Source organism: Pontibacter litorisediminis (genome assembly GCF_029360645.1).
Classification (GTDB): Bacteria; Bacteroidota; Bacteroidia; order Cytophagales; family Hymenobacteraceae; genus Pontibacter; species Pontibacter litorisediminis.
Genome location: NZ_JARDUA010000001.1, coordinates 978,146 through 1,208,831, shown reverse-complemented (window position 1 = coordinate 1,208,831; position 230,686 = coordinate 978,146). Strand labels below are relative to the sequence as shown.

Sequence of the window (230,686 nt, the reverse complement as noted above, 5' to 3'; positions counted from 1 at the left end):
GCCCGTTGCAGGTTGTGCTCCGGGAAGTGGATCTTATAGTAGTGGTCGCCATCAATATAATCTGTGAGGAAGCGCACGCCCATAATGTAAGGGAGGAGCCTTGCCCCAGGCTCCAGAGAGTTTACTTCCTCCTCGGTAAGGAAAGCACTGGTTTCCTGCAGGAAGCCTTCGGTAAAGGCCCTGAACAGGTCCAGGTCAGCGTTGATCTTGCTAAGGTCCGGCTCATCCTCGGCGGCCTTGTTCACAGTGGTGCGGATGGCATCGCCAAAGTCGTAAGCCACGTAGCCCGGCATCACCGTGTCCAGATCAATCACACAGAGGGCCTTGTCATCCTTATCCAGCAGCACGTTGTTGAACTTGGTGTCGTTGTGGGTCGTGCGGAGTGGTAGCTTGCCCTTGCGGCCCAACTGGCAGATGGTGCTCATGTCCTGGGCCCGCTTGTGCACGAAATCCAACTCTTCTCGCACCTGTGCCACCCTATCCAAAGGGTTTCGGCTTACAGCCTCGGCCAGCAGTCGCAGGCGGTTTTCTATGTTATGGAAATCAGGGATAGACTCGTGCAGTTGGTTGGTGTCCAGGTCTGCCAGCAGGGACATAAACTTACCGAAGGCCTTGCCTCCCTCGAATGCCTGCTGCGGGGTCTCCACAATATCGTAGCTGCGGGTGCCGTCCAACAACAAGTATACCCGCCAGTAATTGCCATCCTGGTCCTGGTGATAGCTTTGCTTGCTTTGGGTGGGCACCAGGGTAAGCACTTCCTCGTCAGGTCGGGCACCGGGTATGTGCTGTAGCTTCTGGCGCAGGTGCTGCGTCACCAGGTCAATGTTCTCCATCAGCAGCGGCACGTTCTTAAAAACGTTGTGGTTAATGCGCTGCAGCAGGTAGTCGGGGCAGCTGTCATCCCCGTTCTTAACGGCGTAGGTGTCGTGTATGTGGCCGGAGCCATACGGCTGTACGCTGGCTATACTTCCCTTCAAGTCAAATTGCGCCAGTACCTCCCGCAGCCGGGCTTCTGCCTGAGCGTCTGTGTTATTGGGCGTTGAGCGGCCGAGCTCCTCCCACAGGCTGTTTGGGTATATGCCTGCCTCCAAGAGGGCGAGTAACTGCTGTGTGGTGCTGTGTTTGTCCTCAGGGTAGGTTACGCCAAACCATTTCTCTGGGGTAGCGATAACCTGCACCCGCGCGGCTCCGGTGGCCAGCATGGCGTTTACCACTGAGGGAAGGTAAAACTCTGCTTTCGGCTCATTTCCCTTTTCCTCGAGGAAAACTTTCAGGTACTTTTCAAAGTGGGGGAAGACAGAGGGCTTGAATGCCATCAGGTTCATCGAAACGATCTCGTCTCCCTTCAACTCGTTCTGCGCGGCGTCCTCGTCCTGCACCAGTATACGACCGTTGTCTGTGCGGATGATCTTGGTGAGCTCTGTAAGCGCGGATAAAGTATGATCCGGGCCAAAAGTGCAAACTCCCCGCGACACGCTGCCGTGGTCTGACAAAGTGTTGGCGAGCTTAAAGCCGATGAGGCCATACTCCATTTCATCTTTGCTGTTGTTCAGGAAGTCTGCCGCCAGTTTAAAAGATTCGTATCCGTAAAAGTCGTCAGCGTTTATAACCGCAAAGGGCTCCTGAAGCTTGGCTGATGCCACCCACACGGCATGCCCCGTTCCCCAGGGCTTGGTGCGGCCTGAAGGTACCTGGTAGCCCGTTGGCAGCATGTCTAGTTCCTGCGTCACGTATTCCGCTGTCACCTGTGCCGGCAGCCTGTGCTGCATCACAGCCTTGAACTCCTCTTCAATGGACTTTCGGAGAACGAATACAACTTTGCCGAATCCTGCTCTCACCGCATCGTGAATGGAGTAGTCGATGATGGTCTCGCCGTTAGGGCCGAAGGCATCTAACTGCTTCAGGCTGCCATACCGTGTTGCCATACCCGCTGCCAGAATGAGTAAAGTTGGGCTTTTATGCATGTGGTAAAGGTTAGGTCAATGTTAATCTATGGGGAGCTCCCGTAATGACATCAGTGAAGCAGCCTCGGGGCTGCTTGTAGTAATTGGTGCACCCTGATCTAAAGGCTGCAGGTAGCGCTCACCGGGTTTCTCCAGCAAGCCCGCTCCGGCGCTCTCCTTATATAGAAGTGTGGTGGCAGGCCTCACAACTGGCCAGAAGAGAGACGCAGCGTATAAATGTAAAGAGCCAACTCCTACAAAACAAGAAAAATGTGTATTATGTATACGAACACGCAGCGAGTATAGGCAGAATTGGGCTTTGGAAGGAGCGTGCTCAGGCCTCCTACAGTTTGTGGCTCTCTACGAGCTGAGACTCTACTGTTACTTTGTAAAACGCCTGTTGCCGGTGTTGCGGCTCTTCTTTAGAGCAGAGGAGGTCCAGCAGAATTTCAGTGGCTTTCTGGCCCTGCTGGTATGGGAACTGCTCTACAGAGGCAAGGGGGGCGTGGTTCATGTAGGCGATCATGGGGAGGTTGGCATAACTCACGAACTCCAGGTCTTCGTTTACCTGCAGGCCCAGTGTCCGGGCGTGTTTCTGCGCATGAAGCCACACGTAATCGTTAAAGGTAACCACCGCGGTTATCTTCCGCTTGTTGGCCAAAAGCTTCTCAAAGGCAGCTGTTGCTCCTTCCTCGGTTAGGTCGCAGCCCACAATCAGGGAGGGGTCGAACTTGAGCCGGTTCTTTTGCATGGCCTGAATGTAGCCTTCCCGCCTCTCAGTGCTGGCATAAAGGGTATCGGGCCCGTTGATCATGCCGATGGCGCGGTGCCCCTTCTTTAAGAGGTAGGTGACAGCCTCTACTGTTCCGGTGATCATGTTGCAGGCTACAGAGTGTATGCCATTTAAGGGCGGAATGCGATCGAAGAATACAACAGGAATGTTGTACTGGCTCAGGCTGCTGAAGTGCTCGAAGGAAGAGGTGGTTTTGGCAACCGAAACGAGCAAGCCGTCAACCCGATGGCTCTTCATCTTTTCTACCAACCGTTTCTCTTTCTCTGCGTCGTCATGCGACTGAGCGAGCAGCACAGTGTAATTACGCTTGTAGGCGGTATCCTCTATGGCGCTGATGGCAGAGGAGAAGAAGGCTTCTGATAACTCCGGCAGGATAACCCCAAGGGTGTAGGTTTTTCCTTGCTGGAAGTGCACGGCCGTCTGGTTACGTTCATAGTTAAGCTCTTTGGCCAACTGTTTTATCCTCAGGCTGGTGGCTGCCCCTATGCTGGGGTGGTCATGCAGGGCCCTGGACACAGTGGAGGTGGACACATGAAGTATCTTGGCGATTTCCTTGATCGTAACTGGTTTTCCGGACATGAGGCTAACGTATGGGTGGCACTAAAGGTAATACTGAAAAAAAGTTTGAAGCCAAAGGCAGGCTTCCACTAAGAATAAATATCGTTTAATATTTGTGTGTTCGTTAACATATTCTATCTTTGTATAGTAAAGAAGAGTAATTTATTGATAGGTTAATTAGGTGAATGAAGGCCCCTGCAACAGCAGGGGCCTTTTCGCTTACCTGTCCTGCACGCAACGGAACCCGACGTGCTCCATGCCGCTGTCCTCGGTGCTCTTCATGCGGGCCGCCACCCGAAAGCCGGAGCAATAGCTGTCGTTGCACAGAAATGACCCGCCCCTGATCACCCGTTTCTTGGCATAAGGCTCGTCCGGGTCATGGCTGTCTGCCGGGCCGGATGGGTTACGCACCCCTTCTGCCGTGTGCACAGTGCTGTAGTAGTTGCTGTGGTAATAATCTGCGCACCACTCCCACACGTTGCCCGCCATGCCGTACAGGCCGTAGCCATTTGGCGCAAAGGCTTTAACAGGGGCTGTGTGGTAATAGCCGTCCTGCCGCGTGTTATTTGTGGGGAAGCTGCCGTTCCAGGTATTGGCCTTTGGCTTGCCGGAGTTGATGGGCTCGTTGCCCCAGGGATAAATGTTCCCTTGCTTGCCTCCGCGCGCGGCCCATTCCCACTCAGCCTCCGTGGGGAGCCGTTTGCCCGCCCACTTGGCATAAGCCTGCGCATCATGCCACGATATATGCACGACGGGATGATCCACGCGCCCTTTTATACTACTGCCGGGGCCATGGGGCTGCCTCCAGTTGGCACCCTCTTTCCAGGTCCACCAGCTGGCGAAGTTGTTTAGGTCTACCTGCCCCTGGGGTGGCACAAACACCAGCGATGCCGGCACAAGCAGGCTTTCGTCTGGTTTGGGCGTGCCTGGCGGCAGCTGCTTTTTCAGCTCTTCCCAATCAGGTTTCCGCTCCGCAACGGTTACATAACCTGTGGCCTCCACAAAGCGGGCAAATGCCGCATTCGTTACTTCGGCGGCATCCATCCAAAAGCCATCCACGGAGACTTTGTGCTTGGGGTACTCATCCGGGCGGGCCTGGTCATTGTCAGCGCCCATTAGGAACGTGCCGCCCTCTACCCACACCATTCCCTCGTGCTGCCGCCCTTCTGCTGGTCGTGCTGCGGCCTCCGTTGTATCTGGGGCAGCAGCGAAGCGGGAGGGGACAGTAGCTACGCAGCAGGAGGGGATTGAATCCGTGGCGGCAGAGCTGGCCGCAGCTGTAGTCCGTGGCTCATCCGCTTGCTGTGTGCAAGAGGAGAGCAGGACGCCTGTGGCAAGCAGCCTAATGTAATGGGGGTATTTCATGTGAGTAAGGTACGAAAGCCTCATGGGCCAAGCAAGTATAAAGTAATCGAACACGCTTAGCGGAATAATAGAATTTGCCCCTTTAAAAGGTTCTGTGCTGTCTGTAGTTCAGATCAGCAGCCTATAGGCATAGCGCGGATTTCTCATCGCAACCGTTTGCCTGCGGCTCCTGCTAACCGGCTCCATCGAGGGTATAAAATAGAAGCCTTTGTGCTGCTAAAGGCTGGACTGCTGTATTGGGTGAAGCCAATTGGATGCAAATAGCCCTTGAAGCCGGGCGTAATTGGTCTTGTTGTCCAGATTCTCCTCTCATGCATAGGCTTTTCCGCCTTTTGCTCTTCCCAAGGGGCGCCTCCGGGCGGAGAAACCCCTGTCGAACCGTCCGCACTCCCAAGCCTGGGGCAACCAGTGTCTGCGATGTTCACACATTAAACTTACGGGAAGCTGAAATCAAGGGTAAGGCAAACGTTTGTGTTCTATTTTAGGGCATTTTCCTATGGCGGAATTTAGGATTTATCTTACCTTAATGAGTGAGTACTCGAGCACACCTTACACTTTGCCTAGACTTTTATTCTCAACTAAACGAAAATAAGTATGAAAAAAGATTACAGAACGGGAGGAGCTAACCCTGATGCTGTGCTCCTTCTACTGAAGAAGAAGCACACAAAGCCTATGCAGATGCTGCCTCTTTTTACAGGCATCCTGTATTTTCTTCTTGCTGTCAGTGTTGGCTATGGCCAAAGCCGCAGCGAAGTGCGCGGTAGGGTAGTGGATGAGAAGAGCCAGCCACTTATAGGAGTGACGGTGGTGGTGAAGAACAGCACCAGCGGTACCGCTACCGGTGCAGATGGCTCCTACACGATAGCTGCCGCCCCCACTGATGTGCTGGTGTTCTCCTACATTGGGTATGAGCCGCAAGAAATAAAGGTCGGTAGCCAGACTGCCATCAACCTGACCATGAAAACAGATGCCAAAAGCCTGGAAGAGGTAGTGGTGGTAGGGTACTCGAGCAAATCGCAGTCGGAGCTGGTGAGTTCTGTATCGGTGGTGAGCGGCAACGAGCTGCGCGACGTGACTACCAACAACACCGCCACGATGTTGCAGGGGAAAGCCTCTGGTGTAACCGTGTCCAGTGGCAGCGGACAACCGGGAGAGGCTCCCAGAGTCCGCATCCGGGGCACAGGCTCTATCTCGGCCAGCGCCGACCCCTTGTATGTAGTAGACGGGGTGATTGGCGGCACGGCTAACCCAACTGACATTGAAAGTATAACGGTGTTGAAAGACGCAGCTGCTACGGGCCTGTATGGCTCCCGGGCGGCTAACGGTGTGATTGTGATCACGACCAAGCGCGGCAAGGCAGGGAAGACCCGGGTATCCTACAACGGTACCACAGGGGTGAGCAGACGCACGACCGGTAATTTTGAGGTAATGAACGGTCAGCAGCTTTTCGACTATACGAGCAGAATGTACCAGAACGACTACACCGGCAAGCGCAACAGCCACATCGCCACTTTAAACCGAACAAACCCCAACCCATCTGAGGCAGAGATCAACGCGTACCTGGCCTCCAAGAACTTTCCGCTGACATACTCTGATTACGCAAGCGGTGTGCTGCCCGGCCAGCCAGGAAATACGGACTGGCTGGAGGAAGCCTTCCGTACAGGCATCACAAACAACCATCAGTTGTCTGTTTCCGGGGGATCTGAGAAAACAAGGTTCTATATCAGCGGCAACTACTTTCAGGAGGAGGGAACGGTGGTAAACACGAACTTTGAGCAGACCAACTTCAGAGCCAACATAGACCACGACATCAACGACAGGTTTACTATTACCGCGCGTGTAAACGCACAGTTCAACAACCGCGAAAACGATCCTTCGGGTGCCATTTACCAGTCCTTTATCAACATGCCCTGGGATAATCCCTATAACGAGGACGGAACGATCAGGTACGTGGATGCCAACACGGTAGGATGGTATGGCCGCGACAGGAGCAATTTCCTTTTTACCAGCCAATACAACTACAACCGGAGCAGAGGGCAAATGCTGGACGGCGACCTGAAACTTGAGTATAGAATGACTGACTGGCTCGCCTTCTCCACCACCAACCGCTACAGTACCAGCAACTCTCGCGCAGAATCCAATAACGACTCGCGCACCCCAGGCGGAAAGGCGTCGAACGGCTCCTTGAGTAACTCGTACGGCTATAGTAACAGTTTTCTGACATCCAACCTGCTCACGGCCAACCGGCAGTTCGGCTCCCATAACCTGCGCGGTATTTTAGGCGCTGAGTATCAACGAAACTTCAACGATGGCATGAGCGCCTCCGGGCAAGGCATCTTCCCGGGGCTGGAAGTACTCGATGCGATTGCCAAACCGGTGAACATTGGCGGGTATAAATCCGAAAGCAAGTTCATGTCAGGGTTCCTGAATGTGGACTACGACTTTGATAGCCGTTACTTTGCCACTGTTTCCTACCGGCGTGACGGCTCCTCGCGCTTTGGGCGTGACAAGCGCTTTGGTGATTTCTACTCTGTGGGTGCTGCCTGGGCCATTTCCGGCGAGGACTTTTTTCAGGGGCTGACGTCTACTGTAAACCTCCTGAAACTAAGGAGCAGCTACGGTACCACCGGTAACGCCAATATTGGTGATTTTGAGGCGCTGGACCTGTACCAGTTTAACGTGCAGTACGCCGATCAGCCGGGCGGATTCCCGCGCCGCCTCGTGAACCCGGACCTGACCTGGGAGAAAGCTCATACGTTTGATATTGGATTGGAGGTTGGCCTGTTTGACAGGGTAAACCTGGCGCTGGATTTCTATAACAGAACCAACAAAGGGATCCTGCAGCAGGTGCCGCTTTCCTCGGCCACCGGTTTTTACTGGCAAACCCAGAACATCGGCTCTGTCAGGAACCAAGGGCTTGATGTAGAGCTGAGCACCAAAAACCTCCAAGGGGCCCTGGTGTGGGAAACCGACTTTAACATCTCCTTTAACCGCAACGAGGTACTGGAGCTATATGACGGGCAGCCCATTGACCAGGGCAGCCAGCGCATTGAGGAGGGCAGGCCGATCGGCTCCTGGTTTATGCGGGAGTGGAAAGGTGTGGACCCGGCCACCGGTGATCCGCTCTGGCTCCGGAAGGAGTATGACGCCGACGGCAATTTTGTGCAGGATACGGTAACCAACTCTTACAACAGCGCCACCCGGGTATACACCGGCACCACCACGCCCAAGTTTGCGGGCGGCATGCGCAACACCTTTGGCTACAAAAACTTTACGCTATCCGCTTTTGTGAACTTTGTGTACGGCAACAAAGTGTACAATTACAACCGCGAGCTTTTTGATGCCGATGGGGCTTACCCCACCTATAACAGCATGGTGCTGCAGGACGGCTGGAGCCGATGGGAGAAGGAGGGCGATGTGGCGACTCACCCAAGGGCGGTGCTAAACGGTAACAGAGCTTCGAACAAAACCTCGTCACGCTACCTGGAAGACGGCAGCTACCTGCGCCTGCGCAACGTCACGCTGTCCTACAACCTGCCGGAAGCTGTAACCAGCCGGCTTAAGACGGAGAACATCCGCATCTTTGTAAGTGGCGACAACCTCTGGACCTGGACAGACTTCTCCGGCATGGACCCTGAAGTAGACCTGACCTCCGGTTACTCTACCACCCGCTACCCAGGCAGCAAGAAACTTATGTTCGGCGTTAACCTCGACTTTTAACCCAAAACCACTGAGCCATGAACTTTAGATTCAGAAAATACCTATACCCAGCCATACTTAGTGCTGCCGTACTAGCAGGTTGCTCCGACGACCTGGACGTTAAACCATATGATGGTCTCACCATTGATCAGACGACCAATACACCGGAGGGGCTGAAAGCCGCTACCATAGGGAACTATAATTACATCAAAGACTCCTACTATACCCGCAACTTCCATATGCTGGTGGAGTACCCCAGCGACAATGTGGCCTTGAGCGGCACCACTACCGACCCGCTGTTCTACGCCTATAATTACCAGCACCTCACCTCCATGAGCATCACGGACAACTTCTTCCGCAAAGCCTACCAGGCCATTTACGGGACCAACGTCGTGATCGAAAAGCTGCAGGAGGGGCAGTCGGAAGAGCTGGACCAGGTGCTGGGCGAAAACTACTTCTTGCGGGCCATGGTGCACTTCGATCTGGTGAACATCTTTGGCCGGCCCTACGCGCAGGATGGAGGAGCCTCGCCGGGGATAATGATCCGCAACAACACCGACATCAACGACCTGCCGCCGCGCAGCACCGTGAAGGAAGTGTACGAGTTCGTTGTGAAAGACCTGGAGAAGGCGGCCAGCCTGATGGGCAGCACCAAGAGCAGCAGCTTTGCCTCCAAAGAGGTAGCCCAGGCGCTTTTGTCCAGGGTATACTTGTACATGGAGAACAATGAGAAGGCCATAGAGTATGCTGATAAGGTAATCAACTCCGGCCGCTATACTTTGCTACCCACTGCTGATTTGCCGAACTACTTTACGTACGCCAACGAGACCAACAAGGAAACCATTTTTGCCATCAAGCACACGCTGCAGGACGACCGTACCTGGGGCTCGCTTGGCTCCATGTACCTGAACGATGGCATGGGCTATGGTGAGATGTATGCCTCCGAGAGCTACCGCAACCTGATTGATCAGTTTGAGGAGGACAAGCGGCGGGAGTTTATTGTGCCGGTGTATGAGAAGAATGCGGATGGCTCCGTTAAAATGGGGCCGGATGGCAAGCCAGTGCTGGCCACCCGGAACGGGTATCAGAAATACTACGTCACCAAGTATTCTTACCAGGAGGGGGTGGTGACGCTGAGCTCGCCGGTGTACCTGCGCCTGGCCGAGATGTACCTCAACCGGGCCGAGGCCAACGCCAAGCTGGGTAACGAGGAGGCGGCGCTGGAGGACGTGAACCTGATCCGCAGAAGGGCCGGCTTGTCGGGTGACGCGCTGTTCTCGGCTTCCAACATGATGGGCTATACCTCGGTGCTGGATGTGGTGCTGGATGAGCGCCGCCTGGAGCTGGCCTGGGAGGCGCAGCGCAAGTATGATGTGTTCCGCAACAAGCGCACCATGGTGCGTAACTACCCGGGCACCCACCTGCCTTCAGGTTCTAACACGCAGGAGATTCCTTACACGCACCCACGGGTGGTGTACTTCATTCCCGAGCAGGAAATCATCCTGAACCCGAAACTGGAGCAGAACCCGTAATTGACCCAAGTATAACGAACATGCTGCAGGTGGATGAGGTCCCAAAGTATAAGGGAGCTTGTCCACCTGTTTTATAAGAATCATTTTTAGCCAAAGTATAAGTATGCACCCCAATACAATGTACAAAATCAGCCTGGCCTGTATTAGCTTTCTGCTGCTGGCCTGCAAGGCAAATGACGCTCCTTTATCCAACCCATCCTCCCCAATGGATACGGCTGCCGCTTCAGCTAACGCGGTTGTCGTGCCGCTGGCTGGGAATACCTGGAAGTCTACCAAAGGAGAAGCAGGTGGAAGGGTAGGCGATGAGGGCATTGCCGATTGGTCTGATCCGCAGGTGTACTTTACCGCTTACGCCCGGATAGCAAAGCCAGGCTCCATAAAGGTATGGCTGAACCTGCGGGTGCCCGAAGGCAAAACCAAGCTACAGGTAGAGGCGCTGGGGAAGGCTAAAACCATCACTGTGCAGGGCAGAACGCTGCAGGACCATTACGTAGGGGAGTGGCAGGTAGCCGATACGGGCTACGTGGCCTTCAACATCAAAGGGATCTCCAAAAAGGGGAGCACCTTTGCCGACGTGACCACTTTAAAACTGGCCGGCGAGGCGATAGATGCGCAAACAGCCTATGTGAAAAACAACGATGGCAACTTCTTTTACTGGGGCCGCCGCGGACCGTCAGTGCACCTCAATTACCCGCTGCCGGAAAATACGGAGGTGGAGTTGTTTTACAACGAGGTAACGGTGCCGGAGGGCAACGACGTGATCGGCTCTTACTTTATGGCCAACGGCTTTGCGGAAGGCTACTTCGGCATGCAGGTGAACTCTGAAACAGAGCGGCGCATCCTGTTCTCCGTCTGGAGCCCTTTTCATACCGACGATCCAAGCAGCATACCAGATGACCAGAAGATACAACTCCTGAAAAAAGGAGATGGGGTATACACCGGCGAGTTTGGCAACGAAGGCTCAGGCGGGCAGAGCTACCTGAAGTATAACTGGAAAGCTGGCGCCACCTATAAATTCCTTTTGCAGGGCAAGCCGAGTGGAAACGACTATAGCACCTATACCGCCTATTTCTTTGCACCCGAAAAAAATGAGTGGCGATTGATTGCCAGTTTCCGGCGCCCCAAAACCAACACCTACCTCAAACGCACGCATTCTTTCCTGGAGAACTTTATCCCGGAGTACGGCGATGTGGAGCGGAAAGTGCTCTTCTCGAACCAGTGGGCGCGCGACGTGAACGGCAACTGGATCGAGCTCCGTAAGGCGCAGTTCACGGCGGACAATACCGCCCGCGTTGGGTACCGGATGGATTATGGTGGCGGGCAGTCGGGTAAGGATTTTTACCTGCGCAACTGCGGCTTCTTCAGCGACTACACGCCGATGCGCAGCTGGTACGAGCGACCTGCTACCGGTAAGGCACCGGAGATCAATCTGGAGAGTCTGTAGCCGGAAAGTAGTATAAACTAAGTTAAAACACAAAGGCCGAAGTAGAGCTCTACTTCGGCCTTTGTTATACTTGCCAGTTTGGGTTACCGGAGCGGCTTGATCCAATAGCTGTACTGGTGCTCCTGGTACGGAATGCGGTACTGCTCCAGCGGCTGGCTGCCCCAGCTGTCCATGCCTTGCATGCCGGTTTGCTGCAGGTCTACGTGCATATAGATGCGGTCGCGCTTCTCCAGTTCGCCGGAGTGGTACTGCTTCTTGTCCTGCTCCGGATCCAGGTCCTGCAGGGTGTAGGGCAAGGCGGCGAAGTTGAGCAGGCTGTCGGCAAACTCAAAGCGCAGGCCTTTGCCTTTCCTGGTGGTCAGGTTTACCCAGCGCACATCGCTCTTGTTGCCGCTCTCCTGCGGGCGGGCGTACGGGAAGTACTGCTCCTCCAGTTTCTGCTTGTAGAGTCCTACAAAGGAAGCGGTTTTACGGTCCCAGTAATTCTCCCACGGGCCGCGGCCGTAGTACTCAATGTGCTCCAGCTGCTTGTTGAGTTGCAGTTCGTTGCCTACGCGCAGCAGCACTTTGTGGTCGCCTTTCAGCGGCTTGATGCGGTTCTCCACTTTCACGGTGCCATCGTTGTAAACAGTGAAGACCTGTGAGGTCGTGGCGTCGCCGTTTACCAGCTCCTTCTCAAACATCACCTCATAGCCGTTGTCCGTCTGGTTATACTTGGCGTTAGTTAGTTTGCCGTTGTCGTAAGCTTCGCGCCACATGCGTTTCGATTTGTTGTAGCCGGCGCCGATGTCGTTGTCAGTAGGGGCACGGTAGAAGCTTGGCTTGGGACCTTGCTGGAGCAGCGTTTCGCCCTTCAACGTATAGCCGCTCATCGTGCCGCTCTTCTTGTCGAAGCTTATGGTAAAGTCCTTGCCCGTTAACACCAGCTTGTCATTATTCTCGCTTACTTTCAGTGATCCTTTGCCGCCTGTGGCCACGGTGATTGGCTGCAAGGCCGGGCTTAGGGCAAACTGCTCGTTGGCAATCTCATAGCCCTTTTCCAGGAACGGCTCCGCCTCCTTCAACGTATAGCGCACGTTCAGGAAGTACTCCCTGCCCGGTTTTTGCTGTTTCTTTAGCGGCAGGGCCACCGGTATACTTTGCTGTGGGGCTACATTCAGGTCTTTGATGCCTCCTTTCTCGATCACCTTGCCGTTTTCCAACACCTCCCAGCTGAGTTGGTAATTAGCCAGGTCGCGGAAGAAGTAGCCGTTTTTCACCTCCACGTTGTTGTTGCCGGTATACTTTGTTTTGATGTGCTGGTATACTTTCTTTACTTCAATGGCCATGGGGGTTAGGCCACGGTGCGCCGTCACCACACCTTTAATGCTGAAGTTGTTGTCGCTGATGTTGTGGTCCACCGGTCCCTCCAGCGGGAAGTCGCCGCCGTAGGCCATGATGCGCTTGCCGTTCTTCACCGTATCAATGGCTTGGTCTATCCACTCCCAGATAAAGCCGCCCTGCAGGTAAGGCTGCGTCTCGATCACGTCCCAGTACTCCTGGAAATTGCCAAGGCTGTTGCCCATGATATGGGCGTACTCGCTCATGATCAGCGGGCGGTCCGGATTGCCTTTGGCGTAACGGGCCAGCCAGTTCGGGCTCGGGTACTGCGGCACGATGATATCCGTGTTATAATCCCACTCGGCGCGCTCATACTGCACCGGGCGAAAGTCTTTCTGTTTCAGCCAGTCGTAGATCTCGTAGAAATTGGCGCCGTTGCCGGCCTCGTTGCCCATAGACCAGGTAACCACTGACGTATAATTCTTGCTGCGCTCGTACATGCGGGCCACACGCTCAAAATGGGCATTGCGCCAGGCCTTGTTGTTGCCCAGCGTATACTGCAGGTCGTAGCCAATGGCATGCGATTCGATGTTGGCTTCTTCTATCACGTACAGGCCATATTCGTCGCAGAGCTCCAGCCAATACGGGTCCGGCGGGTAATGGGAGTGGCGCACGGCGTTCACGTTGAGCTTCTTCATCATCTCCATATCCTTGCGCATGTCGGCTTTGCTCAAGGTATGGCCCTTGGTGGGGTTGTGCTCATGGCGGTTCACGCCTTTGAGGAACACGCGCTTGCCGTTCACCAAAAAGTTCTTGTCCTTTATCTCCACCGAGCGGAAGCCCAGGCGCTGCGGCACCACTTCCAGCACCTTGCCGTTTTTGTCTTTCAGGGTGATGTACAAGGTGTAGAGGTAAGGCGTTTCGGCCGACCAGGTTTTTACGTTCGGAACGGTCTTGCGGAACTTCACCTCCTTTTTGTAGTTGCCCAGCACGCGCTGCACGTCCTGTGCTTTGTCGGTGAAAACAGTTTTGCCGGCGGCATCCACCAACTCAATCTCAATGGCAAAAGTATCTGCCTTGCTGTGCAGGGTTTTCTGGTCAATTTTATAGTTGTTGATCTCGGCTGTCAGGTCGAACACGCCGTTGGTATAGCTTTCGTCCAGCGTGGCCATCACCTTAAAGTCGCGGATATCCAGTTTCGGCGTGGCGTACAGGTATACCTCGCGCTCAATGCCCGAAATGCGCCACATGTCCTGCGACTCCAGGTAGCTGGCGTCGCTCCAGCGGTATACCTGCAGGGCCACCAGGTTCTCGCCCTTCTTCACGTACGGGGTAATGTCGAACTCGGCAGCCAGCTTGCTGTCCTCGCTGTAACCTACTTTCTCGCCGTTCACCCAGATAAAGAAAGCAGACTTAACTGCTCCCAGGTGGATGAACACCTGGCGGCCGTCCCAGCTTTCGGGCAGGGTGAACTTCCGGCGGTAAGAACCCACCGGGTTGTTGTCCTCCGGGATGTCATGAGGCGGGGCAAGCTTGCCTCCGCGCTTGGCGTGGCCGGCAAACTCGGTTGGCTGGTTCACATAAATGGGCAGCCCGTACCCGTTCACTTCCCAGTTGGCAGGTACTTTAAAGTTATCCCAGCCCGCGTCGTTGAAGTCGGGCTTGTAAAAATCCGTAGGGCGCTTTCGGGGGTCTTTTACCCAGTTAAATTTCCAGGTGCCGTTCAGGGACAAAAAGTACTGCGACTTCTCTTTTTCCCGTTGCTCTGCCAGCTCCCGGCTCTCGTACGCAAAAGACACTGCCCGCATCGGCATGCGGTTCAGCTCCACCACCTGGGGCGTGAGCAGCTCCGGGGGCAGTTGTTGGGCAAAGGCCGGTGTGGCAAAGAGAAGGGCGATTAGGAACGCATAAAGTTTACGCATGATGTAAGGGTGTGAGAACTTATAAATGGTATGACGGATCAGGTACTTCCTTAAAACACAGCCAAGGTTGGTCAGGAGACCGGCGCACAGGCACTTGGCTTCTTGAAATTAAGAAAATCGAGGCAGAGCGGCTGCGACTAATGTTACGCAATCGTTTGTGTTGCTCCCTGGTTTTAATCTTTCTGTGGGATTGGCTACATTCAGGACTGAGCTACAGGACATAAGCCGCTAGTGGCTGTTCCTTGTTGCATGAGCCTTGATTATACTTTGTTTGAACCCTTACCTGATGAGATTTTCCGCCAGCAGCCTCTGCTTCCTTTTCGTGTTGTTCCTGTCCTCGTGCCGTACTGTTGTGCAGGAGGAGGTGAAAGAGCGCGCGACTTCCCAACCGAACATCGTGTTCATACTGGCCGATGACCTGGGTTACGGTGATATCGGCCCCTACGGGCAAACCAGCATACAGACCCCAAACCTGGACAAGATGGCAAAGGAAGGCCGGCGTTACACCCAGTTCTACGCTGGCTCCACGGTCTGTGCTCCCTCCAGGGCAGCGCTCATGACCGGGCAGCACACCGGCCACTCCTACATCCGGGGCAACGGGGAGGTGCCCCTGCGCGCCACTGATACCTCGCTCACGAAACTGCTGCAGGAAGCCGGCTATACGACCGGCATGGTAGGCAAATGGGGGCTGGGGCTGGAAGGCACCACCGGCGTTCCGGAAGCGCAGGGCTGGGACTTCTTTACCGGCCACCTGCACCACCTGGAGGGGCACAAGCAGCAGGCCGATTCGCTGTGGCGGCTGGCCAACGGCAAGAGCACCAAGGTGCCGGTGCCGGCAGGTAGCTTTGTAAATGATCTCTTCACCGGGGATGCGCTGGCCTTTATCGAGAACCAAAAGCAGAATCCGTTCTTTTTATACGTATCGTATACCTTGCCCCACGCCGAGCTGAAGGTGCAGGACAAGTACATGCAGCCTTACCTAACCGCGGATGGCGAGAGCGTTTTTGCCCCGGAGAAAGAGCATCCTACGGGTAACTGGTACGGGCCGCAGAAATACCCGAAAGCTGCCTATGCCGCTATGGTAACGGCCGTGGACAACTATGTGGGCCAGATCATGCAAAAGCTCAGGGAGCAGGGGATGGCGGACAACACCCTTGTCATCTTTGCCAGCGACAACGGCACGCACATAGAAGGCGGGCGTTCCCTGGCCGATGCCCTGGAAGTACATAAAAGCAGCGGTCCGCTGCGCGGCGTGAAGCGTGACCTCTACGAGGGGGGAATCCGGGTGCCGTTTATAGCTTATTGGGACGGAAAGATAGCGCCCAACACCACCAGCCACCACATCGGCGCCTTCTGGGACATCCTGCCCACTTTTGCGCAATTGGCCGGCTTCACCGCTCCTGCAAGTACAGACGGTATCTCTCTGGTGCCGGATCTTTTGGGGAAGGGCAGGCAGCCACAGCACCAGGCGCTGTACTGGGAGTTTGGCGAGGGCGGCTTTAAGCAAGCCGTGCGCCAAGGCGATTGGAAAGCCATACGCTTCTATAAAAAGGGGCAGCCGGAGCACATCGAGCTCTACAACCTGCGCAACGACGCTGGAGAAAAGAACAACCTGGCTGCCGTTAACCCGGAGAAGGCGAAGGAACTGGAGCAGCTCATGGAGCAAATGCGCACGCCGGCCCAAAACCCGCTGTTTCAGATCAAATAATCCTTTACTTGAAGTATAAAAAGAGCTACCACAGCTGACTGTCATTCGGGAAGAATCCCGGCAGAAGGGATGTTCAGCTCATGCGGCTTGCAGGGCTCTCTTTAAACAAGATACTTTTGGAATGACAGCTAGCTTACCCTTATCCAATAAACCCACAGTAACCACGCGCCTGTAGATGATACCTCCCATGACATCACTGAAAAGAACACTTCTATGCCTGCCATACTTTCTGTTGTTGCTCCTGCCGGCCCTGGCACAGGACAAAGCGCTGAAACTGTGGTATGATAAACCTGCCACCGATTGGATGCGGGAAGCCCTGCCGATCGGCAACGGCTATATGGGGGTGATGTTCTTTGGAGGCGTGGGGGAGGAGCAGCTGCAGTTCTCGGAAGGCTCCCTGTGGTCAGGCGGCCCGAACTCGAACCCGAAGTATAGCTACGGCAACAAACCGGAGGCCTGGCGGTACCTGCAGCAGGTGCGGCAGCTGATTGGCGAGGGCAAGCTGAGAGAGGCAGACCGGCTCGTGCAGCAGCACCTGACGGGAACCGCGCCGGCCAAACTGGAAGGCAGCACCGACTGGGGCGATTACGGGGCGCAGCAAACCATGGGCGACCTGTATGTGAAGCTTGGCCACGGGGAGGCAAGTCCGCAAAACTACCGCCGCGAACTGGACCTGAGCAACGCCACCGGCAGCGTGAGCTACCAAGTTGGTAAGACAAAGTATAAGCGTTTATACTTTGGCAACTATCCCAAGGGCGTGATGGTGTACCACTTCATCTCCAGCCGTCCCGAAAAGTACAGTATCTCCTATAAAACGCCGCACCCGAAAGATGAGGAGCGCTTCGAGAACGGCATTTATACTTTCAGAGGGCATGTGAGCGACAACGGGCAGGAGTTTGAAACGGCCTATCGGATCGTTACGGACGGTAAGATCAAGTATGAAAACGGCACTGTAGAAGTTAGTGAAGCCAGGTATATGCAGCTCATTCATACTGCCGCCACCGACTACCGCTTGCAGTACCCCACCTACAAAGGCACCGACTATAAAAGCATCGTGGCGAACCGGCTTGATGCTGTTGAGAAGCAGAGTGTGGATGCCCTGTTGAAAGTGCACACCCGGGATTATACTTCTCTTTTCAACCGCGTGACGCTCAACCTAGAGGGAAACAAGTATAACGGGGTCCCTACCGATGTTCGCCAAAAAAACTACTTCGAGGGGGCACAAGACCGCGGATTGGAAATGCTCTATTTCCAGTACGGCCGCTACCTGATGATCTCGGCTTCGCGACCCGGCACCCTGCCCATGCACCTGCAGGGCAAGTGGAACAACAGCACCAGCCCGCCCTGGGCAGCCGACTACCACACCAACATTAACCTGCAGATGCTGTACTGGCCGGCCGAGGTAACGAACCTGCCGGAGTGCCATGTGCCCTTGCTGGACTACACCGAAGCGCTGGTGGCGCCCGGCAGGCAGAGCGCCAAAGCCTTTTTCAACACGCGGGGCTGGATTGTGAACACCATGAACAACGCCTACGGCTATACTGCGCCGGGGTGGGAGGTGCCCTGGGGCTTTTTCCCGGGAGGGGCGGCCTGGCTGGCGCAGCACCTGTGGGAGCACTACGAGTATACCCAGGATGAGAAGTATCTGAAGCAGCAGGCCTACCCGGTGATGAAGGAGGCGGCGCTGTTCTGGGTAGATTACCTTACCCCTGACAGCAGCGGCTACCTGGTGTCCTCGCCTTCCTACTCGCCGGAGCATGGCGGCATTTCGGGCGGCGCCTCCATGGACCACCAGATCGCCTGGGATGTGCTCAATAACTGCATCCAGGCGGCAAATGCCTTAGGAACCGATCAGGAGTTCGCTCAGCAGGCCCAGCAGGTGCGGGATAAAATACTTCCGCCGCAGGTTGGGCGCTGGGGCCAGCTGCAGGAGTGGAAAGAAGACGTGGACGACCCGGGCAACAAGCACCGCCACGTTTCGCACCTATTCGCCCTGCACCCAGGCCGGCAGATCTCCCCGCTGGAGACACCGGAACTGGCCAAAGCGGCGCAGGTGAGCCTGGAGGCCAGGGGCGACGAGGGCACCGGCTGGTCGCTGGCCTGGAAGATCAACTTCTGGGCGCGTTTGCGTGACGGAGACCGGGCGCACGAGCTGTATAAATTGGTGATTAAACCGGCAGGCGGAAAATCAAACGCAGAGTCTTTTACCAGCGGATCGGGTTCCTACGCCAACCTTTTGGATGCCCACCCGCCCTTCCAACTCGACGGCAACATGGGCGCCACCGCCGGTGTCGCCGAAATGCTGCTGCAGTCGCACGCCAAGGCTATTGAGTTGCTGCCTGCACTGCCTGCCAACTGGCAAAGCGGGGAAGTAACAGGCCTGCGAGCCAGAGGGGGGTATACGGTTGACATCCAGTGGAAAGCCGGTAAGCTGGACAGGGTTCGTATCAGGGCTGATAAAGCAGGTGCCTGTACGGTTGGCTACGAGGGCAAACAGCTCTTGCTTACTTTTGCTAAAGGAGAAAAGCGGGAGCTAAGTATGAGCACCTTTAACAAAGCAGAGTAGTCCTAAAGCCGGTTTTGAGGGTAACTTTTTGCGAAGGCTGAACCCGTGAAACGAATAAAAGTCTCAGGTATTGGCGCCGTCACCATGATGAGGCGCAGCTAGGCCCTATACCTTGACAGCCACTCAAGGGCGCTTGGTTCGTCGGTAAACATACGCGTCGGATTCCGGGGCTTGTTTACCTTGATGTAGAAGTTCGCGGTCATTTTTAACATAGGGGAGCTGATCAGAATGGCACTGGCGGAAACCTGTTCGTTGCCCTCGTTTGCCATGAAATCCCGTGCCTCCTTGGTAGATTGCTTGATTCTGGTGATATCAAACAGGCTTGGGTATACTGTCCTGCCGATAAAGGCTAAGCGTTCCTGTACACAGGCTTTGGCAATCTCGAGGTCTACCAAGGCTACATCTTTATAGACGCAGTGTAAGATCCCTTCCTCCACAAATAAATACAGGTGCTCCGTCGATCTGATGTTAGGATCTTTTTCGAAATTTGCCATTCAGATTGAATTTTTAAACAGGTTGCTTGTGAAGTAACCCTCAACGTGCAATAATACTTAATTTACGTGGCAAAAATAAGGCACAACAACATTCTAGATACGGTAGACTCCGTACTCTCTGTTTCTAAAAAGAAAGGGATCATCCACCTGCACGCAGAAGACCAGGCGCTTACCGGACAGCACCTGACACTAAACAGCAAGAAGGTCCTGCATTTTGGCACCTGCGGCTACCTGGGGCTGGAGCACCACCCAGCAGTAAAGCGAGGCGCCATCGAGGCCATCGAGCGGTTTGGCACTCAATTCCCGATGTCCCGCACTTACGTCTCCAACCCGCTCTACCGTGAGCTGGAGGACCTGATACAGCAGATGTACCAGGTGCCGGCCGTTATCTCCAAAAACTGCACCCTCTCCCACCTGACCACCATTCCGAGCATCATCCGCCAGTCTGACCTGGTTATACTTGACCATCAGGTACACGCAAGCGTGCAGGAGGCGGTGAAAAAGCTGTTGAGCCAGGGCGTTACTGTGGAGATGATCCGGCACAACAACCTGGAGATGCTGGAGGATCGCATCCAGAAGCAAAGAGGCAAGTATGAGCGCATCTGGTATATGGCCGACAGCGTGTACTCCATGTACGGTGACTTTGCCCCTATCAAGGAGATGATCGCCCTGGCCGAGAAGTATGAGCAGCTGTACCTGTACGTGGACGATGCCCATGGCATGAGCTGGGCAGGGAAGAACGGCGCCGGTTATGCCATGAGCCAAATGCCGGAGGGGCTGTACCGCAAGATGATTCTGACGGCAAACCTGGGCAAAGCCTTTGGGGCCTGTGGCGGTTTGTCGCTGTTCCCCAACCAGGCATGGTATGACAAAGTGAACAACTTTGGCGGGCCGCTCACTTTCTCCGTGCAGATTGAGCCTGCCACGCTGGGAGCTGCCATTGCCTCTGCCAAAATACACCTCAGCGGCGAGATCTACGCATACCAGGAGGAGCTGCAGAAAAGAATCGCTTACTTCAACCAACTGCTCCGGCAAACCGACCTGCCGCTGGTGCACGAGTGCGAGAGCCCGATTTTCTTCATCGGAACGGGCACCATGGACATGGGCAACCACCTGGTGCAAGCGCTGCTCAACGATGGGATCTACGTAAACCTGGCCACCTTCCCCGCGGTACCGGCCAAGAACATCGGCGTCCGGATCACCATCTCTCTGAACAACACCTATGAGGACATAGAGGAGCTGGTGCACAAGTTAAAAATACACTTTGATGGGGCGCTGACCGCAACAAGCCAAACACAGCACAACATCCGGAAAGCGTTCAGAATACCGGCACTTTCCGTGTTGCCTGCAGCCCCAGTGCCTGTAGCAAACACGGCGTTGGCGGTAAGGCGCGCTGCCACCATCGAGGAGGTGGACGCAGCTGAGTGGAACAGGTGCCTCGGAAACAGAGGCATGTTCGACTGGAATGGGATGAGGTTTCTGGAAGAGTCCTTCAGGGGCAACGCTGAGCGGGAAAGCAACTGGGGCTTCAGGTACTATGCCGTGGAAGACCCGCAGGGCCAAACCGTGCTGATGACTTTTGCCATGAGCGGCTTGGTAAAGGAGGATATGTTTTCCCAGGCATCCATCTCCAGAGCTATAGAGAAGGAGCGGGAGGCAAACCCCTACTACCTTACCTCAACAGGGATCGTGTTAGGGAGCCTGTTCACAGAGGGAAACCATTTGTTCCTGGACAGGGAGAGCCCATACTGGAAACAGGCCCTGAAGGCCCTGTTGGCAGAGCTCGCCAAAGAGCAGGAGCAGGAGGGAGCAGGCAGCATCCTGCTGCGGGACCTGGACGCCCACGACCCGGAAATGGATGAGTTCATGGTGGAGCATGACTTCGTGAAACTGGACTTGCCGGAGTCTTGCGTAGTCGAAAACCTGGGATGGTCGACAGAGGAGGAGTTTCGCAGAACCCTCTCCAAGAAGGGACGCGAAAACTTTGTGCAGAAGATCAAAAGGTACGAGCGCTGCTTTAAGGTACAGGTGAAAAGTTGTTTGTCAGACGAGGAGCTGGAGCATGCCATGGCACTGTTCAGAAACGTGAAGAGCAACAATTATGCAATCAACAATTTCCTGTTCCCGGAGAAGCTCTTTCACCTTCTAAACAAAAACGAATCATGGGAGTTTGTACTGCTTTATATCGATGAGGCATACGCGCTCAACCCCAAGCCGGTCTCGGTTGCCTTTTGCCATAAGAATGCCGCTACCGTGTATAGCTTCATGCTGGTAGGCATGGATTACGATTACCTGCTGGAGTATAATGTATACAGGCAAACGCTCTACCAGGTGATCAAGAGAGCCAATGCGCTGGGCTGTAAAAAGGTGAACTTCGGGATATCGGCTACTATGGAGAAGAAAAAAGTAGGAGCGACACCCTATCCGAAGGTGGGGTATTACCAGGCAAAAGACAATTTTGCCATGGAGATGATTGGGGCTACCTTTGCCGTTGAAAAGGAGTAAGAAGCAGGGCGCGCTTCTGCCAACCCACACAGCTAAAAGAAGCCAGTGAAAGTTCTTAAGGAAAGAATAGAGGAAATAATGACCCTGATAGCCGAAGTTGCCAATGGTAACTTCGGCTATCAGCTTGATGTATCGGAAACGGGTGATGAACTGGACGCTGTCATATCCGGAATCAACATGCTCGGGCAGGAGCTTCAAAATTCCACAGTGTCCAGGGACTTTATGCAGAGTATTTACCAGGGCGTGGTCGACATGCTGCTGGTGCTTAATCGCGACTTCACCATCCGCAACGTAAACGAAGCCTTTGAGGAAATATCTGGCTTGCAGGAGGCAGACCTTATCGGCCAGCCTGTCTCTGTGCTCTTCGGGCAAAAAGATGCCCAAAGGCTAACGGAGGTGCTTGGCAAGCTGAAAGAGAGGGGCAAGTGCCTGAATGTAGAGCTGTGTTTTGGCGCAGCCGGAGGAGAGACTATTCCTGTTTCCTGTTCGTTCTCTTACCTGCAGAACAGCCGGAAAGAGCAGGACGGGGTCCTGATCGTTGCAAAGGATATCACCGAACTGAAGCAAAAGGAGCGTGAGCTGCAGGAAGCGAAGGAGAAAGCCGAAGCTGCCAACGAGGCAAAGAGCAATTTCCTCTCCAGCATGAGCCATGAAATACGTACGCCCCTGAACGGAATCATGGGGTTCACCAACCTGCTCATGGGTACTCCTCTGAGCGAAGCCCAGAAGCAGTACGTGCGTTTGATCAAAACTTCGGGAGGTAACCTTTCAAAACTTCTCAACGACATTCTGGACCTGCACCGGATCGAGCAAGATAAGATCTCCATCGAGGCTATCCCGTTTGATCTGCGGGAGACGGTTTCCTCGCACCTGGAGCCGTACAAGCACCTGGCAAAAAACAAGGGGCTGGCCTTTACCTATACCTTTGACCAGGCGCTTCCCCGCATGGTGGTAGGCGATCCCACGCGCACGACGCAAGTGTTGATCAACCTGGTCAGCAACGCCATCAAGTTCACGGAAGCAGGGAGTGTGGCCATGCATTGTACCCTGGACATGGTAGGTGAAGCGTCTGTGACAGCAAGGTTTACGGTGACAGATACAGGCATAGGCATCCCACCCGACAAGCAGGAGGTGATCTTCGAGTCTTTCACGCAATCCGACCAGTCCACATCGCGCAGGTATGGCGGTTTTGGCCTGGGCCTTGCCATCTGCAAAAAGCTGGTGAACCTGATGCAGGGTACTATGGGCATCGACTCCACTCCAACTGGGGCCGGGAGCGGGGCAGTCGTGTGGTTTACGCTTAAGCTGGGCTTGCCAAAAGATGAAGCCGCCTCGCCAGAAGAAGACGACGATGAGGCAACCTTTGCTTTCAGCCATGCCGCCCAGGTGCTGGTAGTGGATGACAACCCGATAAATGTGCTGCTGATGCAGGAAGTGTTGGAGAGTTACGGAGCACAGGTAACGACAGCCGAAAGTGGGGAAGAAGCGGTTAAGCTCGCGCTCGCGCACCCCTTTGACCTGATCTTCATGGACATCCAGATGCCGGAGATGGATGGGCTGGAGGCGGCTGGCAGGCTCAGGCAGGCCCAAATTACCAGCCCCATCATTGCCTTCTCAGCCAATGCTTACAAAGATGATATTGCCAAAAGTTTACAGGCCGGTATGGATGACCATTTGTGCAAACCCTTTACGAGCCGGGAACTGGTTGCCATACTGAAGAAATGGGCCTAGCAAGCAGGAGGGGTGCTGGCCGTTTTGCTGTGTATGGCTGCTGCAGGATAACTAGCCTTTACTAAGGGTTGGGAGACAGTCATGCGGTAGAGCAAAACCACTATTCTTAGGTGTTATCATTCCGTTAAATATGATTGTGGCCCCGGGGAATAAGCACAATATGCCTACATTTATTGCGTACCGCCTGCGTTTTTCATTCAAAACCACCTTCCTATGGAGATATTCAGGACAAGTTATTTCCGGCTAACCTACGATGCATCCTCGGATGTACTGTTTGTGCGATTGCCCGACATGCGTACCGCAGGGTTAAGTGAGGCTAAGTATTGCTTTGATATAATGGTGAACAGTGTGAAAAACTACCACATCCGCAATATCCTGCTCGATTCCAGCCAGGCTGTGGTAGAAGTAGAAAATGAACTGTACCATGAGCTGATTTACGAGGTATCCATGCAGTTGAAAGACACTTGCCTGCAACGGGTAGCGCGGGTTGTCAGTGACTCTTCGGCTCTGGAGGAGAGGGCTGTGATGGTGCAGGGCGAGGTTTTAGAAAGCGAGGCGCCGGTTTACCAGATCCAAAACTTCTCCAACAGCGAAAATGCATTCACATGGCTGTCTGGAAAGTCTGTTACCCCTACTCTGTAGCCTTAGTGCACAACAAATTGCCCCTGTACCGGGCCATTTCCGGAGCTTTCTCTGCAGTAGAACAGGCGTTTCTTCTGAATACATTTCCTTAGCGTTACCGCGTGCTGCTAAGCAAGCTATGTGGTGACAGATGCTGCAAAACCATTCCCCCCTATGCTCTTAGAGGAATACTTCTGCCATTTTCCTGCCTGTAATAAGTGTTGGCTCCGGGGCCACGGATTGGCCCCGCACAATTAAAAGTACAACTCTTTGCCATGTGATGCTGACAGTAGGAGAGCCTTCGGGCGACCTATAGTACATAGCGTCGGCTGCTGCGTATCTGCGCTGGTCAAGAGGCATTTCGGAAAAGTTAATTGCTGTTGAGTAACTACGGTAAAGGGCGGCCCGGTTAGCTAGGTTAACATGAGAGTTAGGTTATCAGCCATGCTGCCGCTTCAGTCTTATCAGAAAAGTTCTTTATCAGGAACGGGATAGACATGGTGGAGTTGATCACCCGGATAGTGTTCTGGGACCGCTCTTCCAGGACAGTGTTGGAGGTTTGCAGCCTTGCCAACTTTTGCAGGCGGGTAGTGGCAAGCCCTTTAGCTAGATAGATAGAGATTTCGCGGCTTTCCTCCTCGCTGACAGAGATGACGGTTTTAGTGGAGTCGAGGAAAAGGCGCTTGATATCATAGCTCCTGACAGTGTCCACGATAATATCAATGCTGTGCTTTACCTCAGAAAGCAGGTAACCATGCAGGTCAGGATAGCCAACATGCACGATGTCCGTGGCAGGGTCATAATCGAGGGTAATCAGGTTGTTGTTGTAAAGTATCATATAGTATGAAGAGAAGTATAAGGCACTGCAAATATACACAGGTTTGCCCATAGCTCCGAAACCGCCGGGTAGCACAGGCCTTGCAGGCTACAAACATTTGGCATCACAGATCCTAACGAAGTTTCCTTTAGGCGCTCATCCGGGTTTTAAGCCTGTTTAAGGTGTGATTAACTGGCGCTATGGCGGAGGAATAAATTTTAGTAATTGCTATTTTAGTTAGTCTTTGTCTAATTAATTTAGTATTTTGTAGTATGAAAACAGCATCGGACAAAGAGCGGTTTGAGCAGTTAGTGGCCAGTGCCAGAGAGAAAGCCGCCAAGCAGAAAGAGGCCGGAGGCAGTAAAATGGAGGAGGTGCCACTGCCCCCGAAGCCCCGGCACCCTAAGTCCCACACCACCGGAGATTGATATAAACAATAGATCTTTTGAGGCTACAGCCGCTCTACTTCAGGGCGGCTGTTTTGCTTCTAACAGGCACAAAGGCCCGCTGCCGCACCCAAAGTATGGCGCAGGGTACGGAGCCGCTGGGAAAGGACCTATATCTACTTCCTGATCAGGTGTTCGTAAAGGCTGTTGATAGTGGCTGCCAACGCCTTGTTATACTCATCAGCCTCCGGGGCGCTGCACCCGTTGGTGATCACCACAAAACCATACTTTTCCTTTGGATGGAAGAACATGGCGCTGTAAAGCCCATAAGCTACACCTGTGTGGCCTTTCAGCACCTCTCCGGGGATCAGATCGTCTGCCGTGGTAAGTGCCAGGCCATAACCATTCGCAGCGATCTCAGCCTGCATCTTTTTTGCGCTTTTTTTAGATATGATCCTGGTGCCTTTGTACTTGCCCTTGTTCATGTGCATGGTCATGTACTTGGCAAGGTCTGTAGCGGAGATCTTCATGCCGCCGGTGGGCGAGAAAATAGGGGTGCTGTACCCCATGCGGTAGTTCCTTATTTCCTCCCGACGTGGGGCATAGGCCGACGGCGATGGAGAGAAACTGCCGGAGTCCGGGTTATAGGCATACAACGTCACGAAACGGCTTGCGTCCAGCGAATCAACATTGTAGCCTCCGTACAGCCCCAGTGGGTCCAGAATGTGGTGTTTCACGTACTGATCGAAACGCTCTCCCGATAATTTCTCAAGGATGGTCCCCGCCATGTTGAAGCCCAGGTTGCAGTACTCATAGTCTGTGCCAGGCTCATAGCTGTTGTAGCACTGTGCCCAGTCCGGGTTCTTGGCAGGGTTAATGGCATCGAGGGTAAAGTAGCCCTGGCTGTCATTGATGCTGGAAGTATGGGACAACATCATTTTGAGTGTAATCACCTTTTCAGGATATCTGGGATTCCGCACTTTAAAACCTACCAGCTTGCTCACATCCTCCTCCAGCGATAACTTCCCCACTTCCACGAGTTGCAGCAGCGAGGTGGCCGTAAACGATTTGGAAATGGAAGCTATCCGGAAAATGTCGCTTTCCCTGAGAGGGGTATTCGTCGCTACATTTTTCAACCCGAAGGCCTTGGAGTACACGATCTCGTCATTCTTTACCACAGCCACCGAAAGTCCCACCACATCGTACCGACGCATAATGTCCTCTATCTCGGCTTCTGCCTTGCTAGCCTGGCCTTGGCTGCCCAGAGCTACAGTTATAACGGCAAAAACGGTGAGGAATAGCTTAAGCCAAAGTGTTCTCTTCATAGTATAGGGGTTTTGTAAGGCGTAAGTTAAGAATATTGCAGAGGAAATGGTTGTCTTGCGGGGCTTTTTGCCAGTACAATAGCCTTCCTCTTCAGATGCGCTGCCTGGCAGGCAGCCGATCATCCTGCCCATGTAAGCAAGGTTTGAGTGTGGCCCGGTAGGTTGAATTGACGCAAAGTTCTAATTCAGCACGGCTATTTATTCGGAATGTTGTATACTTGAAGTATTGAATAAACGCTTTAGCGAAGAAAGTATAAAATCTATCCCGATTCCTCCACATCATGAAAAGACTATTCCTGTTCTTCTTTACCCTTGCCTCGCTTACCGCCTCAGCCCAAATTGTGTTGGTTAATAAGGTAACCGATCCGGTAGAGTGGGTAAGCCCGCTGGTAGGCACCGACTCCAAGTATAGCCTCTCGAACGGCAATACCTACCCGGCCATAGCCCTGCCTTGGGGCATGAACTTCTGGATGCCGCAGACGGGCAAAATGGGCGACGGATGGGGCTATATGTACAGCGCCGACAAGATCCGCGGATTTAAGCAAACACACCAGCCATCTCCGTGGATGAACGACTATGGCCAGTTTGCCATCATGCCGGTAACGGGCAAGCGGCGCTTCGATCAGGACAGCCGCGCCAGCTGGTTTTCGCATAAGGCCGAGGTGGCAAAGCCCTACTACTACAGCGTTTACCTGGCCGACCACGACGTGACGACCGAGATCGCGCCTACGGAGCGGGCAGCGAGTTTCCGTTTCACCTTTCCCAAAACAGACAGTGCCTATGTGGTTGTCGACGCGTTTGACAAAGGGTCGTACATCAAGGTGATCCCGAATGAGAACAAGATCATCGGCTACACTACCAAGAACAGCGGCGGTGTGCCGGAGAACTTTAAGAATTATTTTGTGATCGTTTTCGATAAGCCCTTTGCCAACACCCACACCTGGAGCGACAGCCTGCTGAGTACCAAGCAGGAACTGCAGGCCAACCACGTGGGAGCGATTGTAGGCTTTAAAACCAAAAAAGGGGAGCATGTAAATGCCCGCGTGGCATCCTCCTTCATCAGCCCCGAACAGGCCGAGCTGAACCTGAAGGAGATTGGGAACGACGACTTCGAAATGGTGAAGGCAAAAGGCAAAGCCGCTTGGAACAAGCAGTTGAGCCGCGTGGCTGTGGAAGGGGGAACCCCGGAGCAGGTACGCACTTTTTACTCTAACCTGTACCGCACGCTGCTCTTCCCGCGCAAGTTTTACGAGATTGACGCCAAGGGGCAGGTGGTGCACTACAGCCCTTACAACGGCAAGGTGCTGCCGGGCTTCATGTATACCGACACGGGGTTCTGGGATACATTCCGAGCCCTGTTCCCGTTCCTGAACCTGATGTACCCATCCATAAACGCAGAGATTCAGGAGGGTTTGGCCAACACCTACAAAGAGGGTGGGTGGCTGCCGGAGTGGGCGAGCCCCGGCTACCGCAACGTAATGGTGGGTAACAACTCAGCCTCTGTGGTGGCAGATGCCTACCTGAAAGGCATCCGCGGACAAGACATGCAGGCCCTGTACGAGGGCTTGCTGAAAGGGGCCAACAACGAGGGGCCACTAACAGCTGTTGGACGTGCAGGAGCCTCCTACTATAACAAGCTGGGCTATGTGCCATACGATGTGAAGATCAACGAAAATGCTGCCCGCACCCTGGAGTACGCCTATGATGACTTCGCCATCTACCAACTGGCGAAGGCCCTGAAGCGGCCTAAGAAAGAGATTAACCTGTATGCGAAGCGCGCGCTGAACTACCGCAACCTCTACGACCCATCCACTGGGCTGATGCGCGGCAAGAACCAGGACGGCAAGTTTCAATCGCCTTTTAACCCGTTTAAGTGGGGCGACGCCTTCACCGAGGGCAACAGCTGGCACTACAGCTGGTCAGTGTTCCACGATGTGCAGGGGCTGATTGACCTGATGGGCGGCAAGACCAACTTCACGGCAAAGCTGGACTCTGTTTTCAGCCTGCCGCCAGTTTATGACGAGAGTTACTATGGTCAGGTAATCCACGAGATCCGGGAGATGCAGATCGCCAACATGGGCCAGTACGCGCATGGCAACCAGCCCATCCAGCACATGATCTACCTCTACAACTATGCCGGTGAGCCATGGAAAGCACAGTACTGGGTGCGCGAAACCATGAACCGCATGTATACTTCGGCGCCGGACGGCTACTGCGGCGACGAAGACAACGGCCAAACTTCGGCCTGGTACGTGTTCTCGGCTCTGGGCTTTTACCCGGTAACACCAGCCACGGATCAGTATGTGCTGGGTGCGCCGCTGTTCAGAAAGGCAACCCTGAAACTGGAGAATGGAAATGAGGTAGTCATCAACGCACCCCAAAACAGCGACGAGAACCGCTACATTCAGGGGATGCAGTTTGATGGCAAGTCCTATGACAAAAACTGGCTAAACCACTCTGAGCTGATGAAAGGCGCCACGATAGAGGTAGAGATGGCGGCTACCCCGAACAAGGAGCGCGGCACCAAAGAGGGTGCTTTCCCTTACTCCTTATCGCGAGAGAAAAAATAACCGGAGGAGGGGCCGTTTATACTTTCCCTCCTTACTAAACACAGTGCGCTAAAAGCCTTAAATGCTTGCGCTTGCTGCACCCATTGGTAGCCAAAAGAAAAAGGGCGCATACTAAATCAAGTATGCGCCCTTTTTCTTTTGGCTACTCTCTACGCAGTAACTTTCTCCTGTTCTGTGCTTTCTGCCGGTAGTTCAGGAAGGGTCGTTTCCACCAGGCCAACCTCCGGCTGCGGGTCGAACTCGCCTTCCCATCTGGCCACCACGGCAGTGGCGAGGCAGTTGCCGGTCACGTTTATGGAGGTGCGGGCCATGTCCATCAGTTCATCGATGCCAAGTATGGCAAATACCGGCCACACAGGCAGGTTGAACGAGGCGACGGTTCCCAGCAGTATCACCAGAGAGGCGCGTGGCACGCCGGCCACCCCTTTAGAAGTAAGCATCAGGGTAAACACCATCACCAACTGCTGCTCCCAAGTAAGGTCGATGCCTGCGGCCTGGGCCACGAACACAGAGGCCAGGGCCAGGTACAATGTCGTGCCGTCCAGATTAAAGCTATAACCGGTAGGCATCACGAAGGCGACGATGCGGCGCGGCACGCCTAGTTTCTCCATTTCTTCCATGGCACGCGGAAGAGCGGCCTCCGAACTGGTGGTGGCAAAAGCTATGGAAACAGGGCCGGAGATAGCCTGTAAGAAACGCCTGACCGGCACGCGGGCTATTAGGGCCACAGGCAGCAGCACGAGCAAGGCAAAAGCCAGCAGGGCCACATACAAGGTTACCAACAGCTGGAACAGGTTGAGCAGGATACCAAAGCCCATGTGGCCTACCGTATAGGCAATGGCTGCGCCCACACCCACCGGAGCAAAATACATGATGATGTTGGTGAACTTGAACATTGTCTCGGAGAGGCTCTCGCAGAAGTCCAGCATGGGTTTTCGCTTTTTCTCGCTCACCATGGCCAGGCCAATGGCAAACAGCACGCTAAACACCACAATCTGCAGCACCTGTCCCTCGGCTATGGACTTGGCGATATTTTCCGGGAAAACATGAAGTATGATCTCCGAAGTTGTCTGCGATGGCACGGCCTGAATCTCCTCGTGATTTTGCGCCAGGCTTGCGTCTATGCCTTCGCCGGCTTGGCTCAGGTTGATGGCAGCCAGGCCAATGAACAGGGCTAGGGTAGTTACAATCTCAAAGTAAACGATTGCTTTCCATCCCATGCTCCCTACCTGTTTCAGGTTGGCATGACCGGCAATGCCTACCACCAGGGTGGCAAAAATAAGGGGAGCGATAATTGTTTTGATCAGTTTCAGGAAAACCTTGCTGAGAACGTTAAGGTTAACGGCGAACTCCGGGAAGTCATAGCCGATCGTTGCCCCTACTACCATGCTGATCAGGATCCAGGTGGTGAGGGAGCGCTTGCGCAGGCCGTAAATCAGCAACACCCCGATAACGCCCCAACGGGCTGCGAGCATGGCCTCAGCAGGTATAGAAAGTATGCCGTACTGCTGCAGCACGGTAAGAATGGCCACTGCAGAGATACACACCAGCGTGGCTAAGGGTAAAAGAGAGATTTTCATGAACAGGAAATGAGGGTTGTGCACCAAGTACCGCAAATAGTGGTGGGCTTGCTGTTGCTTAGGCGCAACAGGTTAGCACCCACACGCCCCACTGGCACTTGAGGTTGACTGTGTATAAAACAATATTCTTGGGTAAGCAGAAGTGCCCGTGCACAGGGCACAGGGAAGTATACTTTAGGGGAAGCCTGAAAAGGAGTGGTTTGGCTAAGGGCCTTTGGTCAGGATCGTGTGCAGGCCACAATCGCCTTTAGAGGCCGGGAAGGAGTGAGGGGCCTGTGCCGTGTCCTGTGGCTGCGGGTACAATGTGTGCAGAAAAGCCTGTAGCAGCGGGGTTAGCGGTGCTCTATCTAGCTGCAGTACGCCTTCCACCTCACCGGAAACTACCGACCCTGCTATCAAAGTAAAGGCGGGCTGTTCCGCAGATTTAACTGTGCCGGACTGTGGGGCAGGCGCAACCTCCGCGCTAACAGGTGCCGCAACGGCAAACAGGCTGCAAAGCACGACTGCCAGCAGTAAACCCATTCTTTCCACAATCCACACACCTGTAGTTTTCATCACAGCAAAGGAATGAGGTTTCAGACGAGAACGCAATAGGAAGCGAAACTATTTTGTAACGGTGTTAAAACAGCCGGTCTCAGAAGCTTGGTATAGATCGCAAGCAGGTGCTAGGTCACCCCCACTTTAAAGATTATTGGTGTTTGCTCATGCTGCCACGCCACTTATACTTCGTTCGCTGGAAGAAAACGAAAGGAAAAGCAGGCGGTGATGTTTATGAGCTTAGTAGCATCTCTTTATTCCAGTTTGGTAAACTGTCTTGATAAATCTCGTTCTTTTAGGTTGATAGATAAGGTGATAGGTGGTGTCCAAGAACGCTGTCTTACTATAGCTGTGCTTGCATATATAAAAAACGATAAGTTTTATTTGATTTTTGTTTTCTTTCGTTTAAATTTATTCGAAAGTATAAGCAATAAATTATAATTACTACTTAAGTGTACAGAAACGAAAAGAAATATACTGAGCCTTCGTTCAGTCGCCCGGAGTTAGTGCGGACGCTAGAGCAGGAAGGATTGGTGTGGGATATTATCGTGATAGGAGGTGGCGCTACAGGCTTAGGAGTGGGAGTTGATGCAGCTTCAAGAGGATACCGGGTCTTGCTGCTGGAGCAGGCAGACTTTGCAAAGGGAACCTCTAGCAGAAGCACGAAGCTGGTGCACGGAGGGGTGCGCTACCTGGCGCAAGGCGATATCAATTTGGTGTACGAGGCGCTGTATGAGAGAGGGCTGTTAGTTAAAAACGCCTCACACCTGGTGCGCACGCAGTCCTTTATTATCCCGAGCTATAGTTTGTGGAACAAGATGTTCTACGGGCTCGGATTGAAAGTTTACGATTGGATGGCAGGCCGTCAACGTCTGCAGAAGACAACGCTGCTGGATAAGCAGACTGTAGCGCGCCTGCTTCCTAACGTGAGGAAGGAGGGCCTTGTAGGAGGGATCGAGTACTTTGACGGCCAGTTTGACGATGCGAGGCTGGCTGTGAACATGGCCCAGACCTGCGTGGAGCAGGGAGGTGTGGTGCTGAATTATATGAAGGTGGAGGGGTTGCTGAAAGGCAGTAACGGGAAAGTAGCGGGGGTAAAGGCGCATGACCTGGAGAGCGGCCGGAAGTATGAACTGCAGGCCAAGGTGGTTGTAAATGCCACGGGGGTGTTTGTGAACGATGTGCTGCAGATGGACACTCCCGAGCAGAAGCCGCTGGTGCGGCCAAGCCAAGGCGTTCATGTGGTGGTAGATCGCTCCTTCTTAAAAGGAGAGAATGCGCTGATGCTCCCAAAGACACCGGATGGGCGTGTTCTGTTTGCCGTGCCGTGGCATGACCATGTACTGCTGGGTACAACAGATACCCCGCTGGATAAACCCAGTCTGGAGCCAACGGCGCTGGACAAAGAGATAGACTTCATCCTGCAAACTGCCGGGCAGTACCTGGAAAAGAAACCCACCAGGAAAGACGTGCTGAGCGTGTTTGCCGGCTTGCGCCCCCTGGCGGCTCCGACCAAGAATGCCAGCAGCACAAAAGAGATCTCCCGAAGCCATAAGTTGATTGTAGCGGCATCCGGACTTATAACCATAACAGGCGGTAAATGGACCACTTATCGCAAGATGGCTGAAGACACGATAGACAAGGCGATTGTTGTGGCTGGCTTGCCCATGCACCCCTGCAACACAGCTGACTTAAGAATACATGGGGGGATAAATGAAAAAAGTAATATATTAGGATCTTTGAGTTTTTACGGATCCGATGCAGAGGGGGTAAGACGGCTTGTTTCGTTCAATTCCGCTTTAGGTGAAAAATTGCACCAAGGTTATCCCTATATACAAGCTGAGGTAATCTGGGCAGTGCGCCATGAAATGGCCAGAACTGTGGAGGACGTGTTGGCGAGAAGGCTGCGGGTGCTGTTTCTCAATGCAAAAGCCGCCATAGACATGGCGCCAAAGGTTGCGGAGCTAATGGCTGCTGAGTTGGGTGCTGATGAGGCATGGCAGCAGCGGCAGATCACAGAGTTCACTGAGCTTGCCAATCATTACCTCCTGGAGCCTTATCGAGCTGTGGCTGCAGCGGCAGTAAACCAGGTTTAACTATACACCAGCGTCTATGCAAAAGTATATACTTGCTTTCGATCAGGGCACTACCAGTTCCAGGGCCATCGTCTTTAACCACCAGGGGGCTTTGGTCTCGGTTGCCCAGAAGGAATTTACGCAGCACTACCCCCAGCCAGGCTGGGTGGAGCATGACCCAAACGAGATTTGGTCCACGCAGATAGGCGTAGCCGCGGAGGCTATCCTGAAGGCGGGGCTCCAGGCAAAGGACATACAGGCGATAGGGATCACGAACCAGCGGGAAACCACTTTGGTGTGGGACCGGCGAACGGGGCAGGTGGTCTATAACGCTATTGTGTGGCAGGACCGCCGTACCTCCCAACTCTGCGACAGCCTGAAGGAACAGGGGCTAGAGGGGGGCATCCGGGAGAAAACAGGCCTTGTGATAGACGCTTATTTCTCAGCTACCAAAATCAAGTGGATCCTGGAGAATGTGCCTGGGGCACGGGAAAAAGCGGAAGCAGGCCACTTGGTTTTCGGGACCATAGACACCTGGCTCATCTGGAAGATGACAGACGGCAAAGTGCACGCTACGGATGTAACCAACGCTTCCCGCACGCTGCTTTACAACATTCACACATTAGCCTGGGATGAAGAGCTTCTGAGCATCTTCAACATACCAGCCAGTATGTTGCCGGAGGTAAAAGCCTCCAGCGAAATCATAGCCCATACTTCTGGGGCCCTCTTTTCAACCCAAATTCCAATTGCAGGCATCGCCGGCGACCAGCAGGCAGCGCTCTTCGGGCAGATGTGCACCAAGCCGGGTATGGTGAAAAACACCTACGGCACGGGGTGCTTCATGCTCATGAACATCGGTCAGGCCCCAATCATCTCCAAGCATAAACTGGTAACCACCATTGCCTGGAAGGTGCAGGACCAGGTGCACTATGCCTTGGAAGGAAGCATTTTTATTGCAGGAGCCGTCGTGCAGTGGCTGCGCGATGGGCTGGGCATCATCTCGTCCTCTGCAGAGGTAGAGCAACTGGCCAGTAAAGTTGCCGGTAGCGACGGCGTGTACCTGGTGCCGGCCTTTGTAGGCATGGGAGCCCCGCATTGGGACCAGCACGCACGTGGCACCATGGTGGGGATGACCAGAGGGACGACTGCGGCGCACATTGCCAGGGCGGCGTTGGAGAGCATTGCCTACCAGACCTACGAGGTGCTGAAGGCGATGGAGGCTGATGCCGGAGTCACTATCAAAGAGCTACGGGCCGACGGCGGAGCGACGGCAAACGACCTGCTCATGCAGTTTCAGGCAGACATCCTGGGCGCCAGTGTGGTGAAACCTGAGGTTACGGAAGTGACTGCGCTTGGGGCTGCCTACCTTGCCGGCTTGGCAACGGGTTTCTGGGACAGCGTGGAGGAGATACAGCAGCAGTGGAGTGTTAGCAAAAGCTTTCAGCCAAACGACAGCCTGCCTGCAGGGGAGTTGCTCAGGGGATGGCACCAGGCGGTGAAAGCAGCGAAGGCCTGGGTGTAATTTAAGATCTAGCTAAAAAATATACTTATATGTCAGCGTTTACGGCCGAGTTTGTTGGAACCATGCTTTTGATCCTGCTGGGCAATGGTGTGGTGGCCAATGTAGTGCTTAAGGGCACCAAAGGGAGCAACAGTGGGTGGATCGTGATCACCACCGGTTGGGCCCTGTCCGTTTTCACGGGGGTAGTCATTGCGGGGCCTTACAGCGGGGCGCACCTAAACCCCGCGGTGACGCTGGCCTTAGCCCTGGCAGGGAAGTTTGCCTGGGGCGACGTGGGGCTTTACGTGCTGGCGCAGTTACTGGGCGCTATGCTGGGCGCCCTGCTGGTATGGCTGCTGTACAGGCCGCACTTCGATGCCACAGAGGACGCCATCTCAAAGCTTGCCGTCTTTTGCACAGGGCCCGCCATTCGGCATCGCTTCTCCAACATCTTCAGCGAAGCGCTGGGCACCTTCGTGCTGATCTTCGTGATCTTCTATTTTACAAACCCCGAGCTGGGCGATCAGAAGACTCCGATCGGCATGGGCTCCCTGGGGGCCATTCCGGTCGCTTTTCTGGTGTGGGCGATCGGGCTGTCGCTTGGCGGTACCACAGGGTATGCCATCAACCCGGCCCGCGATCTGGGGCCAAGGATCATTCACGCCCTGATGCCCATAAAGAATAAGTGCCACAGCGACTGGGGGTACGCCTGGGTGCCGGTGGTTGGGCCTGTAGCGGGTGCAACCGTTGCCTCGCTGCTGTACATGTTACTAAAAGGTTAAGCTTCATCTGCTATTAAATGGTTTCTATATAGTTTTTTAGTTTTGCGTCTGAGATCAGATTTAAAAGGGATTCGAAATGAGTTATAACAAATCGAAGTAGATTCGGCGGAAAAGTATAGAAAGCTCCGGCAGAGACCATTGTACCGGCAAAGAATTATAAAACAGGAAGGATTATCTGACTTACAATTACAATACCTCTTTATGAAACTTATCTCACCTGCACGACATGCAGACCGCTTACCCTTGGAGCGGGTCGACCCAGAGTACAAGCGCTTGCGACTACAAGTGTTTCTGGGGATTTTTATCGGGTATGCCGGCTATTATCTGGTACGCAAAAACTTTTCGCTCGTGATGCCAGACCTGATCGAGCAGGGCTACTCTAAGGCTGACTTAGGTATAGCGCTGTCAGGTGTATCGGTGGCCTATGGCCTGAGCAAGTTCCTGATGGGCAATGTCTCTGACAGAAGTAACGCCAGGGTGTTTCTGAGCTTAGGCCTGCTTTTATCGGCACTCACCATGATTTTTATGGGAACAGTGCCTCTGGCAACAAGCAGCATCACGATCATGTTCGTGCTGCTCTTCCTGAACGGCTGGTTCCAGGGCATGGGATGGCCGCCTTGCGGGCGGGTGATGGTGCACTGGTTCTCCACCAAGGAACGAGGTACTAAAATGTCTGTCTGGAACATAGCCCATAACGTAGGCGGCGGCCTGGTCGGTCCGTTGGCGATCGCTGCAGTGGCCCTTTTCGGTACCTGGGAGAGCAAGTTATACTTTCCGGGCATGATCGCCCTGCTTTCTGCCATGGTTACCTATATGCTGGTACGCGATACCCCTCAGTCCTGTGGCCTGCCAACAATAGAGGAGTACAAGAACGACTACCCGAGCAATTATACTTCTGATCACGAGAAGGAGCTATCTGCCAAGCAAATCCTATTCGACTATGTGCTCACCAGCCGTGTGCTTTGGTACATCGCCTTTGCCAACGCCTTTGTGTACCTGGTGCGTTACGGCATCCTGGACTGGGCGCCAACCTACCTGGAAGAGGCAAAGGGCTTCTCGGTGAAAGAGACTGGCTGGGCCTACTTTGCCTACGAGTATGCCGGTATCCCGGGCACGCTCCTGTGCGGTTGGATCAGTGACAAGGTTTTCCGCGGCCGCCGTGCGCCTGCCACTATAATTTACATGGTACTGGTGCTGGTTGCTGTGCTGGTTTACTGGAAAAATCCTGCCGGTAACATCTGGGTCGATAACGCCGCCCTGATTGCCATTGGCTTTCTGATCTATGGCCCTGTGATGCTGATTGGCGTGCAGGCGCTGGACCTGGTGCCGAAGAAGGCAGCCGGAACAGCTGCCGGTTTAACGGGCTTGTTCGGGTACATGGGCGGCGCCTTGTTTGCCAATATCGCGATGGGCTTTGTAGTGGATGCTTGGGGCTGGGATGGAGGTTTTTATGTGCTGATAGCAGCTTGCGTGCTCGCGATTTTCTTTACGGCACTTACCTGGAACAAAGAAACCAAACATTACAACCATAATAAAATCGCCTAATTAAAGCTCTTGTTACATGAGAAAACATTTACCACTATCCCAGAAGGGCCGGCATCAAGTTGGCAGGGCAGCGATGCTCTCCTTGTGCCTCTGCTTAGCAGGGCCCACGTTTACAACAGAGTTGGCTGCAGCCCCTTTGTCTGAAAGGCTCGCCCAGGGCGAGAGAATTGCGGTAAGCGGAACCGTTTTGGATGATACGGACGGTATCCCCCTGCCCGGTGTATCCATTGCTGCTAACGGCACCCCTGTCGGCGTAACAAACCAGGATGGCAAGTTTCAGCTAGATGTTGAAAAGGGGGCAGTGCTTTCTTTCTCTTACATCGGCTACAAGCCTGGAAGCGTAACGGTAAACCAGCCTAACGCTAACCTTAGCATTAGGCTGCAGACGGATAACCAGCAGCTTTCTGAGGTGGTGGTAACAGCGCTTGGCATTGAGCGTGAGAAAAAAGCACTGGGTTATGCTGTGACAGAGGTAAGCGGGGAGGAGATCAACGCGGCCCGCTCCAACAACTTTGCCAGCGCCCTATCGGGTAAGGTGGCCGGCCTTAGCCTGACGCCCACCGGTGGTGGCCCGCTGAACTCTTCTGTTATCAAGTTGCGTGGCGACAACTCGCTGGACCCAACTAAAAACAAGGCACTCATCATACTGGATGGCGTACCGATGAATAGCGGCATGGAAAGCTCTGGCGTGGGCAACGCCTACCAGGCCGGTTCGGGGAGCGACGTGCCGATAGACTTCGGTAACGGTATCGCCGACATCAACCCCGATGATATCGAGTCGATCACGGTGCTGAAAGGCGCTGCCGCTGCCGCGCTTTACGGATATCGTGCTGCCAACGGTGCTTTGATCATCACCACCAAATCCGGGCGCAAGCGCAAGGGGCTTGGCGTGACGGTAAACTCCAACATCAGCTTTAACGATATTTTGAAGTGGCCAGACATGCAGTATGAGTATGGCCAGGGCAACAACGACAGAAACAAGGACGGAGACCTGTATTACTCTTATGGCCTCTCAGAGGACGGTAAGAATACTGGTAGCACGAGTAGCGCCTTCGGTCCGAAGTTCGATGGGCAGTACTACTACCAGTATGACCCGACGCTGGAGGGGCAGTCGGCGGAGCGCCAGCTGTGGAGGCCCTATAAAGACAACGTGAAAGGCTTCTTTCGTACCGGCCATACCGTATCAAACAGCGTAGCCGTGGAAGGCGGCAGTGATAAGGGCTCTGCCCGTGCCTCCCTCACCCATACAAAGAACGAGTGGATTATGCCTAATACAGGGTTTGAGCGCCTGAACGCCGCCCTGAGCGTAAACCAGAAGTTGACAGACAAGCTAACCCTGAGCTCCAAGATCAACTTCTCGCACAAGCACAGCGACAACCTGCCGGCCACAGGCTATAACAACCAGTCTATTTCCTACTTCATGATCTTCCAGAATCCGAACGTGGACCTGGCCTGGTATGAGCCAAGATGGCAAAAGGGAAAGGAGCAGATTGAGCAGATTCATCCCTTCAGCTCTTATATAGATAACCCATACCTGATTGCCTACGAGATGCTGAATGGCGTGGATAGCTATAACACCACGGGAAATATCACTGCTTCCTATGAGCTATCTCCGAAGTTTGATTTTATGGTGCGTGCGGCGATTGACATGACGAACGAGGAGCGTACCACCCGCCGCCCCTGGGACACCAAGAACTTCAGCAAAGGCTACTATAAAGAGCAGAACATCAACGACAGAGAGACCAACACAGATTTCCTGGTAACTTTTAAGGACAAGCTCTCCAGCAGCCTGGACTTCAGGGCGTCGGTAGGTGGTAACATCATGAAGACCTACCTGAACAGGACAAATGCTTCCATAGAAGGCCTTAACGTTGCGGGAACCTACACGCTTGCCAATGGCATCAACCCGATCATGACGCGAAACTCCAAAGCAGCCAAAGAAGTGGAGAGTATCTATGGCTTGGCTTCCTTCTCATACCTGGATAAAATCTTTGTGGATTTGACGGCGCGAAATGACTGGAGCTCAACGCTGCCCGTACAGAACAACTCGTTCTTTTACCCTTCTATCAGCACCAGCTTTATCCTGACCGACATCTTTACGCTGCCTCGCCAGGTATCTTACGCCAAGGTAAGGCTGTCTGCCGCAGAGGTGGGCACTGACTCCGACCCCTACCTGACCCGCAGGTATTACGACTCAAGCTTCTTCCCTGGTTCAGCCAAGATACCTACCACGCGATTTAACCCTGACTTTAAGCCGGAGCAGACCCGCAGCTACGAGGCTGGTCTCGAGTACCAGCTCTTTAACGGCCGCCTGGGCATGGACTTCGCGATCTATAAGAACGTGACCGAGAACCAGATCCTGGCAATACAACTGGATCCAACCACGGGCTACAACGATGCCATCATCAACGCCGGTAAGGTGCAGAACACCGGCATGGAGCTATCCCTGACCGGGCGCCCGGTTGAAACAGATAACTTCAAGTGGAACACCACCATCACCTGGTCCAAGAACGACAACAAGATTTTGGAGCTGTCAGAAGGCTTTGAGGAAGACGAGGAGTACATCCTGGCTGAAGGCGGTAATGCCTACATCATCGCCAAGAAAGGTGGTTCCACGGGTGACATCTACGGCTATGGCTTTGTACGCAACGAGGAAGGGAAGATCATTTACAAGAACGGCCTTCCGATACGCCCAGACGAGATATCGTACCGTGGCAATGCCTACGCCGATTGGAGAGGCGGCTTTCTGAACGAAGTTAGCTACAAAAACTTCCGCTTCAGCGCTTTGGTGGACGGGCAGTACGGCGGCATCGTTTACTCGCAGACACACCACAAGATGAGTGAGCAGGGCAAGTTGGAGCATACGCTGCGTGGCCGCGAGCAAGGCTACATCATCGGCGACGGTGTGGTGGACAACGGGGACGGTACCTACTCGCCGAACGAGGAGAAAGAAGAGAACCTGGCCGCTTATTACAAAGAGTACTATCGCCGCGCCAACGTGGAGGCCAACTCGTTTGATGCCTCTTACCTGAAGCTGCGCGAGGTGCGCCTGGAGTACAACCTGCCGAAAGCCATTCTTAGCCGCGTTAACTTCCTGCAGGGAGCCAGCCTGGCGCTGTATGGCCGTGACCTGGCCATGATCACGGACTTCCCGATGTTTGACCCGGAAGCATCCGCGCTGAACGGAAACGTGCAGATGCCAGGGGTGGAAATGGGCCAGTTGCCAACGCCGAGAACCTTTGGTTTGAACGTGAAGCTGCAGTTCTAAAAACGGCATAATAGGAAAAGTATAAAGTATAGACGCTGCTGGTAAGTATAACCCATACTTCCGGCGGCCTTTACCAGAAGAAAGACATGACAAAATATAATCGAATACTGCTGTTGTTCCTGGGCCTGAGCTGTGCCGGTGTAGCCACCACTTCCTGCTCCGACCATCTGGAAGAGTTGAACATAGACCCAAACCGGGTAGATAAGATCAACCCTGGCACGCTGCTTAATCCCATTATTTACGAGATGAGCACCTTTGGCACTTCCCGCGCCAACGCATACACTTTCGAGATCATGCAGGTGCGTGTGCCCTTCCCGAGTGCCGCCGGTGGCGAACACCGCTACGTCATCACCCAGGGGGCTGGTAACTCCACCTGGAATACCTCTTACCGTTGGCTGCTGAACGTGAAGGAAATGGAGCAGGCGGCCATAGAGGCAGAAGCTCCGAATTATCAGGCAATCGCCCTGACGCTGAAGGCCTGGATCTACTCCAACCTGACTGACGCGTTCGGGGACATCCCGATGAAGGATGCGGTAAGCGCGGAGGAAGGCATCCTGAAAGCGACGTTTGACACGCAGGAAGAAGTATACAGAACCCTGCTGGCGGACCTGGAGAAAGCCAACAGCCTCTACGACGAGGCAAAGCCTATGGCTTATGGCGTGGACATTCTGTATGGCAACAACATCCAGAATTGGCAGCGCTTCACCAACTCGCTGCGCCTGCGCCTTTTGCTGCGTGTGTCGAAGCGGGAGGAGATGAACACGTATGAGCGTATGGCGGCCATCATCAACAACCCGGCGGAAAGCCCGGTGTTTACCTCTAACAGCCAGGCTGCCATACTTCAGATCACAGGCGTGGACCCTAATATGTCGCCTTGGGGCCGCGCGAGTGACTTTACCCTCAATACCGTTGGCTCAGAGTTCTTTATTGATAACCTGAACGCTATGAACGACCCACGGGTGGAGAAGTTCTATACACCCGCCAGGTCCAGCGACGGGGTAGCTATGGGTTTTAAAGGTGTTCCCAGCGGATACGACCCGGCGCAGCAGTTTGACTACGTGCCCTCTGGCATGAACACAGAGTTAGTGACAGCGCCTATGATCTCAGTGATCATGAGCTATGCCGAGGTGGAGTTCATTAAGGCGGAGCTGGCGCAGAAAGGCATCATCAGTTCTGACGCACAGGCGCACTATCAGGCCGGTGTAACCGCCGCCATCAGGCAATGGGGGGCTGAGGTGCCGGCAGATTACTTTGAGAACCCGGCTGCCGCTTACGATGGCACATTTGAGCGCATTATGCTGCAGAAGTACCTGGCCCTGGTCTTCAACGACTACCAGCAGTGGTTCGAGTACCGACGCACTGGTCTCCCCGTGCTTCCTAAAACGGAAGTCATGGAGAACGAAAAGCAGGTGCCTGTAAGGTTTGTTTATCCGGAGGAAGTGAAAATCTACAACCGTGACAACTACGAGGCAGCCGCGAACCGCATGGGCGGCGACAACATCAACATCAAAGGTTGGTGGGAAAAAGATTAACTAGATTACGTTTAAGGTGAATTTTGCAGGCGGGGCCGCCGCGCTCCGCCTGATGTTGAACAGGTAAGGCTGCCTTTTTGGGGCAGCCTTACACAAACTTTTCCTATGCAGTACCTACGTTTACTCTTTGTTTACATTTTCTTATTCCTGATTTCTGCCTGCAGCAGCTCTGACGATGAACCCGACACCCCACAGCCGGAGCTACCTGCGGCGGCAAAACCTGTAACGGCTTCTTTCCCGGAGGCCGTGTTTACCAGCCCGGATAAGCTGTCCCGTGGGACATCCTCCACCGAGATCCTGGATCGGCTGATTGCGCTTATCGACGCCACGCCGGAAGGGGCCGAGATACACATCAGCATTTACATGTTTGATTATGCGGAACTTGTGGATGCACTGGAGAGAGCAGACGCGCGCGGCGTAAAACTGCACCTGATGCTGGACCTTAGCCGGGAAGAAAGCCAGAAAATCAACCCCTACACCATCAAGCAACTGAAAGCAAAATTATCCGAAAACGCCGAGCTTGTGGTAGTTGACAGCGACGCCGGAAGCATTGCCATCAACCATAACAAGTTCGTGCTTTTTTCTAAGGTGCTCACCCAAGCCGGTGAAGCCACGGACCTGGTGCTGCAGACCTCCCATAACTTTATACTTTCCGGCACCCGAAAAGTGCAGGATGCCGTGTTCCTTACCCACAAAGGGTTGTATGGTGCTTACCTCGGATACTGGCAGGACATGAAGCAAAGGGCACAGCAAGGCATGACGGGCTACAACTATACCGAGTATCATGACCCTGCAGCGGGTATATCGGCATACTTCCTGCCAAAGCGCCGGGAAGGCGCTGCCTACGGAGAGGACTCCATCATCGAGTTGCTACAAAAGATCACAGAGCCATCCGGAGCCGTTATCCGCATCGGCATGTCTGACTGGACCAGCTCCCGCATGAACATCGTGGAGAAGCTGGCGGAACTGCTGGACCAGGGAGCGACAATAGAGCTGGTGGTAAAGAGTAGCATCAGCGAGGACATTCTGGCCGGCTTACGCGCCCTGGAAGAGAAAGGCGCATACCTCAAAGTTTACAACATGACTGAATCCAGTAAGCTCCAGGTGAACATCCATGCCAAGTTTCTGCTGATAGAGGGTGCCTGGGAGGGAGAGAACGCCAACATAGTGATCACGGGTTCTCATAACTTCACCCAGAATGCGCTCCGCAACAACAACGAAACCATGCTGCTGCTGAAAGACCACGCACTCTACGATACCTATACCGCCTACTTCGAAGAACTGAAAGCAATCCCTGGCTTATAAAACTTTACTTACTGCATCATGAAAAGAAGAGACTTCATCAATAACGTTCTACTACTGTCGGGCGGATTGGTACTTAGCGCAGAGGCCGCCTTTGGCCTCGATACAGGCGTTAAGGCAAAAGTTAAAGGCACTGTGAAAGCCCATGGCAAGGGCCTGGCGAATATTGCTGTTTCCGATGGCTACCATGTGGTGCAAACAAATGCCAGGGGTAAGTATAAACTGCCTGTCAACAGCAAGGCCGAGTTTGTGTTCCTCTCCATTCCAGCGGGATATGCGTTGCCAAACGAAAATGGAATTGCCAAACACTACCAGCGCCTATCAGAAGGCAGTGGCCGCTATGATTTTGAGCTGACAAAGCTGGAGCAGGACGACACAAACCATAGGTTTATAGTATGGGCAGACCCGCAGGTAAAGAACCAGGAGGACGTGCGACAGATGCTGACACAATCCATGCCCGACGTGCAGCAACTGGTGCAGTCGTTTGGGGCGGGCGCGCTGGTGCACGGCATAACAGTAGGCGACATAGTGTGGGATGAGCATGAGCTCTTCGAGAAGTATGACGAAGCAGTGGCAGGAACAGGCATACCGTTCTTCCAGGTGTTGGGCAACCATGATATGGACCTGAACCAGGGAGGGGATGACGTTTCCGACAAGACGTTCAAAAAGATGTACGGCCCCACTTACTACTCCTTTAACAGAGGCAAAGTGCATTATGTAGTGCTGGATGACGTGCGCTACCTGGGTGAGGGGAAAAAGTATGACGGCCACGTGTCGCAGCAGCAGCTGGATTGGCTGAAGAAAGACCTGGCCTTCGTGCCGAAGGATCACCTGGTAGTGCTATCGGCCCACATTCCCATACATCGTGGGGTAGAAAACAAGCAGGAACTGCTGGATATACTCAAGGGCTACCAGGTGCATATCATGAGTGGCCATACGCACTTTAACCAGAACATAGCAGGGGAGGGAGTATACGAGCACATACACGGCACCCTTTGCGGCGCCTGGTGGACGGGGCCTATCTGCAGCGACGGCGCCCCCAGGGGCTATGGCGTGTACGAGGTAAATGGCAACGAGCTCAGCTGGTACTACAAGTCTACAGGACAGGAAAAAGCCCACCAACTGGTTGTGCATGTGGAGGAGCAGGACGGCCAGAAGAACATGGTTGCCAACGTGTGGAACTGGGACCCGGAGTGGAAGGTAGAGTGGTGGGCTGACGGCGACTACATGGGCACGCTGCAAAACACGGAGGGCTTCGATCCCATGGCCTACAACCTATACTTCGGGAAGCAACTCCCAGAGAAGCGCGGTTTCGCTGAACCATACGAGACAGACCACCTCTTCAAAGCCTCGCTCACCCCGGACGTGAAAACAGTGAAAGTAGTGGCGACAGACCGCTTCGGGCACACGTATGAACAGGCCGCCGATGCTAGAATTTCCTAACACCCTTATAGCTTAACCAAGTACATGAAGAGATTTTTAAGTATAGCCCTGGCCACCCTTATACTTGCCAGTGGCTGCAAGAGTAGCGAAAACACCTCTCAGCAGAAGGTGCCCCTGCCTGCTTTTGATACGGAGGGGCACCGTGGCGCACGGGGGCTGATGCCAGAAAACACGATCCCGGCCATGATCAAAGCGATAGAGCTGGGGGTGACGACAATTGAAATGGACTGCCACGTTACCAAAGATGGCAAAGTCGTGGTCACACACGATCCGCATATCAATCATCTGTATGCGCTAAGGCCTGATGGCAGCGATTTCACAAAGGAGCAAAGCCAGGCATATACCGTGTATCAGATGGACTATGCGGAGGTGCGCCAGTTTGATACCGGCTCCAAACAGTATGAGCTGTATCCGAGGCAGCAAAAGATGGAGGCACATATTCCGCTGCTGTCCGAGTTGATTGACTCCGTGCAAACTTACCTGAAGGCTAACAACCTGCCACAGGTGTTCTACAACATCGAAGTCAAATCAAAAGAAGGGAAAGACAACGAGTACCATCCAGCCCCGGCTGAGTTTACCAAGCTGGTGGTGGAGGTTGTGGAGCAGAAGAACATCACTCCTTACGTGATTATACAGTCTTTTGACAAACGCGCGCTGCAGGCGCTGCACCGGCAGTACCCGCACATCAGGGCCTCCCTGCTGGTGAGCAACCAGGATAGCTTTGAGGAGAACCTGGAGCAGCTGGGTTTCACGCCGGATGTGTACAGCCCCAACTATAAGCTCGTAACCGAGGACCTGGTAAGGAAGTGCCACGAACGCGACATTAAGCTTGTGCCCTGGACGGTGAACACAGCGGAAGAGATAGCCCGGCTAAAGGCGATGGGAGTAGACGGTATCATCTCAGACTACCCAGACCTGTTTGTGGAGCAGGGGCTGTAGTTGCTCTCTCACTCATAAGATTAAGACAATCCGAAAACACAAAGCAATTCAACGTATGAGCCTACTAACTAAGTTTGTGTGGGGCGGCTTTCTGGCAGTTACGGCAGTTGTGCTGCCGGGCAAAGGCATGGCGCAGGAAGTAGCCGCCTGGGACAGTACCTACCGCCCCGCCACGTACCAGGTGCAGGTAGATCAGTTCCGTGCTTACCCCAACTCCCGAAAGGATATTATTTTTTTAGGCAACAGCCTGACCGCTCACCCTGACTGGAGTGAGCTGCTAGAACTGAAGCACGCAAAGAATAGAGGTATATCCGGTGATATCACGTACGGTGTGCTGGAGCGCTTAGACGAGGTGACGGAAGGTAAGCCAGCCAAAATATTCCTGCTGATCGGGATCAACGACATTTCCCGAAACATCCCTGACAGTTTGATCCTGAATAACTATAAAAAGATCATCCGTAGGATCAAGGCGGAGAGCCCGTCCACGAAGCTGTACGTCCAGACGTTGCTGCCTACCAACAACAGCTTTACCAAGTTTAAGCGGCACTACAACCGTGAGGAGAATGTGTCGTGGCTCAATAGCGAGCTGAAAAAGCTGGCTGCCGCTGAAAACATCACGCTCATAGACCTGCATCCGGAATTTGCCGACAGCGAGGGCCGCCTGGTAGAGGCTTATACTCATGATGGGCTGCACCTGACCCATGAAGGTTATCAAAAGTGGGCAGAGGTCCTTAAAAAAGGGAAGTACCTGAAGTAGCGTATGCCCATTAGCACCCTAACAGAAAAGCCTGCTCATGTAGCAGGCTTTTCTGTTAGGGTAGGGAGCATTAAACAATCGTTACTTTAATGCCCATGCCCTCTAAGGTTCTTACCACATAATCCGAGACACCCTTATCTGTGATAATTTGGTCCACATCCTCGAACCCGCATATTTTGCCAAAGCCTCTCTTGCCAAACTTGGTGGAGTCAGCCAACACAATGGTTTTCTGGGCCGCTTTGATCATCTGCCGGTTCAGGTGCGCCTCCATCACATTGGTGGTGGTCAACCCAAACTCCAGGTCAACCCCATCCACTCCTAAGAACAGCTTGCTGAAAGAAAAATCATTCAGGATGCTTTCGGCATAAGGACCGGTAACAGAAGAAGAGCTTTTCCTCACCAGGCCACCCAGCTGAATCACCTCAATCTCCGGGTGCCGGATCAGCTCCAGGGCCACGTTCAACGCAGAGGTGATGACGGAGAGGCTTCCTTTGGGCTGGATATTCTTTGCGAGCGCCAGCACTGTGGTGCCTGAGGCGATCAACACAGAGTCGTTGGGTTGCAGCAACTTGGCAGCGGCAGTCCCAATCTGCATCTTCTCCGTAGACTGGATCTTTTCCTTTTCGTTTACGGAGCGATCAGTGGTGTAAGGGTTGTTCAGCGTGGCGCCACCGTGGGTTCTAAACAACAGCCCTTTGTCCTCCAGTAGCTTCAGGTCTTTTCGGATCGTAACAGAGGATACGTCCATGTCTGTGCATAGATCTGCCACATTTACCTTGCCTTCCTGCTGCAGTTTAGAGATAATCTTTTGGTGTCTTTCAGCTATGTTGATCATGAGTTTTGAAGAAGCTCTTTGGAATATCTGGCTACAACAAGCCCGATGGGGAGATGTTTTTGTACCACTGGAGCACTATACTTAACCCTTAAGCGAATATACTAAAATTACTGTATTTATTTAACAGGAACAGGGCTAACGCTCCAAAGATATTGTTGCTGCAGTGCAAATAAGATGCACCGCGGTGCTGTAAGAGGGAATGTTGCCCACAGGCTACCGGCTACAAATACATTGCGGTGCATCGCTGCAGCCCAGCAGCTACCCGTCAAGCTTCGCAACTTTACGAATTGTCTAAGGCGCTGGCGTGGCTGATATGCGAATGGCTACAAGTATAAAATGCTGTCGGCAAGGTGGAGGGTAAAGTAAGCCTGTCGAAGTATCCCTTGAAAAGGCGGGGGTATTGGAGTACAAAATGGTAGGACCTAGAAGGCCAGGGGAGCCTACCAGGTCCTGTTACGCAACCTTTCGGGATGCGCGGTAAGCTGTGGCGAGGCTGTTTGGAGGAAGCGGAACAGTTTGCCACAACCAAAAGTATAGCCATGGCTTACTGTTGAGGTGGGCAAGCCTCCAGCAGCTTCTCTACCTCAGGCATGGTGTAGCGCTGGTTGTTGTTGCCGAAGTTCGTCTGGATGTAGTTGAGCAGGTTCGTGATGTGGTCAGCCCGCAGGCTCTCCACACCAGGCATCTCTTTGTTATACTCCACCCCGTTCACCACAATAGAGCCAGCCATGCCGTGGCGGATAATGCAGGGAAGGGCATCACGGTGCTCCTGCAGGTAATCGGCCTGAGCCAGCGGCGGGATAAGGCCCTTAAGGCCGCTGCCGTCCTCCATGTGGCAGCTCTGGCAGTGGGTTTCGTAGAGGCGCTTGCCCTCGTCTTTTTTCTTTGTAAAGCACTGGGTAAGGGTGGTGAGGGCAAATGCCCCCATAGCCACCATTACAAGCCTATTTTTTCTCATCTTTCTTCTCGTTCAGCAGCAGCGGAATGTCCTGTATCAGCTTGTCTACCGACTCCTCTTTGGTGCCGTCGTAGATGCCGCGGACGTGGCGCTGGCCGTCTACCAGAATAAAGTGGCCACCATGGGTAAAGCCGCCCTCAGCCCCCTCGTCCTCCTGGGCCGGCACCAGGTACTGCATGGCAATGTCGTAGATGCTGTCTTTGTCGCCCGTAAGCAGGTGCCATTTCTCTGACTCAATCCCCAGCCTGTCGGCATAATCCTTCAAGACTGCCACGGTATCGTGCGCCGGGTCTATGGAGTGGGAGAGGAGTACGATGTTCGGGTTCTCCTTGTAAGCCTCGTACACGCGCAGCATCTGCGTCTTCATTTTAGGGCAAATGGTAGGGCAGCTGGTGAAGAAGAAGTCCGTTACGTAGATCTTACCGGCTACCGTTTCCTGGGTCACGCGCTGGCTGTCCTGATCCACAAATGTGAAGTCCGGTATCTGGTGGTAGATGGTGTCCACCACGGTCTCGCCATTTACAGTGCGCTCCACAGGCTCGCGTTCGCCGTAGATAGGCAGTGCGTTTTCTTTGGTGCTGCTGTCGCAGCCGTAGAAGGCAGTGGAGGCCAGGGTGAGGGCCGCTACCGCCAGTCCGCTTTTCAGGCTCAGCTTATTTTTCTTGCTCATATTTCTTTACGGTTGTCTGGGCAGCCTCAATGGTGCTGTCCATGATGGTTTGTACGCGTTCTACTTTTACTAACTCCTGCTGCAGGTAGTCCATGGCCTGCTCGTGCTGCAGCGTGTCGGGGGCACTGTACTGGCGCATCCACTGCATCATGGCCTCATCGGCTTTGTTTAGCCCGCTAATTTCCTGCTCCAGGGCAAGTACGGTGGTGCTGTCAGTTTGCTGCTGCGCCTCCAGTGTGTCGCGCATGCTGCGCAGGGTGCGGCGTAGCTTATAGATGTCTCCCATGCGGGCCATGGCCTCGTCGTGGATAGCCATAACTTTTGTCTCCAGCTCCGTTTTCTCCTCCTCTCCGGATGCTCCGCTCTGGCAGGCGCCCAGTATGGCAAGTGGCAGGGCCAAAAGTAAGATATGTCTTTTCATTATGGTCTTGTGAAGTATAGGGGCAGTACCAGTTGCGCTGGCTTGCCCTTTGTTTTAAAATGATTCTACTGGCAAAAAGGTTTATACTTTGGCAAAGCCGTAGGGGCGGTTAAGTGCCGCAAGTTGTGCTTTATGCCTGCCGGGGCGGATGGAAAGGAGAAGGGAGTACGGCCGTAGGGATGCCGGGTACAGGCATGGCAGGGGGCGCAGAGGCTGCCGTGGCAAAAAATGCTGGGAACAGCACAAGCGCATGCGGCACGTCCTCCACAGGCTGATAGGCAGCTATAAGGTGTTGCATCGCTTCTTTCTGCTGCGCTGGCTGGCCCAGCCGTGCCATGTTTTTGCGCAGCTGGCATTTGCCGTGGCACTCCAGTTCGGGCTTATCGCGGTTAAGGCAGAGCACCTCCGAGATATAGGCATAGTCCAGTTGGTACTGCACCACCGGCGCCAGGTAGCGGAAAGTTGCCAGGAGATAGACAACCAGAAAGCCAAGGCCGATCACATAGCTTCGCCACATGCCGCAAAGGTATGGCGGCGGGCCGGCAACTGCAAGTATAAAAAAGGCCCGGCTATAGGCCGGGCCTCTGTTGGCTGATGGGGCAAAATGCCTTACGCAGGCACCGTGATTTCGGAGTGCAGCGCCTGTGCCACCTGCTTGTACTGCCCCTCGGATATGTGGTCGCGCAGGAAGCTCATCACATCCTGGTAGGCATAGTAGGCGTGGTCCAGGGTAGGGAAATCGGCCTGGTCTGCGCCCGAGTCCTTGCTGCGGATATACTCCAGCCACTCGTCCTCGTGGCGGATGCGCACCGGGTCGTGCAGCGAGAAGCCGTCGAAGTAAATGCCTTTCCAGATTAGGGGGAGCTGCGCACCCAGGTGAACTGCCTCTCCCGGCTGGATGCGATCGCGGATAGCGTGCAGCACTGCCCTGAAAATGCGGGCCGCCTTCTGCTCATCATCTATGCCCAGGTAAGTGCACAGCCTGTTCAGCCACGTCTTTCCGTCTTTCACGTAAGTTTCAAAATTCATTGCCATAGTTTGTTTTCATTTTAGATGGAACATACATTCTTAAAAAACGAAGCCCCGGCGTCAGGGTTATGCTGCGCGGTAATCGGCTAAAGGTCAGCTTTTGCCATTTGGAGAAGGCAAGGAAAGCAGCGGCAGGAGAAGTAGCACTTATCGGACAGCCTGAACTAATTCCCCTCCCCAGGCAGGTACAGCACCAACAAGATGTGCAGCAACAGTCTATCCCAGGCCTTGGTGCTAACGCAAGCCTGTGGTTTTGATAGAGGGTATAACGCGTAGAAATTTTGGCTGTAACAATGGCTGCAGGTGAAGTGCGGCATGTTTTTCGTTAACGAAACGATAGATAACAACTACCTATAACTATGAGAAGAATGAACGTATGGGTATGCTCGGCCTTGCTTGGCTTAGGTGCCCTCAGCAGCTGTGAGACCCGATCTGCCGCAGAGGAAGAGAACTACCTGCAGGTAATAGGCGAGTATGAGCAGCAGATGCCGGAGGCCGGATACCGCCTGAACCTGTCTTATAACGGGCCTATGCACATGCGCCCTGCCTTTACCCGTTGGGCCGACTCGCTACAGCAGGTGGTGCCGAGTATGGTGCTGATGAATGACAATACCTACCTCAACTACATGCCCGAACAAATGGGGCAGGAAAAGATCAGGCCAGGCATGTTCCAGACCAGTGTGACGTATAACCTGGTGGTGCCCGACAGCGCCACCTACGGCCGCATCATCCAGAGCGCTCTGGACCACAATTTCCCCTTCAACATGAACGTGACGGGCACCTTTGTAGAGCCTGAGCGCAAACAGGAGCTGCAACAGGAGCTGATGCAGAAAGCTTTGGAGAACGCAAAGGCCAAGCTGAACTTCCTGAGCGGAGAAAAGAAGTATGAGGTTGTGGGCGTGGAGGAGCTGGATAACATGCAGCCCTATGGCCCGGAATACTATGAGTTTAACCGCAAAATGTTGGCCCGGGTAAAGGTAAAGGCCAGGCTCTCAGACGGTGCGGATTAACTGTGCTCAAACTAGCTTTAACTCATTTTTTAGGGGGTAGAGCGCAATATATTTTACCAGCAAAGGCAGCGCGCAAAGCATCCCGAAGATGAAGCTTTGCGCGCTGCCGTGTTTTTTGTGTTTTAGGGGAAGATAATGCTTTTAGAGGCACTATTTAGGTGTGTAAATTGTTAAAAATTAGTAATTTATGCTTCGGTAGGTAGCCTGCTGAAAGTAGTGCCGGAGGCAAGCCAAGGGTGCTGCTTTCAAAAGTATAGTTTAAACGAAATAAAAGTGGTAATTTTACCTATTAAATCTACCCTGATACACAAATGAGTGAAGTAGAAGAAAAATCATTAGCAAACGATTATTCAGCAAATAGTATCCAGGTACTGGAGGGGCTCGAAGCAGTTCGGAAGCGTCCTGCCATGTATATCGGAGACATCGGCATCAAAGGCCTGCACCACCTGGTGTGGGAGGTAGTGGATAACTCTATCGACGAGGCTCTGGCAGGCCACTGCGACGAGATCAACGTAACCATCAACCCGGATAATTCCATCACGGTGTCCGACAACGGGCGTGGTATTCCGACAGATTTTCACCAAAAGGAGGGCCGTTCTGCCCTGGAGGTGGTGATGACGGTGCTGCATGCCGGTGGTAAGTTCGACAAGGACACTTACAAGGTTTCTGGTGGTCTGCACGGTGTGGGTGTTTCCTGCGTAAACGCGCTTTCCACTGACCTGCACGTAACGGTGCACCGCAAAGGCAAAATATACGAACAGCATTATAACATTGGCGTGCCGGCCTACCCGGTGCGTGAAATTGGCGAGACCGACAAGACCGGTACTATCGTCACGTTTCAGCCGGATGCCTCGATCTTCACGAGCACGGAGTACAAGTATGACACCATTGCCAGCCGCCTGCGCGAACTGGCCTTCCTGAACAAAGGCATCCGCATTAACCTGAAGGACCTGCGCGAGGTGAACGAGCAGGGCGAGCCGCTGAACGATACTTTCTTCTCGGAAGGCGGCCTGAAGGAGTTTGTGACGTACCTGGACGAGACACGCGAGAACCTGATTCCGGAGCCGATCCACGTGGAAAGCGAGAAGAACGGAGTGCCGGTGGAGATCGCTCTGCAGTATAACACATCTTATGCTGAGAACATCTTCTCCTATGTGAACAACATCAACACCATTGAAGGGGGTACGCACGTGGCAGGCTTCCGCCGCGCCCTGACCCGTACCTTGAAGACCTATGCCGAGAAATCAGGTATGTTGGATAAGGTGAAGGTGGATATCAACGGCGACGACTTCCGCGAAGGCTTAACGGCAGTTATCTCCGTGAAGGTGGCTGAGCCGCAGTTCGAGGGGCAGACCAAGACCAAGCTGGGTAACTCTGAGGTGTCCGGTGCCGTGGATACGGCCGTGGGCGAGATGCTGAACCAGTACCTGGAGGAGAACCCGAAAGAGGCCCGCACGATTGTAAACAAGGTGATTCTTGCCGCCCAGGCCCGCCACGCTGCCCGCAAGGCTCGCGAAATGGTACAACGCAAGAGCGTACTATCCTCCACCAGCTTACCCGGTAAACTGGCTGACTGCTCGGACAATAACCCCGAAAACTGTGAGATTTACCTGGTGGAAGGGGACTCTGCGGGTGGTTCCGCCAAGCAGGGCCGTAACCGCCGCTTCCAGGCTATTCTGCCGTTACGCGGTAAAATCCTGAACGTGGAGAAAGCCCAGGAGCACCGCATCTACGAAAACGAGGAGATCAAGAACATGATCACCGCCTTTGGTGTGAGCTTCGGTACCGCTGACGATGACAAGGCGCTGAACCTGGAGAAGCTGCGTTACCACAAGATCATCATCATGACGGACGCCGACGTGGACGGGTCACACATCCGGACCCTTATCCTGACGTTCTTCTTCCGTTACATGAAAGAGTTGATCGAGAAAGGGTACATATATATTGCCCTGCCTCCGCTATACCTGGTGAAGAAAGGCAAGGAAGAGCGTTATTGCTGGAGCGAGCAGGACCGCCTTGAGGCGATTCAGGAGCTGGGCAAAGGCCGTGAGGAGAGCGTGAACGTACAGCGCTACAAAGGTCTGGGTGAGATGAACCCGGAGCAGCTGTGGGTTACAACCATGAACCCGGACGGCAGAAGCCTGAAGCAGGTGACGATAGAGTCAGCCGCTGAAGCCGACCACCTGTTCTCGATGCTGATGGGCGACGAGGTAGGTCCTCGCCGTGACTTTATCGAGCGAAACTCTAAATACGCCCGCGTAGACGTGTAAAAGTTTCGGCTTTTGAAATAACTAAGAGCGGCGGCCATACTTTAAAGTATGGCCGCCGCTTTTTTTGTTGAAGCCGCAAATTGAGTGAAGATCTGTAGTGGGAGTAGGTACTCCTGCTTTTTTTAGTTGGCTTTAGTATCTAATCAATAGATGAAGGAAGTATAAGTGATTTAAATTTAGGCATTGAAGAAGCCCGGCAAGCCATACTGGAGTACCTGAGCGCAACGGCTCAACACGGAAAAGAAGTTGATAGTAACTTCAGAATCGCCACCTGAAGACATACTATCAAAAGTATAAACAGCATGGTTAGCATAACTTACAAGTCATATCCAGCTACACCCCGCTCGCTGCTTGCCCTAATCTGTTGCCACCCCAATTAAACCTTCCCTCAGAATCCCGCTCTAACACACCGGAAGCAGCCAGAGCACATACTTCAAGGCCTTGCTTTTATATTGCTATACTTATAAGAATGAATTTTATAGGAGCTAAGCTTGTTGAAAAAGCACAAAAGCTGTTAAAACACTAAAATGTATATATAGTTAGTGTTTTAAGTCTTAATTTTAGAATCTGAGGAGACTGTAAAGGTCGCTCCGGTCATTAACCTAAACTTTACAACCTAAAACAACCTTCGATGAAAAACATGTCGAACTGGAAAAATCACCTGAGACTACTACTTTTCGGGGCTGCTGTGCTGTATGGCGCAGAGGCTACTGCGCAGCAAGGCGCTGCAACTAAATCGCCTTTTATCGATAAGACCAACATGGACCTATCGGTGAAGCCAGGCGACGATTTTTATTCCTATGCCAGCGGTGCCTGGCTCCGTAGCAACCCTGTGCCGGCCAAGGAAACACGTTGGGGCAGCTTTAACCTGCTGCGCGAGTTTAACATCCAGGCCGTGAAAGACATTCTGAATGAGGCTGCGGCCGACAAAAACGCCCCGGCTGGCTCCGTTAACAAGCGTGTAGGCGACTTCTACGCCTCTGCCATGGACAGCGCCGCTATCGATAAGCTGGGCTACAAGCCAATCAAGAAAGACCTGAAGAGAGCCGGCAAGGTGAAAAACGTTCAGGGTGTGCTAAATGAGGTGGCTTACCAGCGTACTTCTGGCGTGGGCTCTCCGATGTTCGGCTTCTACGTAGGTCAGGACCGCAAGGATCCGAACACTATGATCCCGCAGTTAAGCCAGGGCGGCACTACCTTACCAGACCGCGACTACTACTTGAAGGATGACGCGCGTACACAGAAGATCCAGGAGGCTTACAAAACCTACATCACCAAGCTGTTCACGCTAACCGGTACCTCTGAGGCCAAGGCGAAACAGCACGCGGAGACTATCTTTAACCTGGAGAAAAAGCTAGCCACGGCGCAAATGGCCCGCGTAGAGATGCGCGACCCGTACAAAACTTACAACAAGTTTGCCGTTGCCGACTTCAGCAAGACCACGTCTAACATAAACTGGCAGCCGCTGATGGCCAAAATGAAGGTGACGGGCGAGGACACCATTCTGGTGAACAACCCGAAGTTCTTTACCGACCTGAACGACCTGCTTGCGGCTACGCCAATTGCTGACTGGCAGACGTACCTGCAGTGGAACGTGCTGAAATCAGCGGCTCCTTACCTAAGCACTCCGTTTGCAGATGCCAACTTTGCCTATTCGCAGGCGTTGAGCGGCCAGAAAGTGCAGACCCCACGCTGGCAGCGCATGTCGCAGCTGACTGACAACACCATTGGCGAGTTGCTGGGCCAGCTGTATGTGCAAAAGCACTTTAAGCCAGAGGCAAAGGCCAGAATGAACGAGATGATCGCCAACCTGATCAAGGCGTACGAGATCCGCATCAACAAACTGGACTGGATGAGCGCTGCCACGAAAGAGAAAGCGCTGGCTAAACTGCATGCCTTCCGTCCGAAAGTAGGCTATCCGGATAAGTGGGAAACCTATGATGGTTTGGAGATCAAGCGTGATGCTTTCTTTGAAAACGTGCGTAACTCCGGCGAGTGGGGCTATAATAAGATGGTGAGCCAGTTGGGCAAGCCGGTAGACCGTGAGCGCTGGGGCATGACGCCACCGACTGTGAACGCATACTATAGCCCGGTGATGAACGAGATCGTGTTCCCGGCGGGTATCCTGCAGTTCCCGTTCTTCGACCCGAACGCGGATGACGCGGTGAATTACGGTGGTATCGGTGCTGTGATCGGCCATGAGATCTCCCACGGCTTCGACGATTCTGGTAGCCAGTATGATAAAGACGGCACGCTGCGCAACTGGTGGCAGGAAGAAGACCTGGCTAAGTTCAAGGCAAAGGCTAAGTTGCTGAAAGAGCAGTACGATGGCTACACCGTGCTGGACTCTATCAACGTGAATGGCCAGCTGACACTGGGTGAAAACATCGGTGACTTAGGTGGCCTGGCGGGCGCTTACGAGGCTTTCAAAATGACAAAGCAGGGACAGTCTGATGAGAAGATCGACGGCTTTACGCCGGATCAGCGCTTCTTCCTGTCTTGGGCACAGGTATGGAGAGGCAATATCCTGCCAGAGGCCGCTGCCCAGCAGATCGTAACCGACCCACACTCACCGGGCCAATACAGAACGGTTGGTCCGCTGGTGAACATGGATGCCTGGTACGAGGCCTTTAACGTGCAGCCTGGTGACAAGCTCTACAAAGCTCCGGAAGAGAGAATCAGAATCTGGTAATCCGGATCTGACACAAGTATAACCAATGAGAAGCCGCTCTGGAAGTATAACCGGAGCGGCTTCTCTGTTTTATTGCCCCTTATAAGTATAGCGAACGCCTAGCTTGTAGCCGGGCTATGCTTATTATGAATCTGCCATTTGGTTTCTGCGGACAAGGGAAGTATAAGTTAGCAGGTGCTTCGCTCCTGAAAGGAGCAGGGATAATTCATTCTGATAAATTCGTTTGTTTGCTATGGCGGGAGCGTCCACGCTCCGGACTGTCTACAGTTGGGCCTCTGGCCCAGTCGGGTGGCAAATCCGACATGATAATAAGGCACGGGTTATAAACCCGCGCCAGCAAATAGGTTTATACTTTGTAAGGACAGATCGCGAACTGTCCGCTCAGAGGCAGGAGCTGTGAAACTTTTTCTTCAGCGAGAGTCATGAGAGGCTTTCACCTGGGGGCGGGGTGGATTATCCGCACCTTAGGGTTATAATGTATAGCCTCAGCCATGCCTGATCCACCAAATCACCCGCTGCATTGGCACTAAAGTACGAAAAGCCGTATTTTTACAAAAAATCTGAAGATATGAGCAAAGCAAACTGGGTAACAGTAAAAGAATACGAAGATATCACCTATAAGAAATCGGGAGGGGTGGCCCGTATCGCCTTTAACAGGCCAAACGTACGCAATGCCTTCCGTCCTAAAACGGTGGCGGAGCTTTTTGAGGCTTTCCTGGATGCCCGCGAGGACACGTCTATTGGCGTGGTGCTGCTTTCTGCCGAAGGACCCTCGACTAAAGACGGCGTTTACTCTTTCTGCAGCGGCGGCGACCAAAACGCGCGTGGTTTTCAGGGTTATGTAGATGAGGCCGGCATGCCGCGCCTGAACATCCTGGAGGTGCAGCGCCTGATTCGCTTTATGCCGAAAGTGGTGATCGCCGTTGTGCCGGGTTGGGCAGTAGGTGGTGGCCATAGCTTGCACGTGGTTTGCGACCTGACGCTGGCCAGCAAGGAGCACGCGATCTTTAAGCAGACGGATGCCGATGTAACGAGCTTCGACGGGGGCTACGGCTCGGCTTACCTGGCCAAAATGGTGGGGCAGAAGCGCGCCCGCGAGATCTTCTTCCTGGGCCGTAACTACTCCGCGCAGGATGCTTACGACATGGGCATGGTGAACGCCGTGATTCCGCACGACGAGCTGGAGGATACTGCCTACCAGTGGGCACAGGAGATTCTGGCAAAGTCGCCTACCTCCATCAAGATGCTGAAGTTTGCCTTTAACCTGACGGACGACGGCATGGTAGGGCAGCAGGTATTTGCCGGAGAGGCCACCCGACTGGCTTATATGACAGAGGAGGCCAAAGAAGGCCGCAATGCGTTCCTGGAAAAGCGCAAGCCGGATTTCTCGGACATCAAGTGGATTCCGTAGCAGGAAAAACAAGTATAAAAAAGAACAGGCAAGCCGAAAAGCTTGCCTGTTCTTTTTTATACTTGTTTACCAGTTAAATAGGGCATTGTTTCACTTTGAAAGGATCTTGTGGGCGAGCATGACAGACGAAGATCATGCGCCACTACTCCTTGCAACCAGGTTCCTTCCGGAACCAAGAAGTATAAACTTGCCTTTTGGCTTACGTTTGCCTGCTTAAAATCCCGCCAGGTCAATCTCGTCTGTTGGCGACAGGGGAACGCGCTTGCCCATCTTTTTCTGAATCACCTTAAAGTGATGCTCCTCCTCCGGCGAGATTAGCGAAATAGCTTCTCCGGAGGCTTCTGCACGTCCAGTGCGGCCAATACGATGCACATAGTCCTTGGGTGAGCGCGGCAGTTCGTAATTGATGACGTGTGGTAGGAATTTTATGTCGATGCCGCGGGAGGCCAAGTCGGTGGCCACCAATACGCGCAGCTTACCGGCCTTGAACTGGCGCAGCGCCTCCGTTCTGGCTCCCTGGCTTTTGTCGCCGTGGAAAGCGGCTGCCTCAATGCCATTCTTCACCAGCTTTGCCGCCACGTTGTTGGCCGTCCGGATAGAGGAGGCAAACACCAGTACTTGCTGCATATCCCCCTGCTTGATGAGGTAGCGCAGCAGCGGTCCTTTACGCTCTGCGGCTACCTGGTAAGCTGTTTGGTTGATCAGCTCCGGCACCACGGCCTCTTCCTCAATCTTGATTTTTATAGGGTTGTGCAGCATGTCGGCCACTATAAATGCGACCTCCTCGTGCAGCGTGGCTGAGAAAAGGACATTTTGGCGTTTGGCTGGCAACAGCGAGAAGATCTTCTCTACTTCCTCCTTAAAACCCAGGTTCAGCATTTTATCGGCCTCATCCAACACCAGCAGCTTTACTTCTGATAGCTGTACCGCCTTGTGCTCCACCAGGTCGAGCAGCCGGCCCGGCGTGGCGATGAGCACATCTGTACCATGTAGCTTCATCATCTGCGGGTTAATGGAAACACCGCCAAACACGGCCATCGACTTTACCTGACGTGGTAACTCCTTGGCAAAGGAGCGCAGCACCTCATCTACCTGTATGGCCAACTCCCGCGTGGGCACCAGCACCAGCACGGGTACCGCTCTGTTCTGGCTCGGTGAGGCACGCTGCAGCTTCTCCAGGATTGGCAGCACATAACTGGCCGTTTTACCGGAACCGGTTTGCGCCAGCCCAAGGATGTCGCGGCCCTGCAGCATGGCCGGAATGGCTTCCTGCTGGATAGGGTAAGGACTAGTGTACTGCTGGGCTTCTGTGGCTTTGATTAGCGGAGCTGATAAGCCAAGGGATGAAAAAGACATTTGTTGCTTTGTAAGAAGGTGATATCCTTAGTGCAAAGGTACTGTTTAAACTTTAGAAACTACCGGACCTGCGTCTCTAGTGTGGCCAATAGGTTTTCTTTTAGTTAATCCTTCCAGCTATACCTTATGGCCTGCCCTAAAAAGTATAAGTAAAGCCTAGGTTATAGGAAGGCCAGGAGCTTGGCCTCTGGTTGGTGAGGAGCAGGCAGCAGCCAAATAAAACTAAAGCAACTTAGCCTGACTTGTACGATTGTCTCTTAGCCCTACCTGTTGCTACCAAAAGGGATGCTTTCATCCCTGCACTCAGGAAAAGCAGCTTCAGGAGGAGGATGCGGGCTATACTTTTATACTTGTAGCAAAGCGTTATAACTTGCTCAGTGGCTTTACCTCCAGCTCGTGTATAGGCCACTTTGCCAGCTTTGCCCCCGCCTGATACACGCTTTCCAAAAAGTTGAGCAGGGCCTGGCGTGGGTTGTCTAGCAGGCGCAACTCCTCATAGTTCAGCACCGCCATGGGGCTCCCGTTGGAGTCTACCCAGCTGGCCTGCTCCGGTTGCAGTGGCTCCTTGTCCAGGCCATCAGGCGAAGGGTACGCATAGGCGTAAAAGGCTGGAAACCGCACCTGGTCATCACCTGGCCAGAATCCGAAGCTGATCACCTCATGCGAGTAGGCGTCTTTCTCTACCACACTGGCTTCCGGCTTTACCGGCACCTGTTTGCCCGAGAACCGGGTAACAGTCAGGTCGAGGTGGTGCCAGTACAGGTGTACAGGACAGGTCTTGCCATAAAAGCGGCCGCTGAACTCCTTCAGCACCTGGTCTACAGTTACCAGCACCCGCCAATACCGGTGCACCTGCTCCGGGTTGTAGGTGGCATGGGAATGGTCTTGTGCAAACGGTACGGTGCTCTTGTTGTCGTAGGGTTTTGCCAGCAACTCCACCTGCACACCTAACACCTCCAGCGCCTTCATTACCTGCGTATAAAATACAGCCACGCTCAGGCCATCCTGCAGCGCAATGCTTTCGGTGGCGCCGGTACTGGTGCGCAGGTGCAACTGGTGGTCTATAAAGTCGAACGCACACTCCATCGTGAAGAACCTGTAGGGCATAGGGCCTGTGGTCAAGCCACGGCTGTTCACGTACAGTGTCACGTTCCACCAGTGGTTGCGGCGGGGCATCAGCTTTAACCTGATTTTACCGACAACCTGCAGGTACAGGTGCAGCGTATCCTTGGTGCTTTCCCAGTCTTCCAGCGGCAGCGGCGGAAACTCGTCCAAAACAGGAGGGGTGGCAGAGGTTGTGATCATGGCGTTTATAGTTGTTTGCCTTCCTTGTACGTGGGCCTTTGGTGTAGGGTACGACCGGAAACCGGCCGCCAAACAAAAAACAGGAGCAATATGAAGGATAACCTATACTTTATCCTTATATTTTGGAGTTATGAGTACAATAGGCTCCTGCCGCTGCAGGAAGCCGGAAAAAGAAAGGAAACATGCTTATCAGTAAGGTCTCTGACCAGATAAAGAAAAGTAAATACATTAGCCGCGACCTGAGTTGGTTGCGCTTTAACTACCGTGTGCTGGACCAGGCCCGCGATGCCAACAAGAGCGTCTTCGACAGGCTCAAGTTCATGGCCATTACCTCGTCTAACCTGGATGAGTTCTTTATGATCCGGGTAGGCAGCTTGTATAACTACATCGACTACGGCAAGGAGCGTCTGGACTATTCCGGACTGCGCGAACTCCCGTTCCGCAAGAAGCTGCTCGACTATGCCCATCGTTTTGTAAACGACCAGTACCTGACGTTCAATAACGAGCTCAAACCGCTGTTTAGCAAAAGCGGCTTCGATATTCTGAAGGTGAGCGAGCTGACGGAGATAGAGCAGAAGAAAGCGGATTCATACTTTAAAAACACCATCTACCCGTTGCTTACGCCCATGGTGTTCGATAATTACCACGGCTTCCCGCTGCTGATGAACCAGTTGCTGACTTTTGGCGTGGTAACCCGCACCACCGACGAGGGCAAGCCGCAGGACCGTGTAACGTTTGTGCAGATTCCGCAGAACCTGGCCCGCTTTTATGAGATCAACCGCAAAGACAAAATCATCTTTGTGCCGATTGAGGATATCGTGCGCTGGAAGATAAAGAAGCTGTTCCGCAACGTGGAGATCGTTTCCGTGAACCTGTTCCGCATTACGCGTAACGGCGACTTTACCCTAGAGGAATCGGATGACCTGGAGGCGGACTTTGTGCAGGAGATAAAGACGAAGCTGAAGACGCGCAAGAAGGGCCGTGTGGTGCGCCTGGAGGTGGAGCGAAACCCGTCGCAGTTCATGATGAAGATCCTGAAGGAGCGCTGGACGATCGACAACGCCAATGTGTTTACAATCAACAGCCTGATAGACCTGCGCGGCCTGTGGCAGATCATTAACCACCGCCAGTTTAAGGACAAGGGCTTTAGGCAGCCTGCCCCGATAACGCCCCTCAGCCTGCCAGGCGAGGGAGTGGACATGTTCGAGTACCTGAAGGAGCACGATGTGCTGCTGCACCACCCTTACAATAACATGGAGCCGGTGGTGAACCTGCTGGAGCGCGCCGCCGAGGATCCTTCGGTGCTGGGTATCAAGCAAACCATTTACCGCCTCGCCGACCAAAGCCGCATCACTGCGGCCCTGCTGAAGGCTGCCGAGAACGGCAAGCACGTGTCGGTGCTGTTTGAGGTGAAGGCTCGCTTTGACGAGGAGCGAAACCTGCGCGAGGGGGAGCGCCTGGAGAAAGCTGGCTGCTTCGTGATTTACGGCATCAGCAAGTATAAAACGCACACCAAGATGATGATGATCATCCGGAAGGAAGGGGAGAAGGTGACGCGCTATGTACATATCGGCAGTGGCAACTATAACGAGCAGACGGCCAGGCTCTACTCCGATATCAGCCTGCTGACCACAAACGAGATCTATGCCCACGACGTGTCAGAGTTCTTCAATGTAATTACAGGCCACTCGCGCCCGAACGAGTACAAATACCTGATGACATCTCCAAAAGGCATGCGCAACCAACTGATGGAGCTGATCCGGCACGAGGCGCGCAACGCAAAAAAAGGCCTGAAGAGCGGCATTGTGGTGAAGATAAACTCGCTGGAGGACAGGGAGATCATTGATGAACTGTACAAGGCATCGAAGGCTGGCGTGCCTATAAAGCTGATTGTGCGTGGTATCTGCTGCCTGCGCCCAGGCCGGGAGGACCTGAGCGAGAACATCACCGTGAAAAGTATCGTGGGCGAGTACCTGGAGCACTCCAGGCTCTACTACTTCCACAACAACGGCGACCCGAAAGTATACAGCGGCAGCGCCGACATGATGGTGCGCAGCTTCGACCGTCGTATCGAGGCGCTCTTCCTGATCACCAATGCAGAGCTGAAGCGGGAGGCGATCAACATTCTGTACTTTAACCTGCTGGATAACTATAACTCCTACATCATGCGCGAAGACGGCACGTACGTAAAGCGCCGCCCTGGTGCCAGCGAGGAGGTAATAGACATACATAAACTGTTCTACAACAAAGCCTGCGCTGCCGAACAGGTGGAGCTGGTTTGATTTGGTTAGCAGCGATCGGTTAACCTTTACCAGTAAGAGTTATACTCTAATAAAAACGTAAAACCGGCTGCAGTATACTTCATCAGAAGTGGCTGCAGCCGGTTTTTGTATTGATAACTGATAAATGACTAGCTGATGCTGGTGATGACGAAGCGTTCCGGGTGGTAACGCTCGTAGAGGGCGTGCAGCATACCGTCTTTCAGGCCGACGGCGGGCACAATCATACTTTCCAGCTTGGCCCACTTCATGGCCGAGAGGTATATTTCGGAGGCAGGCACAATCACGTCGGCACGGTCGGGGTTCAGGAGCAGGTCCGTAATGCGCTGCTCCATGCTGAGACTGGCAATGTAAGTGGCCACTTCCTCGATCTGCTTACGGTAAATAGGCTTGCCTGGTGTTTTACCGGCTATCTCAAAAATCTTGTTGATGTTGCCACCCGTACCTATGGCCCGCGAGAGGCTGTACTTTTTAGCGTTTGCCTCTATCCAAAGGCGCATCTGGTTCCAGAGTTCCTCAGAGTCGCGGCCGTGCATGTGCCGTATAGAGCCCTGCTCGAACGACTGCGAAGCTACCTTCTCCCGGTTCACGTAAATATTAAACTCGGTGCTGCCCCCGCCCACATCTATATGCAGGTAGTTGCGCTGCTCATCCAGGAAATTGTAGATTACCTTGTTGATAAGCTCTGCCTCCGACTCACCGTCTATCACCTGTATATCCATGTCTAACTCCTGCTTTACACGCTCAACAATTTCGGGAGCGTTGTAGGCATTGCGCATAGCGGAGGTGGCGCAGATCATGTAATGGTCTACGTCATGCACGTCGATCAGCAGTTGGAAAGCCTGGAGCAGCTTTACGAATTTCCCAATCTTCGGATCGCTGATGTAGCCGGTGTTGAACACATCTTCGCCAAAGCGTATGGCATAGCGTACGTACTCCACTTTCTTAAAGAACACTCTCCCGCTCTGGTTCAGCACGCTGGAGATCTGGCATCTCACCGCGTTCGATCCGATGTCAATGGCAGCTAACTTCAAAGGCAATAGGGGTTTAGTTTACGTCTGTAGTGTAAATATAGGAATTATCAGGCACTGTGTGGGTATGGATGGGAAGAAAGTGATGGGTTATGTTTTTCTGAGGAATAGCTCTGGTTGTGCCTCTTCCGCGCTGGCGCGGGTTTGCAACCCGTGCCGTGTTATACTCTCGGATCTGTAATTCGAGTGGCTTAAAAAATCATACTTGCTTTGGTTATAATTTATACTTCTGCTGACTTTCTCTGGCGCAAGCGTCCGCTTGTGCCGTTATACTTTGGTCGCTGTCTTTTCCCCCTGCTGGTGCGGGTTTGCAACCCGTGCCTTTCTACAACCTCGGATTTGAAATCCGAGTGGCTTGAAAAGCCATACTTTATACTTTGGCTATAATTCCCTATTGCAACTGCTTCCTGCAATCCGAACCAAGCTGTCCTTACTAGCTGCTGTTCATCCCTGGCTTTACAACCTGCTCGTCTCACCTCTGGCTTTGGCTCTCTCCAGGCCGGGAGGCCTCGTCCTCGGGCATCGCGCTGTGTTCCCTCCTGCGCCAGGGCGCTGCCGCTCACGCGGCACCGGATCTCACAAGGCGCTCAACCCAAGGACTGGGAACAGTTCGATAGCCTCGGCATTCTGTATTGTTCCCTTTGGAAGGTAGCAGGAGGATGATAATCGTTCACTGATTCCCCTCCTCTGGACTAGCCAAAACGCGAGTTTTGAGCTAACGAGCGTAGCTCTGAGGGGTGGTTTATGCTTTTGTTGACGCTACTCTAGCAGCTATGAAATTCATGCTTTAGCAGCAGCAATGACAGGCTCCCCTTCTTAGTCAAGGAGGGGTAGGGGTGGTTGGACCCGGTACTGCTGATTTTCCCTACTTAACCGTGCTTATCCCTCCAAACCTGCTTTTAGTGCGGAACTGTTCCGACCCAAGAGGTTCTAAACAACAGGAACTGCAAAAGAAGAGAAAGCGCACCAGCAGCGCCTACTTCGCACTCACTGTCAGCTGCGCATTGATCCAGCCTAACTCCCCGGCTCCATTCTGTACCAGGACAAACCCCTGATAGCTGCCAAGTACAGCAATACTGGTACCGGCAGGCAAGCTGGCTTTAGCTGCGGCCAGAGGGTGTGCCTGGTCCAGCAGGTTCGTATCAGAGGCTAGCTTTTCATACTTTACCGGTTTGGTGGTGGGCTCCACTACACTGCTGGCAATGTAAGCCTCATTGCCATTGGGCAAGGCTACGCGATACCAACTGGAGGCGCCGCCGGTCACCTGTAGGGGCGTGTGCTGTGGCAATGAGCGGTAAATACCTGACTTAGTGTTTGGCTGCAGCCGCACGTTAGCGTTCCGGCTGCTTACCCGCACCCAATGGCCCACCAATTCACCGTTTATCTTTACAGCAGGCACCGAAGCAGCAGATTGGTGCACGTAAGGGTACGGGTTTGTAGCGCCCTGGCCGTAGCGGTAAATGCCAAAATGCAGGTGCGGGGCGGTGGTGCGGGCATTGCCGGTGTTGCCGATCAACCCCAATGTGTCGCCTGCTTTTACGCGCTGTCCCTCCAGCACCAGCTGGCTGTCTAGGTGGGCATAGTATAAACTTTGCCTGCGGTTAAGGTCGGTGAGCCAGACAACCTTACCCCCACGGGGTGTGGAGGTAACCTGGCGCACAACCCCGTCGGTAGCGGCAACGGCAGGTGTGCCACGTTTGGCAAACACATCAATGCCCTCGTGGCTGCGCGCACCGGCATCGCGCGGATCGCCCCAGATGCTGGCAATGTTCCGGCTGCTTTTGCCCGTCACCGGAAAAGCAAGTGTAGGCTCTGCTTGTATCGTAATAGTGTACTGCCCGCTGCGCAACAGTTCCGGCTGCACCCGTAGTAGGTATGGCTGGTCCTCTTTCACCTCGTAGGCAAAGGCAGTGGCACTGGTATCAGCGGCGGCAACATGACTGGGCTTACCATCTTCAGTTTCAAACAAATCCATAAACACCTGCAGCTGCTCCCGTGCCTGCACCTCCAGGTTCACGACCAGGCGCTGGCCACGCTGGGCGGGTATGCGGTAGCCTAAGGCACGCGGTTTGTCGGCTGCAAAGTAACCCGTTTCCTTAAAAGGCAGGGTAACGGTGATCGAGTCCTGCAGGGCCTGTTCGCTAGCCTGCAGCCACTGCTGGCCCAGGGCAGTCTCGTGCAGGTTAGCATCTTTCAGTTTTGCGGCATATTGCTCGTGGGGTGTCTGGCTCTTAAACACGCCGCGCAAAGTTTGCTGTTGGCTACAGCTGGCCAGCAGCAGAAGTATAAAAACGAATAAAAGTAAGCTGGTACAGCGGTTCTGTTTTATTGGCATAAATGATGTGTTTCTCAGGACTCTTTTAACACCAAACAAGGCAAAAATGGTGCCTCTATACTGTAAAAGCATTGAGTTTTGGGAAGATGATGCTCTTGTTTTACAGTAGTTTATGCTTTGTAGCAAGCCCTTTGTCCTAAACCGTGTCAGCTCCTGCCCGTAAAATCAGAAAGTATAAAATTATGGAGAGATGAGAAAGCCGAGATGGAGATACATGCGCCGTAAACTGAGCCGCAAGCTTTTGCCGCTCTTTGCGCCGCTCATACTAACGCCTCTGGCCACCCCGGTAAACCAGGGTGCTGCCACGCCAAACATCAATGCTGCCACCCTAAAGCGTAAGATGACAAACATCAAGCTGATGCGCTTTAACCAGGTGGCCTTTAACCTCTACAGTAACATGGGGTTGCAGGAGACGGGGCTACGGTTCGAGGTCTTTAACAAGGCCCTTACCGGCTACTTTAACATGCGCCACAACAATGAGGTGTCGGGTAAGCCCTACATCACCATCATAGATTTTACGAAGTCATCGAACGAGAAGCGACTATGGGTGGTGGATGTGGAGAAAAAGGAGCTGGTGTATAACACTTATGTGTCGCATGGCCGCAACTCAGGAAACGAGTTCGCCACGGAGTTCTCTAACGACAACAAGTCGTTTATGAGCAGTATTGGGTTTTACGTGACGGAGAGCACCTACCATGGCAAACACGGCCTGTCGCTAAAACTGAACGGGCTCGATGACGGCTTTAATACCAACGCGAAGGAGCGCTATATTGTGATGCACGGGGCTGAGTACGCTTCCGAGGCCTTTATCAAACAGGCAGGCAGACTGGGCCGCAGCCTTGGTTGCCCTGCCATCCCCATGGAAGACCACGAAGAGATTATAGGTACGGTGAAGGGTGGTACTGCCATGTACATTCACGCAGCCGACGATGCCTACACCTCGCATTACCTGGACCATGTGACAGCGATGACCGAGCTAGTGAACGAGAAGAAGCTGGAGGTGCCGCCTACGCAGGGCTAAGCGTTCGCCACTTTATGCCGCACCCTATACCGGGCTGCTGCTGCTCGGAAACCGGTTGCCCGGTGAGCAGAGCGTCCAGTGCCTGGCTCAGGTCGCTGCCTGTAACGGGAACGCCGCTTTTCGGCCGCGAGCCGTCAAACTGCCCGTGGTAGGCCAGGTGCATGCTGCCATCGTAAACATAGAACTCGGGGGTGCACTCGGCGTGGTAGGTGCGGGCTACCTGCTGGGTCTGGTCGTAGAGGTAGGGGAAGGGAAACTGCATGTCTTTGGCTAGCTCCTTCATCTGCTGCGGGCCGTCCTGCGGCGATAGGGTGGCATCGTTGGCATTGATAGCGACAAAGCTCACGCCTTGATTTTTGTAGGCATCCGCTAGCTGCACCAGCTCAGGCAAAATGTGCCTCACGTAAGGGCAATGGTTGCAGATAAACATTACCACAGTGGCCTTGGTAGAGACCACATCCTGCAGCGTCACGATCTGATCAGAAACCGTATCTAAAAGGGCGAAGTTATAGGCCCGGGAGCCAAGGGCGATCTGGGTGCTTTGCTGTGCCATAGTTTTGGGTTTTAAAGGTGGATCTGCGGCGCCTTCTGCTACCGTGCTATGGTACTAATATAAGCTTTTGCCAAGAGATAACAAACAGGAGGAAAGCAGATTAGGGTGGCCGTAAAGTATAGCCGGGCCTTGCTTTATAAGCTGAATGCAAAACGCCCCGGCTGGTATTGTCTTATGTATACCAGCCGGGGCGTTTCTTTTGGGTAAAGTATAAAGTCTGCTGCAACAGCAGGTTACTGTAGTTTCTCCTTAAAGAAATCAACAGTGCGGCTCCAGGCCAATGCTGCTGCCTCCTCGTCGTAGCGCGGGGTGGTATCGTTATGGAAGCCGTGGTTGGTGTTAGGGTATAGATAGGCTGTATATTCCTTTCCATGCTCCTTCAGTGCTTTTTCATATTCTGGCCAGCCAGCATTTACGCGCTCATCGTGCTCGGCATAGTGCAGCAGCAGCGGAGCCTGTATTTTCGGAACATCCTCGGTAGGTGCCTGGCCTCCGTAAAACGGAACGGCAGCCGCCAGGCCGGGAATACGCACGGCCATCATGTTGGAGATCCACCCGCCGAAGCAGAAACCCACCACGCCTACCTTTCCGTTGCAGTTTTTGGAATCTCTCAGGTAATCGTAAGCGGCTATGAAATCTTCCAGCATCTCATTTCTGTCGCGCTTGCTCTGCAGCTCGCGGCCAGCATCGTCGTTGCCGGGGTAGCCGCCCAGCGGTGTGAGGGCATCCGGAGCAATGGAGATAAAGCCAGCCAGGGCGGCTCTCCGGGCCACATCCTCGATGTGCGGGTTAAGCCCCCGGTTTTCATGCACCACCACAATGCCGCCCAATTTCTTCTTACCGCTTGCAGGCATCGACAGCAGCGCCTTTATCTTACCGCCACCTTTCGGCGACTGGTAATAGATGTACTCTGACTTGATGCGGGGATTACCTGCCTCCACCTGAATAGCACCCTGGTAATCAGGCATCAGGAAACTCATCAGGGCGCTCACGGTAAGGCCACCTACGGCATAAACGGAGAGCTTCTGCACAAAATCGCGCCTGTTGATGCGGCTGTGCGCGTAGTCATCGTACAGGGCAAATACTTCCTGCTTGATGTCTGATTTTTTGATTTTGTCCATGGAGATTTAGTTTGGAGGGGATTGCTGAAACATTTACTGGTTTGATGCTCAGGTAAGTTACGAAGATAAAAGCAGCTAAGAGCATAAACTGTTTTACTTTTTGCTCTTAGCTGCATTCCTAGTTCCTGTTCTTTTACAGGGTGATATGGGATATTGCTAAAGGCCCGCTATAACCCTATCAATCCTCTGTTGCCTCAATACCCTGTTCTTTGAGTTTTGCCAACCCGGCTTTCATCGCCTCTACCTGCTCTGCTGCGTGGCCTTGCCAGTTGGTTACCTCGCCAACAACCCTGCATGGGCTCTTGGAGCGGAAAGACATGGTAGGATTACCTGGGAACTTTTTATTTGTAAGATTGGGATCATCCTCGATGGGGCCGGTTGGCTCTACCAGATAAATTCTCTCTCGTCCTTCGCCTAAGGCAAGTTCGGCACCCCAGATGGCAGCATCCAGGGTGGCTGTCAGATAAAGGTATTTCGCGCTACGGTTTTTCCCATAGTTTGAGCTGCGCCCTGCTTCTACAAAGTCGCCGATCCTGAGGTCGGCTTTTGTCCCATGAAAGAATGTCTGTGCGAAGGGGCTTGGTCTGCCTACACTCAAACTGCTCTCGCTTCTGTTCGTTTCTGATGCCATTTTATAGAATTTAGGGTAAAGCTTTAGGTGTGAAATTCAATTCAATGGCCGGTGACCGGGCTGGGGCTAGCTTGGTGGTGCTACTACAGGACTACCTTTTCAGCAAAGAATCTAAGTATAGCTCTGTAAGTTTATTCATTCGAAGTACTTTACCCGCCGTTATACCAAGCGCTGTTTGGCGCAACGTGTAGTACTGTAGTTGCTTGCTAGTTAATCTTTTATCTGAAGATGTTCCATACTCTTCCCCATCAAAACCTTCTTTCCGGCAGGTTTGAATCCCATTTTTAAGTATAGCTTTTTTGCAGAAGGATTTTCTTCATCTACGAGTAAGCCTAACGTCAGTTGATGGTGAACTACATACTTATTTATCAAAAACTGTAGCACCTTAGAGCCGACACCTTTCCCCTGTTGATGCGGGGCTACTCCTAAGGCATCAATGTAAAATTCTCCTGGTTGCGTTTCATCTTCGGGGTTAAAATCCCTGCCAAGTTTAGATCTTAAATAGTGTATTACAGGCTCCCGCAACTCCTTCAATTTTGCACCGTCGTAAAGATTAACAGCGGCAATAAGCTCATTCTCATCCTCAGCAACCAAACAATTTTGATAGGAGTATTGGTTATTCTCTTTTTCTATGAAATAGCATAAAAAGTCCTTTGCTTTTGAGTAATCCTGAACACCAATAAATTTATAAACAATATCCTCCATTGCTAGCAACAAATAGGTAGCAATAAATGGTGAGTCTTCTAAGGTTGCTTTTCTAAGCAGCATGGATCAAAGCTTGGTTGTTGATGATATACTTAACTACTAGCAACGGCTTGTATAAAAGGCGAACGAGGCGTAGCCGAAGTATGGCTTTTATACCTTGTTGGCGGTGGGTTTTTATTTTATAGGCTTATACTACACTTTAATGTTTCGATGGGAAAAGAGCTATTCCTGTAATCGGTAGTCCAATCACATTAATCAGGTAACCACCGAACAAAAATACACCAGCTCCTATCACACATTTGGGGTCATCGGGTCCGAAGTTATACATGAGTCCTTTTGCTGAAAGGTAAGTCGCAAGTATAGGAACAACAAAACCTAACAAGGAGCAGCCTAAAATAGCCAAGCCAAACTTTACTCGCCCTATTTTATTCTTTTTCCTGCCGATTGCTATCAAGATAATGACAGGAAGCATGATTAAGAGAAACGGCAATATTATTCCGAGTAAAAGCCCCATTATCTCTATTTTATTTTCTTTTCAATCTTTTGCGCATTCTATAGTTTAAATGTACGCCAACGGATTGTGTAGAAGGCGGATGAGGCGTAGCCGAAGTATGGCTTATACGCCGGGTTAGCAACCGTTCTTTTACTCAATTTCAAGATAGTATTGAGGAGGTACAGGAGGCGCCCATTGTTCTATTTTAGCCTTTATCTTATTAGATTCAATTTCGTCCTTTACTAAACCACCGACGTTCAACTGCTTTGGGTCTATTAAGCTTCTTCCAACGAATACTCTGTTCCACCCTTCGCTCTCTAGTTTATTTCTAACTCCATGCACCCAGTCCTCCAGTTTTAGAATAAATCTTCCGTCCTCAGACTTTAACCACTTCAAATCATCCTTTACTTCCCTTAGCTCCTCAATGCAACTTTCAAAGAGTCCACTATCCCGTTGTTTTATTTCCCTGTTTATAAACTCCTTTAGTTGATTGAATGCTTGATTAGTATTAAGTTCAGTCCTTAGAATCGGATTGTTTTCATACTCCTTGTCCATCTCAATTATTTCATCCACTAGCCAGTCCGAAAGAGACTTCTTGACTAATTCGACCGTGAACAAAATCGTATTTGATCTTATTGACTCTAATCTGTGATGCATGTGATTGGAATTGTTGCTAACTAGTAGATAAACGTGAACATACGCTTATCTGCACTATATCTGGAGTTAAATTACCATAATTTCCTTACTAAACATAGTACTTAAGCAAAGTACAACACCAGAGAAATCAATACAAAAATCTCTTTCTTTAGGGGCTTTCCTTTGGTTAGTAATATAGCCAGTATGCTAGAAGTATAGCAACTGCATTCCAGAGGCTATGTGCTACCATAGAGGCTGTCAGACGGCCTGTATACAGGAACAGCAGGGTATATGCTACGGTAGGAAGCAGGATATCTAGCCAGCCTATCCAGTCGGAGGGGAGGTGGCCAAGGGAGAAAACAAGTACAGACAGCAGGGCGGCTATGGCGGTGCCTGCTGCCTTGTTGCGAAAAGTTTCGCGGAGGGTGTTGATAAAGAAGCCCCGGTTAAAGATCTCTTCCGTGATTCCGCCGCCAACCACACCTAAAATGATGAATGACGCCATGCCTGCAAAGCTTCCGTCCATCATATCCAGCATCATCTTTACGTCAGCACGTGCAGCACCGCCAGTATTCGGGATCAGGAGCGTGAACTGCACAAGCGCCCACAGGAGGGCTACGGCTACCCCCAACATAGCATCTTTTACCCAATTTCGGCTGGTTAGGCCGATAAACCACATGCCAACGCCCAAGTACCTCAAGGCAAGGTATACCAAACCCGTAACTGTTACGAGTTGGAAGAGCGCCATGAACAGCAGGTTTATACCTTGCAGCCCCCCGTTTATCCCTGTTATCCCGAAAAAGAGGTTCGGAAGTATAAACAAGATGTAGCCCAGCAGCAGTACTGCGATAAACGTCCAGAGAATTTTTGCCCTACTTGCAGTTAAAGTGTGGGTAGCTTGCTGTGTTGTTGGCATAATGCTGGCTGGTTTGGTCAGGTGGTTATCACAGTACGAGAGGAGCAGCTTTAGCCATACTTACTGCTTACTCTTATCCTTTGTTTCGGGCTCCTGCCACCGGCCGTAGCGGGTGGCCATGTCTCTTAACTCCTGAATATGGGCCTCGGTGAACTGCCGGGGCTGCAGGCGCCACTCCCAGTTGCCGTTGCCGGTGGATGGCCTGTTCATGATATGCTCGTGGCCCAAACCCAGCACGTCCTGCATAGGCAGCACGGCCAGTTGTGAGACGGAGCTGTAGGCCAGCCAGTTTAGGATGCTATGGACATTGCCTTGGTTTACGCGGTGGGTGCTGTAGGCGCGCAGGCGGCTCTTGTCGGCCCGGGAGGCATCTTTGTCGTACCAGCCGCGCACGGTGTTGTTATCGTGTGTGCCAGTGTACACGATGCTATTCTGGGTATGGTTGTGCGGCGCATACAGGCTTTGCGGCAAATCCTCCCCGAAGGCAAACAAGAGCACGCGCATGCCCGGCAGCTTGAACTTCTCCATCAGGTCGCGCACCGGCTGGTCTATCTCGCCCAAATCCTCGGCCACGATCGGCAACTCCTTAAACTGTTGCTGCACCAGCTTAAGGAGCGGTGCGCCGGGCGTTTTCACCCACTTGCCATTAATGGCAGTATCCTCGCCGGCAGGTACCTCCCAGTAGGCCGAGAAGGCCCTGAAATGGTCGAGGCGGAGCAGACCGAACAGCTGCAGGTTGTGCTCAATGCGGTGCAGCCACCACTCAAAGTCCTGTTCTTTCAGCGCTTGCCAGTCAAAAACTGGCGTGCCCCAGAGTTGGCCGGTTTCACTGAAATAATCCGGCGGCACGCCTGATACGGCTGTCGGTTTGCCGTCTTTGTCCAGCTTAAAAATGTCGGGGTTGCTCCAAACGTCGGCGCTGTCGTGGCTCACGTAAAAAGGCATGTCCCCGAAAAAGAGGATGCCCTTGCTTTGGCAGTAGTCTTTCAGCCGCTGCCACTGGCGGTAAAACAGGAACTGAAGGAACATCTCATACTCAACCTGCTCGCTCAGTTCTTTGGCCAGTTGCTCTACGGCCTGCTTGTCGCGTCGCTTTATCTCCTCTGGCCACTCCGTCCAGTTCTTGTTTTTAAAGTGCTGCTTAAAAGCCACAAACTGTGCGTAATCCTGCAGCCATAACCTGTGCTCTTTCTGAAACCTGGTAAACTCCTTCCACAGCACATCGGGCAGTTCCTCGCTAAAGTTCTGGTAGGCTTTGCGCAGCAGCTTCCGTTTATACTTGGTTACCTTCTCAAACTCCACGCGGGCATCATTAAACTTTTCGTTGTGCTGCAGGTCCTTGCTGCGGAGCAGGCCATCGTGCACCAACTCCTCAGGGCTGATGAGCAGCGGGTTCCCGGCAAAGGCCGAGTGGCTGCTGTAGGGCGAGTTGCCATAGCTGACCTCGGTAGGGTTTAGGGGCAAAATTTGCCAGTAGCGTTGCCCCGCCTGCTGTAGTTGATCTGCAAAAGTATAAGCCTCCGGCCCCAGGTCGCCGATACCGAAGCGGGAGGGGAGGGAGGTGATGTGAAGCAGGATGCCTGCGCTGCGTTTTGGTACGATCATACTTGAGTTAGAGAGTTTGGGCGTTTAGGAGTTAGACGGTTAGGAGGTTAGAAAGCTGAGAAACAAATATCTAATAACGATCAACGAGCAACTACGAGCCGGCGGTTAAGAGTGCAACCGGGAACGTTTTAAGTACTTCTGCTACGGGCAGGGTCTTGGCTGCGTTCACGGTGCCTCCGCCCAGCGCATGCTGCCATGCCTGCGGCGCATTGCCGGGCAAGATGATGCTTGTATCCTGCCATACTTCCTGGCCTAGCGGCTGGCCGTGGCTATCCACCAGGCTTGCCAACAGCAGCGGCACGACCACCAGTGCCCACTGCCCCTGGTGGTGGCGGGCAAAAGACAGCACATGCGCCTGCCTCGGTCCCTGCACCTGCAGCGGCACATACTCCCCCTTATCGAACAGCGTTTGCAGCTCGCGGCGGGTGGTGAGGGCCTTGTGCAGCACGTATAATTTTACTTTACCGTCTTCAGGGTGATGCAACAGCTCCTCATGCAGCTTCGCTTCACTGTGCTCCCCGGCCTGCTGCAGCTCCTGCAGATAGCGGCGGCGCAGGTCGTAATCCACCGGGCGGCGGTTATCGGGGTCTACCAGGCTCAGGTCCCACAACTCGGAGCCTTGGTACACATCCGGCACACCGGGGCAGGTAATTTTGAGCAGCGTCTGGCCAAGCGAGTATAGCCAGCCGTAATGGGCTACTTTCAGGAAAAATGGTTGGAAGGAATGCATGAAATCGTCGTCCTGTCCCAGCAGCTGCTGCACCAGCTCTTTCATGGCTTGCTCGTACTGCTCGTTCGGCGCCGACCAGTCTGTTTTGTTCTTGGCCTCGCGCAGAGCCTTCTCCAGGTAATCCTGCACCCGCTTCACCAGCGTCTCGTCTACCTCCCCGTTTAGCGGCATCACACCCAGCAGCGTCTGCAGCAGGAAGTATAAGTCGTTCTCCACGGGTTCGGAAGTATACGTTCTCGTGATCTCCATCCATTGCCGTGCCTTTTGCTCCCATTCGTCGGCCAGCTCAGTGAGCACGTTCAGGCGCAGGCGGGCGTCCTCACCGCGCTTGGTGTCGTGGGTGGCGGTGGCGTTCAGGGAGTGCGGATAGGTGCGCTGGCGGTATTGCATGCGTGCGTGGAAGTCCTGCGGCTCCAGGTGGAAAATGTCCGGACTGTTGCCCACCTCGTTGAGCGAGATGAGGCGGTTATAGTTGTAGAAGGTGGTGTCCTCCACGCCTTTTGCCGCCAACGGGCCCGTGAATTGCTGGCTGCGCATCACAAAATATAGCTTGTGGTGCTTTCGCTGTTCAGTATCCTCCGGCTCAAGTATAAAAAGCATTTGCAGTTGCTGCAGCTGTTCCTTCAGATCCGGGGCCTGTTTGTGTGCCTCCTCAAAGGCCTTGTCCACCACTTTCATCTCTTCTTTGGATATGGGCAGGTCGTTGCTGTAGATGCAGTACACCGGCCAAGCGGCTAGCAGCACCGCCAGCGCCTGTCGCCATTGCTCCTCCGGCTCCAGTGGTACGAGCTGCCGCTCCTGCAGCAGGCGCAGCAGGTTCTCCAGCTCGCCCTGCATATAGTTGGTCAGGATGAACATTTTCTTATCGAACACCAGCTGCTCGTAGTCTGTGGCGGCGTCAGCAACCAGGCGGCTGTAGACTTGCGTTATTTGCGCACGCGCCTTGCCGGAAGTATAGAGGTTGCTCACCCAGGCCAGGAAATCGTAGCCGCTGTTGCCCTGAATGGGCCAGTTCTCGGGCAGGTGCTCTTCGCCTTCCAGAATCTTCTCCACCACCAGGTACTGCTCCGGCCCCGCCAGCTGGCGCAGGCGCTTCAGGTAAGTGGCGGGGTCGAAGAGACCGTCCACATGGTCTACGCGCAGGCCCTGCACCAGCTCCTGGTCACACAGCATTTTGATGAACTGGTGGTACTGCTCAAACACCTCGGGGTGCTCCATGCGCAGGCAGATCAGGTCGTTCACGGTGAAGAAGCGGCGGTAGTTGATCTGCTTCTCTGTTTCCTGCCAATGGCAAAGTATAAAATGCTGTTTCTGCAGCAGCTTCCGCAGCTTCTTTTCTTTGCCGTTTATACTTTGCAGCACCTGCTCCAGCGCCTGCCGCAGCGTTTCTGATCGATAAATCTTCTTCTTAAAATTGCCCCAGGCCGCCGGGTTTATACTTTCCTCACGCTCGTGCAGCATAAGCTCTTTAAGGCATTGCTCCGCCAGCGGCGTTACCTCCGGGTTGCCCGATACCTGCAGCGCCTCCTCCAGCAAGGTGCGGTAGCTTGAAACACTGATTGGATACACATTATCGTAATAATTCAGCGTAATGCCTTTCTCGCTCAGCTTCAGCTCCAACTGGTTCTGTACCAGCACTTTCTCCAGCGGATCCCCCAGAAACGGCACCATCACCTGCCCGCTAAAATCGGAATGATGAAAATCGATATCGAAGAACGTATAGAAGTGCGACTGCGGCCCTTTCTCCAGCACATCCATCAGCCACACGTTGTCGGGGTGGAAGGCCATGTGGTTAGGCACAATGTCCTGCAGCCATCCCATGTTCCGGCGCTTCAGCTCCAGCGCTATCTCCTGCAGCTCCTTCTGCGTGCCCACCTCTGGGTTGATGTCGTAGGGGGCGGTTACGTCGTAGCCGTGCTCACTGCCGGGGCGGGCGCAGAAAAAAGGGGCAGAGTAAACCGTGCTGACGCCCAGGTCGTGCAGGTAAGGGATTAGCTGTTTGATGTCGCTGAGCCGGAACTTTGGCGAAGTCTGCACACGGTAAGTGGCGGATGGTATATAGGTCATGGTTACACGTTCAAGTTGAGGTTCTCGTAAAGTTTTTCAAACTTCTGCGCCCAGGTGGCTGCCTCCTGGTCGCCCTGCTCGCCACGCTGCTTCAGGTCCAGGTACCCATCCTGCTGCATCCGAAAGGCGATGTTCTGGGCCTGCCAATAGTCGCTCTCCAGCTTAGAGCCGTTTACCACCTCCAGCAGCTCTATCAGCAAGTCCATGGTGGCGGCGTCGCGCGGGTTCTCCTGTACCTTTTTCATGAGCAGGTCCACGCGCTGGGTCAGGGCAAACTCCAGGTCCTCGTAGTTCAGGGTCACGTTCATACGGCGCACCTCCTCCAGCAGGCGTTTTATCTCCTGCGGGCTGGGGGCCTCCGACTCAAACTCGTGCAACAGGCGCGTGTTCACGATGTAATCCACGGTGGTTTGCAGTGGGCGCGGCATCTGCATGCCTATGGTCTGGATGGCGGAGATCAGGGAGTAGTTGTTGTCGTAGAGCTGCTGGAAATCGTTCTCCAGGTTCTCCATGGTCTGGGCCAGCACCTGGTCCAGTATCTTTTTCTGATCATCCTTGAACAGGTGCCAGAACGAGTAGTTGTGTGACTCGAAGTGCTTGTCGAGCAGCATGATCACCTCGCTAACGTACCCCCGGTCAAAGGCGCTCCTGAGCTCCTGCAGCAGCCGCTCATACTCTTTCTGGCTCATGAACTCGCGCACGCCGCCAAAAAGCTGGTGGTCGCCCAGGTGCAGCACGCTGTAGGTAACGGTAATCTCCTCCCACGTCACCCGGCTCTTGATCTTGGCCCTGCCCACGGCCAGCTTCTGGCGGCCTGCCTGGATGTACTCATAGGCTTCGGAGGAGGCGGTATAGCTGTAGAGCTCCAGCACCTCGGTAAAATTTTGGAACAGCGACGCCACTGCGTAGTGTGCCCCTACGCGCAGCAGGTCTATCATAGTGGGCTTCACCGTGCGCAGGTACGCCTCCGCCGCATCGCCCCGCTCCCTGTAGTTGCTCTTCGCCTCTTTCAGGAACTTAAGAAACTCCGGCTCCAGATCGCGGCTGAAAAGATCCTGGGCCAGCTGCAAGGCACGCGCGGCGTACAAAATGTCCTGCACCGTTTCAATGCCGGTTACCTCATCAAAAAACCACCCGCAGCTGGTGTAAATAAGCAGGGCGTGGTACTGCATCTCCATCAGCTTCAGAAAGCGCACCTGCTCCTCAGGCGTCAGCTCTCTGTTTGTGTGGCTTTTGATGAACTGGCGCACATTCTCCTCTGAGCGGTCCATGATCACCTGGATGTAATCGTTGCGGGTAGCCCATGGGTCAGCGCCGAATTTCTGCAGCTCCTGCTCGTAGAGCGGCGACAGCTGGTCGCGCAGCCAGTCGAAGGCCTCCCGTACAGGCTTGCGCCACTCCTGGTTCCAGGTGGGGTGCCCCCCGGTGTTGCAGCCGCAGTTGCTGCGCCAGCGTTCCACGCCGTGGGCGCAGCTCCACGAGCTGGGCTCAATAATTTGGGCCTCATACTTGGGAGGGTGCTTTTCCAGGTACTCCCCATACACGGTTATCTGGGCCAGGTTCTCTTCCTGAATGTGATCCAGCGCGTAAGAAAGCGCCATTTCCCCGAACCGGTGGTGATGGCCATAGGTTTCACCGTCGGTGGCGATGTGCATGAGCTGGGGCTCTTTGCTGTTATCATCGAACGTACTGCTCAGGCGGTGGGCAAAGTCTTCGCCCCGCTCCAGCAGGCCCTCAAAAGCGATTCCCTGTGACACTGGGCCATCGTAGAAAAACAACGCAATGCTTTTGCCCGAAGGAAGCTTGCAGAGGTAGGGGCGGCGCGGGTTAACCTTGGCTCCCTCGGCACTTGTCCACTCCTTATCGCCGATCTTGCGGAACGCCTTGGCCTGGTAGGGCGAGAGAATGGTGAATTTGATGCCGTGCTCCGCCAGCACCTCCAGCGTGGGCACATCGGCGGCGGTTTCGGCCAGCCACATGCCTTCGGGGTCGCGGCCAAAGCGCTTCTTAAAATCATAGATGCCCCAGATCACCTGCGTGTGCTTGTCGCGCTCGTTGGCCAGCGGCATGATGATGTGGTTATACACCTGCGCCAACGCCGAACCATGCCCGGAGAAGCGCCTCATGCTTTGCTTATCGGCATCCAGTATGGCCTGGTACGTTTCCGGGTCCTTCTTCTCCATCCACTCCAGCAGCGTGGGGCCAAAGTTAAAGCTGATGTAGCTATAGTTGTTGATAATGTCAATGATGCTGCCACTGCCATTGAGGATGCGCGAGGCAGAGTTACGGGCGTAGCACTCGTCGGAGATGCGTTCGTTCCAGTCGTGGTAAGGGGCCGCCGACTCCTGCAGCTCCACCTCGTTGAGCCAAGGGTTCTCGCGGGGGGGCTGGTAAAAGTGGCCGTGTATGCAGATATACTTATTCATTGCGCTACTGCTGTTGTTGAAGTATAAGAACCGATTTTGCGGGCAGGCTTACCTCCGCCTTCTGCTCTAACTGCTCTGGCAGCGCTGCTCCGGCACCGCCCCACTCTTCGGAGGCGGAGTGAAGTATGGCTTTCCAATTGCCGGAAGTCTCCAGCGCAGGGGACAGCTTTATGTTTTGCTCCGAGTCGCTCAGGTTAAAGAGGCAGTACAGGTTTGGTTCTTTTGTCTGGTGCATCAAGTGCAGCACCATGTCCTGCGTATCCATTCGGGCCGATATTTTATCCTTGTCCGGCCTGGAGAGGGCAGGGGAGCTTTTGCGCAGTTGTATCAGGCGCCTGTAGAACTCGCGCAGCTGGTTCTGCTGTGTGTCGGAAGTATAGCTTCGGCTTAGTTTAGAGCGGTTGAAGGTGTCCTCGCTCTGCGGGTCGGGCGCCTCGCCCTGCCAGGCAAAGGCCTTGAACTCTTCGCGGCGGCCCTTGCGCACCGCCTCTATCAGGTCTTTATCGCCGTGGCTCACAAAGTACAGGAATGGGTTCTTCTCGCCATACTCCTCGCCCATAAACAGCATGGGCAGGTAGGGCGAAAGTATCACCAACCCGGCCGCCACCTTCAGCGTCTCAAAATCCACCAGGTCCGACAGGCGCTCGCCCAGCATCCGGTTGCCCACCTGGTCATGGTTCTGGGAGCAGACTATAAACTGCTCAGCGCGGTTGTGCTCGGTGCTGCTGCCGAAGGTGCGGTGGCGGTGCTCCGAGTACAGCCCGTCGTAGACAAAAGCGCGCTCCATTACCTTGGCCAGCTGCTCGGGCTTACCGAAGCCGATGTAGTAGCCTTCCTGCTCCCCGGTCACCATAGCGTGGATCACGTGGTGGAAATCGTCGCTCCACTGGGCTTCCAGGCCATAGCCGCCGCGCTCCATCGGGTTTATCAGGCGCACGTCGTTCAGGTCGCTCTCAGCGATAAGTATAAAGTCGCGGCCTACCTGTTCCTCCAGCTCCTGTACATGCTCCTGTAGCTCCTGCAGGAAGTGCTTTGCGCCCATATCGTAAATGACGTGCACCGCATCCAGGCGCAAGGCATCAATGTGGTAGTCGCGCAGCCACATGAGGGCGTTTTGGACAAAGTAGTTACGCACCGCGTCGGAGTGGTTGTCGTCGAAGTTGAGGGCCGAGCCCCAGGGCGTTTTATACTTGTCGGTAAAGTAGGGGCCGAAGTCGTTGAGGTAGTTTCCCTCGGGGCCCATGTGGTTGTACACCACGTCCAGCACCACAGCCAGCTCCTGCTCATGGCAGGCGTTCACCAGCTTCTTCAGCCCCTCGGGGCCGCCGTAGGAGTTCTGCACGGCAAAGGGCAGCACGCCGTCGTAGCCCCAGTTGCGGCTGCCGGGGAACTGCGCCACCGGCATCAGTTCAATGGCCGTGATCCCCAATTCCTTTAGCTCCGGCAAACGGTCGATGATCGCCTCGAAAGTGCCTTCCGGGGTAAAGGTGCCCACATGCAGCTCGTAGATGATGTATTGGTGCTGTGGAAGGTTCTTCCAATTCTTATCAGTCCAGGAAAAGGAGTGATGGTCTACCACCGCCGAGGCCTCATGCACGCCATCGGGCTGGAAATGTGAGGCCGGATCGGGACGCTCCGTCTCCCCGTTCAGTGAAATAGTATAGCGGGTGCCGGGGGTGGCAAACTCGCTCAGGGCGGTCCAATATCCCATGGCTTCTCTCTGCAGTGTTACTTTTATGGGTTCGGGCTTGTGCAGCAGAATGTCCACCTGTTCAGCCTTGGGTGCCCATACGGTAAAAACGGTTCCTTCCTTATCAGGAGAATAATGTGCTCCTATCTCTCTCAGTATTGCCATAAAAAACGGGAATTTTCTCAGCACGTATTAACTGACTTTGCAGGGATTAGGTTGTGCGTTTTGAAGACGCTTGAGTATATCCTAACGGTTTTTTAGTGTCTTGGCGGCACTGCCAGGGCTGCTGACGAGCGTTAGGGCATCGTCTGTAATATTCAACGAAACATATTTACCTCAGATAAGTACGTACAACGGTTAAAGTATAAACAAAGCTTAATGGAACAGCTCGAAGGAACTAAACGTGTCGTTATAGAGAATGTAAAGCCCGAAATTAGCTGTGGCAGGTTCCCGGCCAAGCGCGTGGTGGGGGAGGAGATTGTGGTAACCGCCGATGTGTTTGCCGATGGCCACGACGAGGTGAAGGCCCGGTTGATTTACCGCCACTCCCGCCGAAGAAAGTGGGAGTCCGTGCCCATGGAGTTTTTAGGCAATGACCGCTGGCAGGCCTCCTTCACACCCGACTCCATGGGGCGGTATGAGTATACTATCGAAGGTTGGGTGGACCACTTTTATAGCTGGCAGAAGGGGTTGAAGAAGAAGTTTGAGGCCAACCAGGATGTGACGGTAGAGCTGCAGATCGGGGCCCAGCTGATGGAGGCCGCCGCCGAGGCAGCTAAGCCTGGCCAGCAGAAACGCCTGCGCAAGTGGGCGGAGCAGCTGCGAAACAGCCACTCCCATGCCGAAGACGTGGCCTTTGCCACCGGCCATGACGCCAGTGAGCTGATGAACGCCTGCTGCGAAAAGGAGAACGTGACCACCTACGATAAAGTATTGCAACTGGACGTAGAGCGGCAAAAGGCGCTGTTCAGTGCCTGGTACGAGTTCTTCCCAAGGTCTGCCGCGCAAGAGGCCGGCCGCCATGGCACCTTCCAGGATTGTATCCGCCTGCTGCCGCGCATCGCAGAGATGGGCTTCGACACGATTTACCTGCCGCCGATCCACCCGATCGGCCGCGCTTTCCGCAAGGGCAAGAATAACTCCGTGACCTCTGAGCCGGGCGAGCCGGGCTCTCCGTGGGCCATCGGCGCAGCCGAGGGCGGGCACGACGCCATCCTTCCGGAGCTAGGCACGCTCGATGACTTCCGCACGTTTGTGCACCAGGCGCGGGAGCATGGCATTGAGGTGGCCCTGGATTTTGCCATCCAGTGCTCCCCGGACCATCCGTATGTAAAGGAGCACCCATCTTGGTTTAAATGGCGCCCCGACGGCACCGTGCAGTATGCCGAGAACCCCCCGAAAAAGTACCAGGACGTGTTGCCGGTAAACTTTGAGACGGAGGACTGGCCGAACCTGTGGCGGGAGCTGCGCCGCGTGCTGCTGCACTGGATAGAGCAGGGCGTGTTTGTGTTCCGGGTGGACAATCCGCACACCAAGGCCTTTGCCTTCTGGGAATGGGTGATCGCCGACATTCACAAGCAGTACCCGCAGGTGATCTTCCTGAGTGAGGCCTTTACCCGCCCACGCGTTATGGAGCGCCTGGCCAAGATAGGTTTCACGCAGTCTTATACCTACTACACCTGGCGCAACACAGCCGAAGAGATACGTGAGTACATGACCCAGCTGACGCAAAGCGAGCTGCGCGAATACTTCCGACCGAACTTCTGGCCGAACACCCCGGATATCCTGCCTTTTGCGCTGCAGGATGGGGGTGAGCCGGCCCACATCACGCGGGTGGTCATGGCCGCCACCTTGTCCTCGAACTATGGGCTGTACGGGCCGGTATATGAGTTCGGTATCAACCAGCCGGTGCCGGGCAAGGAGGAGTACTACGACTCCGAGAAGTATGAGGTAAAGCACTGGGACTGGGGCAAACTGACCAAGATTCGGGAGGTGATCACGCTCATCAACAAGATCAGGAAGGTGAACCCGGCCCTGCAAACCACCTGGAATATAGAGTTTGGTGACTGTGACAACCAAGCCATCCTAAGCTACGCCAAGTGGAGCAGCGACTTTAAGAATAAGATCTTCGTAGTAGTAAACCTGGACCCGCACCACACCCAAAGCGGTTGGGTGAAAGTGCCGCTCTGGAGATTAAAAATGCCAGCCGACAAGCAGTACCTGGTGCACGACCTGCTCACGGAGCGCAAGTACACCTGGACCGGCGAATTCAACTATGTGGAGCTGCGACCGCACGAGATGCCGGTGCATGTGTTCCGCATAGAGGAGGCCAGCCCGGGCATGGGGCATGATCACCTGGACGATAACTGGCTTCCATCCGAACACCGCACCAACGAATAAAAAGAACCCTTAGACCACAACCATGGCAGACGAAAAATTCGAGCTTGACGACAACATCCACTGGTACAAAGACGCCATCATATATGAGCTGCACATAAAGGCTTTTAAAGACGGCAACGGCGATGGCATCGGCGACTTTAAAGGGCTGATGCAGAAACTGGACTACCTCGAAGACTTAGGTGTAACCGCCATTTGGCTGCTGCCCTTTTACCCATCGCCCCTCCGCGACGACGGTTACGACATTGCCGATTACCTGAGCATTAACCCCAACTACGGTAACATGCAGGATTTCAAGGCGTTTGTGCGGGAGGCACACAAACGCGGCCTGAAGGTGATCACGGAGCTGGTTATCAACCACACCTCCGACCAGCATCCCTGGTTCCAGCGCGCGCGCCGCGCCAAGAAGGGTTCTAAGTACCGGGACTGGTATGTATGGAGTGACGACCCGAACAAGTACAAGGATGTACGCATCATCTTTACCGACTATGAGCCAAGCAACTGGAGCTGGGACCCGGTGGCTGGGCAGTACTACTGGCACCGCTTCTTCTCGCACCAGCCCGACCTGAACTATGACAACCCGGCCGTGCAGAAGGAAGTGTTCAAGGTGCTCGACTACTGGTTCGACCTGGGGGTGGACGGGTTCCGCCTGGATGCTGTGCCGTACCTGTTTGAGCGGGAGGGCACCAACGGCGAGAACCTGCCCGAAACGCACGATTTCCTGAAGAAGCTGCGCGCGCACGTGGATGAGAAGTATACCGGAAAGCTGCTGCTGGCTGAGGCGAACATGTGGCCGGAAGACTCTGCCTCCTATTTTGGCAACGGCGACGAGTGCCACATGAACTACCATTTCCCAATCATGCCGCGCCTGTTCATGTCGCTGAAGATGGAGGACCGTTACCCGATCATCGATATCTTTAACCAGACGCCCGCCATACCCGAGAGCTGCCAATGGGCCATGTTCCTCAGAAACCACGACGAGCTGACGCTGGAGATGGTGACCGACGAGGAGCGCGACTACATGTACAAAGTATACACCAAGGACCCGCAGGCGCGCATTAACCTGGGCATACGCCACCGCCTGGCCCCGCTGCTGGGCAACGACCGCGCCAAGATAGAGCTGATGAACGTGCTGCTCTTCTCGATGCGCGGCACACCGGTGGTATACTATGGCGACGAGATCGGCATGGGTGACAACTACTACCTGGGCGACCGCGATGGCGTGCGCACCCCTATGCAGTGGAACGATAACCGCAACGCCGGTTTCTCCGATGCCAACCCGCAAAAGTTATACTTGCCTGTCATCATCGACCCGGAGTACAAGTATGAGTCGGTGAACGTGGACACGCAGAACCACAATGCCAACTCGTTGCTGTGGTGGATGCGCCGCACCATCAACATGCGCAAGCGCTACAAGGCCTTTGGCCGCGGAAGTATAAAATTCCTGAACCCGAGCAACTCCAAGGTGCTGGCCTTTGTGCGCCAGTACGAGGATGAAACCATACTTGTGATCGCTAACCTGTCGCGCTTCCCGGAGGCTGTGGAACTGGACCTGCAAGAGTTCAGAGGCCATGTGCCGGTGGAGGTTTTCAGCAAGAATAAGTTTCCGGGCATCAAGGATGAGCCGTACCTGTTCACAATTGGCGGGCACGGCTACTACTGGATGGAGCTGCGCCCGCAGGAGGTTAGCCGGGAGTCGGAGCAGGACCAGGCGCGGCCGGCCATGCAGATGGGAAGCCTAAAGCAGCCGCTTGACGCCCGCACCCTGCGCCAGTTGGAGAGCCGCGTGCTGCCGAACTACATCTGGCAGCGCCGATGGTTCGGGGGCAAGGCCCGCACCATGCAGCGCATGCAGGTGGTCCAAAGCATTCCTATGCCGTTGAGCCGGGGCGGGGCGGCCATGTTGTTTGTGGAAGTAAGCTATAACGAGGGGCTTCCGGAGCTTTACCAATTGCCCATCGCCTTTGCCACAGGCGAGCAGGAGGAGGAGCTGCGAAACAGTAGCCCGAACGCTGTTATTGCCCGCGTGAGCATAGACAGCAAAGAAGGTATTCTTTATGACGCCCTCTACAGTGATGACTTCCGCCAGATGCTGCTGCAACTGATGGCAAAACGCAAACGGGTGCGCCACGACGGGGCGGAGCTGGTGGGTTTCAGTGAGCGGGGTGTGAATGCCGAGCTGCGCAGTTCCGAGGGGCCCGTTACCTCCAAAATCCTGTCGGCAGAGCAAAGTAATACCTCCATCATTTACAACAACACCCTCTTTATGAAGGTGTACCGTAAGCTGGACCGTACCATGAACCCTGATGTGGAGGTGGTGCAGATGCTGACCGAGCAGGTTGGCTTTGAGCATGTGCCGCGCTTTTTAGGGGCCCTGGAGCAACACGAGGGCAACAAGCCGCCGATGGTGCTGATGATGCTGCAGGAGCTGGTGCCCAACCAAGGCGATGCCTGGAACTATTTCGGCGATTCGCTGAAGCGCCTGTACGAGCGCCTGCAAACTCAGACCGAGCGGATGAAGCTGGGCCCGGTAACGGGTTCGCTGTCTCGCCCGCTGCCTTTCTCAGACATTCCGGAGGAGGTACAGCTGCAGATAGGCGGTGCCCACGTGGAGCGCGTGGAGCTGCTGGGCCAGCGCACGGCGGAGATGCACCTGGCGCTGGGCTCTATCAATAGTAACAAGGACTTTACCCCGGAGAACTTCTCGCTACACTACCAGCGTTCGCTGTACTCTTCGCTTACCTCACTGGTGCGCAGCAACTTCGACAGCCTGCAGAAGCACCTGCCGAACCTGCCGGAGCACGTGCGCGGGGAGGCCGAGGAAGTGCTGCAGATGCGCGGCGAAATACTGGAGCGCCTGAAAATGATCTTTGCCCATAAGATCGACACCGAGAAGATCCGCACCCACGGCGACTACCACCTGGGGCAGGTGCTGTTCACGGGCAAGGATTTTTACATCATCGACTTTGAGGGTGAACCGGCGCGTTCCTTTAGCGAACGCCGCCTCAAGCGCTCCGCCCTGCGCGATGTGGCCGGCATGATCCGCTCGTTCCACTACGCCGCCTACAATGCGCTGTTCCAGGAGGAAGGCCTGCGTAAGGAGGATGTGGACTACCTGGAGGCCTGGGCCGAACAGTGGTACCACTACGCCAGCGGCTTTTACATGCACGCTTACCTGGGCAAAACCATGGGAACAGGCATTGTGCCGGCAAAAGAAGAGGACTTTGAAACACTCATCCACACCTTCCTGCTGGAGAAGGCGATCTATGAGTTGGGCTATGAACTGAATAACCGTCCGGATTGGGTGCTCATCCCTATCAGAGGCATCAAGTACATCATGAAAAAGTATAAGAATGGCTAAGAGAAAAGAAAGCACGAACCCCGAGACCAACGATAAAGACAAGGTAACTCCCGCTAAAACCACGAAGCCGACCGCTTCGCGCCGGAAGAGGCAGGAACCTATGGCGGCTGAGGAAGCGAAGGCAGAGGCTGTCGAGAAGCCGGCCGCTAAGCGTGGCCGCAAAAAGGCTTCCGATAAGCCCTTGGCAGAATCGGGCGCGCCTGCGGCCGCTACTGCTGCGGAAACCGGGAAGGCTAAGCCGGCGCGAAAGGGCGGCAGGCGCAAAAAGTCCGACGCCGAGGAGGAGGTACCGGTAGAGGTGGCTGCCAAGGATGGCGTTGTGGAAGTGGTAAAGGCAAAGATACAGGGCCATGGTGCAGCGGCCCACGCCACGGATGTACGGGAGAGAGGTGGTGTCATCGTTCCCGATGAGCAGCCGGATCAGCCTGTGTGGTATGCCAGCCTGTTCACTGACTTTGATGTTTACCTCTTTAAGGCCGGGCGGCACTACAACCTCTACCTCAAGCTGGGTTCACACCCCCTGGAGGTGCAGGGACGCCAGGGTACTTATTTTGCCGTGTGGGCCCCCAATGCCGACCAGGTGTCGGTTATGGGGGAATTTAACGGCTGGAGCCGCGAGAGCCACCAACTGCATGTGCGCCACGATGGCTCTGGTATCTGGGAAGGCTTTATCCCGGACGTGCAGGCGGGTGTGATGTATAAGTACCACATCAAATCGAAGTATCACCTGTACCATGTGGAGAAGAGCGACCCGTTTGCCTTCTGCCGTGAGGTGCCGCCGCAAACAGCCTCTATTGTGAGCGACCTGAAGTATGAGTGGCAGGACCAGGCCTGGATTGACGAGCGAAAGAACAAAGCCGGGCAACCGCAGCCCTACAGTGTGTACGAGGTGCACCTGGGTTCGTGGCGCCGCAAGCCGGAGGATAACAACCGCCCGCTCACTTACCGCGAGCTGGCCGAGGAGCTGCCAAGGTATGTGAAGGAGCTGGGTTTTACCCACGTGGAACTCATGCCTGTGATGCACCATCCGTTCAGCGGATCCTGGGGCTACCAGATCACGGGGTACTTTGCTGCCCACAGCCTGCTGGGTTCTCCGCAGGACCTTATGTTCCTGATCGATTCGTTGCACCAGCAGGGCATCGGGGTGATCATGGACTGGGTGCCATCGCACTTCCCGTCAGACGAGCACGGTCTGGCTTATTTCGACGGTACGCACCTGTTCGAGCACGCCGACCCGCGCAAAGGCTTCCACCCCGACTGGAACAGCTATATCTTCAACTACGGGCGCAACGAGATACGCTCCTTTTTGATCAGCAATGCATTGTTCTGGCTGGATAAATACCACGTAGACGGCCTGCGGGTAGATGCCGTGGCCTCGATGCTGTACCTGGATTATAGCCGCAAAGAGGGCGAATGGATACCAAACGAACATGGAGGACGCGAGAACCTGGAGGCAATCTCTTTCCTGAAGGAGTTTAACCACGCCGTGCACGACAACTTCCCGGAAGTGCTGACCATTGCCGAGGAGTCGACGGCTTGGCCGCAGGTAACGGGGCCAGTGGAGGACGGAGGCCTGGGCTTTAACATGAAGTGGATGATGGGGTGGATGCACGATACCCTGGACTACTTCTCCAAAGACCCGATCTACCGCCGCTACCACCAGGGCGAAATCACTTTTAGTTTGGTGTATGCCTTCTCCGAGCGGTTTATGCTGCCCCTCTCGCACGATGAGGTGGTGCATGGCAAGGGCTCTTTGCTGGGCAAGATGCCGGGCGACGATTGGCAGCGCTTTGCCAACCTGCGCGCGCTTTACGCCTACATGTATGCCCACCCGGGTGCAAAGCTACTGTTTATGGGCGCCGACGTTGCCCAGGGCACCGAGTGGAACCACGACAGCAGCCTGGATTGGCACTTGCTGCAGTATCATCCGCACCAGGGCATACAAGAGCTGCTGCGCGAGCTGAACACCGTTTACAGGGCAGAGCCAGCCATGTATCAACACAGCTTTGACCCGGCAGGCTTTCAATGGCTGGATTACAACGACGCGCACAACTCTGTGATAAGCTTTCTGCGCAAGAGCGACAACCCGCAGGAGGAGATACTGGTGGTTTGCAACTTTACCCCGGCGCTGCACGAGCACTACCGGTTAGGCGCTCCACGCGCGGGAAAATGGGAGCAGATCTTCAACTCCGACGACAACCGCTTCGGTGGCAGCAACGTGCATAACCAAGAGCCGGTACAGACGGCGCCGGAGCCGTTCCATGGGCAGGAGCACTCTATTACCGTTAAGTTGCCACCTATGGCTGTTGTTTACTTCAAGCAGGTTTTAGAGCGGTAGTCCGCAAGGCTAATCAGAGAGCGGGTAACGCGAAACGAAGAGCATCTAAAACTTTTTTAATACAAGCAGAGCCGCCGCTAAAGTATAGAACTTTATACTTTAGCGGCGGCTCTGCTTGTACCTACAACCATATCTACGGCATGGCCATGGCCAGCTAAGGCTGCACCGTAGGCATTCTATTTCCCTTTCCGGAGAGGAAAGAACCTACGCATGTTTACCTCGCGCTCTTTCTCGGCCTGCGGCATTCCGATATCTGCCACCGAACGCACATCCTCCACCGAGTAGAAGGCCTGCGGGTTATAGTCGCGGATGATGTCCAGCACGTGTTGCAGTTTTTTCCGCTTCACGATCAGGAACAGCAGGTTTACCTTGCCGCGCGTGCCGCGGGCATCAATGCAGGTCAGGCGGTAACCGTGCTCGGTCAGGATCCTGATCAGCTTGTCGGCGGGCTCTACCGTAATGACGCGGACCACCATCTGCCCTAGTGCCAGCTTCTGCTCCACGCGCAGCCCCAGGAAGTTGCCCATGGCAAAGCCTCCGGCCCAGACCAGGTAAGAGGCGACGTTGTTCAGGTTTTCCATCACCTGCGTGATGGCAATCAGCCAGATCAGAACTTCTAAAAAGCCAAGTATGGGCGCTACCAGCTTGTTTCCCTTAGATACGAACACGATGCGTAGGGTGCCAAGGGTAACGTCGCAGATGCGGGCAAAGAAGATAAGGGCAGGAATAATCACCCAGTCCACGATTACTGGGTCTATGCCTTCTAAGAAATTCATATAATATTTATTTAATGCGGTAAGCCCTAAGTTACGAAAGCTCAGCGAATGGGGGTAACTTATGGCCAACAAACTCGCTGCGGGTTTTGGGCAGCGCCTCCGGATAGTTGCGCTGGATGAAGTCGATGAGCTTCTCGCGCACCAGGCAGCGCAGGTCCCAGGCGATGCCGGAGTTCTGGGCGCTCATGAGTGCCCGCAGCTCTAAAGTGCGTTCCTTTGAGTCCGTTACCTGCAGCACCGACACCTGCTTGTTCCAAAGCTCAGTGGAGGCAAGGATGCGGTCAAACTCTTTCCGCAGCGGTTCGATGGGCAAAGTATAATCGGTGTAGAGGTACACGGTGGCTAGTATATCGGAGCCGGTGCGGGTCCAGTTCTGAAACGGCTTCTGGATGAAGTAGTTTAGCGGCAGGATGAGGCGGCGGTTATCCCAGACCCGCAGCACCACATACGTGAGGGTGATCTCCTCCACGCGCCCAAACTCTCCCTCCACCACCAGCACATCGTCTAAGCGGATAGGCTGCGTGAAAGCTATCTGCATGCCTGCCAGCAGGTTGGCAATGGAGGTCTGTGCAGCAAAACCAATCACCACACCGGCCACTCCAGCAGAGGTAAGCAGGCCGGTTCCCAGTTTCCGAACCGGCTCAAAACTGAGGAGTATGAGCGCCGTGGCCAGAAAAATGATGGTTACCACCGTTACCTTGCGCAGGAACTGCAGCTGCGTGATGAGGCGGCGCTCGCGCATGTTGTCCGGTTTTTCCTCAATGTTGTACCGGTGCCGCACCATGTCGCGCGCCACGTTGGTGAGGGCCACCAGTATCCAGGCAAAGGCAATAATGTTGAGGATCTCCACCAGCCGGCGCAGGTTCTCTACTAGCTCAGGGCGGTAGGGTAGTACGGGCAGCGCAATGGCCACAAACAGAAGCGGTACAAAGAAGCCCAGCGGCCTGCTCAAGTGCCTTGTGAGCGAGCTGACGAAGGATGGGTTCTCGCGCTGGCTGTAAACCTCCAGCAGCCTGAACAGGATGAGTTTGGCGATAATACCTGTTACAATGGCCACGATAAGTATGGCTAATCCGCTAAAAAGGTATTCAAAACGGTCGTATAAGTTATTGAGGTAATCCATAGGTCGGAAAAGCGGTAAACTGATCTGATACTGCATTCTAGCTACAAGGGTTATCCGTGGCGGCCCCGGTGCGGCAAGCCCGAAGGTTTATTTATTAATATATATTTACCTATATTAGAAAACGTGGCGCATAGATTATACGTATGTGAGGTAGGTTGATGCGTGTCAACCGCTGGAGATAAAACTAGGTCCGGCATCAGTTGCAGTACAATTATGCGCCAGAACCACTCGCTGCACTGCTTGCCGGAAAAAATACCACAAAGCATGGCAAAACTGATTATCGTTTCTAACAGGTTACCTGTTAAGCTGCAAGAGAAAGACGGAGAACTAAGTTACAAAACGAGCGAGGGGGGCTTGGCAACAGGCCTGGGGTCTATCTATAAGAAGGGAGATAACCTCTGGATCGGATGGCCTGGGCTAGTGGTAGCAGAGCCAGAAAAGCAGGAGCAGATTGCCAGCGACCTGAAAGGGGAGAACATGAGCCCCGTTTTCCTCACAGAAACCGAGATCAAGGAGTTTTACGAGGGCTTCAGCAACGAAACCTTGTGGCCGACCTTCCACTACTTTAGCCAATACGCCATTTACGACCAGCAGGTGTGGGAAACGTATGTGGAGGTGAACCAGAAGTACTGCGATGCGGTGGTGGCCCAGGCCGGCCCGGAGGATACCATCTGGGTACACGATTACCAGCTGCTGCTGCTGCCAAGCATGCTGCGCGAGAAACTTCCTGACAGTACCATTGGCTTTTTCCAGCACATTCCGTTCCCAAGCTACGAGGTGTTCCGCCTGCTGCCCTGGCGCAAGGAATTGCTGGAAGGGATGCTGGGGGCAGACCTCATCGGCTTCCACACCTACGATGACATGCGCCACTTCCTGAGTTCGGTGAACCGCATCGTGGGCTATGGAAGCATGCATGGTTGGATCAACACTCCGAACAGGTCGCTGCTGGTGGATTCGTTCCCAATGGGCATAGACTATGAGAAATATGCCGGCACCGCCGCTCAGGAGGAGGTAAAAAAGCGGGAGCGCATTTACCGTGGCAACCTCAATGCCGAGAGAATCATTCTTTCCATCGACCGCCTCGATTACTCTAAAGGAATACCGCAGCGCCTGCGGGCCTTTGAGCTGTTTCTGGAGAAATACCCTGAGTTTCATGATAAGGTAACCCTGTTGATGCTGGTGGTGCCAAGCCGTGATGCTGTGGAGAAGTATAAGGAGCTGAAAGAGGAGGTGGATGAGCTGGTTGGCCGCATCAACGGTAAGTATAGCCACATCAGTTGGAACCCAATTCAGTACTTCTACCGCTCGTATCCGCTGGAAACACTCTCAGCTTTCTACCGCATGGCTGATGTGGCGCTCGTGACCCCGATGCGCGACGGCATGAACCTGGTTTGTAAAGAGTACGTGGCCAGTAAGCTGGACCAGAGAGGGGTGCTTATACTTAGCGAGATGGCTGGCGCCTCCAAGGAGCTGTCTGATGCCATCCTGATCAACCCGAACGACATCAACCAAATGGTGGAGTCCATTTACCAGGCGCTTTCCATGCCGGAGGAGGAGCAGAAAATGCTCATGGCCAACATGCAGGAGTCGCTGCAGCGCTACAACATCCACCACTGGGTAAGCATGTTCATGGACCGGCTCTCCTATGTGAAGATCAAGCAGCTGTCGCTGGCAACTACTTACCTCGACGAGGCTACTTTCCTGGAGATGAGCAATGCCTACGACTCAGCCAGTTCACGCCTGTTCTTCCTGGAGTATGACGGGGCCTTGGTAGACTACCGCCACCGTCCGTTAATGGCACGGCCGGATGATGAATTAATGGGGCTGCTGGAGCGCCTGAGCAATGATCCGAAGAATAGGGTGGTGGTAATGAGCAGCCGCGAGAAAGCTACCATGCAGGATTGGCTGGGGCACCTCAACATCGACATCATTGCCGAGCACGGCGTCTGGATAAAGCAGCGCGGTACAGGCTGGCAAACCATGCTGAGCCTGATGGACGACTGGAAAAAAGACATTCGCCTGATCCTGGACCTGTACGTAGACCGCACCCCCGGCTCCTTCATAGAGGAGAAAGAGTACTCGTTGGTGTGGCACTACCGCCGTGTGGAAACCGGGTTAGGCGAACTGCGTGCCCGTGAGCTGGTGAGTCACCTCAACTTCCTGGCCTCTAACAGTAACCTGCAAGTGCTGGACGGACAGATGGCTGTGGAGGTGAAAGCACAGGAGATAAACAAAGGCAAAGCCTCTAGTTACTGGCTGAGCAAGTTCCCCCACAAGTTCGTGATGGCTGTGGGCGACGACTGGGGCGACGAGGACATCTTTAAGGCGATGCCGCGCAATTCCTACACCATCAAAGTTGGGAACGCCTCCTCAGTGGCCAAGTACCATGTGGATACTTGCCAGGAAGCCCGCGAGATGCTGGACCGCCTGCTGCAGAACAGTACGCAAGAGCACGCATCAGGGGCTCTCATGACAGGTTGATAAAATATAAAGCAAACAACAAGCCCCACCGGCATGTTTTACGGCCGGTGGGGCTTGTTGTTTGCTTTACGCAAGTGTTAGCGTAAAGTAGCTGTGTGTAGCCAGGCTTAGTATTTTATACTGATTTTTTCGGATGTTTTTGATTATTTTTAGTGAAAAAGTAACAAAAGGGGGAAATAGTGATTGAAGCCTTTTGTGAAATCACATACATATAGTAATATGTCGATGTAAATGCACGGGCAATCAAACAACCAACAATAAAATGAATAAAATACTATGTCCCACGGATTTTTCCGGCACCTCGGAAAAAGCTGTGGAGTATGCTGTGCACATAGCGCAGTATGCCGGGGCGCACCTCACGCTGTTGCATGTGGTGCACCTGCCAATCGTGGACACATCGGAAACGGCATTGGTGGCAAACGAACTGCTGGGGGAGCAGATGCGTCATGCCACGGAGAAGCTGAAAGCGACGGTGCACCACCTGGAGGAAACATATGGCGCCAATCGGGACGGGGGCTTCACCTGCGATTACCTGCTGAAGGAGGCTTTACTGACAGACGTGGCTGAGCACCTAAGCAAGCAGGAGGGGTATGACCTGATTGTGATGGGTACCACCGGTTGCGATAGCACCATGGAGGAACTGCTGATCGGCAGCAGTACCGAGGCCGTAATTGAGGAAGTGAAGTGCCCGGTGCTCTCGGTGCCTAGAGATGCGCCAACACCTAAGATCGAACATATTGTTTATGCTTCAGACTATAGCGAGGAAGATGTAGCCGCCATGAAAGAGGTGGTGCAGCTAGGGAGCTGCTTTGGGGCCAAAATAGACGTGGTGCATATCGTGAAGAACCGCGAAGAGCAGAACGGCGAAGAGGCCGCTGCCTTTAGGGCAGAGCTCCAGGGGCTTTTCCCGGATGTGCCGCTATCCTTTCAGGAGCAAACAAGCAAGCACCGTGATGAAGGGCTGTTGGAGTACTATAGCCAGATAGGCGGCGATGTGATGGCGATGGTCAGAAGAGAAAAGGGTTTCTTGCAGAGCCTGTTTACCCAAAGCCTTGCCGAGCGAATGACGTATCAGGCAAAAGTGCCACTGCTGGTGCTTCATGGCAAGAAATAATTTGGGCAGGCTTATGAAGTATAACTACACAATATAAAAAAGGCCCCGCCATGGCGGGGCCTTTTCTTTAGCTGCCCATTTCCCGGACAGCGTCTTTATCAAAGATAAAATCAAGCTCTTTGCTGCACTCCTGGCAATTGTAGCGGCCATAGTCCTCAATGGCCCGGGGCAGCACCAGGTTTCGGAAGGTACCCTTGCCCTTGCACTGTATCAAGACTGGGCAGTCGTGCTTTACATGGAAAACATCAGAAACACCGTCTTCACAGATCCACACCCGTGTTCTCAGCATTTCCTCCGGTATCACAAAAAACTCTGGCGCTGGCCTCCTGGCAGTGGTATCGGCCACTACGGATGCCGCGGCTGACACACTTTCCACCTCTTCCTGCTGTGCGGTCTCGGTGGGCTGGCAAGCAGCCAGGGCACAAACCACCAGCATGGCGGCAACGTCCTGAATTCGTCTTGATACGGATGCGGTAAGGCTAAATTTCATAGGTTAGTGCTTGCTAAAGCCCAAAGGTATAAAATTTAGCGTAAAGCCTGAGGCCTGGCCGGGTGCTACTGCTTCACAAAGCGTTTCATGTAGCGTTTGCCCTTTTCATCGAGCAGTACCAGCACATAGGTTCCTTTTTCCAGGTGCCCCACCTGGATCTGATGCTGCGAAGCAAGCGGCTCCAGTTGTTGCGCCAGCAGTTTCCGGCCCTTCGTGTCAGACACGATTGCCTGCCACATTCTTACGTCAGACTTTACCTGCAGCTGCTGTGTGGCGATGGTGGGGAAAACGTGTAGTTCCTGCGTCAGCTTTCTGCTCACCGCAACAACCTTGGAGTATGTGTAGCTTTCGTCCTCATCTACCTGTTTTAACCTGTAGTAGGAGGTGCCCGGCAGTGGTTGATGGTCCTGGTAGCTATAGGTGGTGGTTTGGGCGGTCGTGCCTTTGCCAGCCACAGTGCCTACCATTTCAAAGGACTTGCCATCCTGGCTGCGTTCCAGATCAAAGTGGCTGTTCCGGTCTTCGCTGGCAGTTTGCCACTGCAGCTCTACCTGGCTATCCTTTACGCTTGCCCTGAAATAGGTCAGCTCCACCGGCAGTGGTGCGGGTACCTCTGCCGCCTGAGTGTGCCAGGTAACCGTTACATCGTCTATGGCCAATCCATGGTCTGACTCGATTTCGTCTGCATCTTTCCATCGCAGCAACAGGTAGTGGCCTGCCGGCACCTCTATCTGAAGCGTATGGCGCAGGTGAGCTCGGTTATCGGGGGCATTGCCGTTCAGTGGGCCACCTGATAAGTAAAACTTTGGGCCGTAAAACGTTAGCTCCCGTACCTCTGTCCAACCTTTGTTATTAGTAGGAGTGGTGTTGATACTCTTGGGGTCCGTAGTGATGGCGTACCAGAAGGACAGTTCGTGTTGTGGGGCGGTTTTGTTTGAGATTCGCCACTGCTCCCCGGTATAGTTCACCTCCAACGATTGTATGGTGCTTCCGGTGTTGTTCTGCAGCGAAAGGTTGTACGTAAACTGGCCCTGCTTGGCAGAGGCTAAGGATCCTAAGGCCCTATCAGTGGAGTTAGTGGCTCCATAGCTGTAGAGACCTCCTGTATTAGCCTGCCCGTTGTTAGCGGTAAGAGCAGTTGAGTCTGCCTGGGTCCGGTAAACTATCCACCCCTGCAGGTACTCCTGCCCGCTCTTCCACTGGTCTGTGCCAGCTGCAGGCAAGCCATCAAAGTTTTGGGTATAACTATTTAGGCGTGGGCCCATAGCAATTTGGGCAGGTGCAGTAGCGGGAAAAAGAGAAATGGCGCAGTAAAGGGTAAGGCTGCGCCATAGCAGCGTAAATGTTGTTTTCATTGGCTTGGAAAGGTTAACAGCTTAACTACAAGGACTTAGTATTTTGTAATAATTAATGCCCCAACTCTGTTCCTCCCTTTATAGTTCAATATTTATGTTAGAAAAATTATGATTGTGGAGTAGGATAATTTTGAGGGCCTTTGCGCTTAAAGACCAAAGCCGGTGGCTGACGCACTAGAGAATAGTATAACAGGGCCCGGAACTATAAGTGTGGGAGAATTGTACTGAAATACGTACATGAACATATCTTCATGTATAAGTCCGGTTTAATATTTCCTTTACATGAATATCTTAAAAGTGCGGGTGGACCAGAAGAAACTGGAGCGGGCAGCGTATGTGCTGAAGTGCGTGGCGCATCCAGTTCGTATCAGCATCATCGACCTGCTGGAGCAGCGCGAGCGCCTTACCGTCAGCCAGCTGCAGGAAGTGCTGCAGGTAGAGCAGTCGCTTTTGTCGCATCACCTAACCAACATGCGTGACAAAGGCGTGGTAGAGACCAGGCGCGAAGGCAAAAACGTCTTTTACTCCCTCACCGACACCACCATAACCAACATTATCAGTTGTATACACGGCTGCAGAACCTTTTAGCACCATTTAAGGGTAAAGCAAACGATAATGCTTAGCTTTACAGAGGCGATAGAAGTATAAACAAAGTATAATGCGATGAAAGTAGTAGCAATTAGCTTATTGGCAGCGCTGATGTTTAGCTGCGCCGGCACGCCGCAACAGGGGCCTGCACAGGTGCAGAACATGACGCCGACAGAGTTTAAGCGGCAGAACCTGAACAGCAAAACGGTGCTGGTAGATGTGCGTACGCCCGAAGAGTATGCCAGCGGCCATTTGGATGGCGCTATGTTGTCTGATTTCCGTGGCGGCGACTTTGCCGAGGATATCAGGAACTGGGACAAAGACAAGGTGTACTACCTGTACTGCGCCTCCGGCAACCGTAGTGGGCAGGCGGCAGAGCTCATGAAACAGGCAGGTTTCAAGCACATCTATAACCTAGGAGGATACCAGGACCTGAAAGTGGCAGGCTTGCCTACCGAGGCGGGCGCTGCAGAACCGAGATAAAACAGAACGCCTTTACAGAGGGGCAGGAGTGGCAATAGCGCTGTTTCTGCCTTTTTCTTTGCCGGAAAGGATAACGCTCCCACCGCGGTTTCTTCTCAATTTTATACTTCAGGGCGATAACCAACAGAAAATACTTGCTATATTCCTATATTCTGATGTATTTTGAGTCGGAATTGGAGAAGAAGAGCTATGCGCGTACTACACACCTCAGACTGGCACCTGGGCCAGCGCCTCGTTAACCTTGAACGTACCGAAGAACACCAGCATTTTCTGAACTGGCTGCTGCAGACCATAGCGCAGGAGCAGGTGGAGGTGCTGCTGATGTCCGGCGACGTATTCGACAACGGCGCTCCTTCCAATACTGCGCTTAAGTTATACTATGATTTCCTGCGCAAAGTATGCGCCACCTGCTGCCGTCACATCATTATCACGGGCGGTAACCACGACTCGGTCTCTACCCTGAATGCCCCCAAAGAGCTGCTCGAGTGCTTTAACATCCATGTGGTGGGCGGCGCTTCCCCCGACCCGCTGGACGAACTAATCGAGCTGCGTAACGAGCAGGGCGAGCTGGAATTGGTCGTGTGTGCCGTACCTTTCCTGCGCGACCGCGACGTGCGCCTGTCGGTGCCCGGAGAGAGCTTTGAGGAGCGGGAGCAGCGCATCAAACAGGGCATTGCCGCGCATTATGGGGCATTTGTGCCGCACATCCAAAAGTATAAACAGCAAATTATACCCGTGGTGGCCATGGGCCATTTGTTTGCCGCCGGCGGCTCCGCCTCCGAAAGCGAGAAAGAGATTCACGTAGGCAACTTAGGGCAGATCGGGGCCGATCAATTTCCGCAGGAATTCGATTATGTAGCTTTAGGCCACCTGCACCGCCCGCAGCAAGTGAATAACCGCCACCACATCCGCTACTCGGGCTCGCCCATTCCACTTAGCTTTAGCGAGGTAACCGATAAAAAGGTAGTTTTTATACTTGATTTTGAGGCCGGCAAGCTGGCTGCTCTACGCGAAGTGACGATACCTGTTTGCCGGAAGCTGGTACGCTTTAAAGGGCCGCTGGAAAAAGTAAAGCAGCAACTGGCAACGTACCACAACAGCAGCCATACTTTAACCGCCTGGGCCGAGATACAACTGGAGCTGGAATCATACCTGCCGGACCTGAACCAGCAACTGGAGGAGGTGCTGAGCCTGAAAAAAGACGAGCTGCAGCTGCTCATTCACCGGCCGCCCATTATCCAGAAAGCCGCCCAGACCCTGGAGCAGCAGGTACAGCAGGAGGCCGACCTGCACACACTACGCGAGCAAGACGTGTTCCTCAAGCGCTGCCAAAGCGCCTTCCCGGATGCTGACCATTCCGAACTAGTAGCTACTTTCTCGGAGCTGCTGGAGCTGATGGGGCAGGGGGAAGAGAGTTAGAAAGTTGTAGAGACGCAATACCTTGCGTCTTTTTTCTACAAGCGACCTCGCGGCGCCCGAAGGTCCCGCTAGTGTCAGAATAACTGCCAATGAGCAAAGAATCATCCTTTACCACCCACTAAGAAGCAAGTATGAAAGCAGCCGGTACCTTCGAAACCCGCTTTCCAGTCGACAGCTACAGCATCATTCCAAAAACGTTGGTTGTGGCTGCACTTATCTTTGCTTTCTCAGAAAGTTGGTGGCTAACGATAGCAGGTGGGGTTCCGGCAGGTTTGCTGCTGCACTTCATTCCAAACGGATATGATTGTAAAGTGCTATTGAACGGCTCTATGCTCAGCTTTTACTTCTTTCGGCCTTGGTTTAGGAAAGAAGCATTTGATTTAACCAAAATAGATAAGGCTGTTGTTGAACCTGAAAATGCAGCGCAGACTTTAAAAGATATCTGGTGGCGGTCTGATATGCTTTGGCCTGTAGGAAACAGCAAACTAAAGCTGTTCAGGAATGGCCACCTTGTTCATACCGTAGATTTTAGAACAAACCCGGAAGATACCCGAAAGCTGGCCGAATTGATCAGCCTTCAGTTTCCTTCTGAATTACAAACAGTGCACCCATGAAAATCCTCTCCGTACGCTTCCAGAACCTGAACTCGCTGAAAGGTGAGCATGAGATCCGTTTCGACCAGAGCCCGCTGGCGGAGGCGGGGCTGTTTGCCATTACGGGCCCCACGGGTGCCGGCAAAACCACCATACTGGATGCCATTACAGTGGGCCTCTACGGACTGGTGCACCGCCACAGCAACGACAAGCCGCTGGAGCTGATGACGCGCCATACGGCCGAGTGTTTTTCGGAGGTGGAGTTTGAGGCCAATGGCAGGCGCTACCGCTCCAAGTGGCACCTGCGCCGCAGCCGGGGCAAGGTGGACGGCAACATACAGCCGGTGCACATGGAGCTCTATACTTTTGAGGAGGATGAACTCTTCGACCTGAAACCCAGTGAGGTGCCGGGCAAGGTGGCCGAGTTGTGCGGCCTGGACTACAACCAGTTTCTGCGCTCGGTGATGCTCTCGCAGGGCGACTTTGCCCGTTTCCTGAAGGCCAGCCCCAACGAGCGCAGCAGTTTGCTGGAGAAGATCACCGACACGGGCATCTACTCTGAAATCTCCAAATCTGCTTACGAGAAAGCCAAACAGGAGCGGCAAAAGTATGAGGGGCTGGAGCAGTTGCTGCAAAACACCCAACTGCTGCCAGAGGAACAGCGTGCGGCCTACGAGCAAAGTATAAAAGAGCTGGCCGAACAGGAAGCCATACATCAACAGGAGATCATTACGCTGCAGGAGAAGGTGCAGTGGCTGCAGCAGGTGGCGCAGCTACAGGCCCGGCAAGAGCAGCACCACCAGGCCCTGCAGGTGCAGGAACAAAAATTGGCGCAGCTGGAGCCGGAGTTCGTTAGGCTGCAAAAGCATGAGCAGGCGCACCAATTTGTAGGCGAACTGGCCGAGATCCGGAGTGCCAGCAGCAGAGTAACCGAGGTGCAGGAGCAACTGCACACACTGCAGAAGCGTGTGCCGGTGCTGGAAACAGAACTGGAAGCCGCCGGGAAAATTGCCGCCGAGGCCACCAAGGCACACCAGCACCAGGAGGAGGCAGTGCAACAGCTGGAGCCGCTGCTGGCACAGGTTTCGAAACTCGACCACCAACTCCATACTTTGCGCGAGTCTTACAGCAAGAACAAGAATGCCTATGTAGGTTTTGAGGAACAGCTGCAGCAGGAGCAGGCCCAGCTTCAGGCCAAGCAGCAGGAACTGGAAAAGCTGAGGCAGGAGGTGACCAATATAAAAGCATGGCTGGAACAGCACTCCCAACTGCAGGATCTGAAAGAGCACCTGCCCGAGTTTAAAGCCACCCTCCGCGACCTGCAGGAGGTGGAGCAACGCATCAAACGTTATCAGCAGGAGCAGCAGGAGCTGAACCTGCAGCGCCAGCGGGAGGGAAAGCAGCTAACAGCGCTGCAGGCGCAACAGGCGCAACAGCAGGAGCAGCAGCAACAGCTGCATCAACAGAAAGAGGAAAAGCTTTCCGCCCTGCAAGGTATACTTTCTGATAAAAGTATGGAGGAGCTGGAGCAGGCGGCGCAGACGCAGCCTGCCCTAGTAACCCGATATGAGCGCCTGCAGGAACTGGCGCAGCAGCATGCCGGGCAGCAGCAGAAACTGCAAAGTATAACGGGGCACCAGACGCAACTAAGGCAGCAGCAGGAAGAAACGAGTATCAAGCTGCGGGAGGATCAAGCAACGTATAAACAGGCCGAAGAGCACCTGCAGGCGCTGCAGAAACTGGTGCAACTGCAGCAGCAAATTCTGCAGTACGAGGAGGCACGCCATACGTTAACCGAGAACGATCCCTGCCCGCTGTGCGGTTCTACCCACCATCCTTTCGCCGAGAATGGCTACACGTTTGACCTGCCGGAAGAGGTACAGAAGCGCGATAAGCAACAGGAAGTGGTAAAAGAGCTGGAGCAACGTATAAACCAGCTACAACTGCAGCTGGGCGCGCTGGAGCAGAAACTGCAACTCGGCCTTACCGCCAAATCAGAAACAGAAGGTGAGCTGAAGCGCCTCCAACATACTTTTGAGCAACTATCCGAGGGGTTGCCACAAAGTATAAATATAGGCGACGTAGAGATACTGGAGCAGTTAAAGCAGGCGCAGCAGCAGTCGGCCACTGTTTTGCAGCAGCAGCTGGCGCAGGCACGCCACCTGAGCCGCGAACTGGAAAGTATAAGCCAGCAAAGCCAGAAGGTACGGGAGGCGCAGGTACAGGCACAGGCTGCTTCGAACCAGCTGCAAGCATCAGACAAACACCTGCAAACGCAGCTGCAGAAGCTTCAGATTATACTTGCCGATGAGCAGGAGCAACAGCAGGTGCACACCCAAACGGCCGAATCCTTCGCCGCTACCTTTGGCTTAAAGTATATACCGGAAGAGCGCCATACACTACTGCAATCGCTGGAGCAGCAATCAGCTGCCTTTGCCCAGAAGCAGCAGAACCTGGATAGTATGCGCGAGAAGTATGTGGAGCTGAACGCGGAGGTGAAGAACCTGAAGGCGAATGAAGCGCAGAAGCTAAAGGAACAGGAGGAACGCAAGAAGGACCTGAAAGCCGAGCATGAGCAGCTGTCGCGACTTAAAACGGAGCGCTATACTTTGTTTGGGGAGAAAGACCCGGAGCAGGAGCGAAAACAAGCCCAGCAGGAGGTAAAGGCCCGTGCCGCACAGGCCGAGGAAGCCCGCCGTACCCAGTTGCAGAAGCAGCAGGAGTTGCAGGAGGCCCGAGCCCGGCAGACGGATTGTTTGCAAAAGCATCAGCAAAACAAATCCATTCTGGACGAGCTGCGCCAGGGGCTGCTGCACGTGCTGCAGCAGAAGGGCATCGAAACGATAGAAGCCCTGAGCCAGATGCTGCTCCACCGCGACGAGGCCGACCGCCTTGCCAACCTGAAGGCACAAACCGAAAAGCACCTGACGGAGCTGCGTAAATCCCTCAGTGATGTGCGGCAGGAGTTAACGCAGGTGCAGGTAAAGCAGCTGACCGAGGAAAGTATGGAAACCCTGCAGGTACAGCACCGGCAGAAAGCAGAGCAGCAGCGGGAACTGATCTCGCAACGCGCCCGCCAGCAGGAGCGCCTGGATCAGGATGCGCAGCAGCGGGAAAAGAACAGGGAGCTCGCCGAACAACTGAAGACGCAGCAGCAGGTGTGCCACCGCTGGTCGCAGCTGGCCGACCTGATTGGCTCAGCCGACGGAAACAAGTTCAGCCGCTTTGCGCAGGGGCTCACGCTGGCTAGGCTGGTGGAGCTGGCCAACCGCCACCTGCAAAAGCTCAACGACCGTTACCGCATCCTCAAGTCCGCTGCCGAAGACCTGGAGCTGCTGATCGTGGATATGTACCAAGCCGAAGCCGTTCGGCCGATGAATACGCTGTCCGGAGGCGAGAGCTTTCTGGTGAGCTTGTCGCTGGCGCTTGGCCTTTCTGATTTGGCGGGCCGCCGTACCCAGATTAACTCGCTCTTCATCGATGAGGGCTTTGGCACGCTGGATGCCGAAACGTTAGATTCCGCTATCTCAACGTTAGAGAACCTGCAGGCAAGCGGCAAGATGATCGGTATCATTTCCCACGTGGAAGCCCTGAAAGAGCGCATCAGCACCCAGGTAAAAATACAACGGCAGCCCGGTGGGGTGAGCAAGGTAGAGGTGGTGGGACTCTGAGCACACCTGTGTTCCACTCCCGCCTGAGCCGATTCTTACCGAATGTGAGCATTAATTTATTTTTCTTTACAATAATACATTAATTATATATTATTGTATATTTGGTAAGGACAAAGCCGTTTCAAATGAAGCAACTCGTTTTTCTAAGCCTACTACTGTTCCTTTTCTCGGCACAAGCCCAAACCGATAAAATAGCGAACCTAAAGGCAGAATTAGAGGCAACAACAGACGCAAACGAGCAGGTTTTTTTGCTTTGTGACCTTAGCAAGCAGTATTGGAACTCCTCTTTTAGCACGTCGCTCAAGTACGGCAACCAGGCTGTGGCGCTAGCTCAGGAACTTGGCAATAAAAAGGCGTTGGCCCTCGCTTTTAATAATATCGGCGTAGCCTACGATATCTACGGCAACTACAGTGAGGCAAGCAGGTACTACTATAAGTCTCTTCGGATAAGAGAGGCGATCGGTGATTCTGCAGGGCTGAGTGCGAGTTACAATAACATCGCCACGGCGTATGCCACCCAGGGCGACCTTGAAAAATCGAGCGAGCTTTATGCAAAGTCATTGGAGATCTCAACGGCCATGAACGATACCAAAGGGGTGGCGCTTGCACTGGGGAACCTGGGTAGTATCTATCAGCAGCAGAAAGACCTTGATAAAGCCCTGGAATACATACAGCGCGGGCTGAACCTGCTGGATCCTGATGACCCCTACTCCCTTATCAACCTGAACAACATAGGCTTCATCTATTCTGAGAAAGGCGATTGGGGAAGGGCCCTGTCGTACCACCACAAGGCGCTGAACACGGCGCGCAAAGTTGGAAGCAAGATGGATGAGGCCTATTCCTTAAGTGGTTTGGCCGAGGCCTACATGGCCGCTGACCAGCCCGAAATGGCCTTGCCCTACGCGCTGCAGAACGTTGAGCTGCTGATAAAGCTAAATTCTAAAGATGAGGTAAAGTTAGCCGCTGAAACGCTGAACAAGCTGTATGTCAGGCTCGGGGATTTTAAGAACGCCCATAAATACCTGACGCTGCAAAACCAGTATGCCGACAGTGTGCAACAGGCGTCCGTAAAAACCCAGCTAGCGGAACTGGAGTTCAAGTATGAGAACGAGAAAGCTGTGCAGGAGAACCTGCTGCTGAAAGCACAGACCAGCCTGCAGCAGCAGATGATCGAGCGCCGCAACACAGCACAACTGTTTACCGGAGCCCTTTTGCTGCTGGTGTGTGTGCTGGCAGTGGTTTTCTTCCTGGGCCGCCGCCGGATGCATCGGCTCAACGACCTGTTGGTGCAAAAGAACAAGGATGTGCTGGAGCACAGTACCGCCCTTACCTTGCAAAAAGAACAGTTAGCGGAGCAGGCTGACTTGCTGCGGGAGCAAAAGGAGGAGCTGGAAAAGCTGAACTCTGTGAAAGACAAACTCTTCTCCGTTATCGCGCATGACCTCAAAAGCCCCCTCACCTCACTGCAGGGGCTACTGCAGCTAATCGCCAAAGGGGCTGTGCCGCAGGATAAGCTAAAGCCATTCATGGCTTCGCTGGAGGCAAGCCAGCAGAACTCCCTCTGGCTGCTGGACAACCTGCTGCTGTGGTCGCGGATGCAGATGCGTGGCCTGACCGTGAAGCCTGAGAAAACGGAGCTGGCGGTGCTGGTGCAGCAGAACATCCGGTTGCTGGAGCCGCAGGCGAAGTTCAAGGAACTAGAGTTCCGTTACGATATCGCGGCATCGCACCAGCTCTATGCAGATAAAGAAATGGTGAATCTTGTGCTGCGCAACCTGATCGGCAACGCCATTAAGTTTAGCAAAAAGGGCGGAGGTATCTGTATCTCATCAGAGCTGCGGGATGAGTGGGTAACCATTTCGGTGCAGGACACGGGAATCGGAATGACGCCAGAGAAGCTCGCCTCACTCTTTGATGGCCACAGCATCAGCAGCAGCAAAGGCACAGCTGACGAGCGGGGCAGCGGTTTAGGCCTGCAGCTTTGCCAGTACTTTATTGAGCGCAACAGTGGCAGCGTGTGGGCTGAGAGTGAGGCTGGGGTAGGCAGCACGTTCCTCTTCAGGCTACCGGCAGCCGTCACCAATGAGCCGGCTGAGGCGAGGGGCGAAGACGCGCCACTTGTTGAGCTGGTATAAGCGCGCCTGTTGGCATACGGCAATCAATTTTATACTTTTGCGCCTGGCACACCGTTGTTGCCGTACAAAGTATAACTCCAGCACATAGCATGAAACGACTCCTATACCTGCCCTTGGCCCTGCTTGCGCTGCTCTCCTGCCAAAGCGACCGTACTGATGCGCAAGAGCAGTTCAGGGAGCGGCAACAGGCTATCTTAGAACGTAATGGGCAGCAGCAAAATGATGCTGTAACAGCAGATACAGATACTGTAGTTGTGGCAGAGGGTGCAGACAAGCCCGCCGATTCCGCGCCTCAGCAACCAAGTACCGCCCCCGGCGACAAAGTAGTGGGAGTGAAAGATGGGGACACCATCGTGCTGCTGCGTAACGGGGAGGAGGTAACGGTGCGCCTCTACGGTGTGGACACCCCAGAAAAGAACCAGGCCTACGGGCAGCGGGCCAAACAGTATACCTCGGATTTGGTATACGGCAAGACCGTACGCCTCATCATCAACAATAAAGACCGCTATGGCCGTACCGTAGGCACGATTATACTTCCGGACGGCCGCAGTCTGAATGAGGAGCTGGTCCGAAACGGCTTTGCCTGGCACTACAAGGAATACTCCAAGGATCAGAACCTGGCAAACGCCGAGGTGGATGCCCGCCGCTTTAAAAGAGGCCTGTGGCAGGACCCGAATCCGGTTGCCCCGTGGGACTTCCGTAAAAGCCAGCGGAGCGGCAACTCAGAGCCTAGCACAGCCAATGCGCCCATTCCTGCTGGGGCCACGAAACGCACGGTATACATCTGCAACAGCCAAAGTTCGGCTGTGTACCATTACGACAGCGCTTGCCATGTGCTGAAGCGTTGTAAGGACGAGGTGGTTAAAACGACAGAGGCCGCTGCGATTCGGGAGTATGGCCGCCGGGCCGACAAGAACTGTAGCTAGCACAGTGGCTATACAAAAAAAGCTCTGCCGCACTGGCAGAGCTTTTTTTGTATACTTATCTCGAGTTGGGGGTTATACGGAGAAACTGTCGCCGCAGCCGCAAGTACGGGTAGCGTTCGGGTTGTTAAAGAAAAAGCCTTTGCCGTTCAGGCCGTCCGAGAAATCGAGCTCTGTGCCAGCCAGGTACAAGAAACTCTTCATGTCCACGACAACCTTTACGCCTTTGTCTTCGAACTCCTGGTCCATTGGCTTCACCTCATCATCAAAGTCGAGGTTATAAGACAGGCCAGAGCAACCACCACCCGCAACAGAAGCACGCAAGCGGAACGAATCGTCCAGCTGGGCCTCCTGCTTCAGCTTTATTACCTTCTCTTTTGCTTTATCTGATACTGTGATCATAATCTTAAAATTTTAGGAGACCGGGTTTAACACTACACTAAACACCGTAATGGTATTCATGTCCCGGCCAAAGTATAACTTATCCAGCGCCTCATATATGTTACGTGCCCGGAAGTAGGAGGTGTTCAGCTCCTTGTCGTCCCGGGCCATCCACTGTATCGTGAAGGAGCTTTCCTGGTCGCGGTAGTTCTGCACATAAGCCAGCATTTTACGCAGCACATCCAACCGGTCGTAGCCCACTTCGGTGTGAAAGAGGAACGACTGCTGGTGACGCGGGTTCACCGTAATCAGGTCGAGGCGCGTTTTGTTGTCGAGCTGTCTGAATTCAAAAAGCAGACTGCTACCGCTCATGCCTAAGTGGTGCTCAATCTGCTTTTGAATACGGGCACTCGTTACGTGCACATCCGTAGTTGACTCCATTACTGAGTCCTTGCTTCTTAGTGGTGAGACTTAGGCATCTCCAATTCCGGGAGGCCGTTCTTAACTCTGTAGTCGTTGATGGCTGTTTTGATAGCATCTTCGGCAAGTACAGAGCAGTGGATCTTAACCGGAGGCAGCGCTAGCTCCTCCACGATCGCCATGTTGTCGATGGCCAATGCCTCGTCAACAGTTTTGCCTTTCAGCCACTCTGTTGCCAGAGAGGAAGAGGCGATTGCTGAACCGCAACCGAATGTCTTAAACTTGGCGTCGGTGATCACCTGGTTTTCGTCCACCTCAATCTGCAGGCGCATTACGTCGCCGCACTCAGGGGCGCCAACCAAGCCGGTACCTACGTTATTTTTTGATTTATCTAGCGTACCAACGTTGCGTGGGTTGGTATAATGGTCGATTACTTTATCTGAATAAGCCATAGCTTTAGTTTAATTAGAAATTAAAAATTATGAATTAGAAACTATACTTTAGAAATTAAGAATTAGACAGGTTTTAAGGTTACCATTTCTAATTCCTAATTTCCAATTTTTAATTCAATCTTAGTGTTCTGCCCACTCAATCGTGCTCAGGTCGATACCTTCTTTGAACATTTCCCACAGCGGGGAGAGTTCACGGAGTTTCGCCACCGCCTCTTTTACGTGATCGATGGCATAGTCAATCTCCTCGTCCGTTGTGAAGCGGCTAAGGCCGAAGCGCAGGGAAGAGTGTGCCAGGTCATCGCTCAGGCCAAGGGCCTTCAGTACATAAGATGGCTCCAAAGAAGCCGAGGTACAGGCTGATCCGGACGAAACGGCCAGGTCCTTCACGCCCATCATCAGGCCTTCGCCCTCTACATACTTAAACGAAATGTTCGATACGTGGGGCAGGCGGTGCTCTGTAGAGCCGTTCACGTAAGACTCCTCAATGGTTGTCAGCTCACGCTCCAGCCTGTCGCGCATGGCGGCGATACGCTTAGAGTCGGATTCCATGTCCTGCCGGGCAATTTCAGCGGCCTTACCAAGGCCTACGATTCCTGGCACGTTCAGAGTACCGGAGCGCATGCCGCGCTCGTGGCCACCACCGTCCATTTGGGCCGTAACCTTAACACGTGGGTTCTTGCGGCGCACGTACAGGGCACCTACTCCCTTAGGTCCATACATTTTGTGGCCGGAGAATGCCATCAGGTCGATCCCGTCGGCTTCCACGTCTACCGGAATCTTGCCTACCGCCTGCGTGGCATCGGTAAAGAACAGGATGCCGCGCTTTTTTGCAATGGCTGAGATCTCACGGATAGGCTGGATAACACCAATCTCGTTGTTGGCATACATCACAGAGATCAGGATAGTCTTATCGGTGATCGCCTCTTCCAGTTCTTTCAGGTCAATCAGGCCTTTCTCGTTTACCTTCAGGTACGTAACCTTGCCGCCGATTTTCTCGATGTGCTTGCAAGTGTCCAGTACCGCCTTATGCTCGGTGGTAACGGTGATGATGTGGTTCCCTTTAGATGCGTACATTTCAAACACGCCTTTGATGGCAAGGTTGTCTGACTCCGTAGCGCCGGAGGTAAAGATGATTTCCTTTGGAGAACAGTTGATCAACGAGGCGATTTGCTCACGGGCATAATCAACGGCCTCTTCGGCCTGCCAACCAAAGGCGTGGTTGCGGGATGCCGCGTTACCGAACATATTTGTCATGTAAGGCATCATCGCCTCCAACACGCGCGGGTCAAGCGGCGTAGTGGCATTGTTATCCAGGTATATCGGAAGTGTTAGCATAGTAACTTTTCGGTTTCTTGTTATGTCCTTTTGTCCTGTTAGCTAAACAGTTTAAAGAAATTATTAGTTTTGAATCCAGTGCAAAAATAGCAAAAATTCTTTACTTAGACTAATTACAAACTCGAAATGAAAAACGTAGAACATATAGGAATAGCTGTCAGGGACTTCAGCCAGGCCAACGCATTATACTTCAAACTGCTGGGGGTGGAGCCCTATAAAACTGAGTATGTGGAGTCGGAGGGAGTGAACACCTCTTTCTTTAAGGTAGGCGACACCAAGATTGAGCTGCTGGAAGGCACGACTCCGGAGAGCGCCATCAGTAAGTTTGTCGAGAAGCGTGGCGAGGGCATCCACCACATCGCTTTTGAAGTAGAGGACATCTTTGCCGAGATGGAGCGGCTGAAAAGCGAGGGGTTTATACTCCTGAACGAGCAGCCCAAGAAAGGTGCGGATAACAAGCTGGTGTGCTTTGTGCACCCGAAATCTGCCAATGGTGTGCTGGTAGAGCTGACGCAGGAAATACGATAAGCTGTTTTCTGGTGTTAGTTGTTCGTTTTTCGAGTACAAGTTAAACTTCTGGACTTACTGACAACAAGAACCCTACAACCAGTAACTAATTAAAACTATGAGCCAGTTAGTAAAAGAAATACAGGCCGCCGAGGAGGAGATCCTGCTGGGTAACGTGATTCTGTACCCTACCGATACGGTGTGGGGAATAGGCTGCGATGCCGAGAATGCGGAGGCGGTGCGCAAAATATTCAAGATAAAGGAAAGGGAAGAATCCAAGGCGATGATCCTGCTCGTGGCAGACCTGGAGATGCTGCAGCACTACATTAAGCCATTGCCAGACAGGTTTGAGGAGCTGGTAGAGCAGCAGGAGCGGCCTACCACCTATGTGTTCTCAGACCCGCAGAATTTGCCCCAGGAAGTAATAGCCGGGGATGGCACTGTGGCCATACGCATTGTAATGAACGACGAGTTCTGCCATCGCCTTATCCGGCAGGTGGCAAGGCCCATTGTATCGACCTCGGCCAACATCAGCGGTGAGCCTGCCCCAAAGACCTTTGCCGACATAAGCGATGAAATAAGAAAGCGCGTGGATTTTGTGGTGAACTGGCGACAGGATGATGACATGGCCTCACGCCCATCCCGCATCGTGAAAATAGAGCCCGATGGCAGGCAAAGTATCATACGGGAGTAGGGGCAAGGCTGAGGTTTACAGGCCTTTCCGTTGCCCAGGAAAGTATAACCGGTTGTTTGCCAGTCTATAACCTGCTTAACGTGTAACCGTTTTCATAATTGAGCCGGTTATATGTATTTTTGTGCCTCAGGCCGCGCCGCCGTAGCCTGGGGTTTTTATTTTACAGATGATGGAGAAAGTACAGTTGCCAGAACACCCCATATTTAATGTAGTAGCCGAAGCCGCCGGCGAACTAGGCATGGATGCCTACGTGATCGGTGGGTTTGTGAGGGACCTGGTGCTGAAAAGGCCATCAAAGGACATCGACGTGGTGTGCGTGGGCGATGGCATTGCCTTGGCGGCCATGGTGGCCCAGAAGCTGCCGCATAGGCCGAAGGTTAACGTATTCAAGAACTTCGGTACCGCCATGCTGCGCGCCGGGGAGTGGGAGGTGGAGTTTGTAGGGGCCCGTAAGGAATCTTACCGCGAGCACTCGCGCAAGCCGGAGGTGGAGCAGGGCACGCTGGATGACGACCTGAAACGCCGTGATTTTACCATCAACGCCCTTGGCATCAGCCTGAATAAGCAGAACTATGGCGAGCTGATTGATGAATTCAACGGTGCCAAAGACATGCGCCGCAAGATCATCCGCACACCCCTGGAGCCGGGAATCACATTTTCCGACGACCCGCTGCGCATGATGCGGGCCATCCGCTTTGCCACGCAGCTGGGCTTCGACATCGACCCGGACACGTTTGATGCCATTGCCGACAATAAGGGGCGGATCAAAATCGTGTCGCAGGAGCGGATCACGGATGAGCTGAACAAGATCATCCTATCGCCGGTGCCGAGCTATGGCTTTAAGCTGCTTTTCACATCGGGGCTGCTGCACCTTATCTTCCCGAAAATGGTGGAGCTGCACGGGGTGGAGACAATTAACGGCAACTCGCACAAAGACAACTTTTACCATACGCTGCAGGTGCTCGATAATGTGGCACAGGTGTCAGATGACCTGTGGCTGCGCTGGTCGGCCATCATGCACGACATCGCCAAGCCTGATACTAAACGCTTCCACCCCAAGGCCGGTTGGACCTTCCACGGACACGAGGACCGTGGCGCCCGCATGGTACCCCGCCTGTTCCGCGACCTGAAACTGCCCCTGAACGAGCACATGAAGTTTGTGCAGAAACTGGTGCGCCTCCACCTGCGCCCGATAGCCCTGGTGAAGGAGACTGTAACAGACTCTGCCATACGAAGGTTGTTATTTGAGGCAGGGGATGACATTGACGCGCTGATGAAGCTCTGCCGTGCCGACATCACCTCCAAGAATGACACTAAGGTAAAGCGTTACCTGCAGAACTTCGACAAGGTGGAGAAGCGCCTGGTGGAGGTGGAGGAAAGCGACAAACTGCGCAACTTCCAGCCGGTCATCACCGGTGAGATCATCATGGAAACCTTTGGACTGAAGCCATCTAAAACAGTAGGTGAGATCAAAGAGGCGCTGACGGAGGCGATATTGGAAGGCAAAGTAAAAAACGAGTTTGAGGACGCCTACGCCCTGATGTTGCACCTGGGCGAGCAGAAAGGGCTGGAGGTTGCTAGCAACAAAGCGACGCCCGGTAAAGGGGAATGAGTTAGGCGAGGCCCCTACCTTCCATGTGTCAGCATAGGAAGGAGAGGCCTCGCCTGGGATACTCATAAACACAAACAACTAAACAAACACTACTTTCTGTATAACCCGGGCAACTGTGCAAATATTGTGCTCGGGCTTGCTAAACTTCGGAACCGCTCAGGTAGTGGTTCACGCTTCTTATTTCATAGTTTGGGTTATTCTCTATAATATCCTGCAGCACGCCAACATGCGTTTGGCCCATTATCAGCAAAATTCGCTTGCCTTTGTACTTCAATTGCGCATTGAGGATGTTGGAGTAGATCTTAAGGTTCCGCTCGTAGAATAAGGAGATAAGTTCAGCGCCAATCTGGGTGGTGTCAACCTCGCTTCTGTTCAGCCCCTGGTAGCTTCGGAACGAGCCGTTTTGCACATAGGCGGGCAAATTGTATAGCTGGCGATGGGACAAAGCGATCGTCTCCGGCTCGTTCAGGGTAACCAGGAACTCCCGGAACGTCATATCGCCCTTCTTAAAATCAGCGGTGATGCCTCTTGCCGTCAGCTGAAACTGCTTCAGGCCCTTCTCAAAAATCTCGATGTTATCGCCAGTGCTTAGCAAGCTCTGCGAGGTGCTCTCAAAGTGATCGATGCAGTATACCTTGTCATGACCTGCCGCCTTAGCCAGTTTAAAGGCAAACTGGTACACTTCGCCTGCGCCACCCTCAAGCCTTTCCAGGTGGATCCGCCCGTTTTTAAACTGGCTGAGTAAAGAGTCATACTTTGCCTGCTCCAGCGGTTCGCGCTCTATCATGATCATGTCAGGCGCATAGGCCAGCAACAGCTTGTTTACCTCTGCAATCTCGTCCTGCCTTTGTGGGCTCAGGAAGTTGCTGGTCCTGCTTTCCTCCTCCTGTAGCTGACTAAAATGCGGCACCCCTAGCATCATTATTTGCACTTTAGAGGAGCTGTCGGAAGACACGGGGGCGCTTTGGGTGACAGGCTCCGGGCTTTTGCACGAAGCAAGCCAAAGTAGTGGCAGAAGCAGCAGAACAGTGTTTCTCATAGTATAGCGTGGAAAAGGTGGCAGGGCAGGTAGTTTTATTTTGTACTAAGTGGCGGTATTTGTAGAAGCTGGCTGAGCAAGAATACTCAGCCAGCCTGTATACTGGATAAGGCTTTAGCGGCGCTTCACGCTGCTGGGGCCAGAGCTGTCGATGATGGTATCTTTGGGGTTGCCACGGTACACGATGCGGCTCGTGCCAGAGGCATCGGCGCGCAGCGTGTTGGTGGCATAGACCTCGGCCACACCGGCACCGGTTACGTCCACATCCACGTAGCGGGCCTCAAGGTTGTCGGCATCAATGCCGCAGGCGCCGGTGGCATCCAGCTCGAAACGCTCGGCCTTGCCTGTAAACTTGCTCACCGTAGCACCTGCTGCATCCACCCGCAGGTTGCGCACTTGCACGTTAGCCATTGTCTGTACGGCTCCGGAGAAGTGCAGACGCAGGTTCTCCGCTTTTATACTTCCAATATCCGCTTTTATAGCCCCGTTCAGCTCGATGGTGTTGAGGTTTGGGGCGGTGATTTGGATGAGCACCGGTTCACGGTCGTTGAACAGGCTAAAGTTTTTCCGCTTTGTACTGATCTCCAGCCCGTCACCGCTCTGGTCCAGTTCCATGCGCTCCAACTCATCGTTCTCGGCACGAACGACTACGCTGTAGCTGTTGCCCTGGCGCAGTTGCACATGGTAAGGCCCGCTGATGGTGATGCTCCTGAAATCCCGGAAGTTAAAGTTGCGGGAGTTGCTGCTGTACTCATTCTCATTCAACAGCACACTGCCGCGCATCTCTACCGAGCCTCCGTCTTCATCCATGTCAATGTCCATGTTGAACTCACCATTTTCGCCGTTGCCCCCGTTACTTTCCGTGTCGAGGGTATCGGCGGCGCAGGTCAGGCACACCAAGCGGTCGCCGCTCACCTGCCAGGTGTTGCGCAAAATCTTATCGGTGCTGTAGTCTCCCTCCAATGCAGCGCTTGGCAGCATATAGGTAAAGTTGCGGGTAAGGCGCAGCGGTTTGTCCTTTGGCAGCCTCAGCACCAGGTTCAGCTCCTGGTCACGGAAGACAGCGCCTTCTTTAAACTCGTAACTGTTGTCAAAGCGTAGGGTTGAGTCATTCAGCACAGCGCGGTAGGTGATCATGCGGGCGTTCTGCTTGGCCTCCTCCTCGGTTTTACCCTTGGCCTCCACCCGCTGAATAATTTCCACGTCCGGTCCGGCGTTTTCCTGCACCTCTACATACACGTTGTCGAAGCTCAGGCCGGTGTCATAGGTATCCAGGGTAAGGGTGCGGATGCCTTCCACAGGTATGGTTTTGCTGGTGGTTACCTCGCCGCTGCGGCGGAAGTTGCCGCTGAACATGGCAATGGTAGCGATCATGGTGAACAGTGCCACCAGCCACACCCCAAACAGTGACCAGCCCACGATTGGCTTCATGAAGGTGCGCTTTATAAGCAAGCTTACCCCCAGCACCATGAGCAGTAGGAGCGGGATCAGCCCTACAAAGAAGCCTGCCACCAATCCGAGCCTGGGAAAGCCCCCGAGAAGCACGGAGGCCGGAAAATCACCAATGGTTACGTACTGTGTCTCATCAATAATGCCAAGTGAGAAAAAAAGCGTGGAGAAGAGGGCAATCGTCAGGCCGATGGATATGACCAGGAGGATAACGCCGGCGGCCACACGGATCAGGGTGATGAGGAAGGCCAGCACCGGACCCAGCGCGCGCCCGATCCAGTTAAAAACCTGGGCTATGAGGCGTATTGGCAGCAAGATGATTTTTGCCAGCGCGCTTTCCTCACCGTTGCTGTCGCGCATGTTCAGGTTGTCCTTCAGGGTGCGCTCAATGCCGGCCAGCGTTACCGGGTCGCCCTGCATTTGCATGCGCTCGGTCAGAGTAACAGCCTCAGGCATGGCAACCCAGAGCACGATATAAGCCAGTATACCGAAGCCCCCCAGGAAGATCGAGATCAGGAAAAGTACCCGTAGAACAGCCACATCCACGCCAAAGTACTTCGCAATGCCGCTGCAGACACCAGCCAGCTTTTTGTCGTCCGGGTCACGGAACAGCTTACGCACCTTTGTCTCGGGCAGCAGGTTGCTCTCCGGCATGGCAATCCAAAGTATAACGTAGATGATAATGCCTGTTGCCGCCGATACGCCTGCCGAAACGACGCCCAGCAGCACCAGCATCACGAAAAACAGCCTGAGCCAGAGCGGGTCCACTTTCAGGTAATTGGCAATTCCGGATGATACACCCGCGATTACCTTGTTGTTCATGTCGCGGTACAGCTTTTTAGGGCCTGCGGCGTAGGCTGCACCTGCGCCAGCCTCGGCTCCGGCTTCGGTGCCTGCAGCTCCTCCGGCAGAGGCATAGGCCTCCTCCTCCAGTGGCTCCTCTACCTCAAAGTCGGTTACGTTACCCATCCGGGTGATCAGGTATTGCACGTCCTCCTGCGTAATCACTTGTTTTACCGGCGACACGCGGGCGGAGAAAATCTCGGCAATACGGGCCTCAATGTCGGCTACAATTTCCTCATGGCCCTCATAGTTAGAAAAGTACGTTCTGATAGAGGCCAGGTAGCGGCTAAGCTGCTCATACCCATCCTCCTCAATCTGGAAGATGATGCCTTGCAAGTTTATACTTATGTTCTTTTTCATGATTACTGGGCTTTCTTGTTTCGGATAATGAATTCTGTGGAGTCAACTAGCTCGGACCAGGTTTGCCGGAGCTGCTCCAGAAACTCTTTGCCGGTGTCGGTGAGGCGGTAATACTTTCGCGGCGGGCCTGAGGTGGACTCTACCCAGTTGTATTCCAGAAGCTGCGCGTTCTTGAGGCGGGTGAGCAGGGGGTAGAGCGTACCCTCCACAACGATCATTTTGGCCGCTGTGAGCTCCTCTAGCATATCGGACGCATAAACTTCACCACGAGAGATAATCTCCAGTATGCAGAATTCCAGAATTCCCTTCCGCATCTGCACTTGTGTGTTTTCTACTTTCATGATGATTCCGTTATAATGTTGAGGCAAATATATGATAAGGTACTATGTAAAGCAAGGTACTGTCTAAAATTCTTTACGCCCTTTTTTTATATTGGTTGTAAGGCTGGGAAATTGTTATTATAAATGATTAATTTTGGATAAAAATAAATTGTGGCCGGAGTCAACTAAAAAGGCCCGCAGTATGTTAGGAGGGCACAAAAGGAGGGGAAGGAGCCGCAGGGCTGTACTTTGGTAAATGCAATAAAATTTTTAGCGATTGATATAACCTATACGATAGAGGATGAACAACTTTATGCTCCGCTGCCTGCTGGCGGTGATGCTGCTGCTAACGTGGAGAGCGGCCGAGGCGCAGGTTTCCACGCCGAAGTATAGCAATGAGTTCCTGAACCTGGGAGTGGGTGCCCGTGCGCTGGGTATGGGCAATGTTCAGTCGGCCCTGGCTGAGGATGCCACCGCCGGCTACTGGAACCCCGCTGGACTGCTGCGCCTGCCGCACAAGTACAACGTGAGCCTGATGCACTCAGAGCTCTTTGCCGGCATTGCCAAGAATGACTTTGCCAGCTTTGCCATGCCGCTGGACTCGAGCAGTGCCCTGGCGGTTTCGCTTATCAGGGTAGGTGTGGATGACATTGCCGATACCCGTCGCCTGCAGAATGAGTACGGCTACATCCAGTACGATAGCATCCGCTTCTTCTCCGTGGCTGATTACGCCATGCTGCTTTCCTACGCCCGCAAAAGCAACCTGATCGAAGGCCTGCAGCTGGGGGCCAGCGCCAAAATCATTTACCGCAACGTAGGCGACTTTGCCGATGCCTATGGTTTTGGCATTGATGCCGGGGCACAGCTGCAGCGCGGTACCTGGCAGTTCGGAGTCATGGCCAAAGACATCACCACCACCTTCACCGCCTGGACCCACAACGTGGAGGAACTGGAGGAGGCGTACCTGCAAACCGGTAACGACTTGCCGGAGAACACAGCAGAACTTACCCTGCCGCGGGTTGTACTTGGCGTAGGCAAAACCTTCCGCTTTACCGACAGCTTCACAGGTGCCCTGGCCACAGACATAGACTTTACCTTTGATGGAAAGCGCAACGTGCTTTACGGGTCTGATGTCGTGTCAGTAGACCCGCACGTGGGGTTGGAGTTGGCTTACGCGAGCTCCGTTTTTGTACGCGCTGGCTTCAATAACTACCAGGAAACACAGAACTTCGACGGCGGCACTACCAAACGCATACAACCTAACTTTGGGGTAGGCATCAAAACCGGTGGCCTGAACCTTGACCTGGCCCTTTCCCGCATCAACAACAGCGAGAGCAATTCTGTCGGTAGCCGCAGCACTTCTTCCGTTATCGTTTCATTAGGATACGCATTCGACTAAAGTATAAAGTTTTAGCAATCACCCTATGTATAAGACTTTTAATATAAAGTGCTTTTTAGTACCAGTTATCCTCCTGGTGGCGAGCTTTACAGCAGGCAAAACCCAGGCGCAGGAGGTCTACGGCAACGAGTGGATCGACTACTCCAAAACATACCACAAGCTGCAGGTGGTGGAAACCGGCCTCTACAAACTGGATTACGCCTATCTGCAGCAGCTAGGGTTAGGGAGCGTGAACCCGCAGCATCTGCAGCTTTTCCGCCGTGGCAAGGAGGTGGCCATTTATGTGGCCGGGGAAGCCGACGGACGCCTGGACCCACAGGATTTCATGGAGTTCTACGGCGAGCGCAACGACGGGGCTATGGACGCAGAGCTGTACAAGAACCCCGCCCACCAGGTACACCAGCTCTCCAGCATGTACACCGACACAGCTGCCTACTTCCTCACCGTAAACCCGGCTGGTAACAACAAGCGCATGCGTGAAACAAACCTTTCTCCAAGTGGGCTGACGCCGGAGCCGTTTCATTGGCAGAAGGCGATGTTGTTGCAGACTTCGTCATATAGTGCTGGGAGGTACTATGGAAAACAGGGTGGTAACATTATGCCTTGGATGGATGAAGGGGAGGGGTGGTTCTCCGGTACGAGTGCTGACGCTAAGAAACTGAGCTTTGAGGTTACTGGTATAACGAATGTGGTTACTTCAGGGGGGAAACCAAGGCTTAATTTGGTGACAGTTGGTCCTAATGAAGGCACACATCGGTTTGACATTAATACTTTAGTGGCAAGTACCCGAACCATTTCTACAATAGAGTACGGAAATTTTGGCTCTTCTAAGACCTCACATCCTTTAGAGTTGTCAGATCTGAATATCACTAATGGGAAGTTCTCTTTCCAGTTGGTGCCGCAAACCGTGAATGGGAATAAACCAACGGTTGGTTTAGCTTTTGCACAAGTCATATACCCTCAGAGGAGTGTATTCTCTGGCAACAAAGTACATTTTTATACTGACTCGCTACGTTCTGGGTCTTTATATTATGAGTTTTTGCAGGCACCAGCTACTGCTGTAGCCTATGATGTTACTTCAACGGGTGATATTGTTCGTATACCTGGGTATGTAGCGGGCGGGAGCAAAGGGTTTGTTATCAATAGTGAGCGCAGCAGCCGAAAAGTTCTTCTGGCAGATACCAACACACCTCTTTTGCCCGTCTCCTCAAAAAGCGTCAGGTTCAGAAGTATAAACCCTGATCAACACAACTACATCATTATTTCCAACAAAGTGTTGATGAAGACTGCTAACGGCAGCGCTCTTCCGGCTCCAAAAGAGTATGCGGCCTACCGAAGCTCTGCTGCAGGCGGTGGTTACGATACGCTGTTGGTCTTTACCGATGACCTGGTGAACCAATTCCATTACGGAGAATTTTCGCCTGTTAGCATTAAGCGGTTTTGCTCTTTCCTGAATACTTCTACCCGCGAAAAGCACCTTCTCCTGCTAGGTAAAGGGTTAGAGCCTAGCCATACAAAGTATAAGCAGCTTGATTTTAGGGCAGCGGACTTAGTGCCGACGTTTGGATACCCGGCTTCCGACCATATGTTCTCGATTGACTTCAGGAACAATAACTTTGTGCCAACTATGCCAACGGGGAGAGTTTTTGCTAGAACGCCTGCCGATGTTATCAACTACCTGAACAAGGTAAAAATGTATGATGCCACACCTGAAGGGTTAGAGTGGAGGAAAAACGTATTGCACTTAGGGGGAGGAAGACTACCACTGGAACTCACTAAGTATGGAGGCTACATCGCCACGTATACCGAAATAGCAAAAGGACCTCTGTTGGGCGCACGTGTGATTGAGAAAACCAGGAAGAACCTGAGTGATGTAACAGAAAATGTTGATATCTCTAAAGAGGTAAATGAAGGAGTATCCTTGATTACATTCTTCGGGCACAGCGGGGCAGGGGTAACTGACCTGAACATGGGATACCCGTCCCTTCCGACAAGCAATTACAAAAACGCCGGCAAATACCCGATTATTCTGGTAAATGGCTGTGGCGTCGGAAATTCCTATGTGATCGACGACCCATACGTGAGCAATTTCACACCGATAGGCGAAGATTGGCTGAATGTTCCAAATAAAGGTTCTGTCGCTTTTATTGCCCATACAGCCACAGGCTTTGACGCATATCTGCACGATTTTACTTTAGCCATGTATAGGGTAGGGCTTACAGAGGAAGAGTATCAAAACAAAACCTTAGGACAGGTGCAACAGGAGGCTATCCGGAGCGTAATCGACAAGTATTCAGGTATTAGTCCAAGCATTCATTTTGCGACATCTTTAGTGCTGGAAATGGCCTTACAGGGTGATCCGGCAATTCATCTGTACACTCCTAGCAAGCCAGACTACACGTTCAGGAGCAATAGCTTTGAGCTTAAGGATGAAAAGGGTAGCCTTGCGACGGCTTTATCAGATACAGTGGTGCTACATTTCGATGTTAAAAACCTAGGTAAAGCAATAACAGACTCCATTTATGTTTCCGTGAAACGTACCTACCCTGATAATTCCATCAAAGTCTATGACTCTTTAAAGATACCTCCGGTTTACTATCAAAATGCAGTGGCATTGAAACTGGCTAATGCAGGCACCCCATCCACTGGTATCAATGTGTTTGAGGTAAAATTAGATAGCCCTGAAGTAATTGAGGAATTAAAGGAAGATAATAACACAGCGTCTTTCCAAAAATTTATCTCTGCCAGTGGCTTAACGACTGTTTATCCCATGAAGTACAGCATCGTTGGGAACACGAATGTATCTTTAGCCGTGCAGGCCAATGTGATGCAAGAGGGTAGAGGCGTCTATTTTGAGCTTGACACAACGGCCAATTTCTCCAGCCCGTGGCTCCAGTCCACCACTGTCAGTAAAACAGCTTTTGCCACTTGGGATGTAAACCTGATTAGTGGGAGTAACGATAGCATAGTTTATTTCTGGCGCGCGCGTTTTAACTCCTACAGTCCAAAAGAAGATACAATCTGGGTTGAAAATTCATTCAGACATATTCCGGGTGTAAATTCAGGCTGGTCCCAGAGTCACAAAGGCCAATTTACAGAAGCGAAGGCGGAAGCCTTTAAGCCGCTAGACCAAAAAACCGGAAAGTGGGAGTTCAATACAGTAAGGAGGTTCTTGAGCCTGAGGACAGCAGGTGGAAGCGAAAGATTCGCACATCCTCCGCAAGGCTTTTATATTGATGGCGATCAAGTGCTAAGCTGGCAGTGCGGCAATCCTAACGCCAGCGCTAACCCGCGTTTGTTTTTTGTAGTCTACAATGATGTAACGCTAGAGCCGCTAACTAATCTAGGGGGAACTGTTACCTGCCCCGCCACTCCGTTTATTTTCGATACAAATAACTTATCAACTGTAGCCAATAGGGCAAAAATCAAAAGATTTATTGATGCCGTTCCGGAAGGTTATTACGTAGCGGTCATGTCTGTTAATAATGTGCCGTTCAGTGTATTTCCTGAGGAGGCAAAAGCAGCGTTCAGGAGCATTGGCTCTTCTCTGATCGAAAAGCTGAAAACTGGTGACCCTTTCGTCATCATTGGCCGGAAAGGTGCTGCGCCAGGCACGGCACAGGAGAAGACTTTCTCTTCGGAAGAGGCTGAGAAGGAGGGCGGCACTCCGCGAACTGCTCAAAGCATCGTGCTGGATGTTACCCTGGAATCTAATCGCCAGTCTGGCACTATAACTTCTACGACAGTTGGGCCTGCTCTGCGTTGGGGTTCGCTGCACCACACCATAAAGGCTTATGCCGGTGGCGATGACAAGTATAAGCTGAGCCTGATTGGTATTGACGCTGCAGGGCAGGAGATTGTACTTGAAGATAGAATCAGCTCCAGAAGACTTGATATTTCTCATATTGATGCCAGCCAATACCCTAGCCTGAAGCTTACTGCTTTCTTATCAGACTCTGTGGCCCGGACGGCGCCGCAGCTAAAGGAGTGGTTTGTGCTGTACGATCCTGTGCCGGAGGGTGTCATACGCCCTGACCTGGTGAAGGCGAGCAGCGAGGAGCTAACACAACTGGCGGGAAGAGGAAGTTTGACTGTGCCGATGGCTTTCCAGAACGTTACCTCTACGGCGTTTACCGACTCACTGACAGTGGAGGTAGTCTTTACCGGGAGCGGGGTCTCCTCCACCACATCACGCTTTAAGATAAAGCCAGTAGGGCCAAATGAGACAGTATACTTTAACCACACTGTTTCCACTGCTGAGCTGGACGGGGACTACAGGATAAGCATCTATGTGAACCCGCGCCTGGTTCCCGAGCAGGAGTATGGCAACAACATATATGAGGTCAATTTCGGGGTGAAGTCCAAACTGCACCCGATCATGGATGTGGCCTTTGATGGTATCCATATTTTGGATGGGGATATCGTATCGCCGAGCCCGCTGATAAGCGTGACGGTGAAAGATGAGAACAGGCACGTCTTCCTGCAGGATCCTTCTAAAATGTCTATGGTATTGATTTCTCCGAAGGAGGGACAGAAAGAAGTTGAGCTGATGAATAACCAGGAGGTGGTTTACACACCTGCCACAGAAGCAAACGACTTTAAGCTGGAGTTCAAGCCGACAGCGCTGGCAGACGGCGACTACACCTTGGAGGTAAGAGCCAAAGATGCTGTCGGGAAGGAGTCGGGGGTGTCGCCGTACAGGATTGGCTTTAAGGTAGTGAGCGAGTCGAGCATTTCAAATTTCTATCCGTTCCCGAACCCGTTCTCTACCAAGACCAATTTTATCTTCACGATCACGGGCAGCACGATCCCGGACCACATGAAGATACAGATCCTGACGATTACCGGTAAAGTGGTGAAGGAAATCATGAAAGAGGAGCTCGGGCCATTGCGCATCGGCAACAACAAAACAGAGTATGCCTGGGACGGCACCGACATGTATGGCGATAAGCTAGCCAACGGGGTATACCTGTACCGCGTGATCATGAGCAAAGGTGAAGAAGAGATGAAGCACCGCAACACCTTCGGCGACGGTACCTTTAAGAACGGCTACGGCAAGCTGTACATCCTGCGCTAAACCAAAGCACCAAGTATAAACGAAGAGGGGACGCTGATTTCAGCGTCCCCTCTTCGTTTATACTTGCTCCCTTTTCTACTTCCGCTCCAGCGTCAGGAAAGTGTAGCTGTACTTGTTCTTCTCATCTGGCTCGTGGTGCTCCTGCTCTACCACCTGCCACTCTTTTTCCGGAAGTTCTGGAAAATACACATCCCCCTCAAAACTATGATGCACGCGTGTCAGGTATACTTTGTCGGTGAGCGGGAGCGCCTGCTGGTACACGTTGGCCCCGCCAATAATGCTTACCTGCTCCGGATCCAGTTCGCTGCCTTTGGCAATGGCTTCCTCCAGCGAGTGTACCACCACGCATCCTTCTGCCTTATAATCTCTTTGGGAGGTGATGATGATAGACGTGCGGCCCGGCAGAGGCTTCCCGATTGCCTCAAACGTCTTGCGGCCCATGATCATCGGGTGGCTCATGGTAAGGCGCTTGAAGTGCTTCAGGTCGGCAGGCAGGTACCAGATCAGGTCGTTGTCTTTCCCGATCACGTTGTTCTCAGCGGCGGCTACTACAATGGCTATCATACTGTTTATACTTCGAAGTTATACCCGCGCAGCAGGTCTTGTACCGGCATGCGTTTTTTCCCTTCCATCTGCAGGTCAAGTATGGATACGGCTCCGGTCGCGGTTTGTACGTGCAGGAAGTTCTTGTTATCGGTGTGGATGGTGCCGGATGCCGAAGTATAAGCGGCATTCTCCAGTACCTCCACCCTGTAAACCTTAAAATTCTTGCCGTTCAGTTTTGTCCAGGCGGCAGGGTAGGGGCTGAGGCCACGCACAAAGTTGCGTACCTGTTGCGCCGGCTGCTCCCAGTTAATCTGGCAGGTATCCTTAAATATCTTGGGGGCGTGCTTCGTTTCTGCAGAAGTTACCTGTGGCTGCGACTGCACATGGCTACGCTCGATAGCCTGCACGGTTCGCAGCGCCAGCTCGGCACCTTTGTACTTTAGTTTCTCGTACAGCGTTCCGAAATCATCCTCCTCCAGTATCGGCACACGCTCCTGGAAAATCAAATCACCGGTGTCGATCTCGTGCTTCAGGAAAAAGGAGGTTACGCCTGTTTCTTTTTCGCCGTTAATGATGGCCCAGTTGATGGGGGCGGCCCCACGGTACTGCGGCAACAGCGAGGCGTGGATGTTGAAAGAACCCAGCTCCGGCATTGCCCATACTACCTCCGGCAGCATCCGGAACGCCACGATGATCTGCAGGTTCGCCTTGTAACTGCGCAACTCCTCCAAAAACGCCTCCGACTTCAGGTTTGTAGGCTGCAGCACCGGAATCCCCTGCGCCACGGCATACTCCTTCACCGGCGACTGGTTCAGCTTCTGCCCGCGCCCGGCTGGTTTATCCGGAGCGGTGATCACCGCCACCACGTTATACTTATGTTCCACGAGTGTCTGCAGGGTAGGCACGGCAAAGTCCGGCGTACCCATGAACACGATGCGCAAATCTCTCATGCTTAGTTAAAGTCTGGGTAAAGCAGGTACTGCTTACGCTTGGTTTTATAGTTGGATAAAGCCGGTTCCCAGCTGGCCCTGATCTCAGCCTCTGTCTTACCGGCAATTACCTGCTGGCGCAGTTTGGTGGTACCGGCCAGCTTCTCAAAGAAGTTGTTGAAGAACTTGTCCTTGTTGCTGGAGTTCTGGTACATGTCCAGCAGGTAAGCCAGGTCTACCTTGTCAGCAACCTCCACACTTGTTAAATCTTTGCCGTAGCAAACAACGTCCTTGTGCGGCGGGTTGGTAGCGCCTGGGGTGCTTACCGGGGTAAAGCTGAAATCCTTCTTCTGGTAGTATGGGCTGCCGATCACCTGGAAAGGTGTAGGCGTGCCGCGCCCCACGCTCACGTCTGTTCCCTCAAAGAAACAGATAGACGGGTAAAGGGCGATGGCCTGCGCGTTTGGCAGGTTCGGCGAAGGCTTCACCGGCAGCTCGTACGGCATGTCGTGGTCATAATTTTCCATCGGGATTACCGTTAGCTTGGCTTGGAGGCCACCTTTCAACCACTTCTCGCCGTTGATCATCTTTGCCAGCTCGCCTACCGTGAGGCCGTGCACGATCGGAATCGGGTGCATGCCCACGAACGACTGCTGGTCCATCTCCAGTACCGGACCGTCCACGTAATGCCCGTTCGGGTTGGGGCGGTCCAGCACCATCACCTCTTTACCGTTTTCGGCGGCGGCCTCCATGGCGTAATGCATCGTGCTGATATACGTATAGAAGCGCGTACCCACGTCCTGGATATCAAACAGCAGCACGTCCAGGTCCTTTATCTGCTCGGGCAGCGGCTTTTTGTTGCTGCCGTAGAGCGAGATGATCGGCAGGCCTGTTTTGGGGTCGGTACCGTCTTTGATATGAGCCCCAGCGTCGGCCTCGCCACGGAAGCCGTGTTCCGGTGCAAAGATCGTCTTTATCTCCACACCGCGGCTGATGAGCGTATCCACCAGGTGCGTATTGCCGAGCATGGAAGTCTGGTTCACGATCACGCCCACGCGTTTGCCTGCCAGCTGTGGCAAGTATACATCCAACTTGGCGGCGCCCATTCGCAGGGCCTGCGTCTCTGGAGTTGGGGCTGCGGCGGTGGCGGGTGTTTGCTCAGGGGCCGTGCTAGGAACTTGTTTCGAGTTGCAGCCGCCCAACGTGAGGAGCAGCGATGCAGAGAGGTATAGGAAAGGGTGTGTCATCGTTTTTGTAAGGTAGAAGTCAAAATTCATACCTATCTTTAAGGCTGTTAATATGATCTAAGGCGAGTGAACATCTCCAAATACATATCCGATAAAATATCAGAAGTGCAGACCGGCTCGTTTACGCAGTCGGTTACAAAAATAGCAATTATAAGCATAGCTGCAGGCATTGCGATCATGATTGTGTCTTTTGCGATATTGGAGGGCTTCCGTAACGAGATCCGCGACAAGATTTTCAGCTTTGGGGCGCACCTGCAAATCAGCAAGTATGATACCAACAACTCGTATGAGGGAGCACCTATAAGCTATAACATCGGCGTAACGGAGGAAATACCCGGCATCAAGAAAGTGCAGGCTTTTGCGCGTAAAACAGCCATTATCAAGACAGAGGATGAGGTGCTGGGTGTGGTGTTGAAAGGCGTGGGGAAGAACTACGACCTGAGCGCCATGCAGAAGAACCTGGAGGCAGGGCAGCTGATGGCATTCAGCGATACGGCCTCGTCCAAAGATGTGTTGCTGAGCCACAGGATAGCCAACAAGCTGCGCCTGAAGGTGGGCGATGAGGCCATTTTCTACTTCATCCAAAACCCTCCCCGTGCACGAAAGCTACGGGTGAGCGGCATTTACAATACCGGGCTGGAGGAGTTCGACGAAGTGTTTGTGATAGGCGACATTAAGCTGGTACGGGAGTTGAACAACTGGCCGGATACACTTGTTGGTGGCGTGGAGGTGGTGCTGAAAGATTTTGAGCAGATAGACCAGGCCGCCGAACGGGTGTTTGAAAGTATGAACTACGACCTGCAGCTGGAGAAAATCACTGACCGCCATGCGCAGCTGTTCGATTGGCTGAAGCTGCTGCAGAAAAACGTGGTCATCTTCCTGGTGCTGATCATTTTTGTGGCCACGTTCAACATGGTGTCCACGGTATTTATCATGATCATAGAGCGGATAAACATGATCGGCGTGCTGAAGGCTCTGGGGGCCACCGATGCGCAGATACGGCAGGTCTTCTATTTCCGTGGCCTGAAACTGACGCTGAAGGGGCTGCTGTGGGGCAATGTGGTGGGCATCGGTTTTTGCCTGGTGCAGTATTATTTCGAACTCATCCCCCTTGACCCTGAAAACTACTACATGGACCGGGTGCCCATCAGCTGGAACATTGGCGCCATCCTGATCCTGAATGCGCTGACGGTGGTGCTTACCATGCTGGCCATACTTGTACCGGCTGCCATGATCGCCCGCATAAAACCCGTAAAGGCGATAAAGTTTGACTAACGCATTGTGGCAAGCGTACTAAAAACAGCAGGGGTTGTGCCGACGAAGCACAACCCCTGCTGTTTTTAGCGACAGTATCAACTAAGCCTTTATAGCAGGCTGTCCGCTGGCCATACCGCCCACCATCTCGCGGCGCGGCACCGGCAGGGCGATTCCGTTATTTTCGAAGGCAGCCTTGGCACGCTCGTTCATGTCCCAAAACAGGCCCCAGTAATCTTCGCGCTTGCACCAGATGCGGGTGCTGATCGTGATGGCGTGCTCTGCGAAGTTAGTGACCACAATGGCCGGGGCCGGATCTTTCAGGATGCGTTCGTCCTGGTCTATCAACTCCTGGATCAACTCCCGCACTTTACCGATGTCGTTGTTTACCGACACCGTAAAAAGCAGCTCTACACGGCGTGTGGCCTCTACCGAGTAATTGACCACGACCGCAGAGGCCAGCGGCCCGTTCGGGATGTAAATCGTCTTGTTATCTGCCGTTTTTAGTACCGTGTTAAAGATGTTGATGAGCTGCACCGTGCCGCTCTGGCCCTGCGCCTCAATAAAGTCGCCCACCCTAAAGGGCTTGATGGTAAGTATAAGCACTCCGCCGGCAAAATTAGCCAGGCTGCCCTGCAAGGCCAGACCAATGGCCAGACCTGCGGAACCCAGCACCGCTATAAAGGAGGTCATCTCTACGCCTAGCTGCGCCACAACCAGCACAAGCAGCAGCACCCACAGACCTATGCTAAGTATATTCAGCAGAAACGGGCGCAGCGACTCGTCCACACTCTTGCGCAGCATCAGGTTGTTAATCAAAGTCTTCATCCGCCTGATGACCCATGCGCCAATCACCAGAATAAAGACGGCGACGATGAGTTTCAGGCCGTAGAGTACGGCAAAGTTTACAATCATCTCCCGGATAGAATCGAAATCCAGTACCATAAGCAGAAAAGAATTATTATTAAAAGTTAGTAAAGAATCGTTTTACAGCAGGTGGCGGCACTGCAGGATCAGGTTGGGGTTGGGGCACAGTTGCTCATACTTGTGGCGCTCGGCGGTGGTGGTAACCCCAGGGAAATCGCCATGCCTACCGCCCATGTCGGCGATGATCTGGAAGTGCAGGTGCGGCGGCCAGTGCCCGTTCTCCGGGTAGGGACCCACCTCGGCAATCTTCTCGCCTTTGGCAAAGCGCTGCCCCTGTTGCAGGCCCTGCAGGGAGGAGCGGCTCAGGTGTCCGTACAAGGTATAAAAGGTTACCCCCTCCAGCTCGTGCTGCAGGATAATGGTGGGGCCATAGTCGCCGAAATTATCGTTGTCCCGGAAGCTGTGGACAGTGGCGTCCAAGGGAGTGAACACGGCAGTGCCAGCTTTTAGCCAGACATCCACACCCAGGTGCAGGTTGCGGCTCTGCGCCTCCACATCGAAGTGGCGGCTGCGGCGGTAAATGAAGCGGTCCTCCAGGTAACCTCCCACGCCAGCGGTCGCCTGCCGTTCTAGCAGCATCTGCTCCACGGCCATGTTGAAGGCGTCCGTGTCTAACAGGTTGGTTTTCTGCAGCAGCTGGTTCTTTTCAGAAAAGTCCAGTGTGCACACGCAGTCGGCGTTCAGGTCGGCGTCCAGAACTGGGGCGAAGGCATGGCGGTGCCTGCTAAGCAGGTCGCTAAGGTTTGTGGTGTTTTCCATAAGCTTGCACAAATGGGCAGGGTATGGCTAGCCCATTTGTGCAAGTTAAGCAGAAATTAGTTTAAAGGGGCAGTCTCCTCTTCTTCGAATACCTTGGAGAAGGTTTTAAGGCTTTTGGTCTTCCCGAAAAGCTCCTCGGATTTTTTGCTGTAGGCCAAGGCAGCCTCCTGCAGCGTTTCGAAGGTGCCCAGGTTGATGCGCTGCTTGTTATGGTGGATGATGGCGCGGTACTTTTGAGCCTCTTTGTGTACCCCTCGCACGCCAAGCTTGTTCTCCGTTTTGGTGGTGTTGCGGACGATCTTGCAGAGCGGCGCCCACTCCAGGTTCTCGCGGCGGCAGTCGAGCTTGTTGCCGTTCTTAAAGTGCACGTACAGCTTCAGGTCGCTTTCCGGCTTCTCCAGTAGCTGCTCCCCAATCATCTTGTGCAGGTAAATGGTCTCGTTGCGGTACTTGCCGTTCTTAAGCGGCCAGTTTTTCTGGAAGAAAGCGTAACCGTTAGAGTGGATGCGCAGGTGCTTCAGGAACTCAATTTGCTGCAGATATGCGTTGTTTTGAATGTAATCGTACGTAGTGTCGTCTACCACTACCGTTTTTTCACAGTTTTTAAGTGTTAGTTTGTACAGCATGTTGTTTTCACGTTAATGAGATAGCGTTCAATATAGAAGCATGGGTGCAGGTAGGAACCATAGCCATAGCAGCGTTCTGTAAAGTTCAGCTTTTTTTTAATATATTTTACAACTAATATTCAAAATTTTTATTGTGCGCCGGGGGCTGGCATCCTAAATTTTATACGATACTTTCTTAGAACAGGAGGGATTGTCGTAACTTTCAGCCACGAACACAGTTTTAGACCAAGACGAATCAGAGCAAAAGTATATAGAACATGAGTAGCCCTTACCTTAACCTAAAGGTTGTAGACATTACCCACGAAACGGCAGACGCCGCTACCATACATTTTGAACATCCTGAGAAACAAAAGATAGAGTACAAGCCGGGGCAGTTTCTGACGCTGATCCTGACGATTGATGGCAAGGAAATCCGCCGTTCTTACTCCCTTTGCAGCACTCCGCACGAGGCGCCGCGCCTGTCGGTGACGGTAAAGCGCGTGGAAGGCGGCCTGATGTCGAACTACCTGCTGGATAACCTGCAGGTGGGGCAAGAGGTGAAGGTGATGGAGCCGATCGGCAACTTCTGCCTTACCTGTGCCCCCGCCAACCAGCGGCAGGTGCTGCTCTTCGGCGCGGGCAGCGGCATCACCCCGCTTATGTCCATCCTGAAGGCAGTGCTGCACGAGGAGCCAAACAGCAAGGTAACGCTGCTTTACGGCAACCGCGACGAAGACTCTGTGATCTTTATGGAGCAGCTGCAGCAACTGGAGGCAGCGAACCCGGAGCGCCTGCACGTGGAGTACATTTACAGCCAGCCGCGCCAAGCCTGCGACCATCGGGGCCGCATGAACCAGAGCATGATCATCAAGATACTGGAGCGCCTGCAACTGGCCAAGATCAACGACGGCGTTTACTTTATGTGCGGCCCGGAGGGGATGATGGAGGAGGTGCGCCATGCGCTGGACGTGCTGCACGTGCCGGCGGATCGCATTTTCCGGGAGAGCTTTGTAAGCAATAAACTGCTGGATAAGCAGCAGCAGGAGGCGCAGCACGGGGCCGTGCTGTCGTCAGAAGACGATGGTGAAATCACGACCCAGACCGTGACGGTGATCTATGAGGGATCGGAGTACAGCTTTGTAGTGGAGCCGGACCAAACGATACTGGAGGCGGCACTGGAGCAGGATATTGACCTGCCTTACTCCTGCCAGGCTGGCCTATGCACCGCCTGCCGCGGCAAGTGCCTGAGCGGAAAGGTGCACCTGGATGAGCGCGAGGGTCTGTCTGATGCCGAAATGGAGGAGGGCTATACCCTGAATTGTGTAGGGCACCCGCTCACGCCAAACGTGGTCATCGAGATCGGATAAGCCGCAAAAAACGTATACAAGAGCAGTGCCGCAAGAAAACTCTTGCGGCACTGCTCTTTTTTTTGTACTTTCATAAGAAACACCTATATTGTACTTCTGAAATATACATTGCTATAATGACAATACAACAAACAACTAACCTGACGATTCCGGAACGGATGCCCCGCGCTTACCTGTCGGAGGACTTTAAGGTGGAGAACTGGGAAACCATAAAGCCATACTTTGAAGAGCTTAAAACCCGCCAGATCAACAGTGTGGAGGAGCTGGAGAAGTGGATGCGAGACCGCAGTGAGCTGGAGAGCGTGCTTTCTGAAGACCTTGGCTGGCGCTACATCCGCATGACCTGCGACACCCAAAACGAGGAAACCACGCAGGCATTCCAGTACTTCATCTCCGAGATAGAGCCCAACATCGCGCCGCTGGATCACGAGCTGAACCTGAAGCTGATGCACTCGCCCTACGTGAATGGGCTGGACAAGGAAAAGTATAAAATTTACCTGCGTGGCGTGGAGCGTGCGTTGGAAATTTTCCGGGAAGAGAACATTCCCCTGCAGACGGAGATCAGCACCAAGCAGCAACAGTACGCCGCCACGACCGGTGCCATGACCGTAACGCTGGATGGGGAGGAGATGACGCTGCAGCGTGCCGCTGACCGCCTGAAACGTACGGATAGAACCGTTCGGGAGGAGGCCTGGAGAGCCGTGCAGGAGCGCCGTTACCAGGATCGCGAGAAGTTAGATAACCTATTCGATGATTTGCTGAAGCTACGCCACCAGGTTGCCGTTAATGCCGATTTCGAAAACTTCCGCGACTACATGTTCGCCGCCATGGGCCGTTTTGACTATACGCCGCAGGACTGTTTCGACTTCCATACTTCCATCGAAGAGACCATTGTGCCGCTGCTCACCAAGATAGATGAGGAGCGCAAGCAGCAACTGGGACTGGAAGAACTACGCCCTTGGGACCTGGACGTGGACCCAACCGGCAGAAAGCCGCTGGAGCCCTTCAAGTCCGGCGATGAGCTGCTGGAGAAGACGGTGCAGGTGTTTTACAAGCTGGACACCTACCTGGGCGATTGCCTGGCCACCATGCGGGAGATGGGGCACCTGGACCTGGAGTCCAGAAAAGGAAAGGCGCCGGGCGGGTACAACTACCCGCTGGATGAGATCGGGGTGCCGTTTATCTTCATGAACGCCACTTCCAGCCTGCGCGATGTGATCACGATGCTGCACGAGGGGGGCCACGCCGTGCATTCCTTCCTGACCCGAGACCTATGGCTTAACTCCTTCAAGCACCCGCCGTCAGAGGTGGCAGAGCTGGCTTCTATGTCGATGGAACTGATCTCGATGGACTACTGGGACACCTTCTTTGAAGACGAGGACGAGCTGCGCCGTGCCAAGAAGACGCACCTGGAGAGCGTGCTCGAAACATTCCCGTGGGTAGCCACCGTGGATAAATTCCAGCATTGGATCTATGAGCACCCGGAGCAGACACAGGAGCAGCGCCACCAGGAATGGCTGCGCATTTTCGAGACCTTCAACCATAAATTGGTGAGCTGGCAAGGACTGGAGAATTATAAGCCGTTTATGTGGCAGAAGCAGCTGCACATATACGAAGTGCCATTCTACTACATTGAGTATGCCATGGCGCAACTTGGAGCTGTTGCCGTTTGGAAGAATTACAAGGAGAACCCTGCCGAAGGCCTGGCTGCCTACAAGCGCGCCCTAAGCTTGGGCTATACGGTTTCTATCGGCGAGGTGTACGAGGCGGCTGGCATCAAATTCGATTTCAGCACCGACTATATCAAGAGCCTGGTAGACTTTGTGCGGGCGGAGATGGCGCAGCTATAGTTTCGAGAGTATACCTGATTTAGAAAGAGCCTTGTTTGACAACAAGGCTCTTTTTGTTGGGATCCGGCTTCTGAGCAACTGCCTGTGCTGAGGAGCGTAATGTTTAGCATGATCAAAAGAAGTTGCTTTCTGTTTGCCGGGGCGTTGGTCCTCTGGCTGAGCGGTTGTACGACAGCCCCTGTTTCTGATGTGCCCACTGAGCCTGTGGATGTGGGTGTCCCCAAAATGCTACCGCCTGCCGCTGTTGTCGGGACCTGGCGCGGAGTGATACCCTGTGCGGATTGCCCGGGCATAAACTACAACCTAAGCCTTGGTGCAGACAACCGGTTTGAGGAAACACTGATTTACCAGGACCGCGACGTGCAGCCCTTTACCCGCACCGGCACATGGGGCGTGAAAGAGGGCCGGGTGGAGCTGCAGGCTGCTGAAAACGGGGCTACGCCGACGCTTTTTGAGCTGACCCAGGCGGGGGAACTGAACATGCTGGACCAGGACGGTAAGCCAATCACCACAGCGTTAGCGCCCATGTATCTTTTAAGAAGGGATACCGCGCTGATAGAAGACAACCCCTCGCTTTGGAATGAAAAGCGCAGGAGAGGGATTGACTTTGTAGCCACAGGCAACGAGCCTGGCTGGTCGCTGGAGATTGACCTGGAGCAAAGCATGACGTTTAGAACGTTGCCTTCTGAAAGTATAAGTATAGAGACCCCGGTGCCGGACCCTCTTCAGAGCGGGAACAAGACCGTGTACCGCGCCACAACCGAGGAGGGGGAGCTGCAGGTAGAGATTATGGAGCAACCATGCGAGGACACTATGTCCGGAAAGGTTTCCCCGTATTTGGTGCGGGTAAATGCAAAGGGAATCAGCTTTAAAGGCTGCGGAATGTACCTGCAGTAGAAGTGGGCTAGCTGTAAAGTATAAACCGGAAGCGCCAGCTATACTTAGCTGGCGCTTCCGGTTTATACTTTACAGTGGCTTGAACTGCTCAAACATCTGGCGGCAATCGTTGCAGTAGTGCATGGAGCGGCAGAGGGTTGGGCCAAACGGTGTTCTGAGCGTGGTGTTCTCACTGTCGCAGTAAGGACACTTTACGTGCTCTAGTATATCGAGGTCCAGGATGACATCATACTTGGGAGGCGGTGCCAGGCCAAACTCCTTTAGGTGTTGGCGGCCTTTCTCGCTGAGCTTGTTGCTGTCCCAGGGCTTGTCAAAGGTCATATTCACCGTGTGCTTGCTGATGCCGTGTTTGTCCAGCGTGCGCTCCACATCTTTTTTCATGTAGTCCATGGCAGGGCAACCGGCGAAGGTAGGCGTCATGTTCACGGTAACGTGCCCATCTTCAGCTACCTCCACACCCGTAATCACCCCAAGGTCCACCAGCGAGAGCACCGGTATCTCAGGGTCTTTCACCTCCTCTAGCAGGGTCAGTATGTGTTCTTTGGATAAGCTCATCTTGTCGTATCAAGTATCACGTAGCATGTAACAAGATTTTCTTTTATCACCGTAGACTCTATCGCAAGCATAAAGATCGTGCTACGTGATACGTGTGTCGTGCTACGTTAAAACTACCACTCAGCCGTCGGGTCAATCTTAAACACCTCGGCCATCTCATCCAGCAGCGGCTGCAGGTGCTCGGTATGTGTGCCGTAGCGGCCACCAAGTTTTGGATCTATACTTTCTAAATCGGGCAGCTTTAGGTCTGTTTTCTCCAGCACTGCCTGAATGCGCTTCAGCCACTCGGCTTTCACGGCCTCCTCGCCACCGTATACACCGGCACCAATCAGCTCCTGCTCATACTTCGACTGCTCAAACATGCCTAAGGCATAAGGCAGCGCCTCGTTCAGGGAAGCCTGCAGGCGTAGGATGGCTTCCTCGGTAGAGGTGCCCAGGTTCTTGATCCAGGTATTGGCATGCAGCACGTGGTATTTCACTTCGCCTTTCAGCTTCGTGGCCACTTTGGCTATTGGCTCGTAACTCGACTGTGCCAGCATCTCAAAGCGGATGATCTCGGCGTTGTCGTACAGGAAGTGACGGATCAAGCTGAAGTCGTATTCTCCGTTAGGCAACTCTACCAATTGGCTGTTGTGGAACTGATTGGCGTTGCGGGTAAAGGCCACGGTGTCTGGATCTGCCTCGCCCAGCTCCTGCAGCAACGTATAAAAGGCCAGGCTATGGCCAATCTTGTCCTGTGCCATAGACGAGAAAGCAATATCCTCTTCCAGTATCGGTCCGAAGCCCGTCCACTCAGAGTTGCGGTGGCCAAGTATAAGCTGGTCGTCAGCCAGTTTGTATAACAGGTCTTTAATCGCTAGCTCGTTCATTATGGGGCAGTTGTTGGTTTATTCTCTTCTTTATACTTCGTGATCTTGTCCATTACCTTGTAGGCAATAGCTTCGCGGTATTTTTTCTCAGGTATGGTGTTCCACATGTCCTTGTCTTCCTCCGCAGACTGCAGCACATCCTTCGATTTTACCACCCACACGTTCACGATAGGGCCTTTCTCACCGAATTGCTGCTTCGCTTCCTGCAGGGCTTCCAGGTATGACGTGGCCATCACCCGGCCCGCATGCGTGTGCGCTTTTCCGCGCTTCTTCAGGTGGAAGATCTCATAAGGCTCCGGTTGCTCGCTCCGTTCAGCTGGCTCTTCTACACGCAGCATGTCGTATACGTTCTCACTGTCGTTGCCATACGGCGTTACCTGGATGTTTTCGGTACGCACGATCCAGAGGCCAACACAAGGGAAGCGGCGGCTATACTGCTCTTTAGCAAACAAGAAAGCTACATCCTCGTTAGGGGCGTGCACCGGCCCTACGTACGTATGGGCCGCGCCTTCCTTCTTCTGGTGGAAGGCTTCATATGTTTCAAACTGATCCAGCTCCGGCTTCGGCTCCATGGCAGGAACCTCGCCTTCCGGTAAGTTCAGTCGGGTTACTCTCGGGTCAAGGGATTTCAGGCTCATAGTTTCTTAATTATGAATTAAAGATTAGAAATTAGAAATGGGTGTAAGAATCAAACTTTAACCCAAATCAATTTCTAATTCATAATTTCTAATTTTTAATTTGCCGTTAAGCAAGCGGCTTCACGTACTTTGCTTTCGGGTTGAGCAGGGCTCTGCGCACCCAGGCACCGCGCTCTTCGGCGGTGCGGCGCACGGCCAGACGCTCGGCGTTGCAAGGGCCGTCGCCGTTGATTACGCGCTTAAACTCATCCCAATCCGGCTCGGTGTATTCCCACTGGCCGGTTTCCTGATTCTTCCTCAATTTCGGGTCCGGCACCGTCAGGCCAAGCTCCCAAATCTTCGGCACGTACATGTCCAGGAACTGCTGGCGGCACTCATCGTTAGAGGCCATTTTCACTTTCCAGCGCATCAGCGTTTCGGTGTGCGTGCTCATTTTGTCAGAAGGGCCGAAGAAGGTCATGATCGGCGGCCACCAGCGGTTCAGGGCCGCCTGAATCATTTCGCGCTGCTTCGGTGAGCCTGTCGCCATGTGCACCACGGCGTCGTGGCCATACTTCAGGTGAAAGGCCTCCTCGGCGCAGATACGCTCCAGGGCGCGGGAGTATGGTCCGTAAGAGCCCTTGGCGTTGGCCATCTGGTTCACGATCGCACCCGCGTCAATCAGCCAGGAAATAATGTTGGAGTCTGCCCAGGTGAAGGCCGGGTAGTTGAACACGTTAGAGTACTTGGACTTGCCGTTGATCAGGTCGGTCAGCATTTGCTCGCGCGATTTGCCCAGAGTTTCGGCGGCGGAGTACAGCAGCTGTGCGTGCCCCACTTCGTCCTGCACTTTGGCCATCTGCGCCATTTTGCGGCGGAAGCCAGGGGCGCGCGTAATCCAGGTGCCTTCTGGCAGGGCGCCTATAATCTCAGAGTGGGCATGCTGCTCGATCATGCGGATGAGCTGCTTACGGTACAGCTCCGGCATCCAATCGTTCGGCTCTATCTTCTCGCCACGGGCGATGCGCGCCTCGAACTCGGCCAGCTTGGCAGGGTCCTCTGCCTGCAGGTCATCAAACTTGGTAGCCTCAAAAACGTTTCCTCCTCCGTACATAGTATTTATAGTTTTAAGGTTCAGTAAAAGGTGCCAGGCTGCGTTACCAGCCTGGCGGTTAGACAGTTTAGATTGTGTTAAGGTGAGAGTAAGTATCCTGTGTAGCCTGGTTGTTGGTGCGCAGGCCGTTAAGTAGCATCTCCGAAAGGTTCTCGGCAATCTCAGCCGGTGCCATTTTCCCCTCTGGTTTGTACCAGGTATGGATCCAGTTAAGCCCGGAAAGTATGGTCAGCACAGCAAACTTCTCATCAGGCACGGCAAACTCGCCGTTCGCTACTCCCGCACGGATGATGCTGCGGAAGCGCGCCTCGTACTTGTCGCGCAGCGACAGATAGGTACCAAGCATCGGCTCGCTCAGGTGGCGCCACTCATGCAGGAAAACCGCCGATGCTGCTGTGTTCTGCGTCAGCACCTGCACGTGGGCGGCAATGGCGCGTTTCAGCCTGGCGGTGGCCGGGCCTTCGGCGGCCTCGGCAGCGTCAATGGCCTCAAAAAACTCCTGGGCCATCCTAAAGCACACCCGCTGCAAAATCTCTTCCTTAGACTTGATGTGCGAGTAAATGCTGGCAGCCTCTATGCCCAGCGCATTGGCCAGATCGCGCATCGAGGTGGCAGAGTAACCCTTTGTTTTAAAGAGGGAGGTGGCCGTTTGCTCGATTTGCTCTTTTCTGCTCAATACTGCTTCCATACTTTTTTAACAAAAATATACAACCTAACGTTCGTTAGCAAATTTATTTTATAAACGTTTATACTTTTAGAAGGTTGGCAGTTTGAGCTGCGCAACAGGGCTTGGAAGCCTCCGCAGAAATTTTATACTTGTAGCGAAGCAAATGTGCGCTGCCGCTTAATTTGCGCAGCGTTGACGCCGTTGTTCCGTATATTGGAGCACGACACCCTTATTTACCTATAAAAAACCTAATCATGACTGATCTGACAAATACGGCCGAGAGCCTGACCATGGAGTTTGTGCACTATGAGGTGAAAGACCGGGTTGGCTACATTACACTGGCCCGTGCCGAGAAACGAAACGCCCTTAACTTTGAAGTGGTAACCGAGCTGAAGCGCGCCTTTGGCATGGCCGAGGAGGATGACACCTGCAAGGTGGTCGTGCTGCGCGCCGAAGGCAAGGTGTTTTGCGCCGGCGCCGACCTGGAGTATATCCAGCGCCTGCAGGAGAACGATTACCACGAGAACCTGCTCGACTCCACACACCTGATGGAGCTCTTCCGGATGATTTATACTTTGAAGAAGGTAGTGATTGCCCAGGTGCACGGCCACGCCATAGCGGGCGGCTGCGGCCTGGCCGCTATCTGCGACTTCGGCTTTACCGTGCCCGAGGCAAAGTTTGGCTACACCGAGGTGAAAATCGGCTTTATTCCTGCCATTGTAAAAGTGTTCCTGCTGCGCAAGATCGGGGAGGCCAGGGCCAAGCAACTGCTGCTGACCGGCGACCTGATCTCTGCGGACGAGGCGGAGAAGTATGGCCTGGTGAATTATGTGGTGCCGGTGGAGGAACTGGAGGAGCGTGTGTTTGCCTTTGCCCAAAAGCTGTGCACCGAGAACTCCAGGCAGAGCATGGAGGTGACCAAGGAGATGATTGCCCGCGTGCAGGGCATGACGCTGGAGGAAGGGCTGCAGTACGCCGCCGAGATGAACGCCGTGGCCCGGGGCAGCGAGGATTGCCAGCGCGGCATTGCCGCTTTTCTGAGCAAAGAGCCCATTAAGTGGTAAACTCCTGTTTAATATTTTAAACTATTCCTTAAACTTGCTGTTTTGTGGGTATGCTAACAGGCATCGGTATCATGCTTCTGACTTTTGTGGCAATGGAGGGTGTGGCCTGGCTCATGCACAAGTACGTGCTGCACGGGTTCCTCTGGTTTCTGCACAAGTCGCACCACAGGCCCCATAACCACGCCTTTGAACTAAATGACCTGTTTTTTGCCTACTACGGCGTGCTGGCGATGCTTTTTTTTATCTTCGGCACCGACCCAATAGACTACAGGTTCTGGATTGGGGCAGGTATCACCCTTTACGGCGTGGCTTACTTTCTGATCCATGATGTGTTCATCCACAGACGGATCAGGTTTTTCGGTAAAACGTCTAACATTTACCTGAAAGCCTTAAACATGGCGCACAAGGTGCACCACAAGGAGCAGGGCAAGCATGGAGCCGAGTCTTTTGGAATGCTGTGGGTGGCGCCGCGGTATTTCAGGTTGGCTTATACTATTGTAAAGAAACAGGAACAGGAGAAACGTGGCTCAGTACACTATTAAAGAACTCGAACATCTGTCAGGCATCAAGGCGCACACCATACGCATATGGGAGCAGCGCTACGGTATCCTGAATCCAAAGCGCACTGAGACGAACATCCGCTACTACGATGACGCAGACCTCAAGTCGCTGCTGAATATTTCGCTGCTCAACGAGCGGGGGTACAAAATATCCAAGATCGCGCAGATGGATAAAGAGCAGATTCTAGAGACAGTGCAGCAGCTGTGCGACCAGCCCTGCGCAGGGGCGCAGCTCGTAAGCGAACTGGTTTCGGCTATGGTAGACATGGACGAGTATAAGTTCGAGCGCGTGGTCTCTAAGGCGGCCCTGCAGCTGGGGTTCCAGGAAACGATGCAGGAGGTAATTTACCCGTTCCTCAATAAGATCGGTATTCTATGGCAGACCGGCAACATCACGCCGGCGCACGAGCACTTTGTGAGTAACCTGATCCGGCAGAAACTGCTGGTGGCCATAGACGGGCAAAACGCTCGCTGGAAAGAGGAGGACCCGGTGTATGTGCTGTACCTGCCCGAAGGCGAACTGCACGAACTGGCGCTCCTGTACATGAACTACATCCTGCGGGCGTATAACCAGCGGGTGGTGTACTTGGGCCAGCACCTTCCGTTTAAGGACCTGGAGCTGACGTATGAGCAGTTTAAGGCCCGGTACCTCTGCACGGTGCTTACCTCAGTACCGGAGCGGGAGCAGGTGCAGGCTTACCTGAACAAACTTTCCAGGCGCTTCCCCGATTGTACCATTTACGTGTATGGCTACCAAGTGCAGCACGACTTCCTTGTGCTCCCCGAGAATGTGGAGCGATTAAGCTGCATGAAAGAGCTGATTGCCAAATTAAAATAAAATTTTGCACCGCTTTAAATCCGGTCCGCTGTCTCTTCCGTTTATAAGGGGCGGCGGACCGGATTTTTTTGTGCCCTTCACGACAGCTCACTTTGTCGTTTGCACTGAGATTATGTACGTACACAGGTTGTGGGGGTTCTTTTGTCGAAATTGTTTAAGGCAACTTTAAAATAACTTACACAAATCTGTTTTTATTCCTGATCCTGTCGTATATTTGTTTATGGTTCAACCATAAAACTTTAAACAGAATGACAGCTCTGGAATTTAATACCCTCGTACAGAATGTAGCGCAGTCATTGCGGCCGGCCGCAATGAACCTGACCCGCGACTTGGACGACGCCAAGGACCTGGTGCAGGAAACCATGCTGAAAGCGCTGACGAACCGCGATAAATTTAAGGCAGGCACCAACCTGAAGGCGTGGCTGTACACAATCATGCGCAACACCTTCATCAACAACTATAACAAGGTAACCAAGCGCAGCAGCAATATCGACAGTTCGGAATACCTGCAGTACCTGAATACCGACGAGAACTTCGTGACGCAGAACAAAGGCACGGCTACTTTCGTCATGAATGATATCAACAAAGCAATAGCTAACCTTAACGAGGAGCACCGCACCCCTTTCATGATGTACTATGTGGGTTATAAGTACCTGGAGATCGCGGAGAAACTGCAGATCCCGATCGGTACGGTTAAGAACCGTATCCACATTGCGCGCAAGGAGCTGAAGAAGGTGCTTAAGGTTTATAAACAGGACGCTTAGCACAACGTATGGCTGCAGCACGAGTGATAGTAATAGGATCAGGCTTCTCCGGCCTTTCTGCAGCCACCACGTTGGCAGATAAAGGCTATGAGGTGACTGTGCTGGAGAAGAACAGCAGCCCCGGGGGGCGCGCGCGCAGCTTCACGGCAGAGGGTTTCACCTTCGACATGGGCCCCAGCTGGTACTGGATGCCTGATGTGTTTGAGGCTTACTTTAACCGTTTCGGCAAGTCCACCTCTGATTACTATGACCTGATTCGGCTAGACCCATCTTACACGGTGGTTTTCGGTGCCGATGATTTTATGGATATTCCAGCCCGGCTGCCGGAGCTGCAGGCGCTCTTCGAGAGCATGGAGCCGGGCAGTGCCAGGCAGCTGGACTTGTTTTTGGAGCAGGCGGCCTACAAGTATGAAGTGGGCATCAACCAACTGGTGTACAAGCCCGGTCGCTCCCTTACCGAGTTCATGAGCCCGCGCCTGCTGCTGGATGTGCTGCGCATGGATGTGTTTCAGTCGTTCCATAAGCACATCCGCCGCTTCTTCCGGCATGAGAAAATCATCAAGCTGATGGAGTTCCCGATCCTTTTCCTGGGTGCCTTGCCGCAGAACACACCGGCCCTGTACAGCCTGATGAACTATGCCGACATCAGCCTGGGTACCTGGTACCCAATGGGAGGCATGTATAAGATTGTGGAGGGGATGGTGCGGCTGGCTGAGGAGAAGGGCGTGAAGTTCCTGTACGACCAGGACGTGCAGCGTCTGGAGGTGCAGGAGGGGCGCGTGACGCAGGTGCTGACGGACAAGGAGCTATTTGAGGCGGAAGTCGTGGTGGCCAGCGCCGATTACCATCATGTGGAGAAGGAGCTGCTGCCGAAGGCCAGCCAGAGCTACTCCGACAGCTACTGGGAGTCGCGCGTAATGGCGCCCTCATCGTTGCTGTTTTACCTGGGCGTGAACAAGCGCCTGCAAAACCTGCAGCACCACAACCTGTTTTTCGACGAGGATTTTGGCCCGCATGCCCAGGAGATCTATACGCACCCGCAGTGGCCTAAGAAACCGCTGTTTTACGTGTCGGCCCCGTCGGTAACCGACCCGGGGGTGGCGCCGGAGGGCTGCGAGAACCTGTTTGTGCTTATACCCGTGGCGCCTGGCCTGCAGGATACCGAGGAGCTGCGCGAGCAGTACTTCAACCTGGTGATGGACCGCCTGGAACGCCTGACAAAGCAGGATATCCGAAGCCACATCATCTACAAGCGCAGCTATGCGCACCGCGACTTTATACAAGACTATAATGCTTTTAAAGGAAATGCCTATGGGTTAGCCAACACGCTGCTGCAGACAGCCATCCTGAAGCCAAGCCTGAAGAGCAGGAAAGTCAAGAACCTATACTATACCGGGCAGCTCACCGTGCCCGGGCCTGGCGTGCCGCCCTCGCTTATTTCGGGGCAGGTAGTGGCGAAGGAGATTGAGAAGGAGTTTTCACCGCCGGTTCCCGTAAATATTTAAGTATCCTAACCTCACCAGCGTATGGAGCAGCTTTTCGAAGATACCTGCATGCAGTGCAGCAAAGTGATTACACAGGCCTACAGCACCTCTTTCACGCTAGGCATCAAAACCATGGACAAGAAGTTCCACCTGCCTATTTATGCCATCTATGGTTTTGTGCGCTGCGCCGATGAGATCGTGGATACTTTCCACGAGCATGACAAGCGCAAGCTTTTGGCCGATTTCAGGAAACAAACCTACGAGGCCATAGAGCAGAAGCTGAGCCTGAACCCGGTGCTGCACGCCTTCCAGTGCGTGGTGAACAAGTATGGCATCAACAAAGAATACATCGAGGCCTTTCTGAAAAGCATGGAAATGGACCTGGAGGAGCATGTGTACGACCGGGCGCTCTACAACGAGTACATCTATGGTTCTGCGGAGGTGGTGGGGCTCATGTGCCTGAAGGTATTTTGCGAGGGCGACGAGGAGATGTTCAACAGGCTGGAGAAGCCGGCGCGCAGCCTGGGTGCGGCCTTTCAGAAAGTTAACTTCCTGCGCGACATGAAAAGCGATTTCGACGACCGTGGCCGCGTTTATTTCCCGAAGGTGGACTTCCGCATGTTCAGCAACGAATGCAAGGCAGAGATCGAGCAGGATATCCTCAAGGATTTTGAGGACGCATACGCCGGTATCATGGCGCTGCCAGGCTCGGTACGCATGGGGGTTTACCTGGCCTATGTGTATTACCGCAAACTTTTCCGCAAGATACAGGGCCTGCCGGCAACCCACATCCTGAAGGAGCGCGTAAGAGTACCTGATAACACTAAGTTGGCGTTGCTGCTTAGTTCCTACGTCAAGTACCGTTTTAATGCGATTTAAATGCTGAAAAGATTACCGTTTATACTTTTACTTTTTGTAATACAAGTAGGTCTGGCCGATAACAGTGCCCGCTACAACCTCTCTGGCCTGAGGGCAGAGTACCTGGAGGCAAGCAAGGACAAGGATGCCGCTGAGCGCTTCAACAAGAAAATGGCCCAGTACGAGGAAAGGGAGCCCGTGGTGCTGGCATACAAAGCTGCTTCGGAGGCCGTGATGGCCAAATACGTGTGGAACCCCTACAGCAAGCTGAAGCAGATCAAAACCGCTGCCGCAATTTTCGAAGAGGCCGTGGCGCTAGACCCGCAGCATCCGGAAATCCGTTTCCTGAGGTTTACCGTGGAGCATTACGTGCCCCGCTACCTCAACCTGAGCCCTAACCTGGAGCGTGACAAGAAAGTGATGATTCGCAGCCTGAAGGCGCACCCGGATTCGGGAGTGTCTACTGAGTTTGCCCGCACCATGCGCGATTTCCTGCTCACCAAGGACCATTGCACCGAGGCAGAGAAGAAAGTGCTGCGCAATATCAGGATCTAACCCTGGGGCAGTAGGGTGGAGGAGCGGTGAGCCAGGCAAGCAAAGGCAAAAGCATTTTGTCAAGACCACATTCAGTTTATACTTACTGTTAACCCCCACTTATACTTGCAAAGTATGTATCTCTACCTGTATCTGAACATCTTCACCATCCTGTTCCCCTTCCTGCTGTCATTCGACCGCAGGGTGACCTTCTATAAAAACTGGGGGGCGCTTTTTCCGGCCATACTACTAAACGGCTTGTTCTTTGTTGCGTGGGATGTCTGGTTTACCGAGGCCGGGGTGTGGGGCTTTAACGAGGAGTACCTGACAGGAATCTACCTGTTCAACCTGCCGCTGGAGGAGGTGCTGTTCTTCCTGACGGTGCCGTACGCTTGTGTGTTCATCTATGATGTGCTCAACGCCTACATCACCAAAGACCTGCTGCAGCCTTATGCTAAGGGAATAGCCTTGGGGCTGATGCTGGTGCTGCCGCTGATCGCTGTGTTCAACATGGCGCACCTTTATACTTCTATCACGTTCATGCTGCTCACGCTCCTGCACCTGGTGCACCTCAGGTTCTTTGGCACCCGCTACCTGGGGCGCTTTTACCTGGCTTACCTTGTGCACCTAGTCCCCTTCCTGCTCGTGAACGGCGTGCTGACGTATATGCCCATCGTGTGGTACAATGATGACTATAACCTGGGCCTGCGGATCGTCTCCATCCCCGTGGAAGATACTATGTACTCTATGCTGATGCTTTTGCTGACAATTTCTGTGTATGAGGGACTTAGACAGCGTAAAAGCGTTAAACAATATGACCCTGTAGCTGTATAGAGAGTATGAGCACCCTGCGCATAACCATAGACGACAACTCCGGCTTCTGCTTCGGGGTGGTGTACGCCATCCAGATGGCCGAGGATATCCTGGATGAGCGGGGGTACCTGTATTGCCTCGGCGATATCGTGCACAACGACGTGGAGGTGGAGCGACTGCAGCAGCGTGGCCTGCGCATCATCAACCACGAGCAGATGCGGGAGCTGCAAGGCGAGACCGTGCTGATACGCGCCCATGGCGAGCCCCCCGAAACATACCAAACAGCTCTTCAGAACAACCTGACGCTGGTTGATGCCTCCTGCCCGGTGGTGCTCAAGCTGCAGAACCGCATCAAAACCTCCTACGATAAAAACGACAAGATCTACATCTACGGCAAGCACGGGCACGCTGAGGTAATGGGCCTGCTGGGGCAGACAAGCAACCAAGCGGTGGTGTTTGAGAGCATGGAGGAGCTGCTGCAGCATGAGTTGCCGGGCAAGATCACGCTCTACAGCCAGACCACCAAAAGTACCAACAGTTTCTACCGTATAAAGAGCCACCTGGAGGAGAAGGGCTACGAGGTAGAGGCAAACGACACCATTTGCAGGCAAGTATCAAACCGGGATAAGGAATTGCGTAGCTTTGCGGCGAAGTTTGATAAAATAGTCTTTGTGTCCGGTACCAAGTCGAGCAACGGCAAGGTGCTCTACCAGGTGTGCAAAGACACGAACCCAGGCACATACTTTGTATCAAAGGTGGAGCAACTGCAGCCAGAGTGGTTCGCTGGTGGCGAAACGGTGGGAATTTGTGGGGCCACCTCCACGCCTATGTGGCTGATGGAGCAGGTCCGCGACGAGCTGCTGAAGTATGCCTACTAACAAGTCATCGAATGGCCATAGCAAGAAAGAGCGATTTCCGGGGCGTGTTGATAGCGGCAGTTATACTTGTCTGCTGGGCCGGGCTGCTAGGGTACCTGCTCCAGTCTTTCGCAGTAGATTTCTCCTCACCGTTAACTTACCTGTTCGTACTGCTGCAGACGCACCTGTACACGGGCCTTTTTATCACTGCCCACGATGCCATGCATGGCGTGGTGGCCCCGGGTAGGCCAAGGCTGAACAAGGCCATCGGCACGGTGACGGCGCTACTCTTTGCTTATAACTGGTATCCGCGCCTTTTGCCGCGCCACCACCAGCACCACCGCCACGTGGCCACCGACCAGGACCCCGATTACCACCATGGCTCGTTCTGGCCCTGGTACCTCAGTTTCCTGAGGCAGTACATCACCTGGTGGCAGCTGCTGCTCATGGCCATTACCTTTAACGTGCTCAAACTGTTTTTCCCGCTGGAGAATGTGGTGCTGTTCTGGATGCTGCCGGCCGTTCTGGCCACCTTCCAGCTTTTCTACTTCGGGACTTATTTGCCCCACCGCGGCGAGCACCCTGCAGATAACCCGCACAAATCCGGCACACAGGCCAAGAACCACCTGTGGGCCTTTGTGAGTTGTTACTTCTTCGGCTACCATTACGAGCACCACGACAAGCCATTCCTGCCGTGGTGGCAGCTTTACAAAACAAAATTGTAAAGTAAAAAAGTATAAGGATGTTGTGCCGCTTTTGCAACAGCGGTGGCAGGCGCCCCGTATGCGTAAGGGTTTATAGGTACCATTAACCCTTTGCCGTCCCCGCCATGAGATTTAGTTTAGCCTCTGTAGCCCTGGGTGCTGTGATCAGCATGCCTTTGTTGATACAGCCTTTCGCCGCAACTGCCCAGACGTTTGCCAATGGAGGCGCAGGAAAGGAGCCTGCCGCGTTAAAGGCAGGTGTTAACTTCGTGTGGCTCTCCGAAAACGACAGCCAGGGCTTGATGTTCAGCAACAACTTTAGCCATTACCTGGGCAAGCGTACCTCCCTGGGGTTGAATGTGGGCTTGCTGTCGGCCAAGCGCTACGACGACGCCAAGCAGATCTACACCATCCAAAATACGTTTATCATGGGCTCTGTGGATGCGGCGTTTGACGTGATGCAGGGTGAGGTCGTTACGTTTCGGCTAGGGGCGGGGCCGAGTGTCAGAAACCGCGCCGAAATCAACTCAGACCCGGAAGGGCAGGGCACCCAGGATGGCTCCGTGACACATATCAAAACGTCTGACTTTGGCTTCCATGGCTATCTGGAAAATGACTTCAGTATCCTGCGCAACGGCGTAGCCGGCGGCAGGATTTCCTACTTCCACTATACCGAGGGCACGCCCATACTTTCCATAGGACTGCACCTGGGCTTTAAGTTTTAACGAGGGTAGTCTAAAAAATATAAAAGAGAAGGGCGCCAGCAGTGGCGCCCTTCTCTTTTATACTTGGCAGGCTGCTAATGGTCGCCTGCTTCTTTCTTGCAGCAATCATCCAGGCGGTTGTAGGCACGCGCGTCCGCCGGGAGTTCGTTGGCGTCGTAGCCCGCCTTGGTAACGGCCTTCAGAATGTTGTCTGTGCTCGTCTTGCGGCTGTCGAACTCCACCGTCAGCACCTTCGACTTCACGTCCAAGTTAGAGGCCTTCACGCCCTTCTCATAGGCCATGGCCTTCTCCAGTGTTTTCTTGCACATGTCGCACACAGCCGAAGTCTTGATTTGTACCGTTTGGGTGCCTTTCTGGCTTTGCGCGTTCACGCCCATGCTTACAAGCGCCAGTACCATGGATAAGAATAGGATTTGCAGCTTTTTCATCTGTCTCTGTTTTATAGTATAAAGTTTAAGCAATTGGTTAATCGATTCTGAAACGTAATCCGGCGTATACCACCCGGCCTGTTATTGGCCCCCAAACCATGCTGGCATCAAAATTACTGCCAAAAGGCTCGCTGGCTCCCATAATTGGCTCCGGCTGACGGTAATTCAGCAGGTTTTCAGCGCCCAGGTATACTTCCCAGCGCTTAAAGGCGCGGGTAACCTGGGTGTTTACCGTGGCAAACCGCTTGGATGTATGCCCCTGCTGCTCCGCTTGCCGCGACACTGGTGCTAAAGGCATCAGGCCAAAGTATTGCGTGGTCAGGTCGGCGCGCCACTTGTCGAATGGAGTGGCAAAACCAAGGTTCACGAAGAAGCGGTGCTCCGGGATCATCGGCTTCTGCAGTAACTCACCTTTGTAGCTCGTTTTCACGTCGTAGTATTTATAGGCGGCCTTGGCATCCAGTCCTTTCAGCAGCTCATACTGCAGCTCCGCCTGGAAACTGTTGGAGTAGGAGCGGCCATCCAGGTTATAGAACAGCACCTGCCCCGGCTGGCTATACATATCGGCCACCACCTGGTTCATGAAGCTGGTATGGTAAAAATCGGTCACAAAGGCGCCTGGCCTGCCGCCCAGCTCAAAATAGTGGGTAAACGACCCGCCAATGTTCCAGGCCTCTTCCGGCTGCAGGTCCTCTTCTGCCACAAATGAGCGGGAGCTGACCAAGGCAGCCGTGTTCTCGGCCACTGGGTTGGCTACCCTAAAGCCCTTGCCCGTGGCCACACGCACGATCGTGTTGGGCGACAGGTCATACTTCAGGTTAAACCGTGGCGTGAACACCGTGCCGTAGAGGTTGTGGAAATCCACGCGTGCGCCGGCCACTACCGTTAGGTTGTCGGCGTTGTTATAGATGTACTCCCCAAAAGCGCCCGGCACCCGCTCGGTGCGGCTAAAGGCAGAGTCGGCCAGGCTTTCTGTGTAGCCTTCAAAGTTATAGCTAAGGCCGGTCTTATACGTGTGGCGGGTATCGCCAATAATAGACTGGAAGATGAGGCGGGCGTTGGCGCTGTTCTGTTCGCCGTCATATGCACGCAGTCCGTACTGCGAATCGAATTGATGGTGCGTGGCCGAGGTGATCAGGCCAATGCTCTGGTAAGGCTTACCCGGGAAAGTATAGGAGGTCTTGTTGTAGCCGGAAAGCCGGTCCACCTCCGATTCGGTGCCATAGTACGGCTGTTCCGCTGGCGATTTGTCCTCGTCATACTTCATCTGCCCGCCCACTTTTGCCTCGCGCAGCGCATTCAGCCCAAACTCAGACACCCAGGCACCGTGCTCATACTTCCATTTGTTGAACACGTTATACTGCGAGCCTAGCGAAAGGTCCATAAAGCCGTCGTCGTTGCGGTCCACGCGGTGGTGCAGCTGGTCGGTGTGCAGCATCAGCAGGGTGCTCCACTTTTTGCCCAGGCCAGTAGCCAGGTTCAGGTTAGCGTCATAGCGTCCGATGCTGTTGCCATACAGGTTAAGGTAGAGGCGCTCTGCCTTGGCCGGGTCGCGCAGTGCCACGTTCACCTGCCCCGAAATGGATTCATAGCCGTTGAGCACGGATCCCATGCCTTTGATGATGTCGATAGACTCGATAAAGGTGCCGGAGAGGTAGTTGAGGCGGAAAGGAGTAGCCAGTCCCCGCAGGGCGGGCACATTGTCGGTTGTCAGCAAGGTATAGGAGCCGTCCAGGCCCAGCATCTGGATTTGCTTGGCCCCTGATACGGCGTCCGTGGTGCTCACCTCCACCGAGGCATTGGTCTCAAAGCTTTCGGCCAGGTTGCAGCAAGCCGATTTTTCCAGGTCTCGGCTCGTAATGATCTCGGTCTGGGTAGAGGTGAGGGCGGAATGGCGCTCCACTTGCCCCTCTATCACCACCTCCTGCAGGCCGGTGGCCTGGCCAAGGGTAAGCACCACATTGCTTTTGCCCGCCACATCCACTGTGTCAGAAGTATAGCCGATGTAGCTGATGAGTACTTTGGGGATTTTGGCATCTGCCCAGGCAAGGGTAAAGGTTCCGGCGCCATCGGTGGCGGTGCCTTTGTCTGTGCCCAGCCATACGACGTTGGCTCCGATAAGGGGCTGGCCGGGGTTGGTTTTGTCTACCACTTTGCCCTGTAACTGCTGGGCAAAGGCTTGAGAGGAAAAACAAAGTATAAGAAGTGTGGCAAGCAGCGCAAAAGTATAGCTCCTGAGGTTGCCGTTGGTTTTAGTCATGATTTGGTCATCGTTTAGAAATTCAGAGATTGTTTGCGCGCGTATAGGCGCAGGCATGCCCGAAAAAGTATGGCAGGGGCTCTGAATTGGTCTAAACGATCAGGAGTTGCAGGAAATGGAGCAGATCTCGCCCATAAAGCGGCGGTGAGCTGTTGGTGTAGCGCAGCACGGCCTGCTGTGTCTGCTGGCTTGCCTGGTAAACCGCCACAAAGGGAGTGGGGGGCGTGAAAGCCAGTGCGGGTACCTGCAGGCTAAATTCTTTGGGCGTAGAGACCGGCTCTAGCTTATGGTAAGCCACGTGTTCTTCACAGCAGCTGGCCTTGCCGGTGTCGGGTAGATCAGACTTATCGCAGCATTGGTCTGCCACTGCGGTGGTAGACTGTATGCTGGCCAGTTGGCACAACTGCTGCGTTAAGGCCACACCAAAAGACCCCAGCAGAATGCTGAGTGCCAGCAGAAGAATTGCGCTATGCCTGAAGGTGTTTCTCACGCCACAAATATACGAAACCTTCTGCCACTTTGCTCCACCTTGGTTAAATCCCTTCCACTTTCTCCCTCTTCTGCCACTTCGCCCCACTTTAGCAGTGGATAAGTATAAAATATGGGCTATGTTTTATGTTAAGTATGTAATGTGTTGTTTATTAGCTAGTTGTGTTTTCGGTGTCTCGTATTTTAGGTAATTTGTTGTTTCGCTGCAAATTTAGTTATGCCCAAAATCAGGGGGCGGTGGTGTGGATAATGTGGATAAGTGGTGTGGATTACCATAATTTATCCACAAAGTGGTAAAAAGTGGTAGATTGTGGTTGCGATATTTTGCTGTTTGGCTACATTTGTATAGTCCAAAGTCTATACGGACCAAACCACCATAAGCCTATGAACTTCCTTTCTGGCGAATATGAGTGCAAGATCGATCCGAAGGGAAGGTTGGTTTTACCTGCAAAGATAAAATCCAACCTGCCGGAGGCGTCTGGCAATCATGTGGTGCTGATGAGGGGGTTTGAGCCTTGCCTGGTGCTGTACCCGAAGGCGGAGTGGAAGGTGATCTACGACAAGGTGGCCGGCCTGAACGAGTTCAACGAGGAGTACCGTCATTTCCAGCGGAACTTCTTCCGGGGCAACACCGAGATCGAGCTGGATGGTGCCGGGCGCTTCATCGTGCCGAAGACCATGGCGCGCTTCGCGGAGCTGGAGAAGGAGGCGATTGTGGTGGGGCTTGGCAACCGTGTGGAGATCTGGAACCCTGACAAGTATGAGGAGTTCCTGATCAAGGACCAGCAGAATTTCTCACAGCTTGCCCAGAAGTTTTTGGGTGATAAACCGGCAGAGGAGCAAAGTATATAATGGAGTATCATCGCCCAGTTTTACTGGAGGAGTCGGTAGCGGCGCTGGCCATAAAGCCGGATGGAATATATGTGGATGTGACGTTTGGGGGCGGAGGCCACTCGGCGCGCATCCTGAAAGAGCTTACAACAGGTAAGCTTTACAGTTTTGACCAGGATGCCGATGCCCAGGAGCAGTCGAAGGTGCTGGAGGGGCCGAACTTTCAGTTTGTGCGCGCCAACTTCCGCGACCTGAAAAAGTACCTGCGCCTGTACGGCGTAAAAAAGGTAGATGGGATTCTCGCTGACTTAGGGGTTTCCTCGCACCAGTTCGATGTGCCGGAGCGCGGCTTTTCCACCCGCTTCGACGGGCCGCTGGACATGCGCATGGACCCGGACGCAGGTATAACGGCCCAGGAGGTGCTGGAGACCTATTCAGAGGAGCAGTTGCATCGCATCTTCGGGATCTACGGAGAGGTGAAGAACGCCAAGACCCTGGCTCGAACGGTGGTGGAGAAGCGCAACCGGCAACCGCTGGAAACGATTGCGCAGTTTAAGCAGGCCATTGGTTCCTGCACCCCGAAAGGGAAGGAGAACAAGTACCTGGCACAGGTGTTCCAGGCGCTCCGGATTGAGGTGAACGATGAGATGAAGGCACTGGAGGAGCTGCTGGAGCAGGCGGCGGAGGTGCTGAAGCCCGGCGGAAGGCTCTCGGTGATCTCATATCACTCGCTGGAAGACCGGATGGTGAAGAATTTTATCGCCAAGGGGAAATTCTTCGGGGAGGTGGAGAAAGACCTCTTCGGAAACGAAATAAAGCCGCTGGAGGCCGTGCATCGGAAACCGATAACGCCGAAAGAGGAGGAGCTGCTGCAGAACAGCCGCTCCAGAAGTGCCAAGCTAAGGGTGGCTGAGAAGAAGGAGGAACGCGAAGGAAAGTAAAACAAACTATTAGCTAAAGAAAACAAGTATGGCTTCTAATGTACTCACCAAAAGAACAGACGCCCCGAAGCATAATGCGGCGCGTGTGAAGCCAGAGGCAGAAGAACCGCTGAAGCCTAAGAAGAAAGGGTTCAGCCTGTTTTCGCTGCTCGATAAGTACGCCAATGTTGATGCCTTGTTTGAGGAGGGGGTGCCGCTGAAATACATGCCGCGCGTCCTGTTTCTGACGGGCATTACGCTTTTATACATCGGCAACACGCACTTTGCCGTGAAAACGATTCGCCAGATAGACAAGGTGAAGGTGGAGGTGGAGGACCTGCGGGCCGACTACTCTACCCTGAAGTCGGAGTACATGGAGGCGAGCAAGCAGTCGGAGGTGGCCCGAAACGTAGCGCCACTCGGTTTGGAGGAAAGCTCCAGGCCGCCATACCAGGTTATTGTGCATCCAGATGAGTATTAAGAAATCTATACTGATTCGGGTTAGGCTGGTATTCCTGTTGGTATGCCTCTTTGCATGCGCGATCGTGTATAAGGTCGTGCACATCCAGTTTCTGGAGGGTGACAAGTGGAAGAGCATCTCCAAGGAGCGCCGCATCTTCTACAAGCCGGTGCGCGCCACGCGTGGCAACATCCTTTCCGACAACGAAAGCATACTGGCCACGTCGCTGCCGTTCTACCGCGTGGCCTTCGACCCTACCGTGGCGAAGCCGGAGGTGTTTAACAGCGGCATCGATTCGCTGGCCTTGCTCTTGTCGCGCTTCTACGGGGATAGGGCTCCGGAGTATTATCACCGCAAGATCAAGAATGCGCGCCACTCCGGCAGAAGGTATGTGCGCCTGCATAGCCGGCAGATCAACTACCAGGACAAGAAGGAGATGTCGCGCTGGCCGATCTTTAGGGAAGGCAAGAACAGGGGCGGGGTGATCTTTGAGAAAGTAGAGAAACGCTTTAAGCCATTCGGTATACTAGCCGAGCGTACCATTGGCTTTATAAACGAGGATAAGAACGGGGCTGGCCTGGAGTATAGCTTCAATGCCAACTTGTCCGGAACAGATGGGGAGGCCCTTTTCGAGCGGATAGCCGGCGGTAGCAAACCCATTTACGACGGCACCGAGGTAAATCCGCAGCACGGGTACGACATCAAGACCACGCTGGACATCAACCTGCAGGACGTGGCTGAGAACGCGCTGTACAAGGCGCTCGAGAAAACCAGTGCCGAGTATGGCACCGTCATCCTGATGGAGGTGAAAACGGGCGAGATCAAGGCTATTGCCAACCTGGGAAAGACAAAGGGTGGTTACATAGAGGATTATAACTACGCGGTAGGAAACCAGGGACGCACCGAGCCGGGCTCCACCTTTAAGCTGGCTTCCATGATGGCGCTCTTTGAGCACCACCCGGAGGTAAACCTGACGGACACCATTGATACAGGGGACGGCCGCTACAAGATCAAAAACACGATCATGACGGATGCCAAGATAAACGGCTACGGCAAGATCACGGTGCAGCAGGTGTTTGAGAAGTCATCGAACATCGGCGTGGCTAAGTTGATGGAACAATATTTCGGCACTGAGCAGCAGGCTTATGTCGACTACCTGAACAAGTTTGGGCTCAACAGCACCCTGGGCTTTCAAATGGAAGGGGAAGCCAGGCCATATATGAAGGATCCGCAGGATAAGAACTGGTATGGCACTACGCTCACCTCCATGTCCATTGGCTATGAGATGAAGCTCTCGCCGCTGCAGACACTGGCTTTCTACAATGCCGTGGCGAACAACGGGGTGAAGGTGCAGCCGATTATCGTGAAGGAGATAAGAAAAGTGGATGAGGTGGTGCAGTCGTTCGAGACCCGCGTGCTGAACGAGAAGTTGTGCTCCGACGAGACGCTGAAGAAGCTGAAGGTGATGCTGGAGGGCGTGGTGGAGAACGGAACAGCAAAGAATATCTTTAACACGGATTATAAAATAGCCGGGAAGACGGGTACGGCCCGGAAAGTGAAGGATGGACGTTACGTGCGCGAGTACTCCACCTCGTTTGCAGGGTATTTCCCGGCAGACAATCCAAAGTACAGCTGCATCGTGATCATCGACAGCCCGAAAGGGGTGAACGTGTACGGCAGTGATGTGGCGGCGCCCGTGTTTAAGGAGGTGGCGGACAAGGCCTACGCACGCGATCTGGCCATGCACAAACCGATGCAGGCGCGGGTAGTGCCGGACAAGGAAAGCTTGCCGGTGGTGCAGGCCGGAAGCTTTGACGACCTGAAGCTCATCTATAACAAGATAGGCATCAGTACCCGCACAGGCACGGCCGATGAAGACTGGGTGAAGGTGGAGCCGAAGCGGCGCTCGCTGGAGTTTAAGCCCAACCCGGTGTTGCAGAACAAGGTGCCGGACGTGATGGGGATGACGCTACGTGACGCCCTTTTCATACTTGGCAATCAGCACCTGAAAGTGGAGGTGGAGGGAGTTGGTAAGCGCGTGAAGAAACAGTCCATCGCCCCGGGTGCCGACATAAATGAAGAAAAAACAATAACAATTATACTTGGCTGATGCAGCTACTGCAGGACATACTACAGAATGTGAACGTGCTTCGAGCCCACGGCGCGCTTGACGTGCCGGTGCAGGCCATCACCTTCGACTCGCGCCAGGTGCGGGAGGGGGTGCTGTTCGTGGCCGTGCGCGGCGTGCAGGCAGACGGCCATGCGTTCATACCGAAAGCCGAGGAGGCAAATGCCGCCGCGATCGTGTGCGAGGAGCTGCCGCAGGAGCTGAAGCAGGGGGTAACTTACTTACAGGTAAAAGACTCGGCGGAGGCACTGGGGCAAATAGCCTCTGCTTTCTATGGGCATCCCTCCAAAAAGCTGCAGTTGGTAGGCGTGACCGGCACGAATGGAAAGACCACTTCGGTAACCTTGCTGCACAAGCTGTTCCGGGAGTTAGGCTACCATGTAGGCATGATCTCCACAGTGCAGAACCAGATTGATGAGGAGGTGATTCCATCTACCCACACCACCCCGGACGCCGTGAAGTTGAACGAGCTGCTGGCGCAGATGGTGAAGGCCGGCTGCACGCATGCCTTTATGGAGGTAAGCTCGCATGCCATGGTGCAGCAGCGGGTGGCAGGCATTACGTTTGCCGGCGGGGTTTTCACCAACATCACCCACGACCACCTGGATTACCACGGCACGTTCGATGAGTATATCAAGGCAAAGAAGTCTTTCTTTGATATGTTGCCGAAAAATGCCTTTGCTTTGGTGAACGCCGATGATAAACGCGGGCCGGTAATGGTGCAAAACACCAAGGCCAGCACGCATTTTTATGCTTTACGCAAGGCAGTAGAGTTTAAAGGCCGCATCATCGATAATACTATTCAGGGATTGCACCTGGAGGTGGACGGCCAGGAGATATGGGCAAAACTCATCGGGGCCTTTAACGCCTACAACCTACTGGGGGCCTACGGCGTGGCCGTGCTGCTGGGCGAGGACCCGACGGAGGCGCTGACCGTGCTTTCCAGCCTGAGCTCTGCCGCCGGCCGCTTTGATTATGTCGTGTCGGAATCGCAAATAACTGGCATCGTGGATTATGCTCACACGCCGGACGCGCTGGAGAACGTGCTCAACACGATTCAGCAGATCCGGAACCCGAACCAGAAGGTGATTACGCTGGTAGGCTGCGGCGGAAACCGCGACGCGGCCAAGCGCCCCGTGATGGCCGACATCGCCTGCCGCCTGAGCGACAAAGTGATCCTAACATCAGATAACCCGCGCTTTGAGGAGCCACAGGCCATATTGGACGATATGCAGAAAGGTGTAAAACCGCTGGATTTTAAGAAAACGCTATCGGTGCTAGACCGTAAGGAGGCCATTAAAACCGCTGTGATGCTGGCCGAGCCAAACGACATCATACTGGTGGCCGGCAAGGGACACGAGACCTATCAGGAGGTAAAAGGCGTGAAACACGATTTCGACGACAAACAAGTACTGCACGAGATGTTCCGGCAGCTCGGAAAATAAACTTAAAACCAAAACTCAACCATTAGCCAAAGGTAACTGATTACAGAATTTTAAATGCTTTACCACCTTTTCACATACCTCGACCGCGAGTTCGACCTGTTTGGTGCTGGCGTGTTCCAGTACATCTCCTTCCGGGCGGGTATGGCAACCCTTGTGTCGCTACTGATCGCTATGATCTTTGGCGGCAAGCTGATAAAAGTGCTGCAGCGCAAGCAGGTGGGCGAGTCTATCCGCGACCTGGGCCTGGAGGGGCAGATGGAGAAGAAAGGTACCCCAACCATGGGCGGCCTTATTATCCTGCTCGCCATTCTGGTGCCGGTGCTGCTGTTCGCCCGCCTCGACAACGTGTATGTGCAGCTGATGATCGTGTCCACCGTGTGGCTGGGCCTGATCGGTTTCCTGGACGACTACATCAAGGTCTTCAAGAAAAACAAGGAGGGATTGGCCGGCCGCTTCAAGATTCTGGGCCAGGTGGGCCTGGGCCTGATTGTGGGCCTGACCCTGTACTTTAACGACGATGTGGTGGTGCGCCAGTACATTTTCTCAGACGGCAGCACCACGGCCGTGAACGCTTCGCGCAATTATACGGATGTGCACAGCATGATCACCACCATCCCGTTCCGCAAGAACAACGAGCTGGACTACTGCAACCTCTTCTCGTTTGCAGGTCCGCTGTTCGAGGGCTGGTCCTGCTACCTCTATATCCCGTTTGTGATCCTGGTGATCACGGCTGTATCCAACGGCGCTAACATCACCGACGGTATTGACGGCCTGGCAGCGGGTACCTCGGCCATTATTGGCCTGACACTGGCCATTTTTGCCTGGGTGTCGGGTAACACCATATTCGCCGATTACCTGGACATCATGTTCATCCCGAACTCCGGTGAGCTGACGATTTTCTGTCTGGCCTTTGTGGGGGCCTGTGTGGGCTTCCTGTGGTATAACACTTATCCGGCGCAGGTGTTCATGGGCGACACGGGCAGTTTGGCGATTGGCGGTATCATTGCGGTGCTTGCCCTGATCGTGCGCAAGGAGCTGCTCATTCCTATACTTTGCGGCATTTTCCTGATAGAGAACCTGTCGGTGATGCTGCAGGTGAGTTACTTTAAGTATACCAAAAAGAAGTATGGCGAAGGCCGCCGCATCTTGAAGATGTCGCCGCTGCACCATCATTACCAGAAACTGGGCTACCATGAGTCGAAGATTGTGGGGCGCTTCTGGATCGTGGGCATCATGCTCGCCATCCTGACGCTGGCTACGCTGAAACTGAGATAAGCCTTGCGTTTACCAAAAGAAATAAAACTATGAAGATAGCGGTACTAGGAGCAGGAGAAAGCGGAGTAGGCGCAGCTTTGCTGGCAAAGGCAAAGGGGCTGGAGGTATTCGTGTCTGATAAAGGTGAGATTAAAGAGCAGTACAAGGCGAAGCTGGCGACTGCTGCTATTCCATTTGAAGAGGGAAATCATACTTTAGAAAACATACTCAACGCCGATGAAATCATTAAAAGTCCTGGCATTCCTGATAAAGCTGCAGTTATCCAAGAGGCAACCAAGAAACAGATACCTGTAATATCTGAGATTGAGTTTGCCGGCCGGTACACCGATGCCAAGTTTATCTGCATTACGGGAACGAACGGCAAAACCACCACCACGCTGCTTACTTACCACCTGCTCAAGAATGCAGGTATCAACGTGGGGCTGGCGGGCAACATCGGAGAGAGCCTGGCCGAGAAGGTGATCGATAACAAGCACGACTATTACGTGGTGGAGCTGAGCAGCTTTCAGCTCGACAACATGTACCAGTTCAAAGCCCATATCGCGGTGCTGACCAACATCACTCCCGATCACCTGGACCGCTATGAGTACAGCATGGATAAGTATGCCGCCTCTAAGTTGCGCATCGCCCGGAACATGACGGGCGCAAACTTCTTCCTGTTCAATGCTGACGACGAGAACATCCGGAAGGCGTTTGACTCTGCCGGTTTCGGTGGCACGACAGTTCCTTTCTCGCTAAAGGGAGCCGAAGGAGCCAAAGTATTCTATGAGGGCAACCAAGTGAAGGTGGAGGCCAAGTTCCACGAAGGAACGGTGAGTACCTCCAACTCAGGCCTGATCGGAAAGCACAACCAGTACAACACCATGGCTGCCGTAGCCGTGGCCAAGCTGATAGGCGTGGAAGACAAGCAGATTGAAAAGGCGCTAGAGACGTTCGAGAACGCGGAGCACCGGTTGCAGCTGGTGGGCATTGCCAAAGAAGTTAGCTACATCAACGACTCCAAGGCGACCAACGTGGAGGCAGTGTGGTACGCGCTGGATGGCATTAAGCAGCCGATCATCTGGATTGCCGGCGGCGTGGACAAAGGCAACGACTATAGTACCCTGGTAGAACTGGCCCGCGAGAAGGTGAAGGTGCTGGTTTGCCTGGGCAAGGATAATGAGAAACTGAAGGAGGCGTTCGGTCGGGTGGTGCCGATCATTGCCGAGACAACATCGATAGAGTATGCCGTGCGCCTGAGCCGTTCGTTGGCAACGCCAGGAGACGTGGTGCTGTTGTCGCCGGCATGCGCCAGCTTCGACCTGTTTGATAATTACGAACACCGTGGGCAGCGCTTTAAGGAGGCTGTGGAGAAGATTGTGCTGAAGAAGTAAAGTATAAAAGTATAAGCCAAAGGTATGGTAAAGCAGTGGTTACAGAAAAACCTGAAGGGAGACTCCGTGCTGTGGGGCATCGTGATCGCGATCTCGCTGATCAGCATGGCCGTGGTTTACTCTGCCACAGGCACACTGGCTTACAAAAAGATGGAGGGGAACACGGAATACTTCCTGTTCAAGCATACTTTCCTGATCCTGGTGGGGCTTGCTTTTATGTGGATGGCCCATAAAATCCCTTATCGCTTTTACTCCAGGTTGTCATTGGTGGCGCTGATTATCTCGGTACCGCTTCTGATCATCACGTATTTCTACGGCTCCAACATAAACGAGGCCTCCCGCTGGATAACCATCCCGGTGATCAACCAGACGTTCCAGCCTTCGGACTTGGCAAAGCTGGCCCTGATTTCTTACCTGGCTAGTATGCTCTCGAAGAAGCAGCAGTTCCTGGACGACTGGAAAGCGACACTGCTGCCCATGCTGGGCTGGACGGCGGCTATCTGTGGCCTTATTGCCATGACGAACACCTCCACGGCGGTACTGCTGTTCCTGACCTGTATGCTGCTGATGTTTATTGGCCGAGTACCTGTTAAGCAGCTGCTGGTGATGATGGTGGTCGTAGGGGTGCTGGGTGCGGGAGCGTTGGCAGCCGGACAACGAATGGATACGGCGGTTAGCCGTGTGACAGACTTCCTGGACGAGGACGAGGTGCCTTTCCAGTTAGAGCAGTCATACATCGCCATTGCCACGGGCGGTTTAGTGGGCAAGGGGCCGGGCAACAGTGACCAGCGCGACATCCTGCCGCACCCATATTCTGACTTTATCTATGCCATTATTCTGGAGGAGTATGGTCTGTTTGGGGGCGTTTTTGTGCTGTTTTTGTACCTGGCGCTGCTCTACCGCGGGTTGGTGACAGTAAATAAAAGCGACGGTGCCTTTGCCGGGCTGCTTTCCGCCGGGCTGAGCTTTAGCCTGGTGCTGCAAGGGATGATTAACATGGCCGTGGCCGTCGGGCTGGGGCCAATCACGGGTCTGCCGCTGCCGTTGCTAAGCATGGGCGGTACCTCCCTGATTTTCACCGGAATTTCCATCGGCATTATACTTAGTGTAAGCCGGCAAGATATAAATGAGGAGCGTGCCGTAGGCGCTGCCCCGAAACCGACTGTTAATGTAACAGCCAATGCCTAAGGAGCTAAGACCATATCGCGTGATCATTAGCGGCGGTGGCACCGGCGGGCACATTTACCCGGCTGTGGCCATTGCCAACCGCCTGCGGGAAATAAACCCGGAGGCGGAGATCCTTTTTGTGGGGGCACAGGGGCGAATGGAGATGACACGGGTGCCAGAGGCCGGCTACAAAATAGTGGGACTTTGGATCAGCGGTTTGCAGCGACGGCTGACGCTGGATAACCTGTCGTTCCCGCTCAAGGTGCTGTCGAGCGTGCGTACCTCGCATAAGATCATAAAAGACTTTAAGCCCGACGCCGTGGTGGGCGTGGGTGGGTACGCCAGCGGACCGCTGCTATACGCAGCAACCTCGCGCGGCATCCCGGCCCTGATCCAGGAGCAAAACTCCTATGCGGGCATCACCAACAAGCTGCTGGCCAAGCGGGTGCAGAAAGTATGCGTGGCTTACCCAGGCATGGAGGGGTTCTTCCCGTCCGAGAAGCTCGTGCTGACCGGAAACCCGGTGCGTTCTGACATCATGGCCCTGGAGGGAAAGCGCGGGGAGGCGATGCAGCATTTCGGGCTGGACCCGGAAAAGAAAACGGTGTTGGTGATCGGGGGTAGCCTGGGGGCTCGAACCATCAACCAAAGTATCGCTGCAAGGTTGCAAAGCATCGCCGATGCTGGTTATCAGTTGATCTGGCAAACCGGTAAGGCCTTTTTCCCGCAGGCGCAGGAGCTGGAGGCGAAGTATAAAGGCCAGGGCATGCGTGCGCTGGACTTCATCAAGCGCATGGATCTAGCCTATGCCGCCGCCGACGTGGTGATCTCAAGAGCCGGTGCATTGTCTATTTCAGAGCTGTGCCTGGCCGGGAAGCCCGCAGTGCTGGTGCCGTCGCCAAATGTGGCAGAAGACCATCAGACCAAAAACGCTATGGCGCTGGTGCAGCAGGACGCAGCCATACTGGTGCGTGACGCAGAAGCGATGGAGAAACTGGTGCCGACAGCACTGCAGTTGCTAAACGATGAACAGGAGCAGCAGCGGCTGCGACAGAATATACTGAAAATGGCCCGCCCCAACGCGGCGGCCGATATTGTAAACGAACTGGTAAAACTGATCAAGTGAGACTGGAGGACTACAGCTACATCTACTTCCTTGGCATTGGCGGCATCGGCATGAGCGCCCTTGCCCGCTGGTTCAAGGCTAAGGGCTTTCCGGTGTGGGGCTACGATAAAACCCGCACCGCACTGACCGAGGCACTGGAGCAGGAGGGGATTGCTGTACACTACCAGGACGCCGTGGCAAACCTGCCGCAGGAGGTGCTCCGGCACAAAGAAAAGACCCTGGTGGTGCTCACGCCGGCCGTACCAGCCGAGCATGCCGAATGGGGCTACCTGAAAGAGCAGGGCTATACGATCAAGAAGCGCTCCGAGGTGTTGGGTATCATTACAGCCACGGCCCATACAGTGGCCGTGGCGGGCACCCATGGTAAAACCACCACCTCCAGCATTGTGGCGCACCTGCTGCACCATGCCGGTGTAGACTGCTCTGCCTTTTTGGGCGGCATCGCCACTAACCTGAACTCGAATCTGCTGATCGGCAAGGGAGAGACAGAAAATGAAGTGGTGGTCGTGGAGGCTGATGAGTATGACCGTTCGTTCCTGACGCTGTTTCCGGAGATTGCTATCGTAACTTCCGCAGACCCAGACCATTTGGATATTTATGGCGACAGGGAGGAACTGATCCGAACTTTCCAGCGGTTCATTAGCCAGGTTAAGCCCGGGGGATACTTGTTCTTACAAGCCGATACCGATTCGCGCTTGACCGAGCAGGTGCGGGAAGGGGTGCAGGTATACAAGTATAGCCTGAACAGCGGCGATGCCTATGTGCAGCAGCTGCAGGTGAACGGGCGCTGGTTTGAGTTTGACGTGGTGAGCCCGTTCGGGAATATAGAAGGCGTGAGGCTGGGCGTACCCGGTTTTCATAATGCAGAGAATACTCTGGCGGCCATCCTGGCGGCGCAAGTGCTGCAGGTGCCGGCCCAAAGTATAAAGGCCGGCGTGGAGGCTTTTACCGGTGTGAAGCGCCGCTTCGAGTTTGTGTATGAGGGACAGGGCAAAGTATATATCGACGATTACGCGCACCACCCGAAGGAGATCGATGCCTTTATGGGTTCATTACGAGCGCTTTACCCAAACAAGAAAATAAAAGTGATATTTCAGCCGCACCTCTTTACGCGCACCCGCGACTTTGCCGCGGAGTTTGCCGAGAGCCTGAGCAAGGCCGATGAGCTGGTGCTGCTGGACATATACCCGGCGCGGGAGAAGCCCCTGCCAGGAGTTACCTCCGACATGATTCTGGAGCAGGTGACAAGCCCTGTGAAGGAGCTGCTGCATAAGGAGGAAATCGTGGAAAACCTGCTTAAAAACGGCGATTTTGATGTGCTGGCCACTGTGGGTGCCGGCGACATCGACACGCTGGTTAAGCCTATCAGAAATTTTTTAGAAAATAAGAGGTATGGGCTTGAATAGTAGAATAAAATCTTTAATTTTTGCAGGTTGTAGCATCCTATCAATCGGGGCACTCGCAGGTTTTGCGTCTTCCAGACAAAATGAAAAAATCTGTGAAAAAGTGACAATAAAAATTGATAATGAGTACAACAATTACTTTATTGGGGATAAGGAAGTTCGAGGCTTGCTAACACGAGAAGGCGAGCGCAAACTTGAAGGTCTACCAAACGAGCATATCGACCTTAAAAACCTTGAAAAACGCATAGAATCGCATAAATTTGTGAAGGATGCCGAGGTCTACAGAGGGTTAGATGGCAACATCCAGGTATTTGTAAAACAGAACAGGCCTATTGCTAGAATTATACGACCAGATCAAGATGTCTACATCGATGCTGAGGGGACCATTCTTCCTCTCTCCGACAGATACACGGCACGTGTAATCCCAATAACCAAGTCAGCTCTTATAAAGCCAACTGACCGAGGATTCTTTAAAGATTCTTTAGGCCATTCATACCTTGCTTTGCTCCAGTTCATCGAGAACGACGAGTTTTGGAAGGCGCAGCTTGCCCAGATGCACATAGACGGCAAAGGCAAGGTATCTTTTCTGCCGCAGGTAGGCGAACACACGATTGAGTTCGGCAAACCGGATAAGGTGGAGGAGAAATTTAAAAAGTTAGCCATACTCTACAAAGAGGTGCTGCCCACCATGGGCTGGGAGCGCTACAAGAGGGTTAACGTGGAGTACGAAGATCAGATTATTTGCGAATAACAAACATAGATATGCAGAACGACAAAATAGTAGTAGGCTTGGATATTGGGACAACCAAGGTTTGCGCACTTGTAGGTCGGAGAAATGAATTTGGCAAGCTGGAGATCCTGGGCATGGGTAAAGCCACGTCGGAAGGTGTGGTGAGAGGCATCGTGAGCAACATCGACAAGACAGTCGACGCCATCAAGAAAGCGATCCGTCAGGCCGAGGAGCAATCCGGCATTAACATCGGCGTGGTGAACGTGGGCATAGCAGGGCAGCATATCAAAAGCCTGCAGCACAACGGAAGCATCACGCGCCAGGTATCAGACGACGAGATTACGGTGGAGGACGTGAACCGCCTTACCAATGATATGTACCGTCTGGTAACCCCGCCGGGCAGCGAGATCATCCACGTAATGCCACAGGAGTACAAGGTAGATTATGAAGAGGGCATCGTGGACCCGGTAGGTATGTCGGGGGTGCGCCTGGAAGGGAACTTCCATATCATTACGGCGCAGTCCAATGCCATCAACAACATCAATAAGTGTGTGCTGCGGGCCGGGCTGGAGGTAGACCAGCTGATCCTGGAGCCGCTGGCATCAAGTATGTCGGTACTGAGCGACGAGGAGAAAGAGGCAGGCGTGGCACTGGTGGATATCGGCGGCGGCACAACCGACTTAGCCATATTCAAAGACAATATTATACGCCATACGGCAGTTCTTCCTTTCGGAGGCAACATTATCACGTCTGATATCAAGCAGGGTTGCATGGTGATGCAAAACCAGGCTGAGCAGCTGAAGGTGAAGTTTGGGCGCGCGATTGCCGACGAGGCATCTGAAAATGAGATTGTTTCTATTCCTGGTCTGCGTGACCGCACACCGAAGGAAATCTCGCTTAAGAACCTCGCCTACATAATTGAGGCGAGAATGGAGGAGATTGTGGAATTGGTATATGCTGAGATCGTACGCTCTGGCTATGCCAACAGCCTTGCCGGTGGTATCGTGATCACAGGGGGCGGTGCACAGCTCCAGAACCTGGTGCAGCTGGTGGAGTACATCACCGGCATGGATACCCGCATCGGTTATCCGAACGAGCACTTGGGCAGATCGAAGGTGGATGCCGTGAAAGGGCCTATGTATGCAACAAGCGTTGGCTTGGTGCTGGCAGGCTACTACCCGCTGGACCAGCGCGTGGAACGCCGTGCCGAGGTAGAGCAGCCACAGGTGTTTAACAAAGCCGTGGAGCCGAAGCCAACAACAAATAATAACAGCGGCGGGGGACTGCTGCAGAAACTCAAGGGTTTCTTATCAGACGATATTGACTAAAAAAACTTATCAACCCATAATAAGCAGGAGACATTAGTATGACATCAGCATATGCATTTGATTTACCGGCCGGCGGTAAATCTATCATCAAGGTGATCGGTGTTGGAGGTGGTGGCAGCAACGCTGTAAACCACATGTACAATCAGGGCATCAAAGACGTAGAGTTCATCATCTGTAACACAGACGCACAGGCGCTGCAGAGTGCCGCTGTGCCTAACAGGCTACAAATTGGTGAGAACCTGACAGAGGGGCTTGGTGCCGGTGCCAACCCTGAGAAAGGTAAACAAGCCGCTCTGGAAAGTAAGGAGGAGATTCGTGAAATGCTGAGCAATGATACCAAGATGGTGTTTATCACTGCGGGTATGGGTGGAGGTACTGGTACCGGTGCCGCTCCTGTTATTGCCAAAGTGGCGAAGGAGTTAGGAATCCTGACAGTGGGTATCGTAACAGCCCCGTTTGCATTCGAAGGCAGAAAGAAAAAGACAGCCGCAGAGAACGGTGTTAAGGAACTTGGGGAGAACTGCGATACGATTCTGGTGATCCTGAACGACAAGCTGCGCGAGATGTTCGGTAACCTAACCATCCGTGAGGCTTTTGCAAAGGCGGATAACGTGTTGACGACTGCCGCGAAGTCTATTGCTGAAATCATAACGGTTACCGCTGAGGTGAACGTGGACTTTGAGGACGTGAAAACGGTTATGAAAGACTCTGGTGCCGCAGTGATGGGTTCTGCGACAACAGAGGGCGAGGGCCGCGCTCTTCGTGCCGCTGAGGAGGCGCTTTCTTCTCCATTGCTGAACAATACGGATATCCACGGGGCTCAGAGGATCCTGCTTTCCATTATGTCTGGTGAGCAAGCCGAACTGGAAATGGATGAGTTGACGGAAATCACCGAATATATTCAGGACAAAGCCGGCCAAGAGGCTGAGGTTATCTTTGGCCATGGCATTGACGCTTCGCTGGGTCAGAGCATTCGCGTAACTGTGATAGCCACTGGCTTTGCCAGCGATGCGGAGAGCATTATTGAGCCAAAGAAAACGGTGTTTGATTTGGATAGCCAAAAAAAAATTGAAGTAGCTGAGTCTGCTAAGCCGGAAGTGGCGCCAGAGGTTACTGCGTTTGCAAAGCCTGCGCCTGCTCCGGTTGCCGCGCCTAAGCCTGCAGCGCCAGCACCTCAGCAGCCAACCACTAATTATGATAACAATGCGCCTCGTCGTGCTGAGCAGCCAACGCAGCCGCAGCAACCACAGCGCATCGTGTTCGAGTTGGACGGCGGAACGCAAAACGACAACATGTTCCAGAACAGCTACCGCGAGGAAGAAGCACGTGAGGTGCGTGAGCAGCGCGAAGCTGCGCAGCGTTTGGCTGAAGAGCGTGAGCTGATGCAGCGCCGGGCCGAGGAACGTCGTGAGCGCCTGCGCATGCTGAGCTCAGAGACAACATCTGAGGCTATCAAAGAGAAGCTGGAGGTTCCTGCATACTTGCGACGCAACGTAGCCCTGGACAGAGTAGCACACTCTTCTGAGCGCAACATCTCCCGCTTTAACCTGAACGACGATAACGAGATCCTGGGCGATAACCGCTTCCTGCACGACAACGTGGATTAAGCGAACCCAAGTATAAAACATAAAAAAGGGCTGCAATTAACTTGCAGCCCTTTTTTATGTTTTATACTTGATGTACACATTAGAACTTTAGAAACTGATCCACGTGCTGCTCCAGCAGTTCCTGGTAAAACTTATTCGTTAATTGCTTCCCGTCGAAGTTTTTCTCAATGTGGGCCAACTTCAGGCGCATCGCCATCACGTGCATGCCCAGGTAGTTCAAGACATCGGATAGGTGGCTAAGCGAAATCCCGCTGCCTTGCATGCCGGAGGAGAGCCCGATCAGGGCTCCCTTCTTATCCTTAAAGGTGAAAGGGTAGGAGAGTCCATCTATAAAAGCCTTCAGCACACCCGGGAACGAGGAGTTATACTCCGGCACCACGAATACGAACTTGTCTGATGTTGCGATCATGGCCGAGAGCTTGTTGAACGCCTCGTTTTTGCCGGTATTGTCGTAGAGTGCTGTAACCGTAAAATCTGCCGGTAGATCGGCCAAATCCAGTACCTGGTAAGCTTCGCCGCGCTCGGCCAGCATTTTGCCATAGAGGTCTACAATCGCTCTGGAGTTGGATTGTGGCCTGTTAGTGCCTGATATTAGTGTGATCATACGTTGTTCTGTTCCGTCTACAGCCTGTTTGCTTTTGTTATACTTAACCTGATTTGTTGCTGTAGGTTTTGAACAGGCTACTTTAACCCCTAAGGCTACAAAGTATAACAATAGTTGAAGATATAAAAATAAAAAAGGCGAGTGCAGTAGCTGCCTCGCCTTTTTATACCTTAAAAGCGCTGTGGCTACAGGTTTTCAGAAGTAGCTTTAGCAGCGATAAACTCTCTTCTCAGCATGTTGATGTTCTCCAGGGAGATGCCAACCGGGCACTCAGCCGCGCAGGCGCCCGTGTTAGTACAGGAACCGAAGCCCTCAATGTCCATCTGAGCCACCATGTTCTCCACGCGAGTTTTGCGTTCTGTTTTACCTTGTGGCAGCATGGCAAGCTGAGAAACCTTAGCACTAACAAACAGCATGGCAGAGGCATTTTTACAGGCCGCCACACAGGCGCCGCAGCCAATACAGGTCGCAGCGTCAAAGGCTTTGTCAGCAATAGATTTCGGGATAGGAATAGCATTGGCGTCAGGCACACCTCCCGTGTTCACGGATACATAACCTCCTGCCTGCTGAATACGGTCGAACGCGGAACGGTCTACTACCAGGTCCTTATGCACCGGGAAAGCCGCGGCTCTCCAAGGTTCGATCGTGATCGTGTCGCCATCCTTGAAGTGGCGCATGTGCAGCTGGCATGTGGTAGTGCCGCGCTCCGGGCCGTGCGGACGGCCGTTGATGAAGAGGCTGCACATACCGCAGATACCTTCACGGCAGTCGTGATCGAAGGCGATCGGGTCTTCGCCTTTCAGGAGCAGGTCCTCGTTTAGTACGTCCATCATCTCCAGGAAAGACATATCCGGAGAGATGCCCTTTACAGGGTAGGTCACCATCTGACCTGCTGCATTTCTATCTTTTTGGCGCCAAACCTTTAGCGTAAGGTCCATTGGTTTAGCATTTGGATTACTTCCAGCCATTTTCTTATTAATTACAAATTAAGAATCAGGGAATTAAGAACTTATAAATTGTCTCACTCAAGACTTCTTATGCATTCTCAATTGTCAATTAACCATTACTTATAGCTACGCTGCGTCAGCTTCACGTTCTCGAACTTGAGCTCTTCTTTGTGCAGCACCGGGTCGTTGCCCACGCCTGCAAATTCCCAGGCGGCTACATAAGCAAAGTTCTCGTCGTCACGCAGGGCCTCGTTCTCCGGTGTCTGGTACTCTTCACGGAAGTGGCCACCGCAAGATTCGTTTCTGTGCAGGGCGTCTTCCACCATCAGCTCTCCCAGTTCCAGGAAGTCTGCCACGCGGTTGGCTTTTTCTAGCGTTATGTTCAGCTCTTCGTTTACACCAACAACCTTCACATCGCGCCAGAACTCTTCACGCAGCTTACGGATTTCCTGCTTCGCGAACTGAAGGCCTTCCGCATTACGGGCCATACCGCAGTACTCCCACATGATGTTGCCCAGTTGCTTGTGGAAATCGTCTACCGTGCGGGTACCTTTTATCGATAGAAGCTTGTTATTAGTGTCTATCACACTTTGTTCAGCCTCTTTGAAGGCCGGGTGATCCACAGGAACTTTATCATAAGGCATTTTAGCCAGGTAGTCGCCAATGGTGTATGGCAGCACAAAGTAACCGTCGGCCAGGCCTTGCATAAGGGCAGAGGCACCTAGGCGGTTGGCACCGTGGTCAGAGAAGTTGGCCTCACCGGCAGCATACAATCCAGGGATGTTTGTCATCAGGTTGTAGTCAACCCACAGGCCACCCATGGTGTAGTGTACAGCCGGATAGATGCGCATTGGTCTTTCGTACGGGTTCTCGTCGGTGATTTTCTCATACATCTCGAAGAGGTTACCATATTTGGCTGCAATGGCAGGCTGCCCGTCGCGCTTGATAGCGTCGGCAAAATCCAGGTATACCGCAAGCCCGGAAGCACCCACACCGCGGCCCTCGTCGCACACCAGCTTGGCGTTACGGGAAGCCACGTCGCGCGGTACCAGGTTACCGAAGGCAGGGTATTTGCGCTCCAGGTAGTAGTCGCGGTCAGCTTCGGCAATGTCGTTCACCGTGATTTCGCCTCTTCTGAGTCTCTCGGCGATCTCTTTTGTCTTGGGCACCCACACACGCCCGTCGTTACGCAGCGACTCTGACATCAGCGTCAGCTTAGACTGGTAACCTCCGGAAACCGGGATACAGGTCGGGTGAATCTGAGTATAGCAAGGGTTAGCGAACAAGGCACCTTTCTTGTAGGCTCTCCAGGCGGCGGTGGCGTTAGAGCCCATCGCGTTAGTAGATAGGAAGAACACGTTGCCGTAGCCACCTGTTGCCAATACTACCGCGTGAGCGCTGTGAGACTCGATCTTGCCTGTGATCAGGTTACGAACGACGATACCACGTGCTTTACCATCCACCATTACCAGGTCCAGCATCTCGGTGCGCGGGTACATTTTCACTTTACCGTAAGCGATCTGGCGGTTCAGGGCAGAGTAAGCTCCCAGCAGCAGCTGCTGTCCGGTTTGGCCACGGGCGTAGAAGGTACGGGATACCTGAGCACCACCGAAGGAACGGTTGGCCAGCAGCCCGCCGTAATCACGGGCAAAAGGTACACCCTGTGCCACGCACTGGTCGATGATGTTGACAGACACCTGCGCGAGGCGGTACACGTTTGCCTCACGGGCGCGGTAGTCTCCCCCTTTGATAGTGTCGTAGAACAGGCGGAAAACAGAGTCGCCGTCGTTCTGATAGTTCTTAGCGGCGTTGATACCACCCTGCGCTGCGATAGAGTGGGCACGGCGTGGCGTATCCTGGAAGCAGAACGCTTTCACGTTATAGCCAAGCTCGCCGAAGGTCGCAGCGGCGGAGGCACCGGCAAGGCCCGTACCTACCACAATAATGTCGTATTTACGCTTATTAGCCGGGTTAACCAGCTTTACATCAAATTTATGTTTATCCCACTTCTCAGCCAATGGGCCTCCCGGAATTTTAGAATCTAATATCATAGCAACTATAGAAAGCTTTTTTTACACAAAGAAGAAGAAATACAGTGGGATAGCGGCAAAGCCCAGGCACACCAGCACAGAGAAAGCGACACCAAACTTCTGGATGAATGGCGTGTACTTCTTATGGTCCAGGCCAAGTGTTTGGAAGGCACTCTGGAACCCGTGGATCAGGTGATAAGCAAGGGCAACCATGGAGATCACGTAGATCAGCACATACCACCAGATCTGGAAGGATTGCACAACCTTCAGGTACAGGTTATCATACTCCACATCTTCAATCACCACACCCTCCAGGCCGCCAAAACGGGCCGGCACGAAGAAATTCCAGAGGTGAATGATCAGGAACACCAGGATCACCGTGCCAAGCAGGCCCATGTTGCGGGAAGACCAGGTGCTGTTTTCCTCCGGATGGTTGTTGGCGTAATCTACAGGGCGGGCTGCCTTGTTGCGGCGCGTGAGCACGAGCGCATCGTAAATGTGGAACAGAAAGCCCAGTACCAGCACTATCTCCATCACGCGGATGATGCCGTTGTGCGCCATAAAGTCAGAGTAGAGGTTGAAGGCTTCTCCTCCGTCATTTCGGAACAACTGCAGGTTTCCGATCAGGTGCACTACCAGAAAAGAGCAAAGAAAGAGGCCCGTAACTGACATTACGATCTTCCGCCCGACAGTACCGGAAAACGTTTTAGTAAACCAATTCATCTGTGTTTGTTATAGGTTTTTAAGTGAAATAAGCGATAGTTTTTTACCGCTCAAAGGTACACGGAGGGCGCTTAGAAAACAATTTCTATACAATATTTTGAATCAATCTAAATTGCTCCCCGTAATTTTAATAGTCTACATCTTTTTTCCCCCTCAACTTGTCTATAAAGACAACATTTTAGTATAAAGTAAGTTTAAGATTATACTATATTTACTGCCTAACCCAATTGATCTATGCCAAACCTTATACGCCTGAAGTATCTGCTGCATGGTAGTCTGTTGTGGGTGTTGATTTTGTTGCTGTTGGGTACTTTCTCGGAAGTACAGGCTACTCATATTAGAGCAGGGGATATTACTGCCAAGCGGGACACGACTCCGAACCCTAACCCCCGCCGCTTTTTCTTTACCATGATTATCTACACCAACCACTTCTCGCAGGCTGAGGACCCGGAAGTGGTTATTTATACAGGTGTTGGAAACTCCACGATAATAGTACCGCGGAAATCGGTTACCCCCATCAACTCTGAGACAGACCGGGAAGTGTTCGAGTGGGAGTATACTTATCCCTCAGACGGCACCTACACGACCTATTGGATTGGGCAGAACAGGGACAACAACATTCTCAACATGGCGCCCCCATCTGACCAGCGCTCCTTTTTTATCTCCACAACCATCGACATAAACGCCCTGCGCGGCTTTAACTCTACCCCGGTGCTTACGGTGGCGCCTATTGATGACGCGGCCATGTTCCGCAAGTTCGTGCACAACCCCGGCGCTTATGACGCCGATGGTGATAGCCTTGCCTTTAAGCTGATCGCGCCACGTTACGAGCAGCCGAGCGGGGACATTGCCGTGGTGCCGGGCTACCGCAACCCTGACCAGGTGGCCAACTGCCGTACATCGGATGACAGCGGTCCTGCCTTTTTTAGGTTGGATGTATACACGGGCCAACTGACCTGGGATGCCCCCTGCCTGGCCGGCAGGTATAACATCGCCTTTGTAGTGGAGGAGTGGCGGCGCGGCCCTAATGGAGGAGCCGTGAAAATTGGCGAAGTAGTGCGCGACATGCGCATTAACGTGGAGGAGAACGAAAACCGCCCACCAGTGCTTGAGCCTAAAGACACCTGCGTGGTGGCAGGCACCACCTTGCGCGGCATCGTGAAGGCCACCGACCCTGACGGGGACCTGATCAACCTGACGGTGGCTGGTAGCGGTATCGTGCCTCCGGCCACTTTTCAGCAGACAACCAACAGGCCGGGCTCTGCCACAGGCGTGTTTGTCTGGAGTACCACATGCGAAGATGTTCGCAGAGCTCCTTACCAGGTCGTGTTCCGCGCCGAGGACGTGAGGCCAAACGGGGATGAGCGACTGGCCGACCTGCAGCCCTGGAACATCACGGTGATCGGGCCGGCGCCGGAGAACCTGGATGCCGCGAGCGCAGACCGCAACGTGACCCTTACCTGGGACCCTTACGTCTGCGAGAATGCAGACAAAATCCGTATCTACAGGCGCGAGGGGCCAAGCAATTTTGTGCCGGATGAGTGCCAGACCGGCGTACCCGCCTCTACGGGTTATGTGCTGATTGGCGAGGTGGATGCGGGCCAGGTGACTTTCTTTGATAACAACAATGGCGCTGGCCTGAAGGCCGGAGTGGAGTATTGCTACATCATCTACGCCACCTTCCCCCGCACCGGCTTTGGCGAGAGCCTTGCCTCTTTGGAGACCTGCGTGGTGATAGACCAGGATATTCCATACCTGACCAATGTAACTGTTGACGAGACTGACCAGACAAACGGTGAGATTACCGTGAAGTGGACCCGCCCTATGGAGGTGGAGAAACTGACCCCGCCGCTGGAGTACAGGCTGTACCGCAAAGTGGGCATGGAGGCCGGAGCAGGCTTTACCGAAGTGAAGCGCACCCGCAACATGGCCGACACAACGTTTGTAGATACCCGCCTCAACACAGTAGAGAATGCCTACCGCTACCGCCTGGAGTTTTACCAGACACCGCAGCCGGGTGGCCAGCCCACCTCCCTACGCGATAGTGCCGAGGCTTCCAGTGTATACTTGGAGGCGCAGCCATCGGAGGGCGAGATAAAAGAAGTGGGGCTAAGCTGGACCTACGATGTGCCCTGGAACAATGAGGTGCTGCAGCACTATATCTACAGGCGTGCTGCGGGTGGTCAGTTTGCCCTGATCGATAGCGTATCTGCCACGGCCACGGGTGGCTCCTACACGGACGCCGGCACATTTAATGGGGAGGAACTGGTACGCGGGCAGGAGTACTGCTACTATGTACAAACGGCCGGTACCTATGGAATAGAGGGGCTGCCGGAACCTTTGCTCAACAACAGCCAGCAGGTATGCGTCACCTTGCCCAAACTCATCTGCCCGCCTGAGCTAAGCATAGAGCAGCTCGACTGTAACGTGTTTGCGCAGAACCCAGCAGAACCGCCTTACCAGAACGTGCTAAACTGGGTCCCCAATATTACCGGCGATTGCACGGATGAGATTGCCTACTATACCGTATACTTTAAGCCAACGCTAGAGGCGGAGTACACGCCCCTCGATACCACGACCGAAACCACGTATACGCACAGCGGGCTGCAATCATTTGCGGGTTGCTACGTGGTAACTGCCACTGACGTGGATGGCCGTGAGAGTGCGTTCAGCAACGAGGTGTGCAACGATAACTGTATCACTTTCATTCTGCCGAACATCATCACGCCAAACGGGGATAACCTGAACGATGTGTTCCGACCGAAGGTAAGGGCCTTTATCAGGAGCATGCGCTTTAAAGTGTTTAACCGCTGGGGTGTGCAGGTATATGATAGCGGTAAGGTTACCGAAGGCGAAGGCCGCTATATCAACTGGCCAGGTGTGGACAATGACGGTAACCGCCTGACCGACGGCACCTATTACTACGAGGCAGAAGTTGAGTTTTACACCTTAGACCCGGCCAAGGCCCGGGCCACCTACAAAGGGTGGGTAGAGATTGTGCGTTAATGAAGAAGGTGCCAGACATGGAAGAGCTGCAGGATAAACCCGTTGTGTTTTACGACGGCACCTGCGGCTTTTGCCAAGGCAGCGTGCAGATTGCTTTAAAATATAACTCGCGTCATACCTTATACTTTGCTGCCCTGCAATCGGGGGTGTTGGAGAAGTTGGTGCCCCAAGCAGAAATTCCGGCGCCTTTACCTGATTCCATGCTTTTCTATGAGAACGGCAGGCTCTACACCGAGTCTGAGGCGGCCCTGCGCATCGCGGGCCATCTGGACTTTCCACTGTCCATACTTGCTGTTTTTCGCATTATTCCGTTATCTTTCCGCAATTTTGTGTACCGGTTGGTGGCCAAAAACCGCTACCGCATAGCTGGGCGCACCGAAGCCTGCATGTTGCCTAGCCCCGAGCAGCGGGCAAGGTTTGTAGGTTAAATTGTTCAGTTGCTGTTTTGTTGCATGGTTGATTCCGGGGAAGTATAGAACTGGCAACTATAGATTTGTACCTAGCAAAACATCCCTTCAACAGTTTAGCCATTTAACAATGCAGCAAATCAACTATCAAAAGGAAGAATCGAATAACGAATAACTAATAACGAGCAACGAATGAAAGCATACGTTTTCCCGGGACAGGGTTCTCAGTTTGTAGGGATGGGCAAAGACCTGTATGAGCAGCACGAAGAAGCAAAGCAGCTGTTCGACAAGGCAAACGAGATCCTTAGTTTCAACATCACCGAGATTATGTTTAGCGGCACCGACGAGGAGCTGAAGCAGACAAGGGTAACGCAACCGGCTATTTTCCTGCACTCTGTGGCGCAGGCAGCCGTAGCCAAAGACTTCGCCCCGGACATGGTGGCAGGCCACTCTCTGGGTGAGTTTTCGGCTTTGGTGGCCAGCAAGGTGCTGAGCTTTGAGGACGGCCTTCGGCTGGTGTACAAAAGAGCCATGGCCATGCAGGCTGCCTGTGAGGCCAACCCGTCTACCATGGCCGCCATACTTGGCCTGGAGGACGCGAAGGTGGAGGAAGTATGTGCCTCCGTGGAGGGTGAGGTGGTAGTAGCTGCCAACTATAACTGCCCAGGCCAATTGGTGATCTCCGGGTCCAACAAAGGCATCGAAATAGCCTGCGAGAAAATGAAGGAGGCCGGTGCCAAGCGTGCCCTGCCGCTGCCGGTGGGAGGTGCCTTTCACTCACCGCTGATGAAGCCGGCTGAGGAGGAGCTAGCCAGGGCTATTGAAGAAACGACGTTCTCAAAAGGCATTTGCCCGATTTACCAGAACGTGGACGCCAAACCGCACACCGATCCGCAGGAGATCAAGCAGAACCTGATCAGCCAGCTGACGGCCCCGGTACGCTGGACACAGTCGGTGCAGCAGATGGTAGCCGACGGTGCCACGCACTTTGTAGAGTGCGGCCCAGGCAAAGTGCTGCAGGGGCTGGTGAAGAAGATTGAGCGCACAGCCGAAGTGAGCTCTGCCGAATAGGCAGTATCGCAAAGTATAAAGTATAAACGCCCTCTCTGGCTTGCTGCCGGAGAGGGCGTTTATACTTTACAGAGGATAGCGGATCTGTGAAGCCCCTAACCGCTTGACTGTAAAGTATAAATAGCTACATTTGCTCCTGCACCTCCACCTAACACTATGGAAAAGAAGACTCCTCTCGCGCTTTGGCTACTGGGCTTTGTGCTGCTGAGCCTTTATGTAGTCCTTGTTCCCCGCTTTTTTGATGCTGGCAATGTGCCGGTGTGGTTTGCCTACTGGGCAGGCTTCTTTGTAGTGGCTTTTCTGATAAGCAGGTTTGTGCTGCAGCTGCAGGGGCTCAGGTCGCTGGGCATGGAGCGGCATAAGGGCTGGCTGCCAAACCTGGCGGTGGGCTTTTTGATTGGTTTTTGCGTTTACGCGCTAAAGTACCTGGCTTTTTATGAGTTGGGCAAGTTTGAGGTGGCGGGGCTCATGGAGCCATCCTTTATACTTCCGATGCTGGGGCAGGCGCTGCTGGCCATGTTTTTCTCCTCCATCCTCAACGACATCACCATTCGCGGCTACTGGTTTGCCTTTTTCCGTAGGCGCCAGCTGCTGGCCTGGTACGTGTTTGTGGCAACCGTGCTCTATGCTTTGGATGATGGCTGGAACGGAGGGTTTGATCCGCTAAACATGGTATTCTCTGCGCTGCTAGGCGTTTCTTTTGCCTATACGGTGCTAAAAACAGGTGCTATCTGGATGTCTTTAGGGTTGCATTGGGGCGGCAATGTGATGTATAGGGTGATGTACGGCTTTGGCGGGACCGGCGTTTGGCAGCTCGAAAACGTGCAGGAGGGGCCGCTCTATGATTACGTAGGCTTAGCCATTACAGCACTGATGCTGCCAGCGGTGTACTTCGTGCTGGCGGGCAGAGCTAGCAGCGCGCCTGTGCAGGAACTACGGACGGAGGAAGAGCGCGCCATATAGTTCGCCCTGCCGGGAAGAAGTTACTCTTTCATGTTTGCCGATGTGCTTGCTTCCCCTTTGCTCCTGGCCAATACCAGGCTAAAAAAAGCCATTAGTAGCGTCAGTGGAGTAAAAATGCCCTTTTCCAGTTCGTTGGTGGAGAAAGCGTTGCCTATCGTGTTCAGAAGAAAAAGGAGAAACATTCCCCACAGAAGTGCCTTCACCAGCCTACGGTTGATGTTTACTCTCAGGACACCGGCATGTGTACTTACCACAGCAAGCATTACCAGGTTCATCAGAATAGAGACACTCTCGAACGCCAGCATTTGTTCCCGATCCTTTAGCCTCCCGCCCCAGACTGCATCGAAAGGAACTACTCCTGTTAAAATAAGCAGGTGAAAAAGCACGAAGAGGAAAAGGATAATAAGCAGGCCAGTGGAGGCAATGCGTGTCAGGTAGGGGTTGTTCATCGCTTTTTCGTGTTGTGTTGGTTTGGCCTGTGCCAAGGCGCGTAAGCGTATGCTTTCGGCAGAGGCGACTATGCGGGAAATTTACTCAACCAGAAGCTCATAAAGCAACAGCTGCTCTGCATCGTTCGGAAGCTGAACCAGGCCGCTGTACCTGAGCCCCAGCTTTTCCAGCAGCTTCTGGCTTGCCTGGTTATCTTTTGTGGTGATCGCGCAGAGGTGCTTTAATCCGAAATGCTCGAAAGCAGCATCCTTTAATTTACAGGCAGCCTCAAATGCGTAGCCCTGCTTCTCGTGTTGCGGCAGGAAGGCAAAGCCAATGTCGATGCCGGTCAGGCCTTCGCGGTCGTAGAGGCCGCAGGTGCCCAGTTTGGCGCCATCTGCTTTGCGGATCACCGTGTAATTACCATACCCCAGCCTTTTCAACTGGGGTAACATTCTGCTGCTGATGTATTCTTCTGCCGCTTTAACAGATTTCACGTTCCGATCGCCAATGTACTGCAGCCACTGCGGCGTGTTCAGGAGTTCCAGTATAAACGGAGCGTCTTCACAGGATGTAGGTCTGATGATGAGACGCTCGGTTTCGAAGGTTGCAAATGAACTTCCTATGCTGTTACGGCTGATCAATTTATCCATATGCTGCATCATAGCCAACCAGGCCTCACGGGTTCTGTCGGCATACGCTTTCCAGGCCTCATCCATCTCGTGCACCAGCCTGACCGCTGAGCCGCTGCCCGCAGGTTTTATGTAGATGCGGACTGTATCCTCTTCTTCCATGTCATCCATTGCCCAGGTAAAAGAGAGGTAGTGTGGCTGGTCCAGCGCCAGGTACTTTCCATGGTGGCCAACCGCTTGCCCATCCCGCACCTGCACAATTCGGAATTTGCCTCCTACCTTGGCGTCTAACTGTACCGGCTCCGTCTCCCCAAGGCCAGGCGCGAACCACTGGCGGGCCATTTGTGCGTTCAGCCAGGCACCGTATACTTGCTCAGGCGGGCTGGCATAAGTACAGGTTACCTCTACTTCAACGGTGTTTTTGTTAGGCATGCTCTTGTGGCATTTAATGGATGGTGGAAAGGTACATCAGCCTTGGTGATGCTTCCGCAAACCTTCAGCTATGTTTCTTCTCTAATGATCCCGGTATAAAGGCAAGCGGTTAGACTTTGAGCGAACCGCGAAACGCTCTGGCGGCATAGTATGATTGGGCACCGTTATGATACAAGAAGACATGATTGTAGCGGCGATCACAGAAAAGGGCGCCGCCATGTTTCCTGATTTCGACAGGCGTTTTCACCCAGCTCGATGTTTTGGTATCGAAGTCACCTAGCTTCTGCAGCTCCCGATACTGCTCTTCTGTTAACAGCTCAATGCCCATGGCAGCAGCCATGTCAACAGCGTTGTACTCCGGCTTATGCTCTTTCCTGGATTCCTGCCCTTCGCGGTCGTAGCAAACGCTTCTGCGTCCTTTAGGGCTTTCATCCGCGCAATCATAGAAAATGTACTCGCCAGTCTTTTCATCATAGCCTATAACGTCCGGTTCACCGCCGGTTCTTTCCATTTCGTGCAGCGACCACAGCTTTTCCAAGTTTACCTCCAGCTTTGCCTGTACGTTTGCCCATTCAAGGCTTTTATGGCGGTGCATGTTTTTATCAAAACGCTTTTTCAATGCATTCAGGAGTTCTTCGCACTGCGCTGCAGTTAACTCCCTCTCGTTACTTTTTGACATGGATCTGCTTATGATGTTTTGAAACTTGTTAAATGCCCTATCTGCCTGAGCGTAGTTTAGTTTTTGTTAACATGTTTGTGTAGCCGATCATAAAGGCGGTACTGTGTTGGGTAAATTATTTTTTCGTACACTGTCTAACAAGAGCTTCAGCTTTTTCACTCAAGTGATTGCTATAACCAAAATCTTCAAAGTTTTCTAAACTATCCTTTGAGCTTACAACCAGGCTCATCCATTCATATTTTAGTGATTCTGGATCGTTTGAAACAGTACTACCCATGCCACCCGAGAAGACGCCAACCATATCGGTTGGTGGTGGATTTTCTTGGTCATTCCAGAACATATAGTTCTCAAGGCTTCTGATTTCATTCAACTGCCCTGCATTATCTTTCCTAAAATACCTATGGTCAACGTATCCTGATTCTATTGTACCCTGATATAAAAGAATGCCATTGTCTGGTATATTCAGCACTTCACGACCACTTACTTTTTTCACAGGCTCACCACATGGCATGCTATTGATTACTACTGCTGTCCCTTTGAAATCTGCTGGAAAAATGAAATCAAGCTTCTGTGCCGTTGCTTGCCCTATAGTCATTGAAAGATACATAAAGAGCATGAACCCTGGATACCAAAGCACAACTGGAACAAGCGTCCAAACAAGTTTAGCACTAAGTTTCTTCTTGCCAAGCCAAAGAGCTATAACACCTACAAGGAATGCTGGCACAGCAAAAACCATCCAGTAAGGATTCCATGACACAATAAATGCCAGTACAATGATGGTTATGCCTATTTTAGCTTTCATGTGTCAAATTATACTCAACAGCTTAGTACAGGCTGCGAACGAGGCGTAGCCGAGGATGGAGCCTGTGCAGGGTTAGCCAACGCTTTTCTTCTTAAGAAGCCGCCCATAGCATACCCATTGCTGAATTAAACACTTCTTTTGGCGATTCTATAAGTACCTTGGTTTTTCTTTCCTGTAACCTTATTTGCCAATTCACTTGATCTTCCTGCAACAGAAGATTTTTAGCTTGAGTTGATGAGATTTCATACTCGGCACCAAATTCATGAACAGCTATAAAGTTTCCTGAGTGGCCGATGCTGTCAAACTTCTGGCTCTTGTAGTCTTCTTCACTTAGGTTTAGCGTCAGGCTAATTTCCCCGTGTTCGTTGAACTCAACTAACCTACTTCCGGATAATGCTAATACTGCCAAGCTTACGAGTCCTGAAAATAGTGGCAGTACGCTTAAGAGCATGAGATATGCAGTTGCTCTACTTGCTATCTCAATATTAATGAACAGCAAGACAAATATGATAACCCATAAAATTGCAAAGCTTAAAATAGAAGCATTGATTATTCCATAAAGGGTCTTCTTCTTTTTATCAGTTATAGGGAGTTTCATGATTCAAGTTTTGGCTAACTAGAGTATAAACCGAAGTCTATTCGGTTTATCTGCACAATGTACGGGGTAAATTATTTTGTTTCGTCTTTAAACTCCCACACTTCTAACTCATCCGGGCACTCCTGCAGCAGCCGTGCTATGCTTTTGCCTAGCACTGGGTGCTCTAGCTCAGGTGCCAACTCAGCCAGCGGCAACAAAGTAAACCGGCGCAGGTGCAGCTGCGGGTGCGGAATGGTTAGGCGCTGCGTCTGCTGCACCAGGTCGTCGTAGAAAAGGATGTCGATGTCGATGACGCGGGCACCCCAATGTTCCTGCCGCACCCGCCCAAGCTCCTGCTCAATGTCGTTTATCCTTTGCAGCACCTCTTCCGGCGTAAGCTCCGTCTGTACCTCCAGTACCTGGTTCAGGAAGTTGGGCTGATCGGTTTTACCCCAGGCGGCTGTTTCGTAAAGTTTGGAACAACGCGTGGTGCGTCCTACCTGCCGGTTTATACTTTCGCGGGCCTGCTCTAAGTATAAAGTGCGGTCGCCTAAGTTGCCACCCAATAGCAAGTACACCTTAGGCATGGCGGCGGAAAAAATCTATGCTTAGGTCAGCTGCCTTTCGGGCCGCCTCCGGAAGCTCCTCTTGCTCGTAAGGGTGCTTTCCTCCAAAGGAGTGATCCGTTTCAGGAAGCAGGTGCAGCTCGGCGTCGGGTTTCCAGCTTTGCAGGTCGTGCGCCATCTGGGTGGGCAGGGTTTCGTCCTGCTCGCCGTGCAGCAAAAGCAGGGGCTGCTGCATGCGCTTTACCACCGTAGGGATGTCTAGCCGGTATTTATTTTCAACAAAATCCTCTACTATCTGGTAGTACAGTGGCATCTGCATGCCGGTGCGGGCATTTTGCACATACTGCACGCCCTCCTGTTTCCATTGCTCCATCTGCAGGTCGCTCCAGCGGTTGTCGTAGCGGTTTACGGCAGCCCAGGTGGCTACGGCTTTCACGCGTGGCTCCTCAGCGGCTTTCAGGATCACGGCGCCACCGCCACGGCTGTGGCCGATCAGGTAAATGCGGCTCAGGTCCAGTTCGGCCGCCTCAAGGGGCGGGTTGTCGGAGTGCAGCAAATCAATTAGCGCCTGCATGTCATCCAGCTCCAGGCTAAAGTTGTTTTGCCCGAATGCCTCCATATCGTGCATGTCGGAGTAGTTGTCCGGGGTAGTGCCGTTGTAGGCAAAGTTAAATTTGATGAACACAAAGCCTTGCTGAGCAAAGTAGGTGGCCAGCAGGTTAAAATGTCCCCAGTCTTTGAAGCCTTTAAAACCGTGGGCAAAAATCACGATCGGCTTCGGGGTGCTGTCGGGCCAATAAGTGGCATCAGCCGTAAAAGGGCGGCCATGTTCGGGGTATACTACAAAATCGACTTTCATCTGCTTATGGGTTGAATGGCTAAATTGTTACATGGTTGATTGTTCGGTTTACGAAGGAGAGGGAGCAAGAGCAACATCCTTTGTAACAATTTAACCATTCAGCAATTTAACAATTAATACAATTAAATGCTGTTTTGCCAGCCCAGGTTTGGAAAGCACTGCCGGAGACCGTAATATTGCGGACTTAACACATGAGCATAAGTCTAAACGAAATACAGGCGCCCATCGCGTCGGAGATGCAGCAGTTCGAGAAGAAGTTCAGGGCTTCCATGAAGACCCGGGTTTTACTTCTGGACCGGATCATGAGCTACATCGTGAAGCGCAAGGGAAAGCAGATGCGGCCTATGTTCGTGTTCTTCACGGCTAAGCTTTTTGATGAAAGTATAACCGATGCCACCTACCGCGGCGCCGCCCTGATTGAGCTGCTGCACACGGCCACGCTGGTGCATGACGACGTGGTGGACGACGCCAATTACCGCCGCGGTTTCTTCTCGGTAAATGCCCTCTGGAAAAACAAGATCGCCGTATTAGTAGGAGATTACCTGCTCTCCAAAGGCTTGCTGCTCTCGCTGCAGAACGATGACTACGAGCTGCTCAAGATCGTATCGAACGCGGTGAAGGAGATGAGCGAGGGGGAGCTGCTGCAGATAGAGAAAGCCCGCCGCCTCGACATCACCGAGGAAGTATACTTTGACATCATCCGCCAGAAAACAGCCTCTTTGATTGCCTCGTGCTGTGCCGTGGGAGCCGCTTCCTCCGGTGCCTGCAAGGAGGAGGTGGAGAAAGCGCGCTTGTTCGGGGAGAAAGTGGGCATCGCCTTCCAGATAAAGGACGACCTATTTGACTATGGCACGGCCGAGATCGGCAAGCCGGTAGGTATCGACATCAAGGAAAAGAAGATGACCCTGCCGCTGATCCACGCCCTGCGCGAGGCAGATTGGCTTACCAAGCGCCGCGTGATCTACAACGTGAAAAACAACAACGGCGACAACAAGCGGGTGCAGCAGGTAATAGATTTTGTAAAGCAGTCCGGTGGCATACAGTATACCGTTGAGGTGATGAACCGCTACCATGCCGAGGCGCTGGATATTCTTCATACCTTCCCCGACACCCCTTCCCGCCGCTCCCTGGAGCAACTCATCGCCTATACCATAGAGCGGGAGAAGTAAATTGCTGATTGTTGGTTGTTAAATTGTTGGTGCGCTTTGTAGGGGCAGGGCGAGACCTAGCCGTGTGATGGCCTAAACCTTCTGGCGCAAGCGTCCGCTTGTGCTGCTGCCATGAAACGCTTTCGGCCTAAGAGGCATAAGCGGATGCTTGCGGCAGAAGTTGTGGTTGGACCCGATGCAGCGGATAATCCTGCTCATCCTAGAATCCTGTAAATCCTGATTCAGACAAGACACTCGCTGAACCTTCGCACACTGCGAGGTTATCGCCTTAACCTTATACTTCTGTAAATACAAACCAAAATTTTGTAACAGCTAGTATAGCAGTATAGGTAGCTTTGTGCACGCAAAATAACCTATGAAAAATGAGCCTGAACACCAACGCCTGGAACCGCCTGCGGTATACCTTGTACCTGCCCATCTATGATTTTATTGCTGATCGTATCTTCCGCAAGTATAGAAGACGCTCCGTGCAGCTGCTGGGGGCAAAACCTAATGATGCCATACTTATACTTGGTGCCGGCACGGGCCTCGACCTGCCTTACCTGCAGGGCTACACAAACCTCACGGCCATCGATATCACACCTGGTATGATCACAAAGCTTAAGCAGCGCGCAGAGGAGCTGCACATACCTGTACAGGCGCAGGTGATGAACGGGCAGCAACTCAGTTTTGCCGATGCTTCTTTTGATGCGGTTATCCTGCACCTGATACTTGCCGTAATTCCGAACCCCACAGCATGTATAAAAGAGGTGGAGCGGGTACTGAAACCAGGCGGCACAGTGATGGTGTTCGACAAGTTCCTGCCCGATCATCAAACGCCTTCGCCGCTGCGTCGCCTGCTTAACCAGTTCACCAGCACGCTCTTTTCAGACATCAACAGAAGTATAGGCAGCATTATCAGCCATACTTCGCTGCGGCAGGAGTTGAACGAACCGGCGGCGCTGGGAGGGGCATTTCGCATCATCAGGCTACGGAAGCCGTGGCGAGTGTAGCTTTGGTGTAAGAGAGGATTTTGTTTAACGCAAAAAAGGCCGCTGCTTCATCTGAAACAGCGGCCTTTATACTTTAAGGCTGGCTAGAATGGTCTTATTTCTCTGCCAGCAGCTCTTCCATCGTCTTGTTAAAGTCTGCCACCCACTCCTCGTAATACTTACCAGTGCCCGGGCCAGAGAAGCCAGTGTGGATCTTGCGCACTTTGCCGTCGCGGCCGATAAAGATGGTGGTCGGGAAGGAAAGCACGTGGTTCAGCGCCGGCAGCGCTTTGGCGGCTGCCTCTTTGTCAGAGGTTCCGGCCACCAGCAGGTCGTAGTTCACGTTCAGGCGCTTCTGCATTTTCTGCAGGCGGGCAGCGGCCTTGTCAAACTCCGGGCTGCGCTCAAAGCCAAGGCCGATGATCTCCAGGCCGCGGTCTTTATTCTTGTCGTAGTAGGGCGCCAGAAAGTTTGTCTCGTCCATACAATTCGGGCACCAGGAGCCCAGCAGCTGCACCAGCACCACCTTGCCTTTATACTTGTCATCCGAAAGCGACACCTGCTCGCCATCCAGGTTAGGGAACGTGAACGACAGCGTCTCGTAGCCCGGCTTCAGGTACGTGAGCGTGTCGGCGCTGGCCAGTTCGGCCTCCGGGTTGCGCTTGGCCGTCCAGTTCTCATAGCCCTTCATACCGGCGTAGAAGTGGCCGGTCAGGGTGCTGTCGTTGCCTGGCGTGGCCGTGAACAGGTAGGCGTGGTTACCGTCGAACGTTGAGAGCTTCAGCTCGTTACCGGCCACCTGTCCCTCCAGGTAACGGTAGTCGCCTGTCTCGGTCATAAAGGTGCCGGTAGCATAGTTGCCATCCTGCTCAAACTCGCCGATGGCCTTGTAGGGACTGCCGTCACGCGGGGTGAACACCACTTCCCATTTGCCGCCGAAATTAAAGGAGGCAGGGGCAGGGCTGGCCTCAAAGCGGTTTTCCTTGCCACGCTCGGCTGTAAAAGGCACCGAATAGGGCTCCTGCGTATCGTTTTTCACGAAGCGGCCCGTCATCTTGTCTCCCTCCACCTTGGCAATCAAGTCTGCGTCGAAGATGTGCAGGCCGATTCTAACAGAGTCACCTTGCGGTTCAATCTCATCTACCAGTATGCGCTCCTCGCCGTTTACCAGGTAGAGCACTGTTTTGCCGTTTTGTTCTTCAGCCTCCATGATAAAGGGAATCTCTTTCCCCTCGGCGTGCTGCAGGGCCACGCGCCAGCTGCCGGTCTGGATGGTATTGTCAGTTGATGTCATAGAAGTACAGGATATTATCAGCTGCGATAAGAGCAATGATAAAAACAAAAAAGGGATGGTATAGGTATTATTATATGAAAGTTTCATGGGCGAAATTGACTTTAACAGAACGCAAAACTACGGGATATGATTGAAAAATCCTCACCCCGCTAATTCTGCAGGTATATTAATGTAGCAACCTATATTCATGGGAGCTAATGTTTTTAGAGATATATAGTTTTCGTACATTTGTGAACTTCTAAAAAAAGAGTATAAAACACTAACAATAGCAAAACTATGGCATTTGATTTAGAAATGATCAAGGCGGTGTATGCCGGCATGGATGAGCGAATTGCAGCTGCCCGCCAGGCAGTGGGGCGTCCGCTTACCCTGACAGAAAAGATCCTGTATGCGCACCTGTTCGATGGGAAGGCGCAGCAGTCTTTTGAGCGCGGAAAGTCTTACGTTGACTTTGCGCCGGATAGGGTAGCAATGCAGGACGCCACGGCACAGATGGCCTTGCTTCAGTTTATGCAGGCAGGCAAGCCAACGGTGGCGGTGCCTTCTACCGTGCACTGCGATCACCTGATCCAGGCTCGCGTGGGCGCTGACTCAGACTTGCAGGACGCTTACAACGAGAACAAAGAGGTTTATGACTTCCTTGCTTCCGTATCTAACAAGTACGGCATCGGCTTCTGGAAGCCAGGTGCAGGTATCATTCACCAGGTAGTGCTGGAGAACTACGCCTTCCCGGGCGGTATGATGATCGGTACGGACTCGCACACGCCAAACGCTGGTGGTCTGGGTATGGTAGCGATCGGTGTTGGTGGTGCTGATGCCGTAGACGTAATGGCAGGCATGCCGTGGGAACTGAAGTTCCCGAAAGTGATCGGCGTGAAGCTGACCGGTAAAATGAGCGGCTGGACCTCCCCGAAAGACGTGATCCTGAAAGTGGCCGGTATCCTGACTGTAAAAGGTGGTACAGGCGCTATTGTGGAGTACTTTGGCGAAGGTGCCGAGTCTATGTCTTGTACTGGTAAAGGCACGATCTGTAACATGGGTGCAGAGATCGGAGCCACTACCTCTGTGTTTGCCTACGACAACAGCATGCGTGCTTACCTGAACGCCACCAACCGCGAGGAAGTGGTACAGATGGCTGACGAGGTGGCGCAGCACCTGCGTGCCGATGATGAGGTATACGCTGACCCGGCTGCCTTCTACGACCAACTGATCGAGATCGACCTGTCTACGCTGGAGCCGCACGTAAACGGCCCGTTCACGCCAGACGCGGCATGGCCAATTTCTCAGTTTGCCGCTGTCGTGAAAGAGCACGGCTGGCCAGCTAAACTGGAGGTAGGTCTGATCGGTTCTTGCACCAACTCATCTTACGAGGACATCACACGTTCTGCATCTATCGCATCACAGGCGATTGAGAAGAACCTGGAAGCAAAGTCTGAGTTCACGATCACACCAGGCTCTGAGCTGGTTCGCTTCACAACTGCCCGCGATGGACTGTTGGATACTTTCGCGCAGATGGGCGGTGTGGTGCTGGCTAACGCCTGCGGACCGTGCATCGGCCAGTGGGCGCGTCATACCGATGACCCAACCCGTAAGAACTCCATCATCACCTCTTTCAACCGTAACTTTGCCAAGCGTAACGACGGCAACCCGAACACGCACGCGTTCGTGGCCTCACCGGAGATCGTGACGGCCTTCGCTATTGCCGGCGACCTGACGTTTAACCCGCTGACTGATACGCTGACTAACAGAGACGGGCAGGAGGTAAGACTGGATGAGCCAAGAGGTATTGAATTGCCAACGCAAGGCTTTGCGGTAGAGGATGCCGGTTACATAGCCCCTGCCGAAGACGGAAGCTCCGTAGACGTAGTAGTAGACCCGGCCTCTGACCGCCTGCAACTGCTGGAGGGCTTTAAGCCATGGGAAGGCACAGACCTGAAAGGCCTGAAGCTCCTGATCAAGGCACAAGGTAAGTGTACAACGGACCACATCTCTATGGCTGGCCCATGGTTGAAGTACCGTGGTCACCTGGACAATATCTCCAACAACATGCTGATCGGTGCCATCAACGCCTTTAACGGCGAGGCAAACAGCGTGTACAACGACATGACCCGTGGCTACGACACCGTGCCTGCCACTGCTCGTACCTACAAAGCCGCCGGTATCGGTACCGTGGTAGTAGGCGACGAGAACTATGGCGAGGGTTCTTCCCGTGAGCACGCTGCCATGGAGCCGCGCCACCTGGGCGTTCGTGCCGTGCTTGTGAAGTCTTTCGCGCGTATCCACGAAACCAACCTGAAGAAGCAGGGTATGTTGGGCCTTACATTCGCCAACAAAGCTGATTACGACCTGATTGAGGAAACCGATACTATCGACATCCTAGGTCTTGAGGACTTCCAGGAAGGCAAGCCGCTGAAAGTAGTACTGCACCACAAAGATGGCAGCCAGGACAGCTTCACGGTTAACCATACCTACAATGCAGGCCAGATTGAGTGGTTTAAAGCCGGTTCGGCGCTAAACCTGATCCGCCAGCAGCAGAAGCAGAATGCTTAATTGCTGAAGGAAACAAAAGTAGAAAAGGCCCCTCCAGAGATGGAGGGGCCTTTTCTACTTTTATATGGCTTCAGTGCAAGCTGTTGTACTTTATGCGTCAGCGCCTGGCCCAAAACGACAGATTTATACTTTAGGGGTGAGAAGTTTCTGATTCACTTCCGGTAGCGGATTTACCTCCTCACCAGCACGCGCTCTATGAATGTTTCTCCCTGGTAGGTAATGTGGGCGATATAGATGCCTGCCCGGAGGTTGCTCAGGTCATACTGCAAGTGGGTGCTGCTGGCCGTAAGCGGAACGACAGCCATGGTTTTTCCTGCCATGTCGGTGAGCCGGAGCTCAGGGGTGGCGTGTGCCTGCTCTGTAAGCGGAGCGGTCAGGTTTAAGGTTATCTTATCTGTAGCAGGGTTAGGGTACAGCGTGAGGGCTACATCATAGACATCGAGTACCTGCTGGTATGAGCTGCGGGTACAGTCCAATGTGTTTGCAACCGTGAGCGTAACGGTATAAGACCCCGGCTTTTTATACGTGTGGGCAGGGTTTTGCTCTACAGACTCTTGCCCGTCTCCGAAGTCCCAATGCCAGGAAGTAGCATGGGTGCTCCTATCCTGAAACAAGATGGCTTTACCTACCTGTGCTTGGCTGGAGGCGCCACTAAAGCCAGCCTCTGAGGCCGGTAAAATCTTTACTTCCATGGGTGCCAGTGGGCTCAGGTACAGAGAGTCGGCATTGGCTGCATAGATGGTGCGGTCGCCAGTGGCAGTACCGATGGTATAGCTCGGGCCCGACGCGAGCAGCTCCGTGGCTTCGGGGTCCCTGTAAAAGTTAAAGTAGCTGCCCCCCGTCGGGGTGATTACCACGGGCTCTGCCAGGCAGCCCTGGAAAGCCATGGGCACTGGTCTCGGGCCTGACTTTATGTTCTTGTACCTTTGCTGCGCCGCCTCTGCATGCTGCTTCAAGGCCTCCAGGTCGTCGCCGGCAAGCACTGCTATGGCGATGGTCTTGGTCTGGCCAGGCGCCAGGTTTAGAGTAGAGGCACCCAGGATATGCGAGATGCTGTTGCCCAGTTTACCACCGGCCCGCTGACGGCTTACTCCCTTCGAGATTACTTTATACTTCTCCGCCGCTGAAAAGCCGTCATCCACGGTAACGGTGGAGTCGTTGCTGCCAATGTTATCTATGGCGTGGTAGATGGGTTGATGCTCAGGAGTAAGTAGCTTCAGGCCCGTGTAGGGCAGCGGCTGAAACGCGTGATAGGCATAGCCAAGCTGTAGTTCCGCATCCCAGCCTGCCTTGTTTTCAGTATAGTTGCCAATGTCCCAGTCGGCAAAGAGCCCGGCGTGCAGGAAAGGTAAGGTTTCTGACGAGCGGTTAGTGATCTGGTATTCCAAAATCACGAAATCCTGATTCGGGGTGTCAGACCAGGCGTAGGCTGTGGTTTTTACCTCCACTGCCGGGTGCCCGTCCACGTTGGTCTCCATCAGGCTGCGGAGCTCCTGGTCGGCCAGCTTTGTGTTAAAGAAGGAGCGGGTAAGCATGAGCGGCTTAAAGCCACGGCTGTTTTGCCACGAAGCATTGTGCAGGTTGTCTGCCACCTTGCCGCTATCAGCAGAGAGCACAAGGCCGCCCTCAAAAAGCAGTGACCCACTGTCTTTATACTTCACGCCCACTCCCTGGCTCATGTTCAGGCCATTGTAGCCGATGTTTCCCTCACTGTTCAGCGTCAGGTGCAGGTTGTTGGCGGTAAGGGTGGCAAAGTTTTGGTTAATGACCAGGGCAAAGTGCTGAAAGGCGCTGTATTCGCCATCCGTGTAGCCCAGGCGCAAGTATACTTTGTGGTTGCTTGGCGAGTTACCGGCTATCTTAATAACAAAAGCCTGTGCGGTGGCCACTGTGGCCATTGTGCCCAGGTTGCCCAGGTTCGCATTGCCCTGTGTTACGGTGACGTACGGCGACAGCGAGGTAAGCTCCACCTGCAGGCCATCCATAGGAGCGAGGTAATTGATAAAGCTGGCATCTATGGTAACAGAGTTTCCGGCAACCACGCCTTGGTTCGGCGAAGGGGTGAACGTAAGGCAGCGGACTGATTTCAGCCTATCCATGCTCAGTGCTTTCTTCAGGTTAAAGCGGCCGGTGCCCAGCATCTCCAGGTAAGGCTGGTTTTCCGCTATTTGGTAAATGTTGTCGGTGCTGGCCCTAAGGCGCTCGGCCACCTGCCTGGCATTCAGTTCCGGAAAGCGGGCCCGTACCAGTGCTGCACCGCCAGCCACGGTAGGCGCCGCGAAGGAGGTGCCGCCCACATAGCCATACTTCTCGTCTCCTGCCACGGAGGTGCTGTAAATGCCCGTGCTGGGCGAGATCAGGTCGATGTTATAGCTGTAGGTGTGGTCCTTATACTTTATATCCTTGTTATTGGAGCCCCCAACCGAAACCACGTTATCATAAGAGGCGGGGTAGAAGTCGAGGAAGGCATTCGTATTGCCGCCGGAGGCAACAATCAGCACATCCTTTTCCAGCGCCGCATAATTGATCACATCCTGCTCGAACCTGGAGTAGCCGGTGCCGCCCCACGACAAATTGATCACTTTGCATCCTCTGTTAGCGGCGTATACGATGGCCTCGTAGCCACCGAAGGGGCCGCCGTTATAGGAGGAAAAAACCTTCAGCGGCAGAAACATGGCCTTGTAGCCAGTGCCTGCTATGCCTATGCCATTGTTTGTGGCTCCGGCGGCCACCCCAGCCACTGCGGTGCCGTGCCCCTTCCAGGCAGAGTCATCGGCCACGTTATTATCGCCGTCGGCAAAGTCCCATCCGTAGAAGTTATCTACCAGGCCATCCCCGTCGTTGTCGATGCCGTCTATAGGGTCCTGGTAATTGCGCTTTACCTTGCTTTCGAGGTCTTTGTGGGTGAGCCGGAAGCCGGTGTCAAGTATACCGATCACCATGTTGGAGTCGGCCTGTTCTACGGCCCAGCCGCCATAGGCCTGAATTTGTTTCAGGTAGTACTGGGTGGTTTTGGTTGAGTCGGCAGCCGGGTCATTGGGCTGGTGGAGGGGCTCCCGGATGTAGAGGGGCTCTACGTAGGCAACCTGTCCGGTGGCCATCAACGCCGCTTGTACTTCCTCAAACGTATGGCCGGGGCCGTATTGTAATTCGTATATGAGCGAGAGGTCTACCGCCGGGGCAGCCTTGCGGGCAAGAGCGGCGGCTTGTGGTGGGGCCACCTGCGGGAACTTGGGCCCCACGTGCTTCGCACCAATGTGCTGTAGCGCCTGGTCCATGCTCCCGGCACCTGCTTTCCGTAGCTGGCTGCCATGCTGTGGCTTAAGCTTGTAGACCACCCTGAAAGGAATGGTTTTAGCGCCAAAGTCCAAAGCAGGGCGCTGCCCGTACAGCAGCGGCACGTATAGCAGCAGTAGAAGGACGGTGAAAACTAAACTGCGCTTTGGCAGTATGACGAGGGTAAACATCTGCTCTATAAAAGTCCTGTTAAATACCTGTTTCCGAATAGGAGCAAACCATGGAAGGGTACCGCAAAAGTACAAATATCCATGAGAAAAAAATTAAGGAGGAGCCCGAGCTTCCGATTATTTTATGTATATTTCCTTCAACTGATATTTACAATATTTTGTTTCTATTTTGCTATTAAATATTAAAAAATAACTATGAATCTGGAATTAGCGGACAAACACCGAGAAACACTACAGCAGGCCGTGCAGGCCCTGCACAACCGTACGTTCTTTGCTTACTATCCCGAAAACCCATCGCCGGACGTGTATGGCGAAACAGCAGACAAAGAAGGCCGAGAGAAGTATAAAAGTTTCCTGAACAATAAATTTACCGAACTGCTGCAGGAGGGAGAGCAGGACTGGGTAGGGCAGGAGGAGTCGCCGTATGAGCAGCAGCCGCTCGGCGTTAAGTATCCTTTCTTTGAGCCGGAGACGCTGGTGAGCCGCGCCGAGGAGGCCTTCCACCAGTGGCGTAAGGTAAAGCCGGTAGAGCGTGCCGCCATCCTTGTGGAGGCACTGGAGCACATCCGGCCTCGTTTCTTTGAGATTGCCTACGCTACCATGCACACGACGGGCCAGGCGTACCTGATGTCGTTCCAGGCATCGGGCCCGCACGCGGCCGACCGCGCCCTGGAGGCAGTTGCTTCCGGTTACGAGGAGCAGACTCGTTTTCCGGAAAGCACGGAGTGGGAAAAGCCAATGGGCAAGTATAACATCAAGCTGAGCAAAACCTGGAAAGCGGTGCCGAAAGGCGTGGCGCTGGTAATAGGCTGCTCTACTTTCCCGACCTGGAACACAGTGCCGGGCATGTTCGCCAGCCTGGTGACCGGCAACCCGGTTATCGTGAAGCCACACCCGAAAGCCGTGCTGCCAATTGCCATGGTGGTGGCTGAGGTGCAGAAGGTGCTGCAGCAGAATGGCCTGAACCCGAACATCTGCCAGCTGGCTGTGGATGCGGATGACCGCCTGATCACGAAGGATTTGGCTGAGCACCCGAAGGTGAAGCTGATCGACTACACCGGCGGCACCGAGTTCGGCAATTACGTGGAGAGCCTGCCGGGCAAAGTCACCTTCACCGAGAAGACAGGCGTGAACTCCATCATCCTGGACTCTATGGAGGACCTGGACAAGGTGGTGCAGAACCTGGCTTTTTCGGTAACGCTGTACTCTGGACAGATGTGTACGGCCCCACAGAACTTCTTCGTGCCGGAAACAGGCTTGAAGGTGGCCGGCGAAATGGTGCCTTATGAGCAAGTGGTGGAGAAAATAGCAGGGGCCGTGACTGCCTTGGTTAACAACCCGAAAGCTGCCCCACACATCCTGGGCGCTATCCAGAACCCTGCCACGGCCGAGCGCGTGAAGAGCGCCGCCTCGGTAAAAGGCCGCGAGGTGCTAAGCAGCTGTGATTTTGAGAACCCGATGTTCACGAATGCCCGTACCTGCACACCGGTGATCTACGAGGTGGATGCCACCGAAAAAGAAAGCTATAGCCGCGAGCTGTTCGGCCCGGTGGTGCTGATCATCAAGACCAGGGACACAGCCCAAAGTATAGAGTTGGCCAAGGAAATGGCCATGAACAACGGGGCAATCTCCTGCGGGGCCTACACCACCGATCCTGAGGTAAAGGAAAAGATAATGGATGAGATGGGCTTGGCCGGTACCCCGGTAAGCTTTAATTTGACTGGCGGCATTTACGTGAACCAGAATGCCAGCTTCTCTGATTTCCACGTGACAGGCGGCAACCCTGCCGGTAATGCCTCCTTCACGAACCCTGAGTTTGTGATCAAACGCTTTACGTGGGTCGGCTTCCGGGAGCCTGTGGCCAGTTAAGCTGAATTTGCATAGTTAAAAAGAAAGCCTGTACCGCACGGTACAGGCTTTCTTTTTATTTGAACATGTTGTCCAGGTCTTTATTCAGGTCATCCAGCCCGTCCCGGAGATCCTGCCAGGTAGTCTGGCTGTCTTCCGCTTTATCCATTTTGCTGGCTATCAGAGCCCGCTTCCGCTCCAGCCCGGCAATGTGCTCGTGGTAAGTGTGGTTTGAGTCGGCGGCGGTGGCGTTTACACGGGCCTTCAGGGTTTTTATCTTACTGTCCAGCTCGTCCAGGCTCTTCTGTATTTCGCCCTTGGTGAGGTGATCCGGAGCGCGCATATGTTCAGGTTTCAAAGGGTAGTTATCCATAGTCTGTAAATGCTTGATTTAAGATTTGGCCCAGTAGGCACATACCCCTATTACTCTTATTCTGGCTAAAAAGATGTGCAGTGTGCTACAAAAGTATGGGGTGCGCGAAGGCAAAGCGGCTACAAAACAGGAGGGCTGGCAGGGGGCGATTCTTGTTTAACGGGGGCAAGCCAACCCATGCGCCCGCCAAAACGATGGCCTCGCCAGAAGCGATTAGGTCTCTGTTATTTTCTTTTTTAGAAAGCCGGTGTTTGATTTTAACAGCAGTTATGCGATCTTCGCAAAAGTTAAACAAAAACGCCTGCATTTGTGACTTTAAGTTGATGTCAGGTTAAAATTTGAAAGGATATAAGGCAGTATGAGCAGCTTGGTGAAGCCTTACGGTTACCCTCTGGATCTGGTGTTGCTGGTAGATGACGATGATACCACCAATTACCTGAACGAGCGTTTGCTGAAAGAGATGCAGGTAGCAAAAGAGATTAAGACTCTGAAGAATGGGAAGGAGGCCTTAAATTACCTTACAAAGACAGAAGGGGCAGGGGCTGGCGCAGCGTATAAGCGCCCAAACCTGGTGTTCCTGGATATTAAGATGCCCGTAATGGATGGGTTTTCTTTCCTGGAGGAGTACCATAAACTCTCTCCGGATGAGGTAGACCCGGTGATTATACTGATGCTTACCTCCTCCGCCAGCTTTTACGACCTGGAGAGGCTCAAGTCCTTCCGTAAGGTGAAGAAGCATTTCTCGAAGGCACTGACGAAGCATGATGTAAATGAGATCATGACCGAGTTCTTTAACAAGAATAAATAACCAGGAAAGGTGCTGCTTCAAACAGCACCTTTTTTATTAACTACTTTCCTGTATCAGTTCTGCCTTGGGCCAGGTAAAGGAAAAGCGGCTGCCGCGGCCATCGGACTCCACCCATACCTTTCCGCCCTTCTCCTCTACAATCTTGCGCACAATAGAGAGTCCTAGCCCGGAGCTATCGGGTTGCACAAAAGATTGCCCTCTTTCATACATGTTAAAGATTTGCTGCTGCTGCCTGGGAGCAATGCCTGGGCCGTTGTCTGCTACAGTGAAGTACAGCCAATCGCTCCCCAAAGTATAGCCTACCTGCAGCTGTGCCTGCTCTGGCTGGTCGTGGTATTTGATGGCGTTGCCGATCAGGTTGCTGAACACTTGGTAAAGGTACACCTCCTGGGTATATAACACCGGCAGCCCATCCTGTACTTGTATCACAAAAGAGGACGGCACATTAAGCGAGGAGATAACCTGGTGTAGCAGTACCTGCAGGTCGAGCGCCTTTTTAGGCAGGTTGTGGTGCCCGGCCAGCGAGTAGGCAAGTATGCCCGTAATCAGGCGGTCCATTTTCTGGGTTTGCTGCCGCAGCATTGGCAAAACATAGTTTGCTTCCTCCAGCTGGCCCGCCTCCAGGCAGGCCTCCAGGGCGGTGGTGATGCCGTTTATATTTTGCAGCGGGGCACGTAGATCATGTGAAACCGTGTGGGCAAAGGCATCCAGGCTTTGGTTTACCTCCTGCAGCAGCAGGTTTTTCTTCTCGCGCTCCTCCAGCAGCTGGTTAATCTCCTGGTTATACTGCTGCAGTTGCATATTTAACCTGCGGATCTCCTGCAGCTGTTGTTCTGCCTCCAGGTTTCGCATGCGTAGCTGCTCCAGCACCTCCAGGAGCTGCATGTTTTGATGCTTTATCTCAGCATAAGGCGAGATATCAGAATCGTGCTCAAATTCCTCTACCCATCTTTCCAGCGTGCCGCGGGAAACGGAAGGGCCTGTTTGTGGTAGTTTCTTGCCCAGCCGAACGCGGGTGCCGCGCTCAGAATCGCTTTCCATATCAAATAGATCCACCAGCTTTCTGGAGTTGAGGATGCCGGTGCCACGGGTGCTTTTATCGTTGTACTCGGTGCGGGCAAGTATAAGCTCCAGGTTGCCAACGCCGCGCCCACGATCCGTCACAAGCGCCTCCAGGTATTTGTAGCCGGCAACTTCCGCCAGGCTGTACTGAATGGTGCCGTTGCCCACGTACTCAATCACGTTGCGGCATATTTCCGACACAGCCGTAGCGAACTTCGTTTGGTTTGCCTGCTGCAAGCCTAGCCGCTCCGAAAGCTGCATGGCGCGCTTGTAGGCCAGCACTACGTCCAGCTCGTTGTTGATATCTATTTTGAGTATAGCTCGCTGCATAGGAAACTACTGTTTACTTCGGCATACTACTACCATTGTGTCATCAGTTTGGCGGCTGTTGTCTTTGTAGAGCAAGGCTGCCACGGTAGTCGGCGAATAGCGGTTCAGGGCATGGTACCGGCTCAGGTCCCACCTCGATTTGAGCCCGTCGGAATGGAGAATCAGCATGCGGTGGCGGCCCCACTCCAGTTCCTGGTTGTTGAGGGTGGTGGGGATGTTGTGCCCAAGTATGCCGTTGTAAGAGATCATGTTCTTATACGGGGCATTACTAAAAGAGGCATCCGGAGTATACAGCTTGCCGGCTATGTTGCCAATGCCGCAGTAGCTCATACGCCAGCTGTTAGCGCTAATGTTGGCTACAAAGCCAACCGCCCCGCGCGTACGCTTTATACTTTGATGAACGAGGCGTAGTGCATCGGTAGGCAGCAGCGCAGGAGAGGAGGTAAACGCTTGAACGGCCTGTTGAGCAGCCTCGTGGGCGTTTGCCCCATGGCCCAGGCCGTCCAGGGCCAGTAAGTATAGCTCCTTTTCCTTTTCAATGATCGCCAGGCCGTCGCCGCAAAGGGTCTCTTTCGGCTTAGGCACCAGCACATATCCTATATCGTGCAGTTTGGTTTGCTGCTTTACCGATTTAGGGTTCTTATATACCCTGGAAAGAATAATAGTGCCAACGCCTTGCTGCGAGTACAGCTCAAACATGTCGGATTGCCTTTTGATGGCACCCAATCCCTCGCCTGCCGACCCAAAGGTAGACACACCGTCTTCCTGCATCTTAGATGGGTCTGCCATGCCTGGGCCGCTGTCGAGGCAAATTACCTCAATGCCGTCTGCCGGCGCACCCAGTGGGCGCACCAGCAACTCGCCACCCTGTGCCGCATGCTTGGCAAGGTTAGACACCATCTCCGCCACCACTATGTTCAGCCTGCCCACCTCGTTAGCCGACATGCCCACACTCTCTGCTATGCGCGCAATGTCGCGTTTCGCTATGCTGGCATACGACTTATCGGGTATCAGAAAACGCTGGTGCTGTTTAACGTCCATGCTTCCAGTGGATGATGGTTACAGTGGTGCCCTGGCCGGGTGTACTCTTGATGTCGAATTCGTTTACGAGGCGCTTTGCCCCGGGTAACCCCAGACCAAGGCTTTTTCCGGTGGAGAAGCCATCGCGCATAGCCTGTGGCACATCTGCTATACCAGGGCCTTCGTCTATAAAGATCAGCCGGATGCCGGCCTGCGCGTTTTTACTGATGGTTTCCAGCAGTACCTTGCCGCCGTTGGCATACTTAAGCATGTTCCGGACGAGCTCGCTGGCCGCTGTTATCAGTTTTGTCTGGTTTACCAAGCTCATCCCGATTTTGGTACTTAGCTCCCGCACACGGTTCCGGAAAGGCACGACATCCTGCTCCCGCACGATTTGCATCGTGTCTTTAGTCATTACGATCATCCGGGGCCTCCTCTTCGTCTTTTTCGGAATCTTCCAAGATGCCTATCTTCTCTTGCAACAGCTCCATGCCTTTCTCCACATCCAGGGCCGTGTACACGCCCTGAAGGGTAAGGCCAAGCTCCACCAGTGTAATAGCCACGGCAGGTTGCATGCCCACCACAACTGTTTCAGCATCCATTATCCGAGACATAGAGGCGATGTTGCCCAAAATGCGTCCCATAAAGGAATCTACAATACTTACTGCTGATATATCGATGAGAACGCCTCTTGCCCCTGTTTTACTTACCATGCTAATCAGGTCATTTTCCAGGGTCAGGGCAAGCCGGTCGTACAAATCCACTTGTATAGTTACAAGCAGGAACGGCCCCATCTTTAGAATTGGAATTCTATCCATGCTACTATACTATCGGCTCAGGTTTAAGTTTGTGTTCTTATTTGCTTTTCTTACCACCTCCACATTACGCATGCTAAAGGCAAGCTGCAGGGCACTGGCCAGGCTCGCTTTGGTTTTGATATTGCTCAGGTCAATACCCAGGTGCACGATGGTTTGTGCGATCTCGGCACGAATACCGGAGATGATGCACTCGGCACCCATCAGACGGGTGGCGCTCACGGTTTTGATCAGGTGCTGTGCTACCAGCGAGTCTACCGCCGGCACGCCGGAAATATCCAGTATGGCAATGCTGCTCCCCGTATTCACGATCTCCTGCAGCAGGTTCTCCATCACGATCTGGGTGCGGGCGCTATCTAGCGTACCGATAATTGGCAGCGCCAGGATACCTTCCCACACGCGAATTACCGGGGTGGAGATCTCATTTATCTCATCTGTCTGGCGCAGGATCACCTCCTCACGACCTTTGATATACGTTTCGAAAGTGACCATACTCAGGCCGTCGAGGAGGTTGGTAGCGGTAAGCAGCGCTTTGTATAGCTCTTCCGGCTTATCACTATACTTCTCCTCCAGCACCTGGCTGATGGCTTGTTTCAGGCTGAGGACGTACATGCCTGTCTCGCGTGGGCTGAAGCCCTGTCGGGCACGGGTAATGGAAATATCGGTTAGGATATCCGTTACCTGCTCATACTCCGGTGCATAGATGTTCTCAATGTTGCCGCTTGCTGTGGCACGGGCCAGCCCGTTAAGCAACTCATCAGACTGCCGGCGCAGTTCCTCATTCGAGATCAAATCGTCGCGAAGCGATGCGTCTGCCAGTTGGTTTTGCATCCATTTCTCGAGTATTGGTTGTTTGTTATTCTGTAGTATTTGCGCTATTGTGTTCATACGTATGTGTAGGGGGTTATACTTCTTTCAAGTTTAATGATTGGGCTGAACATATCTTTGGGATAAAGGTAAGAAATGTATGCCGAAGTACAGGTTAATGTATATAAAAAGTGCTATGCAGATAGATCCGCATAGCCCTATGCATACGAGGCAAAGCCGGAAAGGTAAACAGCAAGGTGACTGCCATGGCGGGCCGAGACAGTGGCGGGGTAAAATAAAAGCCCTTGCTTTTGCAGAGGGCTTGTTTGGTCGGAGTGGCGGGATTCGAACGCGAATACCACCAAATCCAGCTATGTGAAAATGCCTCAGAAGCGTTGATTAGATGTTGGTTTCCGTTGAAATTTTAAGGTTTTTAACTCCTGCTGACGCAGATACTGACGCAAGCCCTACTGACGCAGGAAGTGACGCAAGTTAGTTTTTAAAGGTTTGGTACATTAGGTGAGCGAGGTGCAGCCGAAGCTTTGCTCAAGGACTGTGTTGTATAAAGTTGTTCTCTATCTCTGCAATTGCCCTTTCCTTGCTTTAACCGACTTACTCTTTGTCTGCCCCTCGAGCCAATCTCCTATTTTCTGTAACCCTTCAGGAGAGAAAGTCTCCTCCAGTGTATAAAGCTCATCATAGGTTCCTTTCGTAGCAGTCTGCATAAAGTGATTAACATTTGGCAATATCACAGACCTGAAGTTACTGTTTCCGCCTGCCTCTAATCCTGTTCTCATTGCTTCAAACTCTTCCTCAACAGACACCTGAGAGTCTTTGCTTCCACTGATAGCAAGGACTGGCACTTTAATCAGGCGCTGATAAGGGCCAGGATCTATATGAAGAAAGTCATATTGCCATCTCTCCACGTATGGATTAATGTAAAACGCCTCTCTGTTCTCAGAGTCGATACCCACTTCTTTGTGCCATTGCTTTAGCCTCGCAACGGCTGTTGCGCTATCGGGGGCACCTCCAACTATTTCATAGGAGTTGTCTCTAAGGAAAAGGTCCGCTTTGGCTTTCTCCTCGGAAATACCGCGAACCCGCAGCAGGGAGCGGTATCGTGCCTTACTGGACTCAATGCCATTAAGCCCCAACCCTGCAAGTAGTACTAACCCGGCCACAGCAGGATCCTGCGCCGCCACGATTTGAGCTTCTAGCGAGCCCTGGCTATGACCGATTATATATACATCCTTAACATTTATACGAGGTTCAGAACGTAAAGCCTTGACAGCGGCCTTTGCATCCTGGGAGAACTGGTAAATGGTTGTGCCGTGGTAACTGCCTGTAGACTCTCCTACGCCGCGCTCATCATAGCGCAGCACCGCAAACCCACGCCGGGTTAGCTCGTCTGCCAGCACCAGGAATGTTTTATGGTAAAACTGCTCCGCATCACGATTATGTGGACCCGAGCCTGAGAGCAGCACAACCCCTGGAACCTTCTTTTTTCCCTTTGGGGCAGTGATGCTTCCGCTTAGCTTCACACCAAGGCTGCTTCCTGAAAACTCCACGTCCCACTCCTGATAGGGATAGGGTTGCTGCGGCGTTTGGGGGCGGTGTGGCATTGAACCTAAAACGTCAATAGGACTTATCTGCAGCGGAAACTTCGATCCACTCATTAGGATGGTTCCTTTCAATTCCTTTGCCTCAGCGTTATAGAGGGCTGTGTAAATCAAATAACCGCCAAAGGTGTCAATGGTAAAGCGTATGCTGTCTTCGGCATGAGTGATTTTTGCCTGATTGCTATGAATCCCTTGTAAGGGCATATCAAATAACACTTTCGGTTTGGCCTGGGCTCCATTCTGGAAGTGAAAAATCATAGGATATTTTGTAGAGCCTATCATTATGTCACCTCCCCAACTACCTGTAAAATTAGTCTGCGCAAATAAGGGTGACGGGTAATTGAAAAGACACGCAGTAACTAATAATAATGTAATCCTCATATGGTAAGGAATAACAAAGTGTGGGAGCAAGCTCTTACGGTTCATTTTATGCTTTCCCATATTGGAATAATTTTATTTTTTATGATTTCATTTTTGTACAACTAGAGTATAGTGGGAGTACCTACACCTGCTATCTATACAATATGTGGAGTGTGGTTATCCCTCACTTTCATAGAATGAATATAGGAAGAAATAATTATAGTAGGGAAGGCTTGCTTTTAAATGCTACAGGAGTGGCGGGCTAAATAATGCTTTAAATATGAAAGGAAAAACACTCTTAAAATGAGCTATAAGACTGTTTTGTACCGGAAGCTTAAGTTAGTTTTTGGACGTCTTGCGTCAGTAGTTTATCAATAAAAAAGCCTTTTACACGCTGTAAAAGGCTTTTTTAGTAGTCGGAGTGGCGGGATTCGAACGCAAATACCACCAAATCTAGCTTTGCAAAAATGCCTCAAAAGCGCTGGTTAAAAGTTAGTTTCCGTTGAAATTTCGATGTTTTTGGCTGCAACTGACGCAGATTCTGACGCAAACGCTACTGACGCAGGAAGTGACGCAAGGTGATTTTTGGCTTCGCTTAGGGTGGTAATTAGATGCATTATTTTTCAGCCTGACTCAAAAGCACAAAAAGGACTAACGCTTAATGAAGTACTTCAGTCCCCTTTTTGCAAACAGGTGTGGGCGGTTAGCTGCTTATTTTTTTCTCTTATAATGCAGTTGTGTTAATCCTGTTTCAAATGTTTTTGCTGTGATAAATTCAAGTATTTGCTCAGGTCTTCCGTCTTTAAAAAGTCTTGTTCCGTTACCTAGTAGGATGGGGACAATCGAAATAATAAACTCATCTACTAAATCGTGCATCAATAGTTCATTTATAACTTCTGCACCACCATCACAATAGATGTTTTTTCCTTGTTCAGACTTTAATCGTTCAACTAATTTGGTCAGGTCCCCTGTATAGAAAGTCGTTCTGCCTACTGGCGCTCTTTCGTTTCTGGTTATGACATAAACATCCCGTTGTCCGTTGTCATAATGAAATGGCCCGATTTCTTTAAGCACATAGTCATAGGTTTTTCTACCAATAATTAAGGTGTCGATTGTGTCTGTAAATTTCGCATAGCCATAGTCCTCGCCTTCTTTTTCAACAATTTTTAAGAAACTAAGGTCGTCATTGGGTTTCGCAATGTAACCGTCTAAACTTGCAGCAATAAATAGTGAGATTTTTCGCATTTGTTTTGAGCTTTAGTGTGTATGCAAAACTACTATCGTACAACCGCTTACACTTTGTAGAAATGCGACATACTAAAGCTGTGACGGTGAAAGTCCCGTGTTTCGCTTGAGTTCATTGGTGAGATGCGAATGGTCATAATAGCCACATTCAAAAGCAATATCCAGGAGACTACGATCTCCACAAGAATTTTTGATGAGGGTTAAAGCATTTTGAAAGCGAATAATATTTGAATATGCTTTCGGTGATAATCCAACGTGCTTCTTGAAGTTTCTCTCCAGATGCCTTACGCTTGTGAAGTTACGTTTAGCTAGCTCGTGAATGCTGATTTGTCCGTTTGTTAAATGTATGTCATCGATAGCAGATTGTAACGGGTGGTGTTGGCCTTTCCTTCTGTTGATAAAATATTGGTTGAGATAATCGAAGGGGTTGTTGAGAACCTTATCAATGTTAAATGAGTTGGGCTTTTCAAATTCAACTGTATTATCAATCAATTCATTTTGTGGAGCATAGTTATAGAAAGTAGCAAAAGCTGCAGGTTTGAAGCAAGCGCCTAATAAATGTGTCTCGCTGTCAATATAGCTGTCCTTAAACGAGGTCATTGCACCAACTACATAAGTTTTCCCAAATACCATAGAAACCGAGCCGTTGTCTGTCAGACAAGTAGTACCCAAATTCATTACTAATCCAGCACAGCCATCAGGAAAATTTCGCTCCCATTGTCCATCGAATTTATCTCCTCTCAACTCCCAATAAGAGTGAATAAAGGGTGCTACTTCTTGGCAGGGTTTGATTTCTCTGTACTCCATTTATTCTGGGTATCGTTTTACAATAACCGTCAATTTTGAGAATGGTAGAAGTATCTACTCTTTCTATCTGTACTTCATACGCATTGTGGATGTCTCTTACTTTAAGAGAATGAATATAGTAAGAATCAGTTAAAGAAGGGGATGTTTGCCTGGAAATTCGATGGGAGTGGCGGGATGAAAAGCTCCACTTTAGATGTTTGAAGATGGTAAAAGTGGCTTGCAGTACTCGCAGGGGCTGTTTTGCCTCAAAACCTGCGTCAGTTAGGATCACTTTTGCGTCAGTAGTTAATAAATAAAAAGGCCCTTTACACGCTGTAAAAGGCCTTTAAAATTGTCGGAGTGGCGGGATTCGAACCCACGACCTCCAGCACCCCATGCTGGCGCGATACCAGGCTACGCTACACCCCGATTTTGACCAGCAAATTAAGGCGGCAACATTAAATATGCAATGGTTAGCCGTCTGAAATTTTAAGGGTCTCTCTTCAAAGAGGTAGAACTAGTACCGCAAGCACAAATCAGGCCGCCATACCTGATAGCAAACGCTGGCTTGGATGAGGCGTATAGTTGTTAAAAGTTAAACTCGCCATGAACCAACAGACAATAAAAATACACCTGCTCCTCCTTAGCGTCCTTTCTTTGGTGGCTGCTGCCTGCTCTCCTGTAAGGGTGCTGGATACCGAGGCCGAGGAAGGCTTTCAGCTCTCGAGTTACAAAACATTCGATTTTTATGAAGTAGATGCCAGTGGTATGGAACTGGAGCCATATAACCGGCAACTCGAATATGTAAAGCAGGAGATCGCACAGCAGTTACAGCAGCGCGGGTTAACCCGCCGTTCGTCGAGCCCCGAGCTAAAGGTAAATCTGGGAATAGTGGTAGCCGAGAAAGTGCAGACCCGTGAAACCAATATCCTAACCGACCCGCCGTACTACATGGGGCAGCGCCGCTACACCTGGAAAAGCGAGGAAGTGGAAGTGCGCCGCTACAACGAAGGCACCCTATCACTACACTTGGTCGATAATGCCCGGAACGAGCTCGTGTGGCAGGGAGCGGCAGAAGGCGCCATTCCAGACGACAACACACAGAAGCTGCAACGGCGCATTAGCCAAGGCATACAGAAACTGATTGCTAAGATTCCGCAGTAAACCTTAGTATACTAAACGCTCATGGGGCGCCTCTGCTGCTCCGTTGGTAAAGGTGCGTTTTCAGCCGGTTCCTGAGGGCGAGGCGGTGTATGCTCTGCATCGGGGGCTACTATTTTGATGACCCGCGCAGGATTACCCACTACAATCGCGTTGTCCGGGACATCCTTCACCACTACCGAGCCCGCACCGATCCTCACGTTGTTGCCTACCCTGACTTCGCCGATAATGCATACGTTGGAGCCAATTTCCACATTATCGCCAATAACCGGGGAGCCTGAGTAGGAACCATCCGCTTTTCGGATGTTGCCTAAAGTGGTAGAGTGGCGAATAAAGCAGTTTTTGCCGATAATAGAGCAGCCGTTTACCACCAGCGCCTGCCCATGGCCCAGCACCATTCCGGGGCCAACGCTTGTCCAGTGGGGCAGCTCTATGCCCAGCACCCATTCTACAAAGAACTTGTAGAACGCCAGGTACGGTAGCCAAAGAATACGGAAGAATTTATTGATGGAGGCAGGGCGTGCCAGGCGGAAAAGCATCATCACGAGCCGTCCTTTTAGGTTGCCTTGGTTGGCCGCCCAATCCTGAAAAACATAAGACATACTACACTTGTGTTTTAACTGTGAGCTCAGATTTACGGTGTAGCATGTACCGCCGTTGCCCTGATATAACTTCCCGTCAGATTTATATAGGAATATGGGTATAGGAGCCAGCTTATAGGCTCCCTGCCACCTGGTTGATCCAGGAAACGCTTCAATTATGCTAGTACAGAGGCAGAGTACCATGTAAAAGGAACCAGATAGGGAGGTGCGTCGGTAGCTTATAATACAAAGTGCCGAAGTAGGCAAACTGGTGTACGGCAGGAGAGGTAACAAAAGTACCCAAAGAGGACTAATATGACCATTTTCAGCGTGACCGGACTACTTATGATACTAGTCAAAAGTAAAAATATCTTGTACTTTATTTAACTTTTACTTGCTTGCCTCGTTAGATGTTCCCATATTGTCATGGAAATATAATATAGCTAATCTTTACTAACCCTTTAATCTCACTTACATGAAGTCACTCAAGTTTGCCCTAGGCTGCCTAGCGCTAGGTTTTATCACTGTGTCCTGTGATAACACTATGGAAGAGATGGATACAACTATGGCAGCAAGTGCTGTTAGCCAAAATTCGGTAGCTGCCCCCCAGGGTACCAACATCACCAAACAGGTAGCACTTAAAGATCCTGCTGAACTGAAGTTTATTGGTGAGAACCTGCGGGATTATTTTGTAATAAATAATGCTGTGGAGGCAACAGAGTGTGGGCCTACTGAGTTTGTATCCGTTCAGAACAAGTACATCCGCATGCTGGGGCAGGAACTCGTGCCTGTGTTTGGAGGGGAAACTGCCAACTACCTGTTCAGCCTGTACATGGATATCAACCTTGTGGCAGCCTATTTCGATAGAACTCCGCAGCAATACTTTGGAGAGCAGGGAGAATACACAGATTTCATGGCCAAGCGAAAGCTTGAACTGGAGAAGTTCTGGAACATGCCGGGGCAGATACGCGTGAACGGCCAGCACAACGCCACCTTAAACGACAGGGACAAAGTCGCCTCTATTTTGTATAGGTATTATACTGGCTTTCCTACTGAGAAGGATGCATATGCATACGCTGACATGCTGATGGGAATAAACAGCATGATGTCTACCTTACCGGAGTCACCTTTCTTTTCGGTTGACGGTTTTGCCACCAGCGGCAACCTTATTGTGATAGGAGATGGATTGGTGAAAATGCTGTCTGAAGCCGGCGTGGCGCAAGATATTGTTTGGACAGGCGTACTGGCGCACGAGTGGGCACACCAGATTCAATTTGACAACTATACCGCTTGGTACCCGAACGGCGCTGCTGATAACGCCCCGGAGGCTACACGCTACACCGAATTGGAGGCCGATTTTATGGCCGCTTATTATATGACGCATAAGCGTGGTGCCACCTATAACTGGAAGCGTGTGGAGCAGTTTTTCACCCTTTACTTCCAGATCGGGGACTGTGGCTTCACAAGCGATGGACATCATGGTACGCCGCAGCAGCGTATGGCCGCCGCGCAACTTGGCTATCAAACAGCTAGTCAGGAGCAGAAGCAGGGCCATATCATGACCCCGGAGCAGTTGCACGAGATATTTGTGTCAAGCATCAATAACCTGCTGTAAGCTAGCAGTATACTTGCTGGCAGAAACAAAAAGCCGCTCTATCTACAGGAGCGGCTTTTTGTTTTTCCTAGCCTCTTGTTAGGTGCGATCAGCCAACCTACCAAAGCACGCCTCATGACTTGGTAGGGTGTTCCTGGTGCACGATACTACCTCCAACCCTGCTCACAAGGGTAAATTATACTTCAAAGTATAACCGGCAAGTATAGTCGCTTCAGAGATGTAAGTTTTAAGTATAAGCATACTTTATGTAAGCTTGTTTGCTGTGGAGCAGGCAGCTTTTGCTTACCTGCCGTACAATTTATGTATTTCTCGGAGGGATATAGTAGCTTTACCTCGCTAACGAAATAGATAACCTTTGTTATGATGAAGTGCCTTTTGGTTGAAGATGATGCCCGTGTCGCCTCTTTTATTGAGGAAGGTTTGTCTGACAAAGGCTTTCAGGTAGACCAGGTAGCAGACGGATACGAGGCAGTCCGCAAGATCAGCAACAACGAGTACGATGTAGTGATACTGGACATCATGCTGCCAGGCATAGACGGCTTCGAAATCTGCAAGATCACCCGAAAACGCAACATTGCCTCTATCATCATCATTTTAAGTGCCCTGGGTGACCCGGAGGAAAAAGTAAAGGGCTTAGAGGCCGGCGCGGATGATTTTATGTCGAAGCCATTCCATTTTAAGGAACTGCTGGCCCGCATTAACGCGCACATCCGAAGGAAGCAGCTGGAGCAGGGAGTTTTTGAAGCCGACAAGTATGCCGACCTGGAGGTGAATGTGGAGCAGAATGTAGTTAAGAGGGCAGGCAAAGAAATCACCTTAACACCCAGGGAGTTTAACCTGCTGCTCTACCTCCTGAGGAACAGGGAGAAAGTGCTGTCGCGGGTGGAGATAGCACAGGCTGTGTGGGATATACATTTCAGCTCCAACACCAACGTGGTGGATGTATACATTAACTACCTGCGCAATAAAATAGATAAAGACTTTTCGTTTAAGTTGATACACACCATAAAGGGCCGGGGCTATATGCTGGCTCAGAAATCGGATGAATCTTAAACAGAAACTTGCCTTACGCTCCACGCTGGTTTGTGCCATTACGCTGCTGCTCGTGCTGGGCAGTACCCTCTACTTTTACAGGAACTATACTTTAAACGCCTTTTACAGCAAACTGGAAAACCGCGCCCTGGTTTCTGCCATTATTTTCCTGGAGAAGGATGAACTGAACAAACGGAAGTACCAGGAGTATGAGCAAAGGTACCTGAACACGCTCGACACCGAAACGCTTCAGATCTATGACGCTGCCGGTAATAATGCTTTCGTGCCGGAAATAGCCTCGTTTCCCGTAGACCAGCAACTCCTGCAGCGTATTCGGCAGAAGGGCAAGTATAACTTTAAGGTGCAGGGGAGGCAGTTTGCCGGCATCTACTACGAGGATAACCAAGGGGATTTCGTGGTTGTCAGCTCAGGCGAAGACAAAGCCGGCCAGGCCGGACTGCAGAACTTAAGTATAGTCTTTATCTGCCTGCTGCTCGTTGGCATCCTGATCACCTATGTGCTGAACGTGCTGCTGGCAAGAAACACCTTTCGGCCTTTTTCTGCCATCCTGCAGAAAGTAAACTCCATCTCCACCGAAAACCTGAACTCCCGCCTCCCCGAAAGAAACCAACCTGGTGATGAACTGAGCGAGTTGACCGCTACCCTCAATACTTTTCTGGACAGGTTAGAATCAGGGGTAAATAACCAGAAGCAGTTTCTAAAGAATGTTTCTCATGAGCTGAAAACACCGCTTGCCGCCATTTTAGGCGAAGCTGAGCTAAGCCTCGAAAGAGAGCAAAGCGCTGATGCGTATAGGCAGGTAATAAGGAAAATTGCTAAAAGCACAGCCGAGCTTAACTCTGTTGTTGAGGGGCTTCTGCTGATTAGCGGCCTGAACAATAACAGTCCGAAAACCACGCTTCGCTCTTTCCGCCTCGACGAGCTTCTATGGGAGGTACTGGAAAAGCTTTACTTCAAGTATCCTGATGCCGAAGTGGAGACGCAGATGGAGGTGGAAGAAAGTGAGGTGATGCAACTGCGGTCGCATCCAGAACTCATTGCCACGGCGCTTACCAACATCATTGATAATGCCCTGAAGTTTTCGGATGACCGGAAGGTAACCATCACGGTTAAGCTATCTGAAACAGGGCAGCTCATGCTGTTGGTACAGGACAAAGGACCAGGCATACCCGAGCATGAGCAAGACAAGGTTTTTGACCTCTTTTTTCGGGGCAGCAACACACAATACCTCCGGCCCGGGCACGGAATCGGACTGTCGCTTACCAGGCACATTACCGAATTCTGCCACATCGGCCTCTCCATCTCTTCGGCTGCTGAACATGGCACGGTGGTGAAACTGGTATTCCCTGCGGCCTAATCATAAAATAATCTCTCTCTAATCTACTTCTAATCTTAGCCAAAGAAGCCTTTAATGTTGCCGCGATAGCTTTGTAAATCAATACAAACAGCTATCCGCCTACCATGACATTAAAGTTATTCTTTTGTCCCGCATGGCTCCTGTTGCTATTGCTTTTGCCTGCTTATCAGGCGCAGGCACAGGAGCAGCAACCAGATACCCTCGCTCTTACGAGAGTGGAGGCAGAGGCCATCTTCCTGGAAAAGAACCTGGCTCTTATTGCCGAGCAGCTAAACATCGACCAGGCAGAGGCCCTGATCTTACAGGCAAAGGCCTGGCCAAACCCCGAGCTGGAAATCAGCGAAGTGAATTTTTGGGCAACACCACACCAGTTGGCCAATGGCGAAGGAGCGCCGCCGCTGTTCGGAGACCGGTTCGGTAAAAACAGGCAATTCTCGGTGCAGTTGGAGCAACTGGTGCAAACTGCCCGCAAGCGCAAAAAGAACATCTCGCTGCAAGTGGCAAACCGGGAGCTGGCCCAAACAGCCTATAGCGAAATGCTACTCTCGCTGAAAGCCGAATTCAGAACGCAGCTTTCTGAGTTGCTTTACCACCAGCAAAACGTGCGCCTGCTACGCCGGCAGCAGAACGTGCTCTCTCAGTTGATACGGGCACAGGAGGCACAGCTGCGTAACGGCAACATCTCCAAGGCAGATTTCTATCGCATAAAGGCACTAGACCTTTCCATGCGAGCCGAACTGAAGGAGGCGCTGGAGGAGAGCAATGAGGCGCAGAAAGACCTGAAGTCGCTGATGATGTTGCCGTCTAACGTGACGCTGTTCCTGACGGATGCAGGTCCGCTACCTGGCCAGTCTCTGCTCCTGAACCAGCCGCTCGATAGGCTGTTAGCCTTGGCCGAAGCACAAAACCCCACGGTACGTGTGGCAGCCTCTGACTTGCGGGTGAGCGAGGCGGAGCACACGCTGGAGCGCGCCATGCGGGTGCCTGATCTAAAGTTCAACACCAACTACGACCGTGGCGGCAACATCCTGCTCAACTTCATAGGATTTGGCGTGTCTATGGATCTCCCGTTTTTCGACCGCAACCGGGGTAATATACAAGCGGCACAGGCACGGGTACAGCAAAGCAAGCACCTGCACGCCCTTCGGGTAAGTGAGGCCCAGAACGAAGTGGTTAAAACGTACCAGGACTATCAACAGCTGGCCGATCTCTACCAGTCTATCGATGAAAACTACATCAACGAATTAGACGATGTGCTGGCAGGGGTAAGCCGCAACTTTCAGCGCAAAAACATCAGCCTGCTGGAGTTTCTCGATTTCTTCGACGCCTTCAAAGAAAACAAGCTCCTATACTTTGATACTATCCGAAGCCTAGAATCTAAAAAAGAAGAACTCAACCTATTAACCGGAACCGACTTATGATCCGCTCATACTATATCAAAAAATTAAACAAGCTTTCTGCCGCTGCCTGCTTTGCCGTTTTTTTTACGGCTTGCCAGAGCACCGACGCAACAGAAAAAGAAGCTACTAAAACAACGGAAGGCTACTGCCTGCCGGCGCAGCTGGCAAAAAGTATAAAACTGGCCGACGTGACACCAGCCTCTGAAAGTAACCACATTCAGCTAACCGGCCGCGTGATGAGCAACCCGGAGAAATACTACCGCTTTGTGCCATTGCTGGATGGTGTGGTGTCGAAGGTTACTTTCTCTATTGGCGACTATGTGCAGAAGGGCACGGTGCTGCTGGAAGTGCGCAGCCCGGAGCTAAGCAGCCTGAACGCAGATCTTCGCACCGCCCAGGCACAGCTAAAGCTGGCACAGCGCCAGCTCTCGGCGACACAGGAAATGTACGAGGACGGCGTGGCATCGGAGCGCGAGCTGATAGAGGCGCAGCAGGATGTGGAGATGGCCAAACTGGAGATTGCCAAAGTGCAGGAGAACTTAGGGATTTACGGTGGTAGCCTGGAGCGCGGGGTGCTTATTATCAGGGCTCCGTTTAGTGGCTACGTGGTGTCGAAAAACATTGTGAGCGGCCAGCAGATTGAGGCAGGGGATGAGCCGCTGTTTTCCATCTCGGACCTGGAAGAGGTATGGGTCATGGCCAATGTGTATGCCGGTAACCTCAGCAGCGTGAAGCAGGGTATGGAGGTAGAGGTGAGAGCCTCGTCTTATCCCGATCAGGTATTCAAAGGGAAGATAGATCGTTTGGCCAATACTTTTGACACCGAAGAACGCGTGCTGAAGGCGCGCATCAGCATCCAAAACCGCGATCTGCTCTTAAAGCCGGAGATGTTCGTGAACGTGTCGGTAACACAGGACAATATCGTACAGGACAAGGAGCAGCACCTGCTTTCGTTTCCGGCCAAAGCCATGATCTTTTCGAATTCCAAACACCAGGTGGTGGTGTACCGCGACAGCTGCAATTTTGATGTAGTGCAGCTGGAGCCTGTGTACCAGACAGCAAACGCTGTGACGGTAAAAGAAGGCCTGAAAGCAGGAGACAAGGTAGTGACCGAAAACCACCTGCTCATCTATAACCAGATTCAGAACTAAAGGGAGGGGCACAGACAGACGACATGGATAAATTTGTTCAGAGTTTAGTATCGTTCTCGCTTAAAAACCACATCATCGTCTTTTTCCTGACGGCGCTGTTGGTGGCGGCGGGAATCATAAGTTACATCAACACACCCATTGAGGCTTTCCCGGATGTGACCAATACCAGGGCCCGCATCATTACCCAATGGCCCGGCCGCAGTGCCGAGGAGGTAGAGAAGTTTATCACGCTGCCTATCACACGCCAGATGAACACCATACCGCGCAAGGCCGAGGTTCGTTCCACCTCACTTTTCGGACTGTCGGTGGTAACGGTGCTGTTCGACGAAAATGTGGATGATTTTTATGCCCAGCAGTATGCCTCGAACCGCATGCAAAGTATAGAGTTGCCCGAGGGAGCAGAGGCAGAAGTAGAGCCACCTTCCGGCGCTACCGGCGAAATTTTCCGTTATGTACTCAAAAGCAAATCGCGAGATATCAGCGACCTGACGGCTATACACGAGTGGGTAGTAGAGCGGGAGTTAGTAGGCGTGCCAGGCATTGCCGAAGTGATCAGTTTTGGCGGGGAGGAGAAGATTTATGAGATACAGGTAAACCCGGTAGAACTGGCAAACTATAACCTCTCGCCGCTGGATGTTTTTGAGGCAGTAGAGAAAAGCAACATCAACGTAGGCGGCGATGTGATCAACAAAGGCGATCAGGCATATGTGGTGCGTGGCGTGGGCTTGTTAGAGAGTGTGGCCGAGATTGAGAACATCCTGATCGAGAATGTGAACGGTACGCCGGTGCTGGTCAAGCATGTAGCCGATGTGAAGATTTCTGCCAAGCCGCGTTTGGGTCAGGTAGGGCTAGACGAGGACGATGACCTGGTGCAAGGCATCGTGATAATGCTGCGCGGGGAGAACCCAAGCGACGTGATTGAAAGGCTGAAGGACAAGATAGAGGAGCTGAACACTAGGATTTTGCCCTCCGATGTGAAGATTGAGGCGTTCCACGACAGAACCATACTCGTTGATAAGACAGTAAACACGGTGACACACAACCTGGTGGAAGGTATCATACTGGTGTCAGTGTTGGTATTTATCTTCCTGTTTAACTGGCGCACCACAGTTATTGTAGCCTCCGTTATCCCGCTGGCTTTCCTGTTTGCTATTGTCATGCTGCGCATCCAGGGCTTGCCAGCCAACCTCATTTCAATTGGTGCAGTAGACTTCGGCCTGTTGCTGGAAGGTACTATGGTAGTGGTGGAGCACGTATTTGTGGGGCTGGATAAACGGGCGCACCAGCTGGGTATGCCGCGCTTCAACAAAATCTCCAAGCTGGGTATCATCAAAAACCAGACACGCTCTGTGGCAAAGTCAATCTTCTTTGCTCAGATTATTTTGATCGTGGCGCTGATGCCGATCTTCACCTTCCAGAAAGTAGAAGGTAAGATGTTCTCGCCACTGGCCTTTACCTTGGGCTATGCGTTAATTGGTGCTGTGTTGCTGAGTTTGACCTATGTGCCGGCCATGTGCAAGGTGCTGCTGAACAAGAACGTGGTTGACCGCGAAAACCCAATCACCAACTTCATTCGTGGCATCCTGTTTAAATTGTACCAGCTGGGTGCGGTGAACAAAAAACTGACTATCGCGCTGTTCGGTGGGTTGCTGATTGCCTGCGGCTTTGGCTTTAGCCGGTTGGGCACCGAGTTCATCCCGCAGCTAAACGAAGGAGCGCTGTACGTACGAGCCACCCTACCGAACAGTGTGAGCCTGGATGAGTCGGTGAAGCTGACCAAAGAGATGAAAGCCAAATTCCGGGAGTTTGACGAGGTCGCTTTTGTACTGACGCAGACAGGCCGCCCCAACGACGGCACCGACCCGACCGGTTTCTTTAATATTGAGTTCCACGTGCAGCTCAAGGACGAAAGTGACTGGAGCCGCAAGTTGTCGAAACAGGACCTGCTTTCTGAAATGGAACAGTCGCTGGCCGTATACCCTGGGGTTACCTTTGGCTTCAGCCAACCTATCATGGACAACGTGGAAGAGTATGTATCTGGGGTGAAGAGCTCGCTGGTGGTGAAGATATTCGGCAACGACCTCTTTGAACTGGAGAGCACCGCTGACCAGGTGGCAGCCGCCATCAAAGATGTGGAGGGCATCGAAGACCTGAACATTTACCGCAACATTGGTTTGCCGGAGCTGCGCATTAAGCTGGATGAAAGCAGAATGGCCCGCTACGGGGTAAGTATGGCCGATGCACAGGCTGTAATCGAAATGGCCATCGGCGGAAAAGCTGCCACCTCGTTCTATGAAGACGAGCGCATCTTTGATGTGCGGGTGCGCTATGCGGAGCCATTCAGAAAATCGGAAGCAGAGGTGAAGAACATACTCGTGCCGGCCAACAGCGGCTCTATGATTCCGCTGTACGAGATCGCTGACGTAGGCTTCTTTACTGGTCCGGCTTTCATTTACCGCGAAGGGAGCAGCCGTTACATCGCCGTTGGTTTCTCGGTGCGCGGCCGTGACCTGGGCAGTACGGTAGAAGAGGCACAGAAACGGGTGGAGGAACGGGTCGTGCTTCCGGAGAGCTATGACTTAACGTGGGCAGGGGAGTTCGAGAACAAGGAGAGGGCCACCAGGCGCCTGGCTTACATCGTGCCGATCTCGCTCCTGATGATCTTCTTCCTGCTGTACGTCAACTTCGGTAACCTCAAAGACACGGTTATTTCGCTCATCACCATTCCGTTTGCCTTCATTGGTGGTTTCCTGTCGCTGTGGCTCACAGGTACTACCTTTGGCATATCGGCTGGTATAGGCTTTATCATCCTGTTTGGGGTGGGCACCATCGATGGAATCATTCTTATCGCCGTGATGAAGGACTACTTGCGCAGGGGGGTATCGCTTCAGAAGGCTATTTCAGAGGGTGTGTACAGCCGGATCAGACCTGTGTTTATGATCGCTATCATGGGATCGGCAGGTCTGTTGCCTGCGGCACTCTCCACAGGCATGGGCTCGGAGATTCAAAAGCCGCTTGCCATCATGATTGTAGGAGGTTTGATGATCTGCATGATTCTGTCTCTGATCGTGCTGCCACAGGTATACTATCTGGCCTACAGCAAATCAGAGAAAAAAAGAGAAAAAGTTACAGTTTAAGGTTAGGTTGTTTGTTAGACGGAGTGAGCAGAAGTTTTCTGCCCACTCCTTTTTTATTACCGTATCGAACTGCATTCTGTATGAGAACTAATCTTGCTTCCTCCCGAAACGATGAAATAAGGATAGATGCACCTTTTGATTATACCCATCTACATGACGAACGTCACCCATCTGTTTTAGATGTTAATTGAAAACAGCAGGATGAGGCTTTGGATTATCTTTTGAAATATATGAATCCCTTGCGCCCATAATTTTCACTCCAGCTGTTGTGTGTGTAAATTCTGTGAACTAGCTTTGCGCCCCGATGGTAAAGGCATTCCTAAAATATCTTACGTGCGTGTGCATACTACTGCTGTGCCTCTACAGCCAGTTGTATGCCCAAACAGGGTTTGACAGCCATTTCCATCCACATCACCTCACCAAGGCAGAGCTCGTACGCAAGGGTGCCGCGCATGGCAGCGTTAGCGCCCTACCCAACAGCGAGTCCTTCGACCGTAAGGTTGCTTCATCTGACCCGGAGAAAGGGTTTAAGGTAGAGGCAACCGACATCACGGAGGAAGATTATGCTTTTATTTCGTCTCAAAGGTTCTTTTGGTACAAGAACTACTTAACTGCTGCCTTTCTTGCCTTAGTACTCGCTTACTTTTTCCGCCACATTAAAATTGGCTTGCTCTTCTGCAAGCACTTTTCCTATTCCTTATCTCATAAAAGATACCTCCTGTTCGAGGTTTTCAGGACATGATCTAGTGCCTAGGCAGGCACTATCTCTGGACTCTGCGCTGTAACCGTACTTCGGGCTTTGGCTTTGTGTGCCGAACCAGAAAGTATAGCAGGATCTCTTATTCTCTTATGTTCCCCCTCCAATGAGAAGTAGGGCGGAAGATAGGACTTTCTGGGTGCTAATCCTGAGCTGAAGACGACGTAGAAGCAACTCCGCTACGGCTGCCTGCCTTCCTTTTAGTTATACTTCTTTACACCCCGGCATCCATGGCATAGGCAAATGGCTGCACAGGTGTATTGCGGTTACTCCTCTTTAACCATTTCATCAACAAAAGTTCATCATTTTAACCTAAGCCGTCATGAAGATCATGAAGAGAAATCTCATGCTTGTGGGATTGTGTGTCTTATTGTGCCAATCAAGTTGTACATCATCCAAAGGAGAAGAAATAAAGGAGAGCGAGGAAAAGCTCTTGGTCACCAGCCCCATGAAAATGGATACGACCATAACGGAAGACTACGTGAGCCAGATCAGCTCCATACGCCATATTGAGCTACGAGCCCAGGAAAGAGGCTACCTGCAGAAGATTTTTGTAGATGAGGGGCAGTTTGTGAAAGAAGGGCAACTCTTGTTTCAGATCATGCCTAAGCTGTACGAAGCCGAGCTGCAAAGGGCACAGGCCGAGGCCAATTTCGCCCGCATTGAGTACCTGAACACGAAAACGCTCGCCGACAGCAACATCGTGGCTCCCAACGAACTGGCCATGGCCAAGGCCAAGTTAGACAAGGCCAACGCCGAAGTAGCCCTAGCCAAGGTTCACCTTCAGTTCACTGAAGTCAGGGCCCCTTTCGATGGCATCATCGACCGCTTCCATGTAAGGCAGGGAAGCCTTATAGAGGAGGGCGACCTGCTTACGAACCTGTCTGACAACAGCAAAATGTGGGTGTACTATAATGTTCCGGAGGCCGAGTACCTGGAGTACAGAACCAAGACAAAGCAGGATAGCGCTGTGCGGGTGAACCTGTTGATGGCTAACAACAAGCTGTTTGACCACCCCGGCGTGGTAGAAACCATTGAAGCCGAATTCAACAACGAAACCGGAAACATTGCCTTCCGGGCCACATTCCCGAACCCGGACGGGCTGCTGCGACACGGGGAGACCGGTAATATCCGCATGGGTATTCCGCTTAAGAATGCGCTGCTGATTCCCCAAAAGGCCACCTTTGAGGTTCTGGACAAGAAATATGTGTACGTGGTGGATAAAAACAATGTGTTAAGGTCGCGGGAGATCACCATCGGAGCAGAGATTCCGCACATTTACGTGGTGCAGGATGGCTTGGCGGAGGATGACAAGATCCTTTTGGAGGGCTTGCGACTTGTACGGGAAAACGAGAAAGTACAATACAAGTTCTTAAAGCCCAACACCGTCTTGTCTCAGCTAGACCTATATGCAGAATAGATCGCTCATCTAAACGCAGAAGACATGTTTCAAAAGTTCATACATAGACCCGTATTCGCTATTGTGATATCGGTCATGATTGTTTTTGTAGGCACCTTGGCTATCAAGAAGCTGCCTATTTCCCAGTTCCCGGAGATTGCCCCCACAACTGTTAACATCTTTATTGCCTACCCGGGATCAAGTGCCGATGTGCTGGTAAATTCTACGCTGATTACGCTGGAGAACGCAATAAACGGGGTTGAGGGCATGCGGTATATCGCCACGGATGCCACTAGTGCCGGTGAGGCTACCCTTCGGGTGATATTTGATCCGGGCACAGACCCTAACGATGCAGTAGTGCGGGTGAAGACGCGGGTGGACCAGGTAATGCCGCTGTTGCCGGAACTGGTTCAGCGCGAAGGTGTGGTGATCACGCCCATTCAGCCAAGTATGTTGATGTACGTGAACCTCTACTCCAAGAGTGAAAGCATGGATGAGAAGTTCCTCTTCAACTACGCCACCGTAAAGATGATCCCGGAGATCCAACGGATCAAAGGGGTGGCCCGGGCGCAGATTTTGGGTAGCCGTAGGTATGCGATGCGTATCTGGCTGAACCCGGACCGCATGCGTGCCTATAACATCTCGGTAGATGAGGTAATGAAGGCGCTGGGCGAGCAAAGTATCATTGGCCGCCCTGGTAGGCTGGGCCAAAGCTCCGGCATAGCGGCCCAGTCGCTGGAATACGTGCTGACTTACAAGGGCCGGTATAACAAGCCGGAAGAGTATGAGGGGGTAATCATCCGCGCCAATGCGGAAGGGGAGAGCATCCACCTGAAGGATATCGCCACCGTTGAGCTGGGCAGTGAGTTCTTCGATATCTACTCGAACCTGGACGGCAAACCATCGGCCGCGATTGTACTGAAGCAGAACTATGGCAGTAATGCCAGCGATGTGATTGCAGACGTGAAAGCCCAGCTCGAGGAAATGCGCCCTTACTTCCCCCCGGGAATGGACTACAAGATCAGCTATGACGTTTCTCAGTTCCTGGACGCTTCCATTGAGCAGGTGATTCATACCTTGCGCGACGCATTTATACTTGTTGCCATCGTTGTTTTCATTTTCCTCGGCGACTGGCGCTCCACGCTGATTCCGATTCTGGCGGTACCGGTGTCCCTGATCGGGGCCTTCTTCGTGATCCAGTTCTTTGGGCTTTCCATTAACCTGGTGACGCTTTTTGCCCTGGTGCTGGCCATCGGTATTGTGGTGGATGACGCCATTGTGGTGGTAGAGGCCGTCCATGCCAAAATGGAGGAAGAACCGCACCTCTCGCCTTACAATGCTGTTAAAAAAGTGCTCGGAGAGATCAGCGGGGCTATTATCGCCATCACGGCCGTTATGGTGTCGGTGTTTCTGCCTATCTCGTTCATGTCGGGTCCGGTAGGCACGTTTTACCGCCAGTTCTCTATCACCATGGCCAGCTCTATCGTGATCTCGGCCTTGATAGCCCTCACGCTTACCCCGGTATTGTGCGCTATGCTGTTAAAGAACCACCATGGAAAAGAAAGGAAGAAAAACCTGCTCACCAAGGCCCTCGACAGCTTTAACCGTGGGTTTGATAAACTGACCGGAAGGTATGTTGGCCTGCTGAGAAACATCGTGAGCAGAAAATGGCTTACGTTCGGCATCTTACTGGCTTTTGGCTTAGGCATCTTCTACGAAAACCAGGTGCTGCCGGCAGGCTTTATCCCGAATGAGGACCAGGGAACTATTTACGCCATTATTCAGACCCCTCCGGGCTCTACCCTGGAAAAAACCAACCAGGTATCCCAAAGGCTTCAGAAAATATGCGAGGAAATTGAAGGAGTCGAATCCGTGTCCTCGCTGGCAGGCTACGAGATCATGACCGAAGGCCGTGGCTCCAACGCTGGTACCTGTCTCATCAACCTGAAACCGTGGTCGGAACGTCATCATAACGTGAAGGAAATTATGGAGGAACTGGAGGAGAAATCGAAAGGCCTTGGGGCTATTGTCGAGTTCTTCGAGCCACCGGCTATTCCTGGCTTCGGCTCCTCAGGCGGTTTCTCGATGCGTTTGCTGGATAAAAACACCGATACCGACTACCATGAGTTTGATAAGATAAACCAGGAGTTCATGGATAACCTGAGCAAGCGCAAAGAGCTGACAGGCTTGTTTACCTTCTTCGCGGCCAACTATCCGCAGTACGAGCTGGAGATAGACAACAAGTTGGCCATGCAGAAAGGGGTGTCCATTGAGGATGCCATGGAAAACCTTAACATTCTGATCGGTAGTACCTACGAGCAAGGGTTCATCAAATTCAATCAGTTCTTCAAGGTTTATGTGCAGTCTGACCCACAGTTCAGAAGGATGCCTTCTGATGTTCTGAAGCTTTATGTCAGGAACGACCACGGGGAAATGGTGCCTTACTCTGCATTCATGAAGCTTAAGAAGACGCAGGGCCCTAACGAAGTTACCCGCTTCAACATGTATAACTCGGCCGCCATTCAAGGGCTTCCGGCCAAAGGCTATACGACGGCCGATGCCATTCAGGCAGTACAGGAAGTGGCCAAAGAGACCTTGCCCAACGGCTACGACATTGCCTGGGAAGGCCTATCGTATGATGAAGCCGGCAGGGGCAATGAGGCGCTTTACGTGTTCCTGATTGTGGTGGTGTTTGTATACTTTGTGCTGGCCGCGCAGTACGAGAGCTTTATCATTCCGTTGGCAGTGGTCTTCTCACTGCCGGTGGGAGTGTTCGGCTCCTTCATGCTGCTGCAACTGATGGGGCTGGAGAACAACATCTATGCGCAGGTAGGGCTCATCATGCTGATTGGCCTGTTGGGCAAAAACGCCGTGCTGATCGTGGAGTTTGCCGTTCAGAAGCGGCAGGAAGGAGCCACTATTTTTGACGCCGCCATAGCAGGCGCGAAAGTGCGCTTCCGCCCGATCCTGATGACTTCCTTTGCCTTTATCGCCGGTTTGATACCGCTGATCATCGCCACTGGTGCAGGAGCCATCGGCAACCGGACCATTGGTGCTTCTGCCTTGGGAGGAATGCTGTTCGGAACAGTCTTCGGCGTCATCATCGTGCCTGGGCTGTACTACATATTCGCGCATTTGGCAGATGGTCGCCACTTGATCCAAGATGAAGATGAAGTTCCTTTAACTGAAGATTATGTCCACCATGCTTAAAAGAGAAATATATAAATGGGTAGGAGTAGCCTGCTTGTCGTTAGCCTTTACGGCCTGCAAAACTCCATCTGTGGTAGAAAGATCAGTGAACACGGCGGTGCCTGCGAGTTACAACAACTCGCAGGACACCACCAACACGGCTGAGGTGCAGTGGAAGCAGTATTTCGAAGACCCGTACCTGAGCGCCCTGATTGACACGGCCTTGCAGAACAACCAGGAGCTGAACATTACCTTACAGGAAATCGAGATTTCCCAGAATGAGGTAAGGGCCAGCAAAGGCGAGTACCTGCCGTTTGTAGGTGTGAGGGCAGGGGCCGGGGTCGACAAAAGGGCGCGCTACACCAACATAGGGGCCATGGAGGCTACCACCGACATTAAACCGGATAAGGAGATGCCGGAGCCACTGCCGGACTTTTTGGTGGGCCTGTATGCGAACTGGGAAGTGGATATCTGGAGCAAGCTGCACAACGCTAAAAAGGCGGCGGTAGCCAGGTACCTGTCTTCTGTAGAGGGCAGAAACTTCATGGTCACCAACCTGATTGCCGAGGTTGCGAACTCCTACTATGAATTGCTGGCGCTCGACAGCCAGTTGGCGATCGTAAGGCAGAACATCGAGCTTCAGAGCAACGCCCTGAGAATCGTAAAGCTCCAGAAGCAGGCTACGCGGGTAACAGAGCTGGCCGTGCGGAAGTTTGAGGCAGAAGTGCTCAGCACCCAAAGCCTGGAATATGACATCCAGCAGAAGATCACCGAAACAGAAAACAGGATCAACTTCCTGGTGGGCCGCTATCCACAGCCTATCCAAAGGAGCGAGCAGAGCTTCCTGGATCTGGTGCCGGGGCCTGTTCAGGCGGGAATACCTGCCCAACTGCTGCAAAACCGCCCAGACATTAAACAGGCTGAGCTTGATCTGGCTGCCGCCAAACTGGATGTGCAGGTGGCCAAAGCCAGATTTTACCCTTCGATAGGCATTACGGCAGGGGTAGGCTTTCAGGCTTTCAACCCGGCTTACTTACTCCAAACGCCAGAGTCGTTGCTGTACTCGCTGGCAGGGGATTTAGCAGCTCCTTTAATCAACCGGAATGCTATAAAAGCAACGTACTCGAGCGCAAATGCAAAGCAGCTACAGGCGGTTTATAACTATGAGCGCGCTGTGCTAAACGCCTACGTGGAAGTGGCTACCCAACTGTCCAGGATCAACAACCTCGAAAAGAGTTATGATCTAAAATCCAGGCAGGTAGAGGCGCTCAACCAGTCGATCGCTATCTCAAACGACCTGTTCAGGTCAGCCAGGGCAGACTATATGGAAGTTCTGATGACACAACGCGATGCGCTGGAGTCGAGGTTTGAGCTTGTTGAGACCAAGATGCAGCAAATGAATGCCAAGGTAAACATTTACCGGGCATTAGGTGGCGGGTGGAATTAACTAAAGGGCCTTAAGCAGGCGCCACCAAAAGGTTAACAGGTGCAGAGCCCTTATTTTACAACATTGTAAAATAAGGGCTCTGTTCTGTTTCCGGCAGGGCCTGAGGAAGAGGGTGATGAGCCATCCAAAGGCTGAATACTGGAATGTCGGGTTGTACTTGGATTTTTGACGTTACTTCTAGGGTTGCCAAAGAGGTGGTGGCGTCTCGAAAGAAAGCGAGTTCTCCTGCCTTAGCCCACCTTTAGGGAGGTCATGGTAAGGGAACCTCCCACCACTTTATCATTAAAGAAGGAGACGTCATCCTTGCTGCCCTTCAGGCCCAATGTATAGAGCAGCGGCCAGTAGTGCTCCGGAGTTGGAATGGCCAGCATGGCTTCTCGACCCAGTTGCTCGTACTTTATCAGCTTATCGTGGTGGCCGTTACGGATAAGGCCTTTAAACGTCTTGTTCATCTGTACCGCCCAGTCAAAGCCGTATTCCGGCTCGTTAATTTTATCCCAGGCCACCATGCGCAGGTTGTGCACCATGTTGCCGCTGCCCATAATCAATACGCCCTTTTTGCGGAGCCCCGCCAGCTCTTTTGCCAGCTCATAATGGTACTGAGGTCCTTTGGTGTAATCGATGCTTAGCTGCAGCACCGGGATTGTGGCATCGGGGTACATGTGCCGCGTGATAGTCCAGGCGCCATGATCGAGGCCCCAGTCGTGGTCCAGTTCCACGGCAGCCGATCGGATGATGGAGGCTGTTTCCTTAGCCAGCTCCGGGTTTCCGGGCGCCTTGTACTGTACATCAAACAACTCCTGCGGAAAGCCGCCGAAGTCGTGGATGGTCTTCGGGAAATCCATGGCCGTGATGCGGGTGCCTCTACTCAGCCAGTGGGCTGAGATCACCAGTACAGCCTTCGGTGTCGGGATTTCTTTAGCCATTTGCTTCCATTTCTGGCTGAACTCATTGTCTAAAATGCCATTCATGGGGGAGCCATGGCCGATAAAAAGAACCGGCATCAGTTGCTCCTGCTCAGGCAAGTTATCTGTAAATCTGTTGAATGCGGATAATGTGGTCATACCTACAGCTCCTGTTAAAAGTGTTTTGATAAACTGTTTCCGTTGCATAACAGCTCGGTCGTTTAAGTGAAAATAAGCTGTAACCCAGCTTGCTTTTTCCTGTGGGCACCGGTACTAAGCGCGGTGTTTCATCCGTGTAGCCGGTTAGCAGCCAGGGCTACTGTATCGCTATACTTCCTTTTTTAGCAGTTTCCCCAGGAAATTTTCTTCCTGGGGAAACCTGCTCTGAAGTTAATCTACTGTATCGAGAACCTTTTGACGGCGGCCTCTTTCAGCATCTTTTGCTGCAGCAGATAATCCACCGAGTATCTGCCACTGCCTGCCAGCAGCAACATAGTATAAATTAACAGGTACAGAAGCCCCAGCTCTTTCTGGGCAAAGGGGTCAGCACCGTGCACCAAGAATACTGCCGCCAGCATCGTAAGGATCAAAGGGAGGGCAGCCAGCCGCGTGGCCAAACCAACCAGGACCAGCAGTGAACAAACTACCTCGGCGAACACGGCCAGGGCAAGTGTGCCTGCCGCACTAAGGCCGACGAGGGCCGGAAACTGAACCGGTTCACCGGAGAAAAGCATGTCCAGCTTCGGCCACCCATGCGTGAGCATCAAGGCAGCAATGGCTACCCGGGCGATCAACAGCGCCGCATCGATGCCGTTTGCGCTCTGGTACACGTTTAGAAACTTTTTCATTGCTGATGCTTCTGTAGGATTACTGAATAAACTCGCCGTCCGCTTTGATGCGTACTTCATCGCTGATCATAGGGGCGGGGAAATCATTTCCCAGGTTGAAGTCAGAACGCTTGATGGTGCCTGTTACCTGGAAACCTGCCGTTGGTTTCTTGTTCATCGGGTTTTCTACCGTGCCCCTGTACACCATATCCATAGTGACTGGCTTGGTCACGCCGTTCAACGTTAGGTTGCCTGCGAGCTTGTAGTTGTTGTTGGCCGTTTTCTTGACAGAAGTACTCTTAAAAGTGATAGCTGGGTGTTTCTCCACATTGAAAAAATCCGGGCTCATGAGGTGCTTGTCTCTGTCTTCCACCCCGGTATCGATAGAGGCAGTTTTAGCGGTCAGCTCCACAACCGCATCGCTGAAATCCGGTTTAGCCGACGTTATCTTCACGTCAAAGTCGTTGAATGTGCCGGATACATCCGCAATACCCAGGTGAGACACGGTGAAGCCGAGCTGCGAGTGCGCATCATCGTTCGTCCAGCCCGTATTCAGGGTTGTGAAAGCCGTAAGCGAAAGAAAAGCAAAGAAAATAAGGGATAACCTTTTCATAAAATCTATAAGTTAAATGGTGTATATTAGAATTAGCTATAATTTACTTACTGGTGCAGGATCTTCCAGCCAGCAAGCCAGTTATAGTCATACTTCATGTTCAGTTGAATGAGCAAAAGCTGCATGCGCTCCAGGGTCCTGCTCACAGCCAGATCGCCAGCTACGATAGGATTGAAACCGGCCGTACCAACCAGTTCTGAAACCGTCTGCAAAGCCTCCTCATCGTTGCCTGCCACGAATGCGTCCGCCTGTTTGCCATCGATGACGGGCGTTGCAAAGTCAGCGGCGAACGTGGTGTTGAAAGCTTTCACCACCTTTGAATTGGGCAATCGCTTCTGCAGCTCCTCTGCCGCACTTGTGTCGGGCGCAGTTACCAGGCCATCATAGGTGTCGTTAAGCGGGTTGGCAATACTGATGACGATCTTTTGGTTGGCAACCTCCCTGATCTTCTCGGCCACCTCTTGCTCTGCAGCGTAGGGAACAGCCACGATAATGATGTCCGCTTCCCAGAAGGCATCCCGGGAGCAGTCTGCTGCCTCCACCTCCGCAGATGGGTTGCTACGTTTGATTTCTGCTGCCACTGCCTGTGCCTTCTCCAGGTTAGTGGCGCAAAGGAGTAACCTGTAGTTGCCCCGGGACAGGCTCTTGGATATGGCGGAGCCCATGTTTCCGGAGGCTCCTATTATGGCTATGGTTTGCATCGTCTTCATAGGTTTTGTTTGTTGACGATACAAAGGTACGGCCGCAACATGCCCCGTTGCATTGCGCCCGGTCAAGAAAAAGCATTGATTTAGATCAATGCTTTTGGGGATGCACCTTATGAGTTGGAGGAGATTCTTTTTCGGATGCGGCTCAGTGTTTCGGGGGTAAGGCCGATGTAAGAGGCAATCATGTGCTGGGGGACACGCTGCGCGATGTGCGGGTAGAGGGCGATGAAATCCTGGTACCGCTCTTCCACGGAGGAGCTGATAGTAGAGGTTAGCCGCCGCTGCATAGCCAGGTAAGCCCCGGTAATGTTAAGCCGGGTAAAGGTTTCATACTTGGGCATGGTTTGCAGCAACTCCTCATGGGCGGATTTGCTGATGAGCACCAATTCCGAGTCCTCCAGGGCATCAATGTTATACGTGGCCGGCTCTCCTGTCAAAAAACTGTATAAGTCCGAGATTATCCAGCCTTCCAGCCCAAACTGTATGATGTGCTCGTTGCTGTTGTCGTCTACGGAATAGGCGCGCAGAGCCCCTTTCTCTATAAAGGCGATGGCTTTGCATACGTCACCCTCCTGTAGGAGGTACTGCTTCTTCCGGAGCTTCTTAAAAGTGAGGTACGTCTTGATGCGCGCCTGTTCCTCTTCCGTAAGCCCTACCTTGTTGTTCAGATTCTGAAAGAATAAATCGTACATCGCGTGGTGGTTGTCGTCAGTCTTCTGTAAAGGTAGGGAAAGCCGCTCCCTATCTCCATCCTATACTTGCCTTTTATACTTTAACTTAAATCCTGCGCAAGTGTTCGGCGTGCGAACATAGCATGTATTGCCTTTACATAAAACAGCTTTTAAGGGAAGCAGGCTAGGTGTAGCTGCTGTGGGAGAATCGCTGTCCTATAGCGGGACCCACTGTTATCTCAAGCCACTGCGCTTTCAAAAGTAGGGACTCGGATCTTGGAAGATAGCACCCTTTGCTGAAGCATGAAGCTTACGGTTTGGCTCGCAACGATTTAGGGACTGTAGTAGAATAGGTTAAGCACCTGCAAAGTATAAAACCCACTGCCATGCCTAGTAAAAGGGGCTTTAAGCAAGTATGAATAAGGTAGGTTAGAAAACAATGAATTGGCCTGGCAGTCAGGCAATGCTAGTTGGCTCCCTTCTTTGCTATTTCAAGCCTATTTTGATTGCTGGACAGGAAAGGCTTTATAAATGTAAGTGACTATTCTATAGTGACATAGGTTGACAAATGTCTGGCTTTTAGTATAAGCGACGGCTAAATGGCAATAATTACGTATACAACTCCTGCTGTTGACCAGGTCTTTTTACCCGAGCTACTACACCTGGTAAGATACTGCTCAACCGTTGTGACAAACTTTCTTCGTTATCCATATCTTTGCGTGTCTTTTACTTCTTTCTAGCGGAATGATTGCTGTTTCAAACAACCCTTACTACGAATTGAATTACGACCGTAGTAAAAACCGTGTTTACCTCAGAATTAATAATTACTGGAAGTCGCCCGAAGTAGTGCCTGGTTACCTGGGAGATTGGGACAAGGTTATCGGATTAGCACAACCAGGTTTTACGCTGCTGGCAGATTTTCGAAACATGCTCACGCACCCTGCTTCAGTGAAAGCAATGCACGAGGCAGTTGCCAACCGTTTGGCTGAGTCGCAAATCTCCTATGTGGCGGAAGTATCCCCTATAGATAAAATTGCTGTTCTGCAGGTGAGCGGCGTATTAAAGCAGATTGGCCGAGGAAGTTTTAAAGTGGCCGATGTTATACTTGGCGAGCACATCCTTAACCAACTGAACGAGGCTTAACCTGAGCGGGCACCCGTAAAAAGAGCATCCGGTGAACCTGATCCTCTTGGATAGAGTGACCTGAGCGCTGCTGTGTTTCAGCCCGCTACGAGGCTAAAAAAGGAGTGGCTGTCTTCTTCAAAACAACTATAGCTCTTCCCCATCTGGAAAGAGGGGCGGAGCTATCCATAGTTTATCGTGTAAGCCATTAGTTTCCATGGTTTTGTCAATCGCTATTTTGAGGTGTTCAGCCTAAGAATAACCGTTCCTCATTGAACTTTACTACAGGCAAAACTTTTTTTGTCTCTTTTCAACCTACATACTTTCTGGTTCTTGCTGTTGCTCTCTCAAAAATTTGATTTTCAGGAGGAATTGAAGTGTAAGATGCCCCTGGTACAGTTTATCTCTGTCCTGCTTAGTAAGCTTCTGCAGTAACAGAGAAATCACATCAATGCGTTAGGTTTGTTTGTTTTGCTGCAGCAACAAATCTGCTCACGGATAGTTATTGTGGGGCAGGCTTTATCCAAATCCTTCTAGATGCTATCTTTTGCTTTTCTGATGCTACTTTCCGATTGCTCATCGGAACAAGCTATCTTGGTGCAGCCGTTTCAAGAGAAAACACCTTTGATTCCTGGTGCTGATTGTTTCAACTACGATGAGGAATTATTTTCCTATCAAGCAGTAATCAGTTGGTAAAAGGCAGGGTGCAGGGAGCAAGTAGGAGGGGTAGGTTTCTAGTGGAGTCGTGTTTCTAAACGTATTATAAGTTTATGAAAGTATTATTGTTGGAGGATGAGCCTAAAGTCGTTTCGCTTATAAAAAGGGGGCTTGAGGGCGAAGGCTATGAGTTTTCCGTGGCTATGGATGGGTACACGGCCCTAAAGATGGTAGGCCTTAACCATTATGATATTATCATTCTGGACATCATGGTGCCCGGCCTCAGCGGTCTGGAAGTGTGCAAGCAAATAAGGGAGGCGGATCTTGAAACCCCCATCCTCATCCTGTCGGCGCTTGGTTCCACGGAGCACATTGTGGCAGGCTTCAACAGCGTGGCCGATGATTATATGGTGAAGCCGTTTAACCTTGCAGAGCTGCGTGTGCGGATGCAAAGCCTTGTCAGGAGGGCCAGCAGGGATTTGGCGCAGCACAACATCGTTTCTTTGGCTGACCTGAAGGTGGATTTTGACACCATTGAAGTTACCCGCAACAACAAGCTTATCTCCTTGACCGGTACAGAGTTCCGGCTGCTGGAGTACCTGATCAGAAACAAAAGAAAGGTGCTGCCCAGGCTGGACATCCTGGAGAACGTATGGGGGGCAGACTTCGACATGGGCACCAATGTGGTGGACGTGTATATAAACTACCTGAGAAAAAAGATTGATAAGGAATTCACGCCTAAGCTTATTCACACGGTTGTGGGAGTAGGCTATGTGATGAGAGCACAGTAAGATGAAACTGCAATACTCGCTGATACTTATTTTTACAGGTTTAATGGCGCTCCTGCTTTTGGGCATTAACCTGGTCATGTACTCGATGTCTTCGGGCTACAGGGAACATGGGTTTTACATCAGTATGGAAAACAGCGCGAGCATAGTTGCCAGCGCTGTGCTACAGCAGGAGAAGGCAGAAGATTTTTACGCCATCAAAAACAATATCCTGCAGCACCTGGAAGAGGAGGAGGAGTACATTATGCGCATTAAGCCGGGCAGCAAGGATGTACAGTTCCCGGCCTCCCTGCCTCTGGATGAGTCGTTCTACTGGCAGGCGATTAATACCGGCAGGGCGCGCCGGAGATACAGGTAGACCGGGTAACACATGCAATGCAGGAGGTGCTGGTGACGGGCCGCAAGGAAACCGACTACATGAATGACTACAGCTTTGTCGGCACACGATTGCAGAGCAGGGTAGTGGAGGTGCCGCAGACTATATCCGCTGTTACCAAAGAGCTCATGGAGGACCAGCAGGCCTTCCGGGTGACGGACGTGGTGCAGAACCTGGCAGGGGTGAACCAGTATTCAGCCTACGACGATCTGACCATCCGCGGCTTCCGCAACGGCTATGAGACCGGATACCGACTGGTGAACGGGCTGCGCTCAGGCTACGGCTACGGCACGAGCTTCTTTCGGGTGCCGCTCACGGTGAACATGGAGAGCGTGGAGGTGCTTAAAGGTCCCGGTGCGGCCCTCTTCGGCGACATTAACCCCGGCGGCACCGTCAACCTGGTGACCAAAAAACCCCTGGAAGATGAGCGGAAAGCAGTGAACTTTTCTGTGGGCAGCTTCCAGTCCATGCGCGGAACCTTGGACCTGACAGGCCCCCTGAACGAGGACAAGTCTTTGCTCTACCGGCTTAACATTGGCTACGAGGATACCAAGACCTTTCGGGAGGTGAATGACCGCCGCTCCCTGATGCTAGCGCCTACCGTCACCTTCCGGCCAACGGACAAAACCACCGTGAACGCAGAGCTGGTTTACAGTAAGTTCGACGGTTACCTCGACCGCGGCATGGGCATCAGGGGCGGGGATCTCTACGCCCTGCCGAGATCCTTTACCCTGAGCCAGCCGAGCGATTACTACCGCGTCAACGACGTGTCTCTGAATGCCTCGCTCAACCACCGATTCACTGATTGGCTGTCTTTCAACGCGGCTTACATGAAGTTCGTGTACCACGAGGAGCTGAGCGAGCACCGCACCCTGAACACTTTTGCCGATGCGCCCGCCAATACCATCATGAACATGCGCTACATGGAGAAGCAGGTCAGCGAATACACGGATAACCTTTCCACTTATTTTGCTATCAGCGGCCACACCGGTAAGCTGCGGCACAGTCTGGTGGCAGGGGCCGACTTCGTTAGGTTCCAGACAGACAAGCGGGGGCACCAGTGGGAGGCACGCGAGATGGAGATAGACGGGCAGCGGGTGCCGTTGACTTTTGATTTGAGCAACCCGACCTACGAACTCCGGAACCCTAGCAAGTACATCCGTCGGCCGCTGGCTTCCTTCTTTCTAGACTACCTTAATGCAGGCTACAGCACCACAGGGTTGTATGTGCAGGACCAGGTGGACGTATCGGATCGCCTGAAGGTGCTCCTGGGGCTGAGGCAGGAGTTCTTCCGTGACCAGCGCAAGTATGAAAACGGAGAGGAGAAGGTGCACCAGAATGTGCTGCTGCCCAGAATGGGCCTCACCTATCAGGTAAAGGAGAACCTTTACTACTTCGCCAGCTACAGCCAGGGCTTTAAGCCCATAGACCCGGCCTTTGTCAGGAACTATGAAAATTACGGCGGTACCAGCCCCTTCGACAGTGAGACCAGCTTTCAGGTAGAGTCGGGGGTAAAAGGGGAGTTCCTGGGCAAACGCCTGCTCTCTACATTGTCGGCCTTCCACATCGAGAAGCGTAACACGCTGGTTAACACAGGCCAGGTAACGGAGGCTGGCAACCCGGTCTACCGCCAGAACGGGCGCATCAAATCGCAAGGCGTAGAGTTGGAGGCGACTGGCAGCATAACCCACAACTTCAACCTCAGCGCCAATTATGCCTTCAACCGTACAGAGGTAGTATCCTCTGGCCTTCCTGCTGAAGAAGGGCTGCAGGCGCCCAACGCGCCGGAGCACTCTGCCGGATTCTGGGCTAAGTATACTTTCATGGGAGGCGGCTTGGACGGCTTTGGCTTGGCCTTGGGAGGGAATTATGTAGGCATGCGCAGGATGGAGCTACAGGTGCAGGATGTAAGCTCTGGCGAACTCTTTTGGGATTATTGGCCATCCTACACTGTGGTGAATGCGGCTGTCTTTTACAAGGTGAACAAGTTCAAGCTCAACCTCAACCTCAATAACATGTTCGATGAGTACTACTTTGTGGGCGGCTATGACTATATGCGCGCTTTCCCAGGGGCACCTCGGAACTTTAGCTTCTCCCTAGGCTACACCTTTTGATCCGTTTAGAGAAAATACATGCGTTGGCTCGTAGCAAGGGCAGCCGCTTTTGCCAAGCAGCGTAGTAACCCTTGTCACAGGCTTGGAGACCTTGGATGGATGTTCAAACTGCACAGTTATACTTCGCAGTCAGGTAGGTCGGGCCAAACCATAAAGCTGTTGGTTGAACAGTGTCATCCTGAAGCTGCCGGCCGGCGGCAAACCAATCTGGTATCCCTGAGCTGGAAAGCTGGACGTAAATCAAGGAAACCAAACATCCTCCTATTGCCTTAGTCTAATCAACCCATCCTTTCGCTGCCATGAATCAAGCTGGCTTGCGGTAGCCCTAACAACTGAATGCGTTGCTGGCAGTGCTGAAGCCCTGCTGTGCGTTTAATTTTGCTGCGTCTCTTACAGCCATTGATGCACCTTACTTTGCTGTGCAGGAGGAAATACCCAGGTGCGCGGATGAGGCGGAAGCTACTTTCAGAACCAAGTCCGCAAAACACGGTATATCCTTTTGAAGAAAGCTGATCGGAGGGGTCAGCAGGCACCAACTCTTACGATATTTGGCGATGGCGACCAGTTGGCACACAAAAACAAAGGAAGAAGTACTGACGGAGCTTAACACCTCGGCCGAGGGGCTCTCAGGCGACAAGGCGGAGGCCCGGTTAAAGGAATACGGACATAACAGGTTGGAGGAGGCGCGCCGAAAGAGCCCGCTCAAGATGCTGTTGCAGCAGTTCACCGAGACTATGGTGGTCATACTTATTGTGGCGGCACTGCTGTCTATGTTCCTTGGCAAAACAACAGAGGCCGTGGCCATCCTGGCCATTGTGCTGTTGTTCGGTATACTTGGTTTCATTCAGGAGTATCGGGCAGACCGTGCGATGGCTGCGTTGAACCGGATGGTCGTGCCGAAGGTAAGGGTCAGGCGCAGTGGCAAAGTACAGGAAGCCGCTGCTACGGAGCTAGTGCCGGGAGATATTGTAGAACTGGAAGCCGGTAACATCGTGCCGGCAGACCTCCGCATGCTGGAGACCTTTAACCTAAAGGTACAGGAGGCAGCCCTGACGGGTGAGTCTGAGCCCATTGAAAAAGACTCTGCCCCGTTGGTGGAGGAAGATGTATCCTTGGGAGACCGCAAAAACATGGCCTATATGGGCACTGTCATTACGTATGGCAGAGGGGTGGGAATCACGGTGTCAACCGGAATGAAGACCGAACTGGGAAAGATCGCGACCCTGATCGGGGCGGTAGAAACCGGCAAAACACCGCTTCAGGACAAGCTGGACAGGTTGGGGAAGGTGCTGGCTTTGCTAGGAGTTGCCGCCGCCGCCCTGGTGTTTGGGATGGGAATGCTGATGGGAAAAACGGCAGCAGAAATGTTCCTGACGGCTGTCAGCGTGGCTGTGGCGGTGGTGCCAGAGGGTTTGCCCGCCGTGGTGACCATTACACTGGCCCTCGGCGGGCAGCGCATGCTGAAGCGAAACGCCCTGATCAGGAAACTGCCCGCTGTCGAAACGCTTGGTTCGGTTACCGTTATCTGCTCTGATAAAACAGGTACCCTCACGCAGAACCGAATGACTGTAACGGTAGTGGACCTGCCGGAACGCAAAGTAGAGATAGGCCCGGCAAGTATGGCCAGCAGCAAGGCAGGTGAAACGGAAGCAGACCTGGATTTCGCACTTGCCATTGCCGTGCTTTGCAACGACGCCAGACTGGAAGCGGGGGATGACCTTGAAAAGGCCATAGGTGACCCGACAGAAACTGCTTTGTTGGTGGCCGGCGTGAAGAGAGGTATCCATAAGGAGCCACTGGAGAGGTCGGTGCCAAGGGTGGGTGAGCTGCCCTTCGATAGTGTCAGGAAGAGTATGTCCACAATCCATAGGGTTGAGGATGGGCTTCCGCTCTACTTCGAGGCGCTTCAGGACAAGCCTTTTCTGCAGTGCACGAAAGGAGCACCCGACTCCCTGCTGCGTATGTGCGACTTTGTGTGGGTAAAAGGCGACCATGTGCCTCTTGACGATGCCTGGCGCGAGCGGATTCTGGATGCCAATACGAAACTGGCGGAGAATGGCATCCGGGTACTAGGCCTTGCCTTTGGCAAGTTGGACGAAGCAGATAGCTCCGCTGATAAGGAGCAAGGCCTCACCTTTGTCGGGCTTGCAGGTATGATAGACCCTCCACGGCAGGAGGTGAAAGCTGCAGTGGAGACCTGTCGGCAGGCGGGCATCAGGCCCATCATGATTACGGGAGATCACCCTTTGACAGCTGCGGCAATAGCACGGGAACTGCGCTTTGAGAGCACACCTGCGGTTTCAGGAGAGACGCTGCAGCACGTAAGTGAAGACAAGCTTATGGCTTTAGCGGAGAAAACATCTGTTTATGCACGTGTATCCCCGGAGGAAAAGCTAAAGATAATAAATGCCCTGCAGCGCAAGGGCGAGATCGTGGCGATGACTGGTGACGGGGTAAACGATGCCCCTGCTTTACGAAAAGCTGACATTGGGGTAGCCATGGGAATTACAGGTACGGATGTAGCCAAGGAGGCGGCAGATATGGTGCTACTGGATGATAACTTCACCACCATTGTAGCAGCAGTGGAAGAAGGGAGGGTTATTTTTGACAACCTGCTCCGGTTTGTGAAGTTCTCCCTTGCCGGAAACATAGGAAAGGTGCTCATCATGCTGCTTGCCCCTTTTTTCGGAATGGTGATAGCCTTGGAGCCGCTACAACTGTTGTGGCTAAACCTGCTGACAGATGGCTTGTTGGGGCTTGGTCTGGGAACAGAGCCGGCCGAGAGTGATACGATGCAAAGGCCGCCGCGTGACCCGGAGAAGGGGGCGCTGGATAGAAAAGATTCTTTTCAGATGATAGTCGTTGGAGGAGTTATTGCCGCCGTTTCGCTAGGATTGGCGGTATACTATCATAACCCTGCTGATCCGGAGGATGTGACATGGCAGACAATGATTTTTGCTACTGTCGGGTTTTCCCAGATATTTCAGGCGCTTGCCCTACGCTCTTCAGCCCATTCGCCTTTGTCTGTTAGAACTAACCCCCTGATGGCGGTAGTCATCGTTTCGGCCATACTGCTACAACTCGCGGTCATCTATATTCCTGGCCTGGAGACTTTTTTTAAGCTAACGCCCTTAGCGGCAGAAGACCTGCTCATTGCCGTACTAGCAGGAAGTGTCGTGTTCCTTGTGATCAGGCTTGGGAGAAAGGTGTTTTAGAACTGAAAAGTATTCCGGTTGCTTTAATGTGTTTGGCTGAGGTACTCCTGGTTCCAGGACGTTAGGCTCAGGAACAAGGCACGGCATCCGCAGTCTGGGCAAGTATAAATGGGTTGGGGAAAGAATTTGTAATCCTAAGGCTTGCACATTCCGTTCCGTCTCCAGTTGGTGTGCTTCGTTGTGAATTCGTGACGCTAACACTTTGATGTGTACAACGACACCTTGTATGTTTACGAGCACCGGCATGGAAGCGCGATGCATGTACAGCAACGGGTGAAAGTTACGCCGCTGGTTCTCCTGGCCATCTTCATAATGGGACCGAGTGAACCCCTGGTGCCCCTGCTTTTTTATTCCGGTACCACTAGTTCAGCTTTAGAAATAGGAGTCGTTATAGCGGTTTTTGCTGGATCTACGGTCTTTACCATGCTCACCATGGTACTCCTGGGCCTGTGCGGGTTCTCATTCTTTCAGACGGCCAGTTTAGAGCGTTACATGCACGCTGTCAGCGGGGCAGTAGTTTCCATTTGCGGAGCCGGTATGCTCTTCTTCGGATGGTGATTTGCTGTGACATTGCTCTAAGCGAATGGCCTGCCAAACGCAGGTAAAGGAGGAGCAGCCTCTTTTCTGCTACCACACCGGCGCAATGGCCTTTTTGCAGGGCGTAGTTATCCTTCACCAATCCTGTTTTTGTGCCTGCAGCAGCAGTACTTTTATACTTGCTTTGATGCCGAGATGCTTCTCCTTGCTGCCTTCTACTCCCAGGTTACAGCGCCTGCTGCCGTATGGCCTCTACGTCGGCAAGTGCCCGTTCCAGCGGCTCGCCCAATATGCGGCTGCCACTGTCGGTGATCAGCAGGTCGTCTTCAATGCGGATGCCGCCAAAATCGCGATAACTGTCCAGTAACTCAAAGTTGATGAACTGCTGGGC

Annotated in this window: 179 protein-coding genes, 1 tRNA gene and 1 pseudogene (2 of these 181 cut by a window edge); 96 read left to right on the top strand and 85 right to left on the bottom strand. The window is 53.0% G+C overall.

Annotation, left to right across the window (positions count from 1 at the left end; translation table 11 throughout):
- The 3 genes from PXG97_RS05130 to PXG97_RS05120 all read right to left on the bottom strand — a co-directional run.
- On the bottom strand, nucleotides 1-1,964 hold the 5' portion of the coding sequence (locus PXG97_RS05130; RefSeq protein ID WP_276496641.1) for a phosphotransferase. It extends 115 nt beyond the left edge of the window; the window shows 1,964 of its 2,079 coding nt (coding positions 1-1,964); it begins with the start codon at nucleotides 1,962-1,964; its stop codon lies off the left edge, out of view.
- A 322-nt stretch (nucleotides 1,965-2,286) separates the two neighbouring features.
- Nucleotides 2,287-3,315 (bottom strand): LacI family DNA-binding transcriptional regulator, encoded by a 1,029-nt coding sequence (locus PXG97_RS05125; RefSeq protein ID WP_276496640.1) that lies wholly within the window; start codon nucleotides 3,313-3,315, stop codon nucleotides 2,287-2,289.
- Between the two features lie 198 nt (nucleotides 3,316-3,513).
- Complete coding sequence (locus PXG97_RS05120) at nucleotides 3,514-4,659, bottom strand: formylglycine-generating enzyme family protein (protein ID WP_276496639.1); 1,146 nt, start codon at nucleotides 4,657-4,659, stop codon at nucleotides 3,514-3,516.
- 594 nt (nucleotides 4,660-5,253) lie between these two features.
- Between PXG97_RS05120 and PXG97_RS05115 the strand changes: the two genes are divergently transcribed.
- The 3 genes from PXG97_RS05115 (at nucleotide 5,254) to PXG97_RS05105 (ending at nucleotide 11,334) form a co-directional block, all read left to right on the top strand.
- Nucleotides 5,254-8,379, top strand: a complete 3,126-nt coding sequence (locus PXG97_RS05115; RefSeq protein ID WP_276496638.1) for a SusC/RagA family TonB-linked outer membrane protein — start codon at nucleotides 5,254-5,256, stop codon at nucleotides 8,377-8,379.
- 17 nt (nucleotides 8,380-8,396) lie between these two features.
- Nucleotides 8,397-9,890 carry a RagB/SusD family nutrient uptake outer membrane protein gene (locus PXG97_RS05110; protein ID WP_276496637.1) on the top strand — a complete coding sequence of 498 codons (1,494 nt, stop codon included), beginning with the start codon at nucleotides 8,397-8,399 and terminating at the stop codon, nucleotides 9,888-9,890.
- Between the two features lie 103 nt (nucleotides 9,891-9,993).
- Nucleotides 9,994-11,334, top strand: coding sequence for a DUF3472 domain-containing protein (locus PXG97_RS05105; protein WP_276496636.1), 1,341 nt, complete (start codon nucleotides 9,994-9,996; stop codon nucleotides 11,332-11,334).
- Nucleotides 11,335-11,417: 83 nt separating this feature from the next.
- Here PXG97_RS05105 and lacZ read toward each other — a convergent pair whose 3' ends face one another.
- Entirely contained in the window at nucleotides 11,418-14,576 is a 3,159-nt protein-coding gene (lacZ, locus tag PXG97_RS05100; RefSeq protein ID WP_276496635.1) for a beta-galactosidase, LacZ type, read from the bottom strand.
- 286 nt (nucleotides 14,577-14,862) lie between these two features.
- Between lacZ and PXG97_RS05095 the strand changes: the two genes are divergently transcribed.
- Nucleotides 14,863-16,284, top strand: coding sequence for an arylsulfatase (locus PXG97_RS05095; protein ID WP_276496634.1), 1,422 nt, complete (start codon nucleotides 14,863-14,865; stop codon nucleotides 16,282-16,284).
- Nucleotides 16,285-16,471: 187 nt separating this feature from the next.
- Nucleotides 16,472-18,850, top strand: coding sequence for a glycoside hydrolase family 95 protein (locus PXG97_RS05090; RefSeq protein WP_276496633.1), 2,379 nt, complete (start codon nucleotides 16,472-16,474; stop codon nucleotides 18,848-18,850).
- A gap of 98 nt (nucleotides 18,851-18,948) precedes the next feature.
- Here PXG97_RS05090 and PXG97_RS05085 read toward each other — a convergent pair whose 3' ends face one another.
- A complete protein-coding gene (locus PXG97_RS05085) occupies nucleotides 18,949-19,344 on the bottom strand; it encodes a DUF7793 family protein (protein WP_276496632.1) in 396 nt (131 codons plus the stop codon).
- 66 nt (nucleotides 19,345-19,410) lie between these two features.
- Between PXG97_RS05085 and PXG97_RS05080 the strand changes: the two genes are divergently transcribed.
- From PXG97_RS05080 to PXG97_RS05070, 3 genes are all read left to right on the top strand, one after another.
- Entirely contained in the window at nucleotides 19,411-21,849 is a 2,439-nt protein-coding gene (locus PXG97_RS05080) for a bifunctional aminotransferase class I/II-fold pyridoxal phosphate-dependent enzyme/GNAT family N-acetyltransferase (RefSeq protein WP_276496631.1), read from the top strand.
- 45 nt (nucleotides 21,850-21,894) lie between these two features.
- Nucleotides 21,895-23,580 carry a PAS domain-containing hybrid sensor histidine kinase/response regulator gene (locus PXG97_RS05075; RefSeq protein WP_276496630.1) on the top strand — a complete coding sequence of 562 codons (1,686 nt, stop codon included), beginning with the start codon at nucleotides 21,895-21,897 and terminating at the stop codon, nucleotides 23,578-23,580.
- 213 nt (nucleotides 23,581-23,793) lie between these two features.
- Entirely contained in the window at nucleotides 23,794-24,222 is a 429-nt protein-coding gene (locus tag PXG97_RS05070; protein ID WP_276496629.1) for a hypothetical protein, read from the top strand.
- A 409-nt stretch (nucleotides 24,223-24,631) separates the two neighbouring features.
- Here PXG97_RS05070 and PXG97_RS05065 read toward each other — a convergent pair whose 3' ends face one another.
- Complete coding sequence (locus PXG97_RS05065; protein ID WP_276496628.1) at nucleotides 24,632-25,039, bottom strand: hypothetical protein; 408 nt, start codon at nucleotides 25,037-25,039, stop codon at nucleotides 24,632-24,634.
- Between the two features lie 251 nt (nucleotides 25,040-25,290).
- Between PXG97_RS05065 and PXG97_RS05060 the strand changes: the two genes are divergently transcribed.
- The gene (locus tag PXG97_RS05060) at nucleotides 25,291-25,446 is read left to right on the top strand and encodes a hypothetical protein (RefSeq protein WP_276496627.1); all 156 of its coding nucleotides are present in this window, start codon (nucleotides 25,291-25,293) and stop codon (nucleotides 25,444-25,446) included.
- Between the two features lie 134 nt (nucleotides 25,447-25,580).
- Here the strand turns inward: PXG97_RS05060 and PXG97_RS05055 are convergent, their stop codons facing one another.
- Nucleotides 25,581-26,729, bottom strand: a complete 1,149-nt coding sequence (locus tag PXG97_RS05055; RefSeq protein WP_276496626.1) for a serine hydrolase domain-containing protein — start codon at nucleotides 26,727-26,729, stop codon at nucleotides 25,581-25,583.
- 281 nt (nucleotides 26,730-27,010) lie between these two features.
- Between PXG97_RS05055 and PXG97_RS05050 the strand changes: the two genes are divergently transcribed.
- Complete coding sequence (locus PXG97_RS05050) at nucleotides 27,011-29,299, top strand: GH92 family glycosyl hydrolase (RefSeq protein WP_276496625.1); 2,289 nt, start codon at nucleotides 27,011-27,013, stop codon at nucleotides 29,297-29,299.
- Between the two features lie 149 nt (nucleotides 29,300-29,448).
- Here the strand turns inward: PXG97_RS05050 and PXG97_RS05045 are convergent, their stop codons facing one another.
- The gene (locus PXG97_RS05045) at nucleotides 29,449-30,879 is read right to left on the bottom strand and encodes a dicarboxylate/amino acid:cation symporter (RefSeq protein ID WP_276496624.1); all 1,431 of its coding nucleotides are present in this window, start codon (nucleotides 30,877-30,879) and stop codon (nucleotides 29,449-29,451) included.
- Between the two features lie 204 nt (nucleotides 30,880-31,083).
- Nucleotides 31,084-31,437, bottom strand: a complete 354-nt coding sequence (locus tag PXG97_RS05040; RefSeq protein ID WP_276496623.1) for a hypothetical protein — start codon at nucleotides 31,435-31,437, stop codon at nucleotides 31,084-31,086.
- A 431-nt stretch (nucleotides 31,438-31,868) separates the two neighbouring features.
- On the opposite strand from PXG97_RS05040, the gene PXG97_RS05035 reads away from it, so the two are divergent.
- From PXG97_RS05035 to PXG97_RS04990, 10 genes and pseudogenes are all read left to right on the top strand, one after another.
- The gene (locus PXG97_RS05035; RefSeq protein ID WP_276496622.1) at nucleotides 31,869-33,512 is read left to right on the top strand and encodes a glycerol-3-phosphate dehydrogenase/oxidase; all 1,644 of its coding nucleotides are present in this window, start codon (nucleotides 31,869-31,871) and stop codon (nucleotides 33,510-33,512) included.
- 16 nt (nucleotides 33,513-33,528) lie between these two features.
- Complete coding sequence (gene glpK, locus PXG97_RS05030) at nucleotides 33,529-35,013, top strand: glycerol kinase GlpK (RefSeq protein ID WP_276496621.1); 1,485 nt, start codon at nucleotides 33,529-33,531, stop codon at nucleotides 35,011-35,013.
- Between the two features lie 26 nt (nucleotides 35,014-35,039).
- Nucleotides 35,040-35,774 (top strand): annotated as a pseudogene (locus tag PXG97_RS05025) (MIP/aquaporin family protein); the annotation flags it as partial.
- Between the two features lie 201 nt (nucleotides 35,775-35,975).
- Nucleotides 35,976-37,319 carry a glycerol-3-phosphate transporter gene (gene glpT / locus PXG97_RS05020; protein ID WP_276496619.1) on the top strand — a complete coding sequence of 448 codons (1,344 nt, stop codon included), beginning with the start codon at nucleotides 35,976-35,978 and terminating at the stop codon, nucleotides 37,317-37,319.
- 16 nt (nucleotides 37,320-37,335) lie between these two features.
- Complete coding sequence (locus PXG97_RS05015) at nucleotides 37,336-40,587, top strand: SusC/RagA family TonB-linked outer membrane protein (RefSeq protein ID WP_338088595.1); 3,252 nt, start codon at nucleotides 37,336-37,338, stop codon at nucleotides 40,585-40,587.
- A gap of 86 nt (nucleotides 40,588-40,673) precedes the next feature.
- The gene (locus tag PXG97_RS05010; RefSeq protein WP_276496618.1) at nucleotides 40,674-42,119 is read left to right on the top strand and encodes a SusD/RagB family nutrient-binding outer membrane lipoprotein; all 1,446 of its coding nucleotides are present in this window, start codon (nucleotides 40,674-40,676) and stop codon (nucleotides 42,117-42,119) included.
- A 105-nt stretch (nucleotides 42,120-42,224) separates the two neighbouring features.
- Nucleotides 42,225-43,424 carry a phospholipase D-like domain-containing protein gene (locus PXG97_RS05005; protein ID WP_276496617.1) on the top strand — a complete coding sequence of 400 codons (1,200 nt, stop codon included), beginning with the start codon at nucleotides 42,225-42,227 and terminating at the stop codon, nucleotides 43,422-43,424.
- A gap of 18 nt (nucleotides 43,425-43,442) precedes the next feature.
- Entirely contained in the window at nucleotides 43,443-44,864 is a 1,422-nt protein-coding gene (locus PXG97_RS05000; RefSeq protein ID WP_276496616.1) for a calcineurin-like phosphoesterase family protein, read from the top strand.
- Between the two features lie 24 nt (nucleotides 44,865-44,888).
- Entirely contained in the window at nucleotides 44,889-45,803 is a 915-nt protein-coding gene (locus PXG97_RS04995; RefSeq protein ID WP_276496615.1) for a glycerophosphodiester phosphodiesterase, read from the top strand.
- A 55-nt stretch (nucleotides 45,804-45,858) separates the two neighbouring features.
- Nucleotides 45,859-46,560: a GDSL-type esterase/lipase family protein gene (locus PXG97_RS04990; RefSeq protein WP_276496614.1), complete on the top strand. Its 702-nt coding sequence runs from the start codon at nucleotides 45,859-45,861 to the stop codon at nucleotides 46,558-46,560.
- A 70-nt stretch (nucleotides 46,561-46,630) separates the two neighbouring features.
- On the opposite strand, the gene PXG97_RS04985 is transcribed toward PXG97_RS04990, so the two are convergent.
- The 6 genes from PXG97_RS04985 to PXG97_RS04960 form a co-directional block, all read right to left on the bottom strand.
- A complete protein-coding gene (locus PXG97_RS04985) occupies nucleotides 46,631-47,395 on the bottom strand; it encodes a DeoR/GlpR family DNA-binding transcription regulator (protein ID WP_338088594.1) in 765 nt (254 codons plus the stop codon).
- Between the two features lie 544 nt (nucleotides 47,396-47,939).
- Entirely contained in the window at nucleotides 47,940-48,353 is a 414-nt protein-coding gene (locus tag PXG97_RS04980) for a c-type cytochrome (protein ID WP_276496613.1), read from the bottom strand.
- A complete protein-coding gene (locus PXG97_RS04975) occupies nucleotides 48,340-49,023 on the bottom strand; it encodes an SCO family protein (protein WP_276496612.1) in 684 nt (227 codons plus the stop codon). Before PXG97_RS04975 ends, PXG97_RS04980 begins: the two co-directional genes overlap by 14 nt.
- Complete coding sequence (locus PXG97_RS04970) at nucleotides 49,007-49,444, bottom strand: hypothetical protein (protein ID WP_276496611.1); 438 nt, start codon at nucleotides 49,442-49,444, stop codon at nucleotides 49,007-49,009. The genes PXG97_RS04975 and PXG97_RS04970 overlap by 17 nt, the downstream gene beginning before the upstream one ends.
- Nucleotides 49,445-49,574: 130 nt before the next feature.
- A complete protein-coding gene (locus PXG97_RS04965; protein WP_276496610.1) occupies nucleotides 49,575-49,961 on the bottom strand; it encodes a hypothetical protein in 387 nt (128 codons plus the stop codon).
- 92 nt (nucleotides 49,962-50,053) lie between these two features.
- Nucleotides 50,054-50,479 carry a DUF2267 domain-containing protein gene (locus PXG97_RS04960; RefSeq protein WP_276496609.1) on the bottom strand — a complete coding sequence of 142 codons (426 nt, stop codon included), beginning with the start codon at nucleotides 50,477-50,479 and terminating at the stop codon, nucleotides 50,054-50,056.
- 353 nt (nucleotides 50,480-50,832) lie between these two features.
- Between PXG97_RS04960 and PXG97_RS04955 the strand changes: the two genes are divergently transcribed.
- From PXG97_RS04955 to PXG97_RS04940, 4 genes are all read left to right on the top strand, one after another.
- The gene (locus PXG97_RS04955; RefSeq protein ID WP_276496608.1) at nucleotides 50,833-51,483 is read left to right on the top strand and encodes an SIMPL domain-containing protein; all 651 of its coding nucleotides are present in this window, start codon (nucleotides 50,833-50,835) and stop codon (nucleotides 51,481-51,483) included.
- 311 nt (nucleotides 51,484-51,794) lie between these two features.
- Nucleotides 51,795-53,753, top strand: coding sequence for a DNA topoisomerase (ATP-hydrolyzing) subunit B (gyrB, locus tag PXG97_RS04950; protein ID WP_276496607.1), 1,959 nt, complete (start codon nucleotides 51,795-51,797; stop codon nucleotides 53,751-53,753).
- Nucleotides 53,754-54,513: 760 nt separating this feature from the next.
- The gene (locus tag PXG97_RS04945; RefSeq protein ID WP_276496894.1) at nucleotides 54,514-56,445 is read left to right on the top strand and encodes a M13 family metallopeptidase; all 1,932 of its coding nucleotides are present in this window, start codon (nucleotides 54,514-54,516) and stop codon (nucleotides 56,443-56,445) included.
- A 568-nt stretch (nucleotides 56,446-57,013) separates the two neighbouring features.
- Complete coding sequence (locus PXG97_RS04940; protein WP_276496606.1) at nucleotides 57,014-57,856, top strand: 1,4-dihydroxy-2-naphthoyl-CoA synthase; 843 nt, start codon at nucleotides 57,014-57,016, stop codon at nucleotides 57,854-57,856.
- A 213-nt stretch (nucleotides 57,857-58,069) separates the two neighbouring features.
- Here the strand turns inward: PXG97_RS04940 and PXG97_RS04935 are convergent, their stop codons facing one another.
- Both PXG97_RS04935 and PXG97_RS04930 read right to left on the bottom strand, forming a co-directional pair.
- Nucleotides 58,070-59,212, bottom strand: a complete 1,143-nt coding sequence (locus PXG97_RS04935; RefSeq protein WP_276496605.1) for a DEAD/DEAH box helicase — start codon at nucleotides 59,210-59,212, stop codon at nucleotides 58,070-58,072.
- A gap of 363 nt (nucleotides 59,213-59,575) precedes the next feature.
- A complete protein-coding gene (locus PXG97_RS04930) occupies nucleotides 59,576-60,517 on the bottom strand; it encodes a DUF5996 family protein (protein ID WP_276496604.1) in 942 nt (313 codons plus the stop codon).
- Nucleotides 60,518-60,699: 182 nt separating this feature from the next.
- Between PXG97_RS04930 and ppk1 the strand changes: the two genes are divergently transcribed.
- Nucleotides 60,700-62,799, top strand: coding sequence for a polyphosphate kinase 1 (gene ppk1, locus PXG97_RS04925; RefSeq protein WP_276496603.1), 2,100 nt, complete (start codon nucleotides 60,700-60,702; stop codon nucleotides 62,797-62,799).
- A 128-nt stretch (nucleotides 62,800-62,927) separates the two neighbouring features.
- Here the strand turns inward: ppk1 and PXG97_RS04920 are convergent, their stop codons facing one another.
- Complete coding sequence (locus PXG97_RS04920; RefSeq protein ID WP_276496602.1) at nucleotides 62,928-63,830, bottom strand: Ppx/GppA phosphatase family protein; 903 nt, start codon at nucleotides 63,828-63,830, stop codon at nucleotides 62,928-62,930.
- Nucleotides 63,831-64,803: 973 nt separating this feature from the next.
- Nucleotides 64,804-66,162 (bottom strand): M23 family metallopeptidase, encoded by a 1,359-nt coding sequence (locus PXG97_RS04915; RefSeq protein WP_276496601.1) that lies wholly within the window; start codon nucleotides 66,160-66,162, stop codon nucleotides 64,804-64,806.
- 190 nt (nucleotides 66,163-66,352) lie between these two features.
- Between PXG97_RS04915 and PXG97_RS04910 the strand changes: the two genes are divergently transcribed.
- Nucleotides 66,353-67,183 carry a murein L,D-transpeptidase catalytic domain family protein gene (locus PXG97_RS04910; RefSeq protein ID WP_276496600.1) on the top strand — a complete coding sequence of 277 codons (831 nt, stop codon included), beginning with the start codon at nucleotides 66,353-66,355 and terminating at the stop codon, nucleotides 67,181-67,183.
- Here the strand turns inward: PXG97_RS04910 and PXG97_RS04905 are convergent.
- From PXG97_RS04905 to treZ, 11 genes are all read right to left on the bottom strand, one after another.
- Nucleotides 67,170-67,736 (bottom strand): thioredoxin family protein, encoded by a 567-nt coding sequence (locus tag PXG97_RS04905; RefSeq protein ID WP_276496599.1) that lies wholly within the window; start codon nucleotides 67,734-67,736, stop codon nucleotides 67,170-67,172. The two genes, PXG97_RS04910 and PXG97_RS04905, sit on opposite strands and share 14 nt — an antisense overlap.
- Nucleotides 67,737-67,969: 233 nt before the next feature.
- The gene (locus PXG97_RS04900) at nucleotides 67,970-68,857 is read right to left on the bottom strand and encodes a dienelactone hydrolase family protein (protein ID WP_276496598.1); all 888 of its coding nucleotides are present in this window, start codon (nucleotides 68,855-68,857) and stop codon (nucleotides 67,970-67,972) included.
- A 178-nt stretch (nucleotides 68,858-69,035) separates the two neighbouring features.
- The gene (arr, locus tag PXG97_RS04895; protein WP_276496597.1) at nucleotides 69,036-69,488 is read right to left on the bottom strand and encodes an NAD(+)--rifampin ADP-ribosyltransferase; all 453 of its coding nucleotides are present in this window, start codon (nucleotides 69,486-69,488) and stop codon (nucleotides 69,036-69,038) included.
- Between the two features lie 210 nt (nucleotides 69,489-69,698).
- On the bottom strand, nucleotides 69,699-70,256 hold the full coding sequence (locus PXG97_RS04890) for a GNAT family N-acetyltransferase (protein ID WP_276496596.1): 558 nt from the start codon (nucleotides 70,254-70,256) through the stop codon (nucleotides 69,699-69,701).
- A gap of 136 nt (nucleotides 70,257-70,392) precedes the next feature.
- Entirely contained in the window at nucleotides 70,393-70,707 is a 315-nt protein-coding gene (locus tag PXG97_RS04885; protein ID WP_276496595.1) for a hypothetical protein, read from the bottom strand.
- A gap of 129 nt (nucleotides 70,708-70,836) precedes the next feature.
- Nucleotides 70,837-71,343: a hypothetical protein gene (locus PXG97_RS04880; protein ID WP_276496594.1), complete on the bottom strand. Its 507-nt coding sequence runs from the start codon at nucleotides 71,341-71,343 to the stop codon at nucleotides 70,837-70,839.
- A 166-nt stretch (nucleotides 71,344-71,509) separates the two neighbouring features.
- Nucleotides 71,510-72,238: a CPBP family intramembrane glutamic endopeptidase gene (locus PXG97_RS04875; protein WP_276496593.1), complete on the bottom strand. Its 729-nt coding sequence runs from the start codon at nucleotides 72,236-72,238 to the stop codon at nucleotides 71,510-71,512.
- Between the two features lie 60 nt (nucleotides 72,239-72,298).
- Entirely contained in the window at nucleotides 72,299-73,843 is a 1,545-nt protein-coding gene (gene malQ / locus PXG97_RS04870) for a 4-alpha-glucanotransferase (protein ID WP_276496592.1), read from the bottom strand.
- Nucleotides 73,844-73,934: 91 nt separating this feature from the next.
- Nucleotides 73,935-76,640 carry a malto-oligosyltrehalose synthase gene (gene treY, locus PXG97_RS04865; RefSeq protein ID WP_276496591.1) on the bottom strand — a complete coding sequence of 902 codons (2,706 nt, stop codon included), beginning with the start codon at nucleotides 76,638-76,640 and terminating at the stop codon, nucleotides 73,935-73,937.
- Between the two features lie 2 nt (nucleotides 76,641-76,642).
- Nucleotides 76,643-79,066, bottom strand: coding sequence for a DUF3536 domain-containing protein (locus PXG97_RS04860; RefSeq protein ID WP_276496590.1), 2,424 nt, complete (start codon nucleotides 79,064-79,066; stop codon nucleotides 76,643-76,645).
- A 4-nt stretch (nucleotides 79,067-79,070) separates the two neighbouring features.
- Nucleotides 79,071-80,921, bottom strand: a complete 1,851-nt coding sequence (gene treZ, locus PXG97_RS04855) for a malto-oligosyltrehalose trehalohydrolase (protein WP_276496589.1) — start codon at nucleotides 80,919-80,921, stop codon at nucleotides 79,071-79,073.
- A gap of 213 nt (nucleotides 80,922-81,134) precedes the next feature.
- On the opposite strand from treZ, the gene PXG97_RS04850 reads away from it, so the two are divergent.
- Genes PXG97_RS04850 through glgB form a run of 3 tightly spaced genes read left to right on the top strand, consistent with a single transcriptional unit; the run spans nucleotide 81,135 to nucleotide 88,852 of the window.
- Complete coding sequence (locus tag PXG97_RS04850; protein ID WP_276496588.1) at nucleotides 81,135-83,156, top strand: alpha-1,4-glucan--maltose-1-phosphate maltosyltransferase; 2,022 nt, start codon at nucleotides 81,135-81,137, stop codon at nucleotides 83,154-83,156.
- A 22-nt stretch (nucleotides 83,157-83,178) separates the two neighbouring features.
- Nucleotides 83,179-86,514: a maltose alpha-D-glucosyltransferase gene (gene treS, locus PXG97_RS04845; protein WP_276496587.1), complete on the top strand. Its 3,336-nt coding sequence runs from the start codon at nucleotides 83,179-83,181 to the stop codon at nucleotides 86,512-86,514.
- The gene (glgB, locus tag PXG97_RS04840; protein ID WP_276496586.1) at nucleotides 86,507-88,852 is read left to right on the top strand and encodes a 1,4-alpha-glucan branching protein GlgB; all 2,346 of its coding nucleotides are present in this window, start codon (nucleotides 86,507-86,509) and stop codon (nucleotides 88,850-88,852) included. The genes treS and glgB overlap by 8 nt, the downstream gene beginning before the upstream one ends.
- Before the next feature lie 176 nt (nucleotides 88,853-89,028).
- On the opposite strand, the gene PXG97_RS04835 is transcribed toward glgB, so the two are convergent.
- Nucleotides 89,029-89,628: a DUF2179 domain-containing protein gene (locus PXG97_RS04835; RefSeq protein WP_276496585.1), complete on the bottom strand. Its 600-nt coding sequence runs from the start codon at nucleotides 89,626-89,628 to the stop codon at nucleotides 89,029-89,031.
- Nucleotides 89,629-89,659: 31 nt separating this feature from the next.
- A complete protein-coding gene (locus PXG97_RS04830; RefSeq protein WP_276496584.1) occupies nucleotides 89,660-90,751 on the bottom strand; it encodes a mechanosensitive ion channel family protein in 1,092 nt (363 codons plus the stop codon).
- Nucleotides 90,752-91,015: 264 nt separating this feature from the next.
- Between PXG97_RS04830 and PXG97_RS04825 the strand changes: the two genes are divergently transcribed.
- Together PXG97_RS04825 and PXG97_RS04820 are read left to right on the top strand one after the other, a co-directional pair.
- Nucleotides 91,016-93,232: a bifunctional alpha,alpha-trehalose-phosphate synthase (UDP-forming)/trehalose-phosphatase gene (locus tag PXG97_RS04825; protein WP_276496583.1), complete on the top strand. Its 2,217-nt coding sequence runs from the start codon at nucleotides 91,016-91,018 to the stop codon at nucleotides 93,230-93,232.
- A gap of 262 nt (nucleotides 93,233-93,494) precedes the next feature.
- A complete protein-coding gene (locus PXG97_RS04820; protein WP_276496582.1) occupies nucleotides 93,495-94,346 on the top strand; it encodes a universal stress protein in 852 nt (283 codons plus the stop codon).
- A 67-nt stretch (nucleotides 94,347-94,413) separates the two neighbouring features.
- Here the strand turns inward: PXG97_RS04820 and PXG97_RS04815 are convergent, their stop codons facing one another.
- Both PXG97_RS04815 and PXG97_RS04810 read right to left on the bottom strand, forming a co-directional pair.
- Nucleotides 94,414-94,836 (bottom strand): hypothetical protein, encoded by a 423-nt coding sequence (locus PXG97_RS04815; protein WP_276496581.1) that lies wholly within the window; start codon nucleotides 94,834-94,836, stop codon nucleotides 94,414-94,416.
- Between the two features lie 65 nt (nucleotides 94,837-94,901).
- Entirely contained in the window at nucleotides 94,902-96,191 is a 1,290-nt protein-coding gene (locus PXG97_RS04810) for a T9SS type A sorting domain-containing protein (RefSeq protein WP_276496580.1), read from the bottom strand.
- Nucleotides 96,192-96,473: 282 nt separating this feature from the next.
- Between PXG97_RS04810 and PXG97_RS04805 the strand changes: the two genes are divergently transcribed.
- The 7 genes from PXG97_RS04805 (at nucleotide 96,474) to PXG97_RS04775 (ending at nucleotide 106,006) form a co-directional block, all read left to right on the top strand.
- Nucleotides 96,474-96,779, top strand: a complete 306-nt coding sequence (locus PXG97_RS04805; RefSeq protein WP_276496579.1) for an ArsR/SmtB family transcription factor — start codon at nucleotides 96,474-96,476, stop codon at nucleotides 96,777-96,779.
- A gap of 75 nt (nucleotides 96,780-96,854) precedes the next feature.
- Nucleotides 96,855-97,262, top strand: coding sequence for a rhodanese-like domain-containing protein (locus PXG97_RS04800; RefSeq protein WP_276496578.1), 408 nt, complete (start codon nucleotides 96,855-96,857; stop codon nucleotides 97,260-97,262).
- Nucleotides 97,263-97,451: 189 nt separating this feature from the next.
- The gene (locus tag PXG97_RS04795) at nucleotides 97,452-98,681 is read left to right on the top strand and encodes an exonuclease SbcCD subunit D C-terminal domain-containing protein (RefSeq protein ID WP_276496577.1); all 1,230 of its coding nucleotides are present in this window, start codon (nucleotides 97,452-97,454) and stop codon (nucleotides 98,679-98,681) included.
- 131 nt (nucleotides 98,682-98,812) lie between these two features.
- Nucleotides 98,813-99,295 (top strand): hypothetical protein, encoded by a 483-nt coding sequence (locus PXG97_RS04790; protein ID WP_276496576.1) that lies wholly within the window; start codon nucleotides 98,813-98,815, stop codon nucleotides 99,293-99,295.
- Nucleotides 99,292-102,945 (top strand): AAA family ATPase, encoded by a 3,654-nt coding sequence (locus PXG97_RS04785; RefSeq protein ID WP_276496575.1) that lies wholly within the window; start codon nucleotides 99,292-99,294, stop codon nucleotides 102,943-102,945. The genes PXG97_RS04790 and PXG97_RS04785 overlap by 4 nt, the downstream gene beginning before the upstream one ends.
- Nucleotides 102,946-103,070: 125 nt before the next feature.
- Nucleotides 103,071-105,080 carry a tetratricopeptide repeat-containing sensor histidine kinase gene (locus PXG97_RS04780; RefSeq protein WP_276496574.1) on the top strand — a complete coding sequence of 670 codons (2,010 nt, stop codon included), beginning with the start codon at nucleotides 103,071-103,073 and terminating at the stop codon, nucleotides 105,078-105,080.
- Between the two features lie 89 nt (nucleotides 105,081-105,169).
- Nucleotides 105,170-106,006 (top strand): thermonuclease family protein, encoded by an 837-nt coding sequence (locus PXG97_RS04775; protein WP_276496573.1) that lies wholly within the window; start codon nucleotides 105,170-105,172, stop codon nucleotides 106,004-106,006.
- Nucleotides 106,007-106,078: 72 nt separating this feature from the next.
- Here the strand turns inward: PXG97_RS04775 and PXG97_RS04770 are convergent, their stop codons facing one another.
- The 4 genes from PXG97_RS04770 to PXG97_RS04755 all read right to left on the bottom strand — a co-directional run bounded on the left by PXG97_RS04770 (nucleotide 106,079) and on the right by PXG97_RS04755 (nucleotide 108,591).
- Nucleotides 106,079-106,405: a HesB/IscA family protein gene (locus PXG97_RS04770; RefSeq protein WP_276496572.1), complete on the bottom strand. Its 327-nt coding sequence runs from the start codon at nucleotides 106,403-106,405 to the stop codon at nucleotides 106,079-106,081.
- Between the two features lie 12 nt (nucleotides 106,406-106,417).
- Nucleotides 106,418-106,825, bottom strand: a complete 408-nt coding sequence (locus PXG97_RS04765) for a hypothetical protein (protein WP_276496571.1) — start codon at nucleotides 106,823-106,825, stop codon at nucleotides 106,418-106,420.
- A 17-nt stretch (nucleotides 106,826-106,842) separates the two neighbouring features.
- On the bottom strand, nucleotides 106,843-107,256 hold the full coding sequence (gene iscU, locus PXG97_RS04760) for a Fe-S cluster assembly scaffold IscU (protein ID WP_276496570.1): 414 nt from the start codon (nucleotides 107,254-107,256) through the stop codon (nucleotides 106,843-106,845).
- 120 nt (nucleotides 107,257-107,376) lie between these two features.
- A complete protein-coding gene (locus tag PXG97_RS04755) occupies nucleotides 107,377-108,591 on the bottom strand; it encodes an IscS subfamily cysteine desulfurase (protein ID WP_276496569.1) in 1,215 nt (404 codons plus the stop codon).
- A gap of 126 nt (nucleotides 108,592-108,717) precedes the next feature.
- Between PXG97_RS04755 and mce the strand changes: the two genes are divergently transcribed.
- The 3 genes from mce to PXG97_RS04740 all read left to right on the top strand — a co-directional run bounded on the left by mce (nucleotide 108,718) and on the right by PXG97_RS04740 (nucleotide 111,404).
- Nucleotides 108,718-109,119 carry a methylmalonyl-CoA epimerase gene (gene mce, locus PXG97_RS04750; protein ID WP_276496568.1) on the top strand — a complete coding sequence of 134 codons (402 nt, stop codon included), beginning with the start codon at nucleotides 108,718-108,720 and terminating at the stop codon, nucleotides 109,117-109,119.
- Between the two features lie 97 nt (nucleotides 109,120-109,216).
- Nucleotides 109,217-109,792 (top strand): L-threonylcarbamoyladenylate synthase, encoded by a 576-nt coding sequence (locus tag PXG97_RS04745; protein WP_276496567.1) that lies wholly within the window; start codon nucleotides 109,217-109,219, stop codon nucleotides 109,790-109,792.
- A 169-nt stretch (nucleotides 109,793-109,961) separates the two neighbouring features.
- The gene (locus PXG97_RS04740; protein ID WP_276496893.1) at nucleotides 109,962-111,404 is read left to right on the top strand and encodes a CCA tRNA nucleotidyltransferase; all 1,443 of its coding nucleotides are present in this window, start codon (nucleotides 109,962-109,964) and stop codon (nucleotides 111,402-111,404) included.
- Between the two features lie 139 nt (nucleotides 111,405-111,543).
- Here the strand turns inward: PXG97_RS04740 and PXG97_RS04735 are convergent, their stop codons facing one another.
- The 3 genes from PXG97_RS04735 to PXG97_RS04725 all read right to left on the bottom strand — a co-directional run bounded on the left by PXG97_RS04735 (nucleotide 111,544) and on the right by PXG97_RS04725 (nucleotide 115,436).
- Complete coding sequence (locus tag PXG97_RS04735; protein ID WP_276496566.1) at nucleotides 111,544-112,443, bottom strand: DUF5694 domain-containing protein; 900 nt, start codon at nucleotides 112,441-112,443, stop codon at nucleotides 111,544-111,546.
- Between the two features lie 114 nt (nucleotides 112,444-112,557).
- A complete protein-coding gene (locus PXG97_RS04730; protein ID WP_276496565.1) occupies nucleotides 112,558-115,095 on the bottom strand; it encodes a PspC domain-containing protein in 2,538 nt (845 codons plus the stop codon).
- Between the two features lie 2 nt (nucleotides 115,096-115,097).
- Nucleotides 115,098-115,436: a PadR family transcriptional regulator gene (locus PXG97_RS04725; protein ID WP_092099323.1), complete on the bottom strand. Its 339-nt coding sequence runs from the start codon at nucleotides 115,434-115,436 to the stop codon at nucleotides 115,098-115,100.
- 280 nt (nucleotides 115,437-115,716) lie between these two features.
- Between PXG97_RS04725 and PXG97_RS04720 the strand changes: the two genes are divergently transcribed.
- Together PXG97_RS04720 and porU2 are read left to right on the top strand one after the other, a co-directional pair.
- A complete protein-coding gene (locus PXG97_RS04720; protein ID WP_276496564.1) occupies nucleotides 115,717-116,814 on the top strand; it encodes a putative type IX sorting system protein PorV2 in 1,098 nt (365 codons plus the stop codon).
- A gap of 25 nt (nucleotides 116,815-116,839) precedes the next feature.
- Entirely contained in the window at nucleotides 116,840-121,891 is a 5,052-nt protein-coding gene (gene porU2 / locus PXG97_RS04715) for a putative type IX secretion system sortase PorU2 (RefSeq protein ID WP_276496563.1), read from the top strand.
- Between the two features lie 75 nt (nucleotides 121,892-121,966).
- Here porU2 and PXG97_RS04710 read toward each other — a convergent pair whose 3' ends face one another.
- The 3 genes from PXG97_RS04710 to PXG97_RS04700 are packed head-to-tail and all read right to left on the bottom strand — an operon-like array spanning nucleotide 121,967 to nucleotide 124,613.
- Nucleotides 121,967-122,455 carry a dihydrofolate reductase gene (locus tag PXG97_RS04710; protein WP_276496562.1) on the bottom strand — a complete coding sequence of 163 codons (489 nt, stop codon included), beginning with the start codon at nucleotides 122,453-122,455 and terminating at the stop codon, nucleotides 121,967-121,969.
- A gap of 5 nt (nucleotides 122,456-122,460) precedes the next feature.
- Nucleotides 122,461-123,387: a methionyl-tRNA formyltransferase gene (gene fmt, locus PXG97_RS04705; protein WP_276496561.1), complete on the bottom strand. Its 927-nt coding sequence runs from the start codon at nucleotides 123,385-123,387 to the stop codon at nucleotides 122,461-122,463.
- A gap of 2 nt (nucleotides 123,388-123,389) precedes the next feature.
- Nucleotides 123,390-124,613, bottom strand: coding sequence for an exo-beta-N-acetylmuramidase NamZ family protein (locus tag PXG97_RS04700; RefSeq protein ID WP_276496560.1), 1,224 nt, complete (start codon nucleotides 124,611-124,613; stop codon nucleotides 123,390-123,392).
- A gap of 66 nt (nucleotides 124,614-124,679) precedes the next feature.
- Between PXG97_RS04700 and PXG97_RS04695 the strand changes: the two genes are divergently transcribed.
- Nucleotides 124,680-125,888 (top strand): ABC transporter permease, encoded by a 1,209-nt coding sequence (locus tag PXG97_RS04695; protein WP_276496559.1) that lies wholly within the window; start codon nucleotides 124,680-124,682, stop codon nucleotides 125,886-125,888.
- Nucleotides 125,889-125,969: 81 nt separating this feature from the next.
- Here the strand turns inward: PXG97_RS04695 and PXG97_RS04690 are convergent, their stop codons facing one another.
- Genes PXG97_RS04690 through PXG97_RS04680 form a run of 3 tightly spaced genes read right to left on the bottom strand, consistent with a single transcriptional unit; the run spans nucleotide 125,970 to nucleotide 128,179 of the window.
- Nucleotides 125,970-126,812, bottom strand: a complete 843-nt coding sequence (locus tag PXG97_RS04690; RefSeq protein ID WP_276496558.1) for a mechanosensitive ion channel family protein — start codon at nucleotides 126,810-126,812, stop codon at nucleotides 125,970-125,972.
- Nucleotides 126,813-126,854: 42 nt separating this feature from the next.
- A complete protein-coding gene (locus PXG97_RS04685; protein WP_276496557.1) occupies nucleotides 126,855-127,553 on the bottom strand; it encodes a peptidoglycan DD-metalloendopeptidase family protein in 699 nt (232 codons plus the stop codon).
- Nucleotides 127,554-127,609: 56 nt separating this feature from the next.
- Nucleotides 127,610-128,179: an HNH endonuclease gene (locus PXG97_RS04680; RefSeq protein WP_276496556.1), complete on the bottom strand. Its 570-nt coding sequence runs from the start codon at nucleotides 128,177-128,179 to the stop codon at nucleotides 127,610-127,612.
- Nucleotides 128,180-128,436: 257 nt separating this feature from the next.
- Between PXG97_RS04680 and PXG97_RS04675 the strand changes: the two genes are divergently transcribed.
- The 3 genes from PXG97_RS04675 (at nucleotide 128,437) to PXG97_RS04665 (ending at nucleotide 132,272) form a co-directional block, all read left to right on the top strand.
- Complete coding sequence (locus PXG97_RS04675) at nucleotides 128,437-129,525, top strand: ferredoxin--NADP reductase (RefSeq protein WP_276496555.1); 1,089 nt, start codon at nucleotides 128,437-128,439, stop codon at nucleotides 129,523-129,525.
- A gap of 116 nt (nucleotides 129,526-129,641) precedes the next feature.
- Nucleotides 129,642-131,375, top strand: a complete 1,734-nt coding sequence (locus tag PXG97_RS04670; RefSeq protein WP_276496554.1) for a M3 family oligoendopeptidase — start codon at nucleotides 129,642-129,644, stop codon at nucleotides 131,373-131,375.
- A gap of 108 nt (nucleotides 131,376-131,483) precedes the next feature.
- Nucleotides 131,484-132,272 carry a copper resistance protein NlpE N-terminal domain-containing protein gene (locus PXG97_RS04665; protein WP_276496553.1) on the top strand — a complete coding sequence of 263 codons (789 nt, stop codon included), beginning with the start codon at nucleotides 131,484-131,486 and terminating at the stop codon, nucleotides 132,270-132,272.
- A gap of 69 nt (nucleotides 132,273-132,341) precedes the next feature.
- Here the strand turns inward: PXG97_RS04665 and paaD are convergent, their stop codons facing one another.
- From paaD to PXG97_RS04640, 5 genes are all read right to left on the bottom strand, one after another.
- On the bottom strand, nucleotides 132,342-132,827 hold the full coding sequence (gene paaD / locus PXG97_RS04660; RefSeq protein WP_276496552.1) for a 1,2-phenylacetyl-CoA epoxidase subunit PaaD: 486 nt from the start codon (nucleotides 132,825-132,827) through the stop codon (nucleotides 132,342-132,344).
- A gap of 113 nt (nucleotides 132,828-132,940) precedes the next feature.
- Nucleotides 132,941-133,696, bottom strand: a complete 756-nt coding sequence (gene paaC, locus PXG97_RS04655) for a 1,2-phenylacetyl-CoA epoxidase subunit PaaC (protein WP_276496551.1) — start codon at nucleotides 133,694-133,696, stop codon at nucleotides 132,941-132,943.
- Entirely contained in the window at nucleotides 133,696-134,334 is a 639-nt protein-coding gene (locus PXG97_RS04650; RefSeq protein ID WP_276496550.1) for a phenylacetic acid degradation b, read from the bottom strand. The genes paaC and PXG97_RS04650 overlap by 1 nt, the downstream gene beginning before the upstream one ends.
- 106 nt (nucleotides 134,335-134,440) lie before the next feature.
- Nucleotides 134,441-135,427, bottom strand: coding sequence for a 1,2-phenylacetyl-CoA epoxidase subunit PaaA (gene paaA / locus PXG97_RS04645; protein ID WP_276496549.1), 987 nt, complete (start codon nucleotides 135,425-135,427; stop codon nucleotides 134,441-134,443).
- A 67-nt stretch (nucleotides 135,428-135,494) separates the two neighbouring features.
- Nucleotides 135,495-136,115 carry a TetR/AcrR family transcriptional regulator gene (locus PXG97_RS04640; RefSeq protein ID WP_276496548.1) on the bottom strand — a complete coding sequence of 207 codons (621 nt, stop codon included), beginning with the start codon at nucleotides 136,113-136,115 and terminating at the stop codon, nucleotides 135,495-135,497.
- Nucleotides 136,116-136,384: 269 nt separating this feature from the next.
- On the opposite strand from PXG97_RS04640, the gene PXG97_RS04635 reads away from it, so the two are divergent.
- The 11 genes from PXG97_RS04635 (at nucleotide 136,385) to PXG97_RS04585 (ending at nucleotide 145,295) form a co-directional block, all read left to right on the top strand.
- Nucleotides 136,385-137,158 carry an enoyl-CoA hydratase/isomerase family protein gene (locus PXG97_RS04635; RefSeq protein WP_420851755.1) on the top strand — a complete coding sequence of 258 codons (774 nt, stop codon included), beginning with the start codon at nucleotides 136,385-136,387 and terminating at the stop codon, nucleotides 137,156-137,158.
- A 50-nt stretch (nucleotides 137,159-137,208) separates the two neighbouring features.
- Nucleotides 137,209-137,700 carry a sterol desaturase family protein gene (locus PXG97_RS04630; RefSeq protein WP_276496892.1) on the top strand — a complete coding sequence of 164 codons (492 nt, stop codon included), beginning with the start codon at nucleotides 137,209-137,211 and terminating at the stop codon, nucleotides 137,698-137,700.
- A complete protein-coding gene (locus PXG97_RS04625; protein WP_276496546.1) occupies nucleotides 137,681-138,556 on the top strand; it encodes a MerR family transcriptional regulator in 876 nt (291 codons plus the stop codon). Before PXG97_RS04630 ends, PXG97_RS04625 begins: the two co-directional genes overlap by 20 nt.
- A 248-nt stretch (nucleotides 138,557-138,804) precedes the next feature.
- Nucleotides 138,805-139,320 carry an RNA polymerase sigma factor gene (locus PXG97_RS04620; protein WP_276496545.1) on the top strand — a complete coding sequence of 172 codons (516 nt, stop codon included), beginning with the start codon at nucleotides 138,805-138,807 and terminating at the stop codon, nucleotides 139,318-139,320.
- Between the two features lie 8 nt (nucleotides 139,321-139,328).
- Complete coding sequence (locus tag PXG97_RS04615; protein WP_276496544.1) at nucleotides 139,329-140,825, top strand: phytoene desaturase family protein; 1,497 nt, start codon at nucleotides 139,329-139,331, stop codon at nucleotides 140,823-140,825.
- Nucleotides 140,826-140,846: 21 nt separating this feature from the next.
- On the top strand, nucleotides 140,847-141,683 hold the full coding sequence (locus PXG97_RS04610) for a phytoene/squalene synthase family protein (RefSeq protein WP_276496543.1): 837 nt from the start codon (nucleotides 140,847-140,849) through the stop codon (nucleotides 141,681-141,683).
- Complete coding sequence (locus tag PXG97_RS04605; RefSeq protein WP_276496542.1) at nucleotides 141,684-142,217, top strand: tetratricopeptide repeat protein; 534 nt, start codon at nucleotides 141,684-141,686, stop codon at nucleotides 142,215-142,217.
- Nucleotides 142,218-142,331: 114 nt separating this feature from the next.
- Complete coding sequence (locus PXG97_RS04600) at nucleotides 142,332-143,030, top strand: lycopene cyclase domain-containing protein (RefSeq protein ID WP_276496541.1); 699 nt, start codon at nucleotides 142,332-142,334, stop codon at nucleotides 143,028-143,030.
- Between the two features lie 5 nt (nucleotides 143,031-143,035).
- Entirely contained in the window at nucleotides 143,036-143,887 is an 852-nt protein-coding gene (locus PXG97_RS04595; protein ID WP_276496540.1) for a 4-hydroxy-3-methylbut-2-enyl diphosphate reductase, read from the top strand.
- A gap of 11 nt (nucleotides 143,888-143,898) precedes the next feature.
- On the top strand, nucleotides 143,899-144,591 hold the full coding sequence (locus PXG97_RS04590; RefSeq protein WP_276496539.1) for a fatty acid desaturase: 693 nt from the start codon (nucleotides 143,899-143,901) through the stop codon (nucleotides 144,589-144,591).
- Between the two features lie 104 nt (nucleotides 144,592-144,695).
- Nucleotides 144,696-145,295 carry a hypothetical protein gene (locus PXG97_RS04585; RefSeq protein ID WP_276496538.1) on the top strand — a complete coding sequence of 200 codons (600 nt, stop codon included), beginning with the start codon at nucleotides 144,696-144,698 and terminating at the stop codon, nucleotides 145,293-145,295.
- Between the two features lie 74 nt (nucleotides 145,296-145,369).
- Here the strand turns inward: PXG97_RS04585 and PXG97_RS04580 are convergent, their stop codons facing one another.
- The 3 genes from PXG97_RS04580 to PXG97_RS04570 form a co-directional block, all read right to left on the bottom strand.
- On the bottom strand, nucleotides 145,370-145,723 hold the full coding sequence (locus PXG97_RS04580; RefSeq protein WP_276496537.1) for a heavy-metal-associated domain-containing protein: 354 nt from the start codon (nucleotides 145,721-145,723) through the stop codon (nucleotides 145,370-145,372).
- A gap of 37 nt (nucleotides 145,724-145,760) precedes the next feature.
- On the bottom strand, nucleotides 145,761-147,983 hold the full coding sequence (locus PXG97_RS04575) for a TonB-dependent receptor (protein ID WP_276496536.1): 2,223 nt from the start codon (nucleotides 147,981-147,983) through the stop codon (nucleotides 145,761-145,763).
- Nucleotides 147,984-148,074: 91 nt separating this feature from the next.
- Complete coding sequence (locus PXG97_RS04570) at nucleotides 148,075-148,473, bottom strand: HYC_CC_PP family protein (protein WP_276496535.1); 399 nt, start codon at nucleotides 148,471-148,473, stop codon at nucleotides 148,075-148,077.
- 383 nt (nucleotides 148,474-148,856) lie between these two features.
- Here PXG97_RS04570 and mraZ point away from each other — a divergent pair, with 383 nt between their 5' ends.
- The 13 genes from mraZ to ftsZ are packed head-to-tail and all read left to right on the top strand — an operon-like array spanning nucleotide 148,857 to nucleotide 164,265.
- A complete protein-coding gene (mraZ, locus tag PXG97_RS04565) occupies nucleotides 148,857-149,324 on the top strand; it encodes a division/cell wall cluster transcriptional repressor MraZ (RefSeq protein WP_276496534.1) in 468 nt (155 codons plus the stop codon).
- Entirely contained in the window at nucleotides 149,324-150,244 is a 921-nt protein-coding gene (rsmH, locus tag PXG97_RS04560; protein ID WP_276496533.1) for a 16S rRNA (cytosine(1402)-N(4))-methyltransferase RsmH, read from the top strand. Before mraZ ends, rsmH begins: the two co-directional genes overlap by 1 nt.
- 28 nt (nucleotides 150,245-150,272) lie before the next feature.
- Nucleotides 150,273-150,704, top strand: coding sequence for an FtsL-like putative cell division protein (locus PXG97_RS04555; protein ID WP_276496532.1), 432 nt, complete (start codon nucleotides 150,273-150,275; stop codon nucleotides 150,702-150,704).
- Nucleotides 150,694-152,793 carry a penicillin-binding protein gene (locus PXG97_RS04550; protein ID WP_276496531.1) on the top strand — a complete coding sequence of 700 codons (2,100 nt, stop codon included), beginning with the start codon at nucleotides 150,694-150,696 and terminating at the stop codon, nucleotides 152,791-152,793. The genes PXG97_RS04555 and PXG97_RS04550 overlap by 11 nt, the downstream gene beginning before the upstream one ends.
- Nucleotides 152,793-154,256, top strand: a complete 1,464-nt coding sequence (locus tag PXG97_RS04545) for a UDP-N-acetylmuramoyl-L-alanyl-D-glutamate--2,6-diaminopimelate ligase (protein WP_276496530.1) — start codon at nucleotides 152,793-152,795, stop codon at nucleotides 154,254-154,256. The genes PXG97_RS04550 and PXG97_RS04545 overlap by 1 nt, the downstream gene beginning before the upstream one ends.
- A gap of 54 nt (nucleotides 154,257-154,310) precedes the next feature.
- Nucleotides 154,311-155,531 carry a phospho-N-acetylmuramoyl-pentapeptide-transferase gene (mraY, locus tag PXG97_RS04540; RefSeq protein ID WP_276496529.1) on the top strand — a complete coding sequence of 407 codons (1,221 nt, stop codon included), beginning with the start codon at nucleotides 154,311-154,313 and terminating at the stop codon, nucleotides 155,529-155,531.
- Nucleotides 155,532-155,560: 29 nt separating this feature from the next.
- A complete protein-coding gene (murD, locus tag PXG97_RS04535; RefSeq protein ID WP_276496528.1) occupies nucleotides 155,561-156,904 on the top strand; it encodes a UDP-N-acetylmuramoyl-L-alanine--D-glutamate ligase in 1,344 nt (447 codons plus the stop codon).
- A gap of 24 nt (nucleotides 156,905-156,928) precedes the next feature.
- Nucleotides 156,929-158,092: an FtsW/RodA/SpoVE family cell cycle protein gene (locus PXG97_RS04530; RefSeq protein WP_276496527.1), complete on the top strand. Its 1,164-nt coding sequence runs from the start codon at nucleotides 156,929-156,931 to the stop codon at nucleotides 158,090-158,092.
- Complete coding sequence (gene murG, locus PXG97_RS04525) at nucleotides 158,085-159,197, top strand: undecaprenyldiphospho-muramoylpentapeptide beta-N-acetylglucosaminyltransferase (RefSeq protein WP_276496526.1); 1,113 nt, start codon at nucleotides 158,085-158,087, stop codon at nucleotides 159,195-159,197. Before PXG97_RS04530 ends, murG begins: the two co-directional genes overlap by 8 nt.
- Nucleotides 159,194-160,603 (top strand): UDP-N-acetylmuramate--L-alanine ligase, encoded by a 1,410-nt coding sequence (gene murC / locus PXG97_RS04520; protein ID WP_276496525.1) that lies wholly within the window; start codon nucleotides 159,194-159,196, stop codon nucleotides 160,601-160,603. The genes murG and murC overlap by 4 nt, the downstream gene beginning before the upstream one ends.
- Nucleotides 160,590-161,351: a cell division protein FtsQ/DivIB gene (locus PXG97_RS04515; RefSeq protein ID WP_276496524.1), complete on the top strand. Its 762-nt coding sequence runs from the start codon at nucleotides 160,590-160,592 to the stop codon at nucleotides 161,349-161,351. Before murC ends, PXG97_RS04515 begins: the two co-directional genes overlap by 14 nt.
- 11 nt (nucleotides 161,352-161,362) lie before the next feature.
- A complete protein-coding gene (gene ftsA / locus PXG97_RS04510) occupies nucleotides 161,363-162,658 on the top strand; it encodes a cell division protein FtsA (protein ID WP_276496523.1) in 1,296 nt (431 codons plus the stop codon).
- A gap of 38 nt (nucleotides 162,659-162,696) precedes the next feature.
- Nucleotides 162,697-164,265 (top strand): cell division protein FtsZ, encoded by a 1,569-nt coding sequence (gene ftsZ, locus PXG97_RS04505; protein ID WP_276496522.1) that lies wholly within the window; start codon nucleotides 162,697-162,699, stop codon nucleotides 164,263-164,265.
- Between the two features lie 79 nt (nucleotides 164,266-164,344).
- Here ftsZ and PXG97_RS04500 read toward each other — a convergent pair whose 3' ends face one another.
- From PXG97_RS04500 to PXG97_RS04485, 4 genes are all read right to left on the bottom strand, one after another.
- On the bottom strand, nucleotides 164,345-164,869 hold the full coding sequence (locus PXG97_RS04500; protein ID WP_276496521.1) for an NADPH-dependent FMN reductase: 525 nt from the start codon (nucleotides 164,867-164,869) through the stop codon (nucleotides 164,345-164,347).
- Between the two features lie 185 nt (nucleotides 164,870-165,054).
- Nucleotides 165,055-165,807, bottom strand: coding sequence for a succinate dehydrogenase/fumarate reductase iron-sulfur subunit (locus tag PXG97_RS04495; RefSeq protein ID WP_276496520.1), 753 nt, complete (start codon nucleotides 165,805-165,807; stop codon nucleotides 165,055-165,057).
- A gap of 125 nt (nucleotides 165,808-165,932) precedes the next feature.
- On the bottom strand, nucleotides 165,933-167,867 hold the full coding sequence (locus PXG97_RS04490; protein ID WP_276496519.1) for a fumarate reductase/succinate dehydrogenase flavoprotein subunit: 1,935 nt from the start codon (nucleotides 167,865-167,867) through the stop codon (nucleotides 165,933-165,935).
- 21 nt (nucleotides 167,868-167,888) lie between these two features.
- A complete protein-coding gene (locus PXG97_RS04485; RefSeq protein WP_276496518.1) occupies nucleotides 167,889-168,569 on the bottom strand; it encodes a succinate dehydrogenase cytochrome b subunit in 681 nt (226 codons plus the stop codon).
- Nucleotides 168,570-168,803: 234 nt separating this feature from the next.
- Here PXG97_RS04485 and PXG97_RS04480 point away from each other — a divergent pair, with 234 nt between their 5' ends.
- The 4 genes from PXG97_RS04480 (at nucleotide 168,804) to PXG97_RS04465 (ending at nucleotide 174,016) form a co-directional block, all read left to right on the top strand.
- Nucleotides 168,804-171,575 carry a T9SS type B sorting domain-containing protein gene (locus PXG97_RS04480; protein WP_276496517.1) on the top strand — a complete coding sequence of 924 codons (2,772 nt, stop codon included), beginning with the start codon at nucleotides 168,804-168,806 and terminating at the stop codon, nucleotides 171,573-171,575.
- Nucleotides 171,575-172,003, top strand: coding sequence for a thiol-disulfide oxidoreductase DCC family protein (locus PXG97_RS04475; RefSeq protein ID WP_276496516.1), 429 nt, complete (start codon nucleotides 171,575-171,577; stop codon nucleotides 172,001-172,003). The genes PXG97_RS04480 and PXG97_RS04475 overlap by 1 nt, the downstream gene beginning before the upstream one ends.
- A 171-nt stretch (nucleotides 172,004-172,174) precedes the next feature.
- Nucleotides 172,175-173,053 (top strand): ACP S-malonyltransferase, encoded by an 879-nt coding sequence (fabD, locus tag PXG97_RS04470; RefSeq protein ID WP_276496515.1) that lies wholly within the window; start codon nucleotides 172,175-172,177, stop codon nucleotides 173,051-173,053.
- A gap of 156 nt (nucleotides 173,054-173,209) precedes the next feature.
- Nucleotides 173,210-174,016 carry a CPBP family intramembrane glutamic endopeptidase gene (locus PXG97_RS04465; RefSeq protein ID WP_276496514.1) on the top strand — a complete coding sequence of 269 codons (807 nt, stop codon included), beginning with the start codon at nucleotides 173,210-173,212 and terminating at the stop codon, nucleotides 174,014-174,016.
- A gap of 20 nt (nucleotides 174,017-174,036) precedes the next feature.
- Here the strand turns inward: PXG97_RS04465 and PXG97_RS04460 are convergent, their stop codons facing one another.
- The 7 genes from PXG97_RS04460 to PXG97_RS04430 form a co-directional block, all read right to left on the bottom strand.
- Nucleotides 174,037-174,465, bottom strand: coding sequence for a hypothetical protein (locus tag PXG97_RS04460; protein ID WP_276496513.1), 429 nt, complete (start codon nucleotides 174,463-174,465; stop codon nucleotides 174,037-174,039).
- An 81-nt stretch (nucleotides 174,466-174,546) separates the two neighbouring features.
- Nucleotides 174,547-175,509 carry a GNAT family N-acetyltransferase gene (locus tag PXG97_RS04455; protein ID WP_276496512.1) on the bottom strand — a complete coding sequence of 321 codons (963 nt, stop codon included), beginning with the start codon at nucleotides 175,507-175,509 and terminating at the stop codon, nucleotides 174,547-174,549.
- 109 nt (nucleotides 175,510-175,618) lie between these two features.
- Nucleotides 175,619-176,188: a DUF4256 domain-containing protein gene (locus PXG97_RS04450; protein ID WP_276496511.1), complete on the bottom strand. Its 570-nt coding sequence runs from the start codon at nucleotides 176,186-176,188 to the stop codon at nucleotides 175,619-175,621.
- Between the two features lie 115 nt (nucleotides 176,189-176,303).
- Nucleotides 176,304-176,990, bottom strand: a complete 687-nt coding sequence (locus PXG97_RS04445) for a DUF6843 domain-containing protein (RefSeq protein WP_276496510.1) — start codon at nucleotides 176,988-176,990, stop codon at nucleotides 176,304-176,306.
- Between the two features lie 91 nt (nucleotides 176,991-177,081).
- Nucleotides 177,082-177,588 carry a hypothetical protein gene (locus PXG97_RS04440; RefSeq protein WP_276496509.1) on the bottom strand — a complete coding sequence of 169 codons (507 nt, stop codon included), beginning with the start codon at nucleotides 177,586-177,588 and terminating at the stop codon, nucleotides 177,082-177,084.
- Nucleotides 177,589-177,659: 71 nt separating this feature from the next.
- Entirely contained in the window at nucleotides 177,660-178,154 is a 495-nt protein-coding gene (gene folK / locus PXG97_RS04435; RefSeq protein WP_276496508.1) for a 2-amino-4-hydroxy-6-hydroxymethyldihydropteridine diphosphokinase, read from the bottom strand.
- On the bottom strand, nucleotides 178,147-178,992 hold the full coding sequence (locus tag PXG97_RS04430; RefSeq protein ID WP_276496507.1) for an alpha/beta hydrolase family protein: 846 nt from the start codon (nucleotides 178,990-178,992) through the stop codon (nucleotides 178,147-178,149). The genes folK and PXG97_RS04430 overlap by 8 nt, the downstream gene beginning before the upstream one ends.
- A gap of 191 nt (nucleotides 178,993-179,183) precedes the next feature.
- Here PXG97_RS04430 and PXG97_RS04425 point away from each other — a divergent pair, with 191 nt between their 5' ends.
- A complete protein-coding gene (locus PXG97_RS04425) occupies nucleotides 179,184-180,161 on the top strand; it encodes a polyprenyl synthetase family protein (RefSeq protein WP_276496506.1) in 978 nt (325 codons plus the stop codon).
- Between the two features lie 362 nt (nucleotides 180,162-180,523).
- The gene (locus PXG97_RS04420; RefSeq protein ID WP_276496505.1) at nucleotides 180,524-181,153 is read left to right on the top strand and encodes a class I SAM-dependent methyltransferase; all 630 of its coding nucleotides are present in this window, start codon (nucleotides 180,524-180,526) and stop codon (nucleotides 181,151-181,153) included.
- 94 nt (nucleotides 181,154-181,247) lie between these two features.
- On the opposite strand, the gene PXG97_RS04415 is transcribed toward PXG97_RS04420, so the two are convergent.
- Entirely contained in the window at nucleotides 181,248-182,426 is a 1,179-nt protein-coding gene (locus PXG97_RS04415; protein ID WP_276496504.1) for a peroxiredoxin family protein, read from the bottom strand.
- 276 nt (nucleotides 182,427-182,702) lie between these two features.
- Between PXG97_RS04415 and PXG97_RS04410 the strand changes: the two genes are divergently transcribed.
- Entirely contained in the window at nucleotides 182,703-184,976 is a 2,274-nt protein-coding gene (locus tag PXG97_RS04410; RefSeq protein ID WP_276496503.1) for an aconitate hydratase, read from the top strand.
- Between the two features lie 170 nt (nucleotides 184,977-185,146).
- Here the strand turns inward: PXG97_RS04410 and PXG97_RS04405 are convergent, their stop codons facing one another.
- Entirely contained in the window at nucleotides 185,147-188,443 is a 3,297-nt protein-coding gene (locus tag PXG97_RS04405) for a S8 family serine peptidase (protein ID WP_276496502.1), read from the bottom strand.
- Nucleotides 188,444-188,638: 195 nt separating this feature from the next.
- Here PXG97_RS04405 and paaN point away from each other — a divergent pair, with 195 nt between their 5' ends.
- Nucleotides 188,639-190,312 carry a phenylacetic acid degradation protein PaaN gene (gene paaN, locus PXG97_RS04400; protein WP_276496501.1) on the top strand — a complete coding sequence of 558 codons (1,674 nt, stop codon included), beginning with the start codon at nucleotides 188,639-188,641 and terminating at the stop codon, nucleotides 190,310-190,312.
- A gap of 55 nt (nucleotides 190,313-190,367) precedes the next feature.
- On the opposite strand, the gene PXG97_RS04395 is transcribed toward paaN, so the two are convergent.
- Complete coding sequence (locus PXG97_RS04395) at nucleotides 190,368-190,634, bottom strand: sll1863 family stress response protein (RefSeq protein ID WP_276496500.1); 267 nt, start codon at nucleotides 190,632-190,634, stop codon at nucleotides 190,368-190,370.
- A gap of 388 nt (nucleotides 190,635-191,022) precedes the next feature.
- Between PXG97_RS04395 and PXG97_RS04390 the strand changes: the two genes are divergently transcribed.
- A complete protein-coding gene (locus tag PXG97_RS04390) occupies nucleotides 191,023-191,472 on the top strand; it encodes a response regulator (protein ID WP_276496499.1) in 450 nt (149 codons plus the stop codon).
- A gap of 36 nt (nucleotides 191,473-191,508) precedes the next feature.
- On the opposite strand, the gene PXG97_RS04385 is transcribed toward PXG97_RS04390, so the two are convergent.
- The 9 genes from PXG97_RS04385 to PXG97_RS04345 all read right to left on the bottom strand — a co-directional run bounded on the left by PXG97_RS04385 (nucleotide 191,509) and on the right by PXG97_RS04345 (nucleotide 199,945).
- Entirely contained in the window at nucleotides 191,509-192,864 is a 1,356-nt protein-coding gene (locus tag PXG97_RS04385) for a sensor histidine kinase (protein ID WP_276496498.1), read from the bottom strand.
- 6 nt (nucleotides 192,865-192,870) lie between these two features.
- Entirely contained in the window at nucleotides 192,871-193,905 is a 1,035-nt protein-coding gene (locus tag PXG97_RS04380) for an ATP-binding protein (protein ID WP_276496497.1), read from the bottom strand.
- The gene (locus PXG97_RS04375; RefSeq protein WP_276496891.1) at nucleotides 193,895-194,299 is read right to left on the bottom strand and encodes an anti-sigma regulatory factor; all 405 of its coding nucleotides are present in this window, start codon (nucleotides 194,297-194,299) and stop codon (nucleotides 193,895-193,897) included. The genes PXG97_RS04380 and PXG97_RS04375 overlap by 11 nt, the downstream gene beginning before the upstream one ends.
- The gene (locus PXG97_RS04370) at nucleotides 194,292-194,702 is read right to left on the bottom strand and encodes an STAS domain-containing protein (protein ID WP_276496496.1); all 411 of its coding nucleotides are present in this window, start codon (nucleotides 194,700-194,702) and stop codon (nucleotides 194,292-194,294) included. Before PXG97_RS04370 ends, PXG97_RS04375 begins: the two co-directional genes overlap by 8 nt.
- A 9-nt stretch (nucleotides 194,703-194,711) precedes the next feature.
- The gene (locus PXG97_RS04365; RefSeq protein ID WP_276496495.1) at nucleotides 194,712-195,587 is read right to left on the bottom strand and encodes an STAS domain-containing protein; all 876 of its coding nucleotides are present in this window, start codon (nucleotides 195,585-195,587) and stop codon (nucleotides 194,712-194,714) included.
- 494 nt (nucleotides 195,588-196,081) lie between these two features.
- A complete protein-coding gene (locus PXG97_RS04360; RefSeq protein ID WP_276496494.1) occupies nucleotides 196,082-197,566 on the bottom strand; it encodes an alpha/beta hydrolase family protein in 1,485 nt (494 codons plus the stop codon).
- A 630-nt stretch (nucleotides 197,567-198,196) separates the two neighbouring features.
- Nucleotides 198,197-198,730 (bottom strand): dihydrofolate reductase family protein, encoded by a 534-nt coding sequence (locus PXG97_RS04355; protein ID WP_276496493.1) that lies wholly within the window; start codon nucleotides 198,728-198,730, stop codon nucleotides 198,197-198,199.
- 72 nt (nucleotides 198,731-198,802) lie between these two features.
- Nucleotides 198,803-199,537 (bottom strand): helix-turn-helix transcriptional regulator, encoded by a 735-nt coding sequence (locus PXG97_RS04350; protein WP_276496492.1) that lies wholly within the window; start codon nucleotides 199,535-199,537, stop codon nucleotides 198,803-198,805.
- A 334-nt stretch (nucleotides 199,538-199,871) separates the two neighbouring features.
- Nucleotides 199,872-199,945: transfer RNA gene (locus PXG97_RS04345), tRNA-Pro, on the bottom strand.
- 177 nt (nucleotides 199,946-200,122) lie between these two features.
- On the opposite strand from PXG97_RS04345, the gene PXG97_RS04340 reads away from it, so the two are divergent.
- The gene (locus tag PXG97_RS04340) at nucleotides 200,123-200,680 is read left to right on the top strand and encodes a DUF4136 domain-containing protein (protein WP_276496491.1); all 558 of its coding nucleotides are present in this window, start codon (nucleotides 200,123-200,125) and stop codon (nucleotides 200,678-200,680) included.
- Between the two features lie 11 nt (nucleotides 200,681-200,691).
- Here the strand turns inward: PXG97_RS04340 and PXG97_RS04335 are convergent, their stop codons facing one another.
- Nucleotides 200,692-201,279: a serine acetyltransferase gene (locus tag PXG97_RS04335; protein ID WP_276496490.1), complete on the bottom strand. Its 588-nt coding sequence runs from the start codon at nucleotides 201,277-201,279 to the stop codon at nucleotides 200,692-200,694.
- A gap of 523 nt (nucleotides 201,280-201,802) precedes the next feature.
- Between PXG97_RS04335 and PXG97_RS04330 the strand changes: the two genes are divergently transcribed.
- From PXG97_RS04330 to PXG97_RS04285, 10 genes are all read left to right on the top strand, one after another.
- Nucleotides 201,803-202,873: a M48 family metalloprotease gene (locus tag PXG97_RS04330; RefSeq protein WP_276496489.1), complete on the top strand. Its 1,071-nt coding sequence runs from the start codon at nucleotides 201,803-201,805 to the stop codon at nucleotides 202,871-202,873.
- 360 nt (nucleotides 202,874-203,233) lie between these two features.
- The gene (locus PXG97_RS04325; RefSeq protein ID WP_276496488.1) at nucleotides 203,234-203,926 is read left to right on the top strand and encodes a response regulator transcription factor; all 693 of its coding nucleotides are present in this window, start codon (nucleotides 203,234-203,236) and stop codon (nucleotides 203,924-203,926) included.
- Nucleotides 203,916-205,283, top strand: coding sequence for a sensor histidine kinase (locus PXG97_RS04320; protein WP_276496487.1), 1,368 nt, complete (start codon nucleotides 203,916-203,918; stop codon nucleotides 205,281-205,283). Before PXG97_RS04325 ends, PXG97_RS04320 begins: the two co-directional genes overlap by 11 nt.
- Nucleotides 205,284-205,387: 104 nt before the next feature.
- Nucleotides 205,388-206,704, top strand: coding sequence for a TolC family protein (locus PXG97_RS04315; RefSeq protein WP_276496486.1), 1,317 nt, complete (start codon nucleotides 205,388-205,390; stop codon nucleotides 206,702-206,704).
- The gene (locus PXG97_RS04310; protein ID WP_276496485.1) at nucleotides 206,701-207,834 is read left to right on the top strand and encodes an efflux RND transporter periplasmic adaptor subunit; all 1,134 of its coding nucleotides are present in this window, start codon (nucleotides 206,701-206,703) and stop codon (nucleotides 207,832-207,834) included. Before PXG97_RS04315 ends, PXG97_RS04310 begins: the two co-directional genes overlap by 4 nt.
- A 23-nt stretch (nucleotides 207,835-207,857) precedes the next feature.
- Complete coding sequence (locus tag PXG97_RS04305; RefSeq protein WP_276496484.1) at nucleotides 207,858-210,971, top strand: efflux RND transporter permease subunit; 3,114 nt, start codon at nucleotides 207,858-207,860, stop codon at nucleotides 210,969-210,971.
- Nucleotides 210,972-211,308: 337 nt separating this feature from the next.
- On the top strand, nucleotides 211,309-211,713 hold the full coding sequence (locus PXG97_RS04300; protein ID WP_276496483.1) for a hypothetical protein: 405 nt from the start codon (nucleotides 211,309-211,311) through the stop codon (nucleotides 211,711-211,713).
- Between the two features lie 346 nt (nucleotides 211,714-212,059).
- Complete coding sequence (locus PXG97_RS04295) at nucleotides 212,060-213,148, top strand: efflux RND transporter periplasmic adaptor subunit (RefSeq protein ID WP_276496482.1); 1,089 nt, start codon at nucleotides 212,060-212,062, stop codon at nucleotides 213,146-213,148.
- A 24-nt stretch (nucleotides 213,149-213,172) separates the two neighbouring features.
- Nucleotides 213,173-216,337 carry an efflux RND transporter permease subunit gene (locus PXG97_RS04290; RefSeq protein ID WP_276496481.1) on the top strand — a complete coding sequence of 1,055 codons (3,165 nt, stop codon included), beginning with the start codon at nucleotides 213,173-213,175 and terminating at the stop codon, nucleotides 216,335-216,337.
- On the top strand, nucleotides 216,330-217,763 hold the full coding sequence (locus PXG97_RS04285) for a TolC family protein (protein ID WP_276496480.1): 1,434 nt from the start codon (nucleotides 216,330-216,332) through the stop codon (nucleotides 217,761-217,763). The genes PXG97_RS04290 and PXG97_RS04285 overlap by 8 nt, the downstream gene beginning before the upstream one ends.
- Nucleotides 217,764-217,993: 230 nt before the next feature.
- Here PXG97_RS04285 and ygiD read toward each other — a convergent pair whose 3' ends face one another.
- The 5 genes from ygiD to PXG97_RS04260 all read right to left on the bottom strand — a co-directional run bounded on the left by ygiD (nucleotide 217,994) and on the right by PXG97_RS04260 (nucleotide 221,507).
- Nucleotides 217,994-218,827, bottom strand: coding sequence for a 4,5-DOPA-extradiol-dioxygenase (gene ygiD / locus PXG97_RS04280; RefSeq protein ID WP_276496479.1), 834 nt, complete (start codon nucleotides 218,825-218,827; stop codon nucleotides 217,994-217,996).
- A 236-nt stretch (nucleotides 218,828-219,063) separates the two neighbouring features.
- A complete protein-coding gene (locus tag PXG97_RS04275) occupies nucleotides 219,064-219,516 on the bottom strand; it encodes a DoxX family protein (RefSeq protein ID WP_276496478.1) in 453 nt (150 codons plus the stop codon).
- Between the two features lie 19 nt (nucleotides 219,517-219,535).
- Nucleotides 219,536-220,108, bottom strand: a complete 573-nt coding sequence (locus PXG97_RS04270; RefSeq protein WP_276496477.1) for a YceI family protein — start codon at nucleotides 220,106-220,108, stop codon at nucleotides 219,536-219,538.
- Nucleotides 220,109-220,155: 47 nt separating this feature from the next.
- Nucleotides 220,156-220,818, bottom strand: a complete 663-nt coding sequence (locus PXG97_RS04265; protein WP_276496476.1) for an NADPH-dependent F420 reductase — start codon at nucleotides 220,816-220,818, stop codon at nucleotides 220,156-220,158.
- Between the two features lie 107 nt (nucleotides 220,819-220,925).
- Complete coding sequence (locus PXG97_RS04260; protein ID WP_276496475.1) at nucleotides 220,926-221,507, bottom strand: Crp/Fnr family transcriptional regulator; 582 nt, start codon at nucleotides 221,505-221,507, stop codon at nucleotides 220,926-220,928.
- A gap of 723 nt (nucleotides 221,508-222,230) precedes the next feature.
- Between PXG97_RS04260 and PXG97_RS04255 the strand changes: the two genes are divergently transcribed.
- The 5 genes from PXG97_RS04255 (at nucleotide 222,231) to PXG97_RS04235 (ending at nucleotide 229,758) form a co-directional block, all read left to right on the top strand.
- Nucleotides 222,231-222,629, top strand: a complete 399-nt coding sequence (locus PXG97_RS04255; RefSeq protein WP_276496474.1) for a hypothetical protein — start codon at nucleotides 222,231-222,233, stop codon at nucleotides 222,627-222,629.
- A gap of 749 nt (nucleotides 222,630-223,378) precedes the next feature.
- Nucleotides 223,379-224,056 (top strand): response regulator transcription factor, encoded by a 678-nt coding sequence (locus tag PXG97_RS04250; protein ID WP_276496473.1) that lies wholly within the window; start codon nucleotides 223,379-223,381, stop codon nucleotides 224,054-224,056.
- Nucleotide 224,057: 1 nt separating this feature from the next.
- Nucleotides 224,058-224,411: a hypothetical protein gene (locus PXG97_RS04245; protein ID WP_276496472.1), complete on the top strand. Its 354-nt coding sequence runs from the start codon at nucleotides 224,058-224,060 to the stop codon at nucleotides 224,409-224,411.
- A 17-nt stretch (nucleotides 224,412-224,428) separates the two neighbouring features.
- Complete coding sequence (locus tag PXG97_RS04240; RefSeq protein ID WP_276496471.1) at nucleotides 224,429-226,543, top strand: TonB-dependent siderophore receptor; 2,115 nt, start codon at nucleotides 224,429-224,431, stop codon at nucleotides 226,541-226,543.
- A 554-nt stretch (nucleotides 226,544-227,097) separates the two neighbouring features.
- Nucleotides 227,098-229,758 carry a cation-translocating P-type ATPase gene (locus PXG97_RS04235; RefSeq protein WP_276496470.1) on the top strand — a complete coding sequence of 887 codons (2,661 nt, stop codon included), beginning with the start codon at nucleotides 227,098-227,100 and terminating at the stop codon, nucleotides 229,756-229,758.
- Between the two features lie 763 nt (nucleotides 229,759-230,521).
- Here PXG97_RS04235 and PXG97_RS04230 read toward each other — a convergent pair.
- Nucleotides 230,522-230,686 carry the final stretch of an aminopeptidase P family protein gene (locus PXG97_RS04230; protein WP_276496469.1) on the bottom strand. Its footprint extends 1,206 nt past the window's final position, so only the last 165 of its 1,371 coding nucleotides appear in the window; the start codon falls outside the window, past its right edge; the stop codon is at nucleotides 230,522-230,524.

Excerpts from the sequence above, each read along its gene's own strand:
- PXG97_RS05125 (WP_276496640.1), bottom strand. The coding sequence starts at position 3,315 with ATGTCCGGAAAACCAGTTACGATCAAGGAAATCGCCAAGATACTTCAT.
- PXG97_RS05120 (WP_276496639.1), bottom strand. The coding sequence starts at position 4,659 with ATGAAATACCCCCATTACATTAGGCTGCTTGCCACAGGCGTCCTGCTC.
- PXG97_RS05115 (WP_276496638.1), top strand. The coding sequence starts at position 5,254 with ATGAAAAAAGATTACAGAACGGGAGGAGCTAACCCTGATGCTGTGCTC.
- PXG97_RS05110 (WP_276496637.1), top strand. The coding sequence starts at position 8,397 with ATGAACTTTAGATTCAGAAAATACCTATACCCAGCCATACTTAGTGCT.
- PXG97_RS05105 (WP_276496636.1), top strand. The coding sequence starts at position 9,994 with ATGCACCCCAATACAATGTACAAAATCAGCCTGGCCTGTATTAGCTTT.
- lacZ (WP_276496635.1), bottom strand. The coding sequence starts at position 14,576 with ATGCGTAAACTTTATGCGTTCCTAATCGCCCTTCTCTTTGCCACACCG.
- PXG97_RS05095 (WP_276496634.1), top strand. The coding sequence starts at position 14,863 with ATGAGATTTTCCGCCAGCAGCCTCTGCTTCCTTTTCGTGTTGTTCCTG.
- PXG97_RS05090 (WP_276496633.1), top strand. The coding sequence starts at position 16,472 with ATGACATCACTGAAAAGAACACTTCTATGCCTGCCATACTTTCTGTTG.
- PXG97_RS05085 (WP_276496632.1), bottom strand. The coding sequence starts at position 19,344 with ATGGCAAATTTCGAAAAAGATCCTAACATCAGATCGACGGAGCACCTG.
- PXG97_RS05070 (WP_276496629.1), top strand. The coding sequence starts at position 23,794 with ATGGAGATATTCAGGACAAGTTATTTCCGGCTAACCTACGATGCATCC.
- PXG97_RS05065 (WP_276496628.1), bottom strand. The coding sequence starts at position 25,039 with ATGATACTTTACAACAACAACCTGATTACCCTCGATTATGACCCTGCC.
- PXG97_RS05060 (WP_276496627.1), top strand. The coding sequence starts at position 25,291 with ATGAAAACAGCATCGGACAAAGAGCGGTTTGAGCAGTTAGTGGCCAGT.
- PXG97_RS05055 (WP_276496626.1), bottom strand. The coding sequence starts at position 26,729 with ATGAAGAGAACACTTTGGCTTAAGCTATTCCTCACCGTTTTTGCCGTT.
- PXG97_RS05050 (WP_276496625.1), top strand. The coding sequence starts at position 27,011 with ATGAAAAGACTATTCCTGTTCTTCTTTACCCTTGCCTCGCTTACCGCC.
- PXG97_RS05045 (WP_276496624.1), bottom strand. The coding sequence starts at position 30,879 with ATGAAAATCTCTCTTTTACCCTTAGCCACGCTGGTGTGTATCTCTGCA.
- glpK (WP_276496621.1), top strand. The coding sequence starts at position 33,529 with ATGCAAAAGTATATACTTGCTTTCGATCAGGGCACTACCAGTTCCAGG.
- glpT (WP_276496619.1), top strand. The coding sequence starts at position 35,976 with ATGAAACTTATCTCACCTGCACGACATGCAGACCGCTTACCCTTGGAG.
- PXG97_RS05015 (WP_338088595.1), top strand. The coding sequence starts at position 37,336 with ATGAGAAAACATTTACCACTATCCCAGAAGGGCCGGCATCAAGTTGGC.
- PXG97_RS05010 (WP_276496618.1), top strand. The coding sequence starts at position 40,674 with ATGACAAAATATAATCGAATACTGCTGTTGTTCCTGGGCCTGAGCTGT.
- PXG97_RS05005 (WP_276496617.1), top strand. The coding sequence starts at position 42,225 with ATGCAGTACCTACGTTTACTCTTTGTTTACATTTTCTTATTCCTGATT.
- PXG97_RS05000 (WP_276496616.1), top strand. The coding sequence starts at position 43,443 with ATGAAAAGAAGAGACTTCATCAATAACGTTCTACTACTGTCGGGCGGA.
- PXG97_RS04995 (WP_276496615.1), top strand. The coding sequence starts at position 44,889 with ATGAAGAGATTTTTAAGTATAGCCCTGGCCACCCTTATACTTGCCAGT.
- PXG97_RS04990 (WP_276496614.1), top strand. The coding sequence starts at position 45,859 with ATGAGCCTACTAACTAAGTTTGTGTGGGGCGGCTTTCTGGCAGTTACG.
- PXG97_RS04985 (WP_338088594.1), bottom strand. The coding sequence starts at position 47,395 with ATGATCAACATAGCTGAAAGACACCAAAAGATTATCTCTAAACTGCAG.
- PXG97_RS04980 (WP_276496613.1), bottom strand. The coding sequence starts at position 48,353 with ATGAGAAAAAATAGGCTTGTAATGGTGGCTATGGGGGCATTTGCCCTC.
- PXG97_RS04975 (WP_276496612.1), bottom strand. The coding sequence starts at position 49,023 with ATGAGCAAGAAAAATAAGCTGAGCCTGAAAAGCGGACTGGCGGTAGCG.
- PXG97_RS04970 (WP_276496611.1), bottom strand. The coding sequence starts at position 49,444 with ATGAAAAGACATATCTTACTTTTGGCCCTGCCACTTGCCATACTGGGC.
- PXG97_RS04965 (WP_276496610.1), bottom strand. The coding sequence starts at position 49,961 with ATGTGGCGAAGCTATGTGATCGGCCTTGGCTTTCTGGTTGTCTATCTC.
- PXG97_RS04960 (WP_276496609.1), bottom strand. The coding sequence starts at position 50,479 with ATGGCAATGAATTTTGAAACTTACGTGAAAGACGGAAAGACGTGGCTG.
- PXG97_RS04955 (WP_276496608.1), top strand. The coding sequence starts at position 50,833 with ATGAGAAGAATGAACGTATGGGTATGCTCGGCCTTGCTTGGCTTAGGT.
- gyrB (WP_276496607.1), top strand. The coding sequence starts at position 51,795 with ATGAGTGAAGTAGAAGAAAAATCATTAGCAAACGATTATTCAGCAAAT.
- PXG97_RS04945 (WP_276496894.1), top strand. The coding sequence starts at position 54,514 with ATGGACCTATCGGTGAAGCCAGGCGACGATTTTTATTCCTATGCCAGC.
- PXG97_RS04940 (WP_276496606.1), top strand. The coding sequence starts at position 57,014 with ATGAGCAAAGCAAACTGGGTAACAGTAAAAGAATACGAAGATATCACC.
- PXG97_RS04935 (WP_276496605.1), bottom strand. The coding sequence starts at position 59,212 with ATGTCTTTTTCATCCCTTGGCTTATCAGCTCCGCTAATCAAAGCCACA.
- PXG97_RS04930 (WP_276496604.1), bottom strand. The coding sequence starts at position 60,517 with ATGATCACAACCTCTGCCACCCCTCCTGTTTTGGACGAGTTTCCGCCG.
- ppk1 (WP_276496603.1), top strand. The coding sequence starts at position 60,700 with ATGCTTATCAGTAAGGTCTCTGACCAGATAAAGAAAAGTAAATACATT.
- PXG97_RS04915 (WP_276496601.1), bottom strand. The coding sequence starts at position 66,162 with ATGCCAATAAAACAGAACCGCTGTACCAGCTTACTTTTATTCGTTTTT.
- PXG97_RS04910 (WP_276496600.1), top strand. The coding sequence starts at position 66,353 with ATGAGAAAGCCGAGATGGAGATACATGCGCCGTAAACTGAGCCGCAAG.
- PXG97_RS04905 (WP_276496599.1), bottom strand. The coding sequence starts at position 67,736 with ATGGCACAGCAAAGCACCCAGATCGCCCTTGGCTCCCGGGCCTATAAC.
- PXG97_RS04900 (WP_276496598.1), bottom strand. The coding sequence starts at position 68,857 with ATGGACAAAATCAAAAAATCAGACATCAAGCAGGAAGTATTTGCCCTG.
- arr (WP_276496597.1), bottom strand. The coding sequence starts at position 69,488 with ATGGCATCAGAAACGAACAGAAGCGAGAGCAGTTTGAGTGTAGGCAGA.
- PXG97_RS04890 (WP_276496596.1), bottom strand. The coding sequence starts at position 70,256 with ATGCTGCTTAGAAAAGCAACCTTAGAAGACTCACCATTTATTGCTACC.
- PXG97_RS04885 (WP_276496595.1), bottom strand. The coding sequence starts at position 70,707 with ATGGGGCTTTTACTCGGAATAATATTGCCGTTTCTCTTAATCATGCTT.
- PXG97_RS04880 (WP_276496594.1), bottom strand. The coding sequence starts at position 71,343 with ATGCATCACAGATTAGAGTCAATAAGATCAAATACGATTTTGTTCACG.
- PXG97_RS04875 (WP_276496593.1), bottom strand. The coding sequence starts at position 72,238 with ATGCCAACAACACAGCAAGCTACCCACACTTTAACTGCAAGTAGGGCA.
- malQ (WP_276496592.1), bottom strand. The coding sequence starts at position 73,843 with ATGATCGTACCAAAACGCAGCGCAGGCATCCTGCTTCACATCACCTCC.
- treY (WP_276496591.1), bottom strand. The coding sequence starts at position 76,640 with ATGACCTATATACCATCCGCCACTTACCGTGTGCAGACTTCGCCAAAG.
- PXG97_RS04860 (WP_276496590.1), bottom strand. The coding sequence starts at position 79,066 with ATGAATAAGTATATCTGCATACACGGCCACTTTTACCAGCCCCCCCGC.
- treZ (WP_276496589.1), bottom strand. The coding sequence starts at position 80,921 with ATGGCAATACTGAGAGAGATAGGAGCACATTATTCTCCTGATAAGGAA.
- PXG97_RS04850 (WP_276496588.1), top strand. The coding sequence starts at position 81,135 with ATGGAACAGCTCGAAGGAACTAAACGTGTCGTTATAGAGAATGTAAAG.
- treS (WP_276496587.1), top strand. The coding sequence starts at position 83,179 with ATGGCAGACGAAAAATTCGAGCTTGACGACAACATCCACTGGTACAAA.
- glgB (WP_276496586.1), top strand. The coding sequence starts at position 86,507 with ATGGCTAAGAGAAAAGAAAGCACGAACCCCGAGACCAACGATAAAGAC.
- PXG97_RS04835 (WP_276496585.1), bottom strand. The coding sequence starts at position 89,628 with ATGAATTTCTTAGAAGGCATAGACCCAGTAATCGTGGACTGGGTGATT.
- PXG97_RS04830 (WP_276496584.1), bottom strand. The coding sequence starts at position 90,751 with ATGGATTACCTCAATAACTTATACGACCGTTTTGAATACCTTTTTAGC.
- PXG97_RS04825 (WP_276496583.1), top strand. The coding sequence starts at position 91,016 with ATGGCAAAACTGATTATCGTTTCTAACAGGTTACCTGTTAAGCTGCAA.
- PXG97_RS04820 (WP_276496582.1), top strand. The coding sequence starts at position 93,495 with ATGAATAAAATACTATGTCCCACGGATTTTTCCGGCACCTCGGAAAAA.
- PXG97_RS04815 (WP_276496581.1), bottom strand. The coding sequence starts at position 94,836 with ATGAAATTTAGCCTTACCGCATCCGTATCAAGACGAATTCAGGACGTT.
- PXG97_RS04810 (WP_276496580.1), bottom strand. The coding sequence starts at position 96,191 with ATGAAAACAACATTTACGCTGCTATGGCGCAGCCTTACCCTTTACTGC.
- PXG97_RS04805 (WP_276496579.1), top strand. The coding sequence starts at position 96,474 with ATGAATATCTTAAAAGTGCGGGTGGACCAGAAGAAACTGGAGCGGGCA.
- PXG97_RS04800 (WP_276496578.1), top strand. The coding sequence starts at position 96,855 with ATGAAAGTAGTAGCAATTAGCTTATTGGCAGCGCTGATGTTTAGCTGC.
- PXG97_RS04795 (WP_276496577.1), top strand. The coding sequence starts at position 97,452 with ATGCGCGTACTACACACCTCAGACTGGCACCTGGGCCAGCGCCTCGTT.
- PXG97_RS04790 (WP_276496576.1), top strand. The coding sequence starts at position 98,813 with ATGAAAGCAGCCGGTACCTTCGAAACCCGCTTTCCAGTCGACAGCTAC.
- PXG97_RS04785 (WP_276496575.1), top strand. The coding sequence starts at position 99,292 with ATGAAAATCCTCTCCGTACGCTTCCAGAACCTGAACTCGCTGAAAGGT.
- PXG97_RS04780 (WP_276496574.1), top strand. The coding sequence starts at position 103,071 with ATGAAGCAACTCGTTTTTCTAAGCCTACTACTGTTCCTTTTCTCGGCA.
- PXG97_RS04775 (WP_276496573.1), top strand. The coding sequence starts at position 105,170 with ATGAAACGACTCCTATACCTGCCCTTGGCCCTGCTTGCGCTGCTCTCC.
- PXG97_RS04770 (WP_276496572.1), bottom strand. The coding sequence starts at position 106,405 with ATGATCACAGTATCAGATAAAGCAAAAGAGAAGGTAATAAAGCTGAAG.
- PXG97_RS04765 (WP_276496571.1), bottom strand. The coding sequence starts at position 106,825 with ATGGAGTCAACTACGGATGTGCACGTAACGAGTGCCCGTATTCAAAAG.
- iscU (WP_276496570.1), bottom strand. The coding sequence starts at position 107,256 with ATGGCTTATTCAGATAAAGTAATCGACCATTATACCAACCCACGCAAC.
- PXG97_RS04755 (WP_276496569.1), bottom strand. The coding sequence starts at position 108,591 with ATGCTAACACTTCCGATATACCTGGATAACAATGCCACTACGCCGCTT.
- mce (WP_276496568.1), top strand. The coding sequence starts at position 108,718 with ATGAAAAACGTAGAACATATAGGAATAGCTGTCAGGGACTTCAGCCAG.
- PXG97_RS04745 (WP_276496567.1), top strand. The coding sequence starts at position 109,217 with ATGAGCCAGTTAGTAAAAGAAATACAGGCCGCCGAGGAGGAGATCCTG.
- PXG97_RS04740 (WP_276496893.1), top strand. The coding sequence starts at position 109,962 with ATGGAGAAAGTACAGTTGCCAGAACACCCCATATTTAATGTAGTAGCC.
- PXG97_RS04735 (WP_276496566.1), bottom strand. The coding sequence starts at position 112,443 with ATGAGAAACACTGTTCTGCTGCTTCTGCCACTACTTTGGCTTGCTTCG.
- PXG97_RS04730 (WP_276496565.1), bottom strand. The coding sequence starts at position 115,095 with ATGAAAAAGAACATAAGTATAAACTTGCAAGGCATCATCTTCCAGATT.
- PXG97_RS04725 (WP_092099323.1), bottom strand. The coding sequence starts at position 115,436 with ATGAAAGTAGAAAACACACAAGTGCAGATGCGGAAGGGAATTCTGGAA.
- PXG97_RS04720 (WP_276496564.1), top strand. The coding sequence starts at position 115,717 with ATGAACAACTTTATGCTCCGCTGCCTGCTGGCGGTGATGCTGCTGCTA.
- porU2 (WP_276496563.1), top strand. The coding sequence starts at position 116,840 with ATGTATAAGACTTTTAATATAAAGTGCTTTTTAGTACCAGTTATCCTC.
- PXG97_RS04710 (WP_276496562.1), bottom strand. The coding sequence starts at position 122,455 with ATGATAGCCATTGTAGTAGCCGCCGCTGAGAACAACGTGATCGGGAAA.
- fmt (WP_276496561.1), bottom strand. The coding sequence starts at position 123,387 with ATGAGAGATTTGCGCATCGTGTTCATGGGTACGCCGGACTTTGCCGTG.
- PXG97_RS04700 (WP_276496560.1), bottom strand. The coding sequence starts at position 124,613 with ATGACACACCCTTTCCTATACCTCTCTGCATCGCTGCTCCTCACGTTG.
- PXG97_RS04690 (WP_276496558.1), bottom strand. The coding sequence starts at position 126,812 with ATGGTACTGGATTTCGATTCTATCCGGGAGATGATTGTAAACTTTGCC.
- PXG97_RS04685 (WP_276496557.1), bottom strand. The coding sequence starts at position 127,553 with ATGGAAAACACCACAAACCTTAGCGACCTGCTTAGCAGGCACCGCCAT.
- PXG97_RS04680 (WP_276496556.1), bottom strand. The coding sequence starts at position 128,179 with ATGCTGTACAAACTAACACTTAAAAACTGTGAAAAAACGGTAGTGGTA.
- PXG97_RS04675 (WP_276496555.1), top strand. The coding sequence starts at position 128,437 with ATGAGTAGCCCTTACCTTAACCTAAAGGTTGTAGACATTACCCACGAA.
- PXG97_RS04670 (WP_276496554.1), top strand. The coding sequence starts at position 129,642 with ATGACAATACAACAAACAACTAACCTGACGATTCCGGAACGGATGCCC.
- PXG97_RS04665 (WP_276496553.1), top strand. The coding sequence starts at position 131,484 with ATGATCAAAAGAAGTTGCTTTCTGTTTGCCGGGGCGTTGGTCCTCTGG.
- paaD (WP_276496552.1), bottom strand. The coding sequence starts at position 132,827 with ATGAGCTTATCCAAAGAACACATACTGACCCTGCTAGAGGAGGTGAAA.
- paaC (WP_276496551.1), bottom strand. The coding sequence starts at position 133,696 with ATGAACGAGCTAGCGATTAAAGACCTGTTATACAAACTGGCTGACGAC.
- PXG97_RS04650 (WP_276496550.1), bottom strand. The coding sequence starts at position 134,334 with ATGAGCCTGAAATCCCTTGACCCGAGAGTAACCCGACTGAACTTACCG.
- paaA (WP_276496549.1), bottom strand. The coding sequence starts at position 135,427 with ATGTACGGAGGAGGAAACGTTTTTGAGGCTACCAAGTTTGATGACCTG.
- PXG97_RS04640 (WP_276496548.1), bottom strand. The coding sequence starts at position 136,115 with ATGGAAGCAGTATTGAGCAGAAAAGAGCAAATCGAGCAAACGGCCACC.
- PXG97_RS04635 (WP_420851755.1), top strand. The coding sequence starts at position 136,385 with ATGGAGTTTGTGCACTATGAGGTGAAAGACCGGGTTGGCTACATTACA.
- PXG97_RS04630 (WP_276496892.1), top strand. The coding sequence starts at position 137,209 with ATGCTAACAGGCATCGGTATCATGCTTCTGACTTTTGTGGCAATGGAG.
- PXG97_RS04620 (WP_276496545.1), top strand. The coding sequence starts at position 138,805 with ATGACAGCTCTGGAATTTAATACCCTCGTACAGAATGTAGCGCAGTCA.
- PXG97_RS04615 (WP_276496544.1), top strand. The coding sequence starts at position 139,329 with ATGGCTGCAGCACGAGTGATAGTAATAGGATCAGGCTTCTCCGGCCTT.
- PXG97_RS04610 (WP_276496543.1), top strand. The coding sequence starts at position 140,847 with ATGGAGCAGCTTTTCGAAGATACCTGCATGCAGTGCAGCAAAGTGATT.
- PXG97_RS04605 (WP_276496542.1), top strand. The coding sequence starts at position 141,684 with ATGCTGAAAAGATTACCGTTTATACTTTTACTTTTTGTAATACAAGTA.
- PXG97_RS04600 (WP_276496541.1), top strand. The coding sequence starts at position 142,332 with ATGTATCTCTACCTGTATCTGAACATCTTCACCATCCTGTTCCCCTTC.
- PXG97_RS04595 (WP_276496540.1), top strand. The coding sequence starts at position 143,036 with ATGAGCACCCTGCGCATAACCATAGACGACAACTCCGGCTTCTGCTTC.
- PXG97_RS04590 (WP_276496539.1), top strand. The coding sequence starts at position 143,899 with ATGGCCATAGCAAGAAAGAGCGATTTCCGGGGCGTGTTGATAGCGGCA.
- PXG97_RS04585 (WP_276496538.1), top strand. The coding sequence starts at position 144,696 with ATGAGATTTAGTTTAGCCTCTGTAGCCCTGGGTGCTGTGATCAGCATG.
- PXG97_RS04580 (WP_276496537.1), bottom strand. The coding sequence starts at position 145,723 with ATGAAAAAGCTGCAAATCCTATTCTTATCCATGGTACTGGCGCTTGTA.
- PXG97_RS04575 (WP_276496536.1), bottom strand. The coding sequence starts at position 147,983 with ATGACTAAAACCAACGGCAACCTCAGGAGCTATACTTTTGCGCTGCTT.
- mraZ (WP_276496534.1), top strand. The coding sequence starts at position 148,857 with ATGAACTTCCTTTCTGGCGAATATGAGTGCAAGATCGATCCGAAGGGA.
- rsmH (WP_276496533.1), top strand. The coding sequence starts at position 149,324 with ATGGAGTATCATCGCCCAGTTTTACTGGAGGAGTCGGTAGCGGCGCTG.
- PXG97_RS04555 (WP_276496532.1), top strand. The coding sequence starts at position 150,273 with ATGGCTTCTAATGTACTCACCAAAAGAACAGACGCCCCGAAGCATAAT.
- PXG97_RS04550 (WP_276496531.1), top strand. The coding sequence starts at position 150,694 with ATGAGTATTAAGAAATCTATACTGATTCGGGTTAGGCTGGTATTCCTG.
- PXG97_RS04545 (WP_276496530.1), top strand. The coding sequence starts at position 152,793 with ATGCAGCTACTGCAGGACATACTACAGAATGTGAACGTGCTTCGAGCC.
- mraY (WP_276496529.1), top strand. The coding sequence starts at position 154,311 with ATGCTTTACCACCTTTTCACATACCTCGACCGCGAGTTCGACCTGTTT.
- murD (WP_276496528.1), top strand. The coding sequence starts at position 155,561 with ATGAAGATAGCGGTACTAGGAGCAGGAGAAAGCGGAGTAGGCGCAGCT.
- PXG97_RS04530 (WP_276496527.1), top strand. The coding sequence starts at position 156,929 with ATGGTAAAGCAGTGGTTACAGAAAAACCTGAAGGGAGACTCCGTGCTG.
- murG (WP_276496526.1), top strand. The coding sequence starts at position 158,085 with ATGCCTAAGGAGCTAAGACCATATCGCGTGATCATTAGCGGCGGTGGC.
- PXG97_RS04515 (WP_276496524.1), top strand. The coding sequence starts at position 160,590 with ATGGGCTTGAATAGTAGAATAAAATCTTTAATTTTTGCAGGTTGTAGC.
- ftsA (WP_276496523.1), top strand. The coding sequence starts at position 161,363 with ATGCAGAACGACAAAATAGTAGTAGGCTTGGATATTGGGACAACCAAG.
- ftsZ (WP_276496522.1), top strand. The coding sequence starts at position 162,697 with ATGACATCAGCATATGCATTTGATTTACCGGCCGGCGGTAAATCTATC.
- PXG97_RS04500 (WP_276496521.1), bottom strand. The coding sequence starts at position 164,869 with ATGATCACACTAATATCAGGCACTAACAGGCCACAATCCAACTCCAGA.
- PXG97_RS04495 (WP_276496520.1), bottom strand. The coding sequence starts at position 165,807 with ATGGACCTTACGCTAAAGGTTTGGCGCCAAAAAGATAGAAATGCAGCA.
- PXG97_RS04490 (WP_276496519.1), bottom strand. The coding sequence starts at position 167,867 with ATGATATTAGATTCTAAAATTCCGGGAGGCCCATTGGCTGAGAAGTGG.
- PXG97_RS04485 (WP_276496518.1), bottom strand. The coding sequence starts at position 168,569 with ATGAATTGGTTTACTAAAACGTTTTCCGGTACTGTCGGGCGGAAGATC.
- PXG97_RS04480 (WP_276496517.1), top strand. The coding sequence starts at position 168,804 with ATGCCAAACCTTATACGCCTGAAGTATCTGCTGCATGGTAGTCTGTTG.
- PXG97_RS04475 (WP_276496516.1), top strand. The coding sequence starts at position 171,575 with ATGAAGAAGGTGCCAGACATGGAAGAGCTGCAGGATAAACCCGTTGTG.
- fabD (WP_276496515.1), top strand. The coding sequence starts at position 172,175 with ATGAAAGCATACGTTTTCCCGGGACAGGGTTCTCAGTTTGTAGGGATG.
- PXG97_RS04465 (WP_276496514.1), top strand. The coding sequence starts at position 173,210 with ATGGAAAAGAAGACTCCTCTCGCGCTTTGGCTACTGGGCTTTGTGCTG.
- PXG97_RS04460 (WP_276496513.1), bottom strand. The coding sequence starts at position 174,465 with ATGAACAACCCCTACCTGACACGCATTGCCTCCACTGGCCTGCTTATT.
- PXG97_RS04455 (WP_276496512.1), bottom strand. The coding sequence starts at position 175,509 with ATGCCTAACAAAAACACCGTTGAAGTAGAGGTAACCTGTACTTATGCC.
- PXG97_RS04450 (WP_276496511.1), bottom strand. The coding sequence starts at position 176,188 with ATGTCAAAAAGTAACGAGAGGGAGTTAACTGCAGCGCAGTGCGAAGAA.
- PXG97_RS04445 (WP_276496510.1), bottom strand. The coding sequence starts at position 176,990 with ATGAAAGCTAAAATAGGCATAACCATCATTGTACTGGCATTTATTGTG.
- PXG97_RS04440 (WP_276496509.1), bottom strand. The coding sequence starts at position 177,588 with ATGAAACTCCCTATAACTGATAAAAAGAAGAAGACCCTTTATGGAATA.
- folK (WP_276496508.1), bottom strand. The coding sequence starts at position 178,154 with ATGCCTAAGGTGTACTTGCTATTGGGTGGCAACTTAGGCGACCGCACT.
- PXG97_RS04430 (WP_276496507.1), bottom strand. The coding sequence starts at position 178,992 with ATGAAAGTCGATTTTGTAGTATACCCCGAACATGGCCGCCCTTTTACG.
- PXG97_RS04425 (WP_276496506.1), top strand. The coding sequence starts at position 179,184 with ATGAGCATAAGTCTAAACGAAATACAGGCGCCCATCGCGTCGGAGATG.
- PXG97_RS04420 (WP_276496505.1), top strand. The coding sequence starts at position 180,524 with ATGAGCCTGAACACCAACGCCTGGAACCGCCTGCGGTATACCTTGTAC.
- PXG97_RS04415 (WP_276496504.1), bottom strand. The coding sequence starts at position 182,426 with ATGACATCAACTGACAATACCATCCAGACCGGCAGCTGGCGCGTGGCC.
- PXG97_RS04410 (WP_276496503.1), top strand. The coding sequence starts at position 182,703 with ATGGCATTTGATTTAGAAATGATCAAGGCGGTGTATGCCGGCATGGAT.
- PXG97_RS04405 (WP_276496502.1), bottom strand. The coding sequence starts at position 188,443 with ATGTTTACCCTCGTCATACTGCCAAAGCGCAGTTTAGTTTTCACCGTC.
- paaN (WP_276496501.1), top strand. The coding sequence starts at position 188,639 with ATGAATCTGGAATTAGCGGACAAACACCGAGAAACACTACAGCAGGCC.
- PXG97_RS04395 (WP_276496500.1), bottom strand. The coding sequence starts at position 190,634 with ATGCGCGCTCCGGATCACCTCACCAAGGGCGAAATACAGAAGAGCCTG.
- PXG97_RS04390 (WP_276496499.1), top strand. The coding sequence starts at position 191,023 with ATGAGCAGCTTGGTGAAGCCTTACGGTTACCCTCTGGATCTGGTGTTG.
- PXG97_RS04385 (WP_276496498.1), bottom strand. The coding sequence starts at position 192,864 with ATGCAGCGAGCTATACTCAAAATAGATATCAACAACGAGCTGGACGTA.
- PXG97_RS04380 (WP_276496497.1), bottom strand. The coding sequence starts at position 193,905 with ATGGACGTTAAACAGCACCAGCGTTTTCTGATACCCGATAAGTCGTAT.
- PXG97_RS04375 (WP_276496891.1), bottom strand. The coding sequence starts at position 194,299 with ATGACTAAAGACACGATGCAAATCGTGCGGGAGCAGGATGTCGTGCCT.
- PXG97_RS04370 (WP_276496496.1), bottom strand. The coding sequence starts at position 194,702 with ATGGATAGAATTCCAATTCTAAAGATGGGGCCGTTCCTGCTTGTAACT.
- PXG97_RS04365 (WP_276496495.1), bottom strand. The coding sequence starts at position 195,587 with ATGAACACAATAGCGCAAATACTACAGAATAACAAACAACCAATACTC.
- PXG97_RS04360 (WP_276496494.1), bottom strand. The coding sequence starts at position 197,566 with ATGGGAAAGCATAAAATGAACCGTAAGAGCTTGCTCCCACACTTTGTT.
- PXG97_RS04355 (WP_276496493.1), bottom strand. The coding sequence starts at position 198,730 with ATGCGAAAAATCTCACTATTTATTGCTGCAAGTTTAGACGGTTACATT.
- PXG97_RS04350 (WP_276496492.1), bottom strand. The coding sequence starts at position 199,537 with ATGGAGTACAGAGAAATCAAACCCTGCCAAGAAGTAGCACCCTTTATT.
- PXG97_RS04340 (WP_276496491.1), top strand. The coding sequence starts at position 200,123 with ATGAACCAACAGACAATAAAAATACACCTGCTCCTCCTTAGCGTCCTT.
- PXG97_RS04335 (WP_276496490.1), bottom strand. The coding sequence starts at position 201,279 with ATGTCTTATGTTTTTCAGGATTGGGCGGCCAACCAAGGCAACCTAAAA.
- PXG97_RS04330 (WP_276496489.1), top strand. The coding sequence starts at position 201,803 with ATGGAAGAGATGGATACAACTATGGCAGCAAGTGCTGTTAGCCAAAAT.
- PXG97_RS04325 (WP_276496488.1), top strand. The coding sequence starts at position 203,234 with ATGATGAAGTGCCTTTTGGTTGAAGATGATGCCCGTGTCGCCTCTTTT.
- PXG97_RS04320 (WP_276496487.1), top strand. The coding sequence starts at position 203,916 with ATGAATCTTAAACAGAAACTTGCCTTACGCTCCACGCTGGTTTGTGCC.
- PXG97_RS04315 (WP_276496486.1), top strand. The coding sequence starts at position 205,388 with ATGACATTAAAGTTATTCTTTTGTCCCGCATGGCTCCTGTTGCTATTG.
- PXG97_RS04310 (WP_276496485.1), top strand. The coding sequence starts at position 206,701 with ATGATCCGCTCATACTATATCAAAAAATTAAACAAGCTTTCTGCCGCT.
- PXG97_RS04305 (WP_276496484.1), top strand. The coding sequence starts at position 207,858 with ATGGATAAATTTGTTCAGAGTTTAGTATCGTTCTCGCTTAAAAACCAC.
- PXG97_RS04295 (WP_276496482.1), top strand. The coding sequence starts at position 212,060 with ATGAAGAGAAATCTCATGCTTGTGGGATTGTGTGTCTTATTGTGCCAA.
- PXG97_RS04290 (WP_276496481.1), top strand. The coding sequence starts at position 213,173 with ATGTTTCAAAAGTTCATACATAGACCCGTATTCGCTATTGTGATATCG.
- PXG97_RS04285 (WP_276496480.1), top strand. The coding sequence starts at position 216,330 with ATGCTTAAAAGAGAAATATATAAATGGGTAGGAGTAGCCTGCTTGTCG.
- ygiD (WP_276496479.1), bottom strand. The coding sequence starts at position 218,827 with ATGACCACATTATCCGCATTCAACAGATTTACAGATAACTTGCCTGAG.
- PXG97_RS04275 (WP_276496478.1), bottom strand. The coding sequence starts at position 219,516 with ATGAAAAAGTTTCTAAACGTGTACCAGAGCGCAAACGGCATCGATGCG.
- PXG97_RS04270 (WP_276496477.1), bottom strand. The coding sequence starts at position 220,108 with ATGAAAAGGTTATCCCTTATTTTCTTTGCTTTTCTTTCGCTTACGGCT.
- PXG97_RS04265 (WP_276496476.1), bottom strand. The coding sequence starts at position 220,818 with ATGAAGACGATGCAAACCATAGCCATAATAGGAGCCTCCGGAAACATG.
- PXG97_RS04260 (WP_276496475.1), bottom strand. The coding sequence starts at position 221,507 with ATGTACGATTTATTCTTTCAGAATCTGAACAACAAGGTAGGGCTTACG.
- PXG97_RS04255 (WP_276496474.1), top strand. The coding sequence starts at position 222,231 with ATGATTGCTGTTTCAAACAACCCTTACTACGAATTGAATTACGACCGT.
- PXG97_RS04250 (WP_276496473.1), top strand. The coding sequence starts at position 223,379 with ATGAAAGTATTATTGTTGGAGGATGAGCCTAAAGTCGTTTCGCTTATA.
- PXG97_RS04245 (WP_276496472.1), top strand. The coding sequence starts at position 224,058 with ATGAAACTGCAATACTCGCTGATACTTATTTTTACAGGTTTAATGGCG.
- PXG97_RS04240 (WP_276496471.1), top strand. The coding sequence starts at position 224,429 with ATGCAGGAGGTGCTGGTGACGGGCCGCAAGGAAACCGACTACATGAAT.
- PXG97_RS04235 (WP_276496470.1), top strand. The coding sequence starts at position 227,098 with ATGGCGACCAGTTGGCACACAAAAACAAAGGAAGAAGTACTGACGGAG.